This window comes from Mesorhizobium sp. M6A.T.Cr.TU.016.01.1.1 (assembly GCF_003952585.1).
Lineage (GTDB): Bacteria > Pseudomonadota > Alphaproteobacteria > Rhizobiales > Rhizobiaceae > Mesorhizobium > Mesorhizobium mediterraneum.
Genome location: NZ_CP034452.1, coordinates 5,736,599 through 5,964,343, shown reverse-complemented (window position 1 = coordinate 5,964,343; position 227,745 = coordinate 5,736,599). Strand labels below are relative to the sequence as shown.

Genomic DNA, 227,745 nt, shown 5'->3' with positions numbered 1-227,745 from the left:
GATCGTGGGAGGCCCGTGATGTCTGCGATGAACGAACTGCGCGACCCGGTGACCGATGCCGATCTCGACGCCTATGTCGACGACCAGCTGGACGTTGCCCGCCGCATCGAGGTCGAGGCATTTCTTTCCGCCCGTCCGGAGGCCGCCGCTCGCGTGATGTCCGACCTCAGGACGCGCGACGAACTGCGCGTGGCACTTGCCGGATCCAAGGGCATGGCGCGGCCGGCAACGGCCGACGCGGCGCGGCGGCTGGAACGCGGGCTGGCCCGGGGTCGCGTGTTAGGCACGTTGCGCCGGGCTGCGGCAGTCGCAGTCCTGCTGACCGCGGGCTGGTTGGCGAACGGCATCGTCGGGCCGATATCGGTGACGAAGGTCGTCGCCTCGACACAGCCGCCCGCCTATCTGGAGGAGGCGATCCGGGCACACGGGACGACAATCATGCGCGAGGCCATGTCATCCCAGCCTGAAGCGCCTGACTACGATGCGGACGAAATCCGCGCCGCCACGGCGATCGTCATGCCGTCGCTGCCAAAGGACTGGAAGGTTCGTGACGTCCAGATTTATCCGTCGCGGTTCGGCCCGAGCGTCGAGATGGCTGTCGAAACAAGGGACCTGGGACTGGTCTCGCTCTTCGCGATCAGGCCCGGAACGTTCGACGTGGTCAAGCCGACCGCCGCCCCCTCTGGCGAAATTTCCTCGGCCTATTTCCAGATCGGCGAAGTCGCCTACGCGGTCGTCGCCCGAAGCGGTATCCGCGATCTCGATCGCACCGCCGAGACGCTCGCCAAAACGCTTTACTGACCCTCACCAAGGAGAACTCGCATGAATACCCCCAATCTAGGATACCGCACGGGCGTCGGAGCCCAAACCGGGGCCGTCTTCGACGAAGGCCTGCGCAAGCACATGCTGCGCGTCTACAACTACATGGGAGTCGGCCTCGTTGTTACGGGCGTGATCGCCTTCATGGTGGCGTCTACGCCAGCCCTCTACGTCCCGATATTTTCCACTCCGCTGAAGTGGGTGGTGATGTTGGCGCCGCTCGCCTTCGTGCTGCTGTTCTCGTTCAAGATGCAGACGATGTCGGCGGCCGGCGCCCAGGCGATGTTTTGGGCATTCTGTGCGGTGATGGGCCTGTCTCTGGCCTCCGTGTTCCTGGTCTTCACCGGCACGAGCATCGCGCGTACCTTCTTCATCGCCGCCACCATGTTCGGCGCCACCAGCCTTTACGGCTACACGACCAAACGCGACCTGACCCAGTTCTCGTCCTTCCTGATCATGGGCCTGATCGGCGTGGTGATTGCCAGCATTGTCAACATCTTTCTCGGCTCGACTGCGCTCCAGTTCGCCATTTCGGTGATCGGCATCGCCGTCTTCATCGGTCTCACCGCCTGGGATACGCAGACGATCAAGGAGCAGTTTGCGGAGAATTTTGGTGCGGAATCGCAGCAGAAGCTAGCCGTCTTCGGTGCATTCTCGCTCTATCTGAACTTCATCAACATCTTCCAGTTGCTGCTGAACTTCACCGGCGAGCGCGAATAGCTGCGTCAAATCAAATGCATGTCGCGGCAGCGGTTTTGAAGCAGCGACATGCATAAATAGGGACGTAGAGCGCGCCGCGAGAATGTCCTGGACGCGGCGCGCAAATGACCGGAGTTGCTTCCCATGAACAGGAACGACCAGCAGGCGATTGGCAATCTTTTTGAGAAACTTGCGAATGTCGAGCGACAGACGCCGCCGCGCGATGCCGAAGCGGAACGCTTCATCAACGATCAGATTGCCCGACAGCCTGGCGCGCCATACTACATGGCGCAAACAATCGTCGTGCAAGAGCAGGCCCTGAACGCGGCACAGTCGCGCATCGAGGAACTGGAACAACAGGCACAGCAATCTGCCGGCGGCGGATTGCTTGGCGGCCTCTTCGGAGGCAGCGGCGCCAGGCGCTCGGGTTCGGTGCCGCGGGTCGGGCGCACCGCTGCCGCTGCACCGGAGCAGCCGCTTTCTGGCGATGATCGGCAGGGGGCAGGCGGCGGTTTCCTCGCCGGAGCCGCGCAGACTGCGATGGGTGTGGCGGGCGGCGTGCTTCTCGGCAACGCGATCGCAGGCATGTTTGGCGAAAGCGGCGAAGCGCAGGCAGCCGAACCGCCGGCACCACAGCCAGAGCAAGCCGACCAAGCAGACGATGCCGGCTCCGATGGCGGTGGTGATTTCGGCGATATTGAATTCTGACCATGCGCGGTGCGGGTGGGTCCGACCTCGGACCACACGATATATGCCAATGGCTCGTCGGCCGTTGGCAGCCGCCTGCTGGCGGTCTCATGGACGGCTCTGTGGGAAAATATGACGCTGCTCGGCTTGGTCGATCGCACGAGTTCGGGGTTCTTTCACGTCAGACAATCACCTGATCGCGCATCGACCTCAGTTGGAAGCGCGGGGGGGTAGAAGGCATGGCAATCGAGAAATGGTCAGGCTGATACGAGCCTATCGCTCGTGGCTGCATCGCGCGAAGGTGGAGAGTGCTGGTAGGACACTGGGCATTCATGGTGGGCCTGCGATCCAGCCGACGAAGCAAGCCGCTGTGACCACTGTGTCTTCGATGTGCCCAGGGCGAACTCTGCCAACCTGAGGAGCTGCACGTCAGAAGTGCCCGCCGGCGCGAAGATGTGGTGCGCATCCCGCAACAACCTTTCGATGGGCCGGTCGGCGAACAATCCACAAGCGGCATGCACCTCCATGGCGTTGCGGGCCGAATCCAAGGCGTGCTCCACGTTGATCAGCTTGGCATTTATCAGTTCAGCGTCACAAGGCAGGGCACGGTCCAGCATATGCACGGCGTGATAGGCGGCGAGCCGGGCGGTCATCAGCCGCGACTGCATCTGGCCGAGTTTCTGCTTGATGGTGGGAAGTTCGCAAAGAGGGCTGCCGTAACGGTGCTGCTGCGCGGCAAATGCCACGGTCTCCTCGACAAGCGCGTGGTGGATTCCGAGCGCGACGGCGGTCAGGTTGGGCCTTCCGTAGAGGATGCTGGAAGAATAGGCCACAGCCAGGCCGTCGCCCTCCTTGCCGAGCAGGTTTTCAGCGGGGACCCGGCAGTTGTCGAAGACAAGTTCCCCAAAACCGAAGCCGTGCAGGCCCATCGCTGGCTTCAGTGCAGCGCGTGAGAAGCCGGGGCGATCCGCCTCTACGAGGAACGCGGACAGACCCTTCGAGCCGCCTCCGGTTCGGACGATCACCCCATGCAGATCGCCGACATGGCTATTGCCGACATACGTCTTGTGGCCGTTGAGGATATAGGCGTCCCCGTCGCGCTCGGCGTTCGATGCCATGCCGAGCACGTGGCTGCCGGACTCGTGTTCGGTTACGGCAATGGTCGGCAGACATTCCCCCTTGGCTATGGCCGGAAGCCATTTCCGCTTCTGGGCTTCGTTGCCGAAATGGAGAATTTTCGCGACGCCTAGCTGCGAGGCCTGCACCATCGCTCCCATGGCACCGCTGACGCGCGAGATCTCCTCGACGACGATGGTCTTGGCCAGATGCCCGAGACCCAAGCCGCCAAATTCTTTGCCGATGGTGATGCCGATCCAGCCCTGGCGGGCGATCAGCCGAGATAGGTCATGGTCTACAGACCGCGAGGCTTCCATGGCAGGTATACGGGGCCGGATCTCGGCCTCCGCAAAGGCCCGTGCCCGATCCCGAATCTGATTGTGGCGCTCGGTAGCGAAGTAACTGTCCATCCGATCCTCCTGACTTCCGGAGCGCGATGATCGGAGCAGCGGACTACCGGACAATTTCACGGGGAGGGGAATTCGGTTACATCCGAAACAGGGAAGCTACCGTCCGTGACTCGAGACATGACCGTCTGGTGGCAAGTTGCGGTGCCTTTCAGACGTTCACTAGGTCGCACTGAGAGCTTCAACGATCTCTGAAACAGTCGCTATTTTGGCGATCTTGCCGTTCATGTAATCCAGGGAGACGCGCGCGTGCTCTGCGTCGTAGGAGCCGATGCATTCCTCGGCCAAGACCACTCGGAAATCTCGTTGATAGGCGTCCACCGCAGCCACACGGATACAGGCGTGTGTATTGACGCCGCATAAAACCAGTTCACCGGCGCCAAATTCAGCCAGTAGCTCGTCAAGTCCCGTCTTGAAGAACGCGCTGTAGCGCTTCTTGACTATCGTCGCATCGCTTGGCTGCCAATCGAGCTCAGCGTGAAGCAGGGCACCTCTCGTGCCCTGAATTGTAACGGCGATGCGTTTGTCGCGCATCTCAAGAAATGCGTCGCTGAGATCCGAACGGAACTCCTGCCGCACCCAGATCACCGGGAGCTGTAAACTCCTGAAAGCGGCCACCAGCCGGTTGGTATTCTGAACCAGTCGATCGGCTTTATCTGCTTCCCACAGGTCGAGATACTCATTCAGCAGGTCGATGATAAGGAGGCAGCGTTTGGTCATCGTCGAGCTATATGAAGCGCTGAATGCAGATTTGTGACGAGGCCGTATCTCCTAGCGAGCTGTCAAAGCGATTTAGAGGCGCGCCGGCGAACCACTGCGGCACGCGGAAACTGGCGATCCGGTGTCTTTGCAGCATTCGCCTTATCGTTGCCAGAAGGGCAGCTTGGCGATCTCTTCCTCGACCTGCTGTCTCGTCAGACCGATATCGTCGATCAAATGGGGATTGGCCTCCGACATTTGCTTAAGTTCCCAGCGAAAGCGTGTCCGCTCGCGCCAGGTCGCGATAGTGCTTCGCAGGGTCGTCAGGTGCCGACGCGACACTTCCGCCAGCCCCACGGACGTTCTCGGCCGCGCTGCCTGATGCGGCGCCGATGCAAGGGTATCGTTCATGGCAACCTCCATATGGTTTGAGGGTCGGGACCCTCGACCTGAAAGAGGTTGAATTCTGCAGGATACAAACAGCGCCGTAATTAAGCTCTCCCAAATAGTTCTCAAAACTTCCAAATCGGCTATAGATGCGCCGTATGCAAGGATCACGCTTTGCCTTTGGTCCGTTCGTGCTTGATCCAGGTGCGGGAACACTCCTTCGGAACGACGTCCCCGTTGCCGTTGGCTACCGTGGGCTGAAGCTGCTTGCGGCGCTCGTCGGACGGCCCGGCGAAATCCTTGAGAAGGCCGAGTTGATGGACGCAGCGTGGCCGGGCACTGCCGTCGAGGAAGGCAACCTCACCGTCCAGATCGCGCAGCTGCGGAAGCTGCTTGGTCCGGCCACCGACGGCGGTGAATGGATCTCCACGGTTCCGCGCGTCGGCTACCGGTTCACGGGGGGCATCGAACAGCTCGGTGGCGCGAAGCGAAAACCTTTGCCGCTGCCCGGCAAACCATCGATAGCCGTGCTGCCCTTCATTAACATCAGCAACGATCCCGAGCAGGAATCCTTCGCGGATGGGTTGACCGAAGACCTGATCACCGACCTGTCCAGGGTCTCCGGCCTGTTCGTCATCGCACGCAACTCGGTCTTTGCCTACAAAGGAAAGGCGACGGACGTGCGCGATATCGCACAGGACCTTGGCGTGCGCTACCTGCTGGAGGGTAGCGCAAGACACGCCGCGGGGCTGGTGCGTGTCAACGCACAGCTGGTCGACGCGGCGAGTGGCGATCATATGTGGGCGGAACGCTTCGATCGCAGCCTAGAAGACGTCTTTGCCGTTCAGGACGAGGTCACCGGCAAGATCGTGGAGGCGTTACTCGGCCGGCTGCGTGCACCGCCGCCGCGCAATCGACCCAAAAATCTCGAGGCTTACGATCTGTGCGTGCGGGCGCGCAAGCTGATGGATGATTCGCCGCAGACGGCGCAGGAAGCGCATCTGATGCTCACCCGCGCGATTTCGCTCGATCCGGAATATGCCGAGGCCTATCGCTGGCTTGCCATGAATCACTGGATGGGATGGGTGCATTCTGGCGGACCAACCGAAACATCCCGTAGCGTTGCTTTGGAACTGGCGCGCAAAGCGGTGGCGATCGACCCCAACGATGCCGGCTGCCGCTGGGTTTTGGCTTACCTGCTTGCCTATGAGCGCGGCTTCGCCGAGGCCGATGCGGAATTCGCCAAGGCGATCGAGCTCGACCCGAACGAGGCCGATGCCTGGGCGGCATTATCCGACATCGCGGTCTTGGCCGGGCGGGTCGAGGAGGGGCTTGAGCACATTCGCAAGGCGTTCCGGCTGAACCCGTTTCCGGCAAGTTGGTACTATCTGACGCTCGGCCAGGCGCAATATGCTGCGCGCGAGTACGAAGCCGCTGTCGACACACTGCGCAGGGATGAGACCTATCGTACAAGCTCACGCCGTTTCCTGGCGGCAAGCCTTGCCCAACTCGGCCGACTCGAGGAGGCGCGCGCAGAGGTCGAGCTGTTTCTCGTCGGCAACCCGCATTTCACAACCCGCCACTGGGCCACGACGGAGCCATTCCGGGACGCTGCGACGCTTGAGCATTTCGTTGAAGGTTACCGCAAGGCCGGTCTTCCTGAGTGACGCGCCGGCGTGACCCTCCCAAACGGCCACTCGCACCGTTCGTGCGTGCGACCTACTCCTCAAAGCGACCCGTGGCGTCACGATCGCGCTCATATCGTCTCTTGAGCGGAAACGGTGGCAACCAGGATTCGCGACGGATGATCCAGCTTTCGTATGTTGGCATCAGCTGGTCGGGGGCATCCAGGGATCCCAGGTTCACTTCGATTTCGTCTGCGGTGCGCCCGAAAATGGTCGAGCCGCAGCGGGGGCAGAAAAACCGCCCGGCGTAGTCGCGTGTTTCGCCATCGATCGTTACCGCATCCTGGGGGAACACCGCGGAAGCGTGAAAAAGGGCCCCATGATGCTTGCGGCAGTCGAGACAATGACAAATGCCGACCCGGTATGGGAGTCCCGACGCCACAATTCGGACGTTGCCGCACAAGCAACCGCCGGTGAATCGGTCCATGCTGCGTCTCCTCCAAAACAAGCGGTCGGAATGTTTACAACGAACCCCGTCGGGGCGTCCATGGGCGGCGAGGGGGCGTTGAAGCTACGAGAGGAATCCAGGTTTCAAACCTGCCTAACAATGGTGCCGATCACATTGACGAGAAGGCGCGCGGCGGTCAGCGCCGACAGGCCGTCAATGTCGGCCGGAGGATAGAGCTCGACAAGGTCGAATCCTGCGATCTTGGCCCGCCTGCCGAGGCCCGCGATCAGGTCGATCACCTGCGTATAGGTGAGGCCGCCGGGCGTACGCGCCGCCACGCCCGGCATGATGCCGGGGTCGAAGCCGTCGCAGTCGAGGGTGACGACGACCCGTACTCCTTCCGGAATATGCTGGAGTGCGGCTTCGACGCCCTGGGCGTGAACCTCGCGGGCGGTCACGAAGCGGCTGCCATAGCGCCGCGCCGCTTCGATGTCAGTGAGGCGTGCGCTGCCGACGCCACGGGTGCCGACCTGCACGATGCCGGCGACATGCGGCATCTCGCTCGCCCGGCGCATCGGGTTCGAATAGCCGTGGCGTTCGCCATGCAACTCGTCGCGCCAGTCGATATGGGCGTCGATCTGCAGGATCCAGATCGGCCCGTGATCCGCAAAGCCGGCGAGAAAGGGAATGGGTACGGAATCGTCGCCGCCGAGCAGGATTGGTACGGCGGGCAATGCCAGGACCTCGCGCGTCTTCGCCTCGATCCGGGCCCGGTTGCCGGCATTGTCATGCATAGCGGTCGGGATGTCGCTGGCGTCGATGCAGCAGACCGGCTTGCCGTCGAACAGCGGGCCGCCGAGGTCGAAATCCCAGTGCTCGACGAGCTCGGCATCGTCTTGGCTCGCAGCGCGAATGGCGTCGGCGGCCAAGGCATAGCCGCTGCTGTCCTTGCCGGGATAAGTGCTGCCGTGACCGGCTCCGAAGATCACCGCACGAGGCATGCGGCCATCGGCGAGGCGATCGGGAAAGCCGAGAAAGGGAGGCGAGGCGGTCATTTTGTGATGGTCTTAGCTGAAAATTTCGGTGTTGAGAGGTGCAGGATGGGGTCGTCCGAATGCGAGATTGAGTCAGTCGACTGAATCGAAGCGAACGGTTGCCTCTCAGATAACGCGAGCGTTCGGTGCATGATCTAGGACGAGATTGGGCTCAATGCCATGCTCAAGGTAGAACTTCATGGCTGCTAACAGGTTTGTGAATCCTTCGGTGGAATTTATCGCTTCCTCCGCGCCGCCAGAAAAGCCCCAGTTTCTGACCGTGACGAAGGTCTGACCGTCTTCTATCGATCTAAATGTCCATTCGACGAAACTCGGATTTTCAGGCCCGTTCCACTCGATCAGGATTCGCTCGTCCGGGTCGATAGCCTTTACGTCGGCGATTGTATGCACGCCATACATCTCCCAATCCTATCTGACCCTTTCGCCCACTTGCAACGGTGCGGCACCCTTGGAAAACCAGAAATGAGATGTGATCCTCGGATCGATCAGTGATCGAAAGACCTCTGCGACGGGCTTGCGTATCATCATCTGTGCCTTGGCGACTGGCTGCTCAGACTTGTTGGACATCTGAATTCCACCCTTTCACAATTGCCGGTCTCAAGGTCTAACACGTATCGATGAGGGTTGTTCCGCCAGGGCGCAACCGCGCAGGGACGTGCTGCCCTCCATGATCTCAAGCCCGCCGCGTCGGGATAGTCGATTGCCGGCCGGCTGCGCTTCATCTCTATCTCTATAGGCTGCCACATCAGAAAGTCGCATAAGATAGATTATGGAACTGACGTGCAGTTTTGATTGAGTTGCCTTTCGGCCAGCCGCAGTTCCTTGTTCCTTGGGACTCAGCGGAACTGCGGCTGGTAGAGTCTCCTACGCCGCCTGCGGCACGCAGGCTTCGCAGATTGCTGCGATGTGCCGGTGGTCTGTGCCGCAGCAGCCACCCAGGATGCGCATGGTCGGAAACGAAGCTCTCAGCCCGCTGTAGCGCCGCCCGAGATCGTCCGGGTCGCCCGCGTCGAGCGTCTCCGATTCGTCCAGTTCGGCATGGCTTTTGGCCGAAGCGTTCGCCTTCACCCCATAGACGCGATCGAGCCAGCGCTCGCCCTTTTTCAGCGCCTGCATGAAATGCGTCGGATGTGCGCAATTGATCATATAGTAAGCCGGCGCACCGTCCGTGGCGTCGTCAACCCTGTCTATCGCCTCGCCGAGCGCCATGCCGGTCACCAGCTTCCCGTCGGTCTCAACGGTGAACGAGATCATACAGGGCATCGCATGCGCCTTGGCCGCCCGCGCCACGCCGATCGCCTCGTGGAAATTGGTGAGCGTATAGGCCGCCACCATGTCGGCCTCGGTCCGCGCGAAACTCTCGATCTGCGCCGCGTGATAGGCCTCCGCCTCGTTGGCGTCCATATTGCCAGCTTTGTAGCCGTCGCCGCGCGGCCCGATCGCGCCGCTGATGACGCAAGGCGTCTCGGCAGTCTCGAACTCCTTGCGCAGGTCGAGAAGAAGCTCGATGGAGCTCTCGTTGACGGCCCGCAACGCTTCCGGCCCGTAGCCGAGCAATGTTCCCCAATCGGGGTTGGCCCGCCACGTCGGCGTGTCGAGGATGAACCCGGTCCCGCCTCTGCGCGCAATGGTCAGATAGCGGACGTAATAGTCCTTGAGCTTCTGCCGGCCTTCAGGCGTTGCCACCAGCGTGAATGAAGCAAAATGCGGAAGGTCGAGGCCTTCGTGAAAGATGAGGGTCGTCTCCATGCCGCCATCGCTCAGGAATGTTCTGTTGGCGAGTTGCGGCAGATTCTGACGGTACTTGGCCATGTTTGTCTCCAGTGGTAAGATAACACCGTGCCGCCTTGGTTGCGGCCGGTTTCGGAATAGCCAAGTTTTAACAGCACGTGCCGCCGGTGCGGTAGAAGGCTCGTGGTCCGGTACTCCACCGAAGCGGGAACCGCAGCAATTACAGACGGATAGCCGTTCTGGGTCGGTCGTATTGCTATCAGCGCCGATGTTGGCGGGTGTGAAAACCATACCGCCGGTACAGTAAATTTGAGGGCATTCGGTCATGCGCAAAGGTGCGGAAACGCGCGAACGCATTCTGGAGATCGCCGAGGCATCGGTGCTCGCCAAGGGGTTCGGCGCGACTTCCATCGAGGAGGTGATCGCCGAGGCCGGCATCACCAAGAGCGGCTTCTTCTATCATTTCAAGGACAAGAACGAACTCGCCCGCGCCTTGATGCTGCGCTACGTCGAGGAGAACGACCGCATCTTCGACGATGTGTTTCACCGCGGCCGGCAACTCTCCGATGATCCGTTGCAGTCCTTCCTGATCACGCTCAAGCTGCTTGCCGAGCTGATGGGTGACCTGCCGAACGGCCACCCCGGCTGTCTGATCGCGACGTTCACCTATCAGGAGCGCCTCTTCGACCGCAACGTTCGCGACATCGCCTCCGACGCCGTACGCTCCTGGAACGGGCGGTTTCGCGATGCGCTGAATGGGATCGCGACCGTTTATCCTGCCCGCAAAGGCATGGACCTCGACGATGTAGCTATCATGTTCTCCTGCGTGATCGATGGCGGCATCATCATGTCGCGGGGGCTCGGCGATCCCCGCGTACTAGAGCGCCAGATCCTCGCCTTCCGCAGCTTCGTAAAGATGTTGTTCGCGCCGGCTGCGCCCGACATCATGTTGCCGCCTGCGCACACCGCGGTCGCCGCCGAATAGCTGCGATATCAGGTGTGCCGGACCTCAGACTGCCAGCGTCGCTACGACAGCCTGTGCTGCCTTGACCATTGCGTGTGGCTCGGCTGCGAACACGGCGTCGTGCGCGCCGGCTGCGGCCCATACACGGTCGAAGCCGAGCAGTGTTTCGTCGGCGAACGCAGGGATCGCAATCAGATGGCCGATTGGGGCTACGCCGCCGATGGCAAAGCCGGTTTCGTCGCGGATCTGCCGCGGGTCGGCGTGCTTCAGCGGCTCGCCGGTCAGCGCGGCAGCCTTGGCGAGATCGAGCTGGTTGGAGCCGGAAACCAGGAAGAGAAACAGCTTTCCGCTAGCTTCTCCCTGGAAAACCAATGATTTGACGATCTGTGCAACCGTGCAGCCGCATTGCGCGGCGGCTTCCTCAGCGGTGCGTGTCGAGGCACCCATGCGCCTGATCTCGATGTCGAGGCCGGCATCGGCCGCTGCCCTGGCCACACGATCAATGCTGCCAACCATGAAGAACCGAGCCTGTTATACTGATTCAAAAGGGATTTCGATCGTCATGCCGTCATGGGCTGGCTCGACGTTATCAGGTGTCTCGGCCATCACTGTGGCATAGTCGAGCGGCACATGCATATGCGTCAGAACGGCCTTTTTCGGCGCCAGTTTTTCGATCCAGCCGAGTGCCTGGCCGAGCGACAGATGGCTCGGATGCGTCCTGTATTGCAGCGCGTCGATGACCAGCACATCCAGCCCACCCAGACGCTCGGCGGTGGTGTCCGGGAAATCACTGATATCGGGGCAATAGGCGAGCCCGCCGATGCGAAAACCTAGCGATATGATGTCGCCATGGATCTGCGGCAGCGGCTCGAGGGTGAGGGCACCGCCCTCGCCTTCGATCACCACCGGCCTGGCGTGGTCGATGATATGGGGCTCGACGATGGGTGGATAGGAACTGCCTAGCGGTGTTTCGAAACAATAGCCGAACGCTTCCCGTAACCGCAGCATGGTGGGTTGGTCGGCGTGGATATCGATGAGGTGACGCTGCTCGAGCACGAAGCCACGCAAATCGTCGATGCCGTGGATATGGTCGGCATGCGGATGCGTATAGACGACCGCTTCGATGCGCCTGACCGATGCCAGCAGCATCTGCTCGCGGAAATCCGGCCCGGTGTCGATGACGACTGTGGTTCTTTCGCCGTTCGCGGCGATCCGCTCGACGAGCGCTGCGGTGCGCATGCGCCGGTTCCTCGGATTGGCTGGGTCGCAATTGCCCCAGTCGCCAGTGATGCGCGGCGTACCCGGCGATGAGCCGCAGCCGAGAATGGTGAGGCGCAGCCGGTCGCTCATGCGTCAGGAGCTCAGCGGGTTTGGGCGCGGCATCTTCTCGAACAGCCGGAAGAAATTGTCCGTGGTGACGGCAGCGATTTCGGCCTCGCTGACACCGATCGTTTCGGCCAGCACCTTGGCTGTATGCGCCACATACGCAGGCTCGTTGCGCTTGCCGCGAAAGGGTATCGGCGCGAGATATGGCGCGTCGGTTTCGACCAGCACGCGGTCGTGTGGCAAATCGGCGGCGATGGCGCGCAGCTCGGCCGAATTCTTGAAAGTCAGGATGCCGGAAAAGGACACGTAGCCGCCGAGCGCCACGCCGACTTCGGCCAATCTGCGCCCGGACGAAAAACAGTGCAGGATGAAGGGGAAGGCGCCCTTCCCTGTTTCGTCCTCGAGGATATCAGCCATGTCGCTGTCGGCGTCGCGTGAATGGATGACCAGCGGCAGTCCCGTTTCACGCGCGGCGGCGATATGGATGCGAAAACCCTGCGCCTGGGCATCGCGCGGCGCATGATCGTAGAAATAGTCGAGCCCGGCCTCGCCGATCGCCACCACCTTTGGATGAGCGGACAGCCGGACAAGCTCCTCGGCGGTCACGTCCAGCTCTTCAGCGGCATTGTGCGGATGGGTGCCGACAGAGCAATAGACTTCGTCGAAAGATTCAGCAATCTCAAGTACTTGTTGGAACCGCTTCACGCGCGTCGAAATCGTCACCATGCGACCGATTCCAGCGGCTAAAGCGCGGGCGACTATGGCCGCCCGCTCCTCTGCGAAATCCGGAAAGTCGAGATGGCAGTGACTGTCGACCAGCATCAGGCGCTTGCATCCGTTTGCTCGACGTAACGTGGAAACACGCCTTCCGGCGCGGGCAAAGCAACCCCTGATGCCAGCGCATAGTCCGCGTGGACATGCACGAAATCGCGGCTGTCCGCCGGCACAGCCAGCAGGTCGAGCAGCTTAGCGGCCGATCCCGGAATGAAGGGCTGGCAGAGCAGCGCCACGCGTCGGATGATTTCTGCGGTCGTCCACAGCACCGTTTCCATACGCGCCGGATCGGTCTTTCTGAGCGCCCAGGGTTCCTGCGAGGCGAAGTAGCGATCGGCCTCCGCCACCACGCCGAAGATCGCCGCAAGCGCTAGATGGATGCCCTGCTCCGCCATCGTCTTGCGTGCAGTAGCAAGCGCCTCCACCGCCTGGTCGAGGATCGCCCTGTCGGCCTCCGCCAGATCGCTGCGCTTCGGCACTACGCCGCCGCAGTTCTTGGCGATCATCGACAGCGAGCGCTGCGCCAGATTGCCAAGGCCATTGGCGAGGTCGGCATTGGTGCGGTTGACGATGGCCTCGTGGCTATAGCTGCCGTCCTGGCCGAACGGCACCTCGCGCAGGAAGAAATAGCGCACCTGGTCGAGGCCATAATGCTCGACCATCGCGAACGGGTCGATGACGTTGCCTACCGATTTCGACATCTTCTCGCCGCGGTTGAACAGGAAGCCGTGACCGAAGACGCGCTTCGGCAAGGGGATTCCGGCCGACATCAGGAAGGCAGGCCAATAGACTGCGTGGAAGCGCACGATGTCCTTGCCGATGATGTGTGCATCGGCAGGCCAGAAGCGCCAATTGTCAGCATTTTCATTTGGATAACCGACACCGGTAATGTAATTTGTCAGAGCGTCGACCCAGACATACATCACATGCTTCTCGTCGCCCGGCACCGGCACGCCCCAGTCGAAGGCGGTGCGCGAGATCGACAGATCCTTCAATCCTGACTTGACGAAGCTCATCACTTCGTTGCGCCGCTCGGCCGGGCCGATGAAATCGGGTTGGCTTTCGTAGAGCGTGATGAGCTTGTCCTGATAGGCCGACAGGCGGAAGAAATAGCTCTCTTCCTCGACCCATTCGACCGGGGTTCCCTGCGGTCCGTAGCGGACATTGTCGGCGCGGACTTCGGTCTCCTCCTCGCCGTAGTAGGCTTCGTCGCGCACCGAATACCAACCGGCATAGCCGCCCTTGTAGATGTCGCCATTGGCAGCCATCGCCTTCCAGATCGCCTGCGAGGCCGCATAGTGACGTTCTTCGGTAGTGCGGATGAAATCGTCGTTGGAGGCATTGAGCGCGATTGCCATGCGCTGGAAATCGGCCGCGTTGCGGTCGGCCAGTTCACGCGCGGGAATGCCTTCCCGCTTCGCCGTCTGCAGCATCTTGATGCCGTGCTCGTCGGTGCCGGTGAGGAAGAAGACTTGCTTGCCGTCGAGCCGCTGAAAGCGGGCGAGTGCGTCGGTGGCGATCAATTCGTAGGCATGGCCTATATGCGGCTTGCCATTGGGATAGGAAATCGCGGTGGTAATGTAGAATGTGTCGCGTGACATGAATTAACCGTCATGAATGTCTGAATGAAGATGTAGCGGTGAGATATCGCATCGAAACGGCGATTGCCATCCCGATGGGCCGTCACATTCGCATTGCAGAATTCAGGCGGTCGATCATGGTCAAGGCGTGCTGCTTCTTGTCGAGATTGTAGGTGTCGGTCTCAGATATAGCGTTCAAAGCCTCGTGCCAAGTATCCGACAGCGTTTTCGCCCGCGCCAGATCGCCCGCCAGCGCGGCCTGGCTTGCGCCGGTCGAGAGCAGGTCGAGCGCACGGCGATTGAAGATATCGAACTGGATCGCCTGGTCGCGACCGGCGACCGCCTCCGCGAGGCGATAGGCGCCGGCAACATCGCTCTTCCTCGCTGTCGCCAGGGCGTCGAGCGTCTCGGCGATTTCCAGCCCGCCATACTGCGTCAACAGGATTGCGGTGCGCGCGCTGCCCCCTGCCCGCTTGGCCAATGCCGCGCGCGCCGCGGGTTCGTCCGGCGGCGGTGGCTCGACGTTCTCCAGAACCGCCATCAGGCTCTCGGCATCGAGCGGCGCCAGCCGCACCATCTGGCAGCGCGAGCGGATCGTCGGCAGCAGACTGCCCGGTGCATGGACGATGAGGATGAACAGTGTGCGTGCCGGTGGTTCTTCAAGATTCTTCAATAAGGCATTGGCCGCATTGACATTCATGTCGTCGGCCGGATCGACGATCACTACCCTGTAGCTGCCATCATGCGAGGTCAGCGACAGGAAGCGGCTGACCTTGCGGATCTCGTCGACGGTCACGACCGTCTTGAAGCTTTTAGTCTTGTCGTTCGGCGGGCGGGTCAGATGCAGCACCGAAGGATGTGCGCCGGTGGCGATCTGGCGAAACAGCGATGACGCCGGATCAGGAACGGCGAGAACGTCCGGCGCCTGTTCGAATGCGGGATGCTTCAGCAGATGATGCGCCAGATGGAAGGCGAGCGTTGCCTTGCCGATGCCGACCGGTCCGACAAAGATCAGTGCATGCGGCAGCTTCCCGGAGCGATAGGCGGCGGCCAGCATGTTCGCCGCCTGGCCATGTCCGACCAGACGCGGGGTCTCGGACGGCTCCGGCACGCCGTCGAGCGTGTCGTGCTGTTCTGGTGCGATCCGTTCGAAAATCATCCTGGCGACGCCTGCTTCCTGTGCGCCGGCGTCATCGTCTCCAGAGCCGCGAACACGGCAGCGGTGACGACATTCTCCACCGTGTCGGGGTCGGCGGACGCGTCGACGACGATGCAGCGCTCGGGCTCTGCCGCGGCGATCGCCAGAAAGGCTTCGCGGCGGCGTTGATGGATATCAAGCGTTTCCTTTTCGAAGCGGTCGGCGCCGGCATCGGTGCCCCGCCGTGCCGTGGCGCGCCGCAATCCTTCGGCCGGGTCGATATCGAAGATCAGCGTCATGTCGGGCACCATGCCGTTGATGGCGACCTTTTCCAGCGTGCCCATGAACGCCGGATCGAGGCCGCCGGTGACGCCCTGGTAGACGCGCGAGGAGTCCAGGAAGCGATCACAAAGCACGATCGAGCCGCGTTCGACCGCCGGCCGAATTACCTGCTCGACATGGTCGGAGCGCGCGGCGGCGAAAAGCAGCGCCTCCATCCTGGGGCCGAACGGTTCGGCAGCGCCGGAAAGCAGGACATGCCTGACCGCCTCCGCGCCGGGCGAGCCGCCCGGCTCACGCGTGACAAGGACATCGTATTTCTTGGCGCGCATCTTGCTGGCCAGCCGCTCGATCTGCGTCGACTTGCCTGCCCCCTCTCCGCCTTCGAAGGTGATGAAAAATCCGTGCACCAATCAAAAAGCCTTCTTCCATACTGCGGGAACCGTAATAGTCCCGGTCAGAAAAAAGGTCCACCGCAACGGTGCTAACGCAGCCAGCCGACGGCCAGTTCCTTGACGGCGTCGAGCGCGCGCCGCGGCAGCGAGCCAACGCCAACCGATTCGGCCGCGAAAAGCGGCGTCTCCTGGCTCAGCGTATCACCGATCCAGACCCGCAGTGCACCCACCGGCTGCCCCTCCTCCACGGGCGCTGCAACCGGTCCGTCATAGACGATCTTGGCGGTCAGCTTGTCGCGGTTGGCGATGGGCAGGAAGGTATTCACCGGCCCTTTTGCCTTCAGCGCCACGCCGGATTTCGCACCGCCGAAAACCTGGGCTTCGCCGACCACTTCGTCCTTGGCGAAAATCTCCGTCTTCTGGAAGGCGCGAACGCCCCAGTCGAGCAGCTTCCGCGCTTCCTCGGCGCGCTCGCGGTCGCTTTTCAGTCCGCTCATCGCCGCGATGATGCGGGCGCCATTGTGGCTGACCGAGCCAACGATGCCGAAGCCGGATGCCTCGCTCATGCCGACAGCCAAGCCGTCCGCGCCGATATCCATCGCCAGCAGCGGGTTGCGGTTCCTCTGAGTGATCTTGTTCCAGGTGAAGTCCGTCTGGCCATAGTAGCGATAGAAGTCCGGGTACTCGCGCCAGATATGCAGGGCCAGAAGGGCAAGCTCTCGAACCGTCGTTTGCTGACCTTCGGCCGGCAGACCGGTTGAATTGACGAATGTCGATTTCGCGAGGCCAATCTGCCTTGCGCGGTTGGTCATCTCAGTCGCGAAATTCGCCTCGGATCCGGCGAAGCCTTCGGCGATGATGATGCAGCCGTCATTGGCTGCCTGGATCGTCACGCCCTGAATCAGGTCTTCAAGCCGGATCGTCGATTTGAGCTTGGCAAACATTGTCGATGTTCCGGATGGCGCGCCGCCCGTGCGCCATGCGTTCTCACTCACCGCGAATGTGTCGTCGAGCGTCACGCGCCCCGACTTGATGGCGTTGAAAACCACCTCCATCGTCATCAGCTTGGCCAGTGACGCCGGCGGCATCGGCTTGTCGGCGTCCTTGGAAAACAGCACCGTCCCGGTTTCGGCATCGATCATGAAGGCCTGTGCGGCCTTGGTCTCGAAAAGCTGCGCCGCGGCCGGGGCCAGCGAGAGCAGCAGGAGGCCAAAACCCAGGAGCCCGGCGACAGGCGCGGCGAAGCGAGATTTCATGAGAGGTTCGACCTGTCAGCCGGCATTTCTGGGCAAGCTCTACAAGCTATCAGGCTTTGTCTCGGCCGATCAACCGCGCCTTGGACAACTGGGCAAAACTTCAGGTTTTGCCGGTCAGTTCCGAACCACGAGCGCGTCCGGTGCGCCATGTGACCATGCCGCCTGCAGCATCTCGTCCAGGCTGCCATGGCCGTCCGGATAGAGATTGACCGAATACCAGTCCTTGCCTTCGAATTCAGAGCGCTGGATTTCGGCCTTGCCGAAGCCGGAAAGCTGGGTGGCCACACGCTGCGCCTCGGCAGCATCCTCAAACGAACCCGCCGCGATATAGTCCGTGGGCGAACCGGCCGAAGGCGCTTGCCGCTTCCACGATTGAAGGATTTCGGCGGGCGACATGCCGGTGCCATCCAGCGCGGCAAAGACATTGGTGGCACGCTGCACGCGCTCGTCCGCATAAGACAGCGACGCCACTGTGAACGGCGATTGCGCCGGCAGATTGATTTCCGGACGTTCCGGCACGATCGGCCCGAAATCGGGCAGCGTCACATTGCCAGCGGCCGGCGTCTGCGCCGACAGGACAGGCTGTGCGGATGCGGAATTCGTCAACTGACCGGGAAATGGAGCGGCGGCAGCACCCAACGCGGTGCTCGGCGATGGTCCATTCATGGCGATCATGACACCGGTGGGCAAGCCGTCCGATGGATCCGGCGCCCTGTTGCCGGGATGGTAGGAGGCCATCAGATACTGATCGTCACTGCCGTCAAGCGGCGCACGGCCGACATATTCGACCTTCACCTTTGCCGTGCCGATGTTTGCATAGTCGAGCATTTCGGCGGCACGTTTCGACACATCGATGATGCGCCCGTCATGGTAGGGTCCGCGGTCGTTGACGCGCACGATGACCGAACTGCCGGTCTTCATATTGGTGACTCGCGCATAGCTCGGCAGCGGCATGGTCGGATGCGCGCCGGTCAGATGCGTCATGTCGTAGACTTCGCCGTTGGCGGTCAGCCGACCGTGGAAGGCGTCGCCATACCAGGAGGCGAGGCCCACCTTGGCGTAGCGCTTGTCTTCCTTGGGATAATACCACTTGCCGCGCACCTGATAGGGCTTGCCCAACTGGTCGCGTCCGCCGCCACGCTGCAAGCCGGACTTCTTGAAGGTGACGCGCGGACTGGCCTTTACGCCATATTCGGATTCGGCAAAATATTCCTTGGAGCGAGGCTTCTTGTTGACCATCGCCTTCGGCTGTGGTGGCGCGGCGCAAGCCGCCAGCAAGGCAGCCGACAGGGCAAACAACGTGAAAGCGCAAGCGCGACGGAGATGCGGGCGCGCCGTGCTCTGCATGTTTCGATTGTCCCCTCTCAACAAAGGCACCGCAACTTGACTGTCGGCAGAGCTAAAAACCCCTCGACAAATGCCAGCGCCACCTTGATTCGCAATCCCTTGTGCACCGGAATTGCTTATCACCGTATTAACCGATTGTGGTCGGAACCGGGCGAGATTGTGGCACAAACCGCCCCGGCGATCGCTGTGAAAAACCACGGCCTTTCGACCTTCGGTGCAGAGTGCTGTTCGTCCTGCTTCAGTCCCGCCGTCGAGCATCCATGCTCTGCCGTTGGCAGGAACGGGTTATGGCCGGTTGACAGGACTTCGTCGGGCGCACTAGAGCAATGAAGCGAGAACGGTCTTCGGGCGGCGCAGCAGTACCAACAGGTACAAATTAAGATTAGGACGAGCATCCAAGTGATTGAAAAATCACGACGGAGGGATGGCCGAGCGGTTTAAGGCACCGGTCTTGAAAACCGGCGTGGGTGCAAGCCCACCGTGGGTTCGAATCCCACTCCCTCCGCCAGATGCACCCTGCCCCAACATTCTCCGCCTTGATCTAGCAGGGTCGAAACCCCGCGCAACTGCGGGCTTTTCAGGCAAAGCTTGCAACCGCGCCGCCGGATGTTTCCGTCGAATGATCGTTCTCTCGGCCGATATTCTCCAAAGCTGTCAACCTCGCACTTTTAGTTCTCAGGTTTAGAGGCGAACAATTTCAATTGTTTCGTGATATCGGGATTATGCGAAGTTTAGCAGATCATTCGCTAGGCGATACGGATCCCATGGCCCTCTTGGGCAATCCCAGCCTGTGACGGTGAAATGGCGCCGTGCGCTATTGCCTACGCTCAGCGCCAAGCAATCACCGTCCTGTTTGGGCCGTTCAAGCAATCACCGTCCTGTTTGGGCCGTTGAACGAACCCGCTGCGCGGGAGGGCGCCTGCGATTGAGGTAGAGATCGGGGACCGGTCGTCGCGCCTGCATTGAGCGTTGTTCGGCGGCGGCAGAGCATGACGGGCTTCTTCAACAAGGAGCCTGACCATGACCCATTCCGCTCTCGATGCCCCCATCGGCCCTTTGCGCCAGCGGTTGACCGACGACATGAACATGCGGCGTTTCTCACGGGAGACGCAGCGCAACTATCTCCGCGACATCGGACGCCTGGCGACGTTCCTCGGGCGTTCACCAGACACAGCGACCACCGACGACCTGCGCCAGTTCCAGATCGAGCAGCAGGACGACGGTGTTCCCGTGCCGACGATGAACAGCATTGTGTCGGCGCTGCGCTTCTTCTTCACGCATACGGTCGATCGTCCCGATCTGGCGCGCAAGCTCGTTCGTCTGGCGCACCCGCGCACGCTGCCGGTGGTGCTGAGCCGCGACGAGGTCGCCCGGCTGCTCAACGCCACCACCTGCCTCAAGCACCAGGCCGCCCTGTCGGTCGCTTATGGCGCGGGCCTGCGCGTGGCGGAGGTGTCGACGCTGAAGATCGCCGACGTCGATAGTGAGCGCATGCTGCTACGTGTCGAGCGCGGCAAGGGCGGGCGATACCGGAACGCCATGCTGTCGCAAGACCTGCTCTTGTTGCTGCGCCAGTGGTGGAAGGTCGGACGCCAGCAGGGCGTGATGCACCGCGACGGCTGGCTGTTTCCGGGGCAGCATGCGATGAAGCCCATCAGCACCCGCCAGCTCTATCGCGTGGTCGTCGAGGCAGCGCAGGCGGCCGACATCGCCAAGCGCGTCGGGCCGCACACGCTGCGCCACAGCTTCGCGACCCATCTTCTGGAGGACGGTACCGACATCCGGGTCATCCAGGTGCTGCTCGGGCACGCCAAGCTAAATAGCACCGCCTTCTACACCAAGGTTGCAACCCGCACGGTGCGCACCGTCACGAGCCCGCTCGACAAGCTTGGCCTCTTCAAGCCGGAAGAGATCTCACCCGACGGCTGAGCGTGCGCGCCTCGATCGAGGTTGCCGACATCTTCCGCACTGCCGGGCCCGCCTACCGGGCCGCCCATGCAGGGCATCTGACACTGCAGCAGCTCAAGGTCATGTCGGCGATCGAGCACTGCCGCACCGCGGCCCTTGGCGGTCACGTGGAGGCCTGCGAGGACTGCGGCCACTGGCGCATCGCCTACAACTCCTGCCGCAACCGGCACTGTCCAAGGTGCCAGGGTGCCGCGGCGCGGACATGGCTTGCCGAGCGCGAGGCCGACCTGCTGCCGGTCGGCTACTTCCACGTCGTCTTCACGCTGCCGGCCGAGGTCGCCGACATCGCCTTCCACAACAAGGCGGCGGTCTACGACCTGCTGTTCAAGGCGGCGTCGGAGACGATGCTGACCATCGCGGCCGATCCGAAGCATCTGGGCGCACGCATCGGCATCACCGCCGTGCTCCACACATGGGGTTCGGCGATGACGCATCATCCGCACGTGCACATGATCGTGCCAGGCGGTGGCATCTCGCCGGACGGAAGCCGGTGGATATCGTCGCGTCCCGCCTTCCTGCTGCCGGTGCGGGTGCTCGGCAAGCTGTTCCGCCGGCTGTTCCTCTCCCGGTTGGTCGCGCTGCACGACGCTGGCCGGCTCGCCTTCTTCGGCGCAATTGCTCATCTCGCGGAACGGCGGGCATTCCTGCGCCATCTGTCGCCGATCCGGAAGAAGCGCTGGGTGGTCTACGCCAAGGCGCCCTTCGCCGGCCCGGAAGCGGTGCTCGCCTACCTGTCGCGCTACACCCACCGGGTGGCGGTCTCGAACAGCCGCCTCATCCGCCTCGACGAGAGCGGCGTCACCTTCCGCTACAAGGACTATCGTCGCGAAGGCGCCGACCGGCAGCAGCTCATGACGCTCGCGACCGACGAGTTCATCCGCCGCTTCCTGCTGCATGTCCTGCCGCGTGGCTTCCATCGCATCCGGCATTGCGGCCTGCTTGCCGGTTCTGCTCGCAAGGCCAGCCTCGCGCTTGCTCGTGAACTCCTGAACGTCGCCGCACCGTCCGACGATGACACCACGGACGAACCGGACAACTTTCGCCCGCCATGCCCCTGCTGTGGCGGCCGCATGATCGTGATCGAGGTGTTCGAACGATGGAGGCAGCCGCGCGGACCGCCACACGGTTCCCCGTCGACCGGGAGCAGCACGCCATGACCCAGCATGGAAAGGTTCAGCCTTCAACTGCAGGCACTCAGCCTCCGGCAACGGATCGACGCACGTCTATGGTGATTATCGACTCCGACAGAGCCGCGCCCAGCCGCCACCGTTCGGACAACACCGCGCGGAGGCGCAACGAAGCGGTCTGTCCGCATTCACCCCAGAGCTCCTCGACGGCGGTCGCGCCATCGCCGACATCTGCCGAAATCCGAAATCCCCATAGCCATCGCCTGTGGCCCGCGGGTTCCTTCCTCGGGGACTTTCGTACGCCTGCCGGCGCCCGAAACTCTTCACGAAAGCGGTCAGGCAGCTTCTAATCTGAGATGTAAGTGAGCAGACATTCAGCTCGGCGCAGGCTCGGTCCTAAGCTGAACCAATGCGGACCTTCATGCCGGACCCTAACCCGGTGTAGAAGGCCGTGCTGGCCATTGGCGGGCATAACGGTGCTCAGCGAGCAAGCTGATGACCCCGAACAGGTCTTGTACTCGTTCCTTTTGAAACTCCTGCATCATCTGGATCAACTTTAACGCGCCAGCGGTGAGCTGGCCACATTCGTCGGCTCATTGGGTAAGGGACAGAGCTGGAGTGCGAACCAGCACCGAACATCTGGACCGAGTCGGTGGGCTCTGGCGATTGCCGGTGCCGGTTGAGCCCTGCCTGCCAGGCGAAAAGCGGAATACCATCGGCGGTCTCTCGCCAGTCTTGGAATCCGATCAATCCGTCTTCCGCATCGCCTGCGCGATCAGTCCGCCGGCAGCCAAGCCCAGAGCAAGCGCGACATACGTGGCGGCGATCGAGCGCTTCGAAAGCACGGTCTCCCAGCCTGGGGTGAGCCGCTTCGGTACGACGAGATAATCCACGACGGCTGCAATCATGGCCACTGCCGAGGCATCGCGCAGCATCAGCAGCGGCGACCGCTGAGGGTTTCGGGCGAGCCAAGCCTCGAACGGAGCGGCCCAGAACATGGCCGAGGCATGGTGGGTGCCGAAGCCCACCGCAGTGTGTGCGAGGTCGGCTTTCCTGACCGCACCGGCCTTATCGCCGTGCAGCCAGTGGCTGGTGGCGTTGGTCGGCTGCAGTGCGGATTTGCCTTCGGCTTTGGCCAGAAGGGCTAGAACCGCCGCCGTCACAAAGCTTACGACCGTGCCCGTCACGACCGTCGAAAGCCCCACATTCAAAAACCCGTTCACCTCAAACCTCCGCAAAACCAGTTCGCCCTCCTTTAATTGCCGAACCGAACCTCGGTTCCGTGTGTCGGCGATGCCGTGGCCTGAGCTGCTGGACCGCCCGCCGCTGGACAGGCCTGGCGCGAGGCAAGGCACAACCGGCTCGTGCGCGAGCACCCGGGCTTTCCATCAGGATTCGCAATGAGATTCAGAGATCGAGGCAAACAGTGCCTTGCGGCCGGCTGCAGCAGGCCAACACATAACCGGCCGCCTTCTCTTCAAGGCTGAGCCCTCCAAGGTCGTCCATCGCGACTTCACCCGAAAGCTTGACCGTCCGGCAAGTTCCGCAAATACCCTGCTGGCATGTGGTGGGAATGTGGAGCCCGCAATTGCGCGCCGCATCGAGCAGGGTCTCTTCGGGCGCACAAAGATGCTCTGCGCCGGACCGGGCGAAGCGGACGCGCGTAACGCCAGCGACAGCCGATTGCAGAGGCATGGAATTACCCACGGCGCCGCCGAAGCTTTCCTCGTGGTACTGCGAGGGTGCGATGCCGATCTCCGCGACACAGGTCCGAACCGTCTGCATAAACGGCTCGGGGCCGCAAACGTAAGACGTGCGCTGGTGAAGGTCCGGAGCCAGCCGCAAGAGCATGGGGCCGTCGATGCGACCCTTAGGGCCCTGCCACACCGAACCTTCCTGGCTGCAGATGAAGCTTACATTGACATTGGAGAATCGCGCGGCGAGCGCCTCCAACTCGGCGCGGAAGGCGATGTCGTCCGCCGTCCGAGCGCAGTGAATGAAACGGATGTCATGGCCAGATGCCCGGTCGGTTAGCGCCCGCAGCATCGACATAACGGGAGTGATGCCGCTGCCGCCGGAAAGGAAAAGCGGCTTCTCGCATGGTAGATCGTCGAAGTTGAAACGTCCGACCGGCCCTTCGATTTCAATGTCGTGGCCCGGCCGGAGATTGTCGTGAAGCCAGTTGGAAACAAGCCCGCCCTTCACCCGCTTCACCGTGATCTGCAGGTCGAGCGGTCGGGTCGGCGGCGAGGAAACCGAGTAGGATCTCGTTACCGTGGCGCCGTCGATCGTCAGGTGCAGTATCAGATATTGGCCTGCACTGAAGCTGAACATGTGGCCCGAAGCGGTGGAAAAGACGAATGTGCGGACATCGTGCGTCTCGTCGATGACGCGCCGGCAGCGGACGAACTGTCTTGCGCTCTCCGCCCATTGCCGTTGACGCATCGCCAGAGCGAAATCGGCAGTTGAAAAGGGAATGTGCGCGTTCATCATTTGACTCTGGTTTGCCTCGGCCAGAATGGCAGCCGGGATACTTTCAAAAAAGTGGCAGATGTCGGCTTTACAATCGGGTATTTCGATCTAACTTTCCATGGACATAACAGCCAGATGGAGCGCGCGAATCCCTCTGCGGATGATCGGCTCATGCTTGCGGCGCGCCAAAATAGCGGTGTGAACCGGCTGCTGAAGCGCGGGCGCACCCTCTACCACAAAAGATGGCCGCTCGGCGGTATACCGCCGAGCGTCGTCACTGCGCATATAGCAAGTGCCACCCATGCGCCGCAGCATCGCTTCGGCGAGCGTTTCCGAGCCCATCGAAAGACGGCCTATCGCCAATTGCGGCAGCGCCTCGGCGTGGGCTTTTTCAAGCGCGACCGTGTAGCCTGGCCGGATGTACGTGTCCGGATTGACCTCCGACAGGATACTGGCCGCAGTAGACACCATCACATATTCTTCGACCATCAGAGGATCGTAGGCGATTTCAGGGAGGTATCTGGGCGCGTAGACCACAGCAATATCGAGGTTTCCCAAGCTCAAATCGGAAATCATCTGCGGCGAATAGTCGGATTCTACGTGAATTGACGATTTCGGCAGCACTTGGAACAACGTCTCCACCCAACCTGGCAATATCGAGCGCGTCATCCCGACCTGGGCAGCGACGCGCAAGGTGCCTTCGAACCGGTTAAATGCCCGCACGTCATGGCGGGCCTGAGACCATGTCGACAGCATGGCGCGCGCATAAGCTTCAAAACGCCGCCCCGCCGCGGTCGGCTCGGCGCCGGCTCGTCCTCGCAGGAAGAGCTCCGAACCGATGGCCTGCTCCAGGTTCTTGATGCGGGTGCTCACTGTTGACTGCGTTACGCCCAAACGATCCGCAGTGCGGTTAAAATTTCGCGACTCCATGATGTCGAGAAAGGTCTCGATGTGATCCAGCTGCATGTCGCCTCCCAATCGAAAAACCCGATCGTATTAGCCCAAATCACAAGCTTGATCAAATAATGCCCAAGGCGGAAGCTGCCGTTGAAGAAGCCGGCTAGGTTAGCCGGCCTACCACGCCAGGGAGTTGGATAGGGTGTTCATAGTCGATTGCGATTGTCACAATTACTGGTCGAGCGCGACGGTGCTCGAGCCCTATCTTTCCGGCGTCTGGAAAGACATGTTCATGGAAGGCGAAAAAACTGGTCCGAGAGGCGCCTTCCCGCACGGGCACCGTCCCTGGTTTCACCCGCAGGACTTTTCCCGCAAGGATGTCAGGCCCGAGACCGAAGCCGACAATTATCTCATCATGAAGGAAAAGCACCTCGACAAATATAATATCGGGGCCGCCATCCTCACCGGCGACGAGCCGATAGAGGCTTCCACGCTAGCAAACCCATATTACGCTAGCGCGCTGGTCAGCGCCTATAACGACTACCAAATCGCCGAGTGGCTTCCCAAAGACAGCCGCTTCATGGGTTCGATCATCGTCGCGCCGCAGGATCCGAAGCTCGCAGCAGCCGAGATTCGCCGCCTCGGCAACCACCCCCGTATGGTCCAGGTTCTAGCCTCCCAAGGCTCGGTCAAACCGTACGGCGATCCCTTTTACCACCCCATTTTCGAGGCCTGCGCCGAAGTCGGGCTGCCATTTGCAATTCATCTGGGCGGTCATGGCGGCATAAACTGGAACGCGGTCGCGCCGGCTCCGACGACCTTTTTCTGGGAGACGCACGCAATTCTTCACATGTCGGCCTTGTCGCATGTTGCAAGCATGATCGCGCATGGCGTTTTCGAGAAATGGCCGGATCTATATTTCGTGCTCATCGAGTGCGGAGTGGCTTGGGTTCCGTCGGTATTGTGGCGACTGGACGCAGACTACAAAGCTCTGCGCAAGGAAACGCCGTGGCTGAAGATGCTGCCCTCCGAGTATTGCCGGCGCAATATTCGCTTCTCCACGCAACCACTGGAGCAGCCCGCGAACATTCAGCATCTCTGGTCCACTCTCGAAGCAATGGACGGCGAGAACACGCTGATGTTCGCCTCCGACTACCCGCATTGGGATTATGACGATGCCAACACGCTGCACATCCCGCCCGCCTGGAAAAGCAAGATCATGGGATTGAATGCGCTCGAGGTCTATAAACGCATTCCCCGCACGCAAGCGGCGAATGCCGCGTGACGGGAGCAAACCATGGCTGAGAAGACATACATTTGCCGCGTCGACGAAATCGAGACCGGAACTCCGTACATCGCCAAAATCCGCAGCCTTTCAGTCGGGGTTTTCCGCATCGGAGATTCATTCCATGCCTTGCTGAACGTTTGTCCGCACCGCGGCGCTCCGCTTTGCGAGGGACCGCAATGCGGAACCACGGCACCGGTCGACCAAGCGCAATTCATCTATCACCGCGAGAACGAAATCGTGCGCTGCGCCTGGCACGGGTGGGAATTCGACATAAAGACCGGTGCCGCTCTGGTCGACCCGGGCGTGCGTGCCCGAACATTCCCGGTCACGGTGGAAGCTGGTGAAATCTATGTAACGGCGTGAAATTTGCGTCAAACCGCCGGAAAAATCGAAAGGAGGCAAATCGGCTGAATCCACCAGATCTGCTCGATAAATGCCAACAACAAGAATGCGGGAAATCCGCAATGGGAGGAAGCAGTGTCGGAATCTGAATATAAACTGCGCTTAGCGCAAAACCTGATCGGCCGCGGCAAGGTTTCGCGCCGTGATTTCATCCATCTAGGGCTGGCGGCAGGCCTGACGGTCGCCGCCGCCGATATGCTCTTCGTGAGCGTGGCGCGGGCCGCACCGAAGCAGGGCGGCTTCGCCAAGCTCGGCATGGCGCATGGCGCGACGACGGATTCGATCGATCCGGCCGGCTATCCCGATACGTTCACGCAAACCGCCTTTTCGGGTGCCATGTCCAACAGCCTGACCGAGGTCGACGCGAAAGGCAGCATCCAGCCGGACCTTGCCGAGACCTTCGAGACCTCGGACGACGCGACAACATGGGTCTTCAAGCTGCGCAAAGGTGCGACCTTCCACAACGGCAAGACGATCACGGCGGACGACGTGGTCGCCTCTATGCAATATCATATGGGGGCCGACACCAAATCGGCGGCGAAGTCGCTGCTCGAATCGGTGACCAACATCAAGGCAGACGGCCCGGAAACGATCGTTTTCACACTAAACAGCGGGAATGCAGACTTTCCCTACATCATGAGCGACTATCACCTTGTCGTCATGCCTGCCAAGGACGGAAAGGCGGACTGGGAATCGGGCGTCCGGACCGGCGCCTTCGTGCTTGAGAACTTCCAGCCAGGCGTCTCGGCGAAGCTCAAGCGCAACCCCAATTACTTTAAGAACGGCAAACCCTATTTGGACGAGGTCGAGTTTATCGCCATCACGGACCTCGCCGCGCGTATGGCCGCGCTGTCAACCGGCGAGGTTGATTATATCGGCCGCGCCGACCTGAAAACGCTCGGCATGCTGAAGCGCAAGCCGAATATCGAGATCCTCGAGGTGACCGGCTACGGCCACTACACGCTGCCTATGAACGTGACGGTTGCGCCATTCGACAACCCCGATGTGCGCATGGCGTTGAAATGGGCCATCGATCGCGAGGAAATCGCGCAGAAGATTTTCCTTGGCCATGCAACTGTCGGAAATGACAACCCGATCGCACCGGCGATAAAGTTCGCCATCAATCCGGAGCCGCAGCACAAGTTCGATCCGGAAAAGGCGCGCTTCCATCTGAAAAAAGCGGGAATGGAAAATCTCAAGGTCGACCTTTCCGTCGCCGACGCCGCCTTCGCCGGCGCCGTGGACGCGGCCGCCCTCATCCGCGAGACGGCGGCCCAATGCGGCATCGATGTCAATGTGGTGCGCGAGGCCGAGGACGCCTATTGGGACAATGTCTGGCTCAAGAAACCGTGGTGCGCCTCCTATTGGAGCGGTCGTGCAACGGCCGACTGGATGTTCACGCAGGCCTACTCGGCGGATTCCAGCTGGAACGAGACGTTCTGGAAAAATGCCCGCTTCAACGAACTGCTGATCCAGGCACGCGCGGAGACCGACGAGGCCAAGCGCTCCGCGATGTATGCCGAAATGCAGCAGTTGACGCATGATGACGGCGGCGCCATCGTCCTGGTCTTCAACAATTTTGTAAGCGCCAAGTCCAAGAAACTGGCGCACGGCGAGCTGGCGCCGAACTGGGAGAATGACGGACTGAAGATGGCAGAGCGCTGGTGGGTAGCCAACGCGTGACGTTCGCCAGGCGAGGCCGCCCGCGGCGCGGGCGGTTCGCTCTTTTCAGGGGAAACGCTCGAAGGCACCGCCCATGAATCCGGTCGTTAGGACGGTTCTGCAGCGCCTGGGCCTCGGCCTGATCACGCTGTTCATCGTCACCATCATCATCTTTTCGGCGATTGCCATGCTTCCGGGCGATTTCGCCAAGGCTATGCTTGGGCAATCCGCGACGCCCGAGACGGTCGCCGCATTCCAGCGCGAGATCGGCATCGATCGTCCGCCGGTTGAGCGCTATTTCGCCTGGGTCGGACAGATCGTGCAGGGGGATTTCGGCTCTTCCTTCGCAAGCCGCACCGGCTACCGGCGCACGGTCGCCGAGATCATTGCGCCCCGGCTCTACAACACGATGTTCCTCGCCGTGATGACTGCCCTTATAGCGGTTCCACTCGCGCTGGGACTCGGCATTCTCGCCGCTCTCTACCGCAACAGCTGGTTCGACCGTGTGGTGAACACGGTGACGCTGACGACGATTTCATTCCCCGAATTCTTCGTCGCCTATATGCTGGCCTATCTCATCATCTCGCGCGACACGTTCATTGGAACCGAATTCGCACAATCCCTGCCCGAGTGGCTCGCGGCTTCGATCAACTGGGTCCTGAACCTGGTTCCCAAATTTCCGACACTGGCGAACATCAGCGACCGAACGCCGTTCTGGGAGCACGTCTGGCGCGCAGCGTTGCCGTCCATCACCCTCACGCTGGTGATTGTTGCCCATATGATGCGTATGACGCGCGTTGCGATTATCAACATGCTGGCAAGCCCCTATATCGACATGGCGCGGCTCAAGGGAATGTCGCCGATGGCAATCGTTCTCAGACACGCCCTGCCCAATGCCTGGGCGCCTATCGTCACGGTAATTGCGTTCAACCTCGCTTATCTCATCGTAGGCGTGGTCGTCGTCGAGGTGGTGTTCGTCTATCCCGGCATCGGCCAATTGATGGTCGATGCGGTGAAGTCCAGGGATGTTCCGGTCGTGCAAGCCTGCGCCCTAATCTTCGCAGCAACCTACATCCTGCTCAACCTGACCGCCGACATCATTTCCATCGCCACCAATCCGAGGCTTTTGCATCCGCGATGACCAGCACCGAACATGCCGTGGCGGTTCCGAGACAGAGGCGCACACGCGCCTCCCGGATAAAAACCGCACTCAAAAAGGCTCCATTCAGCGCTTGGTTCGGCATCGTGGTCATCCTTGGCTATGTCTTCGTCGCGCTGTTAGCGCCCTGGATAGCGCCGTACGGAGAAACGCAGGTTTTCACCGAGGCTTTCGCGCCTTGGAGCCAGGAGTTCATCGTCGGGACCGACCAACTCGGTCGCGACGTGCTCACCCGGCTGATCTATGGCGCGCGCAATACGATCGGCATCGCCTTCGCGACTACGCTTCTGTCCTTCGCGGTCGGCGTCACGCTCGGTTTGCTGGCCGCGATGTACCGGGGGTGGCTCGACCAGATTCTGTCGCGCGCGGTAGATGTGCTGATGTCGATCCCGAGCCTCATCTTCGCGCTGATGTTGCTATCCATCTTCGGTTCGTCGGTCACCAGCCTGATCCTCATCATCGCCCTGCTCGATTCGACCCGCGTATTCCGGCTGGCGCGCGCGGTCGGGCTGAATGTTGCCGTCATGGAATATGTCGAAGCCGCGCAACTGCGTGGCGAAGGGCCGAGATGGATTCTGACCAAGGAGATCCTGCCCAACGTACTGCCGCCGCTGATCGCGGAATTCGGCCTGCGCTTCTGTTTCGTTTTCCTCACCATCGCCGCGCTCTCCTTTCTCGGCGTCGGCATCCAGCCGCCGACTGCCGACTGGGGCTCGATGGTGCGGGAAAACGCTACCCTCATCACCTATGGCGACATCACTCCGCTCTTGCCGGCAGGCGCCATTGCCCTTCTCACGGTCTCGGTGAATTTCGTTGTCGACTGGTTCTTGCATGCGACAAGCGGGTTGCGCGATGAAAAGTAAGAATTCTGGCCAACGCGAAAAGGGCACGAAACTCCTCAGCGTTCGCAACCTTCACGTCGAAGGGTTTTCCGACGAGCGCTGGCATCCGATCGTTCGCGGTGTGGATCTCTCGCTAAACCGCGGTGAGGTTCTCGGCCTCATTGGCGAGTCCGGCGCCGGAAAGTCCACCATTGGGCTTGCCGCGATGGGATATGCCAAGCCAGGCTGCCGGATCACGCAAGGATCCATCCTGTTCGACGGGGTCGACCTCCTCGCCATGACGGAAACCGCACGGCGGCGGCTCCGAGGCTCGCGCATCGCCTATGTCGCGCAAAGCGCGGCCGCTTCCTTCAACCCGGCCCATCGGCTCCTCGATCAGACCGTCGAAACGGTCGTGGCGCACGGGATCGCCAGTCGCGAGGCAGCGAATCGGGATGCCATCAAACTTTACCGGCGTCTTCACCTGCCGGATCCGGAGACCATCGGCTTCCGCTATCCTCACCAGGTCTCCGGAGGACAGTTGCAGCGGGCTATGACGGCGATGGCTATGGCCTGCCGGCCCGACCTGATCATCTTCGACGAGCCGACGACGGCGCTCGATGTGACCACACAGGTCGAGGTCCTCGCCTCGATCCGCCAGATTGTCGAAGAATTCAACACTGCCGCGATCTACGTCACGCATGATCTGGCCGTGGTTGCGCAGATGGCGGACCGGATCATGGTTCTGCGCCATGGCCGTACTGTGGAGGAGGCCGAAACACGCCAGATGCTTGCCGCGCCGGCCGAAGACTATACGAGGACGCTCTGGGCGGTGCGAAAGCTAGCCAAACCCGAAGTGCCGGCCGCGGACCATCTGCTCACGATCGATAACATCACCGCCGCCTACGCAGGGAAAGTCAAGGTTCTGCAGGATGTATCGATCAAGGTGCCGCGCGGACGGACGGTAGCGGTCGTTGGTGAATCTGGTTCCGGTAAATCAACGCTCGCCCGCGTCATCACCGGCCTGCTGCCGCCGGTCTCGGGCTCGATCTCATTTGCGGGGCATCGTCTGCCAAGAACACTGAAAGAGAGGCCCAAAGACATTCTGCGCCGCATTCAGATGATCTACCAGATGCCTGACAACGCGCTCAATCCGCGTCAGACCGTCGAGGAAGTCATCTCCCGGCCACTCGAGTTCTATCTCGGCCTCAAAGGGGGGGCGTGCGACCGCCGGGTTGGCGAACTCATGCACATGATCGAGATGGACGAAAGCTTCCTCGATCGTCTGCCGAGCGAACTCTCGGGCGGTCAGAAGCAGCGCATCTGCATTGCCCGGGCGCTGGCTGCTAATCCGGAGCTCATCATCTGCGACGAGGTGACCTCAGCCCTCGACCAGATCGTACAGGAAGAGATCCTGAAGCTTCTTATGCGGCTGCAACAAGAATTCGGAGTCAGCTACATTTTCATCACGCACGACATCGCGACGGTGAGGGCAATCGCCGACGAAATTGTCGTCATGCATCAAGGCAAAGTCGTCGAGCAGGGGCTCAAGACCGAAATCCTGACGCCGCCGCATGCTCCGTATACCGAACTGCTTCTCTCCTCCGTGCCGGAGATGGATCCAGACTGGCTGACGAAGCTGCTGGAAACCCGGGAGCGCAAGCGGGTCGGCGCGGCGAACTGAATCCCAACGTATTGACCGCTTGGCTCCATTTCTCGCGCGAACGTCGGTTATGCCGCAACCGCGACGTCCAGAATGGTCGCAACAATGTCTGCTTTCAGGCAGTAGCAACGGTCACCTCAACGGCCGATATGGGGCGCAAAGCGGACCTAACATAGCAGCGCCCGTTGTGCGTGCCATTGCGCCGGTACCGGTTGAAGTAGATCAGCGGTGGTCATCGTGGCTGGTTGGTGCCCGTCGAGGACCGTCTCGACGATTGCCGGAGAAAGCAGCGTCAGTTGCAAGAGACGATTGACATATGAGGCGCTGATTTTCTCTACCTTGGCGATATCCTCCGCGCTCGCGTAGGCGCCCTGCTTCAGCATCTGCTGCCAGCGATAGGCGCGTGCGATCGCCTTGACGAGTGTATTGTCGACGCGTGGCCGAGCAGAGGCCCAACGCTCCTGGCCGACCGGCGCGACGATCAGCTTGCGCCCTCCCCGCTTGCGAAGCGTCAGCGGAACTTGGACGGTGATGATGTTGGTGTCGCTGCCGGTGTCGCTGTTGGTTATCATGTTGCGCTCGGGACATTTTGACGTTGAGCGAGATCGGCCGCAAGACCGACCAATCCCTCGGTGCGCAGGCGGATGGAAAGGCTGTCCATTGTCACATCCACGCGTTCGACCAGCAACCGGACGATGCGTGCCTGCTCGGCGGGGAAGAGTTCATTCCAGAGCGGATCGAGTCCGAGCAGCGCCGCCCTCACCTCGTCTTCACTGATCTCGGCATCGTGTTCGCGCCCTGCTTTCCAGGTGGCGATGATGATCTCGGGAGCACGGAGGAGGACGCGCAACTGATCAATGACGGCTGCCTCGACCTCGGCCGCTGGCAGGCGCCCAACTGGGCATGCGCCAGTACCGTGCTTTAGCACCGATTGGCTAACATAGTAGCGGTAGAGCTTGCCTGCCTTGCGCGTATGGGTTGGCGACATCGCACATCCCGTCGGCCCAAATAGAAGACCCTTCAGCAGCGCCGGTGTCTGCGCGCGAGTGTTGGCTGCGCGTTTCCTCGATCCATCTGACAGGATAGCCTGCACCTTGGCCCAGAGGCCGCGGCTGATGATGGCCTGGTGTTCACCAGCATAGGAGGCACCCTTGTGCACGGCTTCGCCGACATAGACAGGGTTGTTGAGCAGCTTGTAGATTACGCCCTTGTCCAATGGACGGCCGCGACGGGTTAAAATCCCTTCGGCCGTCAAAATCCTGGAAAGGGTTGTTGCCGAGCCGGTCGAGATAAACCGCTCGAACACCATGCGGACATTTGCCGCCTCAGCCTCGTTGATGACCAGCTTGCGGTCCTTGATGTCGTAGCCGAGCGGCGCCCAGCCGCCCATCCACATGCCACGCTTTCGCGATGCGGCGAACTTGTCACGAATGCGCTCGCCAATCACCTCGCGTTCGAACTGCGCGAAGGAGAGGAGGATGTTGAGCGTCAACCTACCCATTGAGGTGGTGGTGTTAAAGCTCTGGGTCACCGAGACGAAGGTGACGTCGTTGGCATCAAAGGCTTCGACCAGCCGCGAGAAGTCCATGAGCGAGCGTGACAGGCGGTCGATCTTATAGACCACGACCACGTCGACCAGGCCCACGTCCATGTCGGTCAGCAGGCGCTTCAAGGCAGGGCGTTCCAGCGTCGCACCAGAGATCCCGCCATCATCGTAGTGATCGGGCACCAGAACCCAACCAAGGGCCTTCTGGCTGGCCACAAAGGCCTCACAGGCCTCGCGCTGCGCATCGAGCGAGTTGAACTCCATGTCGAGCCCCTCCTCGCTGGACTTGCGGGTGTAGACCGCGCAGCGCAGCTTGCGGACGATGGTCTTCGGGCCCGCCATGTTCATGACCGGCCCCTCGCCTTGCTGCAATGGTTCTTCAGGCCGAAAAACAGCCAGCCGTTCCAGCGCGTGCCGGTGATCGCGCGCGCGACTGAGGACAGCGACTGGTAAGGCCTGCCTTGCCATTCGTAGCCATCAGCAAGGACCGTCACGGTCTGCTCTACGCCCTGCCATTCACGCAGCAGTTGGGTGCCGGCAATTGGACGATCCTCACCGCGGCGGCGTCGCACCGCTACTTCGCCAGGCCGAGGCAGACGCCGCACTGGTTCTGTTTCGAGCACCGCGCCGAAGGGGAGCGGTTTCTGTAGGCAGCAATCAATCAGAATGTCCGCCTACGTCACCGTTTCGCGGCATCGGAATCCCGCTCCTCGCGTCTGAGGAATTCACTGGTGACGGTGCCGAGTTTGCTTTCCAGCCATTCAGCCATCGCCTCTTCCTCGCGCAGGTTTGCCTTGCACGCGCTTTGGGTCTCGGAATCGCCGACCTCGCCGGCTGCGGCGATGAGCATTTTGTAGCTTGCGATCTCCATATGCTCGAATGTGTAGCTGGCCAGCGATCCTTTCATCACCTCGTCGCCTGCGAACAGGCCGCTGATGCTCTGTCCCATGGCGATTAGCTTACCGCCGGCGTCTTTAAGCGTTGATGATCCTTCCCCCATGCGATCGAGGCATTGTTCGAGACGTTTTGCCTGTTGCCTCGTTTCTTCGAGGTGCAGCGTCATCCGGTCGCGTAGCTCGGGATAGTTTTCGAGACGCTCGATTTGGCCGCTCAACATCGTCTCGGCCTGTTCTTCCATGGCGTGAGCGTCGCGAAGCCACTGCGTCAGACGTTCCTTGGAGTCGGTCATGTCTGTCTCCGTTGGTCAGCATAATTTTACTGCCATCGCAACGCCGCCACAGACCGTTAGTTCCGATCGCTCGATAGCTTGGTCCCCAACCGGGAACAAACACTCAACGACCGGCGTTTCTTGCACGAGGACCGGACTGCCGCTCTCCTCGGTCTGGGTGTGAAAGCCCGCTTTCTTTTGCACGTGCAGCGGGGGGCTCGAAGGCTTTCAAATGCCGCGCCCGCGTTTCAATCGCACCTGCCTCAGCCCTCACGATCTGGCTGTTTGTGAACGCGTCTTTGATCAGGTTTGCGCAGATGAATAAATCGACCTTTTTAGCCGGGATGTGGAAGTCTTAGCTGTGACGATTGTCGCGGTTTTCCGAAACATTAGTAACCGATGAGTGCAATTTGCTGGAGGCAGTCCGGTTGGGTTCGTGACGCGGCATTGGCCAAACATCGATAATGAAGGCCAACCAAGCGGCTGGCTTGTTTGCGACGACGGCTCGATGGAGTCGGCGGACTTCATCCACTTTGATGACGCTACGCTTTGAAAGCCAGGGCGTCTCACCTCTTCTTGGTGGCTGCCGATGCGTTCTGCCCAGCCTTCCCACTTGCTTTGGCATCCTTGGAATGCGCCGCCAAAGCGGGCCCGGCGCCGGTGTCTTTCTGCATGTTTCCGCTGCTCGATTTCGCAGGGTTTGCTGTTTTGAAACTCTTGAGCAGTTTGCTGAAGAAACCCATGGTCGCCTCCATTAAAGCACCGGTAGGCAGAAATGCCCCGCTACCTCCTTGGTTCCGCGGAATCTGATACTGTCGCATTCGACTTGGCCGAATTGCTGTTGATGCCCAGTGCAGCTTCTCAGAGGGACCATCGACACTGCGCAGAGCAAGGCAGAGTCTCACCAGCGAAGGGACTAGCGAAGGCTGGATGGCGCAGCGCCTTTGCACTGGGCGCGATTTCGCGCAACGCTCAAAGCGGGCTATGAAGAGAGTGAGAATTCCCCGCTACCTTTCGGGCAGCGGGGTTCCTCGATCAGAGGCGGTTGAGGTCACGAGCCCGATCCCGCTCGATCTCGTCGGGAGTATAGTCTTCCGCCTCGGCGTCAAATCCTGTCCAACCGCCGGCCTCGTAGTCTCTGCGACGTTCGGCTAAGTCGACCGATCTGGATTGATTGAGGATCGCTCGGCACGCGGCAGCAACCCGATTACAAAGATGATTATCTGAAGTGGGCTGGTCGTCCCTGTTAGGCGACTCGTGAAAGGACTTGCTGATCCAGGTCGCACCTAGCCAGTCCGAAACGCCAGCGATGGTTCGTTGCCTCACGTCTGCTCTGGTAGAACAAAGTCAGTTTCCCGCCCTCGATCATCACCGTCGAATGGCCGTTTTCCCCAGGCTCACCAGGATCAAGCACAGGGCCGACCGACACGTAGGGACCCTGGACGTCGTCGGCGATGGCGAAGAATACGCGCTGACGACTTCCGCGCGGAACGTCGGGAAGGAAGCAGGTGGCGTTGAGAAGCACGCGACCATCGGGCAATTCGACCAGTTGGGCGCCCTCGATGCCCCATTCGTAGTCCGGATGCTCGCGCGCGTTGTGATGGGGAACGTCGAAATGGTCCAATATCTTGCCGAGACGTTTCCACGGCCCGAACCAGGAATCGGATTGGCTGCGCGCCAGATAGACGTCAGGCTGCGGCACCCTGGTGAATTTAGGCATGCCTGAATAGACGATGTAGCGCTTGCCGCCGATGATCGCCGGATGGGGATCGTAGATCCCGTCCTCATCGGTGTCCGGCAGGGACAATATCGCCGGATTCAGCACCACCCAATGAAAGCCATCGTTGGACACCGCATGCTCGCAACGTCCGCCGGACTTCAGGAATTCGGTCTGGATGAACATGTGGAAAACGCCGCATTCATGGATGACGCCGGGCGCCGCTATGCCCGATCCGGTTACCGCCAAGTCGAGCGCCTCATGCTCAGTCCACGGCCCCAAAAGGTCCGGAGCCGTGGCATGTAGTATTTTCCAGCTCTCGGTCGTGACAGTGCCGCTGGAACCGAAGACGTGCCAAAGCGTGCCGTCGAACACCGGACAAGGATCCTTCAGATCATCCACGGACCGCGGGTGAAACAACGGAAAGACGTTGGTTTCAAAGTTGAACTTCATTCCTTGCGGGTCTCTCACGGTGCTGCCTGCATCGACCCATGCGTCGGGCCATCTGTGGCGACCAAAACGAATCATGCGCAGCTCATTAACTCTTATACCTGCGCTCATGAATTGTTGTTGAACGGTTGAGCGGATTTTCAGCCGTTCTGTGGCAATGCGCCACATTTGGCGAGATCTGAAGCTGCAAGGGCCTTCGCCTTGGCCGAGGCGACATGTCCGTCGGGTGTTGGTAGCAGCGCCGCTTCTCTTCGAACAATCGCGCAAGTGGCCAGCCCGGCGGCTCCAGCCAATTAAAATCCGTGGAACAACTTACTCAAATGAAAGTTAGATGTACGGATGACGCTTCAGCAGGAGCGTTATTCGATTAACATTTGTTAATCCGAAGAATTATAAACTATAGCTAAAGGGATTCTTACATGAAAATAGCGGGCCGCAAAAAAAATAAATCAAATATCCCCCTAAAATCGTTTATTTTACTTTGCTTTTCTCACCTCAGGTGGGATTTCGTACATCAGCGCCCGCAGCATATTTTGACGCACGCCTCAAAGCAGCAGCAGCTAATTTACTTTGAGGAGCCGATCTACGAAGAAATACGCTGTCCTTCGATGCGGGTGAACAATCGGTCTGCAATGATCACAATCGTAACCCCGGTGCTTCCGGCCGGCATCTCCGCGACAAAGGCAGACGCCATCCAGCGCAGGTTCGTCAACCAGATCGTCAACTCAACTCCGCATGACCGTCTGACCATATGGTACTACACGCCCATGGCGCTGCGTTTCAGTGACCATATAGCCTGCGATGTATGCGTCTACGACTGCATGGATGAACTCTCCGCCTTCAAGAACGCGCCGGCAGAGTTGCAGCAGATGGAAAAAGCGCTGTTCCAGCGCGCTGATGTCGTGTTCACGGGCGGGCAGAGTCTGTACGAGGCCAAACGAAGCCTCCACAAGTCGATTTTTCCCTTCCCCAGCAGCATAGACGTTGCGCATTTCCACAAGGCAAGAGAGCCCGGCGATGACCCTGTAGACCAGGCAGACATACCTCACCCGAGAGTAGGCTTCTTCGGGGTGATCGACGAACGGCTCGACGTTGAAATGATCGCACAGGCGGCCGCGGCAATGCCCGAAGTGCATTTCGTCATGCTCGGCCCGGTGGTCAAGATCGACCCGCTAAGCCTGCCGCGCGCAAGTAACTTACATTGGCTGGGTGCCAAGTCCTACGCCGACCTACCTCGCTATCTCAGGCACTGGAGCGCCGGCTGGATGCCCTTCGCGCTCAATGAGGCGACACGCTATATCAGCCCGACCAAAACTCCTGAGTTCCTGGCCGCCGGACTGCCGGTGGCCTCCACGGCGATTGTGGACGTCGTGCGCACCTATGGTGCCGAAGGCCTGGTCGACATTGTTGACGCCGACGACATCGAAACCAAGCTTCGGTCCCTTCTGTCACGTCCCCGGAATTTCCTGTTGAAGGAGGTCGATGCTTACCTTGCTAACATGTCCTGGGAACGAACGTGGGACGCAATGGCTGCCCATATTCAGCGCGCCTATGCAATGAAAAGCATTGTGCCTTTGCGCCGGGGAGCCTGACCATGTTCGATTGGTTGATTGTCGGCGCCGGCTTCGCTGGCAGCGTGCTCGCTGAACGCATCGCATCGCAACGGCAGGAAAGCGTCCTGCTCATCGACCGGCGAAACCACGTCGGCGGCAACGCTTATGACTGCTATGACGAAGCGGGGATTCTGGTCCACCGCTATGGGCCGCATATATTCCACACCAACGCCCGATCGATCATCGACTACCTCTCGCAATTCACCGAATGGAGGCTTTACGAACATCGCGTACTGTCGTCGGTCGACGGAAAACTGCTGCCGATACCGATCAACCTCGACACGATCAATCGCCTGTACTGTCTTGAATTGACGCCCGAGCAGTTGGAGGAGTTCTTCGCATCCCGGCGAGAAACGGTCGAGGAAGTCCGGACCGCCGAAGACGTGGTTGTGAGCACCGTTGGCAGGGAACTCTACGAAAAATTCTTTCGCGGCTATACAAGGAAGCAGTGGGGCGTCGATCCAGCCCAACTAAGCAAGTCCGTGACTGCGCGGGTCCCTACCCGGACCAACCGCGATGATCGCTACTTTGGCGACACTTTCCAGAATATGCCGGCTGGCGGGTATACACGCATGTTCCAGCGCATGCTGGACAACCCAAGGATCAAGATCATGCTGCAGACCGATTATCGCGAAATTCGCGACAAGATCCCCTTTCAGCGGATGATCTACACCGGGCCGATTGATGAATATTTCGACTGGAGCCTTGGTCGTCTGCCTTATCGGTCACTGCGGTTCGAACACGTGACGCTTGATTGCGAGCAGTTTCAGCCGGTCGCCGTTGTCAACTATCCGCAGACGGAAAACTATACCCGCATTACCGAGTACAAGCATCTGACCGGTCAGCAGAGCCCGAAGACCAGCCTGACTTACGAATATCCAACCGATATCGGCGATCCCTATTACCCGGTGCCGCGGGCGGAAAACGAGGCGCTGTACAAACGCTATGAAGCACTGGCAGTGGCGTGCCCCGACGTGTGGTTCGTCGGGCGCCTAGCCACGTACCGCTACTACAATATGGATCAGGTTGTCGGTCAAGCTTTGGCGACGTTCGCGCGCATTCAACAGAGCCTGCCGGCAACCGGCACCGTGCAGATGCTTACGCAGCGGACGGTGCTCGGCCAACATTCGGAGCAGTTCCCCACCTAAGTGGCCCGCTCCTTCTTCGACCGCTACGAAACACCTGTCGCGAACAATCTGCGCTGGCGAGCCAATTCATCGGCAACCGGCTGGCGAAGACTGCGCGAACCGTCGGCATGAATCGTAGAGAACAAGCCGACTTCCGCGTGGCGCAAATTGTCCCAGCCGGGATACGCGGTCACCGGGTACAGACATATACCCTGAACCGGGGCACCACGGCTCATTGCGTCACGGACCTCATCGCAAACATAATGGAGCCATGCCGGCCGGCCTGATCCTTCAGCGCCTGTCTCGGCGATGAACATGGGCTTTCTGTAGCGCTCTGCGACTTCGACCAACATTTCGGAAAGCGCCCGATATTCGTGGTGGCCCATCGGTATCGTTGGGCCCTGAAAGTACCATTGGTTGTGCGGATAAAAGTTAAGTCCGATGACGTCGACACAGTCCTCGCTGCCGCCCAATTCAGGCTCGGCACGGCCCGTCAGCATGTCATAGGCTTCAAACTGGCCCTGACGAACATTTTCCGCGCGCCGCTGCTCGGCACGACTACGGTCACGGGGCCCAACATGAATTAGCGGTTCAGCCCATATGAACCGGCAATCAGGTTCGGCATCGCGCATCGCCTTGACGCCGGCAACCGCTGCCCTCACAAGCTGTCGCTTGAACCATCCCCGCTTCTTCGGCCCCACGCGTGGGAAATAGCCGACCTCTATCGCCCATGCGAAAAATGAGATCTCATTGATCGGGCACACCAGGGGAGCTACTCCCGTGACGGAGCGGTGGACCCGGACAGCTTCAGCGGCGAAGCGGACATAGGCTTCTGTAAAGTCTGGGGCGCCTTGGTCTACGTGATCTGGTGAGCCATAGTGGAAGATATCCCAGACGACCTGCACCCCCGCCGCGTGGGCTGCTTCGATCATTGAGATCCAACCCGACCAGTCGAAGACTCCTGGCGCTGTTTCAATCAGGTGCCAGCGCAAGCCGTCGCGGATCGTGCGAAGCCCAAGTGCAGCACAGCTGCGATAGTCGCCGAGAGCATGTTTGTCGTGTGCGGTTGCGCGAATCAAATCGAGGCGCACTCCGTCGCCGCGCCGATGCGAGGAACATTCGAAGCCAGCCATGAAGAAACTGGCAAACTCGGACGGATATTCGCCTGGCAGACGCGCCGGCTCGTTGCTCATACGTGCAACCCGTCGGCCAAGGCTCGCGCCAGCGCTCTCGCTAAGCGATCGGCCATTGCTAGTTTCGACCTCCACCACAATTTCATTCGGGCCGCCATCACGTCGCCTCTGAGTGGTACGGGTGCAAGCGTCGAATGTTGACCAAGCGAGCGTGAGTGGAGCCGAGTCCAGGTATTGTCGGTGAGCAGAGGTCGACCTCAGGATGACAGACTGGTGCTCTCAAGCCGAGCCTCGTTCATCGTCGTCGCGCTGCATGGTCTCTCCTAATGGAATCCGAGGAAGGAGAATATCGCTAGCAAGACAACGATACATCCGATGAGATGGCGCAATCTCCCCCACATTGCGTACCGAACTTGCCTGCGACCGTGAGGTTCCCCTTCGGCTGAAATATTTCTGGTTGGGCGGGCGACCCGCTAACTTACCATTTCTGCTCTTTATCCACGAAGCGACGCACGGCTATGATAATATATTGCAGGCGGCGCCCGCACTGAATCACCCCAAAAGAGCCCATCAGAAGGAACTGCTTTAGAGGCGCCGCACGTGCGGTCACGTCCCCGTTTCAATTGGTTGGTCGGCCGGTTCTTCTCGCTCGGCAATTTCCATCAAATATCCTGTGTTGCGCCCCGCACCGGGCCCAGTTCGGTGCGTTTCGTGCATGGGTCGCATCAAGGGTCTCGGACATGTGATCATTGCCTCCTCGCGTTCGGGGGGAAGTGGATGAGCATCGTCCAAAGGGTCAGTCCAGTTCTAGATCAGGCGATTGCCGCAATCCTCAATAGCGCGGACCAGGGAACACCGTCTGGATCAAAGCGGCAGTGAACCAAATTCGGCAGGCTGCGCCTGATTTGGTCGCGTCCAACGACGAGATAACCGAGGCTATCGGCGAGGCGGCTACTGCCCTGGGCCTGTTCGTGGCTTTCGATGAGCGCGAGTAGTATCCGTTTAATCGAGCGCGTACTCTGAGCGCCAGCTCTGAAGCGTCTATCCAATCAAATAATTAAGGTTATGGCAACGCTAGATAAAGACGTTTGTTCAGAGAGTTGATCATGTCGAGCTGCGCGATCTACTAGTTAGGAGCGCAATCAAACTCTGCCACCGAAGCTTGTCGTGTTAGCGAGGAGCTTCAGCAGCCGCTTGAGCGGCGAGAGCAGGAATTGCCTGACGAGACCCGCGGCTGCCCCAAGTTCCCCTTCATGGCTCTCCACTGATTCACCCCTCCGGTCTTCGTCAGGACCGACCGACTTGGATTCCCTAGGGGATCAACCACGTCAAGGGAGCCTTTGAGCAACTCATGAACTGCCCAAGAAGGTGCCTAAGTGGAAGAAAGCGGTCCAGTCCTGCATAGATGCATTTGGGACCGGATGATCCCACCAGGAGGTGCGTCAGGCCTTCGAGGCTGCCGCTAAGATTCCTTCGCTCCGACTAGGGCAGCAGGGCATCCTTGTACCGCAAAATGGGACGAAAGGATCCATTGGCCTGCCAAGCCCGGCGAAACATTTTGCCACCGCGGCAGTTATACTGCTCCGCGGACGAAAATTCGAGCATACCTTGAACGATACTAGATTGGCGATACCGCTGGTCGGCGAAGTAGAAGACTCTGCGCCGAGATCGGCTGCGGGCCTGCCTTGGATCAAGGTGGCTGGTTCCTATTTCGTCACCGAGGACGGCGAGTCATGGACACCGATCGGGCAGAATGATGCGGTAAGCTGGCCCGAACTCAATGGCCTGTTCCGGCGCGCCGATATGGCCGGCGTGGAAGATCATCTCCGTTGGTTGAAGGAAAGCGGCGTCACCTGCCTCAGGCTGATGCTGGAATATGCCCAGGTTCGCCACCGCTATTTCGAGAAGCCGCAGGGCCGCTTCGTGCCGGCGATGGTGCAACTGTGGGACGACCTCTTCCGTCTTTGCGAAAAACAGGGTTTGAGAATCCTGCTCACCCCCTTCGATACGTTCTGGCACTGGCGCCATTGGCGCCACCACCCCTACAACCGCAATAACGGAGGCGTGCTGGACCACCCGTCGCGATTCCTGGTCTGCACCGATACACGCCGCGCGATCAAGGCGAGGCTGGAATTCGTGGTTCGCAGATGGAGCGGCAGCGGAGCCCTCTTCGCATGGGACCTCTGGAACGAGATCCATCCCGAGCAGGCTCAGGGCAGCGCGGACGGCTTCGGCGCCTTCATCCATGATCTCAGCGATTTTGTGCGCCGCCTGGAAACGTCACTTTACGGCCGCTATCACCCGCAGACCGTCTCGCTGTTCGGACCTGAGCTTCGCTGGCGGTCCCACATGCCGCTGCCCGAGCCGATCTTCCGCCACACCGACCTCGATTTCGCCTCCCTCCATCTCTACGAGGAGGGCACGATCGACGACCCCAGTGACACGGTGGCGCCGGCGCTCGGCATGGCGCGGATCGTGGGAAAGGCGCTTGGCGAAATCCGTGACGGCCGCCCTTTTCTCGATTCCGAGCACGGCCCGATCCACTCGTTCAAGGACAAGAAGATCACGCTCCCCGAACCTTTCGACGATGAATATTTCCGCCATTTGCAATGGGCTCACCTGGCGGCGGGGGGCGCCGGTGGCGGCATGCGGTGGCCGAACCGCACCCCGCACGTGCTCACCCCCGGCATGCGGCGGGCGCAGCGTTCGCTGGCCGATTTCCTGCCTTTGATCGACTGGGTTTCGTTCCGGCGTGCCCATCTCGGCGACCAGATGCGGGTTTCCGGTCCCGACGGCGCGGCTGTCGCCTGCGGCGACGATTCCCAGGCAGTGGTCTGGCTGGTTCGCCGCGACACGATCGGGCGAAACGGTATGCTTCGTGCCGGCGCTGTGCCGGTTCCGGCCGCCTTGGAGCTGCCCGGGTTGGCTCGCGGCACCTATCGCGTCATCGCCTGGGATACCAACGCCGGCAGGCAAACAGCGGAATGGCAAGCGAATTCGGACGGCTGGCTGAAGCTTGATGTGCCGCCGTTCTCCGCCGATGTCGCGCTTGCCATCCGCGGGGTCTGAGCAGGATGGGGACTGCGCCTGAAGGTATTCATACGCTCGCGATCTGACTTGCCATAGCCCGTGATGAGCCGTCCTTGCAAACTCGTCGCCAATGCTGATGTCAGTGATTGCGCCAAGCGAAGTTGCGCGGAGATTCCAAGTGATCTGCGCGCTAAGTGTTGTGCTCGCCCGAACGCGACTGCTGGTCGGCGGCATCGGCCGATCCGCCCAGCGTGTCGGCGACCGTGGCACCTCGCGCACCCATCGGCTGCTGCGCACCTGTGGTGGTGTCCTTGGCGGTCTGATGCTCCATCTCGGCATTCAGCTCCGCGCCCACAATCAGGACAATCACGGAGATCCAGGTCCACATCATCAAGCCGATGACTGCCCCCAGGGCTCCATACGTCGCGTTGTAGTCGGCGAAGTTTTCAAGGTAATAGGAGAATCCTATCGAGACTGCGATCCAGACCACAGCCGCGAGGAAGGCGCCCCATGTTGCCCATTGCCACTTTGCCCTTTCGCGGCTGGGGCCGTAGCGATAGATCAGCATAAGCCCGAGGCCGACCATGATCAGCATCATCGGCCACCGAAAGATCCGCACAAGGGCTTCGGTCCAGCCGCCGAGGTTCAGCAGCGCAAGCATGGCCGGCACGATCCCCACCGAGACGATAAACCCAACACCGATGAGGATGGCGCCAAGTGTGAAGCCCAAGGCCAGGAGATTCAGATGGATAAAGCCGCGCTTTTCACTCTCCTCGTAGGCGATGTTCATGGCTTCGAATAGCGTCTTGATGCCGTTGCTGGCGCTCCACAGTGCGACGGCAAGGCCGAAGATGAAGCCGAAGCTGAGCGCGCCAGTGTCCTGGGCGGCCAAGGACCTAAGCTGTGATCTGATAACGTCCAAACCGCCCGAAGGAAGTACGCCGCCAAGGAACGAAATGTGCTCAGCGATGGTCTGAGGATCGGCGACAAAACCGTAGATGGACACGAACGCGGCGAGCGCGGGAAAGAGGGCAAGGAGCAGATAGAATGCGGCCCCGGCCGCGATCAGCATAACACGGTCCTCCTTTACTTCAGCAAAGACCCGCCACAGCACGTCTTTCCAGCCACGGCTGGGAATCTGTGACGGCCATTCGGCATTGCGTCCGCGGCCCTCCCGTTCGGCCCGCCGCTCAAGTTGCACTTGGTTTTCGTAAGCGTCGTCGGTTGTTTTCTTCGACATTCTGCCGGCCCGGAGCATCTTCTTCGCGGGGCAAACGTGTAATAGCGCCAAAGGATGCAGGTGCAGACCTGCGCTCACAAATAAACATCCGCCGACTGCAGAAACACTGCGCCATTCCCATGCGACGAGTTGATTTAATAGCAACACTGCCCTGCCCACGACCCTCAATGGCTTGTTCGAGCGACCAATGAGAATACGCCAGCTTTCCAGCATGTCGGCCATTCGCGGCAGTCGGCTGACTGCGTTTTAACTTAGCGCGGCCGGCCGGCGCGGATTATGGCATGGGCGATCGCGAGCTGCGCCTCTCTCGGCGCGTCCAGCCGGCCTCTAGCATGCAATCGACCATCGCTTGAAAGCCAGGCTCCATCGCCTCCTGACAGTTGAAGCTGGGCGACATCGCGGACCCTGCACATGGCTAATTACCCGAACTCACCCCAGGCAATTACTCGTGCAGACGCAACTCAAAACTTGCGGCTCATAACGATCTGCGAGCGGTAGCTGTCGAACTTGGCCTCGTGAATCCAGTCGTCACCTTGGGGCGGCTTGGCTACCAGGTAGGCATCGGCGGAATGAACTTGAGCCGGCCGGCGCGGCACTCACAGGTTTGCCCACCTGATCGAGTCTGGGTCGGCGGTATATATTAGCTAGACGGAACATAACGTGATTCTAATGGAAGGCGGCAACAAATGTTGCTGATCCGCGTTGCGCTTGATCTGAAGGCCAGCCAGGGAGGAAATCAAAATGGCCGACGACAAGTGCAATAGAGGTTCTGGGGCGGAAACGCGTCGCGGGTGACGAAAAATATGAGTTCTGCTATTTCGCCACTAAGTTCGGCCTCTCAATACCGCAGGATCCGCGACCTTTTGGCAAGCACGGTAATGGTCGCGAGACCCTGTGTCGGGAGGCTGGGAGGCTCGGAACGCCGTGACTCAAAAAAAGAACGATTCTCGAACAATGACCAACCTTTCACAACTAGGGCCGCCCATTACAGGCAAGCTACATAGCGAAGAGGTCGAGCATGAGAGCGATCATTTCTATCTGGGTTCGAGAGGCGGCAAAGTTGTAGATGCTCGGGACCTGCGGCAGGTCATCTGGCACGACCAGCCGAGGCACGAGTCGCTGGAACTCAATTCCTGATCTAGTCAAAAGGGGCCGCGATGTTCGGCAAAGACCTCTTGGTTCGCATGCTCGACCGCCGCGACACCCTGCCGCCAGACGAGATCGCGCTTATTGAGGCTCTTCCGGTCCGGCCGGTAACTTTCAGACCCGATGAAGAGGTCGTCAGGGAGGGTTCCCGCCCGGCCGAAAGCTGTCTTGTCGCGAATGGTTTCGCAGTTCGAAACCAGGCTATTCGGGATAAGCGTCAAATAACGGCAATTCACGTGCCGGGAGACTTTGTCGATCTGCATAGTTTACTGCTAAAAGTGATGGATCACAGCGTGAGCGCCCTGGGCTCGTGCGATGTAGTTTTCATTCGACACAAAGACCTGCTCGCAGCAATGGGTGAAAGTCCACATCTCACCCGGATGCTCTGGCTTTCAACCACTATCGATGCCTCGATCCAACGAACTTGGATAACCTGCCTCGGGCGTCGCTCCGCCAAACAGCATCTCGCACATGTAATTTGCGAGTTGTATGTCCGCTTAGAAATAGTTGGATTGGCCTCTGACCAGACGTTCGCGATTCCACTGACGCAAGCGGAATTGGGCGACGTGCTTGGGTTATCAGTAGTTCACGTGAATCGGACGCTACAGGAACTTCGAGCGAGCGACCTGCTTAGCTGGAAAGACAGGAGGATTGTTATCCTGGATTTCCAGCGATTGGCGTTGCTGGCCGACTTTGATGCGACCTACCTAAATCTCTTTCATGAACCGCGGTGACCGCCTCGGCCGGGACGCGCCAGCGCGCCAATGCGGCATCAAGATTTCTTGCCAATTAAACAATGTGAATGAGCCCTCGCTCCGGATCGATTACTGCTTGGTTCAATAGGCACAGATGACGACCAAGAAGGATTGCACATGCGTGACCTCGAAAACCTCATCGAACAGTATGTAAATATTCGGAGGCGGCGCCATAGTTTCATATCGACGGGGCTCGCCGTTAAGGCGCTCAAACAGATTGTTCCGGCATGTTCGATCTCTGATTCCGACCTAGCGAACATGATTGCTGACCGTGCAATAGACTACAACCTTCCGGGCGCTTTGATCTTAATGCGAGCTAGGCGTGGTGCTTCATTATACTAGCATACTAGCCTGACCATAAGCCCTTGAAGCCCATGCGCAGAGGCGCGGACCAATGTCCGCACGGCCGCCTGGGTCCGCGTCTTGGCACACGGCGTGTGCGAACTTCCCAAAGAGAGTTCACCAAGTTCACCGATTAGTGCGCTGTTGCTAATTTAGCCTGAAGTGATGGAACCTGTTGGCCGCAGGCAAGTTCGTTAGCCAGTGGAGGAGATTGCCACCATGAACAGTGTCATTTATCTCATCGGCCTTGTCGTTGTCGTGCTTGCGATCCTCTCCTTCCTCGGATTCCATTAGGAGATACCATGCAGCGCGAAGACGATCAGGGCCGTAAGCCGGCCGATTTCGAAACAGCCAAAAGCGAACTGTCCGAACGGTTCCAGCAGGAAACGCAGACCGCGACAGAGGCGCTACATGACGCTCGCGATGAACTCACCAGGAAGGCGGGCGATTACGCTTCGGAAGCGAAGCAGGAATTATTCAACAAGGCCGAGGGAACACAGCGCGATATCAGCTCCAACCTAAAAGCTTTTAGCGGAGCGTTGCGAGCGGCAAGCGAGCATCTGGCCAATAATGATCAACGGACCGCTTCGAAGCTCACCCTTGATGCCGCCGGCGGACTTGAACGCCTTTCATCTTCGTTGAAGGACAAACCATTCGAAGATGTTCTTGGCGAGATGCGGTCGTTCGGCCGCGAAAACTCAGGGGCGCTGATCGCCGGTTCAGTATTGGCAGGCTTGGCGCTGGGACGGTTTATCAAGAGCTCGCCGCCCACTGCCCCGACCGAAACACAGACACGATCGCAAACAGGCGCGGGTTCAGAAACGGTTTCGAACTCGGATGAGAACGGAACGCGGTCGGCAGACGCATCTGAAGCGACGCCGCCCCGTTTCAACCAGCCAAGAGACGACAGGGCCGGCGATGACTTGGCCGGCGACGACTGGGCTGGCGCAAGCCTGGAGCAGAACCCATGACCAACAATCAGGAAAGTCGCGGCCTCGCAACCCTCGTCAGCGATCTGGCACAGCAGGTCACAACCCTGCTTCAAACCGAAAGTAGGCTGTTGCGGGCCGAAATTTCGGAAAAAATTAGCAAGGCCGGCGCAGGCGCCGCCGAGGTTCTGGGCGGCGCGATATGCCTTCTCGCGGCCTTGATAGTGCTTTTGCAAGCACTCGTAATCGCCCTGGCGAGTGCCGGCTTGGGAGCGGGATGGTCCTCGCTGCTGGTCGGGATCGTCGTCGCGATACTGGGAATCATTCTCTTGCGCTCTGGCACGAAAAGCATGGCTCCTTCCGAGCTGACGCCCGATCGCACACAAGACCAACTCAAGCGCGACGCGCGCGTGATCAAGGATCAAATCAGATGAGCGACAAATCCGCAGCCGAGCTTGAACGCGATGCCGACATCGCCCGGGCGAAAGTAGCAGACACCGCCGATTCGATCCGCAGCAAGATGACACCGGGTCAATTGATCGACGAATTTACCGGAATGTTCGCCGGCGAAGGATCCGCCATGCTTGGCAACCTCAAGTCGCAAGTCAGGGACAACCCGTTGCCGCTGACGTTGATTGGAGCCGGCCTGGCCTGGCTGATGCTCGGCAACGGCACGTCAGCGTCTAGTTCAGCTGCCGCCGCTTATCGGACAGGAACGGCTCCTGACGCTTTCTCCGACCTGCGCGGCGATGAATTCAGCCAGGGCAACGAAGGGTCCGGAATCGGGGCGATGATCTCCGATACCGCCGGTTCGGTTACATCAGCTGCAAGCGGCGCGGCCGAAGCTGCAACAAATGCTGTGACGGGTGCCAAGGAGAGGATGACAACAACCGCCGGCCAGCTCGGCTCAAGCGCCAGCGAGACAGCGGCTCGGACGCGCCAATCGGCACAGGACCTCTTCGAGCGCGAACCGCTGGCTATCGCCGCAGTCGGCCTTGCGCTGGGCACTGCTATCGGGGTGATGCTGCCCCACACAGCCACAGAGGACGAGCAACTTGGCGCCTACCGCGACAAAATTCGCGACAGTGCGGAGGAGGTTCTCGAAACGGGCCTGGAGCAAGCAAAGCAAGTTGCCGCCGAGGCCTACGAAACGGTCAAGGAAGAGGCCGACCGGCAAGGCTCGGGTGGAGATGCCGAAACGCTAGCAGGCAAGGTCGGCAAAGTTCTGGAATCGACCGCAAAGCGAACCGAGGAAGCCATTCGCGATCGTTTGCCGGGGTCGTCGGACGAGTCTTCTACCACCTCATAGCGTCGCCACCAGCCTGAATGACGGGCGTGGTCCATAGGACGTCATCCGGCATCATCGCCGGTCGCAACCACACGATACCGGAAGTGATTGCGGATGTGGTCGTTGAAATAGCGGCCCTTGGCAAAGGCGGCTTTGAACGCGGCGAAGGTATCCGGCGGCACTTCCTCAAATTGGTAGCATTTACCGCCCCGTTCAGCGCGACCAGCTCGAGAAAGCGATCGACCCGCAAACGTTGAGCGATCTCGCTGAGCAAACCGGATTGTCCCGCGACGAACTTCTCGACCGGCTCACAAGAGAACTGCCCGACGCGGTGGACAAGCTTACTCCCGACGGCCAGATGCCTGTGAGCAATGGTCCGAATCTCCTCGACGAGGTACCAGAACCTAGTCGCACCTAGCGCGAAAAACGCCCGCGCCCCCAGGGAGAGGTCGCGGGCTGATCGGAGGGGAGACCATACCCCCCGGCTGCCCTTCATGTCGACGGGCCGGATGGTTCAACCCGTGCGAACTCCGTCAGCGCTGGTGGGATCGATCTTCGTCAACCGCGATCTGGCCTCAATTACGCGCTGTTGCGCAGCCCGTATCCTGCTGCACAGCGCGATATTGATGCCGACACCGCAGTCATCATCCAGCATCTCGTTCGCACGTTCAAGGGAGCGCTCGGCCCGATTAAGCCGCTGTCGGGCTCGCGCCAGTTCCATATCTAAAAGTTCCATTATTCCGAATCCATTGCGGTCCCTTCGATTGGTAAACCGCTCGTGGTCGCCGTTGGTTCCGGCTGTTCGCGAGCGTGCAGCCCAGACGTTGATGTGGTTGGCACAGTTCTGGAGCGAGAGTGGTGGCGCCGGTGGCCTGAAGGTCGCGACGAATGAAACGCCGGCCCAGTTCAACCCGCGCGACGTCCTTCAAAGCTGGGGGGATCGATCTTCACCAAGCGGTCTGCGGCCTCGACCGCAGTTCGTAGCCTGTTGCGCAGCGCGAGGTTCTCGGCCAGCATTGCTTCAGTGCGTTGAAGCGCGAGCTCGGTCCGGTGGATGCGCTGCCTGGCATTGGCAACTTCCGATGTCAAAATGTCGACCACTGTCCCGTGGCCCTGGGGTTCCAAAGTGTCCATGGATTTCTAACACATGGGGGCCGATATCGTTCCCTAGCCAGTGACAAGTGCACTTCGGCCTGCTTCGCCGGCCGCTGCGATTGCGGGGCGATCGGCAACGACGTCCTGCAGAAGAGCCGGACGTTCACATCCCCCTCATGATGAAGGACAGCGCTCCTTCGCAACCGGCGAGTAGCATCGCGACTAGTTCCCAGTTAATCCGGTAGATCATCGATCGTCTGCCGACATATCCGCGCCATTGCCTGGACAACCGCCAAGGCTGCCATTGTGCGTTTGGTCCTGCCTCCGTTGCGATAGTTGCCGTTCCGCTTGCCTTCAGGTGCGCCACCGCCCGCACCATGCATGCGACAGACTACGCTGCCCCTCACCGCTGGCGGCCGACACTGGCAACCTGTCCGCTTCGATCGAGCATGACACCGAGGCGCTAGGTTCATGAGGTTGACGTTATTTTTTTCCGTCACCCTGCCCCCATGCGAGACGTTGCCGACAATAGCTTGGCCGCCTTCGTTCACCGTGACGTGCTTCACCGTGACGTGCTGCTGGCCGCCCGTGCGGTATTTCTTTAGGGCTTCCACCTGGGCCGCGAATGTCCTGGTGAGCTTGTTGAAAGCACGTTCGGCGCTGTCTTGCTGCGGGATAGTTTCGCAGTGAGCAAGGCGGCGGGCGAACGTCATTGTCGCCATACGCACCGCAGCCATCTGCGATGCCAGCATAGCTTCGATCTGATCCTGCGGTTCAATGCCTTTCACAATCGAGGCAACGAAGGCCGTGCCCTTATCGTCTGGCGTTTTACCGTGGCTGCCGACACACGCATGGCCCACAAATCCAGCTCGGTTCAGATAGGAGTAACTAAGAGGCTGCCGCGATACAAGGACAGTGTTTCAACAATTGCGGTTCGTACGCAATTAAGCCCAGACACGTATCGGGCAGCAAGTCTTCAGCCGCCCACACAACAGGAAGCAAACAATGAAAACTCGATACATGACCCAATAACTCCGCGTGACAGCCTGGTGCCAGGTCAGCTTGTCGATATGGCCCCACGGGGCATCGGGCCAATCAGGCTGGCCGAAGAACATCTGAACGATGGCATAAACACGCTGTTAACGTCGTTGGCAGCTGACAGGATGTCGGCCACAGTACGAAAGTGTACTGTGCCGCCCGATGTCAGTCGAGGAGGCGGAAATGAATTTGCTTCGGACGGCGCTTTTTTGCACGGCCTTGATCGCCTTGGCAATGCCGGCCGTTCGCGCAGAGGATCAGCCTGTTCCGCCAAACGGCGAAGCAGCGCCTGAGCAGCCGCCAGTTCATTGCGAGGGGCAAAACTGCCTCCCACCAGCCGACGACCCTGTCGAGGAATGCAAGGGGCAAGATTGCACGCCGGCTCCGCCGGTTGACCCAGGTCCGCAGATTGAACAGGTCGACTGAACAGCATCAGCCGAACACCCCGACTACGAAGGTGATCGCGGATCCGTGGAGAAGGTTGGATTTCAGGTCCTCTCCCTCCGCCAGAGCGCCGCCGGCCGGAGGCGTCCAGGTCGGCCATTCCGCCATGCGGCCGACGCGCACGATTCCGGCCCATCGTGGCTGACCATGCGGCTTGCGTGGCTGAAGATTTGCGGAACGCTGGAAACGCGGTTTTGCAGCAGTGGCCTTCTTTTCATCGACCAGCAAGAAGTGCTTCCGTCCTCGCGTCGGGACTGAGATCGAATGCGACGGAGTTCTCATCCTCGTCACCTTCCGACTTGTCGCGCTCAGGTGACGTTGAGACATAGCCTCTCTGCGCGGAAGGTAACTTACTGTATTGGAGAATTCGAAAGTCAGTCCTCGATGTGAACCCCGCTTTTTCAGCAAGCCACGCAAGTAGCTCGACGTCCGTCGAAGCAGGTATCCTCACCGAACCTGTTCTCGGCTGTTCTTCACCAGATCGAGCGCATTTTTGTGCAGCTAGGCAGGCTCGCGATCATCCTCGATCTTGCTTCCTGCTTCGCCAGAAACGTCCCTGGCAATCACGTGGTAGATCGGATCGCACAGAACCGGCGATCTTTTGATCGACATAGCTGCCTTACCCAGCCGACCACGTAACTTACATTCCCCCACTGCCCTCCCCGCGGTAACCTCAAGCGGGAGAGCGACATGAGAGCGATCAGGACATCCCGGGTAAAGTCGCCATTTTTGGCGGCATGCTTCATGGCGGCGCTGGCGTTGGTGTGGTTGGCAGCAATGAGCAGCGCCTCGATGGCGCAGGCGCAGCAAAACTCGACGGTTTCGGCGGCCGATGAAAAATTTCAGACGTTCATCAGGATGCTTGATGATCCCGATATCCGCGCGCGGCTGGAGGCCGTAGCCGCGCCACCGGCGGCGGAAAGTCCGGGCGCGCGGGCCGCCTCGCAGATCACCGTGTGGGAAAGCACCATTCGCCATCATCTCACGGCAATGCGCAGCGCGTTTCCGCGCATCCCGGGCGAGGCCGCGAAGGCCGTCCAGATCGTAAGGACGGAGATCAACAACCACGGATTCGCGACGGTCCTTCTTCTTTTCGGGTCGCTGCTCGCATTGGGCTTCGGGGCGGAATGGCTGTTCAGGCGCGCGATAGGTGGAGTGAAGCAATCCGCCACGGCAGCCGAGCGTGAAGAGCGCGGCGCCGTTAATTGGCTGTCGGAACTTGCGCCGCTTGTTGTGTTCACCCTCGTCAGCGCCGGGGTTTTCCTGGCGTTCGAATGGCCGGCGCTGCTGCGCCTCGCTGTCATGACGTATTTGGTCGCCTTCATCGTTGTCCGCGCGGGGATGGCACTCGCCAGAATACTGCTCGCCCCGACCGCTGGAGCCGTTTCGGCAGAACAGGGAACACCCCTCAGGCTGATCCAGGCGAGCGATGCCGAAGCGCATTTCTGGTACCGGCGGGTGGCGATCTTCGCCGGCTATCTGATGGCCGGCGAGGCGACCGTCAGCCTGCTTCCTGCCTTGGGCTTCTCGCAGGACGTGAAAAGCTTGATCACCTATTTGCTGGGGATCGGACTGCTGGTCCTGGCCGTCGAAATGGTCTGGCGTCGTCCGGGCCGTTCGGCCACGACACAGGGCATAAGCCCCAAGGAGTGGCTGCTCACTATTTACCTGGTTGTCCTGTGGGGGTTTTGGGTCGCCGGCCTCACCGGCCTTTTGTGGCTCAGCATCTATGCCCTGTTGCTGCCGAGAGCATTGTCCATTGCCGGTCAGGCAGCGCTGAAGCTCGCGGAGGGGCGAGATGGTCTGACCTCAGCCAGTCCGATCCGGACCGTGCTGATCGTTCGAGGGGTTCGTTCGCTGGTGATCCTGCTGGCGGTTTTGTGGCTAGGCCTGGTATGGAGCCTGAACCCAAGCGTGTTGGCCGAAGGTAACACCGCCATACCCCGGATCGTGCGCGGCCTGCTGCATGGTGTCGTTATCCTGCTGGTCGCCGACCTCATCTGGCAGTTGGCGAAGGCCCATATCGGCCGGACACTGGAACTGGCCGCGGTCGACGATACAGTCAGCGCTGACGAGGTGGCACGGCGAAGCCGGCTGAGGACCTTGCTGCCGATCTTCCGCAACATGCTTGCCGTCCTGGTCGGCGTCGTGGCTGTTCTCACGGTGCTGTCGGGGCTTGGCGTGCACATTGCGCCGCTCATCGCCGGCGCAGGTATATTCGGGGTTGCCATCGGTTTCGGCTCGCAGACCCTGGTCAAGGATGTGTTGAGCGGCGTCTTCTTCATGCTCGACGATGCGTTCCGGGTCGGCGAGTACATCCAGAGCGGCAGCTACAAGGGAACCGTCGAATCCTTCAGCCTGCGCTCGGTCAAGCTGCGCCATCACCGCGGCCCGGTGTTCACGGTTCCGTTCGGGGACCTCGGCGCGGTGCAGAACATGAGCCGCGACTGGGTCATCGACAAGTTCCTGATCCGCGTGCCGTTCGACACGGATGTCAAAAAGGTGAAGAAGCTGCTGAACGTCATCGGGGCGGAGCTGCTCCAGGACCCCGAACTGGCGCCGCAGATCATCGAGACCGTGAAGATGAAGGGTGTCGAGCAGTTCGGCGACTTCGGCATGGAACTGAGCTTCGCCTTCATGGCCAAGCCCGGTCACCAGTCCGTCGTCAGGCGAAGCGCCTACACCATGATCCAGCAGGCCTTCGCGGAAAACGGCATCAATTTTGCCCAGCCGACGGTCCAGGTCGGCAGCGACGAGAAACAGGCCGCCGCGGCCGCGGCCAACGTGATTTCGCTTGCCCAGCAGAGGGCCGTACAGGCCGCACAGGGTGGTGAATAGGAAGCGGCGATCATCAGACGGCGCTTGGTATTTGGAGTAATGGCAGTGTCCGAAGCGATGCATCCCTTAGCACCCCCGCGCGATCGAGATCGCCAGGTTGGCGGGCTCGACCGGCGCCAGGTCAGGCGCAGGTTCGAGGAGTGCTTCAGTGCGTCCCGCATGGTCGATGACTACGAGGCGATCTACGCATCGGTTGCTGCAGGCATGTGCGAACCCAAGACGCCCCGCGGATCGTGACGCGGTAGTCCAATAGCTAATTTGCCCCTTAGGCGGGAGAAGCAGCATGACAAGCAGTAGACGATCATTCGTACGACAAGCGCTGGCGCGCGGCATTGCCGCGGCCTCGTCGACGGGCTCTTCGCATTCTTCGCGGTGCTGCTCCGAGCGCTCTGACGCGGAGGCAAAGATCTGGGCGGGATTACAACCGACTGACAACGGGAGAAGATCATGACCAAGAAACCATTCAACGGCGTCATCAAGCTCGATGTTCGTGATTCCAAACCGGATTGGGGGCCATTCACGCTGCCCAGGGCGCCGGAAGGTTCCCCGAATGTTCTAATCGTCCTCTACGACGACACCGGTCTCGCGGCTTGGTCGCCCTTTGGAGGCGGCATCAACATGCCGACGCTCCAGAAGCTTGCCGACAACGGCCTGATGTATTCGCAGTGGCACACGACGGCGCTCTGCTCGCCGACCCGCTCGACATTCCTAACTGGGCGCAACCACCACCTCAACGGATGCTCCTGCATCACGGAAGGAGCGCAGGGCTTTCCAGGGTGGAGCGGCCGCCTCCCGGCGGAATGCGCGACGATCGGCCAGGTCCTTCAGGATGCCGGCTGGAGCACCTATTGGCTGGGCAAGAACCACAACGTGCCTGAGCAGGATATCGCCTCCGGCGCGAGCCGCTCCGAATGGCCGTTGCAGAAGGGCTTCGACCGCTACTACGGCTTCATCGGCGGCGAAACCAACCAGTGGTACCCTGACCTCATCGAGGACAACAAGTTCATCGACCAACCCTATGGACCCGAAGACGGCTATCACCTGTCCAAGGATCTGGTCGACCACGCATTGCATATGATCCGCGACCAGAAGGCCTCGAACCCGTCGAAGCCGTGGTTCATGTGGCTCTGCCCCGGCGCCAACCACGCGCCGCACCATGCGCCCGAGGAGTACATCGACAAATACAAGGGCAAGTTCGACGAAGGCTACGAGGCCTATCGGGAATGGGTGCTGCCGCGCATGATTGCGAAGGGCCTTTTACCCAAGGACACCAAGCTTACGCCGATCAACCCGCTGCCGGCGGACGTGGCCAATCCGGGCGACGCCGTGCGCCCGTGGGACTCGCTCAATGCCGAGGAGAAGAAGCTGTTCGCCCGCATGATGGAAGTCTATGCCGGTTTCTCGGAATACACGGACGCGCAGGTCGGCAGGCTGATCGACTATCTCGAGCAGAGCGGCCAGCTGGAGAACACGATCGTCTTCTACTGCTCCGACAATGGCGCCTCGGGCGAAGGCAGCCCAAGTGGCTCGGTCAATGAAAACAAGTTCTTCAACGGCTATCCAGACGAGTTGTCGGAGAACCTCAAGTATCTCAAGGTGCTGGGCAGCACCGACACATATGGCCATTATCCGACAGGTTGGGCAGCAGCAACGTCGACTCCATTCCAGATGTTCAAGCGCTACTCGGAATATGCCGGCGGCACCTGCTGCCCGATGGTGATCTCCTGGCCGAAGGGCATCAAAGCCAAGGGAGAGGTGCGCAACCAGTATCACCACTCGACCGATATCGTACCGACAATCCTAGACGTTTGCGGACTGGAGATGCCCAAGACCTACCGGGGCGTCGAGCAGTACCCGCTCTCCGGCGTCTCGATGCGCTACAGCTTCAGCGCCGAGCCCGACGGCAAGACGACGAAAAAACGCCAGTACTACGCCATGCTCGGGACCCGCGGCATGTGGGAGGACGGCTGGAAGGCCGCTGCCCTTCACGTGCCACTGACCGGCAAGGGTCATTTCGACAAGGACGAATGGGAACTCTACCACGTCGACGCGGACCGCTCCGAATCGACCAACCTTGCAAAGAAGCATCCCGAGAAACTCAAGGCGCTCATTGAAACCTGGTTCGACGAGGCCGAGAAGAACAAGGTGCTTCCGCTCGACGACCGCAGCGCCACTGAGTTGCTCAACGTCGAGCGGCCGACGGAGGAACCTCCGCGCGAGCGCTACATCTACTATACCGGGACGTCGCCGGTGCCGGAGGGTGTCGCCGCCAACGTCCGTGGCCGATCCTACAAGATCGTCGCCGACGTCGAGATCGTCGACAAGGATTGTTCTGGCGTCATCTTCGCCCACGGCTCGCGCTTCGGCGGTCATGCACTCTTCGTCAAGGACAGCAAGCTCCACTACGTCTACAATTTCCTCGGCATCAAGCCGGAGCAAGCGTTCGTGTCGGAGAGCGAGCTCAAGCCGGGCAAGTACACGCTCGGAATGGAGTTCATCCGCGACAAAGCCGGCAAGCACGGGGAGTCGCTCGGCAAGACGACGCTCTATGTCAATGAGAAGATCGAGGCGCAGGGTGATATGCGTACCCAACCCGGCAAGTTCACCCTGTCCGGCGATGGGCTTTGCGTCGGACGGGACAGCGGCGATGCGGTTAGCGAAGACTATAAGACCCCGGGGGAGTTCAAGGGAGGCAGTATCCTGTTCGTCGGCGTCACTGTCGAAAAGGGCCAGTACCTCGATCTGGAGAAGCTGGCGGCAGCGGCCTTCGCCGTCGACTGACGTTGACTGCGGAAGGGAGGCCGAAGGAACCGTCCGGCGGCCTCTCCCTGCGCCTTCCGAGCCGATGAGATCGCGGGAGAAGGTCGATCGGACCAGGAATTGGACGAACGGAAATCAGATCAGCTTAAACTCTCGCTGGGATCGATGAACTAATTCCCCTGGAGCCGTAAAGCCAACCGGGAACATCTCGATGCTGATGAGCCGAGCTGTCGGGATCGGGAGCAGATGTGCGCATGCAAATGAACGAAGCTCTGCACGCAAACGAAGTACTGTTTGAGAATGGTCCGCCTGTCGGGCTCCAGCGACGTCTGGGCCTCGTCAGGGGTAGTCAACTGAATGTTGGCCGCCGGGCGATGATCGTCGGTGCGGTAGGCTGGGCGCCCCTTCTCGTTTTAGCCGGCATTCAAAATGTGACTATGCACACCGGCGGAATTACGCCGCTCCTTTGGGATGCGGGTATGCACGCGCGGTACCTGATCGCCGCACCACTACTCGTCTTGGCCGAAGCGCTGTGCGCACCAAGGCTCAATGCGATCGTACGGCACTTTGCTGACGCCGGGCTTGTAACCAATCGGGACCGTGGGACATATGACGCTGCCGTCGCATCGACCCGAGCGCAGCTCAATTCGCGCGCCGCAGAAATTATCGCAATCGCTCTGGCCTATCTCCTCATGTCTGCGGCGGTTTTTTCGCTGCCGTTCGATCAGATTCCGATTTGGCACAAGACCGGCGGCTCCGCGCCTGCCTTCTCGCCAGCCGGCTGGTGGCACGTGCTGGTGAGTCTCCCTTTGCTCCTGACCTTGCTCCTTGGCTGGACGTGGAGGCTTGCTCTGTGGGCGCATCTTCTGTGGCGGATCGCCCGGCTCGACCTCCGCCTCTTGGCATCCCATCCGGATGGCGCAGCGGGCCTTGCCGTGCTGGGATATTCTCTGCGGGCATTTTCCCTCTTAGCGATGGCGCTTGCCGCGATCGTTGCGGGCCGTTCGGCGAATATTGTCTTTGTCGACGGGGCGCTGCCGAGAGACCACACGATCTTCAGTGCCGGTCTCCTGGTGGTGGTCGGCGCCTTGTTCGCCGCGCCATTATTCTTTTTTACGCCGATGCTGATGAGGGCGTTGCAGCGCGGCTCATTCGAATACGGCGCTCTTGCCACCCAGGTCGGGGCGGCATTCGAAGAGAAATGGCTTGGGCGCGACAGACCTGTCGATAAGTCCGCGCTCGAGAAGCCAGACTTCTCGGCGACTACCGATTTGTACGCGATCGTCGCAAATGTCTACGCGCTGCGCTTGGTCCCGATCGACCTCAAAAGCATCGCCATGCTCGCCATCGCATTGCTGCTCCCGTTCGTTCCGGTCGTATTCCTGGCGCTACCCATGGCGGAAATCTTGGCAGGACTGAAGGGACTGCTTTTCTAGAGCTAGAATGACAATCGCGACCAGGGTGGATACGGATTCCGCATCTCAGCATCCAGATTCTGCTTGCCTTGCAATAGCTCCTGTCAGGTTGGCTGAGTTGTCCGCACCTCGACCAAATCCCGCTCGAGGAAGTAGTTAAGGAACGTTCGGATCACGGCAATTGCCGCCAGTCGTCCAATGTCATCCCAGCCCGGTGCAATCGAAGTTTCAATAATATCGGCCGCAAGCTGGAAGGTCAGGCCGGCAACCAGCCAGCGAGCATAGCGCAGCCAGACAACGCGTCCCTCGGTTGCTCCCGAAGGGACTAACATCGTTCGAAGCGCGCCGACGAATGCCTCGATTGTTCCGTATACGATTGCAATGAGGGCGATTGCATCGATAAGCAGGACGGCATACCCGGTAACGACGGCAAATGCCTGTTCCATCACTCCCCCGAGCGTGAACGAACGATGCAGCGCAAGCCGAGATGGCAGGTCGAAGTATCAACCGGCTGCGACATGCGCGCTGCAGGCCGATACCGCCGACAGTAATTGGGTGCACATAGAAAAGAGCCGCCCTTGGTTACCTTGCGTGGGATCGTGATCTCAGGGGTGTGGGGGTCAAAGCTGGCTTCGCGCTGGCCACCCCGCGGATTGTCGATCGTACAGCACGGGCTGTCGATCCGCGAGTGCTCCTGATACCAGTCCGTAGTCCACTGCCAGACATTTCCCGCCATATCGTGGAGCCCGTAACCGTTGGCCGGGAACGAACCGACCGGAGCCGTCCACTCGTAGCCATCCTCGTTGCGATTTTCGTAGGGAAACTCGCCTTGCCAGGTGTTGGCCAGGTGCTTGCCACCTGGCGTCAGTTCGTCACCCCAGACATATTCGGCGCCGTCGAGTCCACCGCGGGCTGCGAACTCCCATTCGGCTTCGGTCGGCAGCTCCTTGCCCGCCCATTTCGCATAGGCTTCGGCATCCTCGAACGCAACATGGACCACTGGGTGGTCGCCCAGCTTCTTGATGGAGCTCGCTGGGCCGCGCGGATGGCGCCAATTGGCGCCGCCTACATATACCCACCAGTTGTAGGAGTTCCGTATGTCGACCTTCTGAGGCGGCTTCTTGAACATGGAGGACGACGGCACCAGGAGTTCCGGTATCGCTCCGGGGTAGTCTGCGGGATCTGCCGGACGTTCAGCCAGCGTCACATAGCTGGTCTCTGCTACGAAACGCTCGAACTCGCGGTTGGTTACGGTATGGCGATCCATCCAGAAGCCACCCACCTTGACGCGGTGCGCCGGCGCCTCTTCCGGGTAATGCTCGTCCGAGCCCATCAAAAAAGTGCCACCGGGGATCCACAGCATGCCTTCGAAAGGCGGCACGCCGATGTGTCGGTCGCGCGTGGTCAGATCAACAGAGTCATTCACAACATAGCACCTTTTGTGTCGTCCCAGCTACCGAAGGCGATCATAGGCAACGCCATAGCGCTCTGTCATGGCGGTTAGCCACTCCTTCATCGCGTTCTCGCAAGTATATTTTTGTCAGTCCTAATCGCTCGGCAGTCAATGCCGGGTGGCGGGATGCCCGCCGCCCGGCCAACGGCGCTAGTGTCCGCCTCCGCCTGTGGCGGTCACCGCTTCCATCACATGGTCGAGATTGAAGCTTCCTGGCTTCTGGCGCGGCGGGAACTCGCGGAAACTCTGCAGCCATTGTCCCACGAAGGCGCCCGCGGGTGCGATCATAAACATGTGCTCGGCGAACCAGCGGCCATAGTCCATGCCGATCTGATGCGCGAGTTCAAAGGGGTCCATCCGTAGATTGGTCAACATCGGTGCACGCAGCGCCACGAAGGGCTCCTGCCAAACGTGCAGGCCGTGCGCGTCTTGCCGCAGGAAGGTAGCCTTCCAGTTGCCGTAACGCAGGGCGGCGACGCTGCCGTCATCGGTCCAATAGATGAACTCCTTGCGCGGCCATTTGGCCTCGCCCTTCAATGCGGGCATGAGGTTGTAGCCGTCGAGGTGGACCTTGTAGTCCCGGTCCATGGCCTTGTGACCTTTCAGGAGTTTCTCCTTGACGTCAGGCTCGCCAGCCGCGGCCAGGATGGTCGTGAGCATGTCCTCATGCGAACCGACATCGTTGATGACCGTGCCGGGTTCGATCACGCCGGGCCAGCGAATGGCGCACGGCACCCGATAGCCGCCTTCCCAATTGGTGTTCTTTTCACCCCGGAACATCGTCGTGCCACCGTCGGGCCAGGAGAAGGACTCCGAGCCGTTGTCGGTGGAGTACATTACAATGGTGTTCTCATCGAGACCCAGTTCCTTGAGCTTGGCCAGCATCTCGCCGACCTGACGGTCGTGCTCGACCATGCCATCGGCATAGATGCCGAGCCCCGTCCTTCCCTGCACCTCCTTCTTGAGGTGCGTGAAGATATGCATCTTGGTGGAATTCCACCAGAGGAAGAACGGCTTGTCCGCTTTTTTGGCGCGCTCCATAAAGTCGATCGCCTTGGCGGATACCTCTTCGTCGAAGGTCTCCATGCGTTTCTTGGTCAGCGGACCCGTGTCTGTGAGGCGGCCGTCGGCGAAGCTGTGAATGACGCCGCGCGGACCAAAGTTCTTCTTGAAATTCGGAAACTCCGATTCCTTCGGATAGTCGGGGTTTTCCGGCTCTTCCTCTGCATTCAGGTGGTAGAGGTTGCCGAAGAACTCGTCGAAACCGTGGTTCGAAGGCAACATCTCGTCACGGTCGCCGAGGTGGTTCTTGCCGAACTGCCCGGTCATGTAGCCGTGGTTCTTGAGCAGGCCGGCGATCGTCGGATCTTCCTTCTTCATGCCCTCGGGCGCTCCCGGCAGGCCGACCTTGGTGAGGCCGGAGCGGATGGGCGACTGCCCGGTGATAAATGCCGCACGACCTGCGGTGCAGCTCTGCTGCCCATACCAGTCGGTGAACAGCGCTCCCTCCTTGGCGATGCTGTCGATGTTGGGCGTCTTGTAGCCCATCATGCCCTGGTTGTAGGCGCTGACATTGAACTGGCCGATGTCGTCGCCCCAGATGATGAGAACGTTCGGTTTCTTGTCTGCCATTTTCGTCTCCTCCCTATGTTTTCGTATTGCCGCTCGGATGCTGCGCCATCCTTGGCTTCAGACCAACCGGAACAGCACGGCGATGAAAGTGAAAATGCCGATGAGCAACAGAACGATCGTGACGGCAAAGAGCGGCGTCTTGTGCGGGTCCTCGTCCACTCCGGCGAGCTGAGCGAACTGTTTGCTCCACAGATAACGAAGTAGCGATCGGTATTGCCACAGCGAGACAGCAAGCGCACCCACGCCGGCGAGGATGAGCGCAAGGCCGAGAACGCGCGGCGACTGCGGGCGCAGCGCCGGGGCGACGCCTTGCATGTCCTGAAAACGCTCGAAGAACTGGACGATCGTGAAGCCGAAGCCGATAAGCGAGACGGACGTTCGCACCCAAGACATCAGCGTGCGCTCGACGCTGAGACGCGTACGCAGCCAAGAGAAATGACTGTCCGATGTCACATGGACTTCAAATCTTGGCGGGTTCTCATCCGCGGGCTGGCTCACCATTCTGATCCCCTTGAATCCCTATTCATCGACATTGTTTCAGCGTACGAGATTGGCCCCAAGGCTTTTGATCATTCACGATTTTGGTCCGAGACGAGCGCTGCTCCACCAGCGCGCGATGCGCGCCGCCGGGCCCCGGATCAGGAGATAGGGAACGAAGGCGAGAACAATCGCCACGACCACAGCTTCAAACGGATAGAAGGTGCCCAGTTGCATGATTTGATAGACGGCATCCAGGATCACGGCGAGCACCATAACCTTGCCCGTCGATCTGACCCCTTCGACAAGGCGCGCGCGGCGCTCGTCAGGCTTTGACAGGACGGTCCAGAAATAAGGCGAGCGCCCGTCGCGCGCGTCCTTGATGCCGTCACGTATCCCGAACAAAGTCGCCATCACCGGCTGAAGAAGGAATCTGAGCGCCAGGGGCCCACTCGGCCTTGCGACGAGGTCTTCCCAAAAACGTTGCAGAATGTCTTCGATTGCCATTCGTGCTCATCCCTCTTTGCGAAGACGGTTGCCTGGAACGGCGACGCCGTTGCCGGCGCCGCCCTTCCGTAACACGACGTCCTTACTGCCGCGCCAGTGCGACGCGAAGCGCCTCTTCCGGCGAGACGTGGTGGTCGGCATGCTCGGCGTCTTCGCCAATGGCGAGTTGCACGCCCTTTATGACTCCATTGAACGCGTTTCCACGCGGGCCGTAGTCCGGCGAAACGGGCGCTCCGGTGTCGCAACCGACATCGCAGCCATCGTCCGCCGAGAAGACCGATGGCGCAGTTGCGCCCACAGCGCCTTCTCCGACCTTCTTGCTGTTGATGAACAAGGACACTGTGCCGCCCTTGCCGGGACCGCCCCCCGCATAGGCGAATTCCATGCGGACCTGATGCGATCCGGGCGGGATTGCATCGGCGGATTCGGCGAAGAAATGCTGTACGCCGATCAGGTTGTAGCAGTATTTGAGCTTGCCGCCCTTGGCGTAGAGGCTCCAGCCGCCGATATTGGCGCCCTGCGAGATGATCACGCCTTCAGCGCCTCCCTCCGGCACCACGATCTCGGCTGTCACCGAATGCGACTTGTTCTTGAGATTGAGGACGGAGTTCTCCGAAAGGCGACCCATGCCTCCGAACAGGATCTGGGATTTCCCCTTGATCAGAACCGGCCGTCCCGCCAGATCAGAGTCAAAGCGAGCGGCGACATTGTCGTCCAGCGGCAGCACATTGTAACGGGCGGCCTCGATCAGCCACAGGCGCTGAAGCTGATGCAGTTTGTCCGGCATCTGCTTTGCCAGATCGTTGGCCTGGCTCCAGTCCTTGCTGGTGTCGTAAAGCTCCCAGACGTCGTCGTCGAAGGCGGGGACCGTCTCTCCGTGCAGCAGCCACGGCGTCTTGTGCCGCGTCACCGCGGTCCAACCCTTGTGGTAGATGCCACGGTTGCCAAACATCTCGAAGTATTGGGTCTCGTGCCGCTCCGCTGCCTTCGCTTCGTTGAACGAATAGAGCATGCTGACGCCTTCAATCGCCATCTGAGCAACACCGTCTACCGCCTGTGGTTGGGGGAGCCCGGCTGCTTCCAGTATGGTCGGTGCGACGTCGATGACATGATGAAACTGGGAGCGGACCTCACCCTTCCCTGCGATGCCGTTTGGCCAGTGCACGATCGTGCCGTTTCGGGTCCCGCCCCAGTGCGAAGCGACCTGTTTTGTCCACTGGTAAGGCGTGTTCATGGCGTGCGCCCAGCCGACAGCAAAGTGGTTGTAGGAGTCCGGTCCGCCGAGCTTGTCCAGCCGCTCCATGAGGAATTGTGGTGTCTCAAGAGCGGCCAGGCCATTGAAATTGGCCATTTCGTTATAGCAGCCGATCAGCGTTCCCTCGGCCGAAGCGCCGTTGTCGCCGATGATGTAGTAGATGAGCGTGTCATCGGTCAGTTTCATCTGGTCGAGGCTGTCGAGGAGCCGCCCGACGTGGTGGTCGGCGTATTCCAGGAATCCGGCGTAGACCTCCATCTGACGCCTCAGAACAGGCTTCATCTCCTCGGGCATTTGATCCCAGGCAGGAATCTGCTCGTGACGCGGCGTCAGCTGGCAGTCGGAAGGAATGACGCCGAGCTTGAGCTGGCGGGCGAAGGTCTCCTCGCGCAGCTTGTCCCAGCCCTGATCGAACTTGCCCTTATACTTGTCCGCCCACTCTTTCGGAACATGGTGGGGAGCGTGGGTTGCGCCGGGCGCGAAATACATGAAGAAGGGCTTGTCTGGTATAAGCGCCTTCTGCTGGCCGACCCAGGCAATCGCCTTGTCGGTCATGTCCGCCATGAAATGGTAGCCCTCTTCCGGCGTCTTATGCACTTCAATCGGCGTGGTGCCCTCATACAGTGACGGATACCATTGATGCGCTTCGCCGCCGATGAAGCCGTAGAAATATTCGAAGCCACCGCCACCGGTGGGCCACGCGTCAAACGGGCCTGCCGGGCTCGTTTCCCACACCGGGACCTCGTGGCATTTGCCGAACTGTGCGGTCGCATAGCCATTCAACTTCAGTGTCTTTGCCAGTGGAGAAGCCGTGTTCGGCAGGACCGAGCAATAGCCGGGCGAGCCACTGGCGATCTCGGTAATGCCGCCCATGCCGACCGAGTGGTGGTTGCGCCCCGTGAGCAGCGCCTGGCGCGTCGGCGAGCAAAGAGCTGTCGTATGGAAGCGATTGTACTTGAGACCGCCGGCAGCCAGTCGTTCGGCGTTGGGCGTCTGGCACGGACCGCCGAAGGCGCTTGAGGCGCCGAAGCCCACATCGTCGAGCAGGATCACCAAGACGTTCGGGGCGCCCTTTGGCGGACGCAGCTGCTCGATGACCGGATACTTCGATTCCGGATCCTTGGCGTCGTAGGTGATGAGACCGGTTCGCGGACGTGTCGGAATCGGAAGAACGCTTCGGTTGCCATCGCTCATCGTGATCTCCCATTTGGCGGCGGTCTTGCCACATATCTTCGGAGTGCAGGTAGGTTGCTCCTTCGTGAGGTTTGCCTATTGCCGCTCATGGCGGAAGGTAATTAACGGTAACCTACGGGAAGAATCTGCTCGGCCAGCGCAACAGTCGGTCGTTGAGGTGAGTCCGGCCTTCCTCAAGAGCCAAGGAAGAACTCCACGTCCTGCGAACGCGCAAACCGCAACGAGACCTCTTGCTGCGTGTTCTTCACTAGAACGCTTTTCTTTCAGTCGGCCACGACCTGCCAGGTATCGTCCGGGTTGAAGCGGTCGATGTATTTGACGATCTGCTCGGTGGTTGGGCCGAGGTCGGTCTCGTAGACGACGCCGTGCTGGTTGACGGCGAAGGTTTTTACGCCGGTTTCGCCGTATTTGGCAGGCCAGGCGATGAGGCCGAAGCCGGCGATCATGTTGCCGTTTATGACGTAGTCGTAGGCACCGCCGGCGATATGGTCGCCCTGGCCGGTCAGGACCTTGTACTTGTAGCCGAAATAGCCTTCGCCCTTGGCCGCGTCCTCGAGCTCGGCCTCACTAACGGCGTCACCGGCCGGACTCTCGCCGTTGATGTCGTCGGTCGGCCAGTAGAGCCCGTCGGTCGCGCCTTCAGAGCTTATCAGTTTCTGCGCGAACTCTTCCACGCCATCCCCGTCGCGGTCCTGCGATGCATAGTCCTCCTGCCCGTCGACGTAGGCGCGCATCGTCTCGATCGCGGTGAGCTCGTTCTCGCCGACATACCGGTTCACGATCTCTTCGAGCCCGGCATAGGTGTCGAAAGCCCACTTGCCGTCCTCGCCCTTGACGAGCGGAAATGGCAGCGGCCACAGCTTGTCGCCGATCTGCAGCGTGCGGCGGTCGCCCTCGCCACCGAGGACAAGCTGCTTGGCCACACCCTCCTTGATCGCCACCAGCGTCTCGTCCGAGTTCTCGTCGGCCTTCAGCTTTTCCGCATCGAGGCCGAGAAGGGCCGCAACCGCACCGTTGCCGGCGTCGTCCAGCGCCTTCTTGAACGCCTCGACAGCCGCTTCCGGCGTGTCGAAGACGGGCGGCTCGGCGGCGGCCGCAAACGCAGTGATCTCCGGCGCTTGCGGCGCCTCCTGCGCGGATGCCGGCTGCGAGACAGCGATGCCGGCTGCAAGCACCACGGCACAGACTGAGCGGAGAAGGATCGTATGCAAAACTCCCGTGTGACGGGTGGTGCTGAACATCTGTGTCATAATCCTGTCCTCCCGTTCCGTTAACGCCGGCGTCCGCCGCCGCCGCGCTTGATCTGCTTGTGGCCGCCACCGCCGCGCTGGCCGCCGCCCATCGACTTGTGGCCACGGTTGGAGCTGACCTTGGTCGCCTTGCCGCGATCGACGTTGCCAAGACCCGACGGTTTCTTCGGCCGGTTGTCGACCCGTGCCGCAGGTTTTGGCTTGCCAGCCGGACGGTTCACCTTGGCCGGCTTCGCCGCCGGGCGATTGGCGGTAGGCCTGGCCGCAGGTTTTTGGATGTTGGCGGGCTTGGCGGGGCGGGTGACGTTGGCGGGCTTCGCCTTCAGCCCGTCCAGCGTGCTCTTGCGGATGTCTCTCGTTCCCGCCGTCTTGCCCGGCACCCTGTTGGCAAGGCTGTCGTTCTTCTTGATGTCGCGGGCGCGGTCGCGGATGGCGTTGTCGCCATTCTTCTCGATCCTGTTCTTGATGTTGTTCTGGTCGAACTTGTTCAACTGATCGCGGTCGATCTTGATCTTGCTGCGATCGACATTCTTCCAGTCGACGTCGTTGATGTTGATATTGCCGTTGAAGTCGCGGTTGTTGAAGCAGTTGTTGCAATCGATGTTGATGTCGTTGCCGTTCCAGCGGCCACCCCACACGCCCCAATCATCCCAGTCGACGGCGGCGGCCCAGATGGCGCCGGTCACCGCCCCGGCGAAGAATGTCGCCCCCGGGTACACATAGTATGGGTAAGGATCGGGATAATAGCGGATCGGTTCCCACACGTAATCCGGCTCATAAAACATCTGCGGCGGATATTGCGGGACGTAGATCACTTCGGGGCTCGCCGACTTGATGACGATGTTGTCGTTCGCCTTGACCACCTGGATCTTGTCGTCGGTCTTGATGACGCCTTTGGCGACCGCCTCGTCGCGCAGCTGCTGGATGGCAACCAGCACGTCCTTCTGCTGGTAGGCGATGGCATCGCCGAGCGTCTGCGTCCATTCGAGGTCGTCGCTCATCATCTTCACAATGTCGGGATAGTTGAGCAGCGACACCACGGAACCGTCCCAGCTCTCCTTGGGTTTCAGGCTCTTGTCCTTCTCGTAACGGTCGAGGAAGCGCGCCGCCTCGATGATCTGCAGCGGATAGAGCGCAGCCGCGGTGATCACGGCGATCAGCTCGTCCGGGTAGAGCGCAATCCGCGCGACCAGCACCTCCATCTCGTCGGCGCTCAGCGGCTCCGGCGAAGTCGTCGCATCGCCCGAAGCCGCCGCGACCTGTTCTTGTGCAAGGACAGGGTGCGCCGAACCAAACCCGGCAAGCAGCAGCGTCAGCGCCGCCGCACCGACCTTCAACAAGTCATTGCCCGTCATGCTTCGATCCTCCCTGTCTGTCTTTGTCCGGGCAGGCTTTGCGCCGGGCCTTTTTGGCAATATTTGTCACGTTCTGCGTGCAACGCGGCGGTTCCTCGCAGACATTCCGCCACGGGATTTCGCCCTGGCACGTGTTGGCCATTCGGCAAGGCTTGTCATGGCTTCGTGTCGCTTCCTCTTCGAATGCAGCGCTTCAGGCCGCGATAAGGATCAAGGCTCGGACGCGAACACCTTGTTCCAGTCAGCTTTCATATCGACAATTGTCCAGCTCATGATTCCGGCTTCGTCGAGACCCTTGTCCAGGCGACCGATGGAAGAATCCCTGTCGTAGGCCCATTCGCGATCCGCATCGGTGTGATGGACGTAAAGACAGAAGTGCGGCCCGGGGCCGGAACAGGTCCATTGCAGCATCTGCAGATCGCCGTCGGAATTGCCGAAGGCGGCGATCGGCCGCCGACCGATGTGGTGGTGGATCCCGACGGGCTTGCCGGCCTTGTCGTCGATGAAGTTGATTTCCGGCAGTCGCATGAGCACCGGCGTTCCGTCGCGCATCTCGAACTTGGTCTTGCCGCTGCTGCCGACGACCTGCTCGGGCGGTATGCCATAGACCTTCTCCGTCCATGGGCGCATGAAATCGATGCCGCCGCCGGAGACGATGAAAGTCTTGAAACCGTTGGCGCGAAGATAGGCCAACAGCTCCAGCATCGGCTGGTAGACCATTTCCGTATAAAGCCGGCCGGTCTTCGGGTGCTTGGCGCTGGCAACCCAGTCGCGGACGATCTGGTCGAATTCGTCGGTGGTCATGCCGGAATGCGTGGTCATGACGATGTCCACGATAGCCGGCTCGCCACCGGCAAGCGCAGTCTTGATGTCCCCCTTCAGCAACGAGGCAAAGGGCTCCTTGTCCTTCCATTCCGGATGCTGCGGCGCCATTGCCTTGACCCGATCGAGTGCGAACAGGAGCTGGAAGTACAGCGGTTGCTCGCCCCACAGCGTGCCGTCGTTGTCGAAGACGGCGACGCGCTCTGCTTCGGGCACGAAGTCTGCCGCGCCTTCCGCAGTCACGCGTTCGACGAAGGCGACGATGGACTGCTTGGCCTTTCCGTCATTCCAAGACGGAAGCTGATCGGCGTTCTGCGCGGTGGCAGAGGCTGCGACCCCCAGTAATAGGAGGATGGACAACAGGTAGCGCTGCGCGGCGTAGGCAAGATTGGTCATAGTTTGATGTCTCCTCCAGGTCAGCGCCCCTCGGGAGCGCCATCATCAAACATGCCTTCGGCAAATCGTCTTTCGTGAGATTTGCCTATTGCCGCCCGGGGCGGAAGGTAATTAACGGTAACCTACGGGCAGAATCCGCTCGGTTGCATCGAAAGCGGGGCTGTCAAGGATACGGTCTAGCTCGACACGACAATGAGCCGCAGGGTAGGTCCAGCCCCGGTGGCGATATCGCGCAATAGCTTGGTTGGGTCGGGAAGGCATTGCGGGTTGTTGGGGACCGCCTGCCACAAGCGTGTCAATCCTCGGCCATAGGCGGATACGGCTTCGCCAGCAACAGTCCGCCTACGTAACTTACATAGGGATACTGGCACCATCAAAAAGACTATGCGCATTCTAGCTCATAGGTGATGGCACTATGGCAGCAAACGGCAAACCTCCTGGCAGGGAGCAGGCATATTCGGCGACGCCTTCCGCATGCCGAATTTGCGATCCGAAAATTGATAAGCAGTAGAGAACTGGCCAAGAACTGTCGAATCCGATCGCCTCAAACTTTCGGCGTCGATGATGTAGCCAACCGATCAGTTTGATGGCGGGCCTACGCTATTGGGCTGAAGCGAACCCGGATCACGCTCCCGAATAAGAATCGCCGAGCACTGGATTGGAGATGCAACATGAACCAAGCAATCTTGAAGTCGCACCTTAGATCGCGGCCGCGATCTATCGGAATAGCGGCAATCTCAATCGGGCTGGCACTTTCCGTTTCGCCGTCGTGGGGTCAGAACGTCATCGACGCCGATGCTGACGGTATCCTTGTGGCTATGACAAACCATCTCAAAAGCTTACAGGCGTTCACGGTCGACTATGACACCGATCATGAGATCGTCGACCTGGCCGGCCAGAAGTTGCAGTACAGCGCTTCCGGCTCCGTCCAGGCGTCCCGCGGCGATGGCTTCCACATGACCCGCAAAGGCCCTTTTGCCGACGTGGAACTCACCTTTGACGGCAAGGTAATCTCTGTCCACGGCAAGGGCATGAACGTCTATGCGCAGTTGGACAGTCCTGGCGCATCGATTGATGAGGCGGTCGAGGAATTCAGGGTGTCGACCGGGCTCGACGTTGCGGGCGCCGATTTTCTAGTCACCGATCCTTATGCCGTTTTGACCGAAGGCGTTACGTCGGGGAGACTGGTCGGCGATGCCTTTGTCGGCGGCGTCGAATGCGATCAATTGGCTTTTCGCAATGACGCCGTGGACTGGCAGATCTGGATCAGCAAAGGCGACCAGAAACTGCCTGTCAAATATGTGGTCACCACCAAATGGGTGACGGGCGCGCCGCAATATTCGTTGCGGTTCAGCAACTGGAAAGCCGGTGAGGTCGACGCCGAGCTGTTTTCGTTCAAGCCTCCGGCCAACGCGAAAAAGCTGGAGCGGATAGACTCCGACGAAGTTGGCGAACTTGTACTGGAGGGCAGCAAATGAACGCACGGTGCATCCGTAATCATCTCTTCGTCGCCGCTGTTATGACGGCGTTTCTTATAACCGATAGCCTGATGGGCGGTTACTTCATTCCGGCAGGTTCGATCGTTTCCAGCGCGGAAGCGCGCGTCGGCAGGCCGCTTACGCCCGGCAGCGTCGCCGGCGTAGCGCGGCGCACAACGCGCCGGGCCGTTCGCCGTTCGACGATATACGTGGCGGCGCTTCCTCCCGCCTGCGTTAGGACTAGCATCAACGGCGCTACGGTTTGGCAGTGCGGCGGGACATACTACCAGCCCTCTGGCGGCCGCTACGTCGTCATCTATGTGAATTGATCGTAGCCGCCCAAAGCGAGAGGGTCTCCAATGACAGTACAACGACTGGTGGGGCTGAAACGATCGGTCGGCCTTTCGCAAGGGCTGTGATGCCAATCTACCTCTGCTTGTGACCGTAAGCGGCGAACACCATAATTGACTGCGCCCTTAGCTGCAGCCACTCTCCCAGGAGATGTAGCATGCAGCCAGAACAGTTGCCCATAAAAGGGCGAGGAGCCAATATGTGCAGCTGCGGCATTCAAAACTCGAGGCGGTCATGAAGAACAAGCTACGGCTCGGGTTCTTGCCAGTTATCGTCGTGCTCTTGCTGGCGCTGTTGCAGGGGACTTCGCTAGCTCAACAGCCTTCCCCCGACCTTCCGCCCGACAAGGCAAAGCAGTTCCTTGAGCTTTTGTCCGATCCGGAACTAAAGGCATGGCTCGAGGGAAAGATTCCAGCGGCCACGGACGCGCCCGGCCTGTCCATTTCCGAGGACATCTTGAGGCTGGAGGCGGGTATTCGTGCCCGTATCGGTGCGCTCGGCGCCGCGATCCCGCGCCTGCCGGAAGAACTGTCGCGCGCCGCCGACATTGTCTCGCGTGACGTGAACTCCGGCAGGCCAGGGCTGGTTATGGGCATCCTGGCGGTCCTGATCGCGGTCGGCTTCGGAGCCGAGTGGGCGGTCCGACGAGCGCTCGCCAGGACGAGGAGCGCGGTTGCTCAGGAAGACGCCGGACAAGCGATCCTCTTCGAGACTGTCGCCCTGCTGACTTTTGCGCTCGCCAGCGCCGGTTCGTTCTTGGCATTGGGATGGCCACCCTTACTCCGCAGGATCATTCTGACCCTGCTTCTTGCGTTCATCGCGTTCCGTATCGTTCGCGCGGCAGCCCGATTGCTGTTTGCGTTCGGCGGCGCGACAAGCGACCCCTCGGACCGGCCGACTCCGCTTTTCGAAACCGAGGCTTCGACCCGTTTCTGGCGTTGGCGAGTCAGCCTTGTGGCCGGGTTCCTGTTGTTCGGCTGGGCGATCGCCAGCCTCATGCCTGGCCTGGGCTTCGCTCAAGACGTTGCAGAGCTCGCCGCCTTCCTGTTCGGGCTTGGCATTCTGGCGACCGCAATCGAGGTCGTCTGGCAACGGCCCGACGGGCGAGGTTCTCTGGTCAAGCAATCGTTTCTCACCTTGTTCCTGATCGTGCTCTGGATGGCTTGGGTCGCCGGCTTGCTCGGCGTCCTGTGGCTTGGGATTTTCGCCCTGGTGCTGCCGACAGCCTTGCGCGGGGTCGGCGCCGCGGCACAGGCCTTCGCCGGCAGGTCGAAGCGCAGCGGCGCGATGGGCGTCGTACTCAACGTGCTCATTGTCAGGGGCGCCAGGGCGGCGGTCATTGCCGCGGCGGTCGCATGGCTCGCCCATATCTGGCGGATCAGGGCCGCGAGCCTCGCCGGCAGCGAAACCGGCGGCTTCCTGATAACCGGACTGCTCCACGGCATCATCATTTTGCTGATCGCCGACCTGCTCTGGCAACTGTCGAAGGCCTTGATCGAATATCACATGAATCTCGCGGCGGCGGATGGGAGCAGCGCCGACCATCTGGCCCGCAGCGGCCGACTGCGCACGCTGTTGCCGATATTCCGCAACGCGCTTGCCGTGTTCATAGCCGCGGTCACCGTGCTAACGATCCTAGCTGGGCTCGGCGTGCAGATACTCCCGCTGATTGCCGGCGCCGGCATCTTCGGCATCGCCATCGGCTTCGGCTCGCAGACCCTGGTCAAGGACGTGCTGAGCGGCGTGTTCTACATGATGGACGACGCCTTCCGGGTCGGTGAATACATCCAGAGCGGCAGCTACAAAGGCACGGTCGAATCCTTCAGCCTGCGTTCGGTGCGTCTGCGTCATCATCGCGGCCCCATCTATACCGTCCCGTTCGGTGAGCTCGGGGCGGTCCAGAACATGAGCAGGGACTGGGTGATCGACAAGATCACGATCGGCGTGACCTATGATTCCGACGTGGACCTGGCGCGCAAGCTCATCAAGAAGATAGGCCAGGAACTGGCAGCCGATCCTGAATTTGCGGCCGACACGATCGAGCCGCTCAAGATGCAAGGCATCGACAATTTCGGGGACTACGCGATTGTTCTGAGGATAAAGTTGACGACGAAGCCGGGGACCCAATTCGGCATCAAGCGGCGCGCCTTCATGATGATCAAGGCGGCATTCGCGGAAAACGGTATCAAGATCGCGGTTCCCACCGTTCACGTCGAGAGTGGCGGGGAGACTGCGGCCGCTGCTCATCAGGCAAACCAAACCCTGAAAAAGAGCAAGGTCCCCTTGGAGGCGTGAGGTACACGCCATAGAGCTGCGCGGTCCTGTCCACGTCATCCGAACTCGGGGCAAACCGGACATCATGCCGTCGTTGCGGACGTTCTGACGAACATGGTCGGACGGCAAGATGTTAGGCGGCGTTCGTATGCGTGCCAACCGCCATTTATCGACGGCGTCAAGGACTGAACGGTCCGCAGTGCGCTGGGCCAATACTAGCCCGTAGGTTACAGTTAGTTACGTTCCCTGACGTGAGCCGATCGGCCAAGGTCACTCATAGCCGTCATATCCCATCGCTCCGCAAGAGGACAGCAGCCTCTGGAGCAAATGGTGCCCGTAGCCAAAGAACAATTCAGCCTGCACACAAGGGGAATAGCAATGCGAAAATACATGACACGCATCGCGGCAACGTCAGTAGCACTTTCGACTGCGATGGCAGCCTACGCACAAGATCAAAGCCCCCTTCCAAAGGCCAGCGATGTGCTTGTCCGATACGGGGACGACGTCGAGGGCTGGACCGTCTATGCCAATCAAACCCGCGGTGATTGCTTGATCGTGCACTCAGATGGCCCAAGTTCGGTGCAAATGGGCGTTACCGCAAATCGGGAGGTCGGCTATCTTGGCGTGTTCACCAAAGAGGATATCGGCCTTCAGAACGGGACCAAGTCGGACATCTTCGTCTCCATTGACGGCCATCTCTATCGTGGTGTGGCCACTAGCACGAGCGGCGAACTCAAGGGCGGATACTCTGGCGGCTACATCTTGACAGACGACCCGAAGTTCAAGCGCGACGTAGCGAAGAAATATAAAATGACCGTGTTTCCGGAAACCAAGGGGGCCTTTGTCGTCGATCTGAAGGGGACCTACAAGGCAATGGCTATGGGCCACAAGTGCCTCACGCAGTGACTCCGCTCTGACCACTCAGTTGCCTTTCTTGGGTCCGGAACGCAAGGTTGGCGTTTGGAAACAGAATTGGCAATTCTGTTCCACCCGACGCTTAGTCGGGCACCGGGCGCGGTGTATGTCTTGGGTGACGCGGAGCACCATGGTTCCGCTGGGCGCGGTTGCGGCAAGCGTCCCACTTGGCTTGGCTTAGTCGCGGACTTTTTCAGCAACATTGACCCATTCTGAGCATTCGCGCCGGTGTCCTGGAATCCGTGCATTTATGGCGTCGGGGTGCAGACGCGCGGACCGGGCGAGTTGGTTCCAAGGCGCCTTGTACTCCGGGCTCTTGGTGTTCACGAAATAAGTGTGAAGGACGCGGTAGTTATCCAACCATCGGAAAGCCAGGTGTAGGGTTTCAGCAGCCTGCGCGCTTCTGGAGCCAAGTGATGGACCCCCAAGAGCTAGCGCCGAGAAATAGAATAGCGTCGACTGAGTTTCATCGCGTTGTCTCCCAGTTTTGTCGTCCGGCGACATAGATCTGGGGGTGCCCCTTCAAAGCACTATGACTTGCACTTCTTCGCGGATGGTGCTGGCAGGGCGCAATTCTTGTCACCAGCGCTCGATTTCTGGCTGGTCTGGGAACCTGTCAAGGCGCCGATGTGATTGCCTAAATTTTCTCTGCTGTTTTGATCGACCGCTGCAACAGGTGCTGCAATCACCAACCCTGCCGCGCTGCCCGCCGCTGCCGCCACACCGGTTGTTGCGTGAATGATCGTGTCGCCCAGGCCTATTCTGTTGTCGGTCAACGTCTGGCCGCCGGCCATTCGCGCGCCGATTAGTTGCACGACCTGCGGTGACGAGGCGAACTTGCCGTGATGCAAACGATCGCCGGATTTGACTTTCGTCAGATCGATGACGGTTATGTTGTTGCTGGCGAGTTCTTCCTTGTATGGAGCTTGTTCCGGATCAATCGATCCGAGCCGGGGGATATCGCCCCAGACCCGTCGCGAAACTTTGAGCGCGCGATCGTCCTGCGAGACAAAGAGGGTGAACTGCGGGTGCTGTTTGCCCATGTCGGCAATCTGAGTACGAAAAACATCGACGTCGACGTCTGGCGCGGCCAGCATGACGTTTTTGAACTTCGCCGGAAGGCCGCCATTGCGGATGGCCATCTGGCGCAAGCCTTCCAACGCAAGCCAGTTGCCCATCGAATGGGCGAGGATCGAAACTTCCTTGATTTCGGGATCGCGTGCAAGATACTGGAACAGCAGTTCGAGCGCGTTTCGCGTGTAGTTGGTGCTTTCACGATCGTAGCCATACGCCAGCGCACTGCCTCGGGAGGGCCATGTGACCAGGATCGGGACGCTCTGCGTGTCCGTATCCTTCGCGATCTGCGCAAAGCGATAGACCGAGTCTTCAAAGCGATTGTTGAATCCGTGAATAAAGACGAGGACACTGTGATCCGGGCTCTTCTTGACGGAGGCGCTAAGCCACCCCTTCGCTGTCTGGAGCGTCAATTCTTGGGCCTGCACGACGGCGAAATCAGTCGCCGGGTTTGATGGCAGCTTCTTGGGCCATGCGACCTCTCCAACCTTGCGGACCGATGCCGGAGGGATCGAAACCGTAATTTCCGCGAACGAGGGGGCCAGTCCGCGCTCGCCGGTATACATTTGTGCCGGATTGGAGGAACGACTGCGTGTCGTTGCGACCAGCATCTCCACCTTGCTGGAGGAAGGCGAGGTATCGGCCACGGGCAGCAGCACATTCGTCGGACGGGACGCGCACCCCCACAGCAGGCCAACCAACGCCGACGCCAACAAAACGTTGCTGATACGCCTGACTTTGGACAGACACACGAAACAGTTTCCCAAACTCTTCTCCCGTTTCGAAATAATCCCAGGCTCAAATCCAATCAGAACCGAAATCTGGCGCCGATGATTGGTCCCTGCATTGCAATGTCAAACACAAATCCGTCGTCCTCGTAGTCTACGGCAAGGTAGCGATAGCCCGCTTCCAGCGTGACCGAATCACTGTACCGGTATTGAAGGGTGCCCTGCACTTGCCAATCGATGTCGGCGCCAAGGCCGAAGCCACCGACATCCGCCTCGCCATGGAGTCCGAATCCATTACCGAGAGCAACATCGCCGGCCACACCAATAATGGGGTCGACCCAAGTCTTGCTGCCGCTGGCCTCCCTTACGCCGAGAGGGCCAGTAACAGTCAAATCCGTATCCAGGTACCAGAGCCGTCCGCCGGCCAAAACGTCCAAGGTTGCGGTGCCATTGTCGACGACCCGATAGGAGCCGCCGAAGGTCCACACCACCGTGTTCATGTCCGCTTCGGCCGAAAGGGCTAACGGGCCGGCCGACGTGCCATCGGCCTCGAGTCCCAGGTAGATGAAGTCAGTGAAGAGAGCGTAGCGGCCATTGCGCGCCTCACCGGCAAGCATGACCGGCGGGGGAGACCAATCGATGTGGTCAAAAATCTGGCTGAAATCGACGTCGATATCTACCGGCGACAGGCCCCTGACGCCGACCCTGCCCTTCATGCCTGCCATCCAGAAATAGGGCTCTGCGGTGAAGGTCCAGACTGGCGCGGCTTCAGCAGGCGCGGGTGCGGTTTCAGGAAGTTGCGTCGCAGCGTCAGCGGCGATCGCCGGCACCGCAACCAGCGCTGCCGCTGTTCCCGCCGAGGCCAACACGAGAGCTCGGATCATTCCCATATAAAGTCCCCTCTTTCCGTCTTTCACTTCATGTCCCGATGCGACCGTATATGCATTCGCGCTGCTCAGCCAATGGATATCGGATTCCGATCGTCTTTCATGTCGACAGCGGGTCATTTGTTCTTGGCTCTACTTCGGGAACAGCAGGCTAATTCCGGTGCGGAATCCGAAGCCGTCGGGTCCGCTATCGGGGCTTGCCGCCCAATATCGCACACCGGCGAAGAGGCTGATTGGCTGCTTATCGATCACAACCAGCTTCGAGACCTGGACGTTTATCGGGACCGACCATTGATGCGTTTCCCAATTGTAGGCACTCTCGGTATTGAGTGTGAACGTCCAGGCGTCCTTCGTCGTGTAAGAGACGAAAGGCTGCAGGAATGTGGAATTTATATCGCTGCGCTCGCTGTCGCCTGCAAATGACCAGATATGGTTGGCCAGCATACCGACCGTCCATCCATCGAATTGCTTCAAGACGACGCCGGTCGGTCCCGCCCCCCATTTTTCCCCGCCAAGCAACGGATCAGTCGCAGTGGGCAACAGAAACACCGGGCCGACACCCCAGATGATCCCGCTCGCCGTGGGTTGGGAAGGCGAGAAGAACAGGCTTTGGCTTATGTCGCCGAGCCCGGACTGGTCGCCGGATGGTCCTGCAATGTCGTGCTGCCAGGCAATCGGCAAGATGGTGCGCGATATCAGGTTCCAGTTGTCGTTGAGCGTGATCGGGATGACCGGCTGCACGTTGACATAGGCTTTGTCACCATCGTTCGGGCCATAGCCGCTGTCGTAGTTGAACTGGATCGGCACGCTGATCAGCGAGGCGATCGGATTGGATAACTTCTTGGCGAGCTCCTGCGTGTCGTCCTGGGCTGACGCGACGGTGACGACAAGCAGGGCCGGGAGCAAGGCTGCCATAGTTTGTAGAGATCGCTTGCCAGACAGAAATTCCAAGTCAGCCCCCGAATAGTTCTTGCCTCTCACCGTGGTGGCCAAGGAATGACACGCGATTTGCGGGCAGCGTCCGCGTGCAGCACGGCTCCGACTTCCCCAACCAACCGATCCACCAGTTCCTGCCATTCGGCTCGTCTGGACTCGCGCAATGCCGGCGGGACCTTGTCGATCCTCGACAGTGCGAGTTCCGCCTCAGCAAGTTCCTCGCACATATCCTGAAAGCCCTCACTTCGGTCCATCAGCCGATGGATCGCCAATTCAAACTGCGGGAACCGACGTACCGCCGCCGAGACCGCTCTTTGTCTATCAGCCGGTTCGTCGTCCATCCTCATGGCGCAGATTCGTGTTTTCCCTGGACCACCGTAGCCTAGCGCATGGAGGTGGCTGCGGAATGTAAGTTACGTGGGCAACAGGGTAATTTCTGAACAACCATAGCGAGCGCGGTGGGCACCAAGCCCTATAAAATCGCAAATTCAAATTGCGCTTGCCGGTGAGGCCGCCTGACTATTGATCCGTTGTCGTCCGCCGCTGCACTGCACAAATCGTCGCCGTCATCCGGACGTTATCCGTTCAGACTACTAGGAGTATTGCAAGAACTGGCTCGCGCATATAGATTACGCGACGAGAGGTAACCGGCGAAAAAAGAAAATATAACTGGGAGTAAATCCTCCCAGAACGTCAGGTGAGGGAACCAAGGTGATTCGGGCGGAACCAGCCGCAGGGAGGGAGCATTGGCTCGCCCCAGAGGATTGTCGTGCCCAGCTTGCCCTGATCCTCAACAGTGCGGACTTCGATGCAACCGGTCGCGAGCGCCGCTTCCTCAGCCATGTGGTGGAAGAGACGTTGGAGGGTCGCGGTGATCGCATCAAGGCCTATTCGATCGCTGTCGAAGTGTTCGGCCGCGATATGTCCTTCGACCCGCAGACGGATCCAATTGTCCGGATCGAGGCTGGCCACCTCCGGCGCGGGCTCGAACGTTACTACCTGACTGCCGGACACGCCGATCCAATTCTCATCACGATCCCGAAAGGCGGTTACGTTCCAACGTTCTCGGTGCGATCGCCCGCCGAGATCATTGAGCCGGCCTTGCCGGTTGAGTGGGCAGAAAAAGTCCCGACCCCTGCTCGATGGATGAAGGCATCATGGCTGACGGTGGTTCTTGCGGCTACCGTCGCGGCATTGGCTGTTCTGGCATTGGGATTGGCGAGGAGCGGCGTTCGCCCGACTTCGCCCGAGATTCCGCGACTGTTGGTCGAGACGTTTGAGGATCTTTCAGGAACGGAAGCCTCCAGGGCGATTGCGAGCGGATTGACGCAGGAAATTGTCGGGCAACTCTCTAAGTTCAAGGACGTCATCGTCGTCCAATCTCCCGAAAACTCGGTCGCGCCGTCGCGCTTTGTTCTTGCGGGAAGCGTCCACCTGTCGGCCGATGGCTTCCGGCTTCGGATCAGGTTTATCAACCGCGCCGACGGCTCGGTCCTGTGGGCGGACAGTTATGATGGAGAGACGAAAGTCGCCGCGCTTATCGAGACCGAGGCCAGTATCGCACAGAAAGTGGCGACGAGCCTGGCCCAGACATACGGCGTGATTTTTCAGGCGGACGCCTCGCTCAACGTCTTGAATCCTCCCGACGATTGGGCTGCCTATTCCTGCACGCTTTCCTTCTACGCTTACCGCGCAAAGCTCGATCAAAGGGCACTTCCAGCGGTGCGTGCGTGCCTGGAGAAGGCCGTTGAGCGCTTCCCGGGCTACGCCACGGCCTGGGGTCTGCTGTCGCAGGCCTATATCGACGAGATTCGATTCCTCTTTCCTTCCGACGAAGCCGCGACTTCGGCCTCGGTCGCTCGCGCTCTTGCCGCGGCCAGGCGGGCCGTGGAACTGGATCCGCTCAATATCCGCGGCCTGCAGGCGGAAATGTTCGCGCTCTATTTCAGCAAAGAGATCGAGGCGGCGCTGCTAGTGGGCAAGCGTGCCTTGGACATCAACCCCAACGACACCGAACTGATGGGCGAGTACGGATATCGGCTGGCGCTTTCAGGAGGCTGGGACGACGGCTGCCCGCTGGTCGCGGAAGCTCACACGCGCAACCCGGGTCCCTTAGCCTATTACGAGACCGCGCTTGCCCTTTGCGCCTATTTTCGCGGCGATTATCCGCAGGCGGCCATGTGGATCAGGAAAACCACGTTTCCCGGCAATGCCAACTTTCACACCATCGCGGCCGCGATTTTCGGCGAGGGCGGATATGAAGCGGACGCCCGGCGCGAACGTGTCTGGCTTGAAGAAAACGCGCCAGGTTTGATCAAGAACCTCCGGCAGGAGGTCGCGAGGCGGATCATTCGACCAGAGGACGTCGATTTCTTCCTCGGTTCGCTCAAAAAGGCCGGGCTCGCATCCAAGGACTTAGGCGGGCAGACGTAAACTCTGCCCGCAAGACACGGCACTTTAGGTGGTGCGTACATGCCGGAGGTCGTGGCGATCCTTTCCGCTTTCGAAGCAGCCGGCGTCAAGTTCGGCGGTCCCCGGGGGGGCGACTAAGAAGTCAGCGGCGCCCGCCCCTCACCTGCCGGCGGCGAGGCCTGCATCAAAAACAACGAGATCCAGATGGAGGAAAGTGTTCGTTCGAATGATGCTATTCCGTTGTCTTGAGCGCAGGTTTTGATCAGCCAGCACAGCGCCTCCTCTTAAGCTCGCTGGTGGTCAAGGCCCGGCGGCCTGCTGATGGTCACCCCCCAATAGGGCTGCCGGGCCCCTCGAACTTGCGCCGCGGATTGCGCGGACTTCATGACCCGGATTAAAAGCGGGTCGATTGAATGTCGACTTTTGCCGTAAAAAGTTTTGGGCCGGAACGCTTGCGCGTCTCAAGGGTTGGGATGCAGGAGATGCAGGCGTGGCCGAGAAGCCGTCTATCGCCGAGATGTTACGACGAACCTCTGACCAACTGAAGAGGATCCGGAAACGCGTCGCCAATGGCGGTCACGTGGACCAGATGCAAGAGGTCGATGCCTTGGTGGGCCTCGCTAAAGAAATGGCCGACCGGCAACTGGCCGGGTTAGAAAGGCCGGCAGATGAAAACGAAGGCTCTGTGCAAGACGATGACGATGCAAAGGACTGAGCGTCGTCGATCGCTGACATTCCCCGATCACGGAATTAGAATTATTTGAATTGCCGAGTTCGGTACTATTCAACGGCGGCGGACTCCAACCGCCTGGCCGGCGCCCGCCAAGCGTTCTTACCCCACGTCCCCCAAGCGGCGCCGGCCATCCGGATGCTGCCACGAAACGGACGGGAGTGCGTAGGCTGGGACGCGACCGGTATGTAGAAGACCCGCCGCTACATTTGCGAAGCGACGGGCCTCCACCCCATTCCCCACACCGTGCAATTGCGGTTCCAGATGTATGGACCCATTGCGGGGCACCTTGTGGCTTCTACACAGCGGAATTATCGCCACATAGTTCGTTCGCATGTTTCGATTCCATTAGCTTGAGCGCATGTATTCGCCAGCCAGGCGAGCATCTTAAGGCTCGCTGGTCAGGCCCAGCGGCCTCCAGCTGCCAGTCCCCCCCGCAACCAAGCCGCTGGGCCGTCCCCGCTTGAGCGAAGCGCGTTGTCTCGCATTTAGCGACATCTTGACTAAGGCCTCGCGTGCACCACTCAAATGAATGGCAATTTTCTGTCGGAATGCGTCTACGGTCCATTGTCCGCGACCACGCATTGTGTCGCGTGGGAGACACAGTAACTCCCCTTTTAAAGGCGTCGAGATGCTACGAGCACCGCAAAGCCAGTTCCTGAGACCTGAAGATCGGGCGATCTGCCAGAGGGTGGTCGACCAGATAGCCGCCGACGCTAAATGGTACAGCACCTCGATAGACGGTCAGATTCTGGCCTCGACCACGCTCACTCTCTTTCAGTCCGGCGTCGTCAATGAAACGAATTTGCTGGCACATGTTCGCGCGCGCCGCCACGATTTTACTAACCTGACCGACTAGCACTTCACCCTGCCGACATCGGCGCCCGATGTGGCTCTTCGACGACCACTCCCTCCGCCAATACAACCCGGCCCTAAGTGCACAAACCCTGCAAAAGTACGGGCTTTTGAAGAAATGCTGTCACCAGGTGCTGCCGATTTGGCTGAAAGACGGTCATCTTGGCCGCTATTCTCCAAAGCTGGGAACCTCCGGATCTTCGTTCACAGGTTTTGGGTCAGGGCCCACCGGGTCAAGCCGGAAGGCGGATCAGGTAAACTTGCGTTACCTCCGATCAAATCCAAACCCGTGTGGTTTGAATTTGATCGCAACGGTCTTCAGGAATGGAGGCGGACCGGTTGGTGAAACAACGTCTTAAAGTCCAGGACCGGAGCACGAAAGCCACCCGACGCGATGACCACGACGATTGATGACATATACCGGCCGCTCGCGTTAACCGCGCGGTTTCTTGTCCAGTGTTGGCCGCAGCTATTGCTTGTCGGCTGCCTCGGTATGATCGCTCGTGATCTGTTGCTACAGGGCGCCGTGACGATCGGCCTCCAATTCCCGCTGGGCGGAATGGTCATGCTGTCGCTGGTGATTCTCGCCAAGCTGACGGTACTGGTCATGATGTTCGTGGTGCTCCGGCCGCATATGCCGGCGGTGGCGGCGCTGAGACAAAAAGCGAAAAAGGAGGCGGACCAAACAAAACGCGAGCCGATCCTGGCGATTACCGCAGCCGCGATCCTGCCGTTCTTTGCCTATTATGCTGCCTGGGGTTTCCTTGGCGATACGGTTCGCGAATATTCGCGCATGGCGCTGGCCCAAGCCGAACTCGGCAAGAGCGTCGACATCTTCGCCATTCTTCAGTCAAGCGGCGTGATACTGTCGATCGTCATTTGCTGGCTGGTGCGTTTTGCCGCCAAGCGACTGAATGCGCGCGCCTCTCACCCCTACTGGCGGCTGCTGATCGTGGCGACGGACGCAACTTGGGTCTTCATCGGTCTCTACGCGCTCGGCGAATGGAAAGACCAGTTCATCCGTTGGCTTGGCGCAGGCGCCGCGCTGCAACAGCTCAGCCTCGATTTGCTTGCGCCAGTAACTTCGGCGGCTGCGGCCGACCAATTCGTTCCCGTGGAATTCCGACCGCTTCCCTTCGGAGAGCAGCTTCAGAATCTTTTCTTTTTCGCGTTGCTGCCGATTGTCTGGCTGGTGATGGCCGCGATCATCAACGGCTATGAACTTTCCGCGCCGGCCGCTCCCGGTCCTGCGCCGTTGCGCACGACCTCCTGGCAGAAGTGGCTGAAGGATTTCGCGACCCATTTCGTTGGCGGCTACCGCAGCCGCTACTCGCCGGTCTGGACTTGCCTCAAGCTGACGCTCAGTGCCGGCCTTGCCACGCTTGTCACCTTCGTCATCGCCTATCAGGCGATCTCCTGGGTCGGCGCCTGGATGTGGTATGGCCTGACAAGGCTGATCGGAGCGCATGGTCTCGCAACCTGGCAGATCTTCGCCGACACCATCAGCCTGTTCATCGGCAGCCCAAGCGATCTCGACGGGGGAATCCTGCTCGACGCGGTCCGGGTCGCGCTGCTTGCAGCCGTGCTCGAGACCGCGGTCGCCACGGCTGGTGAAGCGAGTGGCGTCAGGTCCGCGGCTCGCTGACGCTGAGATAATTTGGCAGCGCCGAATAGAGGGCGATCGACAGCGTGAGGCTGCTCGCTGCAGGTGGAATCGAAAAGCTGGCAGCCATCCGGGCCGGCTTGCCGGGCTCCGTCGCCGCAAACGCGCTGCCACCACACAGGGACCGTTGCTGGGCCTCCGGATATTGCTTTCTGACCACCGGATCGGCAAACAAGGTTGGCTGCCATTCGCGACCGCTTTCATCGGAAAGCCGCACCTGGCATGGAATGGCGCCGAGCGCCTTCGGGTCAGCAGCGAGCGCCTCGAACTCGGCAAGGACGACGGCGCTTCCCTCGCTGCCTGCCAGTCTGGTGAGGCGCGTCACGGTCCAGCTTGCGCCGGCATAGTCGATCGGTTGCCCCAAGGTCGCAGATACCGGCTGACGCAAATGTTGGGAGCGCCAGTCCTTGATGCTTCCCCACGTTTGCGCGGAGAGCGCGGCAGGCAATGCAACCACCAGCGCCATCATGCTCAGCCAGTAGCCTCGCCGCGTTGATGTCACCTCTGTGGGAGAACTGTCCATGGCGGTCCTTCCTGGTTGCGGCGGATGGTGATCGCGGGCTCGATGTCCTTGCCGGAAACATTCGTGGCGATGCGGATCTCATCGTCGAGCGGCAGCAACTTTGTGCGTGCGACCACTACGGTCCCGCCAGCGACGGCATCCTCCGCCACTTCGAATATCAGAAGGACACGGCGTGGCAGGCCGGGCTGGTAGGCATCGCCCGGCATCATTTCGATCGTCGCCGGCACCCGGTCGGTCAGGACATAACGGACGCCGCTGCCGCTCAGCCACTCGCCCGATGTGAGACCCAACGTTTCGAATTTCGCCTCGGCCTCGCCTTCCACCACAACCCACACGCCGGAACTCGTGTAGGTCTTTGACTTCCCGAAGGTCTCGACATTTAGAACACGCGCCACCCTGGCGCTGTCCAGCGAAAGCGCGAACGCGCTAGCCTCCACACGCTTGTTCATGCCGCCCGAAGAGACGATCGGCGAGGTAATGTCGCTGTAGAGCGGACGCGTATGCAGCATGGCGTAGAGCACGCCGGCAGCGAACAGAAGCGCAAGCGCCGAACGTACCATGCGCATCATGGCGCCTTCTCCACCGGCAGATCGACCGTCGCAACGGGGTCACGGTCGTACCATCCGCTTGCGCCGTAAAGATTGTCGCGCCGCTTGTAGATCTGGCCGCTGACGGTGATCGTCACCTTGTCCGGCACGGGCACACCGGCCGGCCATTCCCAGGCCATCGTCGCGCGTTCCGGCATATTGGGGTTGAAATATCCTGCCAGATACTTGTCGCGATCGAGATAAACCGTTGGCATCGGCAGCTTTTGCGCCGGCGCACTGAGCGTGACGACGCGGTAGAGCACGTTGTTCGGAGTGGCGGAGCGGTTCACCACATCCAGATCCACCATCACAAGCTGCACAGGCTGCGATGGGGGAACGCCCGTCGGCGGCACTGTGCCGACACGTGCCGTTCGCAAGGTTACGAACCAGCGACCGGTAGCGACCTGCTGGCCGGCTTGCACAACAGGCACCTTTGGCGGATGGGCGACTTCGTAGAGCGTCATCGAAAACGAGATTGCCGATGCGGCCAGCCCGCCCAAGCCAGCGATCAAAAAAGCATACAGTCTCTGTCGTACTGTCGTTCGTCTCGGTTCCGTCATGCGCGGTGCGGTATGCGATGGTCCTCAGGCCAGCCTTATACGATGCGAACGCCACGCAATCGGACAATAATTGTTACATCGCTTAAACAGCAGCGCTTGCCCCTTTGACGAGGGGTCAGCGCAGCGGTAGCCAGCCGCGCAATCGGATCCTTGGTGGCCCGTCCAACCCTTTCGAAGAGGCGCTCGGTCTCCTAAGTTTCTCGGCATGCCTCGTCCCGTTTTGGCACGATCGGATTGGCATCTAAATTGCAATCGGATTGACATCTAAATTGCAAATTGAGACTCGCCCGAGTTGGGGCCGAAATCGGTCTGGTACATTCGAAGCGAGGCTCGCAGATTGCGGGGCAGCGAACTTCTTCGGTCACTATGTGAGCGCCTTCATATCAGTTTCACATGCGGCGGCTTTGAATGGTGTCGCCAGAGCGCTGGCGAGGGAGATCGAAATGGGTTTAGCCGAAAACTTGTCTGATGTTTCGCTCACATTCGCTTGTCCGGATTGCTCGCATCCGACTGTAAGGAAGGGCTCTGCGCTAAGAACAATCGCGCACATCAGATGCGACGGGTGCAACGCCAAGGTCCGGATCACTTATCCGCAGAAGCTAGCGATCTTCGAAAAGCACAAGCTACTAGCCACCCAAGGCGCATTGCGATTGGCTATTTTCTAGGCATAGGCGCCGACTAACAGGACCTGAACAGCGCATTGCTTTCTCGCTGAGCGCTACTTTAGCTTGTCCTTAATTTTTTCCAACGGCATGAGTCGCAGTAGGAGAAATGGTCGTGCCTTCGTCGGAGGTGCCGGACATGCAGAAGGAAAATTGATGGGGGCGCCGGACCTGGGCCCGGCGTCCCTCTCCACCTCTTCACTTCTCCGACCACACCGCCAGCTCGTAGCCGTCCGGATCGGAGAAGTGGAAGCGGCGGCCGCCCGGGAAGGAATAGGCGGGCTTGACGATCTTCCCGCCGGCCTCCTCGACGCGGCGCTGGGTCTCGTCGAGCTTGTCGGCATAGAGGATCACCAGCGGCCCGCCCGCCGCCTTGCTCTGGCCACCGAGGGCGAAGCCGCCGGTCAGGCGGCCGTCGTTGAACTCGCAATAGCTCGGCCCGTAGTCCTTGAAGGACCAGCCGAAGGCCTTGCCATAGAAGTCGCGCGAACGCGCGATGTCGCCGACGGAAAATTCGACATAGTCGATGCGCTTGTCGTTGCTGGATTTGGCCATGATCTTCTCCTCTCGTGGTCTTTGGGAAGGCTCAGCGTTCGAGCATTGCCTTCAGGGTGTTGAGGTCGCGCTGCACCGCCGCGGCGTCGGCAGCGAAGATCTCCTCCGTCATGTCCGGTGCCCTCAAGAGCACGAACATGACCTCCGCGCCGGTCCCATTGGGAACCACACGCACCGCATTGCGGGTTTCCTTGTCCTCGGCAAAGACGATGTGATCGAGGACACCGAATTCATTGGGTCGGGAGAAGCGGATGCGGATGGGCCGGCCGTCGGGGTCCTCCGCCGCCCATTCCTCGCCCGATCTCTCGAAGCGTCTGCCGAGGCCTGCCGCCCAGCGCTGGAAATTCTCCGGGATGGAGGCGAAGTCATAGACTTCACGCCAATCCCGGTCGATGGACACGGTGATGATGCGGGATTTGTAGATGGTCATATCTGCCTCCTTTCCAATGAAGGCAGACTAGGCGGAACTGGCGGCGGCGTATTGAACGAAACGGCCAGCTCAGGCGCCGAGCTGTCGCAGAACCGTCGCGGGCGAGAAGCCCGACAGGCGCCGCACCTCGCGCGTCAGATGCGCCTGGTCGGAATAACCCGCCTCGAACGCAAGATCGGCTAGGCGCGGCTCAGCCGACTGCCGCACCAGGCCCAGAAACCGCTGGAAGCGGAGAATGCGGTCGAGCGTCTTCGGGCCATAGCCGAAAGCCTCCTGGCAGCGGCGGCGAAGTGTTCGCGGGCTGACGTCGAGCCGGTCGAGGATCACCGCCATGCCCGGACCGGCGGATTCCGTTTTCAGCGCGTTGAAGACAAATCCCATGTCCGGAGGCGGCGGCTCGACGTCGGGCGCAAGCCTGGAGAGTGCCGCTTGCATCGCCCGCACCCGCTCCGCCGTGGAGGATGCATCGCCAATTCTCTGGGCGATTTCGCGCGCCAGCGCTCCCAAGAAGTGGCTGAGCGCCACCCGGCCGCCAACGATCTCCGACATCGGCGGGCCGAGCCATCGGCTTGCCGCACCCGGTCGGAAGCGGGCGCCGATCACAGTAGAGCCGGGTGTCAGCGTAGAGAGGGCAACGGCCACGTCGGGGCCTGCTACGACCAGATCGCCGTCGATCCAGGTGATGTCGACGCAGCCGTCGGGAACCACGGCCGATAAGCTCCCCGCGTCCGGTCGCAATGTATTGGACCAGACACACTGGAAATGCCCTTCGAGTGCGGCCGGAGGATTAAACTCGCGGTATTCCCCGATTGCCCCGGAAAGGACGGGTGTGTTGTCGTCAGGCGTCACGCGCCTCTCCTGTGAGGAACACTTTCGCAGGCATCGTACTCTTCGGTCCCGAAATCTATTGCGATGGCGGCTTGCTTCAACCCCTGTTGTCGTTCTCAATCAAGCTCCGTCTGGTGTGATGCCACGTCAGGAAGAACCAGGCAGTTGTTGAGTATTCCACCAAGAGATCGTGGAATGGCCGGCATGACCACGGAAGCGGTCGCAAGCCGAGGTCCGCGACGCCCGCGCTCGGCTCGCGCCGTCTTGAGTCTCGCACCGGGACGTTTACCCCTTTACGAGAACAGCCTTTCCATCAGTCGTCGCATCTTTGAGGGGGCCGAGAGTGGAAAAATACCAATCAGGCCCCACCCTGGACAGTGCCGCCAGGGGATTCTTTCCGGAAGTCCGGTATAAGCTCGGGTCCCGAAGCACACGCTGGAAATCAAAGTCGGCTGCGAGCAGAGCTTTCAGCAACAACTGCTGACGATCCAGCCGCAACAGGTCCGACCCGCTGCGATTGATCATGCTCCGCGCCCCTATCCACTGGTGAAGTCGCTCGCCTGAAAGAAGCTCTTCTGGGGGACGGAACGAGATGGCCTTGCGTCCCTCCTCGATCGGGCGCGTAGGATGCAAGGGATACCAGAAGTCGAGAGGTTCGCTCACTGGCACAGTGACGCTAACCGCCTCAAGCGCAGCCTCGGTCGCGGCGCGCCTGACACACAGCAGGCTCTCAGCTCGAAACCCCAGTTCTCGAACCGCTTTCAAGAGAAGATCGCCGCCACCGATCGCAAATGCCGCATTGATGCGATCGTTGAGGCTGGGTACCCAAAGATCACGGGGAATCCAGGTGAGATGCCTGTAGGTCGGATCGACAACCACCACGATATCCGTGTTCGCTTGCCAGTCATCCCGGTCGAGGATTGCCACTACCGTCACGCGCGCGGCACCTGATCCGCCCGCCCGCGCCAGTTCGCGCTGACCTCTGTCGACGCCGCGCTCGTAGGCGAAAGTGCACGCCAGGACGAGCGGCCATGATGCGACAACGAACAGGCGATCCAGCCCTCGAACCGATCTGAAAGAAAGCGGCGCGATGAGCATGAACCGGCTGAAGCCTCGCCTCAGCAGCGAGCTCTCGTCGAGCGCAGGCCAGTGGATTGCGGCGCGCTTGCCGCGGGCAAGCTGATCCTGGATCATCTGCCGGAAGTTGGTTGGGTTCAGGTGCGATGCCTGAACCGAAGGGGCCCAGACCGGACGATCGGCACGCTTCATCCGGCGGTGGAACTCCGTATCCTCCCCGACCCGAAGGTCCTCCCGGAACCCGCCATATTTTTCGAAGAGCGTTCGGGCATAGCTTGCGCCGTAGCGGAGCGCCTTCTTCTTGGGCACACCGGGCATCCGGCGAACCAGAACCGAGAGATGGCTTGCCCATGCATAGAGGTTCCGCGGATGGCTGTTGACCAAGGCCGAGGCTACGGAGTTGCGGCCTTTCTTGTGAAGCAGGAGCCGGTTGGCCGCCCAGCCCGGACTGGCGACGAGATCGGAGGCGAGAAATGCGACCCAGGGTGCGCGAGTGGATCTGATGCCAACGTTTCGCGCGGCCCCTGGCCACAGCAGTTGCGGGGTGGAAATGACGCTGATACCGGAGGTTTCACTCGAAAGAACGGAGCGGGGATCGCCACCGCCTGAGTTGACGACGACGATCTCGATCGGAATTGGTTGCGCCAGCAGCGAATCCACTGCCGTCTTCAATTCCACCGGTGCACCAACGGAAAGGACCACCACGGCAAGTTCGGGAGATGCCTCGCTCAAGCGGGATTTCCAAGCAACAACTTTGCCGAGGTATCGAGCGGTAGCAACCGGGCGAATCGGGAATGCTCCGACGCTAGATCCCGGACCTGTTCCGCCACACCGGCAGGACTCCTGTAGGTCACGATATCCGCGACGCTGCGCGTATCGTGTCCGCACCAGAAATCCGCGGCACTTCCGATGTCGATGGCGATACCCCCCGCTTGCCTGATCCACATGCAGTAGATTTTACCCAGCATGCCGGCTGAAATGAGAAAAACACGACCGCGCAGCGGCCCCGACAATCGATCCCTCAGCCTTGTGAAGGCGTGTGGATAGTGTGCATCGCCGGCTATGCTGGCGAAGCCTGCGGCGTATTTGTGTTCCGGCGGAACCAGGTGGACGGTCTCGATAGTTATCCCGTGTCGCTGCGCCAGAACGCCGCCGAGCTTGGCATGACATGTGATCAGGGACACGGCTCCAAGCCTGGGGAGCAGCAGGTCCCAAATTCCCCAGAAGGATAGGGATTGGTGGATATGGCAGGAGGTCAGCACGGCTTGCTTGTTGGTGTTTCCAGCAGCGAAATCGATCGATGCAAGGAGGCCGCGGGCATTTCTGCCGCCGTCTCCCAACGCCTCCAGGGAGTTGCTCAAAATACCGCGACTAGTGCGATCGAGATCAGGAAGCCCAACGACATCGGCGGAACGTATCGCTTCTTTCAGCTGCCACTCCAGCGCGTCATCCACTTGGGCAGCGCGCCCCCACCAGGTCTGCTGGGTCGCTTCCCTGTCCGTCTCGCGAAACACCTCCAGTTCGGTTCTGTAGGGAAGCATGCACCCTTCCCCATCGCCCAACCTGATCAGCGAAAGAGGCTTCAGTTCATCGAATGCCTCAGCAATGCACGTTGCAACTTCAAGCGCTTCATTCAGGACGAAGGAGGGATCTGGGAAGAAGTCCGTATGCCCAGAACGAAGCCGGACAAAAATCCCGCAGATGTCGCGAACTGCATCTCGTCGATTTTCAGCCCCCACCGATCCCGGGCTGTGCGCGAGATGATCCCGAACCAGTTGCTCAATGTGAGGCCCCTGATCGAAGGCGCTTTCAGATGAGGAAACCAGACAATTAAGGGAGCGCAGTCTCGTACGCTGAAAAATTGCAGACAGCCTCAGCAATTCCCCCGCTACGGTATGGGGAGCTTCCGCGTCTACGCGATCCAAAACGACGTTCGCGAGACCAGCCCCGCCGACCTCCCAGGCTGCACTCACCATAGCCGACAGGATTTCAGGCGAGAACTCGTCGATACTCCCGTGCTCCCAAATCTGACGCAAGCATTCACCGGCCTCAAAGTACCGATGCGCTTGTATAAGGCAGTTGATCCGAAGCTTCTTGCGGGCTGCCTCCTTACCCGCGCGGCTGCGGTCAAGCACGTCCAGTGCCTCATCTGCCCGGCCGAGCCTTCCCAGAACGCCTAAATAGGAATGCAGCAGCTGCCAATTCCCGAGGAGCAGCGCTTCGTTCGTGCCTAAAAGCTGGCTCATGGTGGCCCAGTCGTGCGTGGCTTCCAGAAGTGGCATCGAGGCAAGCAGGTAAGCAAGTGGCGAGCTCCCCGCTTCCAACTCCTTGACGATCTCCTTAGCCTCGGCAATTCGCTGTAGCCGCACAAGCAACAGAACTTTGCGCCGCATAGCGTCGGGGTCGCTCAATGTCTTCCAGATGATATCCTGCATTTGCAGTGCGAGTGGCCAGTCGCCGCGTTCGGAAGCGATCCGCTCCAGGCCTCGATATCCGGCGATTTCCGCCGGAAAACGTTCGCACAGCAGGCCAAAAACCGCTTCGGCTTCCGCCAGCTTTCCAAGTTTCAGCAGGGCCGCGGCATGTCCGGCGAGTGCCTTGCGGCCAGGCGCGAGCCTGCTTGCCGCCGCCCAAGCCTCCGCCGCGATACCCCAGTGGCCCAGCTTCTCTGCCGAACGGGCTGCTCCTTCATGTCCGCCTGGAAAGTCTGGATTGCGGCTGCGAAGCTCCGAGAACACCAACTCGGCCTCGCCGTAACGCCCGAGCATGAATAGAGCCGTGGCCCGCCTGTGCAGATATCTTTTTCGCTTGCCTGGGAGAATACGGGCGGCGACTGTCCAAAGCGCAAGCGACCTCGCCCAACGTTGCTTCTCCGACGCCGACAGGACAGTCTCTGGTCGGTGATAGCCCTGATGGTCGGCCTGTACCGCCCAAATGACCCGGGAACGCCCTGCACCATGCTCGCCGGAATCACCACCGGTTCGCGCCATCTCTCGTTCGACCGCCGGAAAAATATGTCTCCATGCGGTTCCGTCGGACATCTCACGCGGCGTCCACTGACTGTGACAGAGGTCGCGCATAAACTGCTCGCGCTCCGGTTGCTTCGGGTGCTCGATATCATCGAGACTGTTGGAACAAAGGCGGTATGCGAGGCTCGCCGGAGATAGACATATCGGCGGAACGCCCGCGATCAACGCATCGATTGCGGCACCGGATGACAAGGTTACGCACACCCACGCATTTGCCACCTCGTCAGCGAACGGCCGCCTGCCGCGCGAGATGGTGACCCTGGGCACGGTCGAGCAAGCATCGACAACGGCTTCTTGATCTCGCCATCGCGTGCTGGGGTGCAGCCGGATCAGGATTGAACGATCGCTGATCTTCCTGATCGCCGCCGCGGTCTCGTGTAGCCACCTCACCATGTCGATGCCCCGTAGCGAGGCATCCTTGGGCACCTGTCCAACCAGGAGTATGTAATCTCCCTCGGTTCGGTAGGGCGTCAGCTTGATCCCGAATTCGGCCTGCACCCTTTCCCATCGATCCGGCGGGCTGTTTTCTGCACAAAAATCGGCGTCGTCGCCCAACGCTCCGCCTACAGCCACGCGGTAGTACGGGTGAACTTGCCGCGGGCGCAGCGGCCGACGGCGCAACGCCGCGAGCCAACCGGGCAGGCGCTGATTGAAACTCCGGCCGATCAGCGAGCTTTCGATGACGACGATGGGTCCGTTGTGTTCCCGATAGATGGCGTTCCTGAGACGCCCCTGCTGGGAGCGTCGGGGCGGATTGGCAAGCCCATACATCACCGCGACGTCGCAAGGTTTATACTTCCAACCAGGCGTAATCGTTACCTGCATGCCTTCCACACGGAACATGGAAATGTCCATGAAGCTGACACTGTCGGTAAAAATGCGGGCATGCATTTGTATCTTCACCGCATTTCATCCAGCGTGCGGACGAACGCCTGCGGCGTCTTCGCGGCCAAAGATGAAGACCGACTCTGCGTATTCATATGATTGCCCCTCTCGGCGAACTCTAAGCGGTGGAGCCGGTCACGACAACCGCCAACAGAGTCGGGAAAGTGGGCGACGAAAGGTCAAATCCGGCGGCTGTCGTGTCTAAGGGATTTTTTCGAGCGCGCTGCGCGGCCGCGTTCAAGACACTTGCGTAGCCATCCGCCGAATGGAAAAGTTCATTGGAGGCAGAGTGCTGTAGCGTAGACATAGCGCTCGATCGAAGAGCTTGGCCCGCCATTTACCACCTGGGATCGGCTTACCGTTCCTATGCCTGCAGAGGATCGCTTGGCATGAGCATTTTCGACAGATTTTCCTTGGCTGGGCGTGTGGCGCTCGTCACCGGAGGTGGGCGCGGGCTCGGCTTCGAGATCGCGCGCGCCTTTGCGGAAGCAGGAGCCCATGTTGTTGTGACCGGACGTACGGCCGCAGTGCTCGACGGCGCCGTCGCCGCCATCGCCACGAGCGGCGGCAGTGCTCAGGCGGCCGCCTTCGACATAGCGGACGTGGCGGCCGGCCGCACCGTGATCGCGGATATCCGCAGAACCCGCGGCCGGCTCGATATCCTCGTCAACAATGTCGGAGCCCGCGACAGGAGGCCGCTCGCCGCGTTCGGCGACGACGATATCCTTGATCTGATCCGCACGGATCTGCTTTCGGCGATCTCGCTGTCGCGGGATGCGGCGGAAATCATGAAGGCGCAGGGGCATGGCCGGCTGATCGCCGTTACCTCGATCGTCGGCGAGATGGCACGTCCAGGCGATGCCGTCTATCCCGCCGCCAAGCAGGGATTGACCGGCCTGATGCGCAGCATGGCCGTCGAATACGGCGCGCACGGGGTAACCAGCAACGCCATTGCCCCGGAATGTTCGCAACCGAGACCAATGCCGCGCTGGCGGAAGATCCCGACATGCTTTCCTTCGCCCGCCAGCGGGTTCCGCTGCAACGCTGGGGACGGCCGGAGGAAATCGCCGGCGCCGCCCTGTTCCTGGCCAGCGATGCGGCATCCTTCGTCAATGGCTATGTGCTGACCGTTGACGGCGGAATGTCCGTGCAGATGTGACGATTGCACGGGACCGAAAATTCGCCCGGTGTCAAACCCCGTTCATGGCGTCTTCATCATTCATAACCCTGGCTCGGAACGGCACGCGGTTGATTTCTCCGCCCAAATATGATGCTCCTCCCGCCCATGAAGAAGCTCTGTCTTACGGTTCTGGCGTCGGTGACGCTGGCGTGGCCGGCTAACGCGATGGATAGCGCATTGCGCACCGGCTTGTTGAAGCTCGACCCGCAAACCCGGCTCGAACAGCGATGCGATGCTGAAGTGCTCGACCGGATCACCCATGATGACCACAAATACAAAGCCGATCGCGTGGTCGCCTACGCTTTTGCGACGCCCGAAATGGAGACCGACGCAATCACAAGTCCTGGGGCTGCCTTTCGCAGCAAGGGACAATGGTACCGGCTGAAATTCAAATGCCGGACGGCGCCGGATCATATGCAGGTTCTGGATTTTCGCTATCGGATCGGCGACGAGATTCCGGAAACCGATTGGTCGGAATACAACCTCTATAATTAGAGCGTCGCGCGTCCGACTGGACGCGCAAAGGACGCTCCAGCAGTTTGAATCGGCGCATAATCCTTTTCGGAGACCGAATTCCGGTTTCCGGGTCATGCGCCAGCGTATCTAGCTTTCACCGGCTGCTGGCGATTTCCGCCGCGATCAGGCGGTTTGCCGGCCTTGTCCTCAAGCGATCTCTTGACGCGCGGGAACCATACACGTTAGGCGTCCGAATACTCGGCGCCGACGATCGACAAACAAGCAAGGAACTTCCAGTTGATGGAAATTTTTACCGCCGCAGGCTTCTCCGCCCTGCTCCAGGTTATCGCCATCGACCTCGTACTTGCAGGCGACAACGCCATCGTCATCGGCCTTGCCGCGGCCGGCCTGCCGGCCGAGCAGCGCAAGAAGGCCATCCTCATCGGCGTGCTGGCCGCGACCGTGCTGCGCATATGTTTTGCAGCAGTAACCGTTCAACTGCTCTTGATCGTCGGTCTGCTGCTGGCCGGTGGTATCCTGCTTTTGTGGGTTTGCTGGAAGATGTGGCGCGAACTGCGCACCTCCCATGCCGACGAGCTGGAAGCGACCGAGGCGCTGTCAAATGCCGATCTCGACAAGGACGATGCCGTGGCTGGCAAGTCGCCGCGCAAGACGCTGGGCCAGGCCGCACTGCAGATCGTCGTCGCCGACGTGTCGATGTCGCTCGACAATGTGCTTGCGGTCGCTGGTGCGGCGCGCGATCATTTCTCCGTGCTGATCATCGGCCTCGTTCTCTCGATCGCGCTGATGGGTCTGGCCGCGACCTTTATCGCCAAGCTGCTGCACCGCCACCGCTGGATTGCCTATATCGGCCTGCTGATCATTCTGTATGTCGCGCTCGACATGGTCTATCGAGGCGCGCTGGAAGTCTGGCCGCATGTGAACAACGCGGTGAGCTGACGCCGCCTGTCCCGCCGTTTCCGTCGTCGGCACCGATACATTCATCGTGCGTTTCGTCGCGGTTGCCGCGGGCCCATACCAATGCCGCAATAAGTGTGGTACTGCGCCGCCAATCCTGAAAAGCCGGAAAACCTCTATGTCTGCCCCTCGCGTCAGTTTCGTCAGCCTTGGATGCCCGAAAGCCCTCGTGGATTCGGAGCGCATCATCACGCGCCTGCGCGCCGAAGGCTATGAGATCGCGCGCAAGCATGACGGCGCCGATCTGGTCGTCGTCAACACCTGCGGCTTCCTCGATTCGGCTCGCGATGAATCGCTCAATGCCATCGGCTCCGCCCTATCGGAGAATGGCAGGGTCATCGTCACCGGTTGCCTCGGCGCCGAACCGGACGTCATCCGCGAAAAACATCCTAGCGTTCTCGCCATCACCGGTCCGCAGGCCTACGAGAGCGTGATGGCTGCCGTGCATGAGGCCGCGCCGCCGAGCCACGATCCTTATGTCGACCTTTTGCCGCCGCAAGGCGTCAAGCTCACGCCGCGCCACTATGCCTATCTCAAGATTTCGGAAGGCTGCAACAATCGCTGCACCTTCTGCATCATCCCCGCGCTGCGCGGCGATCTCGTCTCGCGGCCGGCGGCCGACGTGTTGCGCGAAGCCGAGAAACTGGCCAAGGCCGGCGTCAAGGAGATCCTGGTCATTTCGCAGGACACCAGCGCCTATGGCATCGACATCAAATACCAGACCAGCATGTTCGGCGATCGCGAAGTGCGGGCAAAGTTCCTCGATCTGTCGGAGGAACTCGGCAAGCTCGGCATCTGGGTGCGCATGCACTATGTCTACCCCTACCCGCATGTTGCCGATGTCATCCCGCTGATGGCCGAAGGAAAGATCCTTCCCTATCTGGACATCCCGTTCCAGCACGCCTCGCCGCAGGTGCTGAAGAACATGCGCCGGCCCGCCCATGGCGAAAAGACGCTCGACCGCATTCGCGGCTGGCGCGAAATCTGTCCGGATCTGGCCATCCGCTCCACCTTCATCGTCGGCTTCCCCGGCGAGACGGACGACGATTTCGAGATGCTGCTCGACTGGCTGGACGAAGCCAAGATCGACCGCGCCGGCTGTTTCAAATACGAGCCGGTCAGGGGCGCCCGCTCCAACGACCTCGGCCTCGAACAGGTGCCGCAGGAGATCAAGGAAGCGCGTTGGCACCGCTTCATGCAGCGCCAGCAGAAGATCTCGGCGACGCAGCTCGCCAGGAAGGTCGGCAAGCGCCTGCCTGTCCTGATTGACGAGGCGCATGGCACCTCGGCCAAGGGCCGCACCAAATACGACGCGCCCGAAATCGACGGCTCGGTGCATATCCAGTCGCGGCGCCCGTTGCGCGCCGGCGACATCGTCACCGTCAAGATCGACCGCGCCGACGCCTACGATCTCTACGGCTCGGCCGTCTGATGGCCAGCGGGGTGAAGACCCCTTCTGCTAGAGCATTTTGCAGCCAAACATCTTCGTTTGGCGTCCGACAAAAGGCTTAAAATAGAGAGTTAGAGCGCGGTTTTGGTTCGACCAAAACGCAAAGCGCGCTAGGACGTGACTGTTTCGCTTACGCGGATAAGCATCTGCCTGAGCCAGGCGTGACCGGGATCGCTGTCGTTCCTCCGATGCCAAAGCAGAGTTTCCTGATAACCGAAGTAGTCGAAGGGCAGCGGAAAAGAGCGCACGCGCGGCCAATTCGTCAGCCGGATCACGTTTGCCGACAAGGTGCAGATCATGTCCGTCTCGGCGATGATCGCCGGCACGGCGAGCGCATAAGGCAGGCTCATTGCAACGGTCCGCTTCAGGCCGCGGTCGTCCAGCAGACGATCGATGTAGCCCTTCAGATCGCCGACATGAGTGACCAGCAAGTGCGGATACTTCAGAAAGAGCTCGAGCGTCAGCGCGTCGCGGATCTCAGGATGCTCGGCCGAGACGATCGATATCCAGTTCACGTGGAAGAGCGATGCACGTTTGATCGTCGTCGGCGCATCGGGCAGGATGGTGATCGCAAGGTCTATCGAGCCCTTCTCGAGACAATCAACGATCTCCTGGCGATGTAAGTTGCGCAAGACGATCGAAACTCTAGGCGCCGCTGAACGAAGCACCGGCATCAGTCTGGGCATCAAAGTCGCCGCGATGTGATCGGTGGTCGCGATCCTGAAGATGCGACCCGATCGCTCCGGCGAGAACTGGCCGAATCCTCCCAACGCATCCTGGATCTGGCGTAGCGCGGCCCGGATCGGATCGGCGAGATCGAGCGCCTTTTCGGTCGGCCGCACGCCACCGGCATGACGAACGAAGAGATCATCGGCGAAAAGCCGACGCAGATGGGCGAGGCGCTTGCTCATCGCAGGCTGGCTGAGCCCGATGCGGGCTGCCGCCGCGCTCACGCTCCCTTCACTGAGGAGGGCGTCGAAGGCGACAAGCAGGTTCAGATCGACGGCAGCTAGATTCACACTGGGCCTCCGACAGTTTATTACTGATGGGAATATTGAGATGTCAAATATCGATTGGACGACTGAAAGCGAACCCGGAAGATAGGCGCCTTCCAATAGATATGGAGACATGGATGCGACGCTGTTCTCTCGCTGCTATCGTTCTATTCCTGATGCCGAGCCTCTCAAGTGCTCAGCCGGCCGAAGGTCACGGAGGGGCCGTCTTCGTGTTGTCGGATCTCGATATGGTGCCGACCGTCTACGAGACGGGCGAGCTCGGGCCTCCAGACCCTCACTATCTGGATACGCTGTCCATCATCACCTCGCCGACGGAGCGGTCTCGCTCTGTCGCGATGATGGAGGTTTCGAATTCGACCTATGGGCCGCCCGGTGCACTAGACATCTCCCTGGATGGCCAGTTCGTTTTCGTCGCCGAAACTTTCCGCCAACGGCCCGAAAGGGCGACCCGCCTCGACGAGTTGCAGCAAGGCGACACGATCCGATCGCTCCGGCTCGATGGCGGCCACTCGGCGGCGGTCGACAGTGTGAGGATCGGAATCCAACCGCAGGCGATCCACCTCAATCCTGCAGGCGATCTTATCGCCGCGATAACTGTCGACGCCGAACACGAACTCACTTTCGTACCGGTCAGAGAGGGTCGGTTCGGCCCCGTATCCAGCTTTGGTCTCGGTCTTGAGCCGTCAACGGGTTTCATTCCATTGAAGGCGAGCTGGGTGCAGTGGCATCCAAGCGGCCGGTATATCGGGGTCAATCTCGTCGACCGTGGTCAGGTTGCCTTCTATGAGGTGCTGCGCGGAAAGGACGGGGCGGTTTCTGCTATTCGTCCCTGGGGCAATCGCGTCCAGACGAACAAGTTCCCCTTTATCGGCCGCTTTTCGCCCGACGGCCGCTACTACATCACCTCCGATGTTCAATGGGGAATCGATACAACTGGCTTCTATGGCGTTCAGGAGGGCATTCTCACCACAGTCCGGCTTGCCGATGTCGGCGCGACGGGCGACGCGGCAAGGCACACCGTGCCTCACATCGCGCTCGGTGGCTGGGGCGCCGAGACGATCGCCTTCAGCCCCGACGGCCGCTTTCTTGTCACGTCCAACCTTCGCGGCACCGGCAAGCCAGACGGCTCGCGCGACTGGACGGAGCACGCGTCGCTCAGCCTCTATCAGCTGGACACTGAAACAGGACGGCTGTCACCGCACGGCGAATGGCCGCTCGAAGGTGTGCTGCCGCAAGGACTCGCTTTTGATCGCACGGGACAAAAGCTCTTCGTCGGCGTGAACCGTTACCGCAATGACGAAGCGCCCCTTGGCGGCGCCGTCGAGATATGGCAGATCACGACGGAAGGGCGCCCGGCGCTCGCTCCCACATCGGATCGCATCAGGCTGCCCGCGGGCGTCCATACGATAATCGCCCGCTGAACTTTCGTGAGTGGGACTCGCAGTCGGGCAGGTTAACCTTCGAAACTCTGCGCATGAAAAGAGGACGCCCGAAGGCGCCCTCCCCAGTGCTTGCGCTTACTGCGGCAGCTTGTCATCGACGCCTTTGACGTAGAAGTTCATGCCGAGCAGCGTAGCGTCGTCGGCGACTTCGCCGTCCTTGAGCCATGGCGTGCCGTCCTGCTTGGCAATCGGCCCGGTGAAGGGGTTCCAGCCCTCGACGATCTTCTTCTCGGTGGCTTGCGCCATCGCCTTCACGTCATCGGGCATGTTGGTGTAAGCGGCCATTTTAACGGCGCCGTCCTTGATGCCCAGCCAGACGTTGCCGGGCTTCCATGTGCCGTCGAGCACGGCCTTCACCCGGCTGATATAATAGGGTCCCCAATCGTCGACGATCGAGGTCAACTGCGCCTTGGGGGCAAACTTGATCATGTCCGAAGACTGGCCGAACCCCTGCAGGCCGCGCTCTTCGGCGACTTGCAGGGCAGCGGTCGAGTCGGTGTGCTGGACGATGATGTCGGCACCCTGGTCGAACAGAGCCTTGGCGGCATCGGCTTCCTTGCCCGGATCGAACCATGAATTGACCCAGACGATCTTCGCCTTGAAGTCCGGGTTGACCGACTGGGCGCCAAGCATGAAGGAATTGATGCCCATCACCACTTCGGGGATCGGGAACGAAACGATGTAGCCGGCGACGCCCGACTTCGATTGCTTGGCGGCGATCTGGCCGAGGATGTAGCGGCCTTCGTAGAAGCGCGCATTGTAGATGCCGAGATTGTCCGACGTCTTGTAGCCGGTCGCGTGCTCGAACTTAACGTCGGGGAATTTCTTGGCGACCTTCACTTCGGGGTCCATGAAGCCGAAGGAAGTGCCGAAGATGATCTTGCATCCTTCGCGCGCCAGGCGCTCGAAAGCACGATCGGCATCGGGACCCTCGGAGACGTTCTCCAGGTATGCGGTCTCGACCTTGTCGCCGAGTGCCTTCTCTACGTCCAGGCGGCCCTGGTCATGCTGGTACGAATAGCCGAAATCGCCGATCGGGCCGGTATAGACCCAACAGGCTTTCAGCTTTTCCTGTGCTTCGGCGGTCGCCGCCAGCGACAATGCTGCCGCCGTGGCCATCAGCGCAATAAGCAGTTTTTTCATCGTGTTACCTCTCTGAGTTAAGCCCTGGAGCTTCCCGGCTGTCTTTTATTATCAACGATCCGGAACGAATGGCTGCCCCAAGGAAGCCGGTGTGTTCATCATCGTCAAACGCTTGTTGCGCGAGATTAGAACGAGAACCACGATGGTTGCCAGATAGGGCAACGAAGAAAGCAGTTGCGAAGGAACCGGAATGCCAAAAGCCTGTGCATGAAGCTGGCCGATCCATACCGCGCCGAAGATATAGGCGCCGGCCAGCACCCGCCATGGCCGCCATGATGCGAACACGACCAGCGCCAGCGCGATCCAGCCGCGCCCGGCGGTCATGTTCTCTACCCATTGCGGCGTATAGACCAACGACAGGTGGCCCCCGGCAAGGCCTGCACAGGCGCCGCCGAAGATCACTGAGAGATAGCGGTAGCGGATGACCTGGATGCCAAGTGCATGGGCCGATGTGTGGCTGTCGCCGATCGAGCGCAGCGTGAGTCCGGTGCGGGTCTTGAACAGGAACCACATGATGGCGGCGGTCAATGCGATCGAGATGTAGAAGATCGGGTCCTGGCCGAACAACAACCTGCCGATGACCGGGATCGCTGTCAGGCCGGGAATGTCGAGGTTTGGCAGCCTCGCGCCGGGCTGGCCGACAAAGCTGGTGCCCATCATGCCGGAAAGGCCGAGGCCGAGCAATGTCAGCGACAGACCGGTCGCCACCTGGTTCGTGGCCAGCGACAGCGTCATGACGGCGAACAGCAGCGAAAACACCGCACCCAAGGCGATCGCCGCCAACAACCCGATCCACGGCGATCCGGTGAGATAGCCGGCGCCGAAACCGCCGACCGCCCCCATGATCATCATGCCTTCGACACCGAGATTGAGCACGCCGGAACGTTCGACCACCAGCTCGCCGATCGCCGCGATCAGCAAAGGCGTCGCCGCGGTTGCGATGGTCAAAAGAATGTTGACGGTGATGTCCATCAGCGGGCCTCCTCCAGCTTCGGTGCGGATTCAAGCTTCGGCGCGGCAAAGCCAATCAGACGAATGCGGTAGTGAATGAGCGTGTCGCAGCCGAGCACGAAGAACAGGAGCATGCCCTGGAACACGCGCGCCACCTTGTCGGAGATGCCGAGCGCGCTTTGCACCGCCTCGCCGCCGAGATAGGTCAGCGCCAGCACCAGGCCCGCCGCGACGATGCCTAGTGGATTGAGCCGGCCGAGGAACGCCACGATGATGGCGGTGAAGCCGTAGCCGGGCGAAATGACCGGCTGCAACTGGCCGATGGCGCCGGAGACTTCCGAGATGCCGGCAAGTCCGGCCAGCGCACCCGACAGCATGAAGGCGAAGAACACCATCCGGTTGATGCCGAAGCCAGCGAAGCGCCCTGCCCTGGGACTTGAGCCGAGCACGCGGACCTCGAAGCCTTTCAGCATGCGGCTCATCAGGATCCAGACCAGCACCGCCGCGACCAGCGCAAAGACGAAACCCCAATTGGCGCGGCCAGAGGCCGGCATCAGTTCCGGCAAGATGGCCGAGTCGTTGAACTGTATCGTCTGCGGGAAATTGAAACCCTTCGGATCGCGCCAGGGACCACGCACCAGCCAGTCGAGAAACAGCTGCGCGACATAGACCAGCATCAGGCTGGTCAGGATCTCGTTGGTGTTGAAGCGCGCTTTGAGCAGAGCCGGAATGGCGGCGTAGGCGGCGCCGCCGATCATGCCGAACAGCAGCATCAGCGGCAGCACCAGCGGGCCTTCAAACTGCGGAAACAGCACCGGAATGCTCGAGCCGACGATGCCGCCCAGGATGAATTGGCCTTCCGCGCCGATGTTCCAGATATTGGCCCTGTAGCAGACCGACAGGCCGACCCCGATCAGAATGAGCGGTGCCGCCTTGATCGCCAGCTCATGCAGCTGCCAGACCTGACTGACCGGCTCGATGAAGTAAATTTGGAACGCCTTCAAAGGATTGACGCCAAGCAGCGCGAACAGGATGGCGCCGGCAACGATCGTCAACACGAATGCAATGAAGGGCGACAGCGCCGAGAACAGCATCGAGCGCTGTGGCCGTTTGACGAGTTCGAGGCGCATCATGACGTCTCCACAGCGTGTTCGGCGTGGCCGGGCTCGGCCCCGCCCATCAGCAGTCCTATCTTTTCGAACGTGGCCTCAGCGATCAGCAAAGGCTTCGACAATTCGCCATTGTGCATCACCGCGATCGCGTCGGATATTTCGAACAATTCGTCGAGATCCTGGCTGATGACCAGCACTGCCGAGCCGCTGCGCGCCAGTTCGATCAGCGTCTGGCGAATGTGGGCGGCAGCACCGGCGTCGACGCCCCATGTCGGCTGATTGACGACCATCACGCTTGGCCTGCGGTCGAGTTCACGGCCGACGATGAATTTCTGCAGATTGCCGCCTGAAAGCGCTGCCGCCTCTGGATCCGGAGCGCTCTTGCGCACATCCATCGCTTTGATGATGCGCTGGGCAGCGGCATAGATTGCATCGCTTTTGACCATTCCACCGGCGCCGACAAACACCTTTCCATCGGTGGCATGGCGCGACAGAAGCAGGTTTTCCGAGAGCTTCATTCGCGGCGCCGCACCGTGGCCGAGCCGCTCTTCCGGCACGAAGGCAGCGCCCATCAACCGCCTGCCGGTGATGCTGAGGCCGCCGGCATCCTTGCCGCGGATGCGCACCGAAGCGGTATCCTGCTGCGGCACCTCGCCGGAAACGGATTCGAAGAACTCGCCCTGGCCGTTGCCGGCGACGCCTGCAATGCCGATCACTTCGCCGGCGCGCACCGTCAAGTTGATGTTCCTGAGCGGGATCGAGAACGGCGTTGCCGGCTTGCGGCTGAGCGCGCGGATTTCAAGCAGCGGCTGCGCGGTCTCGATACCCTGGGCCGGCGCGCGTACCACGGCCTGCACGTCGTTGCCGACCATCATGCGCGCCAGTGATGCTGCGGTTTCCTTGCGCGGGTTGCAATGGCCAACCACCTTGCCGTGGCGCAGCACGGTGGCGCGGTCGCAGATGCGCTTGACCTCTTCAAGGCGGTGCGAAATGTAGAGGATGGACTTTCCTTCCGAGCGCAGCCGTTCGAGCGTCTCGAACAGTTTGTCGGCTTCCTGCGGCGTCAGCACCGAAGTCGGCTCGTCGAGGATGATGAGCTGCGGCGTCTGCAGAAGGCAGCGGATGATCTCGATACGCTGGCGCTCACCGACAGACAGGTCGCCGACCAGCGATTGCGGGTCGAGCGGCAGGCCATAGCTGTAGGAAAGCGCCCTCGCCTTCGCGGCAATCGTGCTGATCGGCGAACCGTCGTCCAATGACAGGGCGATGTTCTCGGCCGCCGTCAGTGCCTCGAACAGCGAAAAATGCTGGAACACCATGCCGATGCCAAGCTTCTTCGCAAAGCCGGGATTGGTGATCGTGACCGCCTGACCGTTCCAGAAAATCTCGCCCGAATTGGGCTCCAGTGTTCCGAACAGCATTTTTACGAGCGTCGACTTGCCGGCGCCGTTCTCGCCGAGCAGCGCGTGGATTTCGCCTTTCGCGACGTTGAGATCGACATGGTCGCACGCTGTAAGCGTGCCGAACGTCTTGGTGAGGCCACGAACCTCAAGCAGGGTTGCGCCGTCCTGATTTGCACTCACAGTGCCTCCCATCTGGTTTGCCAGATATGTTCTGTGTTCCCGCAGGCATGGTATGCGCGGCCTGCTGTCGTCGCAAAGCGGCACCCGTCTTGAAAGAGCTTCAAGAATTTCAGCGGAAACCTAGCGCATCGGCCCGAAAATCGAAATCGATTTTCGGAAAAGCACCATGCGTAGGCTCATGGGGTAAGAATGGTTGTTCCGGTCGTCCTGCGACCTTCAAGGTCGGAATGCGCCCTGCCGGCATCCCTAAGCGCGTAGCGCTGATTGATCTTGATCTTGACCGCACCGCTGAGCACGATTTCGAACAATGCGGCGGCGGATGCTTCCAGGTCTTCGCGTTTGGCGTTGTAGACGAACAGCGTCGGACGGGTTGCGAACAGCGAACCTTTCTGCGCCAGCAACGACATGCTGAACGGCGGGACCGGGCCTGACGATTGACCGAAGCTGGCGAACATGCCGAGCGGCTTCAGGCAATCGAGCGAGGCAGGAAAGGTGTCGTTGCCGACCGAATCATAGACGACGTCGCACTTCTTGCCGCCGGTGATGGCGAGGACGCCGGCGACGAAATCCTGCTCGCGGTAGTTGATGACATGGTCGAAGCCATGCGCCTTGGCGAGCTCGATCTTGTCGGTAGAGCTGGCGGTGCCGATCACGGTTGCGCCAAGATGCTTTGCCCATTGGCCGAGGATCAGCCCGACACCGCCGGCCGCCGCGTGAAACAGGATCGTGTCGCCCGCTTTCACCTTGAAGGTACGGCGCAGCAGATACTCCGCCGTCATCCCTTTCAGCATCATGGCGGCCGCCTGTTCGTCGCTGATGCCGTCCGGCACCTTCACGACGCGGTCGGCGGCGATCACGCGCTGCTCGGCATAGGCGCCAGTCGTCACGGCGTAGGCGATGCGATCGCCCGGCTTCAGCCAGTCGATATCCGCGCCCACTTCCAACACCAATCCGGCCGCCTCGCTGCCGGGTATAAGCGGGAAACCGCCTGGCGGAGGATAAAGGCCGGAGCGATGATAGACGTCGATGAAATTGAGGCCGATCGCCGTGTGTCTGACCAGGATTTGCCCCGAGCCGGGTTGGCCCGGTTCGGCGTCCTCATAGGTCAGAACCTCCGGACCGCCATTGGCGTGGATACGGATCGCTTTGGACATTTTCTGGCTCTCTTGGGATCAGGCGCTCTTGGGGATCAGGCTTTCTTGTCATCCGGCTTGGCGCCGAGATTTGGAAAGAGCTGCATGATACCGCCGATGCAAGCGAGGTAAAGCCCGGTGACCGTGATGCCGATCTTTGTAAAGACACTCACCTGCTCGCCCAAAACGCCGATCTGGTCGTAGAAGGCGGCAAGAGCCGCCTGCGCCAGGGCCAGCGCTCCGAAAGCGCACCATAGCAGCGTCATGCCAAGGTTGATCGGGCGCAGCCGCACCACCCGCACCGGGTGGATGAAATAGATCGGCATGAAGGTCAGGATGCCGGCCACCACGACCACGGCGAAGGAAACCCATTGTCCCGGATCGATGACGAACAGCGTGAACACCACCATGTTCCAGACCACCGGAAACCCCTTGAAAAAATTTTCCTTCGTCTTCATGCCGGTGTCGGCATAGTAGATCGCGCTCGATACCACGATGATCGCCGCCGACAGGAACGACAGGCCCTCGCCCATGAAGCCACGCTGATAAAGCGCGAAGGCCGGTATCAGCACGTAGGTCACGTAGTCGATGATGTTGTCGAGGAGTTCGCCCGACCACGTCGGCAGGATTTCCTTGACCTCGAGTTTCCTGGCGATTGGCCCGTCGATACCGTCGACGAATAGCGCCAGTCCCAGCCACCAGAACATCGCTGTCCAGCGCTGCTCGCTCGCAGCCACCAGCGACAGGAATGCCAGGAACGAACCCGACGCGGTCAGCAGGTGGACCGAAAACGCGCGTGCCTGCGGCCACGTGACTTTCTTTTTCGGCCTTGGAATCCTGTCTGTGATTTTCCTGGCCGTTATTTTTTTACTCACGGGCCCCGCCAGTCCAGCTTGCAGATTTCGGCCGAGCGGCCGGCAAAATTCCAGTTGCGGCCGAAGGCCCGCATCTTGCTCTTGTCGGACCTGGCCACGATGATTTCCGGTGCGATCCAGTATTCCGAATTGCTGATCACCGTATCCTTGTCGCGGTCCTTGCCGGCAATCGGCGTCACCGCCCCATCGATGATTTTCGGTATCTGGAAGACCCGCGTCCTGTCGCGCGTCTCATAAGTGATCGGCGCTTGCTCGACGCCGAGGAACTTTCCGACCAAGATGGAGAGCAGTGAGGTGGTTCCGCCGGCCTTGCCGGTGAAAATTTTCGTCAATGCCTTGACCGCATAGACCGAGGCGCGCTTGTCGATGAACAGTCCGGCCGTCCAGTTGCCGCGGCTCATATAGCCGGGGATTTCCATGACCAGCCCAAGGTTGAGACCGGACAGGTCGACCTCGCCGAAATGGCCGGCATCGATGCGGAACCCTGCCCAGGTCTGACAATAGCCCTCGGTCGGCGGATGATTGCCGAGAGACAGCACGCAAGGGCAAAAAACCGTGCAATTGCAGGAGAGCACCAGCTCTCCTTTCATTGCCCAGCTTTGATCTGCCATCGAATTCTCTCCCCTTATGTCGAGACTACTAGCAGGGCGGTTGCCCAGACAAGCAGTATCGCACCGGCGACCCGGGTTGGCAGCCTGCCCGCCGTCTGTTTTTCGATCAAGGTGAACAGGCCGATCAGCGCCATCCAGAACACGTTCATCACACCGACAGCGAACATCACCAGCATCAGCGCCCAGCAGCAGCCGAGGCACCAGACGCCCTGCTCCATGCCGAGCCGGAAAATGCGGCCGGGCCTCGCGCTCCAGTTCGAAAACAGGATCGAGAACGGGTTTTTGCATTTTGTCAGGCAGGCTTCCTTCAGGCCGCTGAACTGGTAGAGGCCGGCAACCAAAAGCGCGGCTGCTCCGGTCGCTCCGACCACTGGATCGAGCATCTGCACAGATGAGGCGAAGGTGTGGACGGCGAGCGTCAGCGCCGCAAACACTGCCGACGCGGCCAACCACACGCTGAGGTAACCGGCGACCAGGACCAGCGGATGGACGACCGGTTCGCCCTTGATCCGCGCAGTATCGGCGATCTCGCAATAGGTACGGATCATCGGCGCCGCCGAGGGCAGCATGGTGGCGATCGCCATCAGGAACCACATGACGATGAGCGCTCCGGCCTGCGCGCCGACGCCTCCGTCGAGCGGCGCGGGTGCGAGACAAAGGGTGAAGAAGCGCTCGAGAAAATCCGGCAGCGGCAGCTCCGGCAGATATCTGAGCATCGTGTCGCCGGGTGCATCGATGCCGGGAACCCGGCTTTCGGCGCCACGTATCGCCATGGCGCCAAGAAGCAGCCATGCCAGGAGGACGCCTGCCCCCAAGACGATGTTCACCGTCAGTCGAGGATTGCGCGAGACGCTTGCCGTGGCACGGCCGACACGGTCGAGATGGCTGAAATCATGGTCTTGGCCGGTCATGGCAAATCGAATGGGCCGAATCGCCGCGTTGATCAAGCCGCATGATCTGACCTATATGCCTATCAGGTCGGACCGACCGCCTCGCCTCGCAACCGGGAAGCCGAATTTGGACCATCGGGAGACAGCACGGATACTGGTTGCCGGCAGCGGCCCGGCAGGGCTGATTGCGGCGCTTGGCTTCGCAGATGCCGGCTTTCCGGTGACGCTCGTCGGACCTGAGGCAAATAGCCAAGACGGCAGAACGACGGCCTTGATGAACCCGGCCCTGAAGATGCTTGAGCGGTTGGGCGTCCTCGACGAGGTGAGATCCCAGGCCGCAGCGCTGAAGGTGATGCGCATCGTCGATGCAACCAGCCGGCTGATCCGCAGCCCGGTGGTCATTTTTCGCGCCAGCGAAATCGGCGAGGAGCAGTTCGGGCTGAATTTACCCAACAGCGCGCTCAACCCCGCGCTTGCCGGGGCTGTTGCCGCGCATTCCGGCATCGAATGGCGAAAATTGATGGTGGAGAGCTGGCGCCTCGACGCCGATCATGCCCATGCGGTCCTGTCTGACGGCAGTGAGATCGCGGCGTCGCTGGCGGTCGCTGCCGACGGGCGTCTGTCGCCGGCCCGCGAGGCTGCCGGCATCTCGACATCCGCCCGTTCCTACCCGCAGGCGGCATTGGTTCTCAATTTCGGCCACCGCAGCGATCACGCTTTCACCTCGACCGAATTCCACACCGAGACCGGTCCGTTCACCCAGGTTCCCCTGCCCGGCAACCGGTCCAGCCTTGTCTGGGTGGTAGAACCGGAAACAGCGAAGGAACTCGCCGCATTGGACGACGCGACGCTTTCGATGCGGGTCGAACTGCGGATGCAATCGATGCTGGGCCGGGTGTCTGTCGAGCCCGGCCGGCAGATCTACCCGCTTTCGGGCGTGACGCCGCGGTGCTTCGCGCGTAACCGGGTGGCGCTTGTCGCCGAAGCCGCCCATGTGTTCCCGCCGATTGGCGCGCAAGGTCTCAACCTTGGTATCAGGGACATCGACGATCTGATTGGAATTGCTTGCGAAAACAGGACCGATCCAGGCGCCGTCAGGGCACTTGCAGCTTATGATTTCAGGCGTCGGCCCGACATTGTGGCACGCAGCAGCGCGGTAAACCTGCTCAACAAGTCGCTGCTCTCGGACATGCTGCCGGCACAGATGGCCCGAAGTGCCGGCCTCGGCGTGCTCGGCGGCTTCGCGCCGCTGCGCGCCTTTTTCATGCGCGAGGGCTTGCTGCCCGGCAGTGGTTTTGCGGCGCTCGCCGGCGGATTAAGGAAACAAATCCGGCGGTAGCACGCCCTCGGGCGGGGCTAGCCCGTAGATTGACGGGGCGTCAAGCGCTTCGGCATTGAATTGACGCGGCGTCTGCGCCAAATAGAGCCAGGCATCAGCCCTAAAGTCGGGCTCGATTTTTGTAGCGTAATGCGTAAATTCAAGGTCTTAGGGAGTCTGCGCATTCCAAGGCCGCGCAGCACTCCTGGGACTTAGTGGTGAGTACGATGAAGACAGCCAAATTCTCGATCGGACAGGTGGTTCGCCACCGGCTGTTTCCGTTCCGCGGCATCATTTTCGATGTCGATCCGCAGTTTGCCAACACCGACGAATGGTACGAGGCGATCCCCGCGGATGTGCGGCCGCGCAAGGACCAGCCCTTCTACCATTTGCTCGCCGAGAATTCGGAAACGGAATACATCGCCTATGTGTCTGAGCAGAACCTGCTCGAGGATCAGTCTGGCGAACCGGTGCGACATCCGCAGATCGGCGAGATGTTCGACAAGAGGCCGGATGGGCGCTACGCGCCGAGACGCCAGTCAAGACATTGACATGACGAGATTGCGCGCCTGACCGGGATCAGAAATGGCCGGCCGGAACGAAAAAAGCGGGGCATGACCCCGCTTTTTTCTTGTTCGCTTGAGCGCGATCAGTTGGCGGTCTTCGCCTTGTCCTGCTCTTCCTTGAGCTTCTTGGCGAAGTCCTGGTTGTTCTTGGCAACAAAATCCTGAAGCTTCTTCTGCCGATCCTCGATATCCGACTGCTGCAGCGGCGGCCCGTCGAAGGCGCCGCTGAAGCCGGTCAGCGCGATCTTGATCGGGTTCGGCTGGTTCTGGAAATTGACCGAGGTCAGCGTCAGGTTCGAGCCCTTCTTGAAGGAGGCGACGAGCTGGTCGGTCAGCGGCACTTCCGCCACGCAGCGGTCGGGGAAGCAGATCACATAATCGAGCTTCTGCGCCTTCCCGGTATCGATCTGAAGGCCAATGCCGGGAGGAACCAGGCGACCGGTCGGAACCGTCACCTGAAACACCTTGCGGTTTACCTTGCCCTTCAACTCGATCAGGCTGACGCCGGTGACGAGCTGGCCGTTGCCGGCAGTGGTGATGTTTTGGACATTGCAGATGTCGACGTCTTCCTGCTTGGTGCAGGCTTTGAACCAGCCCTGCGGAATCTGCTGTTGCTGCTGCGCAAAAGCAGCAGGAAGTTGTGCGCCCAAAAAGCCGACCACGCCAGCGGCCAGGACCGACAGGCGGTACGCGTTGCTGTTCAGGCTCGTCATATCGTGAACTTCCTCTCAAATAATCCCAGGGCCGGCTTCTTCGCGCCGTGTGGTCCAGCTACCTGTTGCCAAAATGAGGCAACAGAATGACTCGGACGGCGTGTTACACCGCAAGTGGTGCCGAATCCAGCCCGATACTCGCAATTCTTGAACTCGCGATTGGCCGCCAGGTGGCCGGCTCATGTTAGGGTGCGCTCCGAATCATCAAGCCGACCCAGTAAGGAGACGGTCATGGGCCGCGTTCTTGTTTGGCTGATCGCCGCGATCTCGTCTATCACCCTTTCGCTTCAGCCAGCTCTGTCGGAGCCGAAACACGCGATCGCCATGCAAGGCGAGCCGGCGCTGCCGGCCGACTATACGCATTTCAACTACGTCAATCCCGATGCGCCCAAAGGCGGCAGCATCACCTATTGCGTCGTCGGCAGCTTCGACAATCTCAACCCGTTCATCTTGAAGAGCCTGCGCACGACGGCGCGCGGAATGATGGATAAGATCTTCGGTAATCTCGTCTTCGAGCCGCTGATGCAGCGCAATGACGATGAAGCGTTCAGTCTTTACGGCCTGCTTGCCGACACTGCCGACATGGATCCAGAGCGCAAGAGCATCGAATTCCACCTGGATCCCAGGGCCAAGTGGTCGGATGGCCAGCCGGTGACTGCGGAAGACGTGCTATTCACTTACGACGTCTTTACCGAAAAAGGCCGGCCACCCTACAGCGCCCGTATGAGCATGGTCGCCAAACTCGAAAAAATCGACGACCGCAGCGTGCGCTTTACATTCAACGACAAGGCCAACCGCGAGACTCCGTTGATTATCGCGCTGACGCCAATTCTGCCGAAGCACGCTTTCAACAAGGAGACGTTCGACAGGACCACGCTGAAACCTGTGATCGGCAGTGGCCCGTACACCGTGGCGCAGGTGGCGCCCGGCCAGCGGATCGTGTTCAAGCGCAACCCAGATTATTGGGGCAAGGACATCCCCACCAAGCGCGGTTTCGATAATTACGACCAGATCACCATCGAATATTTCCTCAACGCCAACGCCAAGCTGGAAGCTTTCAAGAAAGGCATTTGCGCCATCGATGACGACAGCGATCCGGTCAAGCGCGAGCGCGATCTCAACTTCCCGGCCTTCCACAAGGGCGACGTGATCGCCGAAACGTTCGACACCGGCATCCCGCCAGTGGTGACGGGGTTCCTGTTCAATACACGGCTGCCGAAGTTTTCCAGTCCGGTCGTTCGACGCGCGCTCGGCATGCTCTACGACTTCGAATGGGCCAACAAGAACTTGTTCGGCGGCAAGTACATGCGCACCATGAGCTATTGGCAGAATTCCGAGCTTTCCGCGCTCGGCCATCCGGCCGACGATAGGGAAAAGGCGCTTCTGGCACCCTACCCGGGCCGTGTGCCGGCCGATGTCATGGACGGCACCTGGCGGCCACCCGTCGCCGACGGCTCGGGTCAGGACCGCAAGGTGCTGAAGGCCGCCTTCGATATATTGAAAGGCGCGGGTTATACCTTGCAGGATGGAGCGATGCACGATCCAGAGGGGAAACCCTTCGGCTTCGAGATCCTGACCGCCTCGCAGAACGAGGAGCGCCTTGCCGCCATCTACCAGCGCACGCTGGCGAAGATCGGCATCGATGTCACCATCCGCAGCCTTGACGGCGACCAGATCCAGTCGCGCAAGCAACGTTTCGATTTCGAGGTGCTGATCGGCACCAGCGGCTTCGAGAACTCGCTGTCGCCCGGCATCGAGCAGGTCGGGCGCTGGGGATCCGCTGCCGCCAATGCCGAAGGGTCATTCAACCTCGCCGGCGTCGCCGATCCGGCAATAGATGCCGCACTTGCGGCGATGCTCGACGCCCGCAGCCGCGAAGACTATGTTGCCGCCGTCCGGGTTCTCGACAGGTTGCTGATCTCCGGCAACTACATGGTTCCGATGCAGCACAACACGCAGCAATGGCTTGCCTACTGGAGCTACCTGGAACATCCTGAAAAGACGCCCATATCAGGCTATCGACTGCCGACGTGGTGGCGCAAGGCGAACTGAACACAATCCGAACCGAAGGTCCGCGTCAGCGAAAACTAGACCCCCGGTTCTGCTTGCCGACCTCCGGATGAGGTCATGCCCAAAAGAAAAGCTTCCCCTCCTGACAGGAGATCATGATGAGCGAACTGAACTCCATCACCGTCGACGTCGTGTCCGACGTCGTCTGCCCGTGGTGCTTCATCGGCCAGAAGCGGCTCGACAAGGCGATTGCCGCGGCAAGCGATATCGACGTGCATATACGCTGGCGGCCGTTCCAGCTCGACCCGACCATCCCCCCGAAGGCAAGGATCGCCGCGAATACATGGTGGCCAAGTTCGGCAGCGACGAACGCATCCGCGAGATCCACGCCCGCATCGAGCCACTGGGCGAAGCCGAGGGGATCAACTTCGCCTTCGCCGCCATCAAGGTCGCGCCCAACACGCTGGACGCGCACCGTGTCATCCGCTGGGCTGGTGCCGCCGGCGAGGTCATGCAGAACCGGCTGGTGCGACGTCTGTTCCAGTTGAATTTCGAGGAAGGCGCCAATCTCGGCGACCATCTCGTGCTGATCAACGCCGCCCGCGAGGCCGGCATGGATGCATCCGTGGTCGAGACGCTTTTGCCGACGGACGCCGATGTCGAGGCGGTGCGCACCGAAATCGCCACCGCTTCGCACATGGGCATCACGGGCGTGCCGTGCTTCCTGCTTGAAGGCAAGTATGCGGTGATGGGCGCGCAAGACATCGATACGCTCACCGACGCCATTCGCCATGTTGCGGCGGCCAAGACGCGGGGTGAGATGGAGAAGGCGAACTGAATACACCGTCACCTTAAAAATCGGTGGCCGTTGCTGCTGGTGCGGGTCAATCCCTTGGCTGACTGACTTGCAGGAAACGGCCCCTAGCTCCGGCTGTTTCCGTGGGCGAGCTTGGCGACATCGCTGCAGCAGCGCTTCAGCCAGCGCCATTTCCGGTCACTTTTTCGGCCGCCGCCAGGTCGACATGCCAACAAAGACGTGTCGAAGACGGCACGTTTTTGCGCGCCTCTGTCTTCCGCGGCATAAAATCGGCTGATCGACTTTTCACAAAACTGTGTGAAGGGCTTCCCTAAGGGAAAGTGCCCACGTTCGCATATGTCGGCCGACAAGCCATTGAAATTATAGGGACAATATGCCTTCGGGAACGAGACCGCATGACATGGCGGTCCTGAATTCTGTTGCTTGATGGCAACGCCGAGTGGGTCAATCCCCCGGTAGGCCGAGAAAAGATAATGGAAAATGATCAATTGGTGTTACTGTCTGTAACAAAACTAAAAGAGGCTTGGGCGGATAGTGATTCGGGTCGGTAGACCAGAGCGACATTCAATATCGGAAAAATGGCTCCGCGGTGCCGCAAGGCCGCCGCTCCTGACACCGGTTTCCTCGATGCGCAGCTTCTGGGGACTGATGCGGGCCTACTGGTTCTCGGACCGCTGGGTGGAGGCCTGGACGCTAACGCTGGTCATCGCGCTATTCACCGCGCTCTCCAGCAAGGCTGGCGTCTGGTTCGCCGAAGCATCCGGGGAACTGGTCAACTCGATTGCCTTTTATCACGATGCCGCGAACACCACGCCGCTCGCATCGCTGCTTACCAACGCCGGCATGCTCATCCTTCTGGTCGTGCTCAAGGACGCGGGCTTTACCGGCATCCGCACCTTTGTCTCGGCGACGCTGCATCGCAAATGGCGCGGCTGGCTGGACAGCCGTTTCAACGAAGCGCTTCTCGACACCAACCATACGCATTTCCACGCCCAGCATGGGTCCTCCGGCGCCGCCGCTCCCGACAACATCGACCAGCGCGTCCAGGAATCGATCAAGGACATGACCGGCGGAGCCATCGGCCTCGCCATTGGGGTCATGGCTGTCGCCACATCGCTTTATTTCGTCGGCCAGAAACTGCTTGAAACCTCGGTAGAGGTAAAAGGGCTTGAGTTCCTCGGCAGCTATGGCAGCGCGGTCCTGGCTTTCCTGGCGGTCGCCATATACGTGCCACTGAACACCTGGATCGCGGTGAAGGTCGGCAGACTGCTGGAACGGCTCAATATCAGGATGCAGCAGTCCGAAGGCAGTTATCGCGGCGAGCTGACCACGTTCCTGCGCCGCAGTTTCCACGTCGCCGCGTCACAGGGCGAAAATGTGCAAAAGACGATGCACGACCGGCTTTATGTCGACATCGACCACACCTGGGCGCGGCTGAACATCGTCAACACCGGCTACCGTTCGTTCGAGCTGATCTACAATTTCATCGGCGCCCGCATTGTCGCCTATGGGCCGGGCCTCGTGCCTTACATCCACAACCGTTTCGACCTCAAGGGCTACATAACCGGCTCAGAGATGGTCAACTCGCTGATCAGTCAATGCTCGTGGTTCATCCATGTCATGCCTTCCATCGCGGCGCTGCGGGCTAACAGCCAACGCGTGACTGAACTCGCCAACGCGATCGAAAATGTCCAGCATCCGCAGGAATTCTACAGTCTCACCGGCTGCTCCGATTTCCGCTACGACCGCCAAAACCCGGTTTTCGGCTTGACCATCCAGAAGCTGGAGCTGACCCATCAGGGCGAGGACGCCTCGCCCTTCCTGAGCGCCGCGAATTTGCGCTTCCGACGCGGCGAGTGGACGTTCCTGAAGGGTGAATCAGGCTGCGGCAAGACATCGCTGATCAAGGCGATCAACGGCTTGTGGCCCTATGGCCGCGGTACCATCGTATTCCCGGAAGGGGTCGAAAGTTTCTATGCCGCCCAGGAGGTCAAGCTACAGCAGGTCTCGCTGAAGCAACTGGTCTGCCTGCCCGGCTCAGAGCACGATCACACCGACGCGCAGGTTGCGTCGGCTCTGCACAGAGCGGGCCTTGGCGATTTCATCGAACACATGGCTGATGAAAGCCGCGAGGGAATGAACTGGGACCAGGTGCTTTCGGGTGGCCAGAAACAGAAGCTGGTTGTCGCTCGTATCGTCCTGCAGCAGCCGGGCCTGCTGTTCCTCGACGAAGCGACCGGCGCGCTCGATCCCGAAGGGAAGATCGCTTTCCATCAGGCGATCAAGGACAATTGTCCAGACGTCACGGTGATCTCAATCATGCACGAGGCCGTGCCGCCAAGGTCGCTTTCGGGCGCCGAATTCTACCACAGCATCGTTACCATCGCGGACGGTGTCGCGACCAAGAAGCCGTTGGCGCCGAGCCTGCCGGTCGAGCTCACCACCATCCTCGCGCACCCAAGGCCGGTCGAGGAAAAATGGCTGCGCTTCCCTCGCCGCATCAGGCAGAAATAGCGGCGACATGACGATTGCTGCCCATTGTCGGGTCCTGCCTCGCCGCAGCGCATCCGACAGCGATCACAGTCTTGCGATCTGACCCGTCCGCAGCCGTTTTCAGCCGCCATTGCGATTGACTCGGCCGGGCGCCCTCCTATGTTGCGCCGGCTCGCAGCGCAAATGACGCTGTAGCACTTTTGATTTTGGGCATGATCCTCTTCCGAAAGCCGAATTCGATTTTCGGGGTCATGCCTTGACCCGCGAGCAGAAAGGTCACCGCGCCATGCCTGGCGACAGTCACAGTCGAACGCAACCGCCGTCCGCCTGAACGTGACCTGACCGGTTCACGTCCTGCCGGGCGGCAAGGAGTGAGCCATGAACGAATCTTCCCTCGTAGCGCGCGGCGATGCCACCGCGATCGCCCGTATCCTCGCAAACGATCATGTCGCCGACATTGTCGAGGCACTGAACCGGGAGCCTCGCGAAACAGCGACGGAACTGCTCTGTGAGGTGCCTTTCGAGCGGCTGGTCGAGATATTCGACCAGCCCGAGCTTGATGGTGCGTCCGAGCTCGTCGAGGCGCTGCCTCGTGTCAAAGCAGGTAGACTCCTCGCCGCCATGTCGGTCGACCGCGCCGCCGACATATCGCGCGATCTGGCGGAGCCGGCACGTAGCGAGCTGCTCGACAGCCTCGCGCCGCCGTTGCGCGCGACGCTGCTAACGATTCTTGGCTATCCCGAAGGCAGCGCCGCCTCCATCATGACGACGGAATATGTCAGCGTGCCCTCGGACTGGACCGTGGGCCGTACGCTGGACCATATCCGCAAAGTGGAGCGGACCCGCGAGACCGTCTACGCGATCTATGTCGTCGACCCGCGGACGCACGTCCTCGTGCGCTCGACCGGCCTGCGCCGGCTGATGACCGGCGAGCCGGACGATCCGATCATGGCGATCGCTCCAGATCGCTTGCCGGTGACCGTTTCGCCGCTGACCGACCGCGAAAAGGTTGCGCACCTCATTTCCAAGTATGACCTGCTCGCTGTCCCGGTCGTCGAGAACGGGAAGATACTCGGCATCGTCACCGTCGACGACATCATCGACACGATGATCGAAGAGACGACGCAGGACGTCCATCGTTTCGGCGGCATGGAGGCTCTGGAAGAGCCCTACATGAAGATGAGTTTTCTCGCCATGATCCAGAAACGCGCCGGCTGGTTGTGCGCGCTGTTCATCAGCGAGATGCTGACGGCCAATGCGATGCAGAGCTATGAAGGCGAGTTGGAGAAGGCTGTTGTGCTGACCCTGTTCATTCCGCTGATCATGAGTTCCGGCGGCAATTCCGGCTCGCAGGCGACCTCGCTGGTCATCCGAGCGCTGGCACTGCGCGAGATCGGTCTTGGCGACTGGTGGCGGGTGGCCCTGCGCGAACTACCGGCCGGACTGGTGCTTGGATCGATCCTCGGCGTCGTCGGCGTCTGCCGCATCACGTTGTGGCAGTATCTAGGCCTCTATGATTACGGCCCGCACTGGCAACTGATCGCCGCAACCGTCGGTGCTGCACTGATCGGGATCGTCACCTTCGGCTCGCTGTCGGGATCGATGCTGCCGTTCGCCCTGAAGCGGATCGGCTTCGATCCGGCCAGCGCGTCGGCCCCGTTCGTCGCCACGCTTGTCGATGTCACCGGATTGGTGATCTATTTTTCGGTGGCGCTGGTGATCCTGCGCGGCACGCTGCTGTAACAACTCTCGCGCTTCCGTCGCGGCAATCTCGCTGCCGCGATGGGTTCTTGGCGCGTCAGACGCGCTCGCCGTCCTTCACCCGGTAGGTCGGCTTGTACATGGTGACGAGTTCTTCCGCCGCGGTCGGATGCACGGCCATTGTGCGATCGAAGTCATCCTTGGTCAGCCCCGCCTTCAGCGGAATGCCGAGAAGCTGCGCCATTTCGCCGGCATCCGGTCCGAGGATATGGGCGCCGAGCACCTTTTTCGAGGCGCCGTCGACTACCAGCTTCATCAGCATCTTTTCGTCGCGGCCGGACAGTGTATGCCGCATCGGCCGGAAGGTGGCGCGGTAGACCTCGATGTCGGAAAAACGCTTTATGGCCTCGTCTTCCGACAGGCCGACCGTACCGATCTCGGGCTGCGAAAAGACAGCGGTGGCGATCGTATCGTGGTCGGGCGCGGTCGGGTTGCCCTTGAAGACGGTCTCGACGAAACACATCGCCTCGTGGATCGCCACTGGCGTCAACTGCACGCGGTTGGTGACGTCGCCGATCGCCCAGATGTTGTCGATATTAGTGCGGGAGTATTTGTCGACATGGATCGCGCCGGTCTTCGACAATTCAATGCCGACACCTTCCAGACCCATGTTCTCGGTGTTGGGCAGACGCCCGATGGCGAGCATGACCTGATCGATCGTCAGCACCTCGCCCCCGGTGACGACGGCGTCTAGCCGTCCGTCCGGGCGCTTCCTCACCCATTCGGATACAGCATGGCAAAGGATCCTTATCCCCTTCTTTTCCATCGTCTCGTGCAGCATGCGCCGCAGATCCATGTCGAAGCGGGAGAGGATCTCCTTGCCGCGATAGACAAGCGTGGTGTCGACGCCGAGGCCGTGAAAGATGTTGGCGAATTCGACGGCGATATAGCCGCCGCCTTCGATCATGATTGCCTTCGGCAATTCCTTCAGGTCGAAGGCCTCGTTGGAAAAGATGCAGTGCTCATGGCCGGGCAGAGCGGGGTGCGGTGCCGGGCGGCCGCCGGTGGCGATAAGAATCTGGTCGGCGGTGACGGTGCGGTCCTCGCCGAGAAGATGCACCACATGGGGATCGACCAGCATGGCGCGCGACTGAAACGTCTCGCCGCCGGCGCCTTGCACATTCTTCCTGTAGATAGCCTCCAGCCGGCTGATCTCGCGATCCTTGTTGGCAACCAGTGTTTGCCAGTCGAAGCTCGCCTGCGGCACGGTCCAGCCATAACCGGCGGCGTCGGCAAAGTGTTCGGGAAACTGGGAGGCATAGACATAGAGCTTCTTCGGCACGCAGCCGCGAATGACGCAGGTGCCGCCATAGCGGTATTCCTCGGCAATGCCGACGCGCTTGCCTAGTGCTGCCGCGACGCGCGCCGCCCTCACCCCGCCGGAGCCGCCGCCGATAACGAAAAGATCGTAGTCGTAACCGGCCATGGTGCGGCTCCTTGCCCTTCAAAATGTCTGAGACAGGTAGGCTGCAAACCATCAAAAGAAAAGCCCGGACCACCACGCCACGCATGCTGTCGGATGTGCGCAACGGCGGCCGGGCTTCCGGTCCAGCAGCGATAACGCCGCCGGAAAATGTGCTCAGTTCTTCGGTGCTTCCGGCTGCGTGCCGTCAGCAGGAGCCGCGGCATTTGCCGGTGCTGCGGCCTTTGCTGCCGCGGCGAGCGTTTCGCCGACCTGCTGGGCGAGATCGCGAGCGACACCGTTCTGCCAGATATCGGCGGCCTTGAGCAGTTCACGCGTCACGGCCGGGCCGCTGTCGAGCAGCTTCTTGCCGGAATCGGAATTGTAGAAAGCGGCGATTTCGGTAAGCTCTTTTTCGGAAAATACCTTGGCATAGGCCATGGCTGCTTCTTTCTCGAGATCGGCGCGGCGCGAGGCCAGCGCCATCGCCTTTTCGCTGATGGCCCTGCCGATCAGCTCCTGCATGTCCGGGTTCTTTTGGATAAGCTGCTGCTGAAGCGCGGCGGCGGCCTGCGGCAGGATGTTGTCGAACGGGTCCGTGGCGTGGATAGCCGCGACTGCGGCGCGCGCCGCCTTCAGATGCCCGTCGGTGACGTCCTGCGAAAACGCCGGCGATGAAAACGCAAAGACGGCTGAGGCTGCCAGAACGGCAGAAAAACGGCGAACCCGGTTATGCAACATCATGATCGATAGAACTCCCTGGTTTTCGGGCGGCATAGACGGTTTGGGTGCCGTCGCCCGCGATAATAGCTGTTGATGCCAGCCCGATGAAAAGACCATGCTCGACCACGCCCGGAATGGCATGGAGAGCATTCGAAAGCGCTCTTGTATCCGGAATGCGGCCAAAAGATGCATCGAGGATAAAATGGCCGCCGTCTGTAACAAAAGGCTCGCGCTCCGTCATCCTCAATGTGACGGGACCGGAAAGGCCGAGCCTTCCGGCTGCCGCGGCGACCGCGATTTCCGTGGCACGCAGGCCGAATGGGTTGACCTCGATGGGGAGTGGAAAACGGCCGAGCGTCTCGACCATCTTCGAACGGTCGGCAATGACGATCATGCGGGCGGAAGCCGCCGCCACGATCTTTTCGCGCAGCAGCGCACCGCCGCCGCCCTTGATCAATGTCAGCGCCGGATCGATCTCGTCGGCGCCGTCGACAGTAAGGTCGAGTTCAGGCGTTTCCTCCAGCGTCGACAGCGGCACGCCAAGCTCGCGGCAAAGGATGGCGGTGCGCTCCGAGGTCGGCACGCCGACAATAGTGAGGCCGGTAGCGACCTTTTCGGCGAGCAGCCGCACGAACTCTTCCGCCGTCGAGCCGGTGCCGATGCCCAGCCGCATGCCGTCGCTCACATGGGCAAGTGCTGCCCGTGCGGCTTCGACCTTCAGTTGCCTCGCATCCATGCTGCGTGTCGCGCCCCAAAAAATTTGTTTCGGCGCTCCTAGCATTTTTGCAAGTCCGGTCAAAGACCTTGGCTGTGGATTGACTGAGCCGGCTTGCCTGAATGGATCGCAGCGGCTATCGCCTGCCAACGAAGCAATCGCCACAGGACAGGCCATGACCCGACCGATCATCGTGTTCGACCTCGACGGGACGCTGATCGACACAGCGCCGGACCTGCTCGACAGCCTCAACCACAGCCTTGCCGCCAGCGAACTCGCAGCCGTCGATGAGGTCGGCTTCAGGCGCTTCGTCGGCCATGGCGGACGGGTGATGATCGAGCGCGCCCATGCCGCGCAGCAGAGATCGCTGGAAAGCCAGGAGCATGATCGGCTGCTGAAACTGTTTCTCGATCATTACACCGATAACATCCCGGGCAAATCACGCCCCTACCCCGGCGTCGTCGAGACGATCGCCCGATTCGAGGCAGCCGGTTATCTCTTGGCCGTCTGCACGAACAAATACGAAGCCAACTCGGTGGCACTGATCGAGGCGCTCGGCCTGGCGAAGCATTTCGCAGCGATTTGCGGTCAGGACACGTTTGCGTTCCGCAAGCCCGACCCGCGCCATCTGACCGAAACCATCGCCCTGGCCGGCGGCAATCCACGTCTTGCGCTGATGGTGGGTGATTCGCAGACCGACATCGATACGGCGAAAGCCGCCGGCATTCCCGTGGTGGCGGTCGATTTCGGCTATACCGACCGCCATGTGCGCGAATTCGAACCGTCGGCAGTGATCTCGCATTTCGATGCGCTGACGCTTGGCCTGGCAGAACGCCTGATTGCCGCTGCGGGGCGCTGAGCACGACGGCGACCGGGCGTGTCCCGATGGGTTGCATTCGGTCTTCGTCGGAACGCCAGCACATCGCCTTGACTTCCCAGGCCTGCCTCCCTTATATCGCGGCGCGCTTGGCCTTCGGGCAACGAGCGGGCGATTAGCTCAGCGGGAGAGCACACCCTTCACACGGGTGGGGTCGCAGGTTCAATCCCTGCATCGCCCACCATTTTTCTTAATTTTTCTTAATGAAATTAACGGCAGGACGTTGCAGGCGCACTCGATACCCTTTTGCGCGAGCTCGGCGGCTGCGGGGCGTAGAGCGGTTCGCGTTTTAGCTGAATCGGGATTCCCAAGATCGAGAAAATCAGATTCGATGTTCTGACCGTTTGGAGGTCGGGACTGATGGCGAAGCCTTATTCGATGGATCTTCGGAAGCGGGCTCTTGCCCGCCTTGAAGAGGGCGAGACGAGCCGCGAGGTGGCTGCGGCGCTGAAGGTGGCCGTGTCGAGTGTGATCAAGTGGGCGGCGCGCAAGCGTCGACTTGGCAGTGCGGTTCCGGGCAAGATGGGTGGCCACCGGCCTTATCTGATCGACGGGAGCACCGTGCTTTCGTCCTTGGCGAGGTCGAGCGAGATGCCAACGTGACGCTTCATCAGTTGACGGCGGCACTGGCTGAACGTGGTCTCGCCATCCACCCTGCGAGCGTCGGTCGCTTCCTGCATCGCGAGGGCAAGAGTTTTAAAAAAAACCGTTCTGCCGGCCGAGCAGCTCAAGCCAAAGCTGATGCGCCGGCGCGCGCAATGGATGCGCTACCAGACCCGCATCGACCCAACGCGCCTGGTCTTCCTGGATGAAACATGGGTCAAGACCAACATGGCGCCATTGCGCGGCTGGGGTGTGCGCGGCAAGCGGCTGATAGCCCATGCGCCATATGGTCATTGGAAGACGATGACCTTCATCGCCGCGCTACGTCATGACCGGGTAGAAGCGCCCTGGGTCATTGACGGACCCATCAATGCACGGGCTTTCCAGCTCTATGTCGAAACCGAACTCATCAAAACACTGAAGCCGGGTGACATCGTCATTCTCGACAATCTCGGCTCCCACAAAGGTCAAGCCGTCCGCGATCTCGTCAAGGCCGTTGGCGCAAGGCTCTTCTTCCTGCCGCCATACAGCCCAGACCTCAATCCAATCGAGCAACTGTTCGCCAAGCTCAAGCACTGCATGCGACGCGCCGCCAAACGAAGCATCGAGGCCGTACACAACGCCATCGCCAACACTCTTGACGACGTCACCCCAAACGAATGCAACAACTACATCGAAAGCGCAGGCTACAAGTCAACCTAAATGCGAAACGCTCTAGCTGAGCAAATCCCGTGTTCCATGAAAATCGGTGAAGGGATAATCGGCATTTCTGCGTTCCTGCCGGCCCCACCAGCGGCCGATCGCCTTCACATCTCCTACCGGACATGAGATCAGATCACGCAAGCTCCGTTTCCGACAGAAGAAAGTGCAATCGTGAGACGAATTCATCCCAAACAGAAAAAGCAGTTCATCAAGGAACTCGACGTCAGCCTGAACGAGAAGATGCGTCAGGAAGCTTATTGGGCGTTCCTCGAAGAGCTCAAGCGCGTCTACCATCGAGGGTGTCCCAGTCGAACCGAGCGGAATGATCTCGCCCACAAGATTACAGACATAATATCTGCAAAGGAGGATCCCTACGTTATCGAGTGCCGCGTGGTCGCACGCGACCAGGAGCGAATGACGCTTGGAACCTCCCTACGCGTATATGCCGATGAAGAGAACAGCCAAGCGCGAGATGAAGCCACGCGGTACCCGGTCAGCGCCTTTCGCGCGATGATCGGGCAGGACCGGGCTGAGATTTTCAACGGATACGTGCCATTCCGGATCACGCCGCATGCACTTATTCGCATCATCGAGCGCTCGAAAGTTGCTTATCAGCTGACTTCCTCCGGCACCTTTGGGATGGCCGCGGTCACTCGCTCCTTGGGAGACATCGTTGAGGCCCTGCCGCTTCACATCATCGCGGCGCTCAGCACTGGCCAGACACATTTCGGTCTTCGCATCGCCGACGGCATCCTGCTCTGCGAGACCTTCGAGGAGACGACCTATTACGAGGCCGGTTATGTCGAGGTCGACTGCGACGGCGCCCGTCCCATCGATGGTCAGTCGATCTTCGGCAATCCCGAAAACGGGGTCTCGCGCGTGATCCTGGCCAAAACCTGGATCGGCCCGCATGAAGTACGCCCCGAACAGGAAAGGCTTATATCTGAGATCGAGGCCGTCCTCTCAAAGCAGCCTGAATTGTCCCGCCGATTGATGGAAGCAGATTTCTTCCGCATCCCGAATTGGATCGACCGTAACCGGCCGAAGTTCGAGCCATTGCCTAGCGAACTCCTCGCAGAGATCATTGTTCCTGCGGCCAAAATAATGATGACCTCAGAGTATCACGCGCAATTCACCCCCTCTGAGGTGCGCAGGAAAGTCTGATTGCGCGAGTTCACGCGCTATCCCGAGACCAGTGAGCCACGTCCGGCCGGGCCTACGAGCACCATTGCCAGCGTTCCCGGCTGCCCAGACAGCATGGCTTCTGCTCTTCGCTGCACCTCCGCCTGCCGATGAACCCGTGCGCGCACGTGTCGTCGGCGAGAAGAGACTGCAAGGGCGGACGCTGGGCAGCGGCGGTTACGAGTGTGGCCTTAGGTCGCAACAACTGGCTTCCGAATGCAAAGCCGCGGGCTTTAATGAAGCTGCGTCCAGCACCACATAGTGGTCCACGACCAGCCGTCTGCGAGAAACTCGCCCACCCTGAGGCGGTCGCGCTGCCCTTCAAAGATGGACGTCAGTGCGCCACGGCAATGGCCGTAACCTATGAACTTGAAAGAACATCATGCTTGACAATTCCAGACTTCCCGCGGGCGACATCCCTCTCATTTTGCTGGCCCGCGATCAGTGCCGCTTCCCGGTGCGCGAAGACCCGTCGGTGCCCGGCGGTTACCGTTTTTGTGCTGGGTCAACTTCGCCAGACCGCGTCTACTGCGATCACCACCACAGCATCGTGACCGCCGTCGAGCCTCGCCGAGCCCGTTCGGGTTTCCACCTCGCTCAACGACGCGCCGCGTAATTGGGCGGCGGACCCCACGAACCGGCCCCAAGGGCTTGGCGCGGTGCGCTCCTCGGCCTTCCCCCGGCAGTGGGTCGATAACACACTGACCGGCTAACCCGCCAGGCCGAAGAAGACCAACAAGCGCCTCCGCGGCGATGATGGTCACGGTGACTATTCCAACCCTTTGAGAATGGTCACGATGCCTACTCCGGCTGCGGGATGCTGTTCGACGGCAGCGTGTCAATCGCCGCCACCTCGGGGGCCAAATCGCTTGGCCCGCTCTGGCAGGCCGCGAGCAGCAGCACCATCATGGTGACTTTTAGGGGAAGCTGGCGTCCCACGGCGAGGCAACCCGGCTGGATCGTTTGGCGTAACGTTGTAGTTGGTGGCGAAGGCGATCTTGCGTGCGACCTCCCGGCGCAGCCAAGGGGCGTTGTCGGCCATCAGCCACGAGACGTAGGCAGGCGTCACGCCGAGCAATTCGGCGAATGCCTGCTTGGTCATCGGCCGGGGCTTCTGTTCCAGCCATTCCCTGGGGTTCGGATCGCTGCGCGGTCTGCGGGTGCGCTTCGACATCATGAGCGCCGGGGAACCTTGGCGGGCCTGCCGATGTGACGTTTCTTGCCGTCTGGCGGCTCCGGTCTTTTGAAGGGCGGTGGTGGATTGCGGGCGTCCATCATTCGCTGCAGGAAGGCGACGCATTCGTCGTAGACCAGCAGCGGTTTGCCAGCGAGATAGGCGCGCTGAGGCCAGCCAGGGTCTTTGACGTGGTCGTAGTAGCTGATCCTCGACTTGTAGCCGAGCATGTCGATCACGAATTGCTCGATGGTCACAAATTTCTGCTGCGCGGGCTGGCCCGGCGACGATGATGGCGGCGGTGGGGGTGGCGGTAGTGGCGGCGTATTGTTTTTAAACACCAGCCGGTGCAGTGCATCGACTTTGGACAGCAGCAGTTCCAGTTGCCGGTCGAGGTGATTGAGGCTGATTTCGCGGGTCACTTTCAGGTCCATATCCGGGGTCGATGTGGACCATTTGAAGGGGCTGCGCGGGTGAAAATCCAGCCCCTTTGTCGCCCCTTTTTGCCGACTTAAGCAGCGCTGCAGAGAACCGGTGTTGGCGTGCCTCTCCGACCGGAAAATGAGCAACCCTGCTTATGGAAAGAACTGTGGAAAATTCCGTCCCCCCGCCGCCTTCAGCGTCAAATCGGACTGGGTCAGGAGCAGGCCGCGATCATCCTCGACGACGTAGCGGCGCAGTCCGTTCACCTATGGTGGCGAACTGGCGATGTCTTGGTCGAGGACGCGCTGTTTGAGCCGCGCTCAGCCCCGCATCATCGAGTGCAGGATAGCCTGCATGTGCTCTTCCAGATCGAGTTCGCCCCGTGCCTCAGTGGCTAACAGGTACTCGGCCTTGGCTCGGCGGTCGCCTCGGCTGATCGCAGGATAGGAGCAGACGGCCAGCAATGCTTCCTCTTCAATCCGGTTTGCCCTCTTGCGGTCGTGGCTGCTGCTGCCCGCTCGATGAACAACCCTGTGGAGCGCGTCGTAGGCGGCCTCATGGGCTCCGATCAGCGCCTGCAATTCGGGTGAGGCACCTTCCCCTTCAGCAAACGTCGGTTCAACGAACGAGGGTACAGCGATGAACGCAAGAAGTGTACGGCGAGTGACTTCGGGCATGCCTCATATCCCTGCTGTCTGATCATGCCCGCACACAATAGCACTGGCGCGGCGGTTCGGAGAGGCGCTCTGGGACGCGACCACATTGTCTGCTGACAAAAAGTATCCGCTCCCGCAGCGGCGTCACTTGAACCGCTGTCGATGACCCGTCCCGCGCGCTGGCGATGCCACGGCGATTGAGAGCCGCCGCGATTTGCCGCAACGATTTAACTCCGCCCGCCTGAACGCGGCCGGGAGAAAGTTGACGGACGATTAAATCGTCCTAGGTGAACTGCTATCTCAGTGGCCCGGGAACTGACGAGGGGAAATCGCCGTCGACCTCCTGCTCCGACCAACTGCGCAATTGCAAATGCGTCCGGCTTCCGCGAACATTGCTGGACCCCATCAAGGGCCCGTAGCGGCCAACCCGAAACCAAGACGCTGGCTTCCGGCCCGGTGTCCTGGCGGGCCTCGGGGGTGACCTTGAATTCGGTGAGCGTCCGTCAAAAGGGAGGAATAGCCAATGAACCTGACAAAACACCTCGCCGGTGTGATGATCGCGTCGACTTGTCTGTGTGTGCCCGCGCTGGCGCAGACGAAGTTGACCTTGTGGTATCACGGCGCCGGCAACGAGGTGGAGTCGCGAACCCTCAACCAGATCATCTCAGACTTCAACACCAGCCAGTCCGACTGGACGGTGAGTATCGAGAGCTTCCCAGAGAAGAGCTATAACGATTCCGTCGCGGCGGCGGCGCTGGCAGGCAACCTGCCCGACATCCTGGATGTGGATGGGCCCATCATGCCCAATTGGGCCTGGGCCGGCTATCTGCAGCCGCTGCCGATCGACGAGAGCGAATTCGCCGACTTCCTGCCCGGCACCAAAGGTGTGTGGAACGGCAAGCTTTATTCGGTCGGTCTGTGGGACGCGGCGGTGGCGCTTTTTGCACGCCAATCGACACTGGACGAGCTGGGCCTGCGCACCCCGACCGTCGACAAGCCCTGGTCGAGTGAGGAATTCATGGCCGCGCTCGATGCCGCCAAGGCCTCCGGCAAGTATGAATTTGCCCTCGATCTCGGCATGAACGACCAAGCCGAGTGGTATTCCTATGCCTTCTCGCCGTTCCTGCAGAGCTTCGGCGGGGACATCGTCGACCGTTCGACCTACCGGACCGCGGAAGGCGCGCTGAACGGCGAGGCTGCACAGGCCTTTGGCAAGTGGTGGCAATCGCTGTTCACCGGAGGCTATGCGCCTGGCACCAGTGAGGACCCCGCCGATCAGCAGACCGGCTTCATTGACGGCAAGTTCGCCTTCCAGTGGAACGGCAACTGGCGCGCGGTGGAGACGATGAAAGCCGTGGATGACGTTGTCTTCCTTCCAGCCCCCAACTTCGGCGCGGGCAACAAGATCGGTGCGGGCTCCTGGCAGTTCAGCGTCTCGGCCAAATCCAAGCATCCGGAAGGTGCTGCCGCGTTCATCAAGTTCGCCGCGCAGGACAAATATCTGGCCGCCTTCTCCGACGGCATCGGTCTGATCCCGCCCACGCCCTCGGCGGCACAGATGACAAAGAACTACAAGGATGGCGGCCCGCTCGCGATGTTCTTCGACCTCTCCAAAGCACAGGCTCTGGTGCGCCCGGTGACCCCGGGCTACGTGGTCCAGGCCAAGGTCTTCACCAAGGCACTGGCCGACATCGCCAATGGTGCCGATGTGGCCGACACGCTTGATGCGGCGGTCGACGAGATCGATGCCGACATCGAAAGCAACGGCGGCTACGGTCACCGGTAGTTCTGTCGCGTCGGGGTCCTCGCCAGCCGCGGACTCCACGCTTTCTGGCTTCCTGGGCGGATATCGCAAATGGCGTCGAAACTAACCCTGTCAAGCCGGACGGGCTGGACATTCGCCCTACCGGGCTTCGCACTCATCTTCACATTCATCGTCCTGCCGTTTTTCTTCGCGATCGGTCTCTCATTGACAAATCAGCGACTGCTGTCGCCGAACCCCACCCAGTTCGTCGGGTTGGAAAACTATCGTCAGCTCCTGGGCTTTGCAGTGGTGACCCTCGAGCCAGAGCGCGACGATGCTGGCGAAGTGGTCCGAGACGAGGCCGGCGAAGTCCAGTATCCCCGCCTGCGTGCGATCACCCGTAGCGACGACTATCCCCAGTATCGCGGCATGCGTGAATGGTTTCGCTGGCAGTCCGGCGAGAACGCCATGGTCGTCATCGCCCGCGACGTTGTGTTCATGAAGGCGCTGGTAAACACCTTCCTGTTCGTTCTGGTCGTGGCGCCGGTGCAGGGCGGCCTCGCGCTTATGCTTGCTTTGCTCATCAACCAGAAGCTCAGGGGCATCAGCATATTCAGGACCATCTACTTCATGCCGGTGGTGGTCTCCATCGTCGTGGTCTCGCTTCTCTGGCGGTTCATCTATGACGGCCAGAACGGGCTGTTGAACAGCATTCTCCAGGGCCTCAGCTTCGGCCTCTTCCAGCCCGTCGACTGGCTGGGCAACCCGTCGACTGCGCTGCCCGCGATTATGGCCATGTCAATCTGGCAGGCCGTCGGCTTTCATATGGTCATCTGGCTGGCCGGGTTGCAGACGATCAGCCCCACGCTCTACGAGGCCGCTGCGATCGAGGGGGCTTCGAGATGGCAGACCTTCCGCTATGTCACCTGGCCGGGCCTGCGCAACACCGCCGTGCTCGTCCTTGTCGTGATCACCATGCAGGGCTTCGCGCTCTTCGCCCAGATCGACGTGATGACCAATGGAGGTCCGCGAGACAGCACCCAAACCCTCGTCTTCCAGGCGGTCGAGCGCGGTTATGGCAAGCAGGACATTTCGGGCGGCTCGACCATCTCGGTCATCCTGTTCGCGATCGTGCTAGCGATCTCGCTCATCCAGCGCTGGCTGACTCGGGAGCGTTAAGATGGCTTTTGATCCCGACAACTACGGCCTGAGGCTCTTCGTCCGCTATCTGGTGCTGTGCCTGATCGCGCTGATCTTCATCATTCCGCTCGTATTCATGATCAACTCGAGCTTCAAGCCCGACAATCAGCTCCTCGCGGACACCTCCAGCCTGCGTGCCTTCCTGCCCGTCGGAGACATCAGCCTCAACAACTATTTCGGAGCGTTCCGGCGGGCGCCGGTCGGCCTGTTCGTCTTGAACTCGGTTCTGGTCACCGGGGCCACCGTCCTTCTGTCGTTGCTGATCTGTTCGCTGGCCGCATTCTCCTTCGCTTTCCTGCGGTGGAAAGGGCGCGATGTGGTGCTCTCGATCGTCATCGCCACGCTGATCATCCCTTTCGAGACCATCGCTATCCCGCTCCTGCTCCTGGTCTCGAAACTGCCCTGGATCGGGCTCGAGGGGCTGCAATGGGGCTGGCTGAACACCTACCGGGTGCAGATCATCCCCTGGATCGCCGACGGGCTGACGATCTTCCTGTTCGTGCAATATTTCAAAGGGCTGCCGGGCGAGTTGATCGAGGCGGGCCGGGTGGAGGGCGCGAGCTGGTGGCAGGTCTACTATCGCATTGTCATGCCGCTTTCAGGACCGGTTCTGGCGACTGCCGCCATCCTGAAGTTCCTCGTCATGTACAACCAATATCTCTGGCCGCTCATCGTGGTGCAGCAGGAAACCTATCGCCCAGTCATGGTCGGTCTCGGTTACTTCTTTCAACTCAACGTCGCCTGGGGCGAGGTCATGGCCTATCTCACCCTTATCACCGTCCCGGTGTTGATCTTCTATCTCTTCCTGCAGCGCGCTTTCATCGCATCGATCGCCTCGACCGGTGTGAAGGGCTGAATACATGGCTGTCGCGCTCAAAGACAGCGGGTCTGGGACAGCGTGTATGCCCATGACGGCAAGCGCTGACACGGCTATTTCCTCAAGGACGAAAAAACGACCGGTGACCCCGAATTGCGACACATGAACCAGGAAACGGGAGCCATCGCTCATGGCTGAGGTCTCGCTCAAGGGCATCAAGAAATCCTATGGCCGCGTCGACGTCATCAAAGGCGTCGATATCCACATCAACGATGGCGAGTTCGTCGTCTTTGTCGGACCGTCCGGCTGTGGGAAGTCCACCTTGCTGCGCGTGATCGCCGGGCTCGAGGACATGACCGAAGGCATCCTCGAAATCGGAGGCCGGGTGGTCAACGAGCTCCAACCCAAGGAACGCGGTGTTGCGATGGTATTCCAGAGCTATGCCATCTTTCCGCACATGACCGTGCGCGAGAATATTGCGTTCGGTCTTACGATCGCGGGCGCTTCCAAGCAGGAAAAGGAGCAGAAGGTCGCCGAGGCCGCACGCATCTTGCAAATGGAACATTTGCTCGACCGCCGCCCAAGTCAGCTTTCGGGCGGCCAGCGCCAGCGAGTCGCTATCGGGCGCGCGATCACGCGCAAACCGGCCGTATTCCTGTTTGACGAGCCGCTCTCCAACCTCGACGCCGCGCTGCGCATGGACATGCGCATGGAAATCGGCCGGCTGCGCAGGCAACTCGGCACAACGATGATCTATGTCACCCACGACCAGGTCGAGGCGATGACGCTGGCCGACAGGATCGTCGTCCTGAAGGACGGTCAAGTCATGCAGATCGGAGCGCCGATGGAGCTTTATCACGAGCCGGCCAACAGGTTTGTAGCCGGCTTTCTGGGAGCCCCGTCGATGAATTTCCTGAAAGTCGACGTCCTCGACCTTGATGGGGAAGCGGCAACGGTAGGCAACCGATCCCTGGAGCCGATCACGGTAGCGACCAGAAGACGCCCCTTCCGGAAAGACAGTACAGCCATCCTGGGCATCCGTCCGCAGCACCTCCGGGCGGTGCAATCTGGAAAAGGCATGCTGCATGGCGTGGTGGCACATGCCGAGCGGCTGGGCAGCGAGACCGTGGTGGACCTGACCCTTCGCGACGATTGCGAGCTCATTGCGGCCTTCAATGAAGACAAGATCTTTCAACCGGGTGACACTCTGGAACTCGCGTTCGACACGGCTTTGGCCCATCTCTTCCCCGAGGAGGGATGAGCGCCGCAGACGCCGTAACGTGAGCAACAACAACGCGATGCATCGGCGCGATTCGCGAGTGTGCATCCAGAACCCCGGAACAAACTTGCATGGCCGCGAGTTTCTACTCGTCGAAGTGTGAGGGAAAGCCATGTCCAGATTTGTTTTGGCGGCCGCCGTGCTGCTTGTCGGCGGATCGGCATTTGCCGCGGACGAAAGCCCGCTGCCGCCCCAGAATGCCAGGAAACTGTCGGAAATAATCGCCAAGGTCGAGCAGCGCGACGACTTTCGTTACGTCGACGAGGTCGATTGGGACAGCGGCGCCTACACCGTTACTTATTACACGACCGACAAGGCGAAAGTCGAAATCACCTATGATCCCGTGACCGCCGAGCCGAAATAGATCGCGGCCATCTTCCTCCAGGCGATGCGCGGCCGGCTTCTCTTGAGGAATCCTCGCGACGATCTCTCGGAAGGGGTTCCTGCACGCTTTTCGGTGTCCCCTTGCGCCGATGCGCCTTTGATGGCTGACTGCAGCGTTATCATTGAGCCGCACGGGGGTGGGCATGGCGACGGTAAAGCATGTGGCGAAACGCGTCCTGATGATGCTCGCCGGCTATTTCGTTGCGGTGCTGGTCGGGCTGATCGCTGTGGCCACGATCTATGGTGCATTGAGTTCGCTGCCCAATGCGCCGGGCTACTTCGATTTCATGGGGGTCAGCCCGATCGCGGCGCTGGTCGTGCCGCCGCTCGGCATGTTCATCTATTTCCTGACGATCGTGCTGACGGGCCTGCAGACGCTGATCTTCGCGCTGATCGCCGAATTGTTTTCGCTGCGCAATTTCCTGTTGCATATGGTCTTCGGCGCCGCGGCAGCGGCTGCCGGCTTCGCCTTGATCTGGCCCAGCGCGCCGGAGGATATCAGCCCCGAGCGCTGGGCCGATATCGGCATCATTGCCGCCGCCGGTCTTGTCGCCGGTCTGGTCTACTGGCTGATCGCCGGGCGCGAAGCCGGCTTCCGACGCCCGCTCTCCCAAGGTTGGGACGGATCGACCAAGGCTTAGTCTCAGCTTGCCGGCGAGCGCACCGCTTCCGTGCTGTCCAGCGCCTGCTGCAGCCGCGTGTCGCGGTCGTAGACGTCATGGAAGTATTCGACATTGCCGGACATATCAGGCCAGGCGGTGAAATAGGCGACATAGACCGGGATCGTGCGCGCCACCTTTTCGGTCGAATGTCCGTGCTTCAGCTTCTCCGCGATATAGTCGACCGAGGTGCCAAGCACGGCAGCCGCCATGCCACGCGGATCCTGCAGACGAACGCAGCCATGGCTGAGTGCGCGCATGTCACGCTGGAAAAACGACTTTTGCGGCGTGTCGTGCATGTAGATTGCGTGCTTGTTGGGGAACAGGATCTTCAGCTCGCCCAGCGCGTTGGCCTCGCTCGGCAGCTGGCGCACGCCATAAGGTATCTTCGCGCCATAAGCGCCCCAGTTGACCGAGGAGGAGGGAATGCGCTTGCCGCGCGCATTGACCACTTCGTAGCCGGCGCGGTCGAGATAGCCGGGATCCCGGCGTAACCGGGGCAGCATCTCGTTGACGAGGATCGACTGCGGCACGCCCCAATAAGGATGGAAGTCGACCTGCTCGACCTGATCGTAGAAGAAGGATGTCTGATTGGTGGTCTTGCCGATGACGGCGCGGGTCTTCAGCTTCTCCTCGCCATTTTCGATGTAGCTCGCCGTGAAGGCCGGCTGGTTGATGAAGACGCGCGGACTGCCGAGATCGGATGGCAGCCAGCGCAACTCTTCCAGCGCGACCTTTACCTTCTGGATCTTGTCGACCCTGGACGTTCCGGCCAGCGCCGCCACGGTGCGCGGACCGATGACGCCGTCGCCCTTCATGCCGGCCTTCTTCTGCACCGCCTTGATAACCGGCACCAGTTCCAAGTCATAGACTTCGCTCGTGGCGAGCCGGGCCAATATCTCGCCATAGGCGCCGCCCATCTCGTCGTCGAGGTTGCGCGCGATCTTCGCCAGAAGCTTCGGCAGTTCGGGGCTGGTCTCGCCTGGCTTCAGCAACAGCTTGGGATCGACGACGATCTCGTCTTCGGCGCTGGCCTGAAGCGATTCCAGTTCGACGCGCAGCGCCTGATATTCCACGTTCTGCGGATGCCGTGATTCGAGATAGGTGCGCGCTTGTTGGGTGCGTGCCAGCGTTTTCAGCACGCCTTCCATGTCGATCGGCTTGGCCGGAAAATCATAATATCCGGTCATGCGATTGGGGTCGACGCGACCGCTTTGCGCGTCATGAACGTAGCGCAGGACTCGCGCCGACAGTGCCATCTCGAAGCGGACGAGCTCCTTCAGCCGCGCATCGGCATCGCTGGTCGACGCGCTAGCGGTGGGCACTTCTACCGTGTAGTCGGCAGGTGTGAGGCCATAGCTCGCCGCCTCGCCAAGCACCCGCACCGCATCCTGCGCGCGGCTGTTAGCACTGGCTCCCGTTACCCAGATAAAATCAGGATTGGCCGAGTAATAGGCAACAAGCGCCTTGGCGATGTCTTTTTCGGCATAGAGTTCGTAGTCACCAAGGCCGGCGATCGCTTCGCGGAAGGCGGCGCCAGTGACTGAAGATGGAGTGGCGAAAGACGGCTGGAAGGCGGCATCTTGTGGCATTGCCGGCCCCGGCGTTACCGCCAGCGTCGAGAAGTCGACGCGCACCAGTGGATCGCTCTTGTAGGTGTAATAGGACGGGCTGCTGATTTGGACGGCACCGCCCCCTCCACCGCTGCGCTTGTTGCCTGCGCTTCGGGAAACGGCGGGCGCCGTTGCGTTTGGCTTAAATCGTGACTTCTGCCTCGACGGCGGCGGGGGAAAATCACCTTGCGGTGTGTGCCGGATGCCGCCGCCGAAAAGCCTCTCGAAAAACCCTTGGGCGTCTGCCTGCGGCATGCCGAAGGCCAGCATTGCCGCGACCGCCGCAAGCGGCAGCACGGTTGCTTTGTTTCCGAGGAATTTCATGAATCACCCGCTCCGGCTGCAACCGGCTCCCGTTCCGCATCGCTTGACGGTCTCGCCCACCGCATGGCGGATGTAAGACGCGACTACACCGATTCATACCGATTTCGTTAAGCTTCCATAAATTTCGGAAGGTCTGTTGCAGAACAGTTTCACAACACCGTGACGTCAGGAACGAATTGGGTTCGCTCCGGTTCCGGGAAACGGTGACGGGTCAGGCGTTGGCGCCGCCGTCGATGGTCAGTGCGGCGCCTGTCACAAAGCGCCCTTCGGGACCCGCCAGCCAGGCGACCATGCCGGCGATCTCTTCAGCCTTGCCGAAGCGAGGCGTCGCCATCTTCTGTCGCTGATGCTCGGCGTGCGGGCCACTTGCCGGGTTCATATCGGTATCAGTCGAGCCAGGATGAACGACGTTGGCGGTGATACCGCGCGAACCGAGGTCGCGCGCCAATGCCTTGGTCAAGCCGACCAATGCCGCCTTGCTGGCCGAGTAGGCGCTGAGGCTGGTGTCAGTGACACGCTCGGCCAGATTGCTGCCGATCGAGATGATCCTGCCGCCCTCGCCCATATGCACTGCCGCAGCCTTCGAGGCCACGAACGGGGCTCTGACATTGACCTCCATGGTTTCATCAAAGTCGGCGAGCGGCAATGTATCGATCGGCGCGGTGCGCCAGATGCCGGCGCTGTTGACGAGGATGTCGAGCCGCCCGAAGGCCTTCACTGTCTCGCTGACCGCCGCTTGGATTGCGGCAGCGTCGCGATTGTCGGCCTTGAGGGCAATGGCGCGACCGCCGGCTGCCTGGATTTCTCCCACGACCGCACGGGCCTGCTCCTCGCCATTCACGTAAGTAAGCGCGACGCTGGCGCCGTCGGCCGCGAGCCTTCGCGCAATCGCCGCGCCGATGCCGCGGCTGCCGCCGGTGACGAGCGCGGCCTTGCCATTCAAGCCGATGGGAGACATTCGTTTACTCCTTTCTGTAGTGATCGATACATAAATGTCTGCCAGCCTTGCCCGGATGCGTCAACAGATTTATGTATCAATCAACACAGAAAGGATGCCATGACGGAACGAGGCCGCCCCCGCACCTTCGATCGAACCACTGCCCTCCGGCGCGCAATGGAGGTGTTTTGGGCCAAGGGCTATGAGGGCGCATCGATGAGCGACCTGACCGCGGCGATGGGCATCAACTCGCCAAGCCTCTACGCCGCCTTCGGCAGCAAGGAAGCGCTCTTTCTCGAAGCGGTCGAGCTCTACACGCAGGTCGAAGGCACCGATATCTGGTCCGCACTGGAAAAGGCGCCGACGGCGTGCCAGGCGGTCGAGCGTTTTCTGCGCCAGACGGCCAAGGCCTATTCGCAGACCGATCGTCCGCAAGGCTGCCTGATCGCGCTCGGTGCGCTGCACCAGGACTCAAGCCGCGGCGCCATCTGCGATGATCTGCGCCGCCGCCGCGCCGAGAACCGCGCAGCCTTGCTGAGACGGCTGGAACGTGGCGTCGCGGAAGGCGAATTGCCGGCAGACTTCGATTGCCGCGTGGCTGCGACGTTCTATGCGACCGTGCAGCACGGCATGTCGATCCAGGCGCGCGACGGCGCATCGCGCGCCGCCCTTATGGCGACTGTCGCCGGTGCGATGGCAGCGTGGAAGGGGATAGCCGGCACCGACACGTGACAAACGCCGGCGGCATTTAATGCAGCGATACCGGCTCCCGGTGACCGGCGACGAAGCCGATCGCGCGCTCGACCACGCCCTTGTCGGCGAGAATGCGGCGATGGCCGAGCCCGTCCGCCCAGTAAAGCCTGACATGGTCGCCGGCGCCGGCATAGAGCCTTGCATGGTCAGCGGACACTTCGCGGTCGTCCGGCGCATGGACGACCAGCGTTGGCACCGGCGTGCGGGCGAGCTGGCGGTCGCCGACGAATTCGTGCAGCGGCCGGCCGGCGATGCGTTCCACCCGGTCCGCCATGGCGGCCTGCGAGCGTGGGCCGACACTGAGCATGCGGCTGAAATCGTTGAAGATCGCCGGCAGCGAACTCGGCGCCGCGATCAGCACCAGCCGCTCGGCCGCCAGCGGCGGAATGTTCTTGATCGAACCGACGACGGCATTGGCGGCGACGGCACCGCCGAAGGAATGGCCGACGACCGCCACGAACGGGCCGAACCATTCGCCGGTCAGCCGTGCGGCTTCGACAGCACTGACCAGTGTGAGTCGGCGGCCCTGCGACTGGCCGTGGCCCGGCAGGTCGAGCGAAACAACCTTGTAACCGGCGTCACGATAGCCTTCGATCAGCGTGCGCATATATTCGGTGCGCGAACGCCAGCCATGGATGACGAGCACCGTGCCGGCGGCCCGCCTGCCCGGCTCTGGCCTGAATTCATGCACCATGACGCACCCGTTTTTGGTCTTCAGCCGATGATGGCGCGCCTCGGCCATGAAGCCGGCGGCGCGGTCGACGGCGCGTCGCTCGCCGTCGCTGAGGATCTTGGCGTTCGGCGTGCGGCAGAACAGTTCGAACGCCGCGCGCCCGGTAAGGCGGGGAGCCACGTGTTCGGCAGCGGCAAACACGCCCCGGATGACCTTCAATCCAAATGATGCCATAGTGGCGATCCATCCATTCGTTCAAGCATGAACATAATAGTTCAAACATGAACATTAAACAAGAGCTACCCTGGGACAACCCGCGTTTTCGCAACTGGGTCGCGGTGGCGCGCGCTTGCCATGTGCTGGAGCGCACGCTGGCGGTGAAGCTCGCGCCGCTGGACCTCAAGCCGGCGCAGCTCGACGTGCTGATGAATCTTTACCGCCATCCCGGCATGTCGCAGCACGATCTCGCCCGCCGGCTGCTGGTCGGCCGTTCCAACATCACCATGCTTTTGCCGCAACTCGAGACACGAGGCCTGCTGCGCCGCGAAGGCGACCAGAAGGACAAGCGGGTGCTGCGGCTGACCTTGACCGAAGCCGGCACGGAACTTCTGATGCAGGCGCTGAAGGTCCATATGGCGCTGATCGAGAAAGCGATGAGCCAGTCGACGCCGGAGCAATGCGACATGATCGGCGAGCAGATGCGCAAGATTGCCGACGTTCTCAAGGAAGCGTGACCGACTCGGTAGCGATCCGCTCACCACATCGACTTTTTCGCGCGCTCCGGCCATTCTTTGTCGTAGGTCTCGCCGTCGACGCCTTTCCGGCTGGTGATTTCCAGGATTTTTCCGGCTGTCGGCAGCGACTTCGGATCGACATGCCTCGCGGGGTTCCACAGTTCCGACCGGACGATGGCGCGGGCGCACTGGAAATAGACCGAATCGACATCGATGACTGTGACTGAGCGCGCCGGCTTGCCGTCGACGCTGAACGAGGCGCAGAGCGCGGCGTCGGTGGTGATATGGGCGCGGCCGTTGACGCGCAGCGTCGTGCCGGAGCCTGGGACCAGGAACAACAGGCCGACGCGCGGATCGCGAATGATGTTTTTCAGCGAATCGGCACGGTTGTTGCCGCGCCGGTCCGGCATCATCAGGGTTTTCGGATCGTGGATGCGAACAAAGCCGGCGAGATCGCCGCGCGGCGAGCAATCCAGCCCTTCCGGCCCGCTGGTCGCGAGCGCGACAAAGGGCGAGGCTTCGATGAAGGCGGCATATTCAGGGATCACATGATCGAGTTCCTTGACCAGCGAGGTCTCGCCGGGCAGGCCATAGAGCGCTTCGAGCTGTTCGACCGTGGTGATGATGGACATGTTTCTGTCTCCGAGTATCCGCCGCCGCTACGCCATATCCGTGACGTTTTGACGACACGTATTGCACGTCTTTTCGGTTGTCTGGAAACAGGTGTCGAACCAACGATATTGAGGGCAAGCCGTCAACCGTACGATACTGAACACGGAGACCGAAAATGGATAAACCACTCGATCGGCGACGCACCGCCATGGAACTTCTTGAAAACATGTTCGAGGTTGAAATGCGCTTCCTGCAATCAGGGCCGGCGAGCCTCGACACGCTTGCTAGCGCATTTCATGCCGAGATTGTCGTGCATGAGCCGCAGTCCTTGCCCTATCGAGGCCATAGCGTTGGTTTCCCGATAAACAACGCTACCAGATTAAAGCACGAGCGAGTATTGATCGGTGGCCTTGCCAATCTTTGGATTCGGCAATGCAACAGCTACTCCCAGAGGGATATTCCTTCTTGCGCTATAGCTCGTTGCACAGCCGCACGTTCCTCCAGTCGACGAGTATGAGTGGTCCAAGCTGGATAAGTATTTTGCATATCAATGGCCATACGATTTCCCCACCGATAGAATACGAGCAAATATGGATCAACGATTGAGTAGCACTCTCCTATTGCCCAAACTCGGTCCTTCATCTTGGTATCTATAAGAGCAAATGCGGAGGCCAAATGCTCCTTTCCTCTTTCAACCAACGGCGCGTACATCGTTTCATCCGGTAAGAAAAAGTCGGCGCGCCAGATCATTCGGACGGCGACCGCGTGAACCGCACTGGATAGCCAGTTAAACCATTCGATGGAACGTACGACATTTGCTGCATCCGCTCCCAGGAGTCCCGTGTCTGGGTTCGTCAGGCCCAGGTGCAACAAAATTGCCGGCGCTTCAGTGAGAGTGAAATTCTCGGCAATGAGAACAGGGATTCGCCCTTTCGGATTGAATCGACGGAATTCGTCGGTTTTGGTTTCGGGATGGCCGGGAGACATCAACGCTAGCGAATATGGTCTTCCAATCTCCTCCATGAGGATGTGAGGCGCAAAAGAGCATGAGCCTGGCGCAGCATAAAGTGTGTAATGCATTAGTTCCTCCGAAAACCGTATCTTTCTTGTTTCACTATGCACTGGTTGCGAATGGCATTTGGCTCGACCTGAAAGAGGTTTATGCTTCAAGGATGACCGGTTGATCGAAGGCACGCCGTTTTATCACGACACCAGCGAAATACTGGCGATCCTGCGTTGACCAGGGCGTCGTGCGGGAACCATTCAACGATCGCGGCTTAGCCCCTTGTCTTCCAACTCGGCGAGATAGGCGGCCCAGCGTGCCTCCTTCTCATGGCCCAGCGTATGCAGGTAATTCCAGGTGAAGATGCCGGTATCGTGGAAGTCGTCGAAGGTGATGCGGACGGCATAGTTGCCGACCGGCTCGATCTTCAGGATCGCAACATTGCGCTTGCCGGGAACGGTCACGCGCTGTTCGGGCGAATGGCCCTGCACTTCGGCCGATGGCGAGACAACACGCAGAAACTCCGCCGGCAATTCGAACGGCTGATGGTCAGGGAAGGTCACGGTAAGCAGCTTGCGGTCCTTCGAGACCCTCAGTTCCTTCGGCGCCGTCATGGTGATAGATTCCGCATCATCTGTCCTTTCCCTACGCCGCTTCACGCAACGGGAAAAGGCCGCTTCGAAACTTCCGACGCAATCTGTCGGCGGCGCGATGTTACCAAAGATCGAGACCTCTTATCTTGAATAGCAGGTTGGATCGTATCACATAGCCATATATAACGATGCCGTTCGCAGCCACGGGAAACGCACGAGCATGGACATGATCGATCCTTTTGGTCGCACGATCAGCTACCTGCGCGTGTCGGTCACCGACCGCTGCGATTTCCGCTGCACCTATTGCATGGCCGAAGATATGGCGTTCCTTCCCAAGAAGGATCTGCTGTCGCTGGAAGAGCTCGACCGGCTGTGCACGGTTTTCATCGAGAAGGGTGTGAGGAAACTGCGTCTTACCGGCGGCGAGCCGCTGGTGCGCAAGAACATCATGCATCTCGTGCGCCAGATTGCGCGTCATCTCGAAAGTGGTGCGCTGGAAGAACTGACGCTGACCACCAATGGCTCGCAGCTTTCCCGCTTTGCCGCTGAGCTCGCCGATTGCGGGGTCAAGCGCATCAATGTCTCGCTGGATACGCTGGACCCGGAAAAATTCCGCCAGATCACCCGCTGGGGCAATCTCGACAAGGTCATGGATGGCATCGACGCTGCGCAGGCGGCGGGGCTGAAGGTAAAGCTCAATGCGGTGGCGCTGAAGGATTTCAATGACGCCGAGCTGCCGGAAATGCTGCGCTGGGCGCACGGCCGCGGCATGGAGTTGACGGTCATCGAAACCATGCCGATGGGTGAAATCGATGCCGACCGCACCGACCAGTATCTGCCGCTGTCGCTGCTGCGCGCAGCACTGGAGCGGCAGTTCACGCTGACCGACATTCGTTACAAGACCGGTGGTCCGGCCCGCTACGTCCACGTCGCCGAGACTGGTGGCAAGCTCGGCTTCATCACGCCGATGACGCATAATTTCTGCGAAAGCTGCAACCGCGTCCGGCTGACCTGCACCGGCACGCTCTATATGTGCCTCGGCCAGGAAGATGCCGCCGACCTGCGCGCGCCGTTGCGTGCCTCCGAAGGCAATGAACTGGTCGCCGACGCCATCGATGAAGCCATTGGCCGCAAGCCGAAGGGCCATGATTTCATCATCGACCGCCGCACCAACCGTCCATCGGTGTCGCGGCACATGAGCGTCACCGGCGGCTGATCTTCTCGCTCACACCGCCGAAATAAATCCTGCCGCTCTTGCGAGGAGGATGTAACGGGCCACGGAACGGCTGTGGACTAGCCCTTTGACGTTGCTGTTTTGCAGCCGGCTGCTAGAGGCTTGATGCAGAACCACAACCGGTAACGCCCTTGCCTCTTTCGCCAAACCTGCGCGGCGCGTTGTTCATGATGGTGGCCATGAGTGGCTTCACCCTCAACGACGCGATCAGCAAATTCTCGTCGGAATCCATGAACATGGCGCAGGTCATGCTGATCCGCGGCGCCTTCGCTTCGCTTTTTATAGGCCTGCTTGCCTGGCAACGCGGTGCGCTTGCCCTGCCCGGCTCGATGTTGCAGCCGATGGTTGCGGTGCGTGTCGCCGGCGAAGCCGGTGCTACCGTGTCGTTTCTCATTGCTCTTGCCCATCTGCCAATTGCCAACGTCTCGGCCGTGCTGCAGGCGCTGCCGCTTGCGGTGACGATGGGCGCAGCACTTGTGTTCAATGAAGGCGTCGGCTGGCGGCGCTGGCTGGCCATCGCCATCGGCTTTGCCGGCGTGCTGATCATTGTGCGGCCCGGCCTCGAGGGGTTCAGCATCTATTCCCTGCTGGCGCTGGCCTGCGTCGCCTGTTGCGCGGTGCGTGATCTCGCCACCACGCGAATACCGCAGGCCGTTCCGACATTGCTGGTGTCTACCGCCACAGCACTTGCCATGACAGTGCTGGGCGCGGCACTGCTTTCGCCAATGGGTGGGTGGACACCGATGACGGGAAAAAGCACGGCGCTGCTAGCGCTTGCGGCAGTGCTCGTGGTCATCGGTTACCAGTTCATCATCATGGCGATGCGGGTGGGCGACATCTCGTTCGTCGCGCCGTTCCGCTACACAGCCCTGCTCTGGTCGATCCTGCTTGGCCTGTTCATCTTCGGTGACGTCCCCGACCTGCCGATGATACTCGGCGCCACCGTCATCGTCGGCTCCGGCCTCTACACACTTTACCGCGAACGGATCGTCGGCCGGCGAAAGACAGCCGCCGAAAGCGCTGGACCTGATATGGCGCCGGACGGCATATAGACGAGCCCCGAGGGTCGCTAGAACCTGACGATTTGGGGCCGGCGAGAAGACAGCAGACGATGAACCGAGATATTGCAGGGATCATTCTGGCCGGTGGCCAGTCGCGGCGAATGGGTGGTGGCGACAAAAGCTTGCTTGCGCTGGGAGGCCGCTGCGTGCTCGACCATGTCGTCGCGCGCCTTGCCCCGCAAGTCGGACCGCTGGCGCTGAGCGCCAACGGCGATCCGACACGCTTTGCCAAGTTCGGACTGCCGGTGCTTGCCGATACGGTCGAGGGTTACGCGGGACCGCTTGCCGGCATCCTTGCCGGCCTCGAGTGGGCGTCCATGGCTTGCAGTGTGGTCGTCACTGTCGCTGGCGACACGCCGTTCTTTCCCGAGGATGTGGTCGGGCGGCTGGCCGCGGTGGTCAAGGAACGTCCCGGCGCGATCGCTGTCGCCAGTTCGGGTGGCAAGCGGCATCCGACGTTCGCGCTCTGGCCGCTTGGTCTGCACGACCCGTTGCGACGTTTCCTGGTCAATGAAGACAATAGGCGGGTTTTCGCCTTCATCGAGCGGCACGGCTTTGTCGATGTCGAATTTCCGATGTGGAACTCCGGTGGGCACGAGATTGATCCTTTCTTCAACATCAATACGCCCGACGACCTTGCCGAAGCCGAACGTCTGTTGCAGACCATGAGGCCATGATGAGACGCGTCTTCGGCATCACGGGCTGGAAGAATTCCGGCAAGACGACGCTGACCGAAAAGCTGGTCGCCGAACTTGTCCGGCGTGGCTGGAAAGTCTCGACGGTAAAACACGCCCATCATGATTTCGACATCGACAAGCCGGGAGCGGACAGCTTTCGCCATCGGCAGGCCGGAGCCACGGAAGTCGCCATTGTGTCAGACAGGCGCTGGGCCCTGATGCATGAATTGCGCGGCGAGGACGAGCCGACGCTGGACACGATCCTGTCGCGGCTCGGCACCTTCGACATCGTGCTGGTCGAAGGCTACAAGCGCGAGGCGCACAGCAAGATCGAAACACGGAGGCTGGAGGCCAAGGACCGGGCACCGCTTTCGGCAAATGATCCGCATATCGTCGCCATCGCCGCCGACTTCGCCATAGCGGGCGAAAGCCTGCCTGTCTTCGATCTCGACGACACGAAATCGATAGCCGACTTCATAGAGCGCACGACAGGCTTGGAGCGCTGAGGGCATTTGCGAAGGGGCCCTATTTCGCCGCTATTAGGCCTGCCCCAACGTCATCATTATCCACGAATGCAAATCCCGGAAGCAACGGTTTTTGCAGTTGCTTTTTTTGGGGAAAGAGTGGGAGTATCGCGCCAGCGGGCGGTCAAAAGCACCGCCCACAGAGCCGTTTGGAACGACGGCCGGGACATACAGAGAGGACCATCATGCGTATTGCATTGCGTATAGCGCTCGCCGCATCGGCCGCGCTGCTGACGCTGGGCGTTGCCCAGGCTCAGGAAAAGACTTTGAGGATCGGCACCGAAGGCGCTTACCCTCCGTTCAACAACCTGACCGCCGACGGCCAGCTCGTGGGCTTCGACATCGACATCGCCAAGGCACTCTGCGACGAGATGAAGGTGAAGTGCACATTCGTCGCGCAGGATTGGGACGGCATCATCCCGGCGCTCCAGGCTGGCAAATTCGATGCCATCGTCGCATCGATGTCGATCACCCCGGAGCGTGCCGAGAAGGTCGACTTCACCCACAAATACTACAACACGCCACCGGCAATCGTCGCGCCCAAGGACAGCGACATCAAGGGCGTGACCAAGGAGGACCTGGCCGGCAAGACGATCGGCGTGCAGGGTTCGACCACGCATTTCAACTATTCGACCGCAACCTACACCGACAGCACGATCAAGCCTTACCCCACCGCGCAGGAATACCAGCTCGATCTCGCCAATGGCCGCGTTGATGCGGTCAACGACGATATCACTGTTCTCGAAGGCTGGCTTGCCACGCCTGAGGGCGCCTGCTGCAAGGTGATCGGTGCGATCGCGCCTGACATCAAGATCCATGGTCCGGGCGCCGGCATCGCGGTGCGTAAGGGCGAGACCGAGCTGGTCAACCAATTCAATGCGGCGATCGACGCCATCCGCGCCAACGGAAAGTACAAGGAAATCAACGACAAGTACTTCAAGTACGACGTCTACGGCGGCGAGTCCTGATCCTTATGGATCTGATAGCGAACGGCGGGACATTCCCGCCGTTCGCACAAGGGGCGGCGCACGAAGGGTGACGCCGCGCTGCTCTCAAAGAGCCCATAAAGGAGAACAGGCAGGCGGATGCAAAGCGTTTGGACGCTGCTCAGTTGGGGCCCCGAAGGCTGGCTCGACGACATTGCCTATGGCGTTTTCATCACCGTTTCGCTTGCAGCCGCGACCCTGCCTGTCGGTCTGGTGATCGGCTTTCTGGTCGCACTGGCCAAGCAATCCGACGAGCCGTCGCTGCGGCTGGCCGGCAACATCTACACCACGATCTTTCGCGGATTGCCCGAGCTGCTGACGCTGTTCATCATCTTTTACGGCGCGCAAATCGGCATCCAGCAAGTGATGCGCCTGTATGACCCGACCGCCGCGGTCGAAGTAAACGCTTTTGTTTCCGGCATGATCGCGCTCGGCGTCGTCTTCTCGTCCTACGCCAGCGAGGTCTTCCTCTCCGCATTCCGCGCCATCCCGAAGGGACAGTATGAGGGCGGCTATTCTGTTGGCCTGTCGGGCTGGCAGACGATGCGACTTGTGGTCCTACCTCAGCTTATCCGTATCGCGCTACCGGGCCTTGCCAATCTGTGGCTCATCCTGCTCAAGGACACGGCCCTGGTGTCCGCCATAGGTCTTACCGACATATTGCGGCAAGCGGGCGTCGCCGCCCGCGTCACCAAGCACGCCTTCCTGTTTTTCGGTGTCGCCGCCCTCATCTATCTGCTCCTCGCCATCATATCGTCCTTCGGCATAAACGCGATCGAACGTGCGGTCAGCCGCCAGCAGGTGCAGCGATGAGCGTAGCCGCCATCGACCGACCGCCGGCTCTGCCACGCGGCTGGTCCCGGCAACGTATTCTCGGCTACGCGCTGGTCTGTCTGTGGATCGCTTTTCTCGTCGGGATCGCCGCCTACCTCATTCTCGCCTGGAACGGCGAGCTTTTCGCGAAATACGCGCCCGGCTATGTATCGGGACTTGGCATCACTCTGCTGCTTGTCGCCATCTCGATCGTGCTCGGTGCGATCCTGTCGGTGCCGATCGCCTATGCCCGCATGTCGAAGAACCGGGTTCTTTCAGGTCTTGCCTATGCCTATGTCTATTTCTTCCGCGGCACGCCGCTGCTGGCCCAGACCTTCCTTGTCTATTACGGCGTAGGCTCCTTCAGGCCGCAACTCGAGATGGTCGGCCTCTGGGGTTTTTTCCGCGAGGCGTTCAACTGCGCAATCTTCGCCTTCTCGCTCAACACTGCCGCCTATCAGGCGGAAATCCTGCGCGGCGCGATCCAGAGCGTGCCCATGGGCCAGTGGGAGGGCGCCGCCTCGCTCGGCCTGCACAAATTGCAGACGATGTGGAAGGTCATACTGCCGCAAGCACTGATCGTGGCGCTGCGACCCTACGGCAACGAGATCATCCTGATGATCAAGGGCTCGGCGATCGTCGCCATCATCACCGTCTATGATCTGATGGGCATCACGAAGCTGACCTATTCGCGCACTTTCGACTTCCAGTCCTATGTCTGGGCGGCGATCATCTATCTGATCATTGTCGAGATACTGCGCCACGCGGTCGAGTGGATAGAACGGCGCATCACGATACATCTGCACCGCTGACTCCCATAGCTCTGCCTGATCCGCTAAGAAGGCCGGAAGCAGGCTTATAAGGGATTCGAAAAACATGGCATCGGTGGCATTTCTCGGTCTTGGCGTCATGGGCTATCCAATGGCCGGGCATCTCAGGAACAAGGGCGGCCATGACGTCGCCGTCTACAACCGCACCAAGGCAAAGGCCGAGCAATGGGTTGGCCAGCATGGCGGCAGTGTCGCCAACACGCCGGCCGAAGCGGTCGACGGCAAGGATTTTGTCTTTTCCTGTGTCGGCAACGACGACGACCTGCGTGCGGTGACGATCGGGGCCGAGGGTGCGTTCCAGACGATGAAGACGGGAGCCATCTTCATCGACAACACCACGGCGTCGGCTGAAGTCGCGCGCGAACTGGCGGAGAAGGCGCAACTGCGCGGGTTTTCGTTCCTCGACGCACCGGTTTCCGGCGGTCAGGCTGGCGCCGAAAACGGCGTGCTGACCGTTATGGTCGGCGGCGAGCAGAAAGCCTTCGATAAAGCAAAGCCCGTCATCGATGCCTATGCCCGCATGGTCGGGCTGATGGGCCCGGCCGGCTCCGGTCAGCTCACCAAGATGATCAACCAGATTTGCATCGCCGGTCTTGTCCAAGGGCTGGCCGAGGGGATTCATTTCGGCAAGAAGGCCGGGCTTGACATCGAAAAGGTCATCGAGGTGATTTCCAAGGGCGCGGCCGGCTCGTGGCAGATGGAGAACCGCCACAAGACGATGAATGCCGGCAAATATGATTTCGGCTTCGCTGTCGACTGGATGCGCAAGGATCTCGGCATCTGCCTGGCGGAGGCCGACCGCAACGGCGCCAAGCTGCCGGTGACGGCACTTATCGATCAGTTCTATAAGGATGTGCAGGGGATGGGTGGCAAGCGCTGGGATACGTCTTCGCTGCTGGCGCGATTGGAAAAATAGGCTTTGTCGTGGCCGAGCTGTCGCCTCAGTCCAGCGCCGAGGAAATTGTCGCCCATCTGCGCTCGATCGGCTCGGAGGAGAATCGCCTTGGCATGCTGCGCTATGGCATCAAGATCGAACGTGCGCTCGGTATCTCGCACGGCGTGCAGAAGCAGATTGCCAAGAAAATCAAGCGCAATCATGAACGTGCCTTCGAGCTATGGCAGACCGGCATCATGGAAGCGCAGTTCATCGCTTCCGTCACGGCCGACCCGAAGCGGTTTTCTGCCGCGGATGCAAGACGATGGGCAGCGACCTTCGACTCATGGGATATCGTCGACGGCGTCTCCGATCTCTTTGTCGACACGGATTGCTGGAGGGAGCTGATAGAGGAGTTCGCGGCCGACGAACGGGAATTCGTTCGACGCACGGCTTTTGCCATGATGGCCTGGTCGGTGGTCCACCGGAAGAAGGAACCAGAGGCGACCTTTATCGACTTCCTGCCGACCATTGAAGCGCATGCCACCGACGGCCGTAATTTCGTGAAGAAGGCGGCGAACTGGGCGCTTCGTTCGATCGGCAAACGATCGACGAATTTGCACGGCCCTGCCCTTGCGCTGGCACAAAAGCTGGCTGCCTCGACCGACAAGACGGCACGCTGGATCGGCAAGGATGCTGCAAGGGAACTTTCCGATGCCAAAACGCTCGAGCGGCTCGCCGCCAGAAAAGTTTGATCGGACCGAGATTCGCTTTGCGGAGGTGACGCGTTCGACGCGCGCCGATTTCGAGAACCTGTTCGAGCAGCATGGCGCACCAAAATACTGCTGGTGCATGGCCTGGCGCCATCTCGAAAACCGCGAGCATGCGTCCAACGGTGAGAGGAAACGGGCGATGATGACGCTCATCGCGGCCGGCACACCGGTCGGCATTGTCGCTCATGCGGAAGGCAAGACCGTGGGTTGGTGCTCGATCGCGCCGCGCGAGACCTACCGCAGGCTGTCGCGGCAGCAGGACGACAGCGAGACGGGCATCTGGTCGATCGCCTGTTTCTATGTGCCGAGGGCATTGCGCAGCCGCGGGCTGGCGGCCGCACTGCTCGACGCGGCCATCGATCACGCCTTCGCCAAAGGCGCCAGGACGATCGAGGCCTATCCGGTCGACCAGGCATCGCCGAGTTACCGTTTCATGGGCTTTCGAGACATGTTCGTCGCCCGCGGATTCCACGAGATCGGCATGGCCGGCTCGCGCCGCCATGTGATGCGGCTTGAACGTTGACGCTGTCGGCGACGGCAGCTTAACTCCTGTCAAATGGAGAGCACATGATGAGCAATCGTCTCAAATCGACAGCGGCGCTGGCGGCCGTGCTGATTTCCATCGCGGCGGGCAGCGCTTCCGGCGAAACCGCGCACATATTCTGGAAGGACCTGCGCCCGGCAACCCAGCCCGCTGCCGAAAGTGTCGGATTGCCGATGATCGCGGCAAAAATGCCTGATCATGGCGAGACGCTGTCTCTCAATCTGCAGGACAAGACCATCCAACTGGCGGGATATGCGCTGCCGGTCGATCGCGAGGGCGATCTTGTCTACCAGTTCCTTCTGGTGCCGTGGACGGGTGCGTGCAGCCACATGCCGACGCCGCCGCCCAACCAGATCGTGCTCGTCACGCCCGCCCAGCCGTACCGGATGTCGCAGGCCTACCAGCGCGTTTCCGTGACCGGCGCATTGGAGCCGGGCATGGAAAAAAGTCAGCTCTTCATCCTCGACGGCGCCAGCGTCATCCAGTCTGGCTACACCGTGCGCAAGGCGGAGGTGATGGGCGTCGATAAGGTGCCGGACACCATCACGCTGCCAGTAAACTCGCCCTGGAGTTTCCTGAACAAAAAGAAGAACTAAGGAAAATTTCCTCAGGCAGCGTTCGCGCCCGATTCCTTGTCCAGCACCATATAGTCCAGCGGCATTTCGGTCGTGTACTTGATCTGCTCCATGGCAAACGACGACGACACGTCGCGGATCTCGATCTTGGCGATCAGCCGCTTGTAGAAGGCGTCGTAAGCCGCGATATCGGGCACCACCACCCGCAAGAGATAGTCGACGTCGCCGCTCATGCGGTAGAACTCGACCACTTCCGGAAATTCCTGGATGACCTCCGAAAAGCGCCGCAGCCATTCATGGCTGTGCGAATTGGTGCGGATCGACACGAACACGGTGACGCGCACATTGACCTTTTCATGATCGAGGATGGCGACGCGCCGCTTGATGACGCCTTCCTCCTCGAGCTTCTGGATGCGCCGCCAGCAGGGCGTGGTCGACAGCCCGACTTTCTTGGCGACATCGGCGACCGCGAGCGTCGCGTCCTCCTGCAAGAGACGGAGGATTTTTCTGTCAAGGCGGTCCATTGGGTGCTCCCACGGGAATAGATTAGGAATAGATTGGCTATAGTCCTTCTTATTTAGGCCATTCACAAGAAAGAAATTCTGCCAAATGGCGGAAAAGCGAGTGATTTCTTGCTATCGCCTCAACCGAGGCGATAGCGGATTTCTGATCTCAGAAATGGCAGCAAATCCATTTCAAACCACGGATTGCGCTTCAGCCAGCCGGTGTTGCGCCACGACGGATGCGGCAACGGCAGCACTTTCGGGTTGCCGGGCGCATCCCAGATGGTGCGCCAATCCATCACCGTCTCCGTCAGCGACGGACGACGCGCGGCGCCCATGTGCCACGATTGCGCATAGAGGCCGATTGTCAGCACCACGTCGACCTGGGGCATCAGTGCCATCAGTGGCGCGCGCCAGGCCGGTGCGCATTCGCGGCGCGGCGGCAGGTCACTGCCCTTGGCATCCTGGCCGGGAAAGCAAAAACCCATCGGCACGATGGCGAACTTGGTCGTGTCGTAGAATTCTTCGCTGCTGACGCCCAGCCAATTTCGCAATCGATCGCCGGAGGCGTCGGTGAACGGCATGCCGGTGACATGCACCTTGGTACCCGGTGCCTGGCTGGCAATCAGGATGCGGGCGCTCGACGACGGCCTGAGCACCGGGCGCGGCTCGTGCGGCAACGGCCGGCCGATCGGGTTTTCGACGCAGATACGGCAGGCGCGTACCGTCGCCGCGAAGTTTTCCAGCTCCTCGCTCATTCTCCGGGACTCATTGTCAGGCGGCGGCGCTCGGCCGGCTGGAGACTGCCTGATGCCAGCGCAATATATTGCTGCACTCCTCCGGCACCCTGATGCGCGCCGGCTTCATGAAGTCGATAGCGATCAACCCGGTGATGTCGGCGATCGAATAGGTTTCGCCGGCGATGAATTCCCTGTTCGCCAGTTCCTCATCGAGGATTTTCAGGAATTCGATGGCTTTCGGCTTGTTGGCCTCGCCCCATTCGGGAATCTGCGGAACTTCCCATTCCTTCATCGCCGGATGGATGTGCCGGAACGCGGCGGCGACGCAACCGAGCAGGTTGAGCTCCATGCGTCTTTGCCACATCTCGACCAGCGCCTTGCCAAGCGCGCCGCGCCCGAACAAAGCCGGTTCCGGATGGAGTTCCTCGAAGTAGCGGCAGATGGCTACGGATTCGGTGATGACGGTGCCGTCGTCGAGTTCGAGCACCGGCAGGCGCTGCAGCGGATTGCGCGAGCTGACCGTCTGCTCTCTGTGTTCCATCGCGCCCATATCGACGGGCACCAGCGGAACCTGAATGCCCTTTTCGGCAAGGAAGACGCGTACCCGCCGTGGATTGGGAGCGCGGCCGCCATCGAAGAGTTTCATTCCATCCTCCGGGTTGATCCGACAAATTATACGTTCCTGCTCACCAGAAGCGAAAAATTTCTCGCAAGGCATCGCCGATCGAAGCCAAACTACCGTGCTTTCTTTCGACAACCTCGTGACCATGGCTCTCGCGCCAATCGTGCGGCTCGTCGAAAGTGCCGGCCCAGATGCCGGCCTTGCCGGAACGAGCGGCGGCTTCGTCGGTTTCGAAATCGCCATAGGCAACCGCCCAGCCGGCCTCGACCTGGGCGCGGTTGAGATCCTTGCCGCCGGCCTTGCAATCGCCGAGCAGCCGGCCGTAGCGATCGCGCTGCCAGCCGGTGCAGGAGACGGATTTGCCAGCGATCAGCCTCACCAGCGACTGCCGCGCCAGCTTGCCGCAGGCATAGTCGGCGCCGTCCCTGCGGCAGATTTGCGAATATTCGGGCGCGTCAATGCCACGCATGCGGATGCGCTCGGTACCAAGCGTGATCGTATCGCCGTCATTGACGACGGCGGCACCCTCCGCCTTGCGCGTCTCGATCCGGTCAAGGCGCGCTGCCAGAAGGATCAGCAGACCGAGGACAATGACGGCCAGGGCGTAGTCCACCAGCCCGCGCCAAAGGCTTCGCGGCCGCGGCGGCACGTATCGCTGTCGCGGTCGCCACGACCACGAACGGCTCATATGGCAAACCGTTGGTTAATCATTCGAACGTAGCTTAACAATTTGAAACCGCTGCCCGCATAAATTGAAGTCTCCATGCCCTCGCAACGCTCGACCACAGCGGACAAGTTTATTGTGGACCGCAGGAAACCCCATCGCAACAGCGATGTGGCGCGCGCGGTGCGCAAGACGCGCGACCGTCTTTCGCAGCAGGTCGGAAATCTTGATTTCGACCGCGAGCTCTTAAAACTCCACGCCCGTGCGATGATAGGCAGCGCGACCATCGTTCCGATTCTCGTCCTGGCGACCGCCGCGACGGGTCTGTTTGCTGGAGTGGGTAACGAAATTGGCGTTTGGGCGCTTTTTACACTCATCTGCTACACCATCGTCGTGTTCATGGCGAGGCGCATCGATCAAACAGAAGCTGCCGAACTCAACCCGCTGCAAACGCACAGCGATTTCCTGATAGGCCACTTCCTTTGCGGCCTGGGCTGGGCCTGGTTCGCCTGGCTCGGTTGCGACGCCTGCCAGGTCGATCAGTTCCAGTTGACTAAGGCGGTGGTGCTGCTGCTCGCCATGGCGGCGACCGCGATCACCGCGTCATCGCTGCGCGGTGCGCTGCTGTCGACCTTTGCCGTTCCGGTCGCGGTCTATGCCTATGCCAGTACGAGGCAGTGGATTCCGGTCGAGCTGATCATGGCCGGTTTGCTGATCGCCTCGCTGCCCTTCTTCGTCTATACGGCGCGCCAGCTCAATCGTTCGTCCTTGATGTTGCTCTCGTTTCGCTCCGAAAAGGACGCACTTATCGCCGAATTGGACACGGCGAAATCGATGTCGGACGAAGCGCGACGACGGGCTGAAGACGCCAATCTGGCAAAGTCGCGGTTTTTGGCCTCGATGAGCCACGAGCTGCGGACGCCGCTCAACGCCATTCTCGGTTTCTCCGAGGTAATGGCGAACGAAGTGCTCGGACCGATGAGCAACCCGACCTACCGCGACTATGCTCGTGACGTCCACGACTCTGGCCAGCATCTGCTCGATCTGATCAACGAAATCCTTGACCTCTCGCGCATCGAGGCGGGCCGCTACCAGCTCAACGAGGAGCCGATGATGCTGCTCTCCGTCGTCGAGGATTGCTGTCACATGATGGAGCTGAAGGCGCGCAATAAGGACATCCGTATCGTCCAGGATTTCGAAAGCGCCTTGCCGCGCCTGTTCGCCGACGAACGCGCGGTGCGACAGATCGCGCTCAATCTTTTGTCGAACGCCATCAAGTTCACCGGGACTGGCGGCGAAATCCGCGTGCGCGTCGGCTGGACGGCGGGCGGCGGCCAATACCTCTCCGTTAGGGATAATGGGCCCGGTATACCGGCAGACGAGATTCCGGTCGTGCTGTCCGCCTTCGGCCAGGGCTCGATCGCCATCAAGAGCGCCGAACAAGGCACCGGGCTCGGCCTGCCGATCGTCCAGAGCCTGCTCGCATTGCATGGCGGCGAGTTCGAACTCCATTCCAAACTGCGTGAAGGCACCGAGGCCATCGCCATCTTCCCGCTGAGCCGGGTAATGGAGGAATTGCCTGCACTGCCGACCAAGGCGGTTGCCGCCCGGCGGCGCTAGTCGCCTAACGAACCGCCGCCGCCATGCCCGAACTGGTGAGCGCGGCTGCCTTGACCAGACCCGCGGCAAGGGCCGCCCCTGCCCCCTCGCCGTGGCTCACGCCGAGATCAAGCAGCGGGCGCAGGTCGAGCCGTCCGGCGGCCCGAGCGTGCGTAGGCTCTGGCGACAGACTGGCAAGCAGGCAATGGTCGAGCGCGGCGGGGTTGGCAGCATGCAGTGTCGCGGCGGCGGCTGTCGCCGCCAGTCCATCGAGCAGCACCGGGATCTTCTGCATCCGGGCGGCGAGGATGGCGCCGGCGATCGCCGCGAATTCGCGGCCGCCAACCCGGCGCAACGCTTCGAGCGGGTCCCTGAGACTTGTGCCGTGGAGGACTAGCGCCGCATCGACCACCTCGGCCTTGCGCGCCTGCATCGCCGCATCGGCACCCGATCCGGATCCGACCCAATCGGCACCCTTGCCGCCGAACAGTGCCGCAAACAAAGCCGCTGCTATAGTGGAATTGCCGACGCCGAGGTCGCCAAGGCAAAGCAGATCGGTGCCGCCGGCGACTGCCTCCATGCCGAAGGCCATGGTGGCGGCGCAGCCGCGCTCGTCAAGTGCTGCATCCTCGGTGATGTCGGCGGTCGGAATGTGCAGCGCAAGATCGAACACTTTCAGCCCCAGATCGTTGGCAATGCATATCTGGTTGACCGCAGCACCGCCCGCCGCGCAAAGCTCGACCGCGTTCGCCGTAGCAGCGACAGGCCGCGGCGAAATGCCGTGCCGGGCGACGCCATGATTGCCGGCGAAGATCGCCACCAACGGCCTGTTCACCGCCGGCGGCGCACGGCCGCTCCAGGCGGCGAGCCACGCGGCGATGTCCTCGACGCGGCCGAGCGAATCTTTGGGTTTGTCGGCCTTGGCAAACAACGCACGGACACGGGCTTCGGCCGCCGCGTCGGCCGGCGGCAGGGTCGCCAGAAGATTGCGAAAATCGTCGAAGGGCAGCGCGCTGGTCATGTCGTTGGTGATCATTCCCTGGAGTTGGTGAGCGGCATAGCCGCCTTGCTTCGTAGGCACAACTGCCAGCATTGACGCGAAAGCGGTTGCCGGCGGCGCATTCCGGAGGGCTTGCATTGGCCTTGCCGTTACACCATGTGGAAGCGAGACAAGAGAATATCATGACGGCCATCGAATCCCCATGCATCCTGGTCTGTTCGATCGATATGAAAACCGGCTTCTGCTTCGGGTGCGGCCGCACGCGCGAGGAAATCGGCGCCTGGATCGAGATGACCCCTGAAGTCCGCCGCAGCGTCATGGCCGAGCTGCCGGCCCGACTGGAGATGGTTGAACGCAGACCGCGTCGGGAAACGCGCCGCACCCGCCTCGCGCGCGAACGCGACGCCCTCTCGTGAGCCATATATGAACCGGTTTTTCTGGACTTTGATGATCGTGATCGGGGCCGGCGTGGTCCTGCTCATGCTCAACGATTCCGCCGGCAGCACGTTCGGCGTCGAGAATTACGATTTCAGCCGGCTGATCTGGCTTGGCGCATTGGTCGCGCTCATCGGCGCCGGCCTGCTCAGATCAGGCAGGCCCTTGGGCGCCATGGCCCGCAATCTCGGCACCTGGGTCGTCATCGTGCTCGCATTGATCGCCGGCTATCAGTACCGTTATGAGTTGCAGGATGTCGCCAGCCGGGTAACGGCCGGCCTTGTTCCCGGCAGTCCACTGGCATTGGGGTTGGAAGACGGCCACGCCACCGTGACCCTGGACAAGGCCGGCAATGGCCATTTCGAAGCGCGCATCATGATCAACGGCACGCCGGTCCGGGCCGTGGTCGATACCGGCGCAACCAGCACCGTGCTGACCGCGCAGGACGCGCAAGCGGCTGGGTTCAATCCAGCCGTTCTCAATTTCACCATACCGGTTTCTACCGCCAATGGCATGGCGCGCGCCGCCGCCGTGAGAACCGACGAATTGGCGATCGGCGGGATCGTGCGCAAGGACATGCCGGTCATGATTGCCGCGCCCGGCATGCTCGGCCAGAGCCTGCTCGGCATGAATTTCATCAGCTCGCTGTCCGGTTTTGACGTGCGCGGCGACCGCATGATCTTGCGCGATTGAACAGTCGGGCTGCTTCGGCGCCGCTCAGTGAGCGTTGAGCATCTCGACTGCCTGATCAAACCGGCCGTCCCGTTCCGCCCAGCGCAGGAAGCCTACTCGCTCCACCAGGATCTCTTTCGGCGTCGGCTGCCGACTGAACAACGCCATCGCCTCGTCAATGAACGCATCGAGCGGCATATACTCCTCGCGGGTCGACTGGCCGGGCGTCAGTTCAGTGCGAACCGCGGGCGGCGCAAGCTCGATCACTTCGACCTTGCCCTTGAGTTGCTCGCGCAACGACACCGTATAGGAATGGATCGCCGCTTTGGTGGCATTGTAGGTCGGCGTGCCACTCAGCGGCACAAAGGCCAGGCCTGACGAGACGTTGACGATCACGGCGTTTTGCCGGGCCGCCAGGTGGTCGATTAGCGCGTTGATGAGCCGGATCGGCCCGAACAAGTTGGTGACGATCGTCTCCTCCGCGTCGCGCAGATCGCGGGTCCTAGTCAGATCTTCGCGGCGCATGATACCGGCATTGTTGATGAGCATGTTGAGTGCCGGGTGTTCGGCGACTACGCGCTTGGCAAATGCTGTGATTGCTTCCGAATCTTCGACATCGCCGACCATCGCGTGCATGCCTTCACGCCCGGCAATCGTCCGCTCGAGCGCCTCCTCGCGCCGTCCGGCGACGATCACAGTGTTTCCAAGCGCATTGAAGCGCAGCGCCAGTTCCCTCCCAATACCGGATCCGCCGCCGGTGATGAGGATCGTGTTTCCCGTCGTTTTCATCGTTCTGTGCTCCATGTATTCCAGCTGCTCGGGATCAAACGACGCCACCGTTTGCAAATACCGTCTGTCCGTTGATCCAGGCGCCGTCCCCGCTGCAGAGCGCCGCGATCGCATCGGCAATGTCGGAAGGCTCGCCTAGCCGCTTGTGTGGCGTGCGAGCGGCGAAGCCGACGATCTGCTCGGGGGTCTTGCCGTCGGTGAAGAGGGTTGTGTTCACAAGGCCTGGTGCCATGGCGTTCACCGAGATCATGCGGCCTTCAAGTTCCTTGGCGAGTATGTTCGCGTAGAGTTCCTGCGCGGCCTTGGTGGCGGCGTAAGCTCCGTAGGTCGGGCTGCGCAGCTGAGTGATGCTCGAGGACAGCGCGATGATCCGGCCGCCGTCGCGCACGCGCCGCGCCGCCTCGCGCAGCACGTAGAAACTGCCCTTCTGGTTGACGTCGACCATCCGGCTGAAATCGGCGTCGGTCATGTCGCGGAAAGGCGCAAGCCGCATGATGCCGGCATTGCTCACGACAACGTCGACGCCGCCGAACGCGCGCTCGTTTTCCTCGAACAGGCGTTGCACTGCACTGGGATCGCTGACGTCGGCCTGCACCCAGATGGCGCGCCCGCCAGTTGCCTCGATCTCCCGGACTACGCCGGCCGCGAGATCGCGGTTCTTTTCGCAATTCACGGTGACGGCATAGCCGTCACGAGCGAGGCGCCTGGCCGTCGCTGCGCCGATGCCCCGAGAAGAGCCGGTCACCAGGGCGACCTTGCCGCGCGACGCCGGCGCCTGACCGGTCGTTTGCGCGCGGGCGGCCCCGACCGCGAGTGCTACTGGAGCCATGGCGACCACCGCCAGCACGGCTCGTCTCGGCACCTCGTTCTGTCCAGACATTGGGAGTTCCTTTCCTTGTAGCGAACTTGCTTTTGTCGGGACGTTACATACCGCGCGGGCCGGCCAGGGGCTTGCCAACCCATGCGCAAAACTTGCTCGATTCTGCAGCCCATGTGACGTTTGCGCGCGCGCATGCTAGGTATCGAGCCACGCTACAGGAGAGAGATCACATGGACTCGCTCAAACAGGCCGCTCAGGCTTATGCCAGTCGACATGCCAACAGCGATGGCTTGGCGGTGACGCCTGTGCCGGGTCTCAAGATGATGTACATCGAGTCCCCTTCCGGCGATCTTCATTCAGTCTATCGACCCCTGGTGTGCCTGGTCCTACAGGGCGCCAAGCGCATGACCGTAGGAAGGGAGCAGCAGGTCTTTTCCGCCGGGCAGTCTGTGATCGTGAGCGCGGACATGCCGGTCGTCGGGCGGATCGTGCAGGCGAGCCGGAGCGAACCCTATCTGGCCGTAGCGGTCGAGCTCGAGATGACGATCCTGCGCGAGCTGACGGCGCAACTGGGCAGCGTCCGCCCGCTATGCCCGTCCGAGACACGCACCTTGTTCGCCGAAGACACCGAAGCCGCGGCGCTGGACTGCGCATCGCGGCTGATGAGGCTGTTGGACCGGCCCGATGCGATACCGCTCCTGCGCGACGGAATCATGCATGAGCTGCACTATTGGCTTCTGTCGGGGCCGCACGGCGTCGCCTTGCGGGCACTTGCGGATCCAGAAAGCCACGCGAGCCGCCTCGCCGCGGCCATCGCGATCCTGAGAGCGGAGTACCGATCGCGCGTGTCCGCCGAACGCCTGGCGGCGGCAGCTGCAATGAGCCTCACCGCCTTTCACAAGCATTTCAAACAGATGACATCGCTGACACCGGGACAGTACCAGAAGCGGCTTCGCCTGGTCGAAGCGCGCCGCCTCATGGTGGATGAAGGCCTCTCGGCAAGCAGCTCTGGGTTCGAGGTGGGCTACGAGAGCATCTCGCAATTCACGCGCGAATATGCCCGACTGTTCAAAGCGCCGCCGAAGCGCGACGCCCTTCGCGTCCGGAGCGCAGCACGCGGGATCAGAGAAGAAATGCCGGACGGCGAGCGGGCGCGCGCTGCTTAGCCCGACTTGCCTCAGCTATCGACGGTCCTCTGGATTGCTGAACGGACTGCGTAGACGCGCCGCATGATCTTGCTCGACTGAACAGTCAGGCTGCTTCCGCATCCGCCCTGCCGAAATCGACTGCAGCGAAAGCCGCCTTCAGAACATCCGGTCCAGCGCCGGGCCTTGTCGCGTCAGTGGAAAGGATCTGCCGGTAGCGGCGCGCGCCAGGCAGACCGTGGAACAAGCCGACCATGTGACGGGTGACATGACCAAGCCGCCCGCCCCGCTCGATATGGCGCGCCGCATAGTCCGCCATGGCATCGATCAGCGCGACAAAATCGAGCGCGTCGGGTTTGTCGCCGTAAAACGCGGCATCGACGCCTGCCAGAATACCCGGCGTGTGATACGCGGTGCGGCCGAGCATGGCGCCGTCGACGTGATCAATGTGGTCAAGCGCTTCTTCAAGAGATTGAATACCGCCATTGATGCCAATGAATTTGTTTTGTTTTCTGGCTTTCAGCCGATAGACCCTGCTGTAGTCGAGCGGCGGGACGTCGCGGTTTTCCTTCGGGCTCAGCCCTTCCAGCCACGCTTTCCGGGCATGCACCCACAGCGCGTCGGCGCCGGCCGCGAAAACGCCGTCCGCCAGCGCGTCGAGCGCCGGCTCAGGATCCTGCTCGTCGACGCCGATCCGGCATTTGACTGTGACGGGGATACTGACGGAAACCTTCATCGCCGCAATGCAGTCAGCGACAAGAACTGGTGCCTTCATCAGGCAGGCACCGAACGTGCCCGACTGGACGCGATCGGACGGGCAGCCGACATTGAGATTGATCTCGTCATAGCCGAAGGCTTCGCCGATGCGCGCCGCCTCGGCAAGCTTCTGCGGATCGGAGCCGCCGAGCTGCAACGCGACTGGATGCTCGGTATCGTCGAAGCCGAGTAAGCGCTCGCGCGCGCCCCGGATGACCGCGTCGGCCACGACCATCTCGGTGTAAAGCAGCGCCCGGCGTGTCAACTGACGATGAAAGAACCGGCAGTGCCGGTCCGTCCAATCCATCATCGGCGCAATAGCCAGTCTATGTGCTTGATACGTCATCGTTTTTGTTTAACTTTAAATCGTTAGCTTGTGTCAAGTACACACGAGCGTGCGCCACGATACTGCGCTTTTCGCCAAACCTTCGGTGAACTCATCAAGCTCCATATCGATGACATGTGCGAGGTTGGCAAGGCCTGCCAGACCCGCGCGCGCGCCGCGTTGCGATCAACTGTCGTCGGCGACAGATGAAGACCGGCCGTTGGCCGGCATCATGGCCGGACCGCCGGCGTCTCGACCCGCAAGCCACGGGCCCGCTCCGTCAGATGGAGCTCAAGGTCAACGAGTTCCGGTGCGCCAAAGGCGAAGGGCTCCGCCCTGACCCCGATCATGCAGTTGCGCAGGCGCCGCTGCAGCGAACCGACTGTCTGCCATTCCAGCCGGTAGAGCGGATAGCCGGTCGGATGCGCCTGCGGGATGACGCTGCCGCCGAGTCGCTTGCCCGAGTTGTCGTCGTGGCAGGAGGCGCAGGAAAGATCGAGCTGGCCGATACGGCTCTGGAACAGACGCCGACCGTTGTCACGAAACGGCGCGAGCCGGGCGTCGGTCGCCGGTGTGAGCATGCCGCGCGACTGACGTGCCACATAGGCCGTCAGGGCGAGCAACGCGTCAGATTCCGGCGCCTGCGGCTCGGCCTGCTGGCGCTCCGCGCGGCAGGAATTGATGCGCCCGGCAAGGTCGATCGGCCGTCCCATCGCCTCGTCAAAGGCCGGATAGCGTGTGGCAACGCCGCGCATCGTCTGACTGGCATCGCCATGGCAGCCGGCGCAGGCGACATCCGCCCTGCCCTCGGCCTGTTGCCAGAGCTGCTCGCCCTGCAGCACCCACAGCATGCCGGGGTTGCTCATGTCGTCGGCCTGCAGCGCCTGCGTCTCCGGCGTCATGAAGTCGAAGCCGGAGCGCTTCGCGCTGCCTTCGATGCCGGCAGCGATGGCCATGCTGCAGACGACCGCCGCGATGATCCCCACCAGGCCCCAGAGGGCGCGCATCAGCTCACCGTGATTTCGGCCGACGCCGTTTGGCTCTTCCCGGCATCGTCCGTCCAGGTGAAGTCGATCGTGCCGCTCGTCGTGGCGAGGAGCGTGAAGGCGATGAACGGATTGGCCGATACCGCTGGAAAGAGATCGGCCGAAAACACCTCCTCGCCGTTGTAGGTACAGGCAAAACGGCGGATGATGTCGCGTGGGATGTTGATGCCGTTCGGGCCGACACGGTAGCCGGTCTCCATCGGGTGCGCGATCATCGCTCGGATCTCGACGACCTCGCCCTGCCTGGCCGCTTTCGGCACGTTGACGAGTGCGCGCGCCATTATGAGAGATCCTCGATACAGGCGGCCAGCGTGACGATCGCGCTTGCACGGCTTGACCAGAAGCTGCCGTCGCTCATCTCAGCGACCGCGACCACCACCTGGGAGGTCGCGAGCCGGATCCTCGTCGAGACGGTGGCGCGGCCCGAGCGCGGCCCGAGCCTGAAAACCGCGGCATTCGCCTCCGGGTTCTTCTCGTTGAAGACCGCGATGCGCCGGACATAATCGTCCGCGGTCATCGGGCTCTCGGCGGCGACCGTGATCCCGACCGCATTGCCGTTTTCGACCAAAGGCGGCAGGTCGAGCCGGACGCGGCCGTCGAGAACGTCGGCTCCCCCGGTGAAGGTACGGATCGCTTCATCGAGGCTCGGACGGGCAACGGCCCAGCGCGGCAGGCTGATCACCAGAAGGCCGGTCATGCCGGCCCGAATAAACTGCCGCCGTCCGACCAAGCCTCCGTGAACTCGAAGCGGGTCTTCGCGCATAATCACCCCTTCAGTGTCGTGAGATAGGCGACGATATCCTCGATGTCGGCGCCGGTCAGGATCGGTTTGCTGCGCCAGGCGGTGGCGACGCGCCGGCCTTCCTCTTCCGCGATCCGGTAGTAGGAAGGCATGCTCGTATTCGGCACGAGCCGCTTCATGTCGACTAGGCGCAGCCGGATCTGGCCTTCCGAAAGTCTTGCCCCGACGCCGGTCAGGTCGGGCGCCAGCGTGCCATGCAGATGCGCATCGGGGAACGGCCCGCTGTGGCAGAGCGTGCAGAGGCTGCGCTGCCGGTCCGAGATCAGCGCGGCGCCTCGCGCCGGATCACCCTTGCCGCCGACCAGAGGCTCCATGATCGCGTCGCCGGTCACGACGTAAGATACCGCCTCCTCGCCGACACCGGGCGAGGCCGCAAGCAGCAATCCCGCAACAGCGAGGCAAGCCATCCTCATCATCCGAACATTTCGCTGGTGATCGTCCGGAACCAGTCCTCCGCATAGGCCGCTTCCAGTTCGCGAACGGAGGACGGCGCTTCGAGCGGGCTTGTGCCGCCCGCACCCTCCACCTCGGCAAGCAGGCCGTCGCGCGGCTGGTAGACGCCGGCGATCGAAATGCCATAGCCGGGCGCGACCAGGCTGTAGCAGGTGTTGATGAGCTTCGGCTGCGCCGGCTGCCGCTCCCTGACCAGCGCGGCGACCGCCGCAGCGCAGGCTTTTGCCTGGGCGTTTGCGCTGAAGGCGGATTTCGGCATCGCCCCGCCGATCGCCGCGTCGCCGACGACGTGGATCGCTGGCTGCAGGCGGGACTCGAAGGTGACCGGGTCGATCGGGCACCAGCCCGTCTGATCCGCGACACCGGCCGACTGCGCGATCCTGCCCGCACGTTGTGGTGGGATCACGTTGGCGATATCGGCCTTGTGGCTGCCGAACTCGGTCACCAGCGTCCTTGTCGCCGGGTCGACTTCCGTCACCCTGCCGCCCGAGGACAGCGGCACCCATTCAATCAGGCCGGGATAGAGCTCTCGCCAGGCGGCTTCGAACAGCCGCTGCTTCGAAAAGGCGTCCTTGGCGTCGAGGATGATCAGCTTCGAGCGTGGCTTGCTGGTCTTGAGGTAATGCGCGATCAGGCTTGCTCGCTCGTAGGGACCGGGCGGGCAGCGGAACGGATTGGCTGGCGCGGAGAGAATGACCACCCCACCGTCCGGCATCGCCGCGAGCTGGTCGCGCAGCAGCAACGTCTGCGGCCCCGCCTTCCAGGCATGCGGCATGATCTCCGCCGCCGCCTCGTCGTAGCCCGGCAGCGCGTCGAAGCGCAGATCTACGCCGGGCGCCAGCACCAGCCTGACGTAGCCGATGTCAGTTCCGTCATCCAGCCGAACGCGCCGGCGCTCGGCATCGACGGCGACAGCGCGCTTGCGGATGAACCCGATGTCGCCGAACCGGTCATAGCCGAAGGTCTGCGCCTCGATACCGCGCAGCCCTGCAAGCACGGCATTGCTGAACGGGCAGGCCAGATAGGCTGTCTCCGGCTCGATCAGCGTCACGGCAAGGTCGCGATCCAGCTGCTTCAGTGCGCGGGCGCAGCTTGCCCCGGCAAAGCCGCCGCCGACCACGACCACGCTGGGCTGCGCCTGTGCGCGTACCTGCGGCGCAGCAAGGACCGCCGCGGCGACGCTGGCCGCCGCGCCGCCGATCAAGGCTCTACGGCTGGGCATGGCGTGCCGACTCGGGTTTGGCGAGCCATTCGGCGATGGCGCGCGTCTCTTCCTCGGTATATCCCCTAGCGATGCGGTCCATGACCGTCGCCTTGCGCTCACCGGAACGGAAGGCTTGCATCTGGGCGACGATGTCGTCCGCCGCGTGGCCGTCGAGCGAGGAGATGGCTGAGCCAAGCGCCGCCGGCCCGTGACAGCCGGTGCACGCCGCCGCACCAGGCGCTGCGCCGGCCCATGCCGGCGCGCTGGCCGCAAGCGCCGCAACCAGGACGGGCGCGAACGATCGTCCGCGCCTGTTCTTTGGGCGCATCATGTCATGCGAGGTCATGGTTTTTCAGCGGCAGCGTGCGGATGCGCTTTCCGGTGGCGGCGAAGATCGCATTGAGGACGGCCGGCGCGGCGACCGCGATGGTCGGCTCGCCGACGCCGCCCCAGAAGCCTCCGGACGGCAGGATGATCGTCTCCACCGCCGGCATTTCGGCCATGCGCATAACCTCGTAGCTGTCGAAATTCTCCTGCTCCATGCGGCCGCCATTGACGGTGCATTCGCCGTAGATGCAGGCGGAAAGGCCATAGACGAAGGAGCCCTCGACCTGCCGCTCCACTTGTGCGGGATTGACGACATGACCCGGATCGGTGGCCGCCACGATGCGATGGATCCTGAGCTGCCCGTCGGTGACCGAAACCTCCGCTGCCGCCGCGACATAACTGCCGAAACCCATGATCTGCGCCAGGCCGCGGTGAACGCCGGCGGCTGGCGGGGTGTCCCAGCCGATCCGTTCGGCAACCGCCTCCAGCACGGCGAGGTGCTTCGGATGCTTGGCCATCAGCTTGCGGCGGAAGGCGAGCGGGTCGACGCCGGCCGCATGGGCGAGTTCGTCCATGAAACACTCGACGTAGAGCGCATTCTGGTTGAGGTTCACGCCACGCCAGAAGCCCGGCGGGATCGGCGGGTTGCGCATGGCATGGTCGATCCGCAGATTGTCCACCGTGTAGCCCAGTGTGCCTTCCGTGCCACTGAGGACGAGGCCTTGGAAGACGACGGGGTCCATGCCGTTCTGCATGCCTTCCGGCCGCACCGCCGCAAGGATCGACTGGCCGGATATACGCATGTGCAGAGCGGTCAGGTTGCCGTCCGCGTCGAGCGCGCCCGTCAGTCGGCACCGCGTCGTCGGATGATAGGCGCCGTGCAGCATGTCCTCTTCACGCGACCAGATGAGCTTTACGGGTGCTCCCGGCACCTGCTTGGCAATGCTGACCGCTTGACGCACATAGTCCTGGAAGTTGCCGCGCCGGCCGAAGCCGCCGCCGAGATGGATCTTATGCACCTCGCATTGCTGCACCGGCAGGCCGGCGGCCTCGGCCGCTGCGGCAAGGCTCGCCTCGCCATTCTGGGTCGGCACCCAAACCTCGCAGCGCTGAGGCGTGTAGAGCGCCGTCGCGTTCATCGGCTCCATGGTTGCGTGGTTCTGATAGGGATAGGCATAAGTCGCCGTGACCGTTCGGCCGCCAGCGGACAGGGCGGCTCCAGCGTCACCTTGCTCGGCGCCAATGAAGGCGTCATTTGCGCCGAGGCCTTCTTCGAGCATCGCCGCGATCGAGGCGCTGGTGACCTGCCGGTTGGGACCTTCGTCCCAGACGACCGGCAAGGCATCGAGAGCGGTCTTCGCCCGCCACCACGTGTCGGCGACAACCGCAACGGCGGTCTCGTCGACCTGAACGACGGTGCGCACCCCGGGCATTTCAGCCACCACCGCCGCGTCGAAGCTCTCCACCTTGCCGCCGAAATACGGGCAGGCCCGGATTGCCGCGTTGAGCATGTTCGGCAGCTTGAGGTCAATGCCGTAGACCTGGCTGCCGTTGAGCTTATCGGCCGTATCAAGCCGCGGCAGCGGCTTGCCGGCTATGGTCCAATCCTTCGGGTCCTTCAGCGTGACATTGGCGGGCGGCGTCATCCGCGCAGCGGCGGCGGCCAACTGTCCATAAAAGGTGGCGCGATCCGATGCCGCATGCGTGACCATGCCCATCCTTGCGGTACATTCGCTGGCCGGCACGCCCCATTCGGCGGCCGCAGCGGCAATCAGCATCTCACGCGCAATGGCGCCACCAATACGCACATATTCGTGCGATTCGCGGATGCCGCGGCTGCCGCCAGTCGAGAAATTGCCCCATACGCGGTCGCGCGCTAGGTTTTGGGCCGGCGACGGATATTCGGTCGTGACCTTCGACCAGTCGCAATTCAGCTCCTCGGCGACGAGTTGCGCCAGGCCTGTCAGCGTCCCCTGCCCCATCTCAGAGCGGGCGATGCGGATGACCACCGTGTCGTCGGGCCTGATCACCACCCAGGCATTGATCTCCGGCGCGGTCTCGGCGCCCTCGGCAAGTGCGGGCTTGATGAACGGCACGTTGAACCCGAGGGACATGCCGCCGGCCGTGGAGGCCACGCCGATGATGAAGCTGCGGCGGGAGATGGAAATTATGGCGTTCATGACTGTTCTCCTCAACCGCGTTGCGTGGCTTCGCCGCCATTGGCGGCCAGCTTGATCGCGGCGCGGACCCGGTTGTAGGTGCCGCAGCGGCAGATATTGGTGATCTCGGCGTTGATGTCTTCGTCCGTGGGGTTCGGGTTCTGCATGAGCAGACCCGCCACAGCCATGATCATGCCGGCCTGGCAGTAGCCGCATTGCGGTACGTCGAGCGCCAGCCACGCCTGCTGGACCGGATGCGAACTATCCGGCGAAAGCCCCTCGATGGTGGTGATTTGCTGGTCCGGCTCGACGGCGCTCACCGGAAGCACGCACGAGCGCGTGGCGGCGCCGTCTATATGGACGGTGCAGGCGCCGCAAGCGGCAACCCCGCAACCGTACTTCGTTCCGGTAAGCCCGATCTGCTCGCGGATCACCCATAGCAGCGGCGTGTCCGGATCGACCTCGATGTCACGTGGCGTGCCGTTGACGATCAATCTGGCCATTGTGCAATCCTTTCGATCAAAGGCTGGCGAGGACCGCCGTCCGGATGCCGCGCGGCATGGCCTGGCGGCAGAGACCGGAAGTCCCGGCTAGCGACGAGGCCAAATTAGCCAGGACCTGTCGCAGAACCTTGTCCCGTTGACCGGCAGTTCATCGCAAGCTGTCGCAGGCGAAGCGTTCTGATACACTTCGTTACACTTCTCACGGTTTGTTGATGTCGTGCGAGATTGCCGCCATGGTGCGGAAGGTGATCATCCGTGTAGACGCAAACTAGATATCGTCGATACTGGCCGACTATTTAGCGGCGGCTTTGGAGCATTGCATGGAAGTGGCGCAGCACATCGCGGTCGTCGACGACCACAGGGACATCCGCGACCTCGTCGGGAAATACCTCACCCAGCAGGGTTATCGCGTCAGTGTCGCCGACAGCACGGCCGCGCTCAAACGGCTGCTCGACCGCAGCTTGCCCGATCTCATCGTCCTCGACGTCATGATGCCTGGCGAGGACGGCATTGCCGCCTGCCGGCACGTGCGCGGGACGGTCGACGTTCCGATCATCTTCCTCACCGCCATGGCCGAGGAGATCGACCGGATCGTGGGCCTCGAGATCGGGGCCGACGACTACCTGACCAAGCCGTTCAATCCGCGGGAACTGCTGGCGCGGATCAAGGCCGTGCTCAGGCGCGTCCACAGCCTGCCGCCGCAGCGCGGCCGTCTCAAGTCGAATGCCCTTCGGTTCGACCGTTGGACGCTGAATGTCGGCCGCCGCGAGCTGGTCGGGCTCGACGGCGTGGCGGTCGCGCTCAGCACGGCTGAATTCCGCCTTCTCACCGCCTTCATCGAGCATGTCGGGATCGTGCTCAGCCGGGATCAGCTGCTCGACCTCACGGTCGGGCGCACCGCCGACGGTTTCGATCGGGCCGTCGACAACCAGGTGAGCCGGCTGCGCAAGAAGATCGAGGCGGATCCGAAGAGTCCGATGCTGATCAAGACGCACTGGGGCGGCGGCTACTGCTTCACCGCCGAGGTGGCCCAGGCATGATGCTGTTGTGGAGACGCAGCCTGGCGGCCCGCTTCCTCATGCTGGTGCTGCTCGCGCTCGCCCTGTCGCAGGCGATCACCTTCCTGATCTCGTGGGACGAGCGCGGACAGGCCCTGCACGCGGCGGCCAAGGGCGAGTTCGTCAGCCGCACGTCCTCGCTTGCGCTTCTGCTGGACACGACGCCCCCCTCGCTTCGGCCCGACATACTCAACGTCAGCGGCACGGCCTATACGCGCTTCTGGACCTCGGACGACGGACCGAGCAATCCCCTCGCCTGGCAACAGGAGGCTTTTACTCAGCTCGCCAAGCCGCTGCCCGGGATTGCCGGCAAATATGCCGCCTACATGAACGGCCAAGCTTCGAGCGCAGTCGATGCCGCCGACCCTTCCGTGCCGCCGCGCATGTTGGATTTGTCCGGCAATGGCAGGCCCTTCTCGCGGCCGGCCAAGTTTCTTTATATGGACGCCGCCCCAAACGGCATGGGCCTTTCCGTCCGCCTCGATGACAGCACCTGGCTGAATGCCGCCTACGCCAAGGCGATGCCGAACGCCTTTTGGACGACGCAATCGGCGATATCGCTGGCGCTCACCGCGCTCATCCTGTCCGCCATCGCGATTTTCGGGGCGCAGGCAATCGCGCGTCCGCTGCGACGGCTCGCCAATGCCGCTGAACTGTTCGGCCGCGGCGAGGCCGTGCCGCGGCTGCCGGAATCAGGGCCGGACGACATCCGCCAGACCGCCGAGGCGTTCAATCGCATGCAGGAGCGCCTGCAGCGCTTCGTCGAAGACCGCACGCGCATGCTGGCGGCGATCAGCCACGACCTGCGCACGCCGCTGACCTCGCTCCGGCTGCGCGCGGAGTTTGTCCAGGATTACGAACTCCAGGAAAAGATGCTGAAGACCATCGAGGAGATCCAGACGATGACGGAAGCGGCGTTGGCCTTCGCGCGCGAGGACGCTGCGGTAGAGGCGACGCGAACCGTCGATCTTTCGGCGCTGGTCGGCAGCCTCTGCGACGATCTCGCAGAGCTAGGCCAAAACGTCACCGTCAGCGACGGTCCCAAGGTGCTGTATCGCTGCCGGCCGGACTCCCTGCGCCGGGCGATCCGCAACCTCGTCGAAAACGCCGTCCGCTACGGCGAGCAGGCCAAGGTGAGCCTGGTCAGCAGTGCCGACAGCCTGGACATCGTAGTCGAGGACGCCGGTCCCGGCATTCCGCAAGGCGATATGGAGCAGGTGTTCGCCCCTTTCTTCCGCCTGGAGCAGTCACGCAACCGGGAGACCGGCGGCGTTGGGCTCGGCCTGTCAATTGCCCGCGCCATCGCCCGCCACCACGGCGGCGACATCGTGCTGGAGAACCGGAGCGAGGGCCTTCGGGCACTCATCAGGCTGCCGCTGATCGACATGGCCAAGCAGCTTGCCCCGGCGCCCGTGCCTGAGCCGAAACCTCCGACCGGACTGCGATCCCGAAACCGTCCCGCGATCGGAACTCCCGCGTTGCCGCGCCATAATTAGATCATCGCTGTCGCAGCGAAGGACAAGTCACGACCTGCATCCTCCCGCGCCTCCTCGACCCAGCCGCCGCTCTCGCTGGTGAGCGGCTGGTCTTGCCGGAAGCCTCCGGTCACCAGCAAAGCCCCTCCCCGAACGTTCCGCAAAGGTCATCCGATGAACCATTCACATGCCACGACACGCAACCACGTAATTTCCGCCGGAGTTGCGACCGCATCCCTGCGCACGTCTGTCACGCGAGCGCGTACGTCCCTGGCTGCGCTCTTGGCTGCCGCCGGCCTGCTGTTGCCGGGCGCCGCTTCCGCGCAGCAGGCCGACGGCGAGCGGCTGTTCCGGCAGCGCTGCGGGACCTGCCATAGCTTGGAGCCAGGCCAGAACAGAACCGGTCCGCATCTGTCGGGCGTCATCGGCCGCAAGGCGGGCAGTGTCGAGGGCGCCCGTTATTCGGCCGCGCTGCGGGAGTCGGGCATCGTCTGGGAAGGCGGTACCCTTGATACCTTCCTCGCGGCGCCACGCCAGATGGTTCCGGGCACGTCGATGACAGTGGGCGTTCCCAACGCCGCCCAGCGCGCCGCGATAATCGGCTATCTGGAAGGTGCGGTCGCGCAATAGTGTCCGCTGACGAAGCCAAAGTTGCGTGCGTAGCCCTGTTCAATCGACCTGCCCAGAGTATCCGCGAAGCTGTGAATACCGGCGGATCTGCTCAGGGGTAAGCAACTCGGCCATGTCGAGATGATAGCGCAGGTGCGCTGCTCGTAGCGCGCCTTGCACGTCGGCGATGGTTTTTGTCATTTCAACGAGGTGCGTCGACGTTATCTTTCGTTCGGAAAACAAGCGGTCCAGTTCGGTCTCTTCCTCGATGATTCGTCTTCCGAGCGGGATGGTTTCTGCCTTCATCTGATCCAGCAGGGCCTTGGTCCGCGAGGCCTGTTCGTCGCTGAGATCAAGAGCATCACGGAGATCGAGGACATGTGACGGACCCGGATAGGAATTGAGTTCGGCCGCCAATGCCAGACCCATCCCTCGCCCCGCCATAAGGTCGGAAATCTGCTCGTCCGAGAGCGCTTTCACGCGGCGCGTCTCCATCCCGGAATAAGACGAAGTGGCTGGATCCTTTCCTTCAGCGGCCTTGTGATGGTTGATGCTGCCATGCTGCTGCGCCAGTCCGTGAGGGGCGGCAAGAAAAGTCAGCATGAGAGACAGCACGGCAATGGGGATGCGGTTCATCGAATGATCTCTAGCGTTTCATGTGCGCGACGTTTGACACGGCCGCGGGAACTGAAACATGATTACGATCATGTCGGAACTCCTCTTCGAGCGATTCCTCGAACTCGCGGAACGAGAGCAATCTCTCCCTGCCGGCAGCGTCCTGTTTCGTATGGACGACCCGGTGCTGTCGCTCTTCCTGGTCACCGCGGGAGAACTGCGCCTTGTTCGTGCACTTCCTGACGGGTTCCAGCTGACGTTGCAGCGTGCCGGCTCGGCTTCGATCCTGGCTGAGGCTTCGCTGTTTGCGGATCGATATCATTGCGACGCCTTGGCAACCGAGGAATCGACGGTGCGCGCCGTGCCAATCACCAAGGCCAAGGCGGCGCTCGAAAGCGATCGCGCGCTGGCCTCCTCACTGCTGCGACACTTGGCAGGCGAGGTCCACCAGACGCGAACGCGAACCGAGATACTATCCCTGAAATCCGTCGCAGCGAGGGTTAGTGCCTGGATGGCATGCAACGGCGGCGTCTTGCCGCCCAAGGGACGCTGGCATCATGTTGCGTCGGAGATCGCCGTTACGCCGGAGGCGTTTTATCGGGAGCTTGCCCGCCGGCGACGGTGTGCTGCCGGCATGATGCATCCCCACATGCCGCCCGACATCATCTGATACTTTTTTTGCTCCTCCTATTCCGCGGCCAATCTAGTCGGAGCCGCTACCAGCGGCTCTTCAACGACACTCCGCCTCGGCAACCGCCAGCCCTTGACGATGCCGTAGACGGCCGGAATCACGACGAGCGTCAGGATCGTTGAGGAAATCATGCCGCCGATCATGGGGACGGCGATGCGCTGCATGACTTCCGATCCGGTTCCCGTGCTCCACAAGATCGGCAACAAGCCCGCCATGATGGCGACGACTGTCATCATCTTCGGTCGCACCCGCTCGACGGCGCCGAACATGATCGCCTCGTTTAGATCCGTGCTTGTCAAACCACGCTTCTGGGCCGCACATCTGACCCCCGTATCCGTCCACGCCTTGTCGAGATAGATCAGCATGATGACGCCCGTTTCGGCCGCCACGCCCGCGAGCGCAATGAAACCGACGGCGACCGCAACCGACATGTTGAAGCCCAGCCACCACATCATCCAGATGCCGCCGACGATCGCAAAGGGCAGCGACAGCATGACGATCAGCGTCTCGGTCAGCGTGCGGAAATTGAGGTAGAGCAGCAGGAAAATCAGCGCCAGCGTCAGCGGCACGACAATCTTCAGCCGCGCCTGGGCCCGCTCGAGATATTCGAACTGCCCGCTCCAGGCGACGGAATAACCGGGTGGTAGCTTCACTTCGGCGGCGACTGCGGCTTGAGCCTCGTTGACATAGCCGCCAAGGTCGCGGCCAGCGATGTCGACGAAGATGTAGACGGCGAGTTGGCCGTTCTCGGTGCGGATCGAGGTCGCGCCGCGCGTGAGTTCGATCTTGGCGACCTCGCCGAGCGGCACAGAGCCACCGCCGGGCAGCGCAATCTGCACGTCCCGGGCGATCGCGCCGGGATCGCTTCTGAGAGCGCGTGGATAGCGGATCGCAACGCCATAACGTTCACGGCCCTCGACAGTGGACGTAATGACCTTCGCGCCAAGCGCCACGGAGATCACATCCTGAACATCGCCGACCGAGAGGCCGTAGCGCCCAAGGGTGGCTCGGTCCGGCACGATGTCGAGATAGTAGCCGCCTATCACCCGCTCGGCATAGGCGCTCGACGTGCCGGGCACCGCCCGCAGCACCGCCTCGATCTGCCGAGCAACGTTTTCCATTTCACCGAGTTCGGTCCCGTAGACCTTGACTCCGACTGGCGTGCGTATGCCCGTGGACAGCATGTCGATACGGGCGCGGATCGGCATCGTCCATGCATTCGACACGCTCGGAAACTGCAGTGCTGCGTCCATCTCGGTCTTCAGGCTTTCCGAAGTGACCCCGGGCCGCCATTGCGATTTCGGTTTGAGGTTGATGATCGTCTCGAACATCTCGGTCGGCGCGGGGTCGGTGGCGGTCTGAGCCCGGCCAGCCTTGCCGAAGACGGAATCGACTTCCGGAAAGGACTTTATGATCCGGTTTTGCATCTGCATCAATTCGGCCGCCTTGGTGACCGAAACTCCCGGCAAGGTGGTCGGCATGTACATCAGCGTCCCCTCATCGAGGTTCGGCATGAACTCGCTGCCGAGCTGGCGCGCCGGCCAGACCGTCACGGCAAGAGCCACGACGGCGAGCAGGATAGTGAAGGTCTTCGCCTTCAGCACCCCGGCAATGATCGGCCGATAGAGACCGATTAGCAGCCTGTTGAGCGGGTTGCGATGTTCCGGGATGATCCGGCCGCGGACAAAGATGACCATCAGAGCGGGCACGAGCGTGACCGAAAGCAGCGCTGCCGCTGCCATAGCGAAGGTTTTCGTGAAAGCCAGCGGCCCGAACAGCCGGCCTTCCTGGCTTTCAAGCGTGAAGATCGGAAGGAATGAGACGGTGATGATCAGCAGGCTGAAGAATAGCGCGGGTCCGACTTCTGCTGCGGCGTTGACCAGCACTTCGATGCGGGGCTTGCCCGGTGGCGCGCGTTCGAGGTGCTTGTGGGCGTTTTCGATCATTACGATGGCCGCATCGATCATCGCGCCGATGGCGATGGCCATGCCACCGAGGCTCATAATGTTCGAACCGAGGCCGAGCAGCTTCATCGCGGCGAAGGCCATTAGGATGCCGACCGGCAGCATGATGATCGCCACCAGCGCGCTTCTGACGTGAAGCAAGAAGACGATGGTGACGAGAGCGACCACGATGCTCTCCTCCACCAATGTCGACCTCAGCGTCTTGATCGCGGAGTTGATGAGTTCCGACCTGTCGTAGACGGGGATGATCTTGGCGTTGCCTGGTAGGCTCTTTTCGATCTCGCGGAGGCTCTCCTTGGCATTCTCGATGACGGTCAGAGCATTCGCGCCGACCCGTTGAAGCACGATGCCGCTTGCAACCTCGCCCTCCCCGTTGAGTTCGGCAATACCGCGCCGTTCGTCCGGCACGATTTCGACCTTGGCCACGTCGCCAAGCCGGAGCGGCACGCCGCCCACGGTCTTGAGCACGATGCTCTCTATGTCGGCCACGTTCTTCAGATAGCCGCGCCCGCGCACCATGAACTCGAACTCGGAGATCTCGACCGTTCGCCCGCCGGTATCCATGTTGCTGGTGCGCACCGCTTCGCCGACTTCCGCGAGCGTTACGCCTTGAGCGCGCATCCGCACCGGATCGACGACGATCGAATACTGCTTGACGAAGCCTCCGAAGCTCGCGACCTCCGAAACGCCTTCGGCTTTCGAGGCCGCAAAACGAACGACCCAGTCCTGAAGGGATCGGAGTTCGGCGAGCGACAGTTCCTTGGCGACGACGGCATACTGATAGACCCAGCCGACGCCTGTCGCGTCGGGTCCGAGCGTTGGGGCAACGCCGTCGGGTAGCCGGCTGGCGGCCGCGTTCAGGTATTCGAGCACGCGGCTTCGAGCCCAGTAGAGATCGGTGCCGTCCTCGAAAATCACATAGACGAAGGACACTCCGAAGAACGAGAAACCGCGGACCACCTTCGATCGCGGCACGGTCAGCATCGAAGTCGTCAGCGGATAAGTGACCTGGTCCTCGACAACTTGCGGAGCCTGGCCCGGATAGTCTGTGAAGACGATAACTTGCACATCCGACAGGTCGGGTATGGCATCGAGCGGCAAGGTCTTGACAGCGTAGACGCCTGCCCCGACCGCGAGCGCGCTGGCGAACAAGACAAGAACCAGGTTGCGCGTCGACCAAGCAATGAGGTTGGCGATCATGGCTGCGCCTCCGCGGGCGTCAGTGCGCTGAGCGCCGCCTTGAGGTTGCTTTCGGCATCGATCAGGAAGTTCGCAGATACGACGACCTTTTCGCCTTCGGTAATGCCCTGCGTGATCTCGGCCATGCCCTCGCCCCGCATGCCGACCTTCACGTCGCGCGGCTCGAAGCTGCCTTCGCCTTTGTCGACAATAACGACCTGTCGATCGCCCGTGTCGATGACGGCGCTGTCGGGCACGGTTACGGCAGGATCGTTGCCGCCCGTCGCGATCTCCACATCGGCATACATGTTGGCAAGCAACAGCCCGTTGGGATTTGCGAGTTCGATGCGAATCCTCGCGGTCCGAGTCTGGCCCTGGATTTCCGGATAGATCAGGCCGACCTTGCCTTCGAAGACCTTGCCCGACAAGCTGCGGATGCGCACAGTCGCCTTGTCTCCGACGCGAACAGAGCTCAGCTCGTATTCTGGCACGTCAGCCATCACCCAGACGGTCGAGGCGTCGGCGATCCGAAACAGCGTTTCCCCGGCTTCGGCCATCATGCCGTCGACGGCCCTGCGTTCCAACACAACGCCATTGCGTGGCGCTACAAGCGTCACCGAGATCGGCACCTTCCGGGTTTTCTCGATTTCGACGATTGCTTCGGCGGGAACGCCAAGGTTCGTCAACCGCTGCAAGCTGCCGCTGGCGGTTGCCTTGCTCGAGCCGCTCCTTAGATCGGCGGCGTAGAGCGCGCCCGCGGCAGCTATTTCCTTGGCATAGAAACTGACGAGGGGCCGCCCTTTTTTGATTGTTTCTCCCGTAGTGATGTCGGCCACTTTTTCGAGGAACGCCTCGGTGCGAATCGAGACGACGCTTACGCGGCGCTCATCGAACGTGACGGTGCCGGGAATGCGGACCGGCCGTACGATTGCGCCTCTGGTGGCGGGTACCGTCTTCACACCCGTTCGCTGCAGTTTTCCGGTCGATAGCTTGACGGTCGCGCCGTCCTTCGCTTCGCCTTCGAAGACCGGGATGTAGGCCATCCCCATGGAATCCTTCTTTGGCGTCGGCGATGTATCCGGCAGGCCCATCGGATTGCGGTAGTAGAGGATTTTCCGCTCGCCCGGCGCCGTCGCTTCGGCCCCCTTCGCCTCGTCCTTGGGACGCGCCTCGAAGCTCACGTCTTCGCTCGCCAGCACCGCCACGAAATCCCGACCATCCGGGGTTTGCTTCGGTGTCGACGAATAGACTGGATTGCCGTCAGGATGACGATAGTAGAGGACTGGATCGGAGGCAGACGAGCCGACAACCGTCGGGGTCTGTTCCGCTCCGAGCGCGCTTGCGATGTTGGCGCTGATCATTTGCATCACCGCCGGGACGGACAGATCGCGCTGGCCCGCCCAGTATCCGCCGGCGCCCGCGCCCGCCAATACGGCAAGCGCCACGAATGAGCCGAGCCTGCTCATTGGGTAGCCTTGAATTCCAAACGGCTCTCGACTGTTTCGGCCTCGCCCTGGATTTTCGCGGCGATCGAAAGGCGCCAGCCTCCTGCCATGATGAGGTTGGTCTTGAACCGATAGATGCCGGGCTCTTCGGACGGCAGCGCCTCGACGGGCGCGGTCATCGCCTCCATACCGTCCGGTGCCATGTCGATGCGCTGGGTAAAGATCACAGCGTCGGGCACCACCTTGCCGGACCGCTTGTCGACGAGACGGACGGCGACAATCGCGGCATCGCCCGTCTTGATCGCGCTTTGAACGAGCTGAAACTCGTAATCGTCGATCCCAGCCCATGCCTTCGAATTGGCACTGCCGAGAGCAAGACCGATCAGCGCCGCGGCTGCAACGTGCTTCGCATTGCAAAAGTTCATTGTCAGTTTCCCCAAGTTCATCCTTTCAGCCGCACGGAATGCACGGCAAGTTCGTGGCCAGGCTCATGCCAAAGCCACGGGCCGTCAGCCACGCGGCGACAAACGGCTCCGATGGAGCCGCCGATGAACTTAGGTTCGTGGGGGTCTTGGCGGCGGCGGAGAAGTCGGGAGATCGCGCCCGTCTCTGTTGCCAAGCGCGAGCAGGTCAGCCTGAGATAACCGGGCCAGCATGATTGCTGCGGCCGTCGAAGCGCTCGGAAAGCACTTGGCGACGCACAAGGCCATGAGGGGACAGGATTTCTGGCAATCAGGTGCCGGCTGACTCTCGTCGGGACAGTTGGGCATGCTGTCCGGCATGGATGCCATATCCGCCATCGTCGCCGCGGGATCGACAACCATCGTCAGCGCAGCGGACGGTGTCACCATCGGCGCGGTGAGAAGGCTCACGACGGCCAGAAACGAAAGCAGACGCGGGAATATGATCCAGATCTTCACAGGCTTCCATGGCATATACTGCATTCCAAGAAAAGATCACCAGGCGCTCAAATTTTCGTTAGGTGATGTCGTCTGACCGATCGTCCTCGGCGGCGATCCGCTTCTCGACCATGGCCCGTAAAGCGTCGTTAATACGGTCCTGCCAGCCAGGTCCATCCCCCTGGAAATAATCCAGGACAGCTCGATCAATCCTGATTGAAACAAGCTCTCTGACACTTGGAGCAACTGCGGCTTCGCGAACCGGTGGGGCCGGCTTCTTGACTGGCTTGAAGGCGGCTTCGGCGGCAGCCATTGGATTTGTCGGTCGGCGCGGAGGATTTGCCATTGATGGTCCTGACTGGAGGTAACGGATGGGAGGAGACATGCAACGCAACGCGCATCGGAATGCCTCGACCCACTGCCCGGAACAGTAATTAGAATATTGACGCGAGAGGTGATAGTCTCGCTCTGGATCCTCGGGAGGAGGAAATGCGCGCCATTGCATTGTTTGCCGGCGTGTTGGTGGCTACGCCCTCGATGGCGGCGGAGCAACTGGTCTTTTACACCGCCAGTTTTCCAGATGCCACCTCGGTCCAGCTCAGCGTCATGGACAACAGTGTCTCGCCATATGGGGATTATGACTTTGATGTCGCTATTGGCCTCGTCGAGACGGACGCGAACGGCGTCATCAGGTACGAAGATACCGGCAGGCATCATGCACGCGTTCGCTGTAATTATCCGGCATATGTGAGCGTAGGTGTGCGAAAATATCCCATAGAGATGTCTCTGAACCGCTCCGTACATGATGACTGGAAAGAAAATCTCTGGAGGATTTTCTGCGCGGCCCCTTCATCCTAATTTCCGTACTCGTGGCATTTTCGACAGCACAGCGCAGCGGGTTGATTTTTCAACCCGCGGTGCCTGTCCCGGATTACTTGATGCCGGTGACCGTGATGCATCCGTTGACGCGGTCGGCTGTGAACTCGATCGCCTGACCGGTTTTGACTTTGTCGAGCAGGCCTTGCTCCGCGACAACGAACACCATCGTCATCGCAGGCATGTCGAGATTGGTCAGCGGCTCGTGCTTGATCGTCAGCTTCTTCTGTTTGGCGTCGACCTTGATGACTTCGCCCTTCACATATTCCTGCGCCAGCGCGCTCCCGCCTGGTTGAACGCGCTCTTTCCCTTTTGAAGCCGCATTGGGATAGCCCATGCATCGGCGTAAGAGAAACTGAGACAGCCGTTCAACATCTCAAAACTGATCTTCCCGATTTCGGTTTCAGCCGCGGCTACGCATGAGAATCACAAAAATGTAAATCCGAGGGAAGGTGCCCGTGAATTCGACCCGGTAGTCTGTGGTTGCTGAGCGTTCGAACGCTCGCTTTCGACAAAAGGACTGAACCATGAAACACACCATCGGATATGCATTGATAGTCTTCGCGGCAATGACCACGGCCAGTGTCGCCAACAGCGGCACAAACGCAACAAGCCCCCGCATCGACGGGGTCTTGCACGGCCATGGATCGACGGGCGAAACCACGAAATCGGCATCCAAGCCCGACGTATCTTCCCAAGTGCTCGACAATGGCGATATCGAGAATTCCAGTTCCGCCTACAATCGGGTCGAAGCTGTGAGCCCCTCATCGTGGCAGGTCGGGAGCCCCCGCCAGCGCGCCAGCTGGGCGGGCCGGTAGCCGGCTCAACACCGCAGCTCCGCATCCTCCCAGCGGAGCCAGTGCAGGACAAACCAGCCGGCAGTGCGCCGGCTGGTTTGTCCACTCGACTGCTTCCTCAACCAAGCCTGTACAGCACAGCACACCGCACCAAGGAAACCGACTCTCCACCACCCCCTCGGGGATGGTCGTCGCCTACACAAGCAACGCCTCATGATGCTGCTCTCACCCGCAATGCTGTCATCAGTCGTGATGTGGTCGCAGCGTCACCGAGCGATGGGTAGAACCACTATTGAATATTTGTAGTTTCGTCACAGGCGATATGAACCTTCCGTCCACGTGACTAACCTCAAACGCTTTCATAGTTTACGCGGGAACTCTGTTTCCACGATTAAGCCGGGCCTGTTGTCGCCCAGGGAAATCGTCGCGCCGTGCATATCCGATATGGCCTTGACCAGACTTAGGCCGAGCCCTGTCCCTTCGGTGGTCCTGTTCTTTTCCAGGCGATAGAAGCGCTTGAACACTTTCAGCCGCTCCGCCGCCGGGATGCCCGGTCCGTTGTCGCTGACGACGATTGCGCAGCGATTCGCCTGCGTCGTGACACCGATCGCAATCCGGGCTCCTCGTTGTGTATGGCGCATTGCATTGACGATAAGATTTACGCACATCTGCTTCAGCAGATCGGCATCGCCCCATATGAATGAGGCCGTGTTTCGGCTGTCACTGGACAGAACCAGCGAACGCTCGGCGTCCTCGACGATGTGGCTATAGATATCGTAGATTTCGGCGACCAACTCCGAAACGTTCACCTGCGCAAATCGCGAACGGCGTGCGCCGGACTCGATTTGCGAGATGCGCAGCAAGCCCTCGAACGTGCCGGCTATATGCGAAACTTCGCCCATAGCTTTTTCGATGAGCGATCTGATGGCCGTTTGGTCTTTGCTTTCGGAAGCGGCCTCAAGCGTTAGAAACAGCCGACCGATCGGCGTCTTGAGATCGTGCGCGATGTCCGTCGTTACCTGCGTCATCGCCGCGACGTTGGCCTGTAGCTGTGCAAGCGCGACATTTATCTCAGCTGCCAGTATGTCGATGTCATCGCCGCGCAAGGAGAGTGGCAGGCGGGTAGCGAGTTCGCCAGCGCCGACGGCTTTCATAGCGCGCGACAGTCCAGCAATACGCCGCCGTGTGCGGAAGGCCAACACCGCGCCCGCGCCGAGCCCTCCCGCAAGTACGATCGCCGTTCCCCATCCGAAGCTGACAAGCGCGATGCCGCGCAAGCGATCAGTGTCGTCATAGCTTACGCCGACGGTTAGGTCGTAGCCGTCCAGGTTCTTCCGGTAGAGCCGGTAGTTGTTGAGCGCCGCCTCGTGGCTTGTCGGTGCGCGCGTAGAAAATCCCGGCGGGACGTCGGAAATATCAATGTTGCCAGCCAGGAAGTCGCCGCCGGAATCCTTCAGTGTGTAAAGCGTCTCCTGTCCCCTGATTGCCGGGCCATGGCTTCGGATCATGGCGGCAGCACCATCGACACCGTTCGCGTCATAGGCGAAAGAAATCTCCCGGAACCGCTCCGTCACATTGGAATCCAGCCGCTCGTAAAGATAGGCGGCGACCATGTTGTAAGCGACAAAATTGGCTCCAAGGAACGAAAGCAGAAACAGGGAGATGTAGAAGGCGGCAAGGCGGATCGACGTACTTCTCGCGATACTAGCGTTGGCCATGAATGGTGTAGCCGGTATTGCGTGTGTTACGCAGGAGCGGAACATCAAATGGTTTGTCGATCTTCGCCCGCAGTCGGCTAATATGGGTTTCCACCACGGTGCTTTGTGGGTCGAAGTTGAAGTTCCAGATCCGCTCAAGGAGCATGGTCTTCGTCAGTATGCGGCCCTCGTTACGCATCAGGAGTTCAAGCAGCGCGAACTCCCGAGGGAGCAATTCGATCGTCGTTCCGCCGCGGGTGGCGAGGCGGCTGAAGAGATCCAGTTCCAGATCAGCCACCTTCAGCTTTGCCTTTTCGGCGGTGATCGGAGGGCGCCTTTGCAGAGCATTGACCCGAGCCAGGAGTTCGGAGAATGCAAAAGGCTTGATCAAGTAATCGTCCGCACCTGCCTCCAATCCCTCAACTCGATCGTTGACACCGCCCACTGCCGTCAGGAAAATCACTGGCACCTTTCCGCCGGCGCCTCGAAGACCCCGCACGAGCGACAAGCCATCGAGGCCAGGCAGCATCCGATCCACAATGGCGACGTCATAGGGTTCGCGCAGTCCGACAAGCAAAGCATCGCGCCCGTCTGTCAGGACATCAACCACATGGCCGGAAGAGCTCAGTCCATTTTCGATGTAACGGCTGATTTGTTCGTCGTCTTCGACTAAGAGAATTTTCATAATGCTAATCTCTCATCTGGCTTGGTGCGCCAAGCGTTGATGACCTTTTGGCCAGTTTGCTTCTGCCCGCGATGGCGTCCGAAGCGATGTCTCAGTGAGGTTTTGACGGCGGGTTTTTCGGCCTGGTGCCCTTAGTCGGCGACGCGGCCTTTCCACCGGCCAGGTACTGGGGTCTGACGTCTCAACATCCGTGCACTGGATCGACAACACGGTCCCAGGCGAAAAGCGCCTTGGAACTCATCACCTTGCAAACTGTCGCGCCGGATCGCTTGCGAAAACCTCCGGCGCCGCGGATTTTTCAACCCGCGGCACCAGTCCCGGATCACTTGATGCCGGTGACCGTGATGCGTCCGTTGACGCGGTCGGCTGTGAACTCGATCGCCTGACCGGTTTTGACCTTCTCGAGCAGGCCCTGCTCGGCGACGACGAACACCATCGTCATCGCAGGCATGTCGAGATTGGTCAGCGGCTCGTGCTTGATCGTCAGCTTCTTCTGTTTGGCGTCGACCTTGATGACTTCGCCCTTCACGTATTCCTGCGCAAGCGCGCTCCCGCCGATGGCGAGCACGAGCGCGAGTGCCGAGAGAGCCTTTACCAATAGTGTCATGATTAGCTTCCTTTGCGGTTTAGCAGTCAGTTGGCGACGGTGATGTCGCCCTTCATGCCGGAATCGTAGTGGCCCGGGACCAGGCAGGCGAAGCCGAATTCGCCGGCATTGGCGAACGTCCAGATGATCTCGCCTCTGGCGCCGGGCGCCAGCCGGATCGCGTTGGGATCGGCGTGCTCCATCTCGGGGAATTTCTCCATCAGCGCCTTGTGCTCCATAATTCCGTCGTGGACGTCCATGACGAACTCGTGATCGATTTGGCCCTTGTTGATGAATTTCAGGCGAACGGTCTCGCCCTTCTTCACCTTGAGGACGGCCGGTTGGAACAACATTTTTCCGTCGTCCTTCTCCGACATCGAGATGTTGATGGTCCGTTTTGCCTTGCTAGCCTCGCCAGGGCTGCCGATCGGCATTGTGGCGGCTTTGTCGCCATGGCCTCCGGCATGGGTTCCACCGGCAGGAGCTGCTCCCGAACTGACCGCCATCAAAACGGCCGCTGCGATTATACGTTTCATGCTGCACTTTCTCTCATTGTTGAGGTTGAGGGGTTTCGGTTTCTCATCCCTGTTTGCCGTGACCGCCGTGCGCTGCCGGGGCCATCGTTTTTGCGTCGCCTGATTTCGTCGGAGCGGGGACATCCCCCTTCCACTCGTAAGCCACGGTTCCCTCCGGATGCTGGTACCATCCCGGATCGGCGTAATCGTTCGAGGCCAGACCCTCGCGAACCTTCACAACTGAGAACATGCCGCCCATCTCGATGGCGCCGAATTGGCCCCAGCCGGTCATCATCGGAATCGTGTTGTCGGGAAGTGGCATCTCCATCTCGCCCATGTCGGCCATGCCGCGGTCACCCATGGCCATGTATTCTGGCTGGACCCGGCGGATCTTGTCGGTGACTTTCGAGTTGTCGACGCCGATGAACGTGGGCACGTCGTGGCCCATGGCGTTCATTGTGTGGTGCGACTTATGGCAATGGATTGCCCAGTCGCCCTCGTATTTGGCTTCGAACTCATATGCCCGCATGGCGCCGACGGGAATGTCGATCGACACCTCCGGCCACCGCGCCTCCGGCCGGACCCAGCCGCCATCGGTGCAGGTCACCTCGAAGTCGTAACCATGCATGTGGATCGGATGATTGGTCATGGTCAGGTTGCCCACGCGAACCCTGACCCGGTCGTTTTTCGCCACAGGAAGATGACTGATCCCCGGAAAGACGCGGCTATTCCAACCCCAGAGATTGAAATCCGTCATCTCCATGATGCGCGGGACGTACGACCCCGGTTCGATATCGAAGGCGTTCAGCAGGAACACGAAATCGCGGTCCACGCGCATGAATTTCGGGTCTTTGGGATGAATGACGAAGAAGCCCATCATGCCCATCGCCATCTGGACCATTTCGTCGGCGTGCGGGTGGTACATGAATGTGCCGCTCTTCACGAGGTCGAACTCGTAGACGAAGGTCCTGCCGGGCGGGATCCCGGGCTGGGTAAGACCGGTCACGCCGTCCATGCCGTTGGGCAGGATCATGCCGTGCCAATGGATCGTCGTATGCTCCGGCAGCTTGTTTGTTACGAAGATGCGGACTCGGTCGCCCTCAACCGCCTCTATGGTCGGGCCGGGAGATTGACCGTTGTAGCCCCAGAGATAGGCAGTCATGCCGGGCGACATCTCGCGCTCGACCGGCTCGGCCACGAGGTGGAACTCCTTCACGCCGCTGTTCATGCGATGCGGAAGGGTCCAGCCGTTGAGCGTCACGACCGGCTGGTAGTCCGGTCCGCTCGTCGGGAAGATCGGAGGCTGCATATCAGGGGACTCCATGATTGGTGCGTCGGGCAGCCCCATCGCGGACGTTTTGGTCCATGCAGTGGCGCCGGCGAGCAGGGCTCCCGCGCCTAACAACTGACGTCTTGAAAGCATTTTTCTTCTCCTTGAATTCAGTGGCCTTCGGCGCCTGCTTCGGCCGCGGCCGGTGCGTCGCCGCCCCCGGACGCGCTCGCGCCGCCGCCGTGGATGGCGGTTCCGAGATTGACATCGGCCAGCCAGAAATTGCGCTTGGCGTTGAGGGAAAGCATGATCGAGCTGATTTTCGCGCGTGTGTCCGCCAGCAGCTCGAACGTGTTGGTGATCATGCCGTTGTAGGTGAGGACCGACTCCGCCTCGATCTTTGTTCGCAGCGGCACAACATTGTTCCGATAGTGCCGGCCAATGTCGTAGGTCGAACGGTAGGCGTCATAGGCGGATCTCGCCTCCGACCGGATGTTGACCGCCTTTTCCGCGAACCGGTTTGCGGCTTGCATGTAGGCAAGCTCGGCCTTGCGCATGCGTGCCTTGCCGGTATCGAAAATCGGAATGACGAGCTCGAGCTCGAGAGTGGGTGAGACACTCGTCTCCGTTCCGCCCTCCTCCGACTCCTCGCGTTCCACCTCGACGCCGGAAAGTAGTTCCAGGTCGCTGACGTAGCGCGTCGCCTCGGTCAGACCGTAGGATTTCGCCAGCGCCTCCAGCTCAAGTTTCGCGATCTCGAGATCGACGCGATTTTTTAGCGCCTCAGCCTCGATCGCGCGTTTGGCCTTGGCCCCTTTGGGCAGGGCTGGAAGCATGTTGGGGACCGAGTAATCGACGTCCGGTCCCCATAGACCCATCAGCCGGGTGAGCTCTTCCTTGGCAGTCCGGGCAGCGAGCCGCGCTTCCGCCGCCTGACCGGTGATCTCGGCATAAAAGACGTGTTCGCGGGCTTGGCCGGTCTTTGTGAAGGCACCCGTCTCTCCAAGTTTTTGAGCGAGTTCGGAGGCAGAGTCGGCGGCGGCTTGCGCCTTGTTCAGATAGGAAACGCTCTCCCAGGCCGAGACAGCATTGATCCAGGCCCGCCGCGTATCCGCAGCCAGTCGTAGCGTTTCTTCGGCGGCGCGAAGCTGGGCCTGACGGAAGCGTGCATCCGCAACCGCGACGCGCCGCTTGTGGGTCGCCAGCGCAAGGATGTTGCTGACCACCGCTCCTTCAATCGTCCGCACGGGATCGACACCGATCATGCCGACGGAGATCGTCGGATTGACGAGCATCGCCTCCTGCCACATGTCGGCCGCCGACAAACCGATCTCGGCGTAGGCGGCCTGCAGGCCCTTGTTGTTGAGCAAGGCGACCTGCACCGCGGTGTCCGGGCCGATTGTCTTCTTCTGGACGAGGCGCTTCACGCGCTCTGAAGCCGTCCGCGCTTCCTCGCTGGATTGCACCCATACGGTTTTCTTGCCGGTCACGGATTCGGCACGCGCCGCAACTGTCGTGAAGCCGGCCATCGGGGCCGAGATGCCATCAAGGGCCCCGCTGGTCGTGCATCCGGCTGCGATCAGCGGAATGGTCACCACTGCAGCTATGGTCAGGAACCGGCGCGTCATGATCCGGCTCCCGGGTTCACGGGAGAACGTTCTTGATTGAGACGCCGCCAATTCCGCGGATCGACTGGCTCCCGGTGGCGATAGTCGACGACGACCGGGTGGTAGTGCACATCACGGACGCCCATTGCGGGATCGGCCGGATTGAAGGCGGGAAGGATGTCCGGCGGCGTGGTTGCCGCACATCCGGTAACTAACAGCGATGCGAGCATCGCGGAGCTTGCGATTTTCATTGTAGACCTGAAACATGACGTATGCGTTTGGCCGCGCGGGAACGGATTCCCGACGCTGCGCGCGAACGCCCCGAAAGGGCGCGTCAGTTCAGATGTTTGGGGGGCCTTATGAGCGCTGTGTATTCGCCAAGCGGCAAAGTGACGGCAACGACGGGCGCAAAGCAACGGGAGACAACATGCTCCAAGTCAGGGCAGTCGACCGGCACGGCATTTGCCGGCGCGCAATGGGCTTCACAGCTCTTGTCGGCGGATTGCTTGGCGCCGTGATGATGCTCCGATGTGTCCGCGTCGTCCGCCGTGGCGCCGTGATCGCCCATATCGTGTGCGGCTGTCTCGGCCTGGAGATGCACCCCGGCGTGAAAACCCGTGGCATTGGCTGTGGCGAACAGACCAGGCTGAAGAGCCGACATGACCAGGAACAAAACCGCCAGCATTGCTCGGAGCGGTGCGTTTCCTAGGATCGTGAATCGACCAAGAGTCCTCATCAACCCTTCCGACAATTGTTCGGCTGATTTGTCAAGGCCGCCCTCGACCAGTTTGCTGCAGTGCAACCAAAAGTGAAGGTTGTTGTAAGGACGGTATTGCTCGAAGCCGCCATGTGCCACCACATTTTTCATACATTTTTGTATGGCCCGTTGATGGCCCGCGCAAAAAGCAGCGCTGCGATGTCCGCGATTCCGGTTTTACATCAGGTTCAGCACCGCCCCGGCGACGACCAGATAACGCGAAACCTTCGCGAGGGCGACGATTGCGACAAAGCTCCATAGCGGCTCGCGCAAGACCCCAGCGACCACGGTCAGCGGGTCGCCGATGATCGGCATCCAGCTTAACAGGAGCGACCATCTACCGTAACGGCGATACCAGTTCGTTGCGCGGTTGAGCATCGCAGGACGCAGCGGAAACCATGGCCTGTCCCGGAAGCGTTCGATCCCTCGACCAAGCCCCCAGTTCACCGCCGAGCCCAGGACGTTGCCTATGCTGGCGACACCAACCAGCACTGCGGGCGAGAAGGAACCCGTGGCGAGGAGCCCTGCAAGGGCGGCCTCCGACTGCGCCGGAAGGATGGTCGCCGCGGCGAAGGCAACAGCAAATAGGCCGCCGTATACGGCAAACACATCCATCTATGTTTTCGCTTTGCGGAAGGGCTTCAGGATTGCACATCGATCACGACCATCAGTCCGCCACCGCCCTTCTCTTCGACATTGTTGTTGGCCGTATGGTGCCCGATATGGCAGTGGATCAGCCATTTTCCGGGCCGACGGGCCTGCCAGACGACATCGTAGCGTTGCCCTGGTCCGACGTTGACTGTGTCGGCAAGGAAACGCGCCGACTCCGGGATCGTCTCGCCGTCGCGGGCGACAACTTCGAATGGACCGCCGTGGATGTGCATCGGGTGGATAAACCCATTGTTGGTGCCGATGAAGCGCACTTTCAGAGTTTCGCCGACCTTCATCCTGATCGTGTCCGTCGAAGGATAGGCGCGGCCGTTGATGGTGAAGTAATTCGGCTGCCCGCCGTCCATCGGCATCGACGGAAAAGTCAGGCCCTCCCGCATCAGCCATTCCTGAAGCTGAATAACATAGTCGTGGTCTGCCGCAATCTCGTCCTGGGGATTGGCAGGATCGATGATGAGCGCGCCGTAGAGTCCGAGCGCCTGCTGGCGATCGACATGGTCATGCGAGTGATAGAAGTAGGTCCCTGATTGGCCCGCCGTGAATTCATATCGGTAGCTGCCGCCGGGCGGGATGGGCTCCTGCGTGATCTCGGCCGGGCCATCCATTTCGTTCGGCAGGATCAATCCATGCCAGTGCAGGGTCGTGCTCTCCGGCAGGCGGTTCGTGACGTTGATGCGCACGCGGTCGCCTTGCCGGATATGCAGCCGCGGGCCCGGAACCTGACCGCTGATCGCATAGGCATCGACTTTCACGTCAGGCAGGATTGCCCAGCGGATGACCGACGTTTCAAGGTCGAACACCTTCACCCCGTTCTCCATCCTGGCTTGCAGTTCCCGGTCGCCGCGTACCTCCAGGCCATGACTGGCCGTGACCAGGCGAGGATGCACGGCGGCCATGTCGAGCATCGCTGCAGCCGGCGTGTCGCGGTCCATAACCATACCCGGCGGCATGATAGCGCCGCCGACGTCTCGCGCGCTGAGGGTGAGGTTTACCCAATTGGCCGGAGCGATCATGCCGAGCGCCAGCGCAAGCACGGACACGCCGCCGAAGGCCGCGAGTTGCGGCACAGTTGCATCCGGTTCCATCCCGTGACCGCCATGCGGACCACCCGACCCGCCTCCCCGATTGCCGTGTGCGGAGCCATGGTCGGATCCACGATGGCCAGGCCCGGGATTGCCGTCTGGGCCGCCATGTCCAGGGTTGGCGTGTTCGTCGAGGCGCGCGTGAGCGCGACGGTGCCCCGCTACCCCGGCTTCCGCGCCGCCATTCGCGTGCTCGCGCCTGCCTTCCCTCGCCTTGTCGAATTCCGGTTTGCGTTCGGTCATCAGCCCATGCTTCAGGCCACGGGCCACCATCCATACGTTGGCAGGATATGCAGTGATAAATCCAACGATCACGCCAAACGACATCACGCCCCAGAACAGGAGCTCGGTCGGTTCCATGGCCCGCATGTCGCTGCCCATCATCAGAAAACTCATGACCGGAGCCATGCCCGCCATCATGAAATTCATGCTGATGAATTCCGGCATGAAGCTCTTGCGGACGTTCTCCCAATAGGTGCCGCCCATCATCGATTTCATGAACAGCGACTGAAAGATGAACAGGCCGAAAGCGAATCCGGCAACGTACTCGACGATGAGGTCGATCCACATCGGCAGCCCGAGAGCGGCGGTGATTGCTGCCGCGAGGATGATGCCGGTGGCGTCTCCGGCGACGCAGTGGATCGTCGAGCCGACGCCTTGCTTCCAGAGCGGCTTGGTGAACGCCTCGTGTTCGCCCGGCCGAGGCTCCTTGTCGGCCAGCACGTAAATCAGCAACCCCAGCGGCCCCATATAGAGCGTGACCAGGATGAAGCCCCATTTCATTACCACGGGCTCGGGATTGTTGCGGAACTGATCCCACGCCACGTAAGCCGTGCTGAGGGCCGCTAGAACGAACCAGACTGCAAGAAAGTAGTCGACGGGCTGTACGAACACTGCGGAACTCCTGTCGGTTTTCTCTCCACTGACCTAGAGCGACGGACTGTTTCGGCCCGCCTCCTTGAACGCGCCGCGCCATAGGCCCTTCCCCTAGAAACTCCCGGAGATGGTGCTGGCGGCGAAACCATTCGATAAGCCTTCCAGTTGCTGGAAGGTCAAGAGTTGCCGTCCAGCCATGGCCGATCCGTCGTTTCCAAGAAAGACACGGAGAATGAGTTCCATGGGCGTTCTCTGCTGCTTGACTCTCCGCTTTTTTCGCGGCACCTTCGATTAATAGGTCAGACCAATTTACCGATCCGGGACCAGCCCGATGATTCTGTTGAAGTAGAACTGGGTGAGAATGCCGATCCAGGCCGTTGAACCGCGTCGACTTTACCGACAGATCGCCGATCAGCTCAGGCAGCTGATCGACGCGGGCGAGTTCGTAGTCGGCGATCGCCTGCCGACTGAGCGCGAACTGGCCGATCAGCTTGGCATCTCCCGCCCGACCGTCCGTGAAGCGCTGATCGCGCTCGAGGTCGAGGGGCGCATACGCATTCGCGTCGGCTCCGGCATCTACGTCACCGACCGGCCGCGTGCCGAGGTTTTGACTGCAGAGATGGATGAAGGCCCGTTCGAGCTGTTGCGGGCACGCGAGTTCATCGAAGGGGCGATCGCCGCCGAAGCCGCCCTCCATGTTCGGCCGATCGACATCGAACATATGGACGACGTGCTGCGCCGGATGGAGGACATACCTCACCCGACCAAGACGACGATCGCGCTCGACCGCGAGTTCCATACGATGGTGGCGGGCATTCTCGGAAACGCCGTCCTGGTGCGCTGCATCGGCGAGCTTTTCGACCAGCGCATGAACCCATATTTCGAACGCCTGTCGAGTTATTTCGAGAACAGGGATTCCTGGCGGGCCGCCGCGGAGGAGCATCGCGCGGTGCGGGACGCGATCGCGGCGCGCGAGCCCGAACGGGCGAAGGCCGCCATGCAGGAACATCTGCGTCAGTCGCAACTGAGATTCTCACGCAATTTCGGTGAGAAATCCGTGGCCAGGGAGGTCGCGGAATAGAGCATCGGACCCAAAAGCAGGAATCGGTTTTGGGAAATCCGATGCTCAACTAAAATATCTAGCAGTCGGCCGGGGGGAGATCCGGTCGGAGCAGTCAAATCCAACCTCAGGGAGGAACACAATGCTGAGAAAATACGCAGTTCTACTCGGTGCGATCGCAGCGATCGCTATGCCTTTGGCTTCGGCCTCGGCGCAGACAGCTCTGAAATGGGCCCACGTGTATGAGACGTCGGAGCCCTTCCATACCGAGTCCGTGTGGGCAGCGGAGGAGATTAAGAAGCGCACTCAGGGCCGCTACACCGTCGACGTCTATCCGGCCTCGCAGCTCGGCAAGGAAGCAGACATAAACCAGGGCCTGACGCTCGGCACGGTCGATATCATCATCTCCGGGTCGAGCTTCGCGGCGCGCGAATATCCGCCGATCGGCGTCACCTATTTCCCCTACATCTTCCGCGACGCCGACCATCTGCTGAAATACACCAAAAGCGACGTCTACAAGGCGTTGACCAAGGGCTACGAGGAAAAGTCCGGCCATCACATAACGGCCACCACCTATTATGGCACCCGGCAGACCACCTCAAACCGGCCGATCGCCAAATGCGCCGACATGCAAGGTCTGAAGATGCGCGTCCCCGACGTGCCGGCCTATCTCGCCATGCCGCGTGCCTGCGGCGCCAACACCGCGCCGATCGCTTTCGCCGAGGTGTATCTGGCCCTGCAGAACGGCACAGTCGAGGCTCAGGAGAACCCGCTGACCACCATCGAGGCGAAGAAATTCTACGAGGTGCAGAAGCACATCGTGCTCACCGGACACATCGTCGATCACCTCAACACGATCGTATCGCAGTCGCGCTGGGCCTCGCTTTCCGACGAGGACAAGCAGATCTTCACGGAGGTGATGCAGGAGGCGGCCGCCCGTGCCACGGCAAAGATCGTCGCGCGCGAAAAGGAACTGGTGCAGGTGTTCAAGGATCGCGGCATCACCGTGACCGACATCGACCGTGCCGATTTTGAGAAGAATGTGCTTGAGAAGGTCACGTTCGAGGAGTTCGGCTACAACAAGGCCGATTGGGAAGCGATCCGCGCGATCAAGTAGAGTATCGGGAAAATCAGGTGCTCAGACAAGGGGATAGAGCGGCAACCGGATTCGCCGCTTTAACCTGCCCGCCCGTCCGGCCCCACGTTGCGCCGGACGGCCTTTCCAACCCTTGACGACTCACCAGCTTCGGGAGCCCGCGCCAATGGCCGAGGAACACCATGCCGAGATCACTGTCGAAGAGATCGCCCACGCTTTCGAGGAGGTGCCGGTACACATTGACCTGTCGGACCACGGCATCGAGGACTGGATCACGCTCGCCGTGTTCTGGGGCATGGTCGTCTGTGTCTTCCTGCAGTTCTTCACCCGCTATGCGCTGAACAACAGCCTTGCCTGGACCGAGGAGATCGCCATCAACGCGCTGGTCGTCGTCGTTTTTCTCGGCGCCGCCATGTGCGTGCGCGTCTCGCGTCACATCCATGTCGATGTACTCTACCATTACCTGCCGGAGCGTGTCGGCCGCTGGCTGGCACTCGCTGTCGACGTCATTCGTGTCGTCTTCTTCGCCTACGGAACCTGGCTGATGTGGCGCTACGTCTCGATCGTGGCGCACGAACGCATGGTCACCGTCAACCTGCCGCGCCGCTGGTTCTTCTACGCCGTCCTGGCAGGCTTCGCGCTGATGTTCGTGCGCTCGATCCAGGTCTTTGTCGGCAACTACAGGCGCGGCTATTCGGTTCTCGAGCGCCCGGGTGCGTTCGAAACGGCGGGAGACTGAGCGATGCTGCTTTTGGTCGGAGGCTTTCTTGTCCTAATGCTGATTGGCGTGCCGGTAGCCGTGTCGATGGCGACTGCCTCGGTGCTCTACCTCGTGCTCTATGGCGTCGCGCCCGACATCATTGCGGCCCAGCGCATGATTGCCGGGGTGGAGAGCTTTCCGCTGCTCGCCGTTCCCTTCTTCATCCTTGCCGGCAATCTCATGAATATTGCGGGCGTCACCGGGCGCATCTACGCCTTCGCCCTTGCCCTGGTCGGCTGGATGAAGGGCGGCCTGGCGCAGGTCAACATCATCGGATCGGTGATCTTTTCTGGCATGTCGGGCACCGCGCTCGCCGACGCCGCCGGCATCGGCACGATCGAGATCAAGGCGATGAAGGATCACGGCTATCCGATCGAGGCGGCCGTCGGGGTCACCGCAGCATCGGCCACGCTCGGGCCGATCTTCCCGCCGTCGCTGCCCTTCGTCATCTACGGCATGATGGCGAATGTCTCGATCGGCGCGCTGTTCATGGCCGGCATCTTGCCCGGTGTGGTGATGACCGTGCTGATGATGGTGACGGTCGCCATCTTCGCTTACAGGCGCGGCTGGGGCTCCGACACGTCGTTCGAGCTTGGACGGCTCGCCGAAGCTGCCGGCGAGGTGCTGGTGGTGGCTGCCTTCCCGCTCGCCTGCTATCTGCTGGTGCAGCTTGGCCTGTCCATCAATGTCGCGGTCGGCATCGCGCTGCTGGTGCTGATTGCGGCCGACTGGTATTTCAATTTCTCCGCGGTCATGGCGCTGATGACGCCGGTAATCCTGATCGGCGGCATGACGATGGGCTGGTTCACGCCGACCGAGGCGGCGATGGCCGCCGTGATCTGGTCGCTTTTCCTCGGGTTGGTGCGCTACCGCACGATGACGCTGCGCACGCTGGCAAAGGCCAGCTTCGACACGATCGAGACGACGGCCTCCGTGCTCTTCATCGTCACGGCCGCCTCGATATTCGCCTGGCTGCTCACCGTCAGCCAAGCGGCACAGCTATTCTCGACCTTCATCTTCGCGCTGACCGACAACAAGTGGGTCTTCCTCATCCTGGTGAACATCCTGATGTTGGTGGTCGGCTGCTTCCTCGATACGATCGCGGCGATCACCATTCTCGTGCCCATCCTGTTGCCGGTGGCCGCCGTGTACGGCATCAACCCGGTGCATTTCGGCCTGATCATGACGCTTAATCTGATGATTGGTCTCCTCCATCCGCCGCTCGGCATGGTGCTGTTCGTCCTCTCGCGGGTCGCGAAGCTGTCGGTCGAGCGCACGACCATGGCAATTCTGCCCTGGCTCGTTCCGTTGATCGTTGCGCTGATCCTGATCACCTTCATCCCCGCCATCACGCTGTGGCTACCGACGCAAATGGGACTGATCCGATGATCGACAACGCAGTCGCTGCGACGCTGTTCGGCCCTGAGGATCTGCGGGTCGTCGAGCACCCGCTCTGCCCCCTCGCACCGGGAATGGTGCGCGTGCGCTTCGGCGCAGGCGGCATCTGCGGTTCCGACCTGCACTATTTCCGCCATGCGCGGACCGGCGATTTTGTCGTCACATCGCCGCTCGTGCTCGGCCACGAGGTCGCCGGAGAGATCGTGGAAATCAACGCGGACGCGTCAGGACTTGCCGTCGGCGATCGCGTGGCGGTCAACCCGTCGCGCTGGTGCGGACAATGCGCGCGATGCGCGGAGGGCCGCGCCAATCTCTGCGAAAACATCTATTTCATGGGCTCGGCGTCGAAAACGCCGCACATGCAGGGCGGTTTTGCCAGCGTGTTCGACGCCACACCCGCGCAATGCATCAAGGTCCCGCCTGATGTCGCCTACCAGGCGGCGGCACTCGCCGAACCGCTCGCCGTCAGCCTGCACGCAGTGGCGCGGGCCGGCGACATCGCCGGCCGCAACGTCATCCTGTTCGGCGCCGGCCCCATCGGGCTTCTGACCATGCTCGCCGCCAGGCTCAAGGGGTGTGACGATCTCACCGTCGTCGACATAGCAGAGGCGCCGCTTGCCTTCGCCAGCAAACTTGGAGCAAACAGGACGATCGACCTGTCTGGCGGCGACGAGGAGCTCAAGGCGCTCGCGGCCGACAAGGCGATCGATGTCGCGTTCGAGATTTCAGGCACCGCAGCGGGCCTCGCGGCGGCGATCGCCAGCGTCCGGCGCGGCGGCACGGTCGTTCAGGTCGGCAATCTTCCGGGTGGTCAGATCCCGGTGGCGGCCAATGCGCTGATGGCCAAGGAAATCGACCTGAAAGGCACGTTCCGCTTCGGCGCAGAATTCAACCAGGCGGTCGATCTCATCGTCGGCGGCGACATAGACGTCCTGAAACTGGTGACCGCGGAACGCCCCCTTTCCTCGGCACGCGACGCGTTTCGCCTGGCTACCGATCGCTCGCAGAGCGTCAAGGTTGTCCTGACCGCCGACTGAGGTTTTTCCCGGCGCCTGCCGCCAGCTGTTATCAACCGTTCCAGACTCAGCCAGTCGACCCGCCTTCCTCCGCCTGCTTGCGCGCTCGCGCAAACTGCAGAGCCGCAACGCCAGCGGTCGCAGCAAGCGCCAGGCCGATTGGAATGAGGCTCGACGGCTGGTCGGCCTTTCTGAGCACCGCCACCACGTCATATCCGACATCCAGCCCGATGCGCTTGGCGTAGGATCCGAAATCGACATTGCTGATCATCAGCGCGTCGCCCGCTTGTGTGATGGTAAGACCGATGCCGCGCAGCCGCTCCAGCGGCTCGCCCGGCTCGCCGAGCGGCACGTTGACGGTCTTGCGTACATCTTCGCCCATGAGGTCGACACCCTCGACGACGAAATTGATGCGGCCGTCGGCCGGCGCCTGCCCGACTGCCGACAGGAACTCGCTCGCCGGCAATTCCTCGTAAGGCGGCGACACCTGGTTGAGCCACCAGTCCGGCCGAAACAGCGTGAAGCAGATGAGAAGCAGGGCGGCACTTTCCCACAGACGGCTTTTCGTCACGAACCAGTTCATGGTCGCGGCCGAAAAAAGCAGGATGGCGATCAATGAGACCGTCGCCACCCAGATCGTTTGAGGCCAGGTGTCGACTCCGATCAGCAGGATCGCCGGGTTGAAGATGAAGACGAAGGGCAGGATCGCGGTACGCAGCGAATAGAGCGCGCCCTGGAAACCGGTGGCGATCGGATCTTCCTTGGAAATCGCCGCCGCCGCGAAGGCCGCCAGCCCGACGGGCGGAGTGATATCCGCCATGATACCGAAGTAAAAGACGAACAGGTGGACAGCGATCAACGGGATTGGCAATCCGGCCTGCGCACCGAGATCGACCACGACCGGCGCCATCAGCGTGGCGACCAGGATGTAGTTTGCGGTGGTCGGGATACCCATGCCGAGCACAAGGCTGATCGCTGCGATGAGGATCAGCATCAGGATGACGTTGCCGCCGGAGATTAACTCGACGAGTTCCGTCATCATCAGGCCGAGACCGGTCAGCGTGATCGTGCCGACGACGATGCCGGCGGTGGCCGTGGCGATACCGATGCCGATCATGTTGCGGGCGCCGAGCGCCAGCCCGTCGATCAGGTCGTCCCAGGCAGCACGCACCGAGGCGGCGAGGTTTTCTTTACGAAATACCGCCATCAGCGGCTTGCGGGTGGCGACAATACCGAGGATCGAGACCGTTGCCCAGAATGCCGAGAGGCCAGGCGACATCTGCTCGACCATCAGGCACCACAGAAGCACGGCGATCGGGATCAGGAAATCGAGCCCGGTCCGCGTGACGTCCCAGGCGCGCGGCAGTTCCAGGATCGGCGCGTTCGGATCGTCGAGCGCGAGATCCGGATAGCGGGAGGAATACCAGACGGAGGCGACGTAGAGAGCCACGCCAGCAACTGCGAGCACCGGCGGCGCGGTCCCGCCCAAGACAGCCTGGATAGCAACAATGCCGTAATAGACGATACAGACGGCGAGAATGCTGCCCGACAGTCCCAGCCCCATCCGCAGCATTCGTTCTCTTGCCGGCGTCGGACGCTGCGGGATCGTCTTCAGGTCCATCTTTATCGCTTCGAGGTGAACCATATAGAGCAGTGCTATGTAGGAAAAAACCGCCGGCAACAGCGCGTGCTTGACGATCTCCGAATAGGGAATGCCAACGTACTCGACCATCAGGAAGGCGGCCGCACCCATGACCGGCGGCATAATCTGGCCGTTGATCGAGGCCGCGGCCTCGATGGCGCCCGCCTTGACACCGGAAAGGCCGGTGCGCTTCATCAGCGGGATGGTGAAGATGCCGCCCGACACCACATTGGAGACGGACGAGCCGGACACGACGCCGTTGAGGGCCGATGAGACCACGGCGACCTTTGCCGGACCACCGCGCAAATGGCCGAGCAGCGCGATGGAGATCTGCATCATCCAGTTGCCGGCGCCTGCCTTCTCCAAAAGCGTGCCGAACAGGACGAAGAGAAAGACGAAGCTCGTCGACACGCCAAGTGCGATCCCGAAGACGCCTTCGGTGGTCAGCCATTGATGGTTTAGAAACTTGTTGAGCGAAGCGCCGCGATGCTGGATCACGTCCGGCATGTACTGGCCGGCAAAGGTGTAGACGATGAAGACACATGCCACGACCACCATCGGAAGGCCGAGCGCGCGGCGCGTCGCCTCAAGGAGCAACAGGATGCCAACGGTGCCGGTGACGAGATCGAGCGTGGTCGGCTGGCCCGGCCGTCCGGAAAGCTGGACGTAAAAGAGAAAGAGGTAGGCGCCGGCAAATCCGCCCACCACGGCCAGCACCCAGTCGAGCACTGGCACGCGATCGCGGGGCGAGGATCTCAGCGCCGGATAGGCGAGGAAGGTCAAGAACAGCGCGAAGCCGAGATGGATGGCGCGCGCTTCCGTGTCATTGAGGATGCCGAAGCCGAACACGAACGGCAAAGGCGAAGCGTACCAGAGCTGGAAAAGCGACCACGCAACTGCAACCCAGAGCAGGATTCGAGCGGCTATTCCGCTGGGATGCCTGCCACCGGTATCGGCCTCCGCGACAAGTTGTTCGAGCTCTTCGAGATCGACGCTGGCCGGTTGTTCCTTCACTTCGCTCATGACGCCTCCTGTTGCGGATGGCCCCGGCGGGTCCGCTGGACCCGCCGGACTGTCGTCAGATCACGAAGCCTACTTTAGCCAGCCCTTTTCCTTGAAGTATTTTTCAGCGCCCGGATGCAGCGGCGCGGAATTCCCCTCCGACACCATCTTGGCCGGATCGAGATTGGCGAAGGCCGGATGCAGCGACTTGAACTCGTCGAAATTCTCGAACACCGCCCTGGTCAATTGATAGACGCTTTCATCGGGAACCTTGGCCGAAGTGACCAGCGTAGCGAGCACACCGAAAGTCCCGGTATCGTCGGGATTGTTTGCGTATAGACCGCCCGGAATGATCGCCTTGGCATAGTAAGGGTTCTCGGCGACGAGCTTGTCCACCACTTCTCCAGTCAACGGCACCAGCTTGGCGGCGCAGGTGGTCGTCGGATCCTGGATGTTCGCGGAAGGATGGCCGACGCCGTAGAAGAACCCGTCGATCTTGCCGTCGCAGAGCGCCGGGCCGTGCTCGTCGGCCTTCAACTCCGATGCGAGCGAAAAGTCGGCCAACGTCCAGCCCATCGCACCGAGCAGACGTTCCATGGAGGAGCGCGTTCCGGAACCGGGATTGCCGACGTTGAAGCGTTTGCCCTTGAAGTCCTCGAATTTCGTCACGCCGGCATTCGGATGCGCCAGGACCGTGAACGGCTCCGGGTGGATCGAGAAAACCGCGCGCAGATCGGTATGAGCGCCACCGTCCTTGAATGATTCCTGGCCTTTGAAAGCGTTGTACTGGACGTCGGACTGCGCCATGCCGAAGTCGAGTTCGCCTTCCTTGATCGTGTTCACGTTGAATGCCGATCCGCCGGTCGATTCGACCGAGCAGCGGATGCCGTGTGTCTTGCGATCCTTGTTGAGCAGGCGGCAGATAGCACCGCCGGCGGCATAGTAGACGCCGGTGACGCCACCGGTCCCGATGGTAACGAAATTCTGCTGCGCCATCGCGCTGGCCGAAAACAGCAGCGCGGCCGACAAGGCGGCGATCCGCGCTCCGAGGCGTGCAGTCCGGGCATGTTTCATCTGGTTCTCCCTTGGTACTTTGCGTGCCGTCGCGGCCGTCCGGTGTTTTAGTGTCAAGGCACGTCAATGCATGCTACGATTGTTGCGCTTTATCAATCAAGGGAAATGCTTGTTACAATGGATAAGCGGGAGACGGGTTTCGACGCGCTTCTGGCGCGCATACTATCCGAACTCCCCGAACTGAGCTCAGAACTGCGCAAGGCGGCGCGATTCCTGGTCGATCATCCCGATGAGGTGGCGCTGGTTTCCATGCGGGTGCTGGCCTCGCGATCAGAGGTGACACCGACGACCTTCGTGCGGCTGGCGCGGCGGCTAGGCTTTGGCGACTGGGCGGCGCTGCGCAAGCCGTTCGAGGACCGGTTGCGCTTCGGCAAGGCGCCTTTCGCGGCGAGGGCCGATGCGCTTGTCAAGCGCGGGTCGGAGGCGATCTTCGCGGAATCGCTGAGGACGACGGTGGCCAATCTGGCGGCGGCCGAATCGTTCAACGGCAGCGAAGAAATCGCAAGGGCTTGCGTGATACTGGAGAATGCGCAGCACATACGCGTCGCCGGGTTCCGAAGCTGCCGTGCGCCTGCCCACGCGCTCGTCTATCTCTGCCGGATGTTTCGGCGCGAGATCACGCTGCTCGGCGGCGACGGCGGTGCGATCGAGGCGGAACTCGCAGCGCTCGGAAAGAGGGACGCGGTCGTCGCGATCGGCTTTTTGCCTTATTCGCGTGAACTCGGGCCGGTGGTGGAGGCTGCACAACGACACAGCGTCCCGATTGTCGCGATCGCCGACAGCATGGCTGCTCCGATCGCGCGGCATGCCGACGTTACCTTGCGTTTCTCTACCGACAGCCCCTCCTTCTTCCCGTCGGTGACCGCAGCTATGGCTATCGTGGAAGCGCTGGCTGCAACGATGCTGGCGCGCAGCGGGACGGCCGCCGCGGCTCGTGTCAGGGAGACAGAACTGGAGTTACAGGCGTTCGGGGCCTATCTGCCGGAATGAGGAGCGCTGGCGCTATGCCAACGCAGCGTCTATCGCGTCGCCGAGCCGTTCGACAACCGCGTCGATTGCTGCGGCGTCTATGATGAAGGGCGGCGCAAGCAGCACATGATCGCCGCGCAGGCCGTCGATCGTGCCTCCCGCGGGATAGACGAGCAGGCCGCGCGCCATCGCCTCGCGCTTGACGCGAGCATTTAATTTGCGGTTCGGATCGAACGGCTCCTTCGACGAACGGTCTTCGACCAGCTCAAGCCCCATGAAGAGGCCACGGCCGCGGATGTCGCCGACGTGGGCGTGGTTGGAAAAGCGCTCGCCGAGGCGCCGGGCGAGATCGGCGCCCATCGCCTTGACGTTATCGAGCAACCTGTCCCGCTCGATGACTTCCTGGACGGCAAGCGCTGCCGCGCACGCCATCGGGTGGCACATATAGGTGTGGCCGTGCTGGAAGAAGCCGGAGCCTTCGGCGAAAGCCTCGAAGATGCGGCGCGCAAGCAGCACCGCACCAATGGGCTGGTAGCCTCCGCCGAGGCCTTTGGCGACTGTCATCAGGTCGGGCGCAACGCCATCTTGTTCGCAGGCGTGCAGCGTGCCGGTGCGGCCCATGCCGCACATCACCTCGTCGAGGATGAGGAGCACTCCGTAGCGGTCACAGATTTCGCGGATGCGTCTGAAATAGCCGGGAACGGCGGGCACCGCCCCTGCTGTCGCGCCAACGACAGGTTCTGCCACGAAGGCCATGACAGTGTCCGGACCGAGTTCGAGAATTTTGTCCTCTAGCGCCTGGGCAGCACGTAGGCCGTAGGCCTCCTCGCTCTCACCGGCTTTCTGGTAGCGGTAGGCATAGCATGGGTCGATATGATGCGTGTCGATCAGCAACGGGCGGAATTGGGCGCGGCGCCACTCATTGCCCCCGGCAGCGAGAGCGCCAAGCGTGTTGCCGTGATAGCTCTGACGGCGGGCGATGACGTTCCGCCGCTCGGGCCTGCCTGTCTCGACGAAAAACTGCCGTGCCATCTTGAGCGCCGCCTCCACCGCCTCGGAGCCGCCAGACACGAAATAGACGTGGCTTATGCCTTGCGGCGCGCCGGCGACGAGTTTGTCGGCCAATGCCTCGGCCGGCTCATTGGTGAAGAAGCTGGTATGGGCATAAGCGAGCTTGTCGGCCTGTGCGTGAAGCGCAGCCGTCACGTCGGGATGGCCGTGGCCGAGGCAGGAAACCGCCGCGCCGCCCGACGCGTCGATATAGGCGCGGCCATCGCGGTCGAAGAGTTCGATACCCTTGCCGCCAGCCGCGACGGGCAGGGTCGCATGGATCTGGCGATGCAGGATGTGTGTCATGCTTTCCTCGATTGACGGTGGCGCGATTTGGAGCGAACTATCATGCAACATATGTTACAGAGCGTGCAATGGTGAAACAATTGGACTGCGTCTATGACTGTCGATAGGGACATGACCGGCCCCGGACTCATAGCGCCCACTGCGATCGCCGTTGCGCCGAATGGTGGACGGCGTGGCAAGGGAGACCACCCTGCCCTGCCGATCGGCCCCCGGGAATTGGCTCGGACCGCCGCCGCCTGCCTCGAGGCGGGCGCCGCCATGATCCATGCCCATGTCCGCGATCGCGACGGCGGCCATTTGCTCGACGCGCACGCCTATCGCGAGACGACGAAAGCGATACGTGATGCGGTGGGCGAGCGGTTGATCATCCAGATCACCAGCGAAGCGGTCGGCCAATACCAACCGGCCGAGCAGATGGCGGTGGTGCGCGCTACCCGCCCCGAGGCGGTTTCGCTGGCGCTGCGCGAGCTGGTGCCAGACGCCGCCCATGAGACCGCTTTCGCCGAGTTCCTGTGGTGGTTGAAGGGCGAGCGGATCGCCCCTCAGATGATCCTCTACGCGCCGGAAGAGGCGTCGGCCCTAGACGCCATGCAACAACGGGGGCTGGTGCCTTTCGACGACATTCCGGTGCTCTATGTGCTCGGCCGCTACACGCCAGGACAGGTTTCGCGGCCGACTGACCTGCTTCCCTTCCTTGCGCATGATCGTCCGCGCTTTGCGCACTGGATGGTCTGCGCCTTCGGTCGGGAAGAAACCGCCTGCGTTGCGGCCGGTGCGCTGCTGGGCGGCCATGTCCGCGTCGGCTTCGAGAACAATTTTTCTCTCGCCGACGGCACAACCGCCAGGGACAATGCTGCGCTCGTAACCGCAACCAAATGCGCCCTGACCGCTTGCGGCGTCAGGACCGCCCAAGCCAACGACCTGCGCGCCGCTTGGTCGATCCAGCGCTAGCTTTGCTCAGGTTTCGCAGACAGATTTTGAGGCGATTTGAAGAGCCGTTCTCGGAACGGCCGAGCAGCGGGCTCGTCGGTTCGTCACACTTGTCAAAAATCTCTTTGCTACGCTGCAACCGAACTGTCTGGCCGACGTTCAGGTTGTGGTGGCTGGGAGACCTGCATGCAGACGTACCTCGTCGAACAAATGGAGGGCGATGACGTGATCTCGACGCGTATCGTCAACGCGCCGAGCCCTTTCAAAGCCGCCGCCATGTCGACAGATCGACATGTTACCCTGCGAACGTGGGAAAAGGATTGGATCCGAGTAACCGACGAGAATCGGGGCCATATCTTTGCATACTGCTTTGTCTCCGACGGAGACTCCGACACCAGCGGGCATGGCCCGAGAAAAACACTGAATAAATCAAGAAAAGCCCAAAAAGCTGACCAGAGAGCCGGGTAAGCGCAAACCACTGGTCTTTGCACCTCGCTGTAGCGCGCAAATTTACTGATATCGCCAGAACCGTGAACACCACGGAGCCAATAGCGGCTGCGCTGGTCGGTACGCCAGGCGCTCCCCTTCCGTCGATGCGACGCGTCCGTAGCATGGGATGACAGCCAAAGGGCGCAAACGCGGCCATTTGGCGAAGATCGCGGCTTCATCAGAATGATCGATGAAAAGATTTCGGCCGGGGGCGATAAGTGACATTAATCTTAGCGTGGGCAGCTCATGTCTCCGGCATATTTGGGATCAGAAAAGGCGCGTCTGGATCTACGGGCGGATTGTCAGCCAACGGACACCCGTAAATGGTCAAACGTCCCGGAATACGCACTTGATCAGGGCGGTCCTGTACTGCACCCTTATCAACGGATGGGCGCCGATTTTGCGAATGTTGCCGTCTTCGACCACCTGAGAAGCATCACCAGCCAATATCCCGACAAGCTCGCGATCAGCGACGGCACCACCCGTTTGACGTATTCCCAGCTTTTCCAGGCCGTCGAGATGCTGTCCCACCGAATTGCGGCCGTCGTTCCCAACGGGCAGGCGATCGGGATCCTTCAGGCCAACTCGGCCTGGTATCCTGTGGCCATGCTGGCGAGCATGGCGATTGGGCGGCCTTCGGTGCCACTCAACGCGAGAGACCCCGACACGCGAACCAATGACATTGTCGTTGCGGCGCGGCTTTCAGCGGTTATAGGCGACGGCAATGGTCGCGCTGTCGGTTTGGCTCACGATGTCCACTGGATCGATGCGACCGCCAGCATCCCGCCGCAAGTCCAGCCGATACCCCAGTCCTGTTCCGTCTCGGTCGACGCGCCCGCGATCGTGCTCTACACTTCAGGCAGCACCGGCCATCCCAAAGGCATCGTCAACAGCCAGCGCAGCCTGCTTTTGCGGGTCCAGCAATATGTCGACGCATGCCACATCAATTCGGACGATGTTTTCCTGCCCTTGACCGGGCCAGCCACGATCGCCGGCTGCCGGGAGGTTCTCGCCGCCCTTCTCACCGGTGCGACCTTGCATCTCGTCGAGGTGGGCGCCGTTGGCTTGGGCGCGGTCCGGCGCCTAGTGGAATCCGAAGGCGTGACCGTCACCTATCTGGTGCCGGCGTTGCTTCGCGCACTCATGGCAGACAAACCAGCTGACGCCTTCCGCTCGCTCAGAGTGGCCCGGATCGGCGGGGAGAAGGTGTCATGGGCCGATATCGCCCTGCTGCGCAAAGCCGTGTCGAGCACTTGCCTGATCCAGATCGGTTACTCGTCAACCGAGACCACCGGCTCGCAATGGTTCTTGCCGCAAGACTGGCCGGAGGAAGGCGCCTCGGTCCCGGTTGGCTGGCTGCTCCCAGGAATCACGTTCGCGATTGTCGACGAAAAGGGACGCCGCGTTCAGCCGGGTAAGATCGGAGAGCTTATGATAAGAGGCCCGTATGTCCTGCTTGGCCATTGGGAGAACGGCGCCGTCGTGCCGGCGGAATCGGATCCGGATGACCCGGATCTTCGGATCTTCGCGACGGGTGACCTCGTCCAACTTGACAGTCATGGCTTGCTGCGGATCGTCGGCCGCAAGGGGCGCCAGGTAAAGATCAATGGTCGACGCATCGAGCCTGCCGAGCTCGAGCGGGTGTTGCGTTGCGCGTCTTCCGTGGAGGATGCCGTGGCAATCGTGACCGCGGCAAATGAGCTTGTCGCATTCGCCGTTCCTCAGCGCCCGCCGGGCGCGGCCTTTTCGGACGAGCTTCGCCAGCTAGTCAGAACGAAGCTGCCGCCGCCCCTGCGACCCGTGCGACTGCACACGATAGATGCGATTCCGCGCCTGCCGAGTGGGAAGGCCGATATGGCGACGCTGGCGGAAATGGATATTTCAGCCAGGAAGACCGCGCTGGCCCCGCAGCCCCCCGATGCAGGAAGCGAACTGAACGTCCATCGGATAGTGCAGCATGCATGGAATAACACCCTCAACACGCGCGTCGCTGCAGGACGCTGGGATGACGCAGGTGGAGATTCGCTGAAGCTGCTGCAATGCGTCATGGAAATAGAAAGTGCCATCGGGCAGGAACTCGGTCTCCAGGGCTTCACGGTCGGGATGAGCGTGGACGAAATGGTCAAGGCGGTCGTGTCGGCACAGGCAGGCGACCTGCACGCGCGCGCGCAGAAGTACGATCCTCCTATTCTTTTTCTGCTCCCGGGATCCGTTGGCTATGGCCCGAGCTTTGCTGCCTTTGCATCCTCGATGAGCAAGGTCGCACGAGTGACCCCCATCAAGTACCCTACGCTGGCTATGATATTGCGCGGACAAAACACCGTCGCCGACATGGCCGACTCGGCGGTGGAGCAGATCTGCCGCGCCCAGCCCACGGGCCATGTGCGCCTTCTCGGCCATTCGCTCGGCGGCGCCGTCGCGTTCGAGGTTGCGGAGCGTTTGCTGGCCGCGGGGCGAACTGTGAAGTTCCTGGGAATCCTCGACACGAGCCTCCTCGGCGAGCGCAGCACCTATTGGGAGATGGTTACCCGCACATTCGATCGGATCCGGACCAACCGCGTAACCGCTGACCGGATGGCGTGCCGCTTCCTTGCAAAGATCGCTGTCAAAACTGGCTTCGAGGCGCAGCTCGCCCGCATCCTCGATCGCTACGCCCGGGATGAGTTCAACGCGACGAGCTTCAGAACCAAACTGGAACTGCAGGGGCAGTTGCGGGGACGAGCCTTCTACCGATGGTTGGCGATACCCAGACGGACGCTGCCGATCACCGCAACCCTCTTCCGCTGCGCTCGGCCCAAAATGCCTCTGGCCATAGGGTGGGATGGCGCTTTCGCGCATCTGGATATGATTCCGGTCGTTGGCAGTCACTTCGATATGATCACAGAGCCCCATCTCGTCATCAACCGCCCGCTCATCGAGAAGGCGGTGGAGCAAACCTATTCTTCAACCGAGGTTCGCAATCGGGAGTACAGACCATCGACGTGATTTCAGAATTCAGCATGGGCACGCTGGTGCTCGATGCTCGCATGGAAGTCGATCGCATCGTCCAAATCCTGCGCGAGCAGGTTTTTGGCACGCTGCGGCGTCGTGGCGTGGTTGTCGGCCTCTCCGGGGGTATCGACAGCTCCGTTGTCGCATCCTTATGCGCACGAGCGTTCGGGAAAGACAAAGTCCTGGGGATATTTATGCCGGAGCGCCATTCCTCCGGCGATTCGCTAAGGCTTGGCCGCAGCGTCGCAGCCCAGCTCGGCATCGATACGATCCTGGAAGACATAGCACCGGCCCTTGAGGCCGTCGGCGCCTATCGTCGACAGATCGAAGCGATCCAGACCGTCGTTCCCCAATATGGCGACGGCTGGAAATGCAAGCTGGTGCTCGCGTCGGTTCTCGAGAGCAACGGTCTCAACATCACGCGCCTCACGGTTCAGGACCCCGAGGGCAAGACAGATACGGTGCGTCTGTCGCCGGCAGCCTATCTGCAGATCGTCGCTGCAACCAACTACAAGCAGCGCCTGCGCAAAATGACCGAGTACTACCATGCGGACCGCCTCAACTATGCTGTGGCAGGTACGCCAAACCGCCTGGAGCATGACCAAGGCTTTTTCGTCAAGCAAGGCGACGGGACTGCCGATCTGATGCCGATCGTCCATCTTTACAAGACCCAGGTCTATCAGCTGGCTGAATACCTTGCGGTGGATGAAGAGGTCCGGCGGCGGTCGCCGACCACGGACACTTTCTCCATGGCCCAGAGTCAGGAGGAATTCTATTTCGCCCTGCCTTATCATCTGATGGATCTGTGCCTCTACGGCTTGAGCCACGGAATTTCTGCCGACGAGGTCGCGGCAGCTGCCGGCCTCACCGCGGCCCAGGTTCAGAAAGTCTTCAAGGACATCGACAGCAAACGGCGTGCCGCACGCTATCTTCATGCACGGCCCTTGCTGTCCGCTGCAGTGGGCGAGGACTAACCGATGTGCGGTATCGCCGGAATCGTGTCGCTGAGCGGCGCCGCGGCGCCCCCTTCGCGCGAAGCGCTGATGCGCATGGTGGGCGCGCTCGCGCATCGCGGTCCGGACGAACGCGGCCTCTACCGCGACAAACGCGCGGGTTTGGCGCATGCCCGCCTGTCTGTCGTCGATCTTTCGAGTGGCCAGCAGCCGCTCGCCGACACAGGCGACACGATTTGGATCGTCTTCAACGGCGAGATCTTCAACTACCTCGAGCTGCGTGAAAAGTTGACCGCCCTCGGCCACCGCTTCCGCACCCATAGCGACACGGAGGTCATCGTCCATGCCTATCGCGCGTGGGGTGAGGCCGCCTTCGCGCGGATGAATGGGCAATGGGCGGTCGCAATCTGGGACTCTGTGGCGGGTCGTCTCGTGTTGTCGCGCGATCGGTTTGGCATCTGCCCGTTGCATTTCTGCGAGCATGGGGGCCGCGTTTACTTTGCCAGCGAAGTGAAAGCCATTTTCGCGGCCGACGTGAATATATCCCGTGCCTTCGATCCAACCGGCATCGACCAGACTTTCACGCTTTGGACAGTCGTGCCGCCGCAAGGCGTATTTCAGGGGATCAGCGAACTCACCCCGGGACATGTCCGCATTTACGACAGCGACACCGTTCGCGAGCGGGCCTTCTGGAAGCCTTGCTATCCCGAAATTTCCGATCCTCGCCGTGGCGAATTCACCGGCTCGCTCGACGACGCGGTGGACGAGGTGCGCGGCGCCCTTGAGGCGGCGACGGCGCTCAGGATCGTGCAGGCCGACGTGCCCGTCGGCTGCTATCTGTCGGGCGGGCTCGACAGCTCGCTGGTCGCCGCGCTGGGAAGGCGCTACGCCGGCGAACGGTTCCAGACCTTCTCCCTGCGTTTTGCCGACGCGGAGTATGACGAGACCCGCTTCCAGCGCCTGGTCGCCGGCGCGACCGGGAGCGAGCACCATGAGGTGGTGGTTTCGCGCAGCGACATCGCTGAGGTCTTTCCTGAGGTGATCTACCACACCGAGCGTCCAATCCTGAGGACCGCGCCTGCGCCGCTGTTCCTGCTCTCGAGGCTGGTGCGAGAACACGGCATCAAGGTCGTGCTGACCGGCGAAGGAGCCGACGAAATGTTCGCCGGCTACGACCTGTTCCGCGAAGGCAAGGTCCGCCGTTTCTGGGGACGCCAGCCCGCATCGACGCGACGCTCACGGCTGCTGGAGCGCCTGTATCCCTATCTCAGCCGCTCGCCAGTGCATCAGCAAGCAATGGCGCGCCAGTTCTTCGGGCGCGATATACAGGCCTATGACACGCCCGGCTTTGCGCATGACACACGCTGGCGCACCACCAGCGCCATCAAGCGATTGTTCTCCGCCGACATGCGCGCCGAGTCCGAGCGCCGCAATGCCGTGCCCGAGCTGATCGCCCGCCTGCCCGCGGAGTTTTCGCGATGGGGCTCTCTCGCGCAGGACCAGTATATCGAGATCCAGACGCTGATGTCGGGATACCTGCTTTCCTCGCAAGGGGACAGGATGCTCATGGCCCACTCCGTCGAGGGGCGCTTCCCGTTCCTGGACGATGAACTTGTGACGCTGGCGAATTCGCTTCCGGCGGCCTACAAGCTGCGCATCCTCGACGAAAAGCACGTGTTGAAGCGGGTGGCGGAACCGATCGTGCCGCCGGAAATCGTGGCCCGCAAGAAGCAGCCTTACCGGGCGCCCAATGCGCTTTGCTTCGTTGCCGATGATGCTCCGGCCTATGTCCGCGAAGCGCTTTCGGAGACGGCGCTGCGCGAGGCGAACGTTTTCGATCCGAAGTCGGTCACGCGGCTGCTGGACAAGTGTCGAGCCAGGGCGGGCGACGGCGATCTCTCCAACTCCGACAACATGGCGCTGGTCGGCGTGCTGTCGACCCAGCTCCTTCACCAGCAGTTTGTCGTAAGCCGTCCCGGTGGAACTCGCAGGGTCGACCTCACCGTCGACGTCGACCGCGAGCATCGCGAAAAGGTGCCGGCATGATGCATGGCGCCGTGCCTCTGCTGCATGACTACCTCACCCATGCCGCCAGCCGGGTCGGCGAGAAGGTGGCGCTGGTGTGCGGCGGGCAACGTGTCACCTATGGCGATCTCGAAGCGCGCTCCAACGCCATCGCGCAACATCTGGCCGCGGCTGGGGTTGCACGCGGCGATCGCGTGATGATCTTCGCCGACAACACCGTCGAGACGGTCATCGCCTTCTGGGCGGTGCTCAAGGCGAATGCCGTTGTGTGCATCGTCAACCCGCTCACCAAAAGCGACAAGCTTGATTATCTGCTCACCGATTGTAGACCGACGGCACTGATAACGGACAGGCATCTGCACTCGATCTTCAGCGAACCGGCACGCAACTGCCCGTCATTGCGCCGGGTGATCGTCTCCGGTCCGATCGTCGACGCCGAGCTAACAGGATTGCCGCATGCCGTGCGCTGGGACACTGCGGTCGCCGCCGGCGGCAGCGCACCGCCGGCGCGCCGATGCATCGATATAGATCTCGCTGCCATCATCTACACGTCGGGGTCGACAGGTGAACCCAAGGGCGTGATGCTGACGCACAGGAACATGACAGCCGCATGCACTTCGATCGCTTCATACCTGGATCTCTGCGAAGACGAGGTGATCCTCAACGTCCTGCCTCTCGCCTTCGATTACGGCCTGTACCAGATGATCATGGCGTTTCGCACCGGCGCCAGGTTGGTGCTTGAACGCTCGTTTGCTTTCCCGGCGCAGATCCTCGGGTTGATCAAGGAAGAGAGGGTGACAGGTTTTCCCGGCGTGCCGACCATCTTCGCCGCGCTCTCGGACCTCAGGTCACTAAAAGATCATGATTTTTCGAGCATTCGCTACGTAACGAACACTGCGGCCGCCCTGCCGCTCAAGCACATTCTCATGCTGCAGGACCTGTTTCCGGATGCGCGCATCTATTCGATGTATGGCCTCACCGAATGCAAGCGCTGCACCTATCTGCCGCCGGAAGACCTTGAGCGAAAGCCATTGAGCGTCGGGGTCGCCATCCCGAACACGGAAATGTGGATTGTCGACGAGCATGACAGGCCGGTCGGCCCTGATGTAGTTGGCCAACTCGTCATCCGCGGAGCGACGGTGATGAAGGGCTATTGGGGCAAGCCGGAAGCCACGGCCAGAAAACTCAAACCCGGCCCGTTGCCGGGCGAGCAGGTCTTGTACACCGGCGACTACTGCCGGATGGACGCGGAGGGATACCTCTACTTCATCGGTCGCGGCGACGAGATCATAAAATCGCGAGGAGAGAAAGTGGCGCCGAAGGAGGTGGAAAACGCGCTGTTGGATATTGCCGGTGTACGGGAAGCCGCGGTCATCGGCGTTCCGGACGAGCTTCTCGGGCAAGCGGTCAAGGCGTTTGTCGTGATGGAGCAAGGAAGAATCATCGACGAAAGGCAGTTGCAGAAAGAATGTCAGAGACGGTTGGAGAACTTCATGGTTCCGAAGTCCATCGTGATCGTACCCAGCCTACCGATGACAGACACGGGCAAACTCAAAAAAACGGCCCTGTCATGAGGCGGTTTCTGGATGAAATTGATCAGCATTCATCTTTTGTATCGGAGGAGAATTCAATGTTGTCTACCAAGGATAGGGCCGAAACCTGCAGGGATCAGATTCGCGCTTTCCTGGCGTCGAATTTCTACATTGCCGACGCGGATGCTCTGGAGAGCGACACGTCCCTTCTCGATCAAGGCATCGTCGACTCGACAGGGGTACTCGAGGTTATCGGCTTTATCGAGGAGACCTTCGGCATCACCGTCGAAGACAGCGAGCTCCTGCCGGAGAACCTCGATTCCATTCAAGGAATTGCGCAGTACGTTCTCCGCAAGAAAAACTGATTGCCGACATCTTGCGCAGCGCTGTTCTGCGCTCCGCCGACAGCGCAACCGAGCCTGCCGCAGTTGCGGCATGGCTCACGCTTGCGGCGTGGTATGTCCCACAACCACCCTGCCCTCGCCGGCTTCGTTCGTGACCGCACGGATGGTTTCGTAGGCCTTGGAACGCTCCAGCAGGCTCATGACCTGCCGGTCCTGGCCGAGGCCTACCTCGAAGAGCAGGATGCCTCCGCGCCGCAAGTAACGCGGCGCGTCCTTGATCACGCGCATATGGATGCTCAGGCCATAGGGGCCAGCGGCAAACGCTTCACGCGGCTCGAGCTCGGTCAGATGCGCGCGGTCGCCCTCGAGCCGCTTTTCCGAAATGTAAGGCGGGTTGCAGACGATCATGTCGATCGTGCCGTCAAGCTCCAAGCCTGAGAAGGCACTGAACAAGTCGCCCTGAAGCACTGACACGCGATCCGCCATGCCGTGATGAGCGACGTTGCGGCGCGCGACGTCGACGCATCCATCGGTGAGATCGCTTGCCCAGACACGCGCGGTGGGGGCGTAGTGCGCGATGGCGCACGCCAGATTGCCGGCCCCGCAGCACATGTCGATAACGCGCGGTGCCGGCAGGTTCATTTGACTGAGAACGTCGAGAGCGGTCGTGCCGAGCAACTCCGTCTCCGGTCGGGGAACGAGCGCACCGGGCGCGATGAGCAACTCCAGCCCCATGAAGTTGGTACGGCCTTTGCTGTAGGCATCGGCGACACTGATCTCCTCGCTCACGACAGACCCGCCTTCCTGACTTTGCCGGCGCCAGTGTCCGACAATTGCGCACCAGTTAAGTGTATCTCAAATTCATTAAATTTTCGATGGGCGAATCGAAAAACACTCATCGCCATGGGCTTTGAAGACATGATGTAACAAAGGGTGATCACGGGCTTCTCATCTGTCGCTTGGTTGGGAATATTGTCTCATCATTGGGAATATCCGGTTTCTCACCCCAGTTATCCCCAGCCTTGCAGAGCCAATTCCCGAATTCTCGGTCCAGCGTCACGATTTTGCTACATTTTAATCAAAAGGCACGTACGTAAGCAAAACGTAATGTTTCAGTAGCTAACGGAAAGCAGCCGCTTCCCGCAAGGCAAGAGGGTTTACCCATCATCGACAGGACCAACACGTTCGCGCGGCAATTTCGCACGAAAGATCGCAGATCATGAAGCCAACGCAAGGGCGCTCGCCCGATCTACGTTCCGCCATGTTCGGCTCAATGCACGGATTGATTGGCGTCGGGGTTTTCTCGGCGGTGATAAACATTCTCGCCTTGACCGGCTCCGTCTACATGCTCCAGATCTACGATCGCGTGCTGCCTTCGCAGAGCATTCCCACTCTCGTCGGATTTACGATCGGGATGCTGGGCCTCTACGCGATCTATGGACTCCTCGATTTCGTCAGGCTTCGCCTGTTGGTCCGCATCGGCAGCCGCCTGCACAGAGATCTGCAGCAAAAGGCGTTCGCTGCCTCGCTTTCCCTGCCGCTTACTGCTGGGCAGGATGCGAACCGTGTGCAGCCACTTCGTGATCTGGACCAGTTGCGCGGCTTTCTTTCCGGGCTGGGACCGACAGTCGTCTTCGACGCTCCCTGGATACCGTTTTATATGGTGGTCATCTATCTACTGCACCCTTCGCTTGGTGTGTTGGCAACCCTCGGCGCGGCTGCTGTCGTGCTTTTGACGGTCGTCGCGGAAGTCGTTGCCCGCAAACCCGCCGCGCGAGCGTCTGAAACGCTCGTGGCACAGCGGCTTCTTGCCGATTCCGGCCGCCGCAACGCGGAGGTTGTTCAGGCGATGGGCCTTTCAGCCCAGCTTGGTCGGCGCTGGAATGAGATCAGCCATCTTTACCTCAAGAACCAGGAACAGCTCTCCGATGTCGTCGGCGCAGCGAGTTCATTGTCGAAAACACTCCGCATGGCCCTGCAATCGTCCGTGCTGGGGCTTGGTGCCTACCTTGTGATCGGCGGCGAGGCTTCGCCCGGCGTTATCATCGCGTCGTCCATATTGCTGGGCCGCTCATTGGCGCCGGTCGATGTGGCGATCGCAAACTGGAGAGGGTTTCTGGCCACCCGCCGAAGCTATTCCGACCTGGCGGCAGCACTGGATGCTTTCGGCAGCCAGAAAGACCCTATGGAACTGCCGCGCCCACAGACACAGCTTGCGGTCGAGGAACTGACGGTCGCGCCACCAAGTCTGCAGAGACCAACGCTCGTCAATGTAAGCTTTCGCTTGTCGAGGGGCGCGGGGTTGGCGATCGTCGGCCCGAGCGGTTCTGGCAAGACGACGCTCGTGCGTGCTTTGGTCGGGGCATGGAAGCCGCTCCGCGGAACGGTAAGGTTGGACGGCGCCGCGCTCGATCAATGGAATTCGGAGTTGCTCGGCACTCATATCGGCTACCTGCCGCAGGACGTTGAGCTGTTCGACGGAACGATCGCAGACAACATTTCGAGATTCGGCGGCAAGAGCGACGCAAAAGGCGTGCTGGCAGCCGCCAAGGCTGCGGGCGTGGACAAGATGATCATGCGACTGCCGGAAGGTTTTCAAACGCGCATCGGTGAAGGCGGAGCGGCCCTGTCAGCTGGGCAGAGGCAGCTCGTCGGGCTCGCCAGAGCGCTTTATGGTGATCCATTCCTTGTCGTTCTCGACGAGCCAAATTCCAATCTGGATGCCGACGGCGATGTTGCCCTGGCCGGGGCAATCCTGGCGGTGCGCGAACGCGGTGGCATCGCAATCGTTGTGGCGCATCGTCCGTCGGCTCTCGTCAACATCGATCAGGTACTCGTCTTGTCGAATGGCATGCTCCATTCATTTGGCTCGCGCGAAGACGTTCTGGCAAATGTCATCCGGCCCTTCCCGCGGCCAAATACTGTCGTCCCGCTGCAGCAAGGTGCAAGCGGCCATGCGTGAGGTATTAGTGCCTAACATGACCACGTCGTCATATGCTGCGGTCGGTGGCGAAAGCCCATCGGTTGGGGCAAAGCCAGAGCCGAATGGCATCCGGACCAATCTGCTCTTGGGTCTGGCCGCATATTGTCGTTCCGCCGTGGAAAGGTGCAGGCAGGCGTATGTGAGATATTGCTCTACCGGGACCGTGTCATCATATGCCGCGGTCGGTAGCGAAAGCGAACTGATCCCGACGAATCCAACCGAAGAGCCGGATGGCATCAGGGCCAATCTGCTATTGGGCCTGGCGACCACCTGCCTGTTGATCTTCGGTGGAGGGCTCTGGCTAGGGTTGACCAAGATTGCCGGTGCGGTGATTGCGCCCGCCACCGTGGTGGTCGAAAGCAACATAAAGAAAGTCCAACATCAAACCGGCGGCACTGTCGGCGGCATCTTCGCCCAGGACGGGGACCATGTGCGTGCCGGCGACGTCTTGGTCAGGCTGAACGACACGTTGACACGAGCAAACCTGCAGATAGTCAGCGAGGATCTGGATCGCGCCACCATTCGTCTGGCGCGACTGGAGGCCGAGCGGCAGGGCCTGCCGGAAATGCAACTCCCACCCAGCGTTCGGGCCCAGATGGGGGACCCGCAACTGGCGGCACTTGTCCGTGGCGAACGCGCCGTGTTCGAAAGCCGGGCGGCGGCATTGGCTGGCCAGAAGGCACAATTGCAAAGCCGCTCGAAGCAATTGGAGCGTCAGATCGATGGCCTCAAAGCACAGCAGGCGGCAATGGACGAGTCGCTGGATCTGCTGACGCAGAACCTTGCTGACGTCGAATCTCTCTACGCAAAGAAGTTGGTCTCCAAGGAGAGGCTGAGCACTGTCAGCTTGGAGAAGAGCCGGACTCGCGGCGAGTCAGGACGCCTCGTCGCGGCAATCGCGGAGGTCCAAGCTCGCATCAGTGAGACCGACCTTCAGGTGCTTCAGCTCGACGAGCAAATGCGGAGCGAGGTAACGAGCGAACTTCGCGAAACGGAAGCCAAGCAGACCGAGCTCAATGAGCGCAAGGTAGTGGCGGAAGACGAGCTCGCCAGGACAGATATCCGCGCCCCACAGACTGGAACCGTACAGGAATCCTCGATCCACACCGTCGGAGGCGTGATTGCCCCCGGGGAAGTGCTTATGATGATTGTGCCCGATACCGACAACCTGGTGGTGGATGCGCTCGTTTCTCCAGAGCGTATAGATGACGTACGTCCTGGACAGCGGGTTTCAATCCGCTTTCCGGCGTTCGATGCAGGGACGACACCTGTTTGCCAAGGCTCGGTCAACCGCATCTCTGCAGATCTGATTAAAGATCAGCAACGTCAGCTTTCGTACTTTTCGGCGCGCATCAACGTCGAAAATGCGGCGACCTGCCTGACGGAAGCGAAAATACTCAAACCCGGCATGCCGGCCGAAGTTCACATAAGCACCGACGAGCGCAATGTCTGGTCCTATCTGCTGAAACCCTTCACGGACCAGGTATCCAGAGCTTTCAGACAGTAACGCAGACGGCAATTCCGACAGGACCAAGGTACAGCCGGTTTAGAGCGGTTCATCGTTTCACGGAAACGCCGAACCGCTCTATCTCTTTGTTTTTGCGCAATTCCGGACGGAAAACCGCTTCACACTTTTCCTGGAATTGGTCTATTGGATCGCTACGCTCTCGAGACCGCTGCTGAACCTTACCTCTATCGTGTCGCCCGGTGATACCTCGGTATCTTCTCCGGCCGGCTGTTTACGCCATTCCTCACCGACCTTGCGGATGATCGTGACCTGAGCCTGAATGGTTTCGCCGGCAACTGGCAGCGGCTGGGCGGACGCCCCCGTGGGCTGCAATTTCTGGCTGGCGGCGCGAAGTCTTGCGGTGATGTCGGCAAGACGCACGTTGGTGTCCTTCAGTTCGGTCAGAAGACCAATTCTTCTCTGGTTGCCGTTGCGTTCGTGCTGTCTGACAAAATCATCCTGCTGGCGTCGCGCTCTCATGAGTTCGACCGACGTTTCGAGCGCCCGGCTGGAAGAGAGAATCACACCGCGCCGCACGTCGGCGAGCCTGTCGTTGGTCAGATTGCCTGCTTTATATACCTTCGTCACTCGCGCCAGATCGTCCTCGTCCGCCTTGACTGCATCGGCTTCGACCTGCTCGCGCTTGAGCAGGACCGCGATCTGCGCCGCAGCGTCCTTGGCGCTTTTTTCGAGGTAGCTTTGCTCCTGCTGGAAGTTGTCCAGGGAAATCTTGAGCCCTTCCGCTTCGGCCTGGGCGATTGCCGAGACGAAAGCGGCCGACAAGGGTGACCCTTGTGGTGGCTTCATGTCGAAATTCGCCTGGTTCTGAAGTTCGGCGCGCAGACGGGCGCTATGAAAGTAGTCTCTGGTGTACTCCCCCCAAGCCGATTCATAGTCGCGCCGCAAATCCACCGGATCTGGGCCAGCCTGGTTTGTCCGTGACCGCAGAAGGCTGAAACCGCCAGACACGGCAATCGCCTGCCGCACGGTCATGAGCGGTCGATAGGCCTGCTGTCCGGGAGTGAGCACGTCGCCGGTCACGTAGATCGGGCGATAGTCTGCGATGACGGCGGTGACGTCGCTCGGCTTGATGACGATCATTTGCTCTCGCCCATCAGGCAGACGCTGGTGGAATATCTTGGTTGGCAAGATCGTCTCCATCCGCGTCTGCAATTCGGCCGGAGTGAGGCCGCCGACCGAAACCATCCCGACTTCGGGAAGCGCGATCGTGCCGTCCATTTGAACCACGGCACGCTGCGTTCGTTCCGGGATAGAGGCAATTCCTATCTCGACGGTATCGCCGGCGGACAGTCGATATGCGACCCGCGTCTCCGCTGCAGCGGCCATATCCATGGCAACCAGTATACCAAGCGCGGCAAGAAGGATTCGATTAGTGAAGACCATTGGTGACAATCTCCTTCCGGTTCAACGTCGGCTCTTCCGGCCAATCGACACGGGAGACGAAGTCGTAGACGGGACCGCCGGGCACGCCCCAGTTGCTCGACCAGACTACTTGTGAGCCGTCAGGCGACGGCGAGGCATGAGTTTCGCTTCGATAGTCTAACTGAGTGCTTCTCGTTTGTGCGATGCGTCGAATCTCACCACTGCCGTCGATGCGCAGCGCGATCACTTCCTGTGCATATGGCGCCATGTCTGGACGGGCTGACACCTCATCCGGATCGCCGCCATAGGTCAGGAACACCCAGCCGGGCCTGTCCAGCGCACGCAGGGATGCATGCATGGCTTCGCCGTATTTCATAAGTGGGGTGACCCTGCCGTCGGACAGCCTTCGCTTGATCACGTGATACTTGTCCGGATCGGACTTGCTGATGCCGACATAGACTTCGCTGCCGTCCTCATCGACTGTCATGTCGCCGTGGCCGGGCCGATGATGTTCCGTCCATTTCTGGAGCAAAGTGCCCTCGACACTGAAAATGAAGGCCTGTTGGATGCCGCTTACTATCTCCTGGAGGCATAGAATGTTGGTTCCGAGCGGAGAAATCGAGCAGGCACCATTGGTTCCGCCAAGATGCCCAAGATCGATGTCCGGGAATTTCCGCCGCTGCTTGAGATCGTAGGCAAAGACCACCGTCTCGCCATCCTCACGCACCGCGCGCACCGCTATGCGATCACCGTCACGGCTTGGATTGCCCTTGCCCGGTCCGAAATGGAAATCATGGTATTCAGTCGAAGCGAACAGGACGTCTTCGCGATTGGTCCGTGGCGCCCAGGTCGACACTTGCCGGCCCTGAACGCAGATCATCAGATCGGCGTTTTGAGGGTGCCATTCGCATTCAATAGATCGAGCGCGACGGAACAGCGGCGCGTATGTGCGCCCGTCCAAGAAACACATGCCGCCGCTACAGCCGTTGGTGATGACAAGAAGGCTCTGGTCTGAATTCCAGGCTTGAGCACTCGAATACCGGTGGGTGCAATAATTCTTCTCGCATGCAAGCCCATTACCAAGCACTCCCGGCTTGGTAATGCGCGTGAAACTGGTCCCAAACGCCGGATCCGTCGCTGGGCGCAAATAATCGGGTAGATCCATCATCACCGGCGCAGCAAATTGTGTCTGCTCGCTGCTTTGCCGGCTTCCGACCGTGGACAGACCCAACGACATGCCCGCGGCAATCAACAACGCAGCCAACACACGCGGGTGAAAAGTCATGTCATATAACCCATTTCGCGTCGTACGCGGCCTTCGCTGAGGCGCGCCTCCCACCATCCGATGGTTCGCCCCAACCCATCGCGCAGGCTGGTCTGTGCCCGCCATCCAGTCTTGCTTTCGAGGAGTGAAGAATCGGCCAGCAAGGCACGGACCTCGGAATTCTGCGGCCGCAGGCGGCTTTCGTCGCGATGGACCGGTTTTTGGGAGCCACTCAACTCGAGCACCAGATCCAACACGTCCGAGATCGTCACAGCGCGCTGGCTCCCTGCATTGTAGGCATGGCCAAATTCGAGTTCGGCCGAACCTGCGGTCAGGAACGCCGCCGCCGTGTCTTCCACAAAAGTGAGGTCGCGGATCGGGCTTGTGTCCCCGACCATGATCGCCGGGCAATTTTTGTCGAGGGCCTGCCGTATGATGGTCGGCACAATAGCCCGCTCACTCTGGCGTGGGCCGTAGGTATTGAACGGCCGCATAATCACGACGGGGACGTCGAACGACCTGGCGTAGGACTCTGCCATCATGTCCGCGCCGATCTTGGATGCCGAATATGGTGACTGGCCCTGCAGCGGGTGGGATTCGCGGATAGGCATGGTCTGTGCGGTGCCATAGACCTCGCTGGTCGAGGTGTGCACCACACGCTCTGTCTCCCATTGGCGCGCCGCTTCGAGGACGTTCACCGTGCCCAGGATGTTGGTGTCTACATAAGACTGGGCGGCCGCGTATGAATATGGAATCGCGATAAGCGCGGCGAGATGAAACACAACGGCCTGGCCGCGCACGATCCGGTTCAGGAACGCGCTGTCGCGGACGTCGCCGCGGACCAGGTTCAACTGGCTTCGAATGGTGGCCGGCAAATCATCGAGCCAACCATGACTGTCGAAGGAATTGTAGAGAGCCAGCGCCGTGACATCCGCCCCACTGCGGACGAGCGCTTCGGTGAGATGCGACCCGATGAACCCATCAGCACCCGTGACCAGAACTTTCCTACCCCTGTAGCTCATGACTAAGCGTTCCCCCTATGACGTGATGCGGCGACCTCGCAAATCCAACAGAGCGCGGCCATGCCAAACTGCTCTCACATGCCGATTGGCGGCGAGACCGGGCTGGTCGGCGGCGACGAGGCCAGGCCGAGGACCGCCAGAAAGCCGCGCGCCATCCAGATGATGTCAGAGGTGACCGTGCGCTGCGGATAATAGGCGAGGTCAAGCCTGGCCTTGGCAGGAAACAGGACCTCACGGTAGAAAAGGAGCGGATCCTCGGATCGCGGATAAAAATGGGCTTCATGCCGGAAGAGAACCTGGGCCGGACCCAACAAGCCCGGTTTGTATTTTAGAACAGCCTCAAAGCCACCGCGGAAACAATCGGCGAAGACAAGGCTCTCCGGTCGCGGTCCGACGATAGCCATCTCGCCTCTGAAGACATTCCACAGTTGCGGGAACTCGTCGAACTTGGTGAGGGCGAGAAACCGCCCCACTGTCGTCATGCGGCTGTCTCCGGCCATGGTCAGCGCCAGGCCACCGGGATCGCATCGCACGGCGAATTTGCGGAACTTGTACATGCGGAATGGCCGCCCACCGGCACCCACGCGGGTCTGCGCAAAGAAGATAGGCCGGCCGCCTTCCAGCAAGAGCGCCAGAGCGATCACCAGCATCAGCGGAGCGAACACTATGGCGGCTGCGGTAGCGATGGTGAGATCCATTGCTCGTCTCGCAAGCCCATGGGCGGCGCTTGGGACAACAGGTCGATGGATGGATAAATCCAAGGCATTCATGCTGCTGTTCCTGCTTGGGCGCAGCTGTTGACCGCAGCGGCAAGAGCGGTCGCCACTGACTCGACCACAGGCGCAGTGATCTGGGGATGAAGTGGCAGCGTGAGCTCACGCTGGGCAAAGTCCTCTGTCCGCGGCAAATGGGTGCCGGGAAAAAGCTCGCGATAGAGCGTCATCTGGTGCACCGGCGGATAGTGGATGGTCGTTTGTATTCCTTGCTTGCGCAATTCGTCGATGACGTCTTGCCTGTCAGCGTAGCGCGGCAAAAGGACAGGCATGATATGATAGGCCGACGTCCGCGGCTCGTGGAACGGGACTGTCACGGCTGGGCAGTGTTTTGCGATGAGACGCCGGTATAGCATGACCAGGATACGCCTGATCTCATTCCATTCCTGCAAATTCTGCAGCTGGACCAGTCCGATTGCAGCGCGCATTTCATCCATGCGATAGTTGAATCCGAGCATGGTGACATCATACTGCGGCGTGCGACTGTTCAGCCTCTGATGTGTCCCGGTGGTCATGCCGTGCCCACGGGCCTGGCGGATTGTCTCAAGCAGCTTGGGGTCTCGGGCAATCACAGCCCCACCTTCCGCCGTGGTCATGTTCTTGTTGCCATAGAAGCTGAAGGCCGCCGCGGCACCAAATGTACCCACTTCCTTCAAGCCGGGCGCATGCGCGGCATCCTCGATGATCTGCAGTCCTCGGGCGCGGGCGAACTTCTGCCATTCTTCCCGATTGGCGAGGTAGCCGGCGAAATGTACGAGAATGACCGCCTTAGTGCGCGCAGTGCATTTTGCTTCAGCTTCGACGATCGACATCAGCGGCACGTCGGCCGACTCGATGTCGACAAAGACCGGAGTGGCACCGACGTAGAGAACCGCGTTTGCGGTCGCCACGAAGGTCATGGACGGGACCAGCACTTCATCGCCTGGTCCGATACCGAGAGCATGTAGAATGAGATGAAGCGCCGCAGTGCAAGAACTGACCGCGACGCAATCCTGCGCACCATGCATACTGGCAAAAGCCTCTTCAAAGGCTTTCACCTGCTCTCCCATGGTCAGCCAGCCGCTATCGATGACCTTGGACAAAGCTGTCTTCTCCGGCACACCCAAAATTGGGGCACTGACCAAGAGCATCATAACCTCCTAGACTGTTAGACTGTGGGATCGGCTTCGTGATCTCGTCATGCGGCCGTGGCAGTGACCTCGATCGAGGCCGACTGGTCTTCCCAGGAAATGGCTTGCGCGTTCTGGAAATCGTCGACGCGCCCGATATCGAGCCAGAGACCATCATGCTTGTACACGTGGACGGTGGTGCCGTTCTGCATCATCTGCAGCATCAGGTCGTCAAACCCGAAGGGAATGCCAGATGGAATAAACTGCAGAACGTCTGGGTTCATGCAGTAGATTCCCATGCTGACCAGGTGCGAAAGCGTCGGCTTCTCGCGAAAGATCTGCACCCTATTGTCGACTTCATCGATGACGCCGAAGTCCATCTTGATCAGGCGGCAGGCTGTGGCGATCGTCACCGGATCGTTGTGCTTGCGGTGGGCTGCCACAAATCGACTGAGACTTAGATCCGTGAGGACATCCCCGTTGAGAACTATGAACGGCTCTGTCAGCTCATCTCTGATCAAAGAAAGCGGTCCGATGGTGCCAAGCGGCTCCATTTCTTGCGTGTATCGAATTTTCAGGTTCCACTGCGAGCCATCTCCGCACACGGTGCGGATCAAATGGCCGAGATACCCGGTTGTGATGTAGACTTCTTGGATGCCATTGCGTCGCAGCCATTTCAGAAGCATCTCGAGAACCGGCCGGGCACCAATCGGCATGAGCGGCTTCGGCAAGACCGATGTGAAGGGGCGAAGACGTGTCCCCATTCCACCACATTGAATCACTGCTTTCATCTGATCCTCCCACGTTCACTCGAACTCAGCGCTGTTGTCACGGCCGCAGCATCCGGAAAGTTGCTTTCTTGTTCTCTTAAAAGCCGGTGAGCCTTCCCGCCGACCTTGACCCGGATATTTGCAGCTTGATGGTATGAGGCCGTCGGGGGGGATGTCGTCGTGCATTCGAATGGTAGCGATTCAGACATTCTGGTATTCAATGACCGCACTGATCGATGAAGGCTGGCATGCTGTCGCAGAGGCAGGTTCGGAGCACGCTTCAGCGGTCAGTTCTTGGCCGATCGGCTTGTGGCCGTGAGACCGGCAAACCCGAATGAGTGCTTGCAATGAGCCAAATATCCACCAATTGCCGGAACGATCTACGGCAACCCGGCAATTGCGTGGTGGTGGCATCGAAGCGAGCTGTTGGGACGCGGGTCTTGGAGGTTGAGAACGGATATTCGACAGGTCAGCCGATTCCGTTCGCAGGGTTCAAAAATAAGAGGAGCGTTTCCCGTTATTTAGGATTATATTAGCAAATGACGCTTGCGGTGTTGGGGCACTGCGGGTGTTGACTGGGTGAATCGACGAGTGGTTGGCCAGACTTTAAGGCCATCACCGTTCAATCATTCCAGGTTTCGTTGGGGTAGTTCAAATGTATCGAATCGTCATCGCCGACGATCACGGCTTGTATCGTCGTGGCTTGCGGTTGGCACTGACCGCAGGCATTCCAGGTGTAGAGATATTTGAGGCGTCGTGTTTCGATGCCGTACTTAGTCTGCTGGCGGAACAGGCGTCCGTTGATCTTGCGATCCTGGACCTGAACATGCCGGGATTGTTCAATCAGGAAGTGCTCAGCGGCATTCTGTCGGCTTATCCGGATACACGATTTGCGATCGTTTCCGGGAACGATTCACGCTCGGAGATACTGACGGCTCTTTCGATCGGACTTCACGGCTATATCGTTAAGTCGCAGAGAGACGAGGAGGTCGTTATGGCCGTCAACGAAATTCTCTCGGGCCGCATCTACGTCCCTGCACTTCTTTCACGCCCGGGTGCAGCGCAAGCAACTCACGCACCTACGCCCCCTGAGCAGATCCCACATCGACGTACCACCAGCGGCAATCTGGGCAGGCTGACCTCGAGGCAAAAGGAAGTCCTCAAGCTGATGGCGGAAGGGTATTCGAACAAGGAAATCGCGCGCGATCTGGAAATCGCGGAAGCGACGACGAAAATCCATGCCGCTGCGGTTCTGCGTGAGCTTGGCGTACGCAATCGGACCGAAGCTGCCGTGATGCTGAAGACCTGGCTTACGAGCAATATCAACAATATCAATTAGAGCGCCGCGCTTCCTTTTGGGCCGCAAAGGACGCTCTACGCATCGTGCTTTCCAAAAATCGATTTCGATTTTTGGGCCGATGTTTGAGCGGATGCGTTAGGGGCCGATTTCCTTGCGTGACAGCCGTAGCGAATATCGGAGCCCGCGATCCGATATTTCCAGCTTGGGGGAGTGACCGACAAGCGGCGCCCCATCCACCCCGATTATCATGGAACCAAAACCATGACGGACAACGCTTGAAGTCCGCCGCCGCCCCGATTCCACCCAATTGAACACGATGTCACTGCCCGCATCTTCCGATGCGAACGTCCAATTTACTTCGATCCGGCCTTTTGGATCGCCAAGCGCTCCATGTTTCAAGGAATTGGTCGTCAGCTCGTGAACAATCATTGCAAAGCTCTCGGCGGCGCCGCCTGATATCACCACGGAGGGACCGCTGATCGATATGTCGCGTGTCCCCATATACGGCTGCAACTCCTGGACAACGAGATCGTGGAGCATCCCCGACGCATTGCCGTTGCGTGACAGCAGCAGATGCGTTGCTTCGAGCGCACGAATCCGGTCGATGAGCGTCTCCTTGTACTTGGCGACATTGTTTTCGGGAACATCGACCATGTTCACGAGCGCCGTGATCACTGGGAACAGGTTGCTGAATCTGTGACGTTGTTCCAGCATAATGCGCTCCCGCTTCTTTGCCGCGGCGCGCAGCAGTGTGGTTTGTCGTCGCTCAGTCAGGTCGGCGGCCACTCCAAGCCGCTGTAGACGATCATCGTATTTCTCTTCCCTTCCGCGTAAGGCAACCCAGCGGATATGGCCGTCCGGTCGTCGGACGCGAATCTCGACGTCGTAGTTCGTGACCGATGCGAGCTTTCTTGATGCCAACAGCTTTGGCCAGTCCGCCGGATGAATGACGGCCGTCAGGTCCTCGAGGCGGCGGCTAGCCGCTGGGGGCAGCCCGAGAATGTCCCAGAACGTGCCCGAGCCGGTGACGATCCCGTCTTTAAGATCGATCCGCCACGTGGCCAGGCGTCCAGCAGACAAAGCGAGATCTAGCCACTCCTTCTGAGCCCGAAGCGCTTCGTGTGCAGCCCGCCGTTCCGAAATATCGTCGACCACCACGAAGATGCTCTCTAAGAGCACCCCATCGGGCATGGACGAAGACAGGGTTAGCCGAGCCCAGAATGCCGTGCCGTCCTTTCGTGTCAGACGAACCTCCGAAGCGAACGAAGCACTGTCGTTACCCAGGCCCGCCAACAACTGCGCCAAGGCATCGCGGTCGGCCGGATGAACGAGTGTCCTGAGCCGCAAATGGGCAAGCTCCTCCTCCTTGTAACCTGTCATCTCACAAAGACGTCTGTTGGATTGCAGCAGCTCACCATCCTCGTTGGTGTTTGCAAATCCCATGGCAGCACGTTCGAAGGCCCAACGGTAGCGGCTCTCGGTTGCTTCGACGGCGGAGAGCCTGACCTCGGCGATTTCCAGCAGCTCACGCAAGTCCTGGCGCAGCCGATGGAACGTCATGGCAATCACCCCGCCCGAAACCAGAAGCAGGATGGCGCGCGCCCAATCTTCGCTGGAGATCTGACCATGCAGGGTACCCCGTGCCCATAGGCCGGCTGCCACCATCAGGATCGTCGCGGCAAGCGCGGGCGCGCGGTCTTCAAGATAGGAAATGATAATAATAGCTGGAATAAACTCTAGAAAACTCGAGCCTTCCCCAATGTATACTGACGCTTTTGTTTCGAATATCAGTGTGGCGAATAGTACCGATGCGGACGCAATATGAGTTAGCAATCTGGCTGACGGGTCCGAATTCCACCTGCGAGAATGCGAGTTCATAGGCATAGGCTACAACCTTTTAACTAGGCCGTCGAGACTAGAGCAAAAAACGTACAACCTAGTACGACTGCCGGATTGCCATACCACTATCACAGCGCGCATTTTATCAGGGCGGGGGAGCATGACTTGGTCAGAACTCCTCAGAATATATCGAATTTTAAGTTAGATAGGGCCCATTTTTGTGAGCCCTATACATAAAAGTTTGTTTGTAAATCCCGGACAATTTGTTTCGGGATAGTGAACCTTGGGGAAGGTTGGAAAAATGACTCTGATCGATAGACACAGTGATGCTGTTGCGGGCAACCGATACATTGCGATGGGCGCCAAGTATAACGCTGAGGCGAAGATGGCGCGGCCCTCATATGCTTATCCTTCAGCGCGTGCAGCAGATCGTGCGGACGCAGGGGTCGACGAACCAAGGAGACGCAGCCTGGAATCCATCACCGGCATGCTTGATCGCATCGGCTGTGGCTATCTCGTGCTGAACCGCGAAAGAAAAGTAATCGAATGGAACGCAGCCGCTCAAACCACGCTGGAGCGCCAGGGCGAAGCGGCTGAAACAGCCGGTGGGCTTTCGATAGCTCTAAGGCGGCTGATCGCAAATGTTCCGGCTCATTTCCTGCCGGGCTCACTGTCTTGGGTGGTGATCCGCAGCAGAGGCGACAGGCCGGTGATACTGAAAGAGAACGGACTTATCGCTCCTGACGGAACCAGCATCGTGGCATTGCTGGACCGTGAGAACAGATCGGGACCAAATCCTCAGACACTGCAAAGGATGTTTGGCTTGACGAGCGCAGAAACACACTTGGCGTTGCGCTTGGCTCAGGGCGATGCGCCGTTGGAGATCGCCCGCAGTTGGCGCCTCAGCCGCACAACGATCCGCTCACAGCTTGCCTCGCTTTTCGCCAAGACAGAGACGAGACGTCAGGCGGAACTGGTGGCTCTTCTGGGGCGCATTTCGGTCTTGCCATAAGGGCCGCCGCCTGAAGCCTGTTCCATCCCGATAGAATCGGGATGGAACTCTAAACTTGTTATTTTGCCATGATCTTTCCTGAAGCCGGTTTGCGCTTTTCGGGATCCGGGCGCCGGCATCCAACAGGATTCAGGCAACCGGAATTTGGAACTGTTCCAGTAAGTTGCCCTTCGAATTCGGTTTGAACGTGTTGTCCCGTTAGAGACCCCGCCGCTGACGCTCGGGGGCCAACAGTTGCACTGCTGCCATGCCAAGAATTTGACTGATTTCAAGTTCCTTGCGAGCAGTATCTGAAAAGAAAAAGGTCAAAGCGGCGGATCATGCCGAACAGTGTCGCCGCCGCCAGGATCTTTGCAGAGCAAACCTGGCTACAGCGCAATCAACAGCTGCGCCCAAGCTGGTCAACCCCGCACCACCAATATAGATCAAAAGAGCGAAGATGCTAGCGTAGCCAAAGCTCCGACCCATGTCTTCGTTGTAGGGCAAAACTATATCCGCTGGAGCGGTGGAGGCCGCGGAGACTCGGGTGGACTTCGGATCGCTGCGATGGTCAATATCGCTTGCGTCAGCGTCGAGCCTTTCATGGCCTTGGCCGCGTTTGGCCGTAGGTCCACCTCCGGTCTGCAAGATCTTCGAGAGTATTTTCTGCTCGACTGACTGAATGCTCTCTAACGATGATTGGTTGCTGAGCGTTTCGATTGGAATTATTTTTCGGTTCGATTGCACGAGAATGTCATTTATGGTTTGAAACACCCCAAAAGCGCGAAGGTTCGTATCGAGATCTGCCTCGAAAATTCGCTCTGCAAGCGGTTCATGCTCCATCCGCTGCAGCAAGCGTGTCTCCACGATCGTTTGTGGCACCACAACTCGGAGCGTGAAATCGGCGACTGGCGCTAGGCTGAGCGCCTTTGCAAGCGTGACATTGTCTGCGGTTTCGTTGAACATTGCCAGGGACCCAATCACTCGGACATAGCCCTGATCGAATATTATTACGTCTCTAGATTGCTTCGCTTGATCCCAGCAGCGCGAAAGGTTCAATATATATTGCCCGAGCCGGGCGCGCCACATTCTTTTTTTTGGCGGAAGAATTCTGATCATGGAAAAGGGATGTCGAAAGATTGCTTCTTCCTCTCGGAGAAAGCAATATTTTTGAAGTTGAAAATACCGCAGCCAGAATTCTGGAAATGAACAGGAAGATTCCCAGATCGAACCTTCCTTCCCTGGTGCTAGGCTGGTAACTGAGGACAACCTCGGCGTGGTATCCTTCCCTGCGCAGTCGCCGGGCAAGATCGTGAGCAAACGTTGTCTTGCCAGATCCGGGCGGTCCGAAGATCTCAATGATCATGGGGTCGAATCCGTTGGTGGCGATACTCTCGCGCGATCAGCGCATGAACCAATACCGTTGCCGGCCGTCGACTGCGCTTGCTCTGAACGACGCTAGCGCAAAGATCAGCGCAGGCATGATCTTCAGTCGTTTGCTGATATAGATTGCCATAACCACGTTCCAAACGGCCAATGCAAGCGCCAAGCCTACTGCGGCGCCCAGCGGACCGTAAAGCTCGATTCCTGCCGCACAGCCTATGATGCCGGCAGTCGCGCCAACGATCATGGCTGCTGCTGCTGCCCATTCGTTTCCGGTCATGGTCAAGAGATTCAGCTGGGGCCCGCACAGCGCGACAAAGACATACCCGAAGATCAGTACCCGCGCGATGGGTGCTCCTGTGCTGAAATCGTCACCGAACCAGTTCATGAGAGGTTTAACAATCACAACCAGCGGGATAGCCATCGCTATGGCGCCGGCGGCGGAAAGTATGGCGGCTCGTGAAAACAACTGCTGCAGACCCTTCCGATCGCCTCGGGTATGAAGGGCAGCCGCTGCCGGCGAAAACATCACGCCGACGGCCACGAGGGCAAGACTCACAAGCAACGCGACGTTCAGTCCCAAGGCGAAGATTCCTGCGTCTCGAATATGACCTGTCCAGCCGAGCACCATAACCCCAGCCCGACTGATGAAAATATCGAGCCCAGCCATGAGCATGATTGGTGGAACCGCCGCCCACCACTCTTGCGACGCGTCGCTGGGTTGAGTGTGCCGCAACCCAGGCGGCTGAAATTTTGCCACCATGATGAACACCAGTCCGACCGTGATGCCCGAACTTGCCAGCACCGCCTGCATCACCAAGGGTGCGTTGAGGGTCCATGATCCGGAAAAGGCCGCGACTCCCAGCAACATCAACAACAGGCCGTCGCGCACGATGCGTTCCGGCAAAAGGGCTGAGACACCACCGCCGAAGGCACGGATAAGTGCTGCGCCCAATGCGGAAGCGGTGACCAAGGGGACCGCGGCCATGCCAAGGAGCTGGCTGATTTCAAGTTCCTTGTGGGAGGGATCTGAAAAGAAAAAGATCAGAACGGCGCCGATCATGCCGAACAGTGTCGCCGCCGCCAGCGATCTTTGCAGAGCGAACCTGACTACACCATGTGCCAGGTCAAGCCGCCCGTTTGCCCTATAGGTGGACACGAAGCGCAGTAAGGAAATATTGAAACCAAGCGTTGCAAGATAGCCGAGCACGGAGGTCCAGGCCAGGACATAGGAATAGATGCCATAGCTGGTGGAACCGACGAGGCGCGCAATCAACAACTGCGCCAAGCTGGTCAACCCAGCACCGCCGATATAGATCATCAGAGCGAAAATACTGGCGTAGCCGAGGCTCCGGCCCATGTCTTTCTTGTGAGACAAAACTATATCCACCGCGGCAAGAGAGGCCACAGAGGTTCGTGCGGTCTTCACAGGATTACAATCGTCGATGTCGCTTGGGTCAGCGTCGAATGTCTCGTGGTCTTGGCTGGCTTTGGCCGCAGGTCCACCTCCGGCTTCCACAATTTTCGAGATTATCTTCCGCTCGACACATTGAATGCCTTCTAACGACGACTGATCGTCGAGAGTTTGGATCGGAATGACTTTTCGGTCGGACGCGACAAGGATTTCATTTATGCTTTGAAACACCCCAAAAGCGCGCATGTTTGTGTCAAAGTCTGCCTCGAAAATTCGTTCGGCAGGCGCTTCATGCTCCATCCGCTGCTGCAAGCGTGTCTCCACGATCGCGCGTGGCGCAACAACTCTGAGCGTGAAATCAGCCGCGGGCGCGAGGCTGAGCGCCTTTGCGAGGGCGGCCTTGTCTGCGGTTCCATTGAACATTGCCAGCGACGCGATCGCCTGGACGTAGCCCTGATCGAATATGACCACATCTCTGGATTGCTTCGCCTCATCCCAGCGGCGCGAAAGCTTCAAAATGTGCTGCCAGAGCCGAGCTCGCCATATTCGTTTTTTTGGCGGCATCATTCTTATTATGGAAAGGGATGTTGAAAGATCCTTGATCCTGCCTCTTGGAGAAAGCAGGATTTTTGATGTTGAAAATATTGCCGATATGATCCTGAAAATTGCCAGGAAGATTCCGAGATCGACGCTCGATCCCCTCTCGCGAGGCCGGTGACTGAGGGCGACCGTGACCTGGTACCCCTCCCCGTGCAGTCGCCGGGCAAGGGCGTGAGCGAACGTTCTCTTGCCGGATCCAGGCGGTCCGAAGAGTTCAATGATCATGGGTCCAATCCGATCGTGGCAATACCCGCGCGATTTCCGCGACCGTCGTTGCTTCGACGTCCGCTTGTGACGCTCATGATGGTTCCTCAAGCAAAAGATCAGCACTGTCCCCGAACTGGTAACTGGCATGCTTCTTGAGATTAACCTGCGTGAGAACGCTCCCCACAGGGACCGAAACCGACGCATCGCTCGCAAGCGTTTCCAAAACCCCACGCGCCATGCTGCGTCGCGTCCTGCCCCAGCGAACGGCGAAAAGAACCGCATCAGCCCAGCCAGTCAGAAGCCCGGCCTCCGGTCCTCCAAGTCCCACCGGTCCATTCATGATGACGGCGCTGTAGATCGAGTGCAGCTCATCCGTGAACAGGGAACTGTCGACCGTGGACAGCAATGCCAGCAGATCCTCCGAGGGTGCGAGAGCCATGAAGTCGATTCCGATTTCAGGCATTCCCGCGATTGCATCGCGCAAGGCACAGCGTTCGCTCACATAGTCTCCGAAGAAAAAGTGAGGCTTGAGCGCCTTGAATTCGTCCAGGAATTCGTTCGTGAGGCGGGCGCCCGTACGGTCAAGATCGAGGAAAAGCACTCGTCCCCCCAGTCGGGTGGCTGCCAAGGCCAGGCTCCATGCAAGCTCGGTCTTGCCATCATCCTGGACGCTGGACGTTACGAGAATGACGTGCGACGAGCGATCCCCCGCTTGCTTGGGCGCCGCGGCGACAAGCAGGGACGTCACGGCGCGGCTGTATCTGGACCTCTGCTGCGCTAAAACCAGCTGCTTCAGCCGCTTGGCGTGCATCGTGGGAGCTTGTGGTATTAGCCCCAAGCATGGAACCCCGAGCGCTGCTTCAGTTTCGGCCTCGCCGCGCAAGGTCTGATCGAGGCGGTTGCGAATAACAACGAAGACGCCGCCAAGAAGCCCAAACACAACCATACCGGGTGGAATAAGGAAAATCGGCGACAGGGTCTTTGGATTCGTCGGCGGCCATGCCGCCGAAAGGACCGACACTCCGGCCGAGGGAGTTGCGATGCGCCGTATCAATTCCTGTTGTTGGGTCAGAAGCTGGTTGTATCGTTGCGTCAAGATACTGACCTGCGGCTCCAGCGCACGCAGCCCGGACAGCCGGCCCGCGGTATCGGCCACAACCGCATCGAGCACATCCTTGCGGCTTTCCAGAGCTGCAATTTGGGCACGGTAGATGCTGGCCTCCGCTGCGATCCGAGCGGTGGCTTGTTCGATCTCGCGATTGATCGCATCGCGCAGATTTTTATCTGCCGCGTCATTGGCCTGGCGAGCCGCCAATTCGGCCAACACCGGCGATCCGATGGCTTGAGCGAGCGAGGCGACCGATGCCCCCTCCTTTCGCAGTTCCTGAATACGTCGAAGGCGAGATTCCGTGGCGGAGAGATCTGCTTTCGACAAGGAAATCTGCTGGCTGAGTTCAGCCGTCTCCTTAGCGGCGTTGTCCGCAGCACCTTGGTCGATTGCACCATGACTCAGCCGATACTTTTCCAGGCGATCGGTCGCTGCTGCCAGATCGCGTTGCACACCTGGCAGGGCAGCGACTATCGAGGTGAGTTCCACTCTGTCCGCTGCCTGACGTCTCTTTGCGAGATCGTCGATGTACGATTGGGCGAATGTATTAGCTACCATTGCGGCTCGCGCCGGATCCGGATCGGTAAAGCCTATGCTGATGACTCTCGATCGCAGCTCCTGGCCAACCCTCATGCCCTTCCGCAACGCCTTTAGTTCAGCCGCATCCGCAGCGTCCGGCTTGCTCTGCGGCAAAATTCCGCCCAACAGACCGTCTGCAAATGAGCGCAAATTCGGCCGGTCGCCACGAGCGGGGTTGGGACGAGAATTTCCAGTTCCGGCATCACCTTGTTCAGCAGTGCTGCCAGCCTCCGTCTTGCGCAGCGCTGCCATCACGCGTCGCAGATTTCCTTGCGACAACAGCATGGTTATATTGTCGTCAATGCTGGCATCCAGCATCTCCGAGGCGGGCTCCGCGCCGGCGGGCCCGTTCCTGCTCGGAGCATCGAGAATAACTTGCGTGCTCGCCTCATACCCGACGGGAACTGCCAAACCCGCAAGCCCGGCCAAAACACCGCCCAGGGCTACCATGGCGAGCAGGAACCATTTTCTCCTCGCGATGGTCGTGAGTAGCTGATGGATCGGGGCCTGCGTGTCCATCGGCTCACGCAGCGGGCGCCTCATGCGCGGCCTGGTCTCGTGCGCGGCAACGTGCATCTCAGTGGCGCGCGGAAGTTGCTTGCGGCTGACTATGGAACCTTCCATCTTACACTCCTGCCAGTTCGAACACGCGACGCAGGTTCGTTGCTGGCGCCGGTGCCCTACGGGCCTCGTTGCGCCAAGCCTGGAACATCAACGCCGCCCACAAATCACGAGAATGATCCT

General features: G+C 60.9%; 210 protein-coding genes, 2 tRNA genes and 6 pseudogenes (2 of these 218 only partly in view). 96 read left to right on the top strand and 122 right to left on the bottom strand.

What is annotated here, in order from left to right:
- From EJ075_RS28805 to EJ075_RS28790, 4 genes are all read left to right on the top strand, one after another.
- A protein-coding gene (locus tag EJ075_RS28805) for a sigma-70 family RNA polymerase sigma factor (protein WP_245330029.1) crosses the window boundary here: on the top strand, positions 1-19 show its 3' portion. 500 nt of this gene lie to the left of the window's left edge; 19 of the gene's 519 nt are visible here — the last part of the coding sequence; its start codon lies off the left edge, out of view; it ends in the stop codon at positions 17-19.
- An 8-nt stretch (positions 20-27) separates the two neighbouring features.
- A complete protein-coding gene (locus EJ075_RS28800; protein ID WP_095488668.1) occupies positions 28-801 on the top strand; it encodes an anti-sigma factor in 774 nt (257 codons plus the stop codon).
- A 21-nt stretch (positions 802-822) separates the two neighbouring features.
- Entirely contained in the window at positions 823-1,539 is a 717-nt protein-coding gene (locus tag EJ075_RS28795) for a Bax inhibitor-1/YccA family protein (protein WP_126106648.1), read from the top strand.
- A 123-nt stretch (positions 1,540-1,662) separates the two neighbouring features.
- A complete protein-coding gene (locus EJ075_RS28790) occupies positions 1,663-2,226 on the top strand; it encodes a DUF2076 family protein (protein WP_126106647.1) in 564 nt (187 codons plus the stop codon).
- A gap of 236 nt (positions 2,227-2,462) precedes the next feature.
- Here the strand turns inward: EJ075_RS28790 and EJ075_RS28785 are convergent, their stop codons facing one another.
- From EJ075_RS28785 to EJ075_RS28775, 3 genes are all read right to left on the bottom strand, one after another.
- Entirely contained in the window at positions 2,463-3,731 is a 1,269-nt protein-coding gene (locus EJ075_RS28785) for an acyl-CoA dehydrogenase family protein (RefSeq protein ID WP_126106646.1), read from the bottom strand.
- Between the two features lie 159 nt (positions 3,732-3,890).
- Complete coding sequence (locus tag EJ075_RS28780) at positions 3,891-4,448, bottom strand: cysteine hydrolase (protein WP_126106645.1); 558 nt, start codon at positions 4,446-4,448, stop codon at positions 3,891-3,893.
- A gap of 141 nt (positions 4,449-4,589) precedes the next feature.
- On the bottom strand, positions 4,590-4,838 hold the full coding sequence (locus EJ075_RS28775) for a DUF1127 domain-containing protein (protein WP_126106644.1): 249 nt from the start codon (positions 4,836-4,838) through the stop codon (positions 4,590-4,592).
- A gap of 134 nt (positions 4,839-4,972) precedes the next feature.
- Between EJ075_RS28775 and EJ075_RS28770 the strand changes: the two genes are divergently transcribed.
- Positions 4,973-6,481, top strand: a complete 1,509-nt coding sequence (locus EJ075_RS28770) for a winged helix-turn-helix domain-containing tetratricopeptide repeat protein (protein ID WP_126106643.1) — start codon at positions 4,973-4,975, stop codon at positions 6,479-6,481.
- A 52-nt stretch (positions 6,482-6,533) separates the two neighbouring features.
- Here the strand turns inward: EJ075_RS28770 and EJ075_RS28765 are convergent, their stop codons facing one another.
- The 4 genes from EJ075_RS28765 to EJ075_RS28750 all read right to left on the bottom strand — a co-directional run bounded on the left by EJ075_RS28765 (position 6,534) and on the right by EJ075_RS28750 (position 9,754).
- Positions 6,534-6,926, bottom strand: coding sequence for a GFA family protein (locus EJ075_RS28765; protein ID WP_095488635.1), 393 nt, complete (start codon positions 6,924-6,926; stop codon positions 6,534-6,536).
- Positions 6,927-7,030: 104 nt separating this feature from the next.
- A complete protein-coding gene (locus EJ075_RS28760) occupies positions 7,031-7,942 on the bottom strand; it encodes an agmatinase (protein WP_126106642.1) in 912 nt (303 codons plus the stop codon).
- A 105-nt stretch (positions 7,943-8,047) separates the two neighbouring features.
- The gene (locus EJ075_RS33405) at positions 8,048-8,341 is read right to left on the bottom strand and encodes an SRPBCC domain-containing protein (protein WP_206437520.1); all 294 of its coding nucleotides are present in this window, start codon (positions 8,339-8,341) and stop codon (positions 8,048-8,050) included.
- Positions 8,342-8,806: 465 nt separating this feature from the next.
- Positions 8,807-9,754 carry a homocysteine S-methyltransferase family protein gene (locus tag EJ075_RS28750; RefSeq protein WP_126106641.1) on the bottom strand — a complete coding sequence of 316 codons (948 nt, stop codon included), beginning with the start codon at positions 9,752-9,754 and terminating at the stop codon, positions 8,807-8,809.
- Positions 9,755-9,998: 244 nt separating this feature from the next.
- On the opposite strand from EJ075_RS28750, the gene EJ075_RS28745 reads away from it, so the two are divergent.
- Positions 9,999-10,658, top strand: coding sequence for a TetR/AcrR family transcriptional regulator (locus EJ075_RS28745; RefSeq protein ID WP_126106640.1), 660 nt, complete (start codon positions 9,999-10,001; stop codon positions 10,656-10,658).
- Positions 10,659-10,682: 24 nt separating this feature from the next.
- Here the strand turns inward: EJ075_RS28745 and EJ075_RS28740 are convergent, their stop codons facing one another.
- The 8 genes from EJ075_RS28740 to EJ075_RS28705 all read right to left on the bottom strand — a co-directional run bounded on the left by EJ075_RS28740 (position 10,683) and on the right by EJ075_RS28705 (position 18,732).
- Positions 10,683-11,153 carry a YbaK/EbsC family protein gene (locus EJ075_RS28740; protein WP_095488640.1) on the bottom strand — a complete coding sequence of 157 codons (471 nt, stop codon included), beginning with the start codon at positions 11,151-11,153 and terminating at the stop codon, positions 10,683-10,685.
- 15 nt (positions 11,154-11,168) lie between these two features.
- On the bottom strand, positions 11,169-11,987 hold the full coding sequence (locus EJ075_RS28735) for an MBL fold metallo-hydrolase (protein ID WP_126106639.1): 819 nt from the start codon (positions 11,985-11,987) through the stop codon (positions 11,169-11,171).
- A 3-nt stretch (positions 11,988-11,990) separates the two neighbouring features.
- Positions 11,991-12,785, bottom strand: a complete 795-nt coding sequence (locus EJ075_RS28730) for a TatD family hydrolase (protein WP_126106638.1) — start codon at positions 12,783-12,785, stop codon at positions 11,991-11,993.
- Positions 12,785-14,338 (bottom strand): methionine--tRNA ligase, encoded by a 1,554-nt coding sequence (gene metG, locus EJ075_RS28725; protein ID WP_126106637.1) that lies wholly within the window; start codon positions 14,336-14,338, stop codon positions 12,785-12,787. The genes EJ075_RS28730 and metG overlap by 1 nt, the downstream gene beginning before the upstream one ends.
- Positions 14,339-14,420: 82 nt before the next feature.
- On the bottom strand, positions 14,421-15,476 hold the full coding sequence (locus tag EJ075_RS28720; RefSeq protein WP_095488644.1) for a DNA polymerase III subunit delta': 1,056 nt from the start codon (positions 15,474-15,476) through the stop codon (positions 14,421-14,423).
- Positions 15,473-16,147 (bottom strand): dTMP kinase, encoded by a 675-nt coding sequence (tmk, locus tag EJ075_RS28715; protein WP_126106636.1) that lies wholly within the window; start codon positions 16,145-16,147, stop codon positions 15,473-15,475. Before tmk ends, EJ075_RS28720 begins: the two co-directional genes overlap by 4 nt.
- Positions 16,148-16,218: 71 nt before the next feature.
- On the bottom strand, positions 16,219-17,385 hold the full coding sequence (locus EJ075_RS28710) for a D-alanyl-D-alanine carboxypeptidase family protein (RefSeq protein ID WP_095488646.1): 1,167 nt from the start codon (positions 17,383-17,385) through the stop codon (positions 16,219-16,221).
- 114 nt (positions 17,386-17,499) lie between these two features.
- Positions 17,500-18,732: a septal ring lytic transglycosylase RlpA family protein gene (locus EJ075_RS28705; protein ID WP_126106635.1), complete on the bottom strand. Its 1,233-nt coding sequence runs from the start codon at positions 18,730-18,732 to the stop codon at positions 17,500-17,502.
- 418 nt (positions 18,733-19,150) lie between these two features.
- On the opposite strand from EJ075_RS28705, the gene EJ075_RS28700 reads away from it, so the two are divergent.
- The 3 genes from EJ075_RS28700 (at position 19,151) to EJ075_RS28690 (ending at position 21,857) form a co-directional block, all read left to right on the top strand.
- A tRNA-Ser gene (locus tag EJ075_RS28700) sits at positions 19,151-19,240 on the top strand.
- A gap of 512 nt (positions 19,241-19,752) precedes the next feature.
- On the top strand, positions 19,753-20,661 hold the full coding sequence (locus EJ075_RS28695) for a tyrosine-type recombinase/integrase (protein WP_126106634.1): 909 nt from the start codon (positions 19,753-19,755) through the stop codon (positions 20,659-20,661).
- Positions 20,662-20,663: 2 nt separating this feature from the next.
- Complete coding sequence (locus EJ075_RS28690) at positions 20,664-21,857, top strand: IS91 family transposase (RefSeq protein ID WP_126106633.1); 1,194 nt, start codon at positions 20,664-20,666, stop codon at positions 21,855-21,857.
- Positions 21,858-22,573: 716 nt separating this feature from the next.
- Here the strand turns inward: EJ075_RS28690 and EJ075_RS28685 are convergent.
- From EJ075_RS28685 to EJ075_RS28675, 3 genes are all read right to left on the bottom strand, one after another.
- Positions 22,574-23,203, bottom strand: coding sequence for a hypothetical protein (locus EJ075_RS28685; protein ID WP_245458040.1), 630 nt, complete (start codon positions 23,201-23,203; stop codon positions 22,574-22,576).
- 31 nt (positions 23,204-23,234) lie between these two features.
- The gene (locus EJ075_RS28680; protein WP_126106632.1) at positions 23,235-24,320 is read right to left on the bottom strand and encodes a hybrid-cluster NAD(P)-dependent oxidoreductase; all 1,086 of its coding nucleotides are present in this window, start codon (positions 24,318-24,320) and stop codon (positions 23,235-23,237) included.
- Positions 24,321-24,407: 87 nt separating this feature from the next.
- On the bottom strand, positions 24,408-25,265 hold the full coding sequence (locus EJ075_RS28675; protein ID WP_095488650.1) for a LysR family transcriptional regulator: 858 nt from the start codon (positions 25,263-25,265) through the stop codon (positions 24,408-24,410).
- A gap of 133 nt (positions 25,266-25,398) precedes the next feature.
- Between EJ075_RS28675 and EJ075_RS28670 the strand changes: the two genes are divergently transcribed.
- The 6 genes from EJ075_RS28670 to EJ075_RS28645 all read left to right on the top strand — a co-directional run bounded on the left by EJ075_RS28670 (position 25,399) and on the right by EJ075_RS28645 (position 32,212).
- Positions 25,399-26,481, top strand: coding sequence for an amidohydrolase family protein (locus tag EJ075_RS28670; RefSeq protein ID WP_095488651.1), 1,083 nt, complete (start codon positions 25,399-25,401; stop codon positions 26,479-26,481).
- Between the two features lie 12 nt (positions 26,482-26,493).
- On the top strand, positions 26,494-26,847 hold the full coding sequence (locus tag EJ075_RS28665; RefSeq protein ID WP_023797723.1) for a Rieske (2Fe-2S) protein: 354 nt from the start codon (positions 26,494-26,496) through the stop codon (positions 26,845-26,847).
- A gap of 114 nt (positions 26,848-26,961) precedes the next feature.
- Positions 26,962-28,569 (top strand): ABC transporter substrate-binding protein, encoded by a 1,608-nt coding sequence (locus EJ075_RS28660; RefSeq protein ID WP_245330031.1) that lies wholly within the window; start codon positions 26,962-26,964, stop codon positions 28,567-28,569.
- 73 nt (positions 28,570-28,642) lie between these two features.
- Complete coding sequence (locus EJ075_RS28655; protein ID WP_095488652.1) at positions 28,643-29,689, top strand: ABC transporter permease; 1,047 nt, start codon at positions 28,643-28,645, stop codon at positions 29,687-29,689.
- Positions 29,686-30,570, top strand: coding sequence for an ABC transporter permease (locus tag EJ075_RS28650; RefSeq protein ID WP_095488653.1), 885 nt, complete (start codon positions 29,686-29,688; stop codon positions 30,568-30,570). Before EJ075_RS28655 ends, EJ075_RS28650 begins: the two co-directional genes overlap by 4 nt.
- Positions 30,560-32,212, top strand: a complete 1,653-nt coding sequence (locus tag EJ075_RS28645; RefSeq protein WP_095488654.1) for an ABC transporter ATP-binding protein — start codon at positions 30,560-30,562, stop codon at positions 32,210-32,212. The genes EJ075_RS28650 and EJ075_RS28645 overlap by 11 nt, the downstream gene beginning before the upstream one ends.
- A gap of 146 nt (positions 32,213-32,358) precedes the next feature.
- Here EJ075_RS28645 and EJ075_RS28640 read toward each other — a convergent pair whose 3' ends face one another.
- The 6 genes and pseudogenes from EJ075_RS28640 to EJ075_RS28615 form a co-directional block, all read right to left on the bottom strand.
- Positions 32,359-32,763 carry a hypothetical protein gene (locus EJ075_RS28640; protein ID WP_095488655.1) on the bottom strand — a complete coding sequence of 135 codons (405 nt, stop codon included), beginning with the start codon at positions 32,761-32,763 and terminating at the stop codon, positions 32,359-32,361.
- A complete protein-coding gene (locus EJ075_RS28635) occupies positions 32,760-34,079 on the bottom strand; it encodes a recombinase family protein (protein ID WP_095488671.1) in 1,320 nt (439 codons plus the stop codon). The genes EJ075_RS28640 and EJ075_RS28635 overlap by 4 nt, the downstream gene beginning before the upstream one ends.
- 2 nt (positions 34,080-34,081) lie before the next feature.
- Positions 34,082-34,339, bottom strand: a pseudogene (locus EJ075_RS33885) (DUF2924 domain-containing protein); the annotation flags it as partial.
- A 77-nt stretch (positions 34,340-34,416) separates the two neighbouring features.
- Entirely contained in the window at positions 34,417-34,926 is a 510-nt protein-coding gene (locus EJ075_RS28625; protein ID WP_095488657.1) for a ferritin-like domain-containing protein, read from the bottom strand.
- A 545-nt stretch (positions 34,927-35,471) separates the two neighbouring features.
- Positions 35,472-35,648, bottom strand: a complete 177-nt coding sequence (locus EJ075_RS33295; protein ID WP_023801603.1) for a hypothetical protein — start codon at positions 35,646-35,648, stop codon at positions 35,472-35,474.
- Positions 35,649-36,151: 503 nt separating this feature from the next.
- On the bottom strand, positions 36,152-37,075 hold the full coding sequence (locus EJ075_RS28615) for a hypothetical protein (RefSeq protein WP_126106630.1): 924 nt from the start codon (positions 37,073-37,075) through the stop codon (positions 36,152-36,154).
- A gap of 416 nt (positions 37,076-37,491) precedes the next feature.
- Between EJ075_RS28615 and EJ075_RS28610 the strand changes: the two genes are divergently transcribed.
- Both EJ075_RS28610 and glf read left to right on the top strand, forming a co-directional pair.
- On the top strand, positions 37,492-38,664 hold the full coding sequence (locus EJ075_RS28610; RefSeq protein ID WP_126106629.1) for a glycosyltransferase: 1,173 nt from the start codon (positions 37,492-37,494) through the stop codon (positions 38,662-38,664).
- A gap of 2 nt (positions 38,665-38,666) precedes the next feature.
- Positions 38,667-39,833: a UDP-galactopyranose mutase gene (glf, locus tag EJ075_RS28605; RefSeq protein ID WP_126106628.1), complete on the top strand. Its 1,167-nt coding sequence runs from the start codon at positions 38,667-38,669 to the stop codon at positions 39,831-39,833.
- A 23-nt stretch (positions 39,834-39,856) separates the two neighbouring features.
- On the opposite strand, the gene EJ075_RS28600 is transcribed toward glf, so the two are convergent.
- The gene (locus EJ075_RS28600; protein WP_126106627.1) at positions 39,857-41,005 is read right to left on the bottom strand and encodes a beta-glucosidase; all 1,149 of its coding nucleotides are present in this window, start codon (positions 41,003-41,005) and stop codon (positions 39,857-39,859) included.
- Between the two features lie 1,548 nt (positions 41,006-42,553).
- Between EJ075_RS28600 and EJ075_RS28595 the strand changes: the two genes are divergently transcribed.
- Complete coding sequence (locus tag EJ075_RS28595) at positions 42,554-44,014, top strand: hypothetical protein (protein WP_206437519.1); 1,461 nt, start codon at positions 42,554-42,556, stop codon at positions 44,012-44,014.
- 151 nt (positions 44,015-44,165) lie between these two features.
- Here EJ075_RS28595 and EJ075_RS28590 read toward each other — a convergent pair whose 3' ends face one another.
- The gene (locus EJ075_RS28590; protein ID WP_245458039.1) at positions 44,166-45,437 is read right to left on the bottom strand and encodes a YihY/virulence factor BrkB family protein; all 1,272 of its coding nucleotides are present in this window, start codon (positions 45,435-45,437) and stop codon (positions 44,166-44,168) included.
- 935 nt (positions 45,438-46,372) lie between these two features.
- Here EJ075_RS28590 and EJ075_RS28575 point away from each other — a divergent pair.
- The 4 genes from EJ075_RS28575 to EJ075_RS28560 all read left to right on the top strand — a co-directional run bounded on the left by EJ075_RS28575 (position 46,373) and on the right by EJ075_RS28560 (position 49,696).
- Positions 46,373-47,095: a Crp/Fnr family transcriptional regulator gene (locus tag EJ075_RS28575; protein ID WP_126106625.1), complete on the top strand. Its 723-nt coding sequence runs from the start codon at positions 46,373-46,375 to the stop codon at positions 47,093-47,095.
- Between the two features lie 665 nt (positions 47,096-47,760).
- On the top strand, positions 47,761-48,429 hold the full coding sequence (locus EJ075_RS28570; RefSeq protein WP_126106624.1) for a hypothetical protein: 669 nt from the start codon (positions 47,761-47,763) through the stop codon (positions 48,427-48,429).
- Positions 48,426-48,821: a phage holin family protein gene (locus tag EJ075_RS28565; RefSeq protein WP_095486764.1), complete on the top strand. Its 396-nt coding sequence runs from the start codon at positions 48,426-48,428 to the stop codon at positions 48,819-48,821. Before EJ075_RS28570 ends, EJ075_RS28565 begins: the two co-directional genes overlap by 4 nt.
- The gene (locus tag EJ075_RS28560; protein WP_126106623.1) at positions 48,818-49,696 is read left to right on the top strand and encodes a hypothetical protein; all 879 of its coding nucleotides are present in this window, start codon (positions 48,818-48,820) and stop codon (positions 49,694-49,696) included. The genes EJ075_RS28565 and EJ075_RS28560 overlap by 4 nt, the downstream gene beginning before the upstream one ends.
- A 41-nt stretch (positions 49,697-49,737) precedes the next feature.
- Here the strand turns inward: EJ075_RS28560 and EJ075_RS33875 are convergent, their stop codons facing one another.
- Entirely contained in the window at positions 49,738-49,857 is a 120-nt protein-coding gene (locus EJ075_RS33875; RefSeq protein WP_245458038.1) for a KTSC domain-containing protein, read from the bottom strand.
- A gap of 71 nt (positions 49,858-49,928) precedes the next feature.
- Between EJ075_RS33875 and EJ075_RS33870 the strand changes: the two genes are divergently transcribed.
- Positions 49,929-50,093, top strand: coding sequence for a YidB family protein (locus EJ075_RS33870; protein ID WP_245458037.1), 165 nt, complete (start codon positions 49,929-49,931; stop codon positions 50,091-50,093).
- A 96-nt stretch (positions 50,094-50,189) separates the two neighbouring features.
- Here EJ075_RS33870 and EJ075_RS28545 read toward each other — a convergent pair whose 3' ends face one another.
- The 4 genes from EJ075_RS28545 to EJ075_RS28530 all read right to left on the bottom strand — a co-directional run bounded on the left by EJ075_RS28545 (position 50,190) and on the right by EJ075_RS28530 (position 52,480).
- Entirely contained in the window at positions 50,190-50,411 is a 222-nt protein-coding gene (locus EJ075_RS28545) for a hypothetical protein (protein WP_091591673.1), read from the bottom strand.
- A gap of 170 nt (positions 50,412-50,581) precedes the next feature.
- A complete protein-coding gene (locus EJ075_RS28540) occupies positions 50,582-50,809 on the bottom strand; it encodes a hypothetical protein (RefSeq protein WP_245458036.1) in 228 nt (75 codons plus the stop codon).
- 194 nt (positions 50,810-51,003) lie between these two features.
- Positions 51,004-51,630 (bottom strand): hypothetical protein, encoded by a 627-nt coding sequence (locus tag EJ075_RS28535; protein WP_126106622.1) that lies wholly within the window; start codon positions 51,628-51,630, stop codon positions 51,004-51,006.
- Between the two features lie 610 nt (positions 51,631-52,240).
- Positions 52,241-52,480, bottom strand: coding sequence for a hypothetical protein (locus tag EJ075_RS28530; protein WP_126106621.1), 240 nt, complete (start codon positions 52,478-52,480; stop codon positions 52,241-52,243).
- 462 nt (positions 52,481-52,942) lie between these two features.
- Here EJ075_RS28530 and EJ075_RS28525 point away from each other — a divergent pair, with 462 nt between their 5' ends.
- From EJ075_RS28525 to EJ075_RS28515, 3 genes are all read left to right on the top strand, one after another.
- On the top strand, positions 52,943-55,090 hold the full coding sequence (locus EJ075_RS28525) for a mechanosensitive ion channel family protein (RefSeq protein WP_245458035.1): 2,148 nt from the start codon (positions 52,943-52,945) through the stop codon (positions 55,088-55,090).
- A 447-nt stretch (positions 55,091-55,537) separates the two neighbouring features.
- The gene (locus EJ075_RS28520) at positions 55,538-57,871 is read left to right on the top strand and encodes an arylsulfatase (protein ID WP_126106620.1); all 2,334 of its coding nucleotides are present in this window, start codon (positions 55,538-55,540) and stop codon (positions 57,869-57,871) included.
- 233 nt (positions 57,872-58,104) lie between these two features.
- A complete protein-coding gene (locus tag EJ075_RS28515) occupies positions 58,105-59,286 on the top strand; it encodes a hypothetical protein (protein ID WP_126106619.1) in 1,182 nt (393 codons plus the stop codon).
- Between the two features lie 83 nt (positions 59,287-59,369).
- On the opposite strand, the gene EJ075_RS28510 is transcribed toward EJ075_RS28515, so the two are convergent.
- The 9 genes from EJ075_RS28510 to EJ075_RS28470 form a co-directional block, all read right to left on the bottom strand.
- Complete coding sequence (locus EJ075_RS28510) at positions 59,370-59,711, bottom strand: DUF1622 domain-containing protein (RefSeq protein WP_126106618.1); 342 nt, start codon at positions 59,709-59,711, stop codon at positions 59,370-59,372.
- On the bottom strand, positions 59,711-60,628 hold the full coding sequence (locus EJ075_RS28505; protein WP_126107494.1) for a formylglycine-generating enzyme family protein: 918 nt from the start codon (positions 60,626-60,628) through the stop codon (positions 59,711-59,713). Before EJ075_RS28505 ends, EJ075_RS28510 begins: the two co-directional genes overlap by 1 nt.
- Positions 60,629-60,868: 240 nt before the next feature.
- Positions 60,869-62,350, bottom strand: a complete 1,482-nt coding sequence (locus tag EJ075_RS28500) for an arylsulfatase (RefSeq protein ID WP_095486770.1) — start codon at positions 62,348-62,350, stop codon at positions 60,869-60,871.
- Positions 62,351-62,407: 57 nt separating this feature from the next.
- Complete coding sequence (locus EJ075_RS28495; RefSeq protein ID WP_126106617.1) at positions 62,408-62,851, bottom strand: DUF202 domain-containing protein; 444 nt, start codon at positions 62,849-62,851, stop codon at positions 62,408-62,410.
- Positions 62,852-62,923: 72 nt separating this feature from the next.
- Entirely contained in the window at positions 62,924-63,334 is a 411-nt protein-coding gene (locus tag EJ075_RS28490) for a hypothetical protein (RefSeq protein WP_095486772.1), read from the bottom strand.
- Positions 63,335-63,416: 82 nt separating this feature from the next.
- On the bottom strand, positions 63,417-65,783 hold the full coding sequence (locus EJ075_RS28485) for an arylsulfatase (RefSeq protein ID WP_126106616.1): 2,367 nt from the start codon (positions 65,781-65,783) through the stop codon (positions 63,417-63,419).
- Positions 65,784-66,046: 263 nt separating this feature from the next.
- Positions 66,047-67,033 carry a DUF2950 domain-containing protein gene (locus tag EJ075_RS28480; protein ID WP_245458034.1) on the bottom strand — a complete coding sequence of 329 codons (987 nt, stop codon included), beginning with the start codon at positions 67,031-67,033 and terminating at the stop codon, positions 66,047-66,049.
- 20 nt (positions 67,034-67,053) lie between these two features.
- The gene (locus EJ075_RS28475; protein WP_126106615.1) at positions 67,054-68,388 is read right to left on the bottom strand and encodes a DUF3300 domain-containing protein; all 1,335 of its coding nucleotides are present in this window, start codon (positions 68,386-68,388) and stop codon (positions 67,054-67,056) included.
- A gap of 210 nt (positions 68,389-68,598) precedes the next feature.
- Positions 68,599-69,606 carry an HAD family hydrolase gene (locus EJ075_RS28470; protein ID WP_126106614.1) on the bottom strand — a complete coding sequence of 336 codons (1,008 nt, stop codon included), beginning with the start codon at positions 69,604-69,606 and terminating at the stop codon, positions 68,599-68,601.
- Positions 69,607-70,277: 671 nt separating this feature from the next.
- Between EJ075_RS28470 and EJ075_RS28465 the strand changes: the two genes are divergently transcribed.
- The 4 genes from EJ075_RS28465 (at position 70,278) to EJ075_RS28450 (ending at position 74,615) form a co-directional block, all read left to right on the top strand.
- The gene (locus EJ075_RS28465; protein ID WP_095486776.1) at positions 70,278-71,084 is read left to right on the top strand and encodes a DUF2092 domain-containing protein; all 807 of its coding nucleotides are present in this window, start codon (positions 70,278-70,280) and stop codon (positions 71,082-71,084) included.
- Positions 71,081-71,413, top strand: a complete 333-nt coding sequence (locus EJ075_RS28460; RefSeq protein ID WP_126106613.1) for a hypothetical protein — start codon at positions 71,081-71,083, stop codon at positions 71,411-71,413. Before EJ075_RS28465 ends, EJ075_RS28460 begins: the two co-directional genes overlap by 4 nt.
- 256 nt (positions 71,414-71,669) lie before the next feature.
- Entirely contained in the window at positions 71,670-73,730 is a 2,061-nt protein-coding gene (locus EJ075_RS28455; RefSeq protein WP_126106612.1) for a mechanosensitive ion channel family protein, read from the top strand.
- A 357-nt stretch (positions 73,731-74,087) separates the two neighbouring features.
- Positions 74,088-74,615: a hypothetical protein gene (locus EJ075_RS28450; RefSeq protein ID WP_095488462.1), complete on the top strand. Its 528-nt coding sequence runs from the start codon at positions 74,088-74,090 to the stop codon at positions 74,613-74,615.
- A 539-nt stretch (positions 74,616-75,154) separates the two neighbouring features.
- On the opposite strand, the gene EJ075_RS28445 is transcribed toward EJ075_RS28450, so the two are convergent.
- The 4 genes from EJ075_RS28445 to EJ075_RS28430 form a co-directional block, all read right to left on the bottom strand.
- Positions 75,155-76,426 (bottom strand): alpha/beta hydrolase, encoded by a 1,272-nt coding sequence (locus EJ075_RS28445; RefSeq protein WP_245329962.1) that lies wholly within the window; start codon positions 76,424-76,426, stop codon positions 75,155-75,157.
- Between the two features lie 80 nt (positions 76,427-76,506).
- Positions 76,507-77,316 (bottom strand): hypothetical protein, encoded by an 810-nt coding sequence (locus tag EJ075_RS28440; RefSeq protein ID WP_126106611.1) that lies wholly within the window; start codon positions 77,314-77,316, stop codon positions 76,507-76,509.
- 129 nt (positions 77,317-77,445) lie between these two features.
- Positions 77,446-78,228 (bottom strand): transporter, encoded by a 783-nt coding sequence (locus tag EJ075_RS28435; protein ID WP_126106610.1) that lies wholly within the window; start codon positions 78,226-78,228, stop codon positions 77,446-77,448.
- Between the two features lie 62 nt (positions 78,229-78,290).
- A complete protein-coding gene (locus EJ075_RS28430; protein ID WP_095486782.1) occupies positions 78,291-78,596 on the bottom strand; it encodes a hypothetical protein in 306 nt (101 codons plus the stop codon).
- Between the two features lie 364 nt (positions 78,597-78,960).
- Between EJ075_RS28430 and EJ075_RS28425 the strand changes: the two genes are divergently transcribed.
- The 4 genes from EJ075_RS28425 (at position 78,961) to EJ075_RS28410 (ending at position 83,891) form a co-directional block, all read left to right on the top strand.
- Positions 78,961-80,682, top strand: a complete 1,722-nt coding sequence (locus EJ075_RS28425; protein ID WP_126106609.1) for a hypothetical protein — start codon at positions 78,961-78,963, stop codon at positions 80,680-80,682.
- 469 nt (positions 80,683-81,151) lie between these two features.
- Complete coding sequence (locus EJ075_RS28420; protein WP_126106608.1) at positions 81,152-81,376, top strand: hypothetical protein; 225 nt, start codon at positions 81,152-81,154, stop codon at positions 81,374-81,376.
- Between the two features lie 646 nt (positions 81,377-82,022).
- Positions 82,023-82,250, top strand: coding sequence for a hypothetical protein (locus EJ075_RS28415; protein WP_126106607.1), 228 nt, complete (start codon positions 82,023-82,025; stop codon positions 82,248-82,250).
- 489 nt (positions 82,251-82,739) lie between these two features.
- A complete protein-coding gene (locus EJ075_RS28410; RefSeq protein ID WP_245458033.1) occupies positions 82,740-83,891 on the top strand; it encodes a hypothetical protein in 1,152 nt (383 codons plus the stop codon).
- Here the strand turns inward: EJ075_RS28410 and EJ075_RS28405 are convergent.
- The 8 genes from EJ075_RS28405 to EJ075_RS28365 form a co-directional block, all read right to left on the bottom strand.
- Positions 83,872-84,378 (bottom strand): hypothetical protein, encoded by a 507-nt coding sequence (locus tag EJ075_RS28405; protein WP_126106605.1) that lies wholly within the window; start codon positions 84,376-84,378, stop codon positions 83,872-83,874. The genes EJ075_RS28410 and EJ075_RS28405 overlap by 20 nt on opposite strands.
- 29 nt (positions 84,379-84,407) lie before the next feature.
- Positions 84,408-85,001, bottom strand: a complete 594-nt coding sequence (locus EJ075_RS28400) for a hypothetical protein (RefSeq protein WP_126106604.1) — start codon at positions 84,999-85,001, stop codon at positions 84,408-84,410.
- The gene (locus EJ075_RS28395) at positions 84,998-85,531 is read right to left on the bottom strand and encodes a hypothetical protein (protein ID WP_126106603.1); all 534 of its coding nucleotides are present in this window, start codon (positions 85,529-85,531) and stop codon (positions 84,998-85,000) included. The genes EJ075_RS28400 and EJ075_RS28395 overlap by 4 nt, the downstream gene beginning before the upstream one ends.
- Before the next feature lie 908 nt (positions 85,532-86,439).
- Positions 86,440-86,796 (bottom strand): VOC family protein, encoded by a 357-nt coding sequence (locus EJ075_RS28385; protein ID WP_126106601.1) that lies wholly within the window; start codon positions 86,794-86,796, stop codon positions 86,440-86,442.
- 31 nt (positions 86,797-86,827) lie between these two features.
- Positions 86,828-87,226 carry an SRPBCC family protein gene (locus EJ075_RS28380; protein WP_126106600.1) on the bottom strand — a complete coding sequence of 133 codons (399 nt, stop codon included), beginning with the start codon at positions 87,224-87,226 and terminating at the stop codon, positions 86,828-86,830.
- Positions 87,227-87,295: 69 nt separating this feature from the next.
- Complete coding sequence (locus EJ075_RS28375) at positions 87,296-88,075, bottom strand: helix-turn-helix domain-containing protein (protein ID WP_126106599.1); 780 nt, start codon at positions 88,073-88,075, stop codon at positions 87,296-87,298.
- 264 nt (positions 88,076-88,339) lie between these two features.
- Positions 88,340-89,863, bottom strand: coding sequence for a glycosyltransferase family A protein (locus EJ075_RS28370; protein WP_126106598.1), 1,524 nt, complete (start codon positions 89,861-89,863; stop codon positions 88,340-88,342).
- The gene (locus EJ075_RS28365; RefSeq protein ID WP_126106597.1) at positions 89,860-93,051 is read right to left on the bottom strand and encodes a hypothetical protein; all 3,192 of its coding nucleotides are present in this window, start codon (positions 93,049-93,051) and stop codon (positions 89,860-89,862) included. The genes EJ075_RS28370 and EJ075_RS28365 overlap by 4 nt, the downstream gene beginning before the upstream one ends.
- Positions 93,052-93,434: 383 nt before the next feature.
- Between EJ075_RS28365 and EJ075_RS28360 the strand changes: the two are divergent.
- The 4 genes and pseudogenes from EJ075_RS28360 (at position 93,435) to rimO (ending at position 97,091) form a co-directional block, all read left to right on the top strand.
- Positions 93,435-94,204: pseudogene (locus EJ075_RS28360) on the top strand (SDR family oxidoreductase).
- Positions 94,205-94,312: 108 nt separating this feature from the next.
- Entirely contained in the window at positions 94,313-94,720 is a 408-nt protein-coding gene (locus EJ075_RS28355; protein ID WP_126106596.1) for a DUF930 domain-containing protein, read from the top strand.
- A 261-nt stretch (positions 94,721-94,981) separates the two neighbouring features.
- Positions 94,982-95,641 (top strand): TerC family protein, encoded by a 660-nt coding sequence (locus EJ075_RS28350; RefSeq protein ID WP_095486794.1) that lies wholly within the window; start codon positions 94,982-94,984, stop codon positions 95,639-95,641.
- Between the two features lie 136 nt (positions 95,642-95,777).
- Positions 95,778-97,091, top strand: coding sequence for a 30S ribosomal protein S12 methylthiotransferase RimO (gene rimO / locus EJ075_RS28345; protein ID WP_126106595.1), 1,314 nt, complete (start codon positions 95,778-95,780; stop codon positions 97,089-97,091).
- Positions 97,092-97,219: 128 nt separating this feature from the next.
- Here the strand turns inward: rimO and EJ075_RS28340 are convergent, their stop codons facing one another.
- Positions 97,220-98,128 (bottom strand): LysR family transcriptional regulator, encoded by a 909-nt coding sequence (locus EJ075_RS28340; RefSeq protein WP_164547214.1) that lies wholly within the window; start codon positions 98,126-98,128, stop codon positions 97,220-97,222.
- 224 nt (positions 98,129-98,352) lie between these two features.
- Between EJ075_RS28340 and EJ075_RS28335 the strand changes: the two genes are divergently transcribed.
- Positions 98,353-99,546: a beta-propeller fold lactonase family protein gene (locus tag EJ075_RS28335; RefSeq protein WP_164547213.1), complete on the top strand. Its 1,194-nt coding sequence runs from the start codon at positions 98,353-98,355 to the stop codon at positions 99,544-99,546.
- 96 nt (positions 99,547-99,642) lie between these two features.
- On the opposite strand, the gene EJ075_RS28330 is transcribed toward EJ075_RS28335, so the two are convergent.
- The 8 genes from EJ075_RS28330 to EJ075_RS28295 all read right to left on the bottom strand — a co-directional run bounded on the left by EJ075_RS28330 (position 99,643) and on the right by EJ075_RS28295 (position 107,886).
- Positions 99,643-100,710, bottom strand: a complete 1,068-nt coding sequence (locus EJ075_RS28330; protein WP_095486798.1) for a BMP family ABC transporter substrate-binding protein — start codon at positions 100,708-100,710, stop codon at positions 99,643-99,645.
- A gap of 51 nt (positions 100,711-100,761) precedes the next feature.
- Complete coding sequence (locus tag EJ075_RS28325; RefSeq protein WP_126106592.1) at positions 100,762-101,682, bottom strand: ABC transporter permease; 921 nt, start codon at positions 101,680-101,682, stop codon at positions 100,762-100,764.
- Positions 101,682-102,794 carry an ABC transporter permease gene (locus tag EJ075_RS28320; protein ID WP_126106591.1) on the bottom strand — a complete coding sequence of 371 codons (1,113 nt, stop codon included), beginning with the start codon at positions 102,792-102,794 and terminating at the stop codon, positions 101,682-101,684. The genes EJ075_RS28325 and EJ075_RS28320 overlap by 1 nt, the downstream gene beginning before the upstream one ends.
- Positions 102,791-104,368: an ABC transporter ATP-binding protein gene (locus tag EJ075_RS28315; RefSeq protein WP_164547212.1), complete on the bottom strand. Its 1,578-nt coding sequence runs from the start codon at positions 104,366-104,368 to the stop codon at positions 102,791-102,793. Before EJ075_RS28315 ends, EJ075_RS28320 begins: the two co-directional genes overlap by 4 nt.
- A gap of 164 nt (positions 104,369-104,532) precedes the next feature.
- Entirely contained in the window at positions 104,533-105,510 is a 978-nt protein-coding gene (locus EJ075_RS28310) for a quinone oxidoreductase (RefSeq protein ID WP_126106589.1), read from the bottom strand.
- A 35-nt stretch (positions 105,511-105,545) separates the two neighbouring features.
- Complete coding sequence (pcsA, locus tag EJ075_RS28305; protein ID WP_164547211.1) at positions 105,546-106,364, bottom strand: phosphatidylcholine synthase; 819 nt, start codon at positions 106,362-106,364, stop codon at positions 105,546-105,548.
- Positions 106,361-106,975 carry a DUF1326 domain-containing protein gene (locus EJ075_RS28300; RefSeq protein WP_095486803.1) on the bottom strand — a complete coding sequence of 205 codons (615 nt, stop codon included), beginning with the start codon at positions 106,973-106,975 and terminating at the stop codon, positions 106,361-106,363. The genes pcsA and EJ075_RS28300 overlap by 4 nt, the downstream gene beginning before the upstream one ends.
- A gap of 14 nt (positions 106,976-106,989) precedes the next feature.
- Positions 106,990-107,886, bottom strand: a complete 897-nt coding sequence (locus tag EJ075_RS28295) for a DUF2182 domain-containing protein (protein ID WP_126106588.1) — start codon at positions 107,884-107,886, stop codon at positions 106,990-106,992.
- A gap of 106 nt (positions 107,887-107,992) precedes the next feature.
- Between EJ075_RS28295 and EJ075_RS28290 the strand changes: the two genes are divergently transcribed.
- On the top strand, positions 107,993-109,204 hold the full coding sequence (locus tag EJ075_RS28290; protein ID WP_126106587.1) for a UbiH/UbiF family hydroxylase: 1,212 nt from the start codon (positions 107,993-107,995) through the stop codon (positions 109,202-109,204).
- 206 nt (positions 109,205-109,410) lie between these two features.
- On the top strand, positions 109,411-109,734 hold the full coding sequence (gene hspQ / locus EJ075_RS28285; protein ID WP_164547210.1) for a heat shock protein HspQ: 324 nt from the start codon (positions 109,411-109,413) through the stop codon (positions 109,732-109,734).
- Positions 109,735-109,832: 98 nt separating this feature from the next.
- Here the strand turns inward: hspQ and EJ075_RS28280 are convergent, their stop codons facing one another.
- Entirely contained in the window at positions 109,833-110,462 is a 630-nt protein-coding gene (locus EJ075_RS28280) for an invasion associated locus B family protein (RefSeq protein WP_095486806.1), read from the bottom strand.
- 231 nt (positions 110,463-110,693) lie between these two features.
- On the opposite strand from EJ075_RS28280, the gene EJ075_RS28275 reads away from it, so the two are divergent.
- The 4 genes and pseudogenes from EJ075_RS28275 (at position 110,694) to mgtE (ending at position 117,525) form a co-directional block, all read left to right on the top strand.
- Complete coding sequence (locus EJ075_RS28275; protein ID WP_126106586.1) at positions 110,694-112,514, top strand: extracellular solute-binding protein; 1,821 nt, start codon at positions 110,694-110,696, stop codon at positions 112,512-112,514.
- 116 nt (positions 112,515-112,630) lie between these two features.
- Positions 112,631-113,310: pseudogene (locus tag EJ075_RS28270) on the top strand (DsbA family protein).
- Positions 113,311-113,916: 606 nt separating this feature from the next.
- Positions 113,917-115,803, top strand: coding sequence for an ABC transporter ATP-binding protein/permease (locus tag EJ075_RS28265; protein ID WP_164547209.1), 1,887 nt, complete (start codon positions 113,917-113,919; stop codon positions 115,801-115,803).
- 357 nt (positions 115,804-116,160) lie between these two features.
- A complete protein-coding gene (mgtE, locus tag EJ075_RS28260) occupies positions 116,161-117,525 on the top strand; it encodes a magnesium transporter (protein WP_126106584.1) in 1,365 nt (454 codons plus the stop codon).
- A 55-nt stretch (positions 117,526-117,580) separates the two neighbouring features.
- On the opposite strand, the gene gor is transcribed toward mgtE, so the two are convergent.
- From gor to rpiA, 3 genes are all read right to left on the bottom strand, one after another.
- Complete coding sequence (gene gor, locus EJ075_RS28255; protein ID WP_126106583.1) at positions 117,581-118,969, bottom strand: glutathione-disulfide reductase; 1,389 nt, start codon at positions 118,967-118,969, stop codon at positions 117,581-117,583.
- A 153-nt stretch (positions 118,970-119,122) separates the two neighbouring features.
- Positions 119,123-119,689, bottom strand: coding sequence for a DUF2059 domain-containing protein (locus EJ075_RS28250; RefSeq protein WP_095486811.1), 567 nt, complete (start codon positions 119,687-119,689; stop codon positions 119,123-119,125).
- Positions 119,676-120,404 (bottom strand): ribose-5-phosphate isomerase RpiA, encoded by a 729-nt coding sequence (rpiA, locus tag EJ075_RS28245; RefSeq protein WP_126106582.1) that lies wholly within the window; start codon positions 120,402-120,404, stop codon positions 119,676-119,678. The genes EJ075_RS28250 and rpiA overlap by 14 nt, the downstream gene beginning before the upstream one ends.
- 154 nt (positions 120,405-120,558) lie before the next feature.
- On the opposite strand from rpiA, the gene EJ075_RS28240 reads away from it, so the two are divergent.
- The 4 genes and pseudogenes from EJ075_RS28240 to EJ075_RS28225 all read left to right on the top strand — a co-directional run bounded on the left by EJ075_RS28240 (position 120,559) and on the right by EJ075_RS28225 (position 123,729).
- Complete coding sequence (locus tag EJ075_RS28240) at positions 120,559-121,242, top strand: phosphoglycolate phosphatase (RefSeq protein WP_126106581.1); 684 nt, start codon at positions 120,559-120,561, stop codon at positions 121,240-121,242.
- A gap of 127 nt (positions 121,243-121,369) precedes the next feature.
- A tRNA-Val gene (locus EJ075_RS28235) sits at positions 121,370-121,444 on the top strand.
- 176 nt (positions 121,445-121,620) lie between these two features.
- Positions 121,621-122,565 (top strand): annotated as a pseudogene (locus EJ075_RS28230) (IS630 family transposase).
- 171 nt (positions 122,566-122,736) lie between these two features.
- Entirely contained in the window at positions 122,737-123,729 is a 993-nt protein-coding gene (locus tag EJ075_RS28225) for a hypothetical protein (protein WP_126106580.1), read from the top strand.
- Positions 123,730-124,585: 856 nt separating this feature from the next.
- Here EJ075_RS28225 and EJ075_RS28220 read toward each other — a convergent pair.
- The 3 genes from EJ075_RS28220 to EJ075_RS28210 all read right to left on the bottom strand — a co-directional run bounded on the left by EJ075_RS28220 (position 124,586) and on the right by EJ075_RS28210 (position 126,021).
- A complete protein-coding gene (locus EJ075_RS28220) occupies positions 124,586-124,849 on the bottom strand; it encodes a hypothetical protein (protein WP_126106579.1) in 264 nt (87 codons plus the stop codon).
- A 71-nt stretch (positions 124,850-124,920) separates the two neighbouring features.
- Positions 124,921-125,343 carry a hypothetical protein gene (locus EJ075_RS28215; protein WP_126106578.1) on the bottom strand — a complete coding sequence of 141 codons (423 nt, stop codon included), beginning with the start codon at positions 125,341-125,343 and terminating at the stop codon, positions 124,921-124,923.
- Between the two features lie 321 nt (positions 125,344-125,664).
- Positions 125,665-126,021 (bottom strand): hypothetical protein, encoded by a 357-nt coding sequence (locus EJ075_RS28210; protein ID WP_126106577.1) that lies wholly within the window; start codon positions 126,019-126,021, stop codon positions 125,665-125,667.
- Positions 126,022-126,553: 532 nt separating this feature from the next.
- Here EJ075_RS28210 and EJ075_RS28205 point away from each other — a divergent pair.
- From EJ075_RS28205 to EJ075_RS28180, 6 genes are all read left to right on the top strand, one after another.
- Entirely contained in the window at positions 126,554-127,786 is a 1,233-nt protein-coding gene (locus EJ075_RS28205; RefSeq protein ID WP_245458232.1) for a sugar ABC transporter substrate-binding protein, read from the top strand.
- A gap of 69 nt (positions 127,787-127,855) precedes the next feature.
- Entirely contained in the window at positions 127,856-128,923 is a 1,068-nt protein-coding gene (locus EJ075_RS28200) for a sugar ABC transporter permease (RefSeq protein ID WP_126106575.1), read from the top strand.
- Between the two features lies 1 nt (position 128,924).
- The gene (locus EJ075_RS28195; RefSeq protein ID WP_126106574.1) at positions 128,925-129,800 is read left to right on the top strand and encodes a carbohydrate ABC transporter permease; all 876 of its coding nucleotides are present in this window, start codon (positions 128,925-128,927) and stop codon (positions 129,798-129,800) included.
- Between the two features lie 151 nt (positions 129,801-129,951).
- The gene (ugpC, locus tag EJ075_RS28190; RefSeq protein ID WP_126106573.1) at positions 129,952-131,022 is read left to right on the top strand and encodes a sn-glycerol-3-phosphate ABC transporter ATP-binding protein UgpC; all 1,071 of its coding nucleotides are present in this window, start codon (positions 129,952-129,954) and stop codon (positions 131,020-131,022) included.
- A gap of 130 nt (positions 131,023-131,152) precedes the next feature.
- Positions 131,153-131,404, top strand: coding sequence for a PepSY domain-containing protein (locus tag EJ075_RS28185; protein ID WP_126106572.1), 252 nt, complete (start codon positions 131,153-131,155; stop codon positions 131,402-131,404).
- A gap of 163 nt (positions 131,405-131,567) precedes the next feature.
- Positions 131,568-132,065 (top strand): hypothetical protein, encoded by a 498-nt coding sequence (locus EJ075_RS28180; protein ID WP_126106571.1) that lies wholly within the window; start codon positions 131,568-131,570, stop codon positions 132,063-132,065.
- A gap of 2 nt (positions 132,066-132,067) precedes the next feature.
- Here EJ075_RS28180 and EJ075_RS28175 read toward each other — a convergent pair whose 3' ends face one another.
- Together EJ075_RS28175 and EJ075_RS28170 are read right to left on the bottom strand one after the other, a co-directional pair.
- The gene (locus tag EJ075_RS28175; protein ID WP_126106570.1) at positions 132,068-134,020 is read right to left on the bottom strand and encodes a murein L,D-transpeptidase; all 1,953 of its coding nucleotides are present in this window, start codon (positions 134,018-134,020) and stop codon (positions 132,068-132,070) included.
- A 211-nt stretch (positions 134,021-134,231) separates the two neighbouring features.
- Positions 134,232-134,978, bottom strand: a complete 747-nt coding sequence (locus EJ075_RS28170) for a 3-oxoacyl-ACP reductase family protein (RefSeq protein ID WP_126106569.1) — start codon at positions 134,976-134,978, stop codon at positions 134,232-134,234.
- 99 nt (positions 134,979-135,077) lie between these two features.
- On the opposite strand from EJ075_RS28170, the gene EJ075_RS28165 reads away from it, so the two are divergent.
- Positions 135,078-135,689, top strand: a complete 612-nt coding sequence (locus EJ075_RS28165; protein ID WP_126106568.1) for a TetR/AcrR family transcriptional regulator — start codon at positions 135,078-135,080, stop codon at positions 135,687-135,689.
- A 16-nt stretch (positions 135,690-135,705) separates the two neighbouring features.
- On the opposite strand, the gene EJ075_RS28160 is transcribed toward EJ075_RS28165, so the two are convergent.
- Entirely contained in the window at positions 135,706-136,617 is a 912-nt protein-coding gene (locus EJ075_RS28160; protein WP_126106567.1) for an alpha/beta fold hydrolase, read from the bottom strand.
- Between the two features lie 47 nt (positions 136,618-136,664).
- On the opposite strand from EJ075_RS28160, the gene EJ075_RS28155 reads away from it, so the two are divergent.
- On the top strand, positions 136,665-137,117 hold the full coding sequence (locus EJ075_RS28155; RefSeq protein WP_091590958.1) for a MarR family transcriptional regulator: 453 nt from the start codon (positions 136,665-136,667) through the stop codon (positions 137,115-137,117).
- A gap of 20 nt (positions 137,118-137,137) precedes the next feature.
- Here the strand turns inward: EJ075_RS28155 and EJ075_RS28150 are convergent, their stop codons facing one another.
- The 3 genes from EJ075_RS28150 to EJ075_RS28135 form a co-directional block, all read right to left on the bottom strand.
- A complete protein-coding gene (locus tag EJ075_RS28150; RefSeq protein ID WP_126106566.1) occupies positions 137,138-137,749 on the bottom strand; it encodes a pyridoxamine 5'-phosphate oxidase family protein in 612 nt (203 codons plus the stop codon).
- Positions 137,750-138,170: 421 nt separating this feature from the next.
- Positions 138,171-138,809, bottom strand: a complete 639-nt coding sequence (locus EJ075_RS28140; RefSeq protein ID WP_095486837.1) for a glutathione binding-like protein — start codon at positions 138,807-138,809, stop codon at positions 138,171-138,173.
- A gap of 183 nt (positions 138,810-138,992) precedes the next feature.
- The gene (locus tag EJ075_RS28135) at positions 138,993-139,352 is read right to left on the bottom strand and encodes a DUF971 domain-containing protein (RefSeq protein WP_185928347.1); all 360 of its coding nucleotides are present in this window, start codon (positions 139,350-139,352) and stop codon (positions 138,993-138,995) included.
- Between the two features lie 193 nt (positions 139,353-139,545).
- Between EJ075_RS28135 and moaA the strand changes: the two genes are divergently transcribed.
- From moaA to EJ075_RS28080, 11 genes are all read left to right on the top strand, one after another.
- On the top strand, positions 139,546-140,541 hold the full coding sequence (gene moaA, locus EJ075_RS28130; RefSeq protein WP_095486841.1) for a GTP 3',8-cyclase MoaA: 996 nt from the start codon (positions 139,546-139,548) through the stop codon (positions 140,539-140,541).
- 149 nt (positions 140,542-140,690) lie between these two features.
- Positions 140,691-141,611, top strand: a complete 921-nt coding sequence (locus tag EJ075_RS28125) for a DMT family transporter (protein ID WP_095486843.1) — start codon at positions 140,691-140,693, stop codon at positions 141,609-141,611.
- Positions 141,612-141,670: 59 nt separating this feature from the next.
- Complete coding sequence (mobA, locus tag EJ075_RS28120; RefSeq protein ID WP_126106565.1) at positions 141,671-142,297, top strand: molybdenum cofactor guanylyltransferase MobA; 627 nt, start codon at positions 141,671-141,673, stop codon at positions 142,295-142,297.
- Positions 142,294-142,803: a molybdopterin-guanine dinucleotide biosynthesis protein B gene (mobB, locus tag EJ075_RS28115; RefSeq protein ID WP_126106564.1), complete on the top strand. Its 510-nt coding sequence runs from the start codon at positions 142,294-142,296 to the stop codon at positions 142,801-142,803. Before mobA ends, mobB begins: the two co-directional genes overlap by 4 nt.
- A gap of 203 nt (positions 142,804-143,006) precedes the next feature.
- Entirely contained in the window at positions 143,007-143,789 is a 783-nt protein-coding gene (locus EJ075_RS28110) for an ABC transporter substrate-binding protein (protein WP_095486849.1), read from the top strand.
- A gap of 117 nt (positions 143,790-143,906) precedes the next feature.
- Positions 143,907-144,620: an ABC transporter permease gene (locus tag EJ075_RS28105; RefSeq protein WP_095486851.1), complete on the top strand. Its 714-nt coding sequence runs from the start codon at positions 143,907-143,909 to the stop codon at positions 144,618-144,620.
- Entirely contained in the window at positions 144,617-145,432 is an 816-nt protein-coding gene (locus EJ075_RS28100) for an ABC transporter permease (RefSeq protein ID WP_126106563.1), read from the top strand. The genes EJ075_RS28105 and EJ075_RS28100 overlap by 4 nt, the downstream gene beginning before the upstream one ends.
- 64 nt (positions 145,433-145,496) lie before the next feature.
- The gene (locus EJ075_RS28095) at positions 145,497-146,366 is read left to right on the top strand and encodes an NAD(P)-dependent oxidoreductase (protein ID WP_126106562.1); all 870 of its coding nucleotides are present in this window, start codon (positions 145,497-145,499) and stop codon (positions 146,364-146,366) included.
- 8 nt (positions 146,367-146,374) lie between these two features.
- Entirely contained in the window at positions 146,375-147,079 is a 705-nt protein-coding gene (locus tag EJ075_RS28090; RefSeq protein ID WP_126106561.1) for a DNA alkylation repair protein, read from the top strand.
- On the top strand, positions 147,039-147,620 hold the full coding sequence (locus tag EJ075_RS28085; protein WP_126106560.1) for a GNAT family N-acetyltransferase: 582 nt from the start codon (positions 147,039-147,041) through the stop codon (positions 147,618-147,620). The genes EJ075_RS28090 and EJ075_RS28085 overlap by 41 nt, the downstream gene beginning before the upstream one ends.
- Before the next feature lie 44 nt (positions 147,621-147,664).
- The gene (locus EJ075_RS28080; RefSeq protein ID WP_245458032.1) at positions 147,665-148,237 is read left to right on the top strand and encodes a DUF3299 domain-containing protein; all 573 of its coding nucleotides are present in this window, start codon (positions 147,665-147,667) and stop codon (positions 148,235-148,237) included.
- An 11-nt stretch (positions 148,238-148,248) separates the two neighbouring features.
- Here the strand turns inward: EJ075_RS28080 and EJ075_RS28075 are convergent, their stop codons facing one another.
- The 4 genes and pseudogenes from EJ075_RS28075 to EJ075_RS28060 form a co-directional block, all read right to left on the bottom strand.
- Positions 148,249-148,740, bottom strand: a complete 492-nt coding sequence (locus EJ075_RS28075) for an Lrp/AsnC family transcriptional regulator (RefSeq protein WP_006333679.1) — start codon at positions 148,738-148,740, stop codon at positions 148,249-148,251.
- Between the two features lie 119 nt (positions 148,741-148,859).
- Positions 148,860-149,554: pseudogene (locus EJ075_RS28070) on the bottom strand (uracil-DNA glycosylase family protein).
- Positions 149,494-150,105 carry a glutathione S-transferase gene (locus EJ075_RS28065; RefSeq protein WP_126106559.1) on the bottom strand — a complete coding sequence of 204 codons (612 nt, stop codon included), beginning with the start codon at positions 150,103-150,105 and terminating at the stop codon, positions 149,494-149,496. The pseudogene EJ075_RS28070 and the gene EJ075_RS28065 overlap by 61 nt, the downstream one beginning before the upstream one ends.
- Positions 150,106-150,145: 40 nt before the next feature.
- Positions 150,146-150,769: a thermonuclease family protein gene (locus EJ075_RS28060; protein ID WP_126106558.1), complete on the bottom strand. Its 624-nt coding sequence runs from the start codon at positions 150,767-150,769 to the stop codon at positions 150,146-150,148.
- A 75-nt stretch (positions 150,770-150,844) separates the two neighbouring features.
- On the opposite strand from EJ075_RS28060, the gene EJ075_RS28055 reads away from it, so the two are divergent.
- Positions 150,845-152,365, top strand: coding sequence for a HAMP domain-containing sensor histidine kinase (locus tag EJ075_RS28055; RefSeq protein ID WP_126106557.1), 1,521 nt, complete (start codon positions 150,845-150,847; stop codon positions 152,363-152,365).
- A gap of 4 nt (positions 152,366-152,369) precedes the next feature.
- On the opposite strand, the gene EJ075_RS28050 is transcribed toward EJ075_RS28055, so the two are convergent.
- On the bottom strand, positions 152,370-153,365 hold the full coding sequence (locus tag EJ075_RS28050) for a nicotinate-nucleotide--dimethylbenzimidazole phosphoribosyltransferase (protein ID WP_095486927.1): 996 nt from the start codon (positions 153,363-153,365) through the stop codon (positions 152,370-152,372).
- Between the two features lie 161 nt (positions 153,366-153,526).
- Here EJ075_RS28050 and EJ075_RS28045 point away from each other — a divergent pair, with 161 nt between their 5' ends.
- Together EJ075_RS28045 and EJ075_RS28040 are read left to right on the top strand one after the other, a co-directional pair.
- Positions 153,527-153,760, top strand: a complete 234-nt coding sequence (locus tag EJ075_RS28045) for a DUF1289 domain-containing protein (protein ID WP_164547208.1) — start codon at positions 153,527-153,529, stop codon at positions 153,758-153,760.
- Between the two features lie 7 nt (positions 153,761-153,767).
- Positions 153,768-154,472, top strand: coding sequence for a TIGR02281 family clan AA aspartic protease (locus EJ075_RS28040; protein WP_126106556.1), 705 nt, complete (start codon positions 153,768-153,770; stop codon positions 154,470-154,472).
- Between the two features lie 24 nt (positions 154,473-154,496).
- Here EJ075_RS28040 and EJ075_RS28035 read toward each other — a convergent pair whose 3' ends face one another.
- Entirely contained in the window at positions 154,497-155,240 is a 744-nt protein-coding gene (locus EJ075_RS28035; protein ID WP_126106555.1) for an SDR family oxidoreductase, read from the bottom strand.
- A 34-nt stretch (positions 155,241-155,274) separates the two neighbouring features.
- Positions 155,275-156,120: an SDR family oxidoreductase gene (locus tag EJ075_RS28030; RefSeq protein WP_126106554.1), complete on the bottom strand. Its 846-nt coding sequence runs from the start codon at positions 156,118-156,120 to the stop codon at positions 155,275-155,277.
- Between the two features lie 170 nt (positions 156,121-156,290).
- Here EJ075_RS28030 and EJ075_RS28025 point away from each other — a divergent pair, with 170 nt between their 5' ends.
- The gene (locus EJ075_RS28025) at positions 156,291-157,226 is read left to right on the top strand and encodes an AraC family transcriptional regulator (protein ID WP_126106553.1); all 936 of its coding nucleotides are present in this window, start codon (positions 156,291-156,293) and stop codon (positions 157,224-157,226) included.
- Positions 157,227-157,311: 85 nt separating this feature from the next.
- Here the strand turns inward: EJ075_RS28025 and dusA are convergent, their stop codons facing one another.
- The 9 genes from dusA to EJ075_RS27980 form a co-directional block, all read right to left on the bottom strand.
- Positions 157,312-158,307 carry a tRNA dihydrouridine(20/20a) synthase DusA gene (gene dusA, locus EJ075_RS28020; RefSeq protein WP_126106552.1) on the bottom strand — a complete coding sequence of 332 codons (996 nt, stop codon included), beginning with the start codon at positions 158,305-158,307 and terminating at the stop codon, positions 157,312-157,314.
- A gap of 209 nt (positions 158,308-158,516) precedes the next feature.
- Positions 158,517-159,293, bottom strand: coding sequence for a sulfur oxidation c-type cytochrome SoxA (gene soxA, locus EJ075_RS28015; protein WP_126106551.1), 777 nt, complete (start codon positions 159,291-159,293; stop codon positions 158,517-158,519).
- Positions 159,293-159,613, bottom strand: coding sequence for a thiosulfate oxidation carrier complex protein SoxZ (soxZ, locus tag EJ075_RS28010; RefSeq protein ID WP_126106550.1), 321 nt, complete (start codon positions 159,611-159,613; stop codon positions 159,293-159,295). The genes soxA and soxZ overlap by 1 nt, the downstream gene beginning before the upstream one ends.
- On the bottom strand, positions 159,613-160,095 hold the full coding sequence (locus EJ075_RS28005; RefSeq protein ID WP_126106549.1) for a SoxY-related AACIE arm protein: 483 nt from the start codon (positions 160,093-160,095) through the stop codon (positions 159,613-159,615). The genes soxZ and EJ075_RS28005 overlap by 1 nt, the downstream gene beginning before the upstream one ends.
- 2 nt (positions 160,096-160,097) lie before the next feature.
- Entirely contained in the window at positions 160,098-160,541 is a 444-nt protein-coding gene (soxX, locus tag EJ075_RS28000; RefSeq protein ID WP_126106548.1) for a sulfur oxidation c-type cytochrome SoxX, read from the bottom strand.
- 5 nt (positions 160,542-160,546) lie between these two features.
- Entirely contained in the window at positions 160,547-161,809 is a 1,263-nt protein-coding gene (locus EJ075_RS27995; RefSeq protein WP_206437518.1) for an NAD(P)/FAD-dependent oxidoreductase, read from the bottom strand.
- The gene (locus EJ075_RS27990) at positions 161,796-162,137 is read right to left on the bottom strand and encodes a cytochrome C (RefSeq protein WP_245458030.1); all 342 of its coding nucleotides are present in this window, start codon (positions 162,135-162,137) and stop codon (positions 161,796-161,798) included. The genes EJ075_RS27995 and EJ075_RS27990 overlap by 14 nt, the downstream gene beginning before the upstream one ends.
- A complete protein-coding gene (locus EJ075_RS27985) occupies positions 162,124-164,298 on the bottom strand; it encodes a molybdopterin cofactor-binding domain-containing protein (RefSeq protein ID WP_126106547.1) in 2,175 nt (724 codons plus the stop codon). Before EJ075_RS27985 ends, EJ075_RS27990 begins: the two co-directional genes overlap by 14 nt.
- Before the next feature lie 11 nt (positions 164,299-164,309).
- Positions 164,310-164,780, bottom strand: a complete 471-nt coding sequence (locus EJ075_RS27980) for a (2Fe-2S)-binding protein (RefSeq protein ID WP_095485164.1) — start codon at positions 164,778-164,780, stop codon at positions 164,310-164,312.
- A 320-nt stretch (positions 164,781-165,100) separates the two neighbouring features.
- Between EJ075_RS27980 and EJ075_RS27975 the strand changes: the two genes are divergently transcribed.
- From EJ075_RS27975 to EJ075_RS27965, 3 genes are all read left to right on the top strand, one after another.
- Complete coding sequence (locus EJ075_RS27975) at positions 165,101-165,820, top strand: response regulator (protein ID WP_095485165.1); 720 nt, start codon at positions 165,101-165,103, stop codon at positions 165,818-165,820.
- Entirely contained in the window at positions 165,817-167,334 is a 1,518-nt protein-coding gene (locus EJ075_RS27970) for an ATP-binding protein (RefSeq protein WP_126106546.1), read from the top strand. The genes EJ075_RS27975 and EJ075_RS27970 overlap by 4 nt, the downstream gene beginning before the upstream one ends.
- 153 nt (positions 167,335-167,487) lie before the next feature.
- Positions 167,488-167,943 carry a c-type cytochrome gene (locus EJ075_RS27965; protein ID WP_126106545.1) on the top strand — a complete coding sequence of 152 codons (456 nt, stop codon included), beginning with the start codon at positions 167,488-167,490 and terminating at the stop codon, positions 167,941-167,943.
- 39 nt (positions 167,944-167,982) lie between these two features.
- Here the strand turns inward: EJ075_RS27965 and EJ075_RS27960 are convergent, their stop codons facing one another.
- Complete coding sequence (locus tag EJ075_RS27960; RefSeq protein WP_126106544.1) at positions 167,983-168,558, bottom strand: periplasmic heavy metal sensor; 576 nt, start codon at positions 168,556-168,558, stop codon at positions 167,983-167,985.
- A gap of 58 nt (positions 168,559-168,616) precedes the next feature.
- Here EJ075_RS27960 and EJ075_RS27955 point away from each other — a divergent pair, with 58 nt between their 5' ends.
- A complete protein-coding gene (locus EJ075_RS27955) occupies positions 168,617-169,207 on the top strand; it encodes a Crp/Fnr family transcriptional regulator (RefSeq protein ID WP_126106543.1) in 591 nt (196 codons plus the stop codon).
- Between the two features lie 17 nt (positions 169,208-169,224).
- Here the strand turns inward: EJ075_RS27955 and EJ075_RS27950 are convergent, their stop codons facing one another.
- The 3 genes from EJ075_RS27950 to EJ075_RS27940 are packed head-to-tail and all read right to left on the bottom strand — an operon-like array spanning position 169,225 to position 174,241.
- Entirely contained in the window at positions 169,225-172,392 is a 3,168-nt protein-coding gene (locus EJ075_RS27950; RefSeq protein WP_126106542.1) for a CusA/CzcA family heavy metal efflux RND transporter, read from the bottom strand.
- A complete protein-coding gene (locus tag EJ075_RS27945) occupies positions 172,389-173,837 on the bottom strand; it encodes an efflux RND transporter periplasmic adaptor subunit (RefSeq protein ID WP_126106541.1) in 1,449 nt (482 codons plus the stop codon). Before EJ075_RS27945 ends, EJ075_RS27950 begins: the two co-directional genes overlap by 4 nt.
- Complete coding sequence (locus EJ075_RS27940) at positions 173,834-174,241, bottom strand: FixH family protein (RefSeq protein ID WP_126106540.1); 408 nt, start codon at positions 174,239-174,241, stop codon at positions 173,834-173,836. Before EJ075_RS27940 ends, EJ075_RS27945 begins: the two co-directional genes overlap by 4 nt.
- A 343-nt stretch (positions 174,242-174,584) precedes the next feature.
- On the opposite strand from EJ075_RS27940, the gene EJ075_RS33290 reads away from it, so the two are divergent.
- On the top strand, positions 174,585-174,812 hold the full coding sequence (locus EJ075_RS33290; RefSeq protein ID WP_164547207.1) for a hypothetical protein: 228 nt from the start codon (positions 174,585-174,587) through the stop codon (positions 174,810-174,812).
- Here EJ075_RS33290 and EJ075_RS27930 read toward each other — a convergent pair.
- Complete coding sequence (locus EJ075_RS27930; protein ID WP_126106538.1) at positions 174,795-175,061, bottom strand: BrnA antitoxin family protein; 267 nt, start codon at positions 175,059-175,061, stop codon at positions 174,795-174,797. The two genes, EJ075_RS33290 and EJ075_RS27930, sit on opposite strands and share 18 nt — an antisense overlap.
- Before the next feature lie 143 nt (positions 175,062-175,204).
- Here EJ075_RS27930 and EJ075_RS27925 point away from each other — a divergent pair, with 143 nt between their 5' ends.
- Complete coding sequence (locus tag EJ075_RS27925; RefSeq protein WP_126106537.1) at positions 175,205-175,573, top strand: hypothetical protein; 369 nt, start codon at positions 175,205-175,207, stop codon at positions 175,571-175,573.
- Positions 175,574-175,646: 73 nt separating this feature from the next.
- Here the strand turns inward: EJ075_RS27925 and EJ075_RS27920 are convergent, their stop codons facing one another.
- On the bottom strand, positions 175,647-175,928 hold the full coding sequence (locus EJ075_RS27920; RefSeq protein ID WP_126106536.1) for a copper-binding protein: 282 nt from the start codon (positions 175,926-175,928) through the stop codon (positions 175,647-175,649).
- A gap of 190 nt (positions 175,929-176,118) precedes the next feature.
- Here EJ075_RS27920 and EJ075_RS27915 point away from each other — a divergent pair, with 190 nt between their 5' ends.
- A complete protein-coding gene (locus EJ075_RS27915) occupies positions 176,119-176,409 on the top strand; it encodes a hypothetical protein (RefSeq protein ID WP_126106535.1) in 291 nt (96 codons plus the stop codon).
- 338 nt (positions 176,410-176,747) lie between these two features.
- Here EJ075_RS27915 and EJ075_RS27910 read toward each other — a convergent pair whose 3' ends face one another.
- The 10 genes from EJ075_RS27910 to EJ075_RS34075 form a co-directional block, all read right to left on the bottom strand.
- The gene (locus EJ075_RS27910; RefSeq protein WP_245458029.1) at positions 176,748-178,001 is read right to left on the bottom strand and encodes a HAMP domain-containing sensor histidine kinase; all 1,254 of its coding nucleotides are present in this window, start codon (positions 177,999-178,001) and stop codon (positions 176,748-176,750) included.
- 91 nt (positions 178,002-178,092) lie between these two features.
- Complete coding sequence (locus EJ075_RS27905) at positions 178,093-178,770, bottom strand: response regulator transcription factor (RefSeq protein ID WP_095485178.1); 678 nt, start codon at positions 178,768-178,770, stop codon at positions 178,093-178,095.
- 322 nt (positions 178,771-179,092) lie between these two features.
- Positions 179,093-179,377, bottom strand: a complete 285-nt coding sequence (locus EJ075_RS27900) for a copper-binding protein (protein ID WP_126106534.1) — start codon at positions 179,375-179,377, stop codon at positions 179,093-179,095.
- Positions 179,378-179,403: 26 nt separating this feature from the next.
- Positions 179,404-179,892 (bottom strand): cupredoxin family protein, encoded by a 489-nt coding sequence (locus EJ075_RS27895; protein WP_126106533.1) that lies wholly within the window; start codon positions 179,890-179,892, stop codon positions 179,404-179,406.
- 43 nt (positions 179,893-179,935) lie between these two features.
- Positions 179,936-181,294, bottom strand: coding sequence for a copper oxidase (locus tag EJ075_RS27890; protein ID WP_126106532.1), 1,359 nt, complete (start codon positions 181,292-181,294; stop codon positions 179,936-179,938).
- A gap of 17 nt (positions 181,295-181,311) precedes the next feature.
- Positions 181,312-182,769: a TolC family protein gene (locus EJ075_RS27885; RefSeq protein ID WP_126106531.1), complete on the bottom strand. Its 1,458-nt coding sequence runs from the start codon at positions 182,767-182,769 to the stop codon at positions 181,312-181,314.
- Positions 182,770-183,082: 313 nt separating this feature from the next.
- Entirely contained in the window at positions 183,083-183,616 is a 534-nt protein-coding gene (locus EJ075_RS27875; protein ID WP_095485184.1) for a hypothetical protein, read from the bottom strand.
- 66 nt (positions 183,617-183,682) lie between these two features.
- Positions 183,683-184,120: a YqaA family protein gene (locus EJ075_RS27870; RefSeq protein WP_095485185.1), complete on the bottom strand. Its 438-nt coding sequence runs from the start codon at positions 184,118-184,120 to the stop codon at positions 183,683-183,685.
- A gap of 26 nt (positions 184,121-184,146) precedes the next feature.
- Positions 184,147-186,150 carry a DUF4396 domain-containing protein gene (locus tag EJ075_RS27865; protein ID WP_126106530.1) on the bottom strand — a complete coding sequence of 668 codons (2,004 nt, stop codon included), beginning with the start codon at positions 186,148-186,150 and terminating at the stop codon, positions 184,147-184,149.
- Between the two features lie 93 nt (positions 186,151-186,243).
- Positions 186,244-186,375 carry a hypothetical protein gene (locus tag EJ075_RS34075; RefSeq protein WP_281033141.1) on the bottom strand — a complete coding sequence of 44 codons (132 nt, stop codon included), beginning with the start codon at positions 186,373-186,375 and terminating at the stop codon, positions 186,244-186,246.
- Positions 186,376-186,493: 118 nt separating this feature from the next.
- Between EJ075_RS34075 and EJ075_RS27860 the strand changes: the two genes are divergently transcribed.
- The 5 genes from EJ075_RS27860 to EJ075_RS27840 all read left to right on the top strand — a co-directional run bounded on the left by EJ075_RS27860 (position 186,494) and on the right by EJ075_RS27840 (position 191,483).
- Positions 186,494-187,213 (top strand): FadR/GntR family transcriptional regulator, encoded by a 720-nt coding sequence (locus EJ075_RS27860; protein ID WP_095485186.1) that lies wholly within the window; start codon positions 186,494-186,496, stop codon positions 187,211-187,213.
- 121 nt (positions 187,214-187,334) lie between these two features.
- Positions 187,335-188,309: a sialic acid TRAP transporter substrate-binding protein SiaP gene (locus EJ075_RS27855; protein ID WP_095485187.1), complete on the top strand. Its 975-nt coding sequence runs from the start codon at positions 187,335-187,337 to the stop codon at positions 188,307-188,309.
- 145 nt (positions 188,310-188,454) lie between these two features.
- Complete coding sequence (locus EJ075_RS27850; protein WP_095485188.1) at positions 188,455-189,027, top strand: TRAP transporter small permease; 573 nt, start codon at positions 188,455-188,457, stop codon at positions 189,025-189,027.
- A 3-nt stretch (positions 189,028-189,030) separates the two neighbouring features.
- Positions 189,031-190,437: a TRAP transporter large permease gene (locus EJ075_RS27845; RefSeq protein ID WP_126106529.1), complete on the top strand. Its 1,407-nt coding sequence runs from the start codon at positions 189,031-189,033 to the stop codon at positions 190,435-190,437.
- Positions 190,434-191,483, top strand: a complete 1,050-nt coding sequence (locus EJ075_RS27840; protein ID WP_126106528.1) for an L-idonate 5-dehydrogenase — start codon at positions 190,434-190,436, stop codon at positions 191,481-191,483. The genes EJ075_RS27845 and EJ075_RS27840 overlap by 4 nt, the downstream gene beginning before the upstream one ends.
- A 46-nt stretch (positions 191,484-191,529) precedes the next feature.
- Here EJ075_RS27840 and EJ075_RS27835 read toward each other — a convergent pair whose 3' ends face one another.
- Together EJ075_RS27835 and EJ075_RS27830 are read right to left on the bottom strand one after the other, a co-directional pair.
- Entirely contained in the window at positions 191,530-194,031 is a 2,502-nt protein-coding gene (locus EJ075_RS27835; protein ID WP_164547323.1) for a TRAP transporter permease, read from the bottom strand.
- Between the two features lie 165 nt (positions 194,032-194,196).
- The gene (locus EJ075_RS27830) at positions 194,197-195,180 is read right to left on the bottom strand and encodes a TAXI family TRAP transporter solute-binding subunit (protein WP_126106526.1); all 984 of its coding nucleotides are present in this window, start codon (positions 195,178-195,180) and stop codon (positions 194,197-194,199) included.
- A 117-nt stretch (positions 195,181-195,297) separates the two neighbouring features.
- Here EJ075_RS27830 and EJ075_RS27825 point away from each other — a divergent pair, with 117 nt between their 5' ends.
- Entirely contained in the window at positions 195,298-196,170 is an 873-nt protein-coding gene (locus EJ075_RS27825) for a MurR/RpiR family transcriptional regulator (RefSeq protein WP_164547206.1), read from the top strand.
- A gap of 12 nt (positions 196,171-196,182) precedes the next feature.
- Here EJ075_RS27825 and EJ075_RS27820 read toward each other — a convergent pair whose 3' ends face one another.
- Positions 196,183-197,505, bottom strand: a complete 1,323-nt coding sequence (locus tag EJ075_RS27820) for an aspartate aminotransferase family protein (protein WP_126106524.1) — start codon at positions 197,503-197,505, stop codon at positions 196,183-196,185.
- Positions 197,506-197,598: 93 nt separating this feature from the next.
- Here EJ075_RS27820 and EJ075_RS27815 point away from each other — a divergent pair, with 93 nt between their 5' ends.
- From EJ075_RS27815 to EJ075_RS27785, 7 genes are all read left to right on the top strand, one after another.
- Positions 197,599-198,456, top strand: a complete 858-nt coding sequence (locus EJ075_RS27815) for a 3-keto-5-aminohexanoate cleavage protein (RefSeq protein ID WP_245458028.1) — start codon at positions 197,599-197,601, stop codon at positions 198,454-198,456.
- A gap of 165 nt (positions 198,457-198,621) precedes the next feature.
- A complete protein-coding gene (locus tag EJ075_RS27810; protein ID WP_164547205.1) occupies positions 198,622-198,903 on the top strand; it encodes a hypothetical protein in 282 nt (93 codons plus the stop codon).
- Positions 198,904-199,170: 267 nt separating this feature from the next.
- Positions 199,171-201,909 carry an AMP-binding protein gene (locus EJ075_RS27805; RefSeq protein ID WP_126106523.1) on the top strand — a complete coding sequence of 913 codons (2,739 nt, stop codon included), beginning with the start codon at positions 199,171-199,173 and terminating at the stop codon, positions 201,907-201,909.
- A gap of 14 nt (positions 201,910-201,923) precedes the next feature.
- Positions 201,924-202,889, top strand: a complete 966-nt coding sequence (nadE, locus tag EJ075_RS27800) for an NAD(+) synthase (protein ID WP_126106522.1) — start codon at positions 201,924-201,926, stop codon at positions 202,887-202,889.
- A 3-nt stretch (positions 202,890-202,892) separates the two neighbouring features.
- Positions 202,893-204,914 (top strand): asparagine synthase (glutamine-hydrolyzing), encoded by a 2,022-nt coding sequence (gene asnB / locus EJ075_RS27795; RefSeq protein WP_126106521.1) that lies wholly within the window; start codon positions 202,893-202,895, stop codon positions 204,912-204,914.
- Positions 204,911-206,467: an AMP-binding protein gene (locus tag EJ075_RS27790; RefSeq protein WP_164547204.1), complete on the top strand. Its 1,557-nt coding sequence runs from the start codon at positions 204,911-204,913 to the stop codon at positions 206,465-206,467. The genes asnB and EJ075_RS27790 overlap by 4 nt, the downstream gene beginning before the upstream one ends.
- Before the next feature lie 56 nt (positions 206,468-206,523).
- Positions 206,524-206,790, top strand: a complete 267-nt coding sequence (locus EJ075_RS27785; protein WP_095485198.1) for an acyl carrier protein — start codon at positions 206,524-206,526, stop codon at positions 206,788-206,790.
- 75 nt (positions 206,791-206,865) lie between these two features.
- Here EJ075_RS27785 and EJ075_RS27780 read toward each other — a convergent pair whose 3' ends face one another.
- Positions 206,866-207,558: a class I SAM-dependent methyltransferase gene (locus EJ075_RS27780; protein ID WP_126106520.1), complete on the bottom strand. Its 693-nt coding sequence runs from the start codon at positions 207,556-207,558 to the stop codon at positions 206,866-206,868.
- Between the two features lie 430 nt (positions 207,559-207,988).
- Between EJ075_RS27780 and EJ075_RS27775 the strand changes: the two genes are divergently transcribed.
- Together EJ075_RS27775 and EJ075_RS27770 are read left to right on the top strand one after the other, a co-directional pair.
- Positions 207,989-209,731 (top strand): type I secretion system permease/ATPase, encoded by a 1,743-nt coding sequence (locus EJ075_RS27775; protein ID WP_164547203.1) that lies wholly within the window; start codon positions 207,989-207,991, stop codon positions 209,729-209,731.
- 220 nt (positions 209,732-209,951) lie between these two features.
- Positions 209,952-211,259, top strand: coding sequence for an HlyD family type I secretion periplasmic adaptor subunit (locus EJ075_RS27770; protein ID WP_348627383.1), 1,308 nt, complete (start codon positions 209,952-209,954; stop codon positions 211,257-211,259).
- Positions 211,260-211,400: 141 nt separating this feature from the next.
- Here the strand turns inward: EJ075_RS27770 and EJ075_RS27765 are convergent, their stop codons facing one another.
- From EJ075_RS27765 to EJ075_RS27740, 6 genes are all read right to left on the bottom strand, one after another.
- Positions 211,401-212,663, bottom strand: a complete 1,263-nt coding sequence (locus EJ075_RS27765; protein ID WP_126106518.1) for a polysaccharide biosynthesis/export family protein — start codon at positions 212,661-212,663, stop codon at positions 211,401-211,403.
- On the bottom strand, positions 212,650-213,927 hold the full coding sequence (locus tag EJ075_RS27760) for a hypothetical protein (RefSeq protein ID WP_126106517.1): 1,278 nt from the start codon (positions 213,925-213,927) through the stop codon (positions 212,650-212,652). The genes EJ075_RS27765 and EJ075_RS27760 overlap by 14 nt, the downstream gene beginning before the upstream one ends.
- A complete protein-coding gene (locus tag EJ075_RS27755; protein WP_126106516.1) occupies positions 213,924-214,928 on the bottom strand; it encodes an SDR family NAD(P)-dependent oxidoreductase in 1,005 nt (334 codons plus the stop codon). The genes EJ075_RS27760 and EJ075_RS27755 overlap by 4 nt, the downstream gene beginning before the upstream one ends.
- A gap of 74 nt (positions 214,929-215,002) precedes the next feature.
- Positions 215,003-215,626, bottom strand: coding sequence for a sugar transferase (locus EJ075_RS27750; RefSeq protein ID WP_245458027.1), 624 nt, complete (start codon positions 215,624-215,626; stop codon positions 215,003-215,005).
- A 68-nt stretch (positions 215,627-215,694) separates the two neighbouring features.
- A complete protein-coding gene (locus EJ075_RS27745; RefSeq protein ID WP_095485554.1) occupies positions 215,695-216,831 on the bottom strand; it encodes a DegT/DnrJ/EryC1/StrS family aminotransferase in 1,137 nt (378 codons plus the stop codon).
- A 47-nt stretch (positions 216,832-216,878) separates the two neighbouring features.
- On the bottom strand, positions 216,879-217,601 hold the full coding sequence (locus tag EJ075_RS27740; protein ID WP_095485205.1) for a sugar phosphate nucleotidyltransferase: 723 nt from the start codon (positions 217,599-217,601) through the stop codon (positions 216,879-216,881).
- 634 nt (positions 217,602-218,235) lie between these two features.
- Here EJ075_RS27740 and EJ075_RS27735 point away from each other — a divergent pair.
- Complete coding sequence (locus EJ075_RS27735) at positions 218,236-218,919, top strand: response regulator transcription factor (RefSeq protein WP_126106514.1); 684 nt, start codon at positions 218,236-218,238, stop codon at positions 218,917-218,919.
- Between the two features lie 96 nt (positions 218,920-219,015).
- Here the strand turns inward: EJ075_RS27735 and EJ075_RS27730 are convergent, their stop codons facing one another.
- A complete protein-coding gene (locus EJ075_RS27730) occupies positions 219,016-220,713 on the bottom strand; it encodes a PAS domain S-box protein (RefSeq protein WP_337125939.1) in 1,698 nt (565 codons plus the stop codon).
- 307 nt (positions 220,714-221,020) lie between these two features.
- Here EJ075_RS27730 and EJ075_RS27725 point away from each other — a divergent pair, with 307 nt between their 5' ends.
- Positions 221,021-221,731, top strand: coding sequence for a helix-turn-helix transcriptional regulator (locus EJ075_RS27725; protein ID WP_095485208.1), 711 nt, complete (start codon positions 221,021-221,023; stop codon positions 221,729-221,731).
- 318 nt (positions 221,732-222,049) lie between these two features.
- Here EJ075_RS27725 and EJ075_RS27720 read toward each other — a convergent pair whose 3' ends face one another.
- The 5 genes and pseudogenes from EJ075_RS27720 to EJ075_RS34180 form a co-directional block, all read right to left on the bottom strand.
- Complete coding sequence (locus tag EJ075_RS27720; protein ID WP_126106512.1) at positions 222,050-222,676, bottom strand: hypothetical protein; 627 nt, start codon at positions 222,674-222,676, stop codon at positions 222,050-222,052.
- Positions 222,677-222,728: 52 nt separating this feature from the next.
- On the bottom strand, positions 222,729-223,076 hold the full coding sequence (locus EJ075_RS27715) for a hypothetical protein (RefSeq protein ID WP_126106511.1): 348 nt from the start codon (positions 223,074-223,076) through the stop codon (positions 222,729-222,731).
- Positions 223,077-223,112: 36 nt separating this feature from the next.
- The gene (locus EJ075_RS27710; RefSeq protein ID WP_126106510.1) at positions 223,113-225,332 is read right to left on the bottom strand and encodes a lipopolysaccharide biosynthesis protein; all 2,220 of its coding nucleotides are present in this window, start codon (positions 225,330-225,332) and stop codon (positions 223,113-223,115) included.
- Positions 225,333-225,405: 73 nt separating this feature from the next.
- Positions 225,406-227,625, bottom strand: coding sequence for an exopolysaccharide transport family protein (locus tag EJ075_RS27705; RefSeq protein ID WP_126106509.1), 2,220 nt, complete (start codon positions 227,623-227,625; stop codon positions 225,406-225,408).
- Between the two features lies 1 nt (position 227,626).
- Positions 227,627-227,745: pseudogene (locus EJ075_RS34180) on the bottom strand (asparagine synthase C-terminal domain-containing protein) (its annotated part continues 1,035 nt past the right edge of the window); the annotation flags it as partial.

Excerpts from the sequence above, each read along its gene's own strand:
- EJ075_RS28615 (WP_126106630.1), bottom strand. The coding sequence starts at position 37,075 with ATGAAGTTCAACTTTGAAACCAACGTCTTTCCGTTGTTTCACCCGCGG.
- EJ075_RS27710 (WP_126106510.1), bottom strand. The coding sequence starts at position 225,332 with ATGATCATTGAACTCTTCGGACCGCCTGGATCCGGCAAGAGAACGTTC.
- EJ075_RS27975 (WP_095485165.1), top strand. The coding sequence starts at position 165,101 with ATGGAAGTGGCGCAGCACATCGCGGTCGTCGACGACCACAGGGACATC.
- gor (WP_126106583.1), bottom strand. The coding sequence starts at position 118,969 with ATGGCCGGTTACGACTACGATCTTTTCGTTATCGGCGGCGGCTCCGGC.
- EJ075_RS28645 (WP_095488654.1), top strand. The coding sequence starts at position 30,560 with ATGAAAAGTAAGAATTCTGGCCAACGCGAAAAGGGCACGAAACTCCTC.
- EJ075_RS27725 (WP_095485208.1), top strand. The coding sequence starts at position 221,021 with ATGACTCTGATCGATAGACACAGTGATGCTGTTGCGGGCAACCGATAC.
- EJ075_RS28150 (WP_126106566.1), bottom strand. The coding sequence starts at position 137,749 with ATGTCCATCATCACCACGGTCGAACAGCTCGAAGCGCTCTATGGCCTG.
- EJ075_RS27785 (WP_095485198.1), top strand. The coding sequence starts at position 206,524 with ATGTTGTCTACCAAGGATAGGGCCGAAACCTGCAGGGATCAGATTCGC.
- EJ075_RS33405 (WP_206437520.1), bottom strand. The coding sequence starts at position 8,341 with ATGTATGGCGTGCATACAATCGCCGACGTAAAGGCTATCGACCCGGAC.
- EJ075_RS28730 (WP_126106638.1), bottom strand. The coding sequence starts at position 12,785 with ATGCTGGTCGACAGTCACTGCCATCTCGACTTTCCGGATTTCGCAGAG.
- EJ075_RS28005 (WP_126106549.1), bottom strand. The coding sequence starts at position 160,095 with ATGCGCGAAGACCCGCTTCGAGTTCACGGAGGCTTGGTCGGACGGCGG.
- EJ075_RS28470 (WP_126106614.1), bottom strand. The coding sequence starts at position 69,606 with ATGACCAATCTTGCCTACGCCGCGCAGCGCTACCTGTTGTCCATCCTC.
- EJ075_RS28250 (WP_095486811.1), bottom strand. The coding sequence starts at position 119,689 with ATGATGTTGCATAACCGGGTTCGCCGTTTTTCTGCCGTTCTGGCAGCC.
- EJ075_RS28480 (WP_245458034.1), bottom strand. The coding sequence starts at position 67,033 with ATGACACAGATGTTCAGCACCACCCGTCACACGGGAGTTTTGCATACG.
- EJ075_RS34075 (WP_281033141.1), bottom strand. The coding sequence starts at position 186,375 with ATGGAACTCATTCTCCGTGTCTTTCTTGGAAACGACGGATCGGCCATG.
- EJ075_RS27955 (WP_126106543.1), top strand. The coding sequence starts at position 168,617 with ATGATTACGATCATGTCGGAACTCCTCTTCGAGCGATTCCTCGAACTC.
- EJ075_RS28080 (WP_245458032.1), top strand. The coding sequence starts at position 147,665 with ATGATGAGCAATCGTCTCAAATCGACAGCGGCGCTGGCGGCCGTGCTG.
- EJ075_RS28165 (WP_126106568.1), top strand. The coding sequence starts at position 135,078 with ATGACGGAACGAGGCCGCCCCCGCACCTTCGATCGAACCACTGCCCTC.
- mgtE (WP_126106584.1), top strand. The coding sequence starts at position 116,161 with ATGAACGAATCTTCCCTCGTAGCGCGCGGCGATGCCACCGCGATCGCC.
- EJ075_RS27840 (WP_126106528.1), top strand. The coding sequence starts at position 190,434 with ATGATCGACAACGCAGTCGCTGCGACGCTGTTCGGCCCTGAGGATCTG.
- EJ075_RS28745 (WP_126106640.1), top strand. The coding sequence starts at position 9,999 with ATGCGCAAAGGTGCGGAAACGCGCGAACGCATTCTGGAGATCGCCGAG.
- EJ075_RS28510 (WP_126106618.1), bottom strand. The coding sequence starts at position 59,711 with ATGGAACAGGCATTTGCCGTCGTTACCGGGTATGCCGTCCTGCTTATC.
- EJ075_RS27995 (WP_206437518.1), bottom strand. The coding sequence starts at position 161,809 with ATGCCCAGCCGTAGAGCCTTGATCGGCGGCGCGGCGGCCAGCGTCGCC.
- EJ075_RS28640 (WP_095488655.1), bottom strand. The coding sequence starts at position 32,763 with ATGATAACCAACAGCGACACCGGCAGCGACACCAACATCATCACCGTC.
- EJ075_RS27970 (WP_126106546.1), top strand. The coding sequence starts at position 165,817 with ATGATGCTGTTGTGGAGACGCAGCCTGGCGGCCCGCTTCCTCATGCTG.
- EJ075_RS27850 (WP_095485188.1), top strand. The coding sequence starts at position 188,455 with ATGGCCGAGGAACACCATGCCGAGATCACTGTCGAAGAGATCGCCCAC.
- EJ075_RS28505 (WP_126107494.1), bottom strand. The coding sequence starts at position 60,628 with ATGCTGTGGATCCCCGGTGGCACTTTTTTGATGGGCTCGGACGAGCAT.
- hspQ (WP_164547210.1), top strand. The coding sequence starts at position 109,411 with ATGAAGACAGCCAAATTCTCGATCGGACAGGTGGTTCGCCACCGGCTG.
- EJ075_RS28485 (WP_126106616.1), bottom strand. The coding sequence starts at position 65,783 with ATGAGCGATGGCAACCGAAGCGTTCTTCCGATTCCGACACGTCCGCGA.
- EJ075_RS27940 (WP_126106540.1), bottom strand. The coding sequence starts at position 174,241 with ATGAACTTTTGCAATGCGAAGCACGTTGCAGCCGCGGCGCTGATCGGT.
- EJ075_RS28680 (WP_126106632.1), bottom strand. The coding sequence starts at position 24,320 with ATGATGAACGCGCACATTCCCTTTTCAACTGCCGATTTCGCTCTGGCG.
- EJ075_RS28085 (WP_126106560.1), top strand. The coding sequence starts at position 147,039 with ATGCCAAAACGCTCGAGCGGCTCGCCGCCAGAAAAGTTTGATCGGACC.
- EJ075_RS27985 (WP_126106547.1), bottom strand. The coding sequence starts at position 164,298 with ATGAACGCCATAATTTCCATCTCCCGCCGCAGCTTCATCATCGGCGTG.
- EJ075_RS28735 (WP_126106639.1), bottom strand. The coding sequence starts at position 11,987 with ATGAGCGACCGGCTGCGCCTCACCATTCTCGGCTGCGGCTCATCGCCG.
- EJ075_RS28170 (WP_126106569.1), bottom strand. The coding sequence starts at position 134,978 with ATGTCTCCCATCGGCTTGAATGGCAAGGCCGCGCTCGTCACCGGCGGC.
- EJ075_RS28325 (WP_126106592.1), bottom strand. The coding sequence starts at position 101,682 with ATGGACATCACCGTCAACATTCTTTTGACCATCGCAACCGCGGCGACG.
- EJ075_RS27830 (WP_126106526.1), bottom strand. The coding sequence starts at position 195,180 with ATGAAACATGCCCGGACTGCACGCCTCGGAGCGCGGATCGCCGCCTTG.
- EJ075_RS27910 (WP_245458029.1), bottom strand. The coding sequence starts at position 178,001 with ATGGTCGCCGCCTATCTTTACGAGCGGCTGGATTCCAATGTGACGGAG.
- EJ075_RS28495 (WP_126106617.1), bottom strand. The coding sequence starts at position 62,851 with ATGGTGAGCCAGCCCGCGGATGAGAACCCGCCAAGATTTGAAGTCCAT.
- glf (WP_126106628.1), top strand. The coding sequence starts at position 38,667 with ATGTTCGATTGGTTGATTGTCGGCGCCGGCTTCGCTGGCAGCGTGCTC.
- rpiA (WP_126106582.1), bottom strand. The coding sequence starts at position 120,404 with ATGGATGCGAGGCAACTGAAGGTCGAAGCCGCACGGGCAGCACTTGCC.
- EJ075_RS27845 (WP_126106529.1), top strand. The coding sequence starts at position 189,031 with ATGCTGCTTTTGGTCGGAGGCTTTCTTGTCCTAATGCTGATTGGCGTG.
- EJ075_RS28590 (WP_245458039.1), bottom strand. The coding sequence starts at position 45,437 with ATGGCCGACATGCTGGAAAGCTGGCGTATTCTCATTGGTCGCTCGAAC.
- EJ075_RS27885 (WP_126106531.1), bottom strand. The coding sequence starts at position 182,769 with ATGACGCGCCGGTTCCTGACCATAGCTGCAGTGGTGACCATTCCGCTG.
- EJ075_RS28500 (WP_095486770.1), bottom strand. The coding sequence starts at position 62,350 with ATGGCAGACAAGAAACCGAACGTTCTCATCATCTGGGGCGACGACATC.
- EJ075_RS28025 (WP_126106553.1), top strand. The coding sequence starts at position 156,291 with ATGGACTCGCTCAAACAGGCCGCTCAGGCTTATGCCAGTCGACATGCC.
- EJ075_RS28030 (WP_126106554.1), bottom strand. The coding sequence starts at position 156,120 with ATGTCTGGACAGAACGAGGTGCCGAGACGAGCCGTGCTGGCGGTGGTC.
- EJ075_RS27855 (WP_095485187.1), top strand. The coding sequence starts at position 187,335 with ATGCTGAGAAAATACGCAGTTCTACTCGGTGCGATCGCAGCGATCGCT.
- EJ075_RS28545 (WP_091591673.1), bottom strand. The coding sequence starts at position 50,411 with ATGGAACTTTTAGATATGGAACTGGCGCGAGCCCGACAGCGGCTTAAT.
- EJ075_RS28400 (WP_126106604.1), bottom strand. The coding sequence starts at position 85,001 with ATGATGCGCATGGTACGTTCGGCGCTTGCGCTTCTGTTCGCTGCCGGC.
- EJ075_RS28300 (WP_095486803.1), bottom strand. The coding sequence starts at position 106,975 with ATGGCAGATCAAAGCTGGGCAATGAAAGGAGAGCTGGTGCTCTCCTGC.
- EJ075_RS28065 (WP_126106559.1), bottom strand. The coding sequence starts at position 150,105 with ATGAAACTCTTCGATGGCGGCCGCGCTCCCAATCCACGGCGGGTACGC.
- EJ075_RS28460 (WP_126106613.1), top strand. The coding sequence starts at position 71,081 with ATGAACGCACGGTGCATCCGTAATCATCTCTTCGTCGCCGCTGTTATG.
- EJ075_RS28765 (WP_095488635.1), bottom strand. The coding sequence starts at position 6,926 with ATGGACCGATTCACCGGCGGTTGCTTGTGCGGCAACGTCCGAATTGTG.
- ugpC (WP_126106573.1), top strand. The coding sequence starts at position 129,952 with ATGGCTGAGGTCTCGCTCAAGGGCATCAAGAAATCCTATGGCCGCGTC.
- EJ075_RS27820 (WP_126106524.1), bottom strand. The coding sequence starts at position 197,505 with ATGACACACATCCTGCATCGCCAGATCCATGCGACCCTGCCCGTCGCG.
- soxA (WP_126106551.1), bottom strand. The coding sequence starts at position 159,293 with ATGCGCGCCCTCTGGGGCCTGGTGGGGATCATCGCGGCGGTCGTCTGC.
- mobA (WP_126106565.1), top strand. The coding sequence starts at position 141,671 with ATGAACCGAGATATTGCAGGGATCATTCTGGCCGGTGGCCAGTCGCGG.
- EJ075_RS28520 (WP_126106620.1), top strand. The coding sequence starts at position 55,538 with ATGACCAAGAAACCATTCAACGGCGTCATCAAGCTCGATGTTCGTGAT.
- EJ075_RS28800 (WP_095488668.1), top strand. The coding sequence starts at position 28 with ATGAACGAACTGCGCGACCCGGTGACCGATGCCGATCTCGACGCCTAT.
- EJ075_RS28465 (WP_095486776.1), top strand. The coding sequence starts at position 70,278 with ATGAACCAAGCAATCTTGAAGTCGCACCTTAGATCGCGGCCGCGATCT.
- EJ075_RS28475 (WP_126106615.1), bottom strand. The coding sequence starts at position 68,388 with ATGACGGGCAATGACTTGTTGAAGGTCGGTGCGGCGGCGCTGACGCTG.
- EJ075_RS28180 (WP_126106571.1), top strand. The coding sequence starts at position 131,568 with ATGGCGACGGTAAAGCATGTGGCGAAACGCGTCCTGATGATGCTCGCC.
- EJ075_RS27720 (WP_126106512.1), bottom strand. The coding sequence starts at position 222,676 with ATGTTCAACGAAACCGCAGACAATGTCACGCTTGCAAAGGCGCTCAGC.
- EJ075_RS28100 (WP_126106563.1), top strand. The coding sequence starts at position 144,617 with ATGAGCGTAGCCGCCATCGACCGACCGCCGGCTCTGCCACGCGGCTGG.
- EJ075_RS28655 (WP_095488652.1), top strand. The coding sequence starts at position 28,643 with ATGAATCCGGTCGTTAGGACGGTTCTGCAGCGCCTGGGCCTCGGCCTG.
- EJ075_RS28610 (WP_126106629.1), top strand. The coding sequence starts at position 37,492 with ATGAAAATAGCGGGCCGCAAAAAAAATAAATCAAATATCCCCCTAAAA.
- EJ075_RS27860 (WP_095485186.1), top strand. The coding sequence starts at position 186,494 with ATGCCGATCCAGGCCGTTGAACCGCGTCGACTTTACCGACAGATCGCC.
- EJ075_RS28415 (WP_126106607.1), top strand. The coding sequence starts at position 82,023 with ATGCTACGAGCACCGCAAAGCCAGTTCCTGAGACCTGAAGATCGGGCG.
- EJ075_RS28720 (WP_095488644.1), bottom strand. The coding sequence starts at position 15,476 with ATGATTTTCGAACGGATCGCACCAGAACAGCACGACACGCTCGACGGC.
- EJ075_RS28060 (WP_126106558.1), bottom strand. The coding sequence starts at position 150,769 with ATGAGCCGTTCGTGGTCGTGGCGACCGCGACAGCGATACGTGCCGCCG.
- EJ075_RS28185 (WP_126106572.1), top strand. The coding sequence starts at position 131,153 with ATGTCCAGATTTGTTTTGGCGGCCGCCGTGCTGCTTGTCGGCGGATCG.
- EJ075_RS27810 (WP_164547205.1), top strand. The coding sequence starts at position 198,622 with ATGCAGACGTACCTCGTCGAACAAATGGAGGGCGATGACGTGATCTCG.
- EJ075_RS28440 (WP_126106611.1), bottom strand. The coding sequence starts at position 77,316 with ATGGGAATGATCCGAGCTCTCGTGTTGGCCTCGGCGGGAACAGCGGCA.
- moaA (WP_095486841.1), top strand. The coding sequence starts at position 139,546 with ATGGACATGATCGATCCTTTTGGTCGCACGATCAGCTACCTGCGCGTG.
- EJ075_RS27815 (WP_245458028.1), top strand. The coding sequence starts at position 197,599 with ATGACTGTCGATAGGGACATGACCGGCCCCGGACTCATAGCGCCCACT.
- EJ075_RS28315 (WP_164547212.1), bottom strand. The coding sequence starts at position 104,368 with ATGGGAGGCACTGTGAGTGCAAATCAGGACGGCGCAACCCTGCTTGAG.
- EJ075_RS28210 (WP_126106577.1), bottom strand. The coding sequence starts at position 126,021 with ATGCCCGAAGTCACTCGCCGTACACTTCTTGCGTTCATCGCTGTACCC.
- soxX (WP_126106548.1), bottom strand. The coding sequence starts at position 160,541 with ATGGCTTGCCTCGCTGTTGCGGGATTGCTGCTTGCGGCCTCGCCCGGT.
- nadE (WP_126106522.1), top strand. The coding sequence starts at position 201,924 with ATGGGCACGCTGGTGCTCGATGCTCGCATGGAAGTCGATCGCATCGTC.
- EJ075_RS28405 (WP_126106605.1), bottom strand. The coding sequence starts at position 84,378 with ATGATGGCGCTGGTGGTTGCATTGCCTGCCGCGCTCTCCGCGCAAACG.
- EJ075_RS27790 (WP_164547204.1), top strand. The coding sequence starts at position 204,911 with ATGATGCATGGCGCCGTGCCTCTGCTGCATGACTACCTCACCCATGCC.
- EJ075_RS28430 (WP_095486782.1), bottom strand. The coding sequence starts at position 78,596 with ATGAGGATGGACGACGAACCGGCTGATAGACAAAGAGCGGTCTCGGCG.
- EJ075_RS28625 (WP_095488657.1), bottom strand. The coding sequence starts at position 34,926 with ATGACCGACTCCAAGGAACGTCTGACGCAGTGGCTTCGCGACGCTCAC.
- EJ075_RS27905 (WP_095485178.1), bottom strand. The coding sequence starts at position 178,770 with ATGAAAATTCTCTTAGTCGAAGACGACGAACAAATCAGCCGTTACATC.
- EJ075_RS27875 (WP_095485184.1), bottom strand. The coding sequence starts at position 183,616 with ATGAAAAATGTGGTGGCACATGGCGGCTTCGAGCAATACCGTCCTTAC.
- EJ075_RS28710 (WP_095488646.1), bottom strand. The coding sequence starts at position 17,385 with ATGAAATCTCGCTTCGCCGCGCCTGTCGCCGGGCTCCTGGGTTTTGGC.
- EJ075_RS28675 (WP_095488650.1), bottom strand. The coding sequence starts at position 25,265 with ATGCAGCTGGATCACATCGAGACCTTTCTCGACATCATGGAGTCGCGA.
- EJ075_RS27705 (WP_126106509.1), bottom strand. The coding sequence starts at position 227,625 with ATGGAAGGTTCCATAGTCAGCCGCAAGCAACTTCCGCGCGCCACTGAG.
- EJ075_RS27750 (WP_245458027.1), bottom strand. The coding sequence starts at position 215,626 with ATGGATCTCACCATCGCTACCGCAGCCGCCATAGTGTTCGCTCCGCTG.
- EJ075_RS28380 (WP_126106600.1), bottom strand. The coding sequence starts at position 87,226 with ATGACCATCTACAAATCCCGCATCATCACCGTGTCCATCGACCGGGAT.
- EJ075_RS28240 (WP_126106581.1), top strand. The coding sequence starts at position 120,559 with ATGACCCGACCGATCATCGTGTTCGACCTCGACGGGACGCTGATCGAC.
- EJ075_RS28795 (WP_126106648.1), top strand. The coding sequence starts at position 823 with ATGAATACCCCCAATCTAGGATACCGCACGGGCGTCGGAGCCCAAACC.
- EJ075_RS28050 (WP_095486927.1), bottom strand. The coding sequence starts at position 153,365 with ATGACCAGCGCGCTGCCCTTCGACGATTTTCGCAATCTTCTGGCGACC.
- EJ075_RS28095 (WP_126106562.1), top strand. The coding sequence starts at position 145,497 with ATGGCATCGGTGGCATTTCTCGGTCTTGGCGTCATGGGCTATCCAATG.
- EJ075_RS27760 (WP_126106517.1), bottom strand. The coding sequence starts at position 213,927 with ATGACTTTTCACCCGCGTGTGTTGGCTGCGTTGTTGATTGCCGCGGGC.
- EJ075_RS28455 (WP_126106612.1), top strand. The coding sequence starts at position 71,670 with ATGAAGAACAAGCTACGGCTCGGGTTCTTGCCAGTTATCGTCGTGCTC.
- EJ075_RS28635 (WP_095488671.1), bottom strand. The coding sequence starts at position 34,079 with ATGGCGGGCCCGAAGACCATCGTCCGCAAGCTGCGCTGCGCGGTCTAC.
- EJ075_RS28785 (WP_126106646.1), bottom strand. The coding sequence starts at position 3,731 with ATGGACAGTTACTTCGCTACCGAGCGCCACAATCAGATTCGGGATCGG.
- EJ075_RS27775 (WP_164547203.1), top strand. The coding sequence starts at position 207,989 with ATGAAGCCAACGCAAGGGCGCTCGCCCGATCTACGTTCCGCCATGTTC.
- EJ075_RS28160 (WP_126106567.1), bottom strand. The coding sequence starts at position 136,617 with ATGGCATCATTTGGATTGAAGGTCATCCGGGGCGTGTTTGCCGCTGCC.
- EJ075_RS33295 (WP_023801603.1), bottom strand. The coding sequence starts at position 35,648 with ATGGGTTTCTTCAGCAAACTGCTCAAGAGTTTCAAAACAGCAAACCCT.
- EJ075_RS28570 (WP_126106624.1), top strand. The coding sequence starts at position 47,761 with ATGCAGCGCGAAGACGATCAGGGCCGTAAGCCGGCCGATTTCGAAACA.
- EJ075_RS28525 (WP_245458035.1), top strand. The coding sequence starts at position 52,943 with ATGAGAGCGATCAGGACATCCCGGGTAAAGTCGCCATTTTTGGCGGCA.
- EJ075_RS28600 (WP_126106627.1), bottom strand. The coding sequence starts at position 41,005 with ATGAGCAACGAGCCGGCGCGTCTGCCAGGCGAATATCCGTCCGAGTTT.
- EJ075_RS28265 (WP_164547209.1), top strand. The coding sequence starts at position 113,917 with ATGCGCAGCTTCTGGGGACTGATGCGGGCCTACTGGTTCTCGGACCGC.
- EJ075_RS28310 (WP_126106589.1), bottom strand. The coding sequence starts at position 105,510 with ATGTCCAAAGCGATCCGTATCCACGCCAATGGCGGTCCGGAGGTTCTG.
- EJ075_RS27825 (WP_164547206.1), top strand. The coding sequence starts at position 195,298 with ATGGATAAGCGGGAGACGGGTTTCGACGCGCTTCTGGCGCGCATACTA.
- EJ075_RS27755 (WP_126106516.1), bottom strand. The coding sequence starts at position 214,928 with ATGAGCTACAGGGGTAGGAAAGTTCTGGTCACGGGTGCTGATGGGTTC.
- metG (WP_126106637.1), bottom strand. The coding sequence starts at position 14,338 with ATGTCACGCGACACATTCTACATTACCACCGCGATTTCCTATCCCAAT.
- EJ075_RS28695 (WP_126106634.1), top strand. The coding sequence starts at position 19,753 with ATGACCCATTCCGCTCTCGATGCCCCCATCGGCCCTTTGCGCCAGCGG.
- EJ075_RS28220 (WP_126106579.1), bottom strand. The coding sequence starts at position 124,849 with ATGACCAAGCAGGCATTCGCCGAATTGCTCGGCGTGACGCCTGCCTAC.
- EJ075_RS28365 (WP_126106597.1), bottom strand. The coding sequence starts at position 93,051 with ATGCATGCCCGCATTTTTACCGACAGTGTCAGCTTCATGGACATTTCC.
- EJ075_RS28750 (WP_126106641.1), bottom strand. The coding sequence starts at position 9,754 with ATGGCCAAGTACCGTCAGAATCTGCCGCAACTCGCCAACAGAACATTC.
- rimO (WP_126106595.1), top strand. The coding sequence starts at position 95,778 with ATGTCTGCCCCTCGCGTCAGTTTCGTCAGCCTTGGATGCCCGAAAGCC.
- EJ075_RS27925 (WP_126106537.1), top strand. The coding sequence starts at position 175,205 with ATGCGCGCCATTGCATTGTTTGCCGGCGTGTTGGTGGCTACGCCCTCG.
- EJ075_RS28515 (WP_126106619.1), top strand. The coding sequence starts at position 58,105 with ATGCAAATGAACGAAGCTCTGCACGCAAACGAAGTACTGTTTGAGAAT.
- EJ075_RS28335 (WP_164547213.1), top strand. The coding sequence starts at position 98,353 with ATGGTGCCGACCGTCTACGAGACGGGCGAGCTCGGGCCTCCAGACCCT.
- EJ075_RS28280 (WP_095486806.1), bottom strand. The coding sequence starts at position 110,462 with ATGACGAGCCTGAACAGCAACGCGTACCGCCTGTCGGTCCTGGCCGCT.
- EJ075_RS28350 (WP_095486794.1), top strand. The coding sequence starts at position 94,982 with ATGGAAATTTTTACCGCCGCAGGCTTCTCCGCCCTGCTCCAGGTTATC.
- EJ075_RS27715 (WP_126106511.1), bottom strand. The coding sequence starts at position 223,076 with ATGATCATTGAGATCTTCGGACCGCCCGGATCTGGCAAGACAACGTTT.
- EJ075_RS27930 (WP_126106538.1), bottom strand. The coding sequence starts at position 175,061 with ATGGCAAATCCTCCGCGCCGACCGACAAATCCAATGGCTGCCGCCGAA.
- EJ075_RS28140 (WP_095486837.1), bottom strand. The coding sequence starts at position 138,809 with ATGCATTACACACTTTATGCTGCGCCAGGCTCATGCTCTTTTGCGCCT.
- EJ075_RS28330 (WP_095486798.1), bottom strand. The coding sequence starts at position 100,710 with ATGAAAAAACTGCTTATTGCGCTGATGGCCACGGCGGCAGCATTGTCG.
- EJ075_RS28565 (WP_095486764.1), top strand. The coding sequence starts at position 48,426 with ATGACCAACAATCAGGAAAGTCGCGGCCTCGCAACCCTCGTCAGCGAT.
- EJ075_RS28705 (WP_126106635.1), bottom strand. The coding sequence starts at position 18,732 with ATGCAGAGCACGGCGCGCCCGCATCTCCGTCGCGCTTGCGCTTTCACG.
- EJ075_RS28740 (WP_095488640.1), bottom strand. The coding sequence starts at position 11,153 with ATGGTTGGCAGCATTGATCGTGTGGCCAGGGCAGCGGCCGATGCCGGC.
- asnB (WP_126106521.1), top strand. The coding sequence starts at position 202,893 with ATGTGCGGTATCGCCGGAATCGTGTCGCTGAGCGGCGCCGCGGCGCCC.
- EJ075_RS27945 (WP_126106541.1), bottom strand. The coding sequence starts at position 173,837 with ATGAGCAGGCTCGGCTCATTCGTGGCGCTTGCCGTATTGGCGGGCGCG.
- EJ075_RS28205 (WP_245458232.1), top strand. The coding sequence starts at position 126,554 with ATGATCGCGTCGACTTGTCTGTGTGTGCCCGCGCTGGCGCAGACGAAG.
- soxZ (WP_126106550.1), bottom strand. The coding sequence starts at position 159,613 with ATGGCGCGCGCACTCGTCAACGTGCCGAAAGCGGCCAGGCAGGGCGAG.
- EJ075_RS27765 (WP_126106518.1), bottom strand. The coding sequence starts at position 212,663 with ATGGTCTTCACTAATCGAATCCTTCTTGCCGCGCTTGGTATACTGGTT.
- EJ075_RS28055 (WP_126106557.1), top strand. The coding sequence starts at position 150,845 with ATGCCCTCGCAACGCTCGACCACAGCGGACAAGTTTATTGTGGACCGC.
- EJ075_RS27965 (WP_126106545.1), top strand. The coding sequence starts at position 167,488 with ATGAACCATTCACATGCCACGACACGCAACCACGTAATTTCCGCCGGA.
- EJ075_RS28110 (WP_095486849.1), top strand. The coding sequence starts at position 143,007 with ATGCGTATTGCATTGCGTATAGCGCTCGCCGCATCGGCCGCGCTGCTG.
- EJ075_RS27740 (WP_095485205.1), bottom strand. The coding sequence starts at position 217,601 with ATGAAAGCAGTGATTCAATGTGGTGGAATGGGGACACGTCTTCGCCCC.
- EJ075_RS28775 (WP_126106644.1), bottom strand. The coding sequence starts at position 4,838 with ATGAACGATACCCTTGCATCGGCGCCGCATCAGGCAGCGCGGCCGAGA.
- EJ075_RS27805 (WP_126106523.1), top strand. The coding sequence starts at position 199,171 with ATGTCTCCGGCATATTTGGGATCAGAAAAGGCGCGTCTGGATCTACGG.
- EJ075_RS27960 (WP_126106544.1), bottom strand. The coding sequence starts at position 168,558 with ATGAACCGCATCCCCATTGCCGTGCTGTCTCTCATGCTGACTTTTCTT.
- EJ075_RS28650 (WP_095488653.1), top strand. The coding sequence starts at position 29,686 with ATGACCAGCACCGAACATGCCGTGGCGGTTCCGAGACAGAGGCGCACA.
- EJ075_RS27895 (WP_126106533.1), bottom strand. The coding sequence starts at position 179,892 with ATGAAACGTATAATCGCAGCGGCCGTTTTGATGGCGGTCAGTTCGGGA.
- EJ075_RS27950 (WP_126106542.1), bottom strand. The coding sequence starts at position 172,392 with ATGATCGCCAACCTCATTGCTTGGTCGACGCGCAACCTGGTTCTTGTC.
- EJ075_RS28075 (WP_006333679.1), bottom strand. The coding sequence starts at position 148,740 with ATGGACCGCCTTGACAGAAAAATCCTCCGTCTCTTGCAGGAGGACGCG.
- EJ075_RS27735 (WP_126106514.1), top strand. The coding sequence starts at position 218,236 with ATGTATCGAATCGTCATCGCCGACGATCACGGCTTGTATCGTCGTGGC.
- EJ075_RS28490 (WP_095486772.1), bottom strand. The coding sequence starts at position 63,334 with ATGGCAATCGAAGACATTCTGCAACGTTTTTGGGAAGACCTCGTCGCA.
- EJ075_RS28760 (WP_126106642.1), bottom strand. The coding sequence starts at position 7,942 with ATGACCGCCTCGCCTCCCTTTCTCGGCTTTCCCGATCGCCTCGCCGAT.
- EJ075_RS27890 (WP_126106532.1), bottom strand. The coding sequence starts at position 181,294 with ATGCTTTCAAGACGTCAGTTGTTAGGCGCGGGAGCCCTGCTCGCCGGC.
- EJ075_RS28035 (WP_126106555.1), bottom strand. The coding sequence starts at position 155,240 with ATGAAAACGACGGGAAACACGATCCTCATCACCGGCGGCGGATCCGGT.
- EJ075_RS28155 (WP_091590958.1), top strand. The coding sequence starts at position 136,665 with ATGAACATTAAACAAGAGCTACCCTGGGACAACCCGCGTTTTCGCAAC.
- EJ075_RS28040 (WP_126106556.1), top strand. The coding sequence starts at position 153,768 with ATGAACCGGTTTTTCTGGACTTTGATGATCGTGATCGGGGCCGGCGTG.
- EJ075_RS28560 (WP_126106623.1), top strand. The coding sequence starts at position 48,818 with ATGAGCGACAAATCCGCAGCCGAGCTTGAACGCGATGCCGACATCGCC.
- EJ075_RS27745 (WP_095485554.1), bottom strand. The coding sequence starts at position 216,831 with ATGCTCTTGGTCAGTGCCCCAATTTTGGGTGTGCCGGAGAAGACAGCT.
- EJ075_RS28450 (WP_095488462.1), top strand. The coding sequence starts at position 74,088 with ATGCGAAAATACATGACACGCATCGCGGCAACGTCAGTAGCACTTTCG.
- EJ075_RS27900 (WP_126106534.1), bottom strand. The coding sequence starts at position 179,377 with ATGACACTATTGGTAAAGGCTCTCTCGGCACTCGCGCTCGTGCTCGCC.
- EJ075_RS28355 (WP_126106596.1), top strand. The coding sequence starts at position 94,313 with ATGATGCTCCTCCCGCCCATGAAGAAGCTCTGTCTTACGGTTCTGGCG.
- EJ075_RS28770 (WP_126106643.1), top strand. The coding sequence starts at position 4,973 with ATGCAAGGATCACGCTTTGCCTTTGGTCCGTTCGTGCTTGATCCAGGT.
- EJ075_RS33290 (WP_164547207.1), top strand. The coding sequence starts at position 174,585 with ATGCTGTCCGGCATGGATGCCATATCCGCCATCGTCGCCGCGGGATCG.
- EJ075_RS27990 (WP_245458030.1), bottom strand. The coding sequence starts at position 162,137 with ATGACCTCGCATGACATGATGCGCCCAAAGAACAGGCGCGGACGATCG.
- EJ075_RS28200 (WP_126106575.1), top strand. The coding sequence starts at position 127,856 with ATGGCGTCGAAACTAACCCTGTCAAGCCGGACGGGCTGGACATTCGCC.
- EJ075_RS28105 (WP_095486851.1), top strand. The coding sequence starts at position 143,907 with ATGCAAAGCGTTTGGACGCTGCTCAGTTGGGGCCCCGAAGGCTGGCTC.
- mobB (WP_126106564.1), top strand. The coding sequence starts at position 142,294 with ATGATGAGACGCGTCTTCGGCATCACGGGCTGGAAGAATTCCGGCAAG.
- EJ075_RS28195 (WP_126106574.1), top strand. The coding sequence starts at position 128,925 with ATGGCTTTTGATCCCGACAACTACGGCCTGAGGCTCTTCGTCCGCTAT.
- EJ075_RS28275 (WP_126106586.1), top strand. The coding sequence starts at position 110,694 with ATGGGCCGCGTTCTTGTTTGGCTGATCGCCGCGATCTCGTCTATCACC.
- EJ075_RS28385 (WP_126106601.1), bottom strand. The coding sequence starts at position 86,796 with ATGGCCAAATCCAGCAACGACAAGCGCATCGACTATGTCGAATTTTCC.
- EJ075_RS28295 (WP_126106588.1), bottom strand. The coding sequence starts at position 107,886 with ATGACCGGCCAAGACCATGATTTCAGCCATCTCGACCGTGTCGGCCGT.
- EJ075_RS27870 (WP_095485185.1), bottom strand. The coding sequence starts at position 184,120 with ATGGATGTGTTTGCCGTATACGGCGGCCTATTTGCTGTTGCCTTCGCC.
- EJ075_RS28435 (WP_126106610.1), bottom strand. The coding sequence starts at position 78,228 with ATGGCAGCCTTGCTCCCGGCCCTGCTTGTCGTCACCGTCGCGTCAGCC.
- EJ075_RS27980 (WP_095485164.1), bottom strand. The coding sequence starts at position 164,780 with ATGGCCAGATTGATCGTCAACGGCACGCCACGTGACATCGAGGTCGAT.
- EJ075_RS28175 (WP_126106570.1), bottom strand. The coding sequence starts at position 134,020 with ATGAAATTCCTCGGAAACAAAGCAACCGTGCTGCCGCTTGCGGCGGTC.
- EJ075_RS28575 (WP_126106625.1), top strand. The coding sequence starts at position 46,373 with ATGTTCGGCAAAGACCTCTTGGTTCGCATGCTCGACCGCCGCGACACC.
- EJ075_RS28320 (WP_126106591.1), bottom strand. The coding sequence starts at position 102,794 with ATGATGCGCCTCGAACTCGTCAAACGGCCACAGCGCTCGATGCTGTTC.
- dusA (WP_126106552.1), bottom strand. The coding sequence starts at position 158,307 with ATGACGTATCAAGCACATAGACTGGCTATTGCGCCGATGATGGATTGG.
- EJ075_RS27915 (WP_126106535.1), top strand. The coding sequence starts at position 176,119 with ATGAAACACACCATCGGATATGCATTGATAGTCTTCGCGGCAATGACC.
- EJ075_RS28045 (WP_164547208.1), top strand. The coding sequence starts at position 153,527 with ATGACGGCCATCGAATCCCCATGCATCCTGGTCTGTTCGATCGATATG.
- EJ075_RS28665 (WP_023797723.1), top strand. The coding sequence starts at position 26,494 with ATGGCTGAGAAGACATACATTTGCCGCGTCGACGAAATCGAGACCGGA.
- EJ075_RS27920 (WP_126106536.1), bottom strand. The coding sequence starts at position 175,928 with ATGGGCTATCCCAATGCGGCTTCAAAAGGGAAAGAGCGCGTTCAACCA.
- EJ075_RS28780 (WP_126106645.1), bottom strand. The coding sequence starts at position 4,448 with ATGACCAAACGCTGCCTCCTTATCATCGACCTGCTGAATGAGTATCTC.
- EJ075_RS28540 (WP_245458036.1), bottom strand. The coding sequence starts at position 50,809 with ATGGACACTTTGGAACCCCAGGGCCACGGGACAGTGGTCGACATTTTG.
- EJ075_RS28410 (WP_245458033.1), top strand. The coding sequence starts at position 82,740 with ATGATCGCTCGTGATCTGTTGCTACAGGGCGCCGTGACGATCGGCCTC.
- EJ075_RS28790 (WP_126106647.1), top strand. The coding sequence starts at position 1,663 with ATGAACAGGAACGACCAGCAGGCGATTGGCAATCTTTTTGAGAAACTT.